General features: G+C 69.5%; 162 protein-coding genes and 1 pseudogene (1 of these 163 running past the window's edge). 96 read left to right on the top strand and 67 right to left on the bottom strand.

Annotated elements, in window-relative coordinates; all coding sequences use genetic code 11:
* Positions 1–112 carry the 5' end (the start) of a GlxA family transcriptional regulator gene (locus QSK35_RS19135; protein WP_285747958.1) on the bottom strand. The gene continues 842 nt to the left of window position 1, outside the view, so the window shows 112 of its 954 coding nt (coding positions 1–112); it begins with the start codon at positions 110–112; its stop codon lies beyond the left edge, outside the window.
* Positions 113–183: 71 nt separating this feature from the next.
* On the opposite strand from QSK35_RS19135, the gene QSK35_RS19140 reads away from it, so the two are divergent.
* A complete protein-coding gene (locus QSK35_RS19140) occupies positions 184–333 on the top strand; it encodes a hypothetical protein (RefSeq protein WP_285747960.1) in 150 nt (49 codons plus the stop codon).
* 88 nt (positions 334–421) lie between these two features.
* Positions 422–955, top strand: coding sequence for a DUF6328 family protein (locus QSK35_RS19145; protein ID WP_285747962.1), 534 nt, complete (start codon positions 422–424; stop codon positions 953–955).
* A 164-nt stretch (positions 956–1,119) separates the two neighbouring features.
* Here QSK35_RS19145 and QSK35_RS19150 read toward each other — a convergent pair whose 3' ends face one another.
* Positions 1,120–3,831: an ATP-binding protein gene (locus QSK35_RS19150; RefSeq protein ID WP_285747964.1), complete on the bottom strand. Its 2,712-nt coding sequence runs from the start codon at positions 3,829–3,831 to the stop codon at positions 1,120–1,122.
* Positions 3,832–3,999: 168 nt separating this feature from the next.
* Between QSK35_RS19150 and QSK35_RS19155 the strand changes: the two genes are divergently transcribed.
* Positions 4,000–4,125, top strand: coding sequence for a hypothetical protein (locus QSK35_RS19155; protein ID WP_285747966.1), 126 nt, complete (start codon positions 4,000–4,002; stop codon positions 4,123–4,125).
* Here the strand turns inward: QSK35_RS19155 and QSK35_RS19160 are convergent.
* A complete protein-coding gene (locus QSK35_RS19160) occupies positions 4,122–5,252 on the bottom strand; it encodes a citrate/2-methylcitrate synthase (RefSeq protein ID WP_285747968.1) in 1,131 nt (376 codons plus the stop codon). The two genes, QSK35_RS19155 and QSK35_RS19160, sit on opposite strands and share 4 nt — an antisense overlap.
* A gap of 31 nt (positions 5,253–5,283) precedes the next feature.
* Here QSK35_RS19160 and QSK35_RS19165 point away from each other — a divergent pair, with 31 nt between their 5' ends.
* The 3 genes from QSK35_RS19165 to QSK35_RS19175 are packed head-to-tail and all read left to right on the top strand — an operon-like array spanning position 5,284 to position 10,370.
* Positions 5,284–6,393 carry a citrate synthase gene (locus tag QSK35_RS19165; RefSeq protein ID WP_285747970.1) on the top strand — a complete coding sequence of 370 codons (1,110 nt, stop codon included), beginning with the start codon at positions 5,284–5,286 and terminating at the stop codon, positions 6,391–6,393.
* Between the two features lie 12 nt (positions 6,394–6,405).
* A complete protein-coding gene (locus tag QSK35_RS19170; RefSeq protein WP_285747972.1) occupies positions 6,406–7,533 on the top strand; it encodes an acyltransferase family protein in 1,128 nt (375 codons plus the stop codon).
* Positions 7,534–7,562: 29 nt separating this feature from the next.
* Positions 7,563–10,370 (top strand): alpha-L-fucosidase, encoded by a 2,808-nt coding sequence (locus QSK35_RS19175; protein ID WP_285747974.1) that lies wholly within the window; start codon positions 7,563–7,565, stop codon positions 10,368–10,370.
* 270 nt (positions 10,371–10,640) lie between these two features.
* On the opposite strand, the gene QSK35_RS19180 is transcribed toward QSK35_RS19175, so the two are convergent.
* The 7 genes and pseudogenes from QSK35_RS19180 to QSK35_RS19205 form a co-directional block, all read right to left on the bottom strand.
* The gene (locus QSK35_RS19180; protein ID WP_285747976.1) at positions 10,641–12,371 is read right to left on the bottom strand and encodes a 1-deoxy-D-xylulose-5-phosphate synthase; all 1,731 of its coding nucleotides are present in this window, start codon (positions 12,369–12,371) and stop codon (positions 10,641–10,643) included.
* Positions 12,361–13,278 carry a 4-hydroxy-3-methylbut-2-enyl diphosphate reductase gene (ispH, locus tag QSK35_RS19185; RefSeq protein WP_285747978.1) on the bottom strand — a complete coding sequence of 306 codons (918 nt, stop codon included), beginning with the start codon at positions 13,276–13,278 and terminating at the stop codon, positions 12,361–12,363. The genes QSK35_RS19180 and ispH overlap by 11 nt, the downstream gene beginning before the upstream one ends.
* A gap of 89 nt (positions 13,279–13,367) precedes the next feature.
* Entirely contained in the window at positions 13,368–14,408 is a 1,041-nt protein-coding gene (locus QSK35_RS19190) for a family 2 encapsulin nanocompartment cargo protein polyprenyl transferase (RefSeq protein WP_285747980.1), read from the bottom strand.
* Positions 14,405–15,802 carry a family 2B encapsulin nanocompartment shell protein gene (locus QSK35_RS19195; RefSeq protein WP_285747982.1) on the bottom strand — a complete coding sequence of 466 codons (1,398 nt, stop codon included), beginning with the start codon at positions 15,800–15,802 and terminating at the stop codon, positions 14,405–14,407. The genes QSK35_RS19190 and QSK35_RS19195 overlap by 4 nt, the downstream gene beginning before the upstream one ends.
* Positions 15,803–15,838: 36 nt before the next feature.
* Positions 15,839–16,825 (bottom strand): terpene synthase family protein, encoded by a 987-nt coding sequence (locus QSK35_RS42745; RefSeq protein WP_352244123.1) that lies wholly within the window; start codon positions 16,823–16,825, stop codon positions 15,839–15,841.
* Positions 16,826–16,844: 19 nt separating this feature from the next.
* A pseudogene (locus tag QSK35_RS42750) lies at positions 16,845–17,900 on the bottom strand (terpene synthase family protein); the annotation flags it as partial.
* A complete protein-coding gene (locus QSK35_RS19205) occupies positions 17,900–19,306 on the bottom strand; it encodes a family 2B encapsulin nanocompartment shell protein (protein WP_285747984.1) in 1,407 nt (468 codons plus the stop codon). The gene QSK35_RS19205 and the pseudogene QSK35_RS42750, both read right to left, overlap by 1 nt.
* A 466-nt stretch (positions 19,307–19,772) precedes the next feature.
* Between QSK35_RS19205 and QSK35_RS19210 the strand changes: the two genes are divergently transcribed.
* Positions 19,773–20,576 carry a helix-turn-helix domain-containing protein gene (locus tag QSK35_RS19210; protein WP_285747986.1) on the top strand — a complete coding sequence of 268 codons (804 nt, stop codon included), beginning with the start codon at positions 19,773–19,775 and terminating at the stop codon, positions 20,574–20,576.
* Positions 20,573–20,977, top strand: coding sequence for a VOC family protein (locus QSK35_RS19215; RefSeq protein ID WP_285747988.1), 405 nt, complete (start codon positions 20,573–20,575; stop codon positions 20,975–20,977). The genes QSK35_RS19210 and QSK35_RS19215 overlap by 4 nt, the downstream gene beginning before the upstream one ends.
* A gap of 46 nt (positions 20,978–21,023) precedes the next feature.
* Here QSK35_RS19215 and QSK35_RS19220 read toward each other — a convergent pair whose 3' ends face one another.
* On the bottom strand, positions 21,024–21,593 hold the full coding sequence (locus QSK35_RS19220; RefSeq protein WP_285747990.1) for a bifunctional 4-hydroxy-2-oxoglutarate aldolase/2-dehydro-3-deoxy-phosphogluconate aldolase: 570 nt from the start codon (positions 21,591–21,593) through the stop codon (positions 21,024–21,026).
* Complete coding sequence (locus QSK35_RS19225) at positions 21,590–22,477, bottom strand: sugar kinase (RefSeq protein WP_285747992.1); 888 nt, start codon at positions 22,475–22,477, stop codon at positions 21,590–21,592. The genes QSK35_RS19220 and QSK35_RS19225 overlap by 4 nt, the downstream gene beginning before the upstream one ends.
* 160 nt (positions 22,478–22,637) lie before the next feature.
* Here QSK35_RS19225 and QSK35_RS19230 point away from each other — a divergent pair, with 160 nt between their 5' ends.
* The gene (locus QSK35_RS19230; RefSeq protein ID WP_285747993.1) at positions 22,638–23,312 is read left to right on the top strand and encodes an SCO2207 family protein; all 675 of its coding nucleotides are present in this window, start codon (positions 22,638–22,640) and stop codon (positions 23,310–23,312) included.
* 62 nt (positions 23,313–23,374) lie between these two features.
* On the opposite strand, the gene QSK35_RS19235 is transcribed toward QSK35_RS19230, so the two are convergent.
* Complete coding sequence (locus QSK35_RS19235) at positions 23,375–23,950, bottom strand: DUF4360 domain-containing protein (protein WP_285747994.1); 576 nt, start codon at positions 23,948–23,950, stop codon at positions 23,375–23,377.
* A gap of 106 nt (positions 23,951–24,056) precedes the next feature.
* Between QSK35_RS19235 and QSK35_RS19240 the strand changes: the two genes are divergently transcribed.
* From QSK35_RS19240 to QSK35_RS19260, 5 genes are all read left to right on the top strand, one after another.
* Positions 24,057–24,989 carry a glycoside hydrolase family 6 protein gene (locus QSK35_RS19240; protein WP_285747996.1) on the top strand — a complete coding sequence of 311 codons (933 nt, stop codon included), beginning with the start codon at positions 24,057–24,059 and terminating at the stop codon, positions 24,987–24,989.
* Positions 24,990–25,118: 129 nt separating this feature from the next.
* Entirely contained in the window at positions 25,119–25,862 is a 744-nt protein-coding gene (locus tag QSK35_RS19245) for a PP2C family protein-serine/threonine phosphatase (protein WP_285747997.1), read from the top strand.
* Complete coding sequence (locus QSK35_RS19250) at positions 25,859–27,055, top strand: serine/threonine-protein kinase (RefSeq protein WP_285747999.1); 1,197 nt, start codon at positions 25,859–25,861, stop codon at positions 27,053–27,055. Before QSK35_RS19245 ends, QSK35_RS19250 begins: the two co-directional genes overlap by 4 nt.
* Before the next feature lie 172 nt (positions 27,056–27,227).
* The gene (locus tag QSK35_RS19255) at positions 27,228–28,571 is read left to right on the top strand and encodes a gamma-glutamyltransferase family protein (protein WP_285748001.1); all 1,344 of its coding nucleotides are present in this window, start codon (positions 27,228–27,230) and stop codon (positions 28,569–28,571) included.
* 12 nt (positions 28,572–28,583) lie between these two features.
* Positions 28,584–29,711 carry a pyridoxal phosphate-dependent aminotransferase gene (locus QSK35_RS19260; protein ID WP_285748003.1) on the top strand — a complete coding sequence of 376 codons (1,128 nt, stop codon included), beginning with the start codon at positions 28,584–28,586 and terminating at the stop codon, positions 29,709–29,711.
* On the opposite strand, the gene QSK35_RS19265 is transcribed toward QSK35_RS19260, so the two are convergent.
* Positions 29,708–30,328, bottom strand: a complete 621-nt coding sequence (locus QSK35_RS19265; RefSeq protein ID WP_285748005.1) for a TetR/AcrR family transcriptional regulator — start codon at positions 30,326–30,328, stop codon at positions 29,708–29,710. The genes QSK35_RS19260 and QSK35_RS19265 overlap by 4 nt on opposite strands.
* Before the next feature lie 89 nt (positions 30,329–30,417).
* Between QSK35_RS19265 and QSK35_RS19270 the strand changes: the two genes are divergently transcribed.
* Positions 30,418–31,569 (top strand): lipase family protein, encoded by a 1,152-nt coding sequence (locus QSK35_RS19270; RefSeq protein ID WP_285748007.1) that lies wholly within the window; start codon positions 30,418–30,420, stop codon positions 31,567–31,569.
* A gap of 158 nt (positions 31,570–31,727) precedes the next feature.
* Here the strand turns inward: QSK35_RS19270 and QSK35_RS19275 are convergent, their stop codons facing one another.
* The 4 genes from QSK35_RS19275 to QSK35_RS19290 form a co-directional block, all read right to left on the bottom strand.
* A complete protein-coding gene (locus QSK35_RS19275) occupies positions 31,728–32,291 on the bottom strand; it encodes a DUF4360 domain-containing protein (RefSeq protein WP_285748009.1) in 564 nt (187 codons plus the stop codon).
* A 68-nt stretch (positions 32,292–32,359) separates the two neighbouring features.
* Entirely contained in the window at positions 32,360–33,439 is a 1,080-nt protein-coding gene (locus QSK35_RS19280) for an alpha/beta hydrolase family protein (RefSeq protein WP_285748011.1), read from the bottom strand.
* 117 nt (positions 33,440–33,556) lie between these two features.
* Positions 33,557–34,174, bottom strand: a complete 618-nt coding sequence (locus QSK35_RS19285; RefSeq protein ID WP_285748013.1) for a response regulator — start codon at positions 34,172–34,174, stop codon at positions 33,557–33,559.
* The gene (locus tag QSK35_RS19290) at positions 34,171–35,313 is read right to left on the bottom strand and encodes a sensor histidine kinase (RefSeq protein ID WP_285748015.1); all 1,143 of its coding nucleotides are present in this window, start codon (positions 35,311–35,313) and stop codon (positions 34,171–34,173) included. Before QSK35_RS19290 ends, QSK35_RS19285 begins: the two co-directional genes overlap by 4 nt.
* Positions 35,314–35,424: 111 nt before the next feature.
* Between QSK35_RS19290 and QSK35_RS19295 the strand changes: the two genes are divergently transcribed.
* The gene (locus QSK35_RS19295; RefSeq protein WP_285748017.1) at positions 35,425–35,616 is read left to right on the top strand and encodes a hypothetical protein; all 192 of its coding nucleotides are present in this window, start codon (positions 35,425–35,427) and stop codon (positions 35,614–35,616) included.
* A 66-nt stretch (positions 35,617–35,682) separates the two neighbouring features.
* A complete protein-coding gene (locus tag QSK35_RS19300) occupies positions 35,683–36,420 on the top strand; it encodes an ion transporter (protein ID WP_285748019.1) in 738 nt (245 codons plus the stop codon).
* On the opposite strand, the gene QSK35_RS19305 is transcribed toward QSK35_RS19300, so the two are convergent.
* From QSK35_RS19305 to QSK35_RS19325, 5 genes are all read right to left on the bottom strand, one after another.
* Complete coding sequence (locus QSK35_RS19305; protein ID WP_285748021.1) at positions 36,407–38,383, bottom strand: neutral/alkaline ceramidase; 1,977 nt, start codon at positions 38,381–38,383, stop codon at positions 36,407–36,409. The two genes, QSK35_RS19300 and QSK35_RS19305, sit on opposite strands and share 14 nt — an antisense overlap.
* 36 nt (positions 38,384–38,419) lie before the next feature.
* Positions 38,420–39,154 (bottom strand): GntR family transcriptional regulator, encoded by a 735-nt coding sequence (locus QSK35_RS19310; protein ID WP_285748023.1) that lies wholly within the window; start codon positions 39,152–39,154, stop codon positions 38,420–38,422.
* Positions 39,155–40,324: 1,170 nt separating this feature from the next.
* Positions 40,325–41,020: a tryptophan synthase subunit alpha gene (gene trpA / locus QSK35_RS19315; RefSeq protein ID WP_285748025.1), complete on the bottom strand. Its 696-nt coding sequence runs from the start codon at positions 41,018–41,020 to the stop codon at positions 40,325–40,327.
* The gene (gene trpB / locus QSK35_RS19320; RefSeq protein ID WP_285748027.1) at positions 41,017–42,186 is read right to left on the bottom strand and encodes a tryptophan synthase subunit beta; all 1,170 of its coding nucleotides are present in this window, start codon (positions 42,184–42,186) and stop codon (positions 41,017–41,019) included. The genes trpA and trpB overlap by 4 nt, the downstream gene beginning before the upstream one ends.
* Before the next feature lie 22 nt (positions 42,187–42,208).
* The gene (locus tag QSK35_RS19325; RefSeq protein WP_285748029.1) at positions 42,209–42,538 is read right to left on the bottom strand and encodes a nuclear transport factor 2 family protein; all 330 of its coding nucleotides are present in this window, start codon (positions 42,536–42,538) and stop codon (positions 42,209–42,211) included.
* 27 nt (positions 42,539–42,565) lie between these two features.
* On the opposite strand from QSK35_RS19325, the gene QSK35_RS19330 reads away from it, so the two are divergent.
* From QSK35_RS19330 to QSK35_RS19350, 5 genes are all read left to right on the top strand, one after another.
* Positions 42,566–42,952, top strand: coding sequence for a hypothetical protein (locus tag QSK35_RS19330; protein WP_285748031.1), 387 nt, complete (start codon positions 42,566–42,568; stop codon positions 42,950–42,952).
* A gap of 185 nt (positions 42,953–43,137) precedes the next feature.
* Entirely contained in the window at positions 43,138–48,597 is a 5,460-nt protein-coding gene (locus QSK35_RS19335) for an ATP-binding protein (protein ID WP_285748033.1), read from the top strand.
* A gap of 9 nt (positions 48,598–48,606) precedes the next feature.
* Positions 48,607–49,068, top strand: a complete 462-nt coding sequence (locus QSK35_RS19340) for an SRPBCC family protein (protein WP_285748035.1) — start codon at positions 48,607–48,609, stop codon at positions 49,066–49,068.
* Between the two features lie 2 nt (positions 49,069–49,070).
* Entirely contained in the window at positions 49,071–49,448 is a 378-nt protein-coding gene (locus tag QSK35_RS19345; RefSeq protein ID WP_285748036.1) for a hypothetical protein, read from the top strand.
* A 22-nt stretch (positions 49,449–49,470) separates the two neighbouring features.
* On the top strand, positions 49,471–50,136 hold the full coding sequence (locus tag QSK35_RS19350; RefSeq protein ID WP_285748038.1) for an HNH endonuclease family protein: 666 nt from the start codon (positions 49,471–49,473) through the stop codon (positions 50,134–50,136).
* A 67-nt stretch (positions 50,137–50,203) separates the two neighbouring features.
* Here the strand turns inward: QSK35_RS19350 and QSK35_RS19355 are convergent, their stop codons facing one another.
* Positions 50,204–52,876, bottom strand: a complete 2,673-nt coding sequence (locus tag QSK35_RS19355) for an nSTAND1 domain-containing NTPase (protein WP_285748039.1) — start codon at positions 52,874–52,876, stop codon at positions 50,204–50,206.
* 152 nt (positions 52,877–53,028) lie between these two features.
* On the opposite strand from QSK35_RS19355, the gene QSK35_RS19360 reads away from it, so the two are divergent.
* The 8 genes from QSK35_RS19360 to QSK35_RS19395 all read left to right on the top strand — a co-directional run bounded on the left by QSK35_RS19360 (position 53,029) and on the right by QSK35_RS19395 (position 61,986).
* Positions 53,029–53,568, top strand: a complete 540-nt coding sequence (locus tag QSK35_RS19360; protein WP_285748041.1) for an ArsR/SmtB family transcription factor — start codon at positions 53,029–53,031, stop codon at positions 53,566–53,568.
* Positions 53,569–53,645: 77 nt separating this feature from the next.
* Complete coding sequence (locus tag QSK35_RS19365; protein ID WP_285748043.1) at positions 53,646–55,022, top strand: extracellular solute-binding protein; 1,377 nt, start codon at positions 53,646–53,648, stop codon at positions 55,020–55,022.
* Positions 55,015–55,869 (top strand): carbohydrate ABC transporter permease, encoded by an 855-nt coding sequence (locus tag QSK35_RS19370; RefSeq protein WP_285748046.1) that lies wholly within the window; start codon positions 55,015–55,017, stop codon positions 55,867–55,869. The genes QSK35_RS19365 and QSK35_RS19370 overlap by 8 nt, the downstream gene beginning before the upstream one ends.
* Positions 55,866–56,684 carry a carbohydrate ABC transporter permease gene (locus QSK35_RS19375; protein WP_285748048.1) on the top strand — a complete coding sequence of 273 codons (819 nt, stop codon included), beginning with the start codon at positions 55,866–55,868 and terminating at the stop codon, positions 56,682–56,684. Before QSK35_RS19370 ends, QSK35_RS19375 begins: the two co-directional genes overlap by 4 nt.
* A complete protein-coding gene (locus QSK35_RS19380) occupies positions 56,684–57,718 on the top strand; it encodes an ABC transporter ATP-binding protein (RefSeq protein ID WP_285748050.1) in 1,035 nt (344 codons plus the stop codon). The genes QSK35_RS19375 and QSK35_RS19380 overlap by 1 nt, the downstream gene beginning before the upstream one ends.
* On the top strand, positions 57,715–58,467 hold the full coding sequence (locus tag QSK35_RS19385; RefSeq protein ID WP_285748052.1) for a phytanoyl-CoA dioxygenase family protein: 753 nt from the start codon (positions 57,715–57,717) through the stop codon (positions 58,465–58,467). The genes QSK35_RS19380 and QSK35_RS19385 overlap by 4 nt, the downstream gene beginning before the upstream one ends.
* Positions 58,468–58,503: 36 nt before the next feature.
* Positions 58,504–61,506: an amidohydrolase family protein gene (locus QSK35_RS19390; RefSeq protein ID WP_285748054.1), complete on the top strand. Its 3,003-nt coding sequence runs from the start codon at positions 58,504–58,506 to the stop codon at positions 61,504–61,506.
* 111 nt (positions 61,507–61,617) lie between these two features.
* Positions 61,618–61,986 carry a hypothetical protein gene (locus tag QSK35_RS19395; RefSeq protein WP_285748055.1) on the top strand — a complete coding sequence of 123 codons (369 nt, stop codon included), beginning with the start codon at positions 61,618–61,620 and terminating at the stop codon, positions 61,984–61,986.
* 47 nt (positions 61,987–62,033) lie between these two features.
* Here QSK35_RS19395 and QSK35_RS19400 read toward each other — a convergent pair whose 3' ends face one another.
* The 3 genes from QSK35_RS19400 to QSK35_RS19410 form a co-directional block, all read right to left on the bottom strand.
* Entirely contained in the window at positions 62,034–62,369 is a 336-nt protein-coding gene (locus tag QSK35_RS19400) for an STAS domain-containing protein (RefSeq protein WP_285748056.1), read from the bottom strand.
* Between the two features lie 164 nt (positions 62,370–62,533).
* The gene (locus tag QSK35_RS19405) at positions 62,534–62,749 is read right to left on the bottom strand and encodes a hypothetical protein (protein WP_285748057.1); all 216 of its coding nucleotides are present in this window, start codon (positions 62,747–62,749) and stop codon (positions 62,534–62,536) included.
* 5 nt (positions 62,750–62,754) lie between these two features.
* A complete protein-coding gene (locus tag QSK35_RS19410) occupies positions 62,755–63,576 on the bottom strand; it encodes an SCO6745 family protein (protein WP_352244125.1) in 822 nt (273 codons plus the stop codon).
* A gap of 119 nt (positions 63,577–63,695) precedes the next feature.
* Between QSK35_RS19410 and QSK35_RS19415 the strand changes: the two genes are divergently transcribed.
* The 6 genes from QSK35_RS19415 to QSK35_RS19440 are packed head-to-tail and all read left to right on the top strand — an operon-like array spanning position 63,696 to position 68,308.
* The gene (locus QSK35_RS19415; protein WP_285748059.1) at positions 63,696–64,184 is read left to right on the top strand and encodes a PTS sugar transporter subunit IIB; all 489 of its coding nucleotides are present in this window, start codon (positions 63,696–63,698) and stop codon (positions 64,182–64,184) included.
* A 13-nt stretch (positions 64,185–64,197) separates the two neighbouring features.
* On the top strand, positions 64,198–64,956 hold the full coding sequence (locus QSK35_RS19420; protein WP_285748060.1) for a PTS mannose/fructose/sorbose/N-acetylgalactosamine transporter subunit IIC: 759 nt from the start codon (positions 64,198–64,200) through the stop codon (positions 64,954–64,956).
* A complete protein-coding gene (locus QSK35_RS19425; RefSeq protein WP_285748062.1) occupies positions 64,940–65,782 on the top strand; it encodes a PTS system mannose/fructose/sorbose family transporter subunit IID in 843 nt (280 codons plus the stop codon). Before QSK35_RS19420 ends, QSK35_RS19425 begins: the two co-directional genes overlap by 17 nt.
* A complete protein-coding gene (locus QSK35_RS19430; protein ID WP_285748064.1) occupies positions 65,782–66,177 on the top strand; it encodes a PTS sugar transporter subunit IIA in 396 nt (131 codons plus the stop codon). The genes QSK35_RS19425 and QSK35_RS19430 overlap by 1 nt, the downstream gene beginning before the upstream one ends.
* Positions 66,170–67,429: a hypothetical protein gene (locus QSK35_RS19435; RefSeq protein WP_285748066.1), complete on the top strand. Its 1,260-nt coding sequence runs from the start codon at positions 66,170–66,172 to the stop codon at positions 67,427–67,429. The genes QSK35_RS19430 and QSK35_RS19435 overlap by 8 nt, the downstream gene beginning before the upstream one ends.
* A gap of 33 nt (positions 67,430–67,462) precedes the next feature.
* On the top strand, positions 67,463–68,308 hold the full coding sequence (locus tag QSK35_RS19440; RefSeq protein WP_285748067.1) for a patatin-like phospholipase family protein: 846 nt from the start codon (positions 67,463–67,465) through the stop codon (positions 68,306–68,308).
* A gap of 147 nt (positions 68,309–68,455) precedes the next feature.
* Here the strand turns inward: QSK35_RS19440 and QSK35_RS19445 are convergent, their stop codons facing one another.
* The 6 genes from QSK35_RS19445 to QSK35_RS19470 all read right to left on the bottom strand — a co-directional run bounded on the left by QSK35_RS19445 (position 68,456) and on the right by QSK35_RS19470 (position 74,007).
* Complete coding sequence (locus QSK35_RS19445; RefSeq protein WP_285748069.1) at positions 68,456–68,737, bottom strand: hypothetical protein; 282 nt, start codon at positions 68,735–68,737, stop codon at positions 68,456–68,458.
* A gap of 99 nt (positions 68,738–68,836) precedes the next feature.
* Positions 68,837–69,874, bottom strand: coding sequence for an acyl-CoA dehydrogenase family protein (locus QSK35_RS19450; protein ID WP_285748071.1), 1,038 nt, complete (start codon positions 69,872–69,874; stop codon positions 68,837–68,839).
* The gene (locus QSK35_RS19455; RefSeq protein ID WP_285748073.1) at positions 69,826–70,623 is read right to left on the bottom strand and encodes an acyl-CoA dehydrogenase family protein; all 798 of its coding nucleotides are present in this window, start codon (positions 70,621–70,623) and stop codon (positions 69,826–69,828) included. The genes QSK35_RS19450 and QSK35_RS19455 overlap by 49 nt, the downstream gene beginning before the upstream one ends.
* Positions 70,620–71,714, bottom strand: a complete 1,095-nt coding sequence (locus QSK35_RS19460) for an acyl-CoA dehydrogenase family protein (protein WP_285748075.1) — start codon at positions 71,712–71,714, stop codon at positions 70,620–70,622. The genes QSK35_RS19455 and QSK35_RS19460 overlap by 4 nt, the downstream gene beginning before the upstream one ends.
* Positions 71,714–72,547, bottom strand: a complete 834-nt coding sequence (locus tag QSK35_RS19465; protein ID WP_285748077.1) for an enoyl-CoA hydratase — start codon at positions 72,545–72,547, stop codon at positions 71,714–71,716. Before QSK35_RS19465 ends, QSK35_RS19460 begins: the two co-directional genes overlap by 1 nt.
* Complete coding sequence (locus QSK35_RS19470) at positions 72,544–74,007, bottom strand: FadD3 family acyl-CoA ligase (RefSeq protein WP_285748080.1); 1,464 nt, start codon at positions 74,005–74,007, stop codon at positions 72,544–72,546. Before QSK35_RS19470 ends, QSK35_RS19465 begins: the two co-directional genes overlap by 4 nt.
* Before the next feature lie 55 nt (positions 74,008–74,062).
* Here QSK35_RS19470 and QSK35_RS19475 point away from each other — a divergent pair, with 55 nt between their 5' ends.
* From QSK35_RS19475 to QSK35_RS19490, 4 genes are read left to right on the top strand one after another with little or no spacing between them, the layout of a single operon-like run.
* On the top strand, positions 74,063–75,157 hold the full coding sequence (locus QSK35_RS19475) for an acyl-CoA dehydrogenase family protein (protein ID WP_285748082.1): 1,095 nt from the start codon (positions 74,063–74,065) through the stop codon (positions 75,155–75,157).
* On the top strand, positions 75,154–75,897 hold the full coding sequence (locus QSK35_RS19480; protein ID WP_285748084.1) for an SDR family oxidoreductase: 744 nt from the start codon (positions 75,154–75,156) through the stop codon (positions 75,895–75,897). The genes QSK35_RS19475 and QSK35_RS19480 overlap by 4 nt, the downstream gene beginning before the upstream one ends.
* Positions 75,898–75,910: 13 nt before the next feature.
* Entirely contained in the window at positions 75,911–76,507 is a 597-nt protein-coding gene (locus tag QSK35_RS19485; RefSeq protein WP_285748086.1) for a TetR/AcrR family transcriptional regulator, read from the top strand.
* 10 nt (positions 76,508–76,517) lie between these two features.
* Positions 76,518–77,663, top strand: coding sequence for an acetyl-CoA C-acetyltransferase (locus QSK35_RS19490; RefSeq protein WP_285748088.1), 1,146 nt, complete (start codon positions 76,518–76,520; stop codon positions 77,661–77,663).
* A gap of 211 nt (positions 77,664–77,874) precedes the next feature.
* Here QSK35_RS19490 and QSK35_RS19495 read toward each other — a convergent pair whose 3' ends face one another.
* From QSK35_RS19495 to QSK35_RS19515, 5 genes are all read right to left on the bottom strand, one after another.
* Complete coding sequence (locus tag QSK35_RS19495; protein WP_285748090.1) at positions 77,875–79,101, bottom strand: HNH endonuclease signature motif containing protein; 1,227 nt, start codon at positions 79,099–79,101, stop codon at positions 77,875–77,877.
* Positions 79,102–79,273: 172 nt separating this feature from the next.
* Positions 79,274–80,326 carry an NAD(P)H-dependent flavin oxidoreductase gene (locus QSK35_RS19500; protein WP_285748092.1) on the bottom strand — a complete coding sequence of 351 codons (1,053 nt, stop codon included), beginning with the start codon at positions 80,324–80,326 and terminating at the stop codon, positions 79,274–79,276.
* A complete protein-coding gene (locus QSK35_RS19505) occupies positions 80,323–81,036 on the bottom strand; it encodes a CoA-transferase subunit beta (protein WP_285748094.1) in 714 nt (237 codons plus the stop codon). Before QSK35_RS19505 ends, QSK35_RS19500 begins: the two co-directional genes overlap by 4 nt.
* Positions 81,033–81,839 (bottom strand): CoA transferase subunit A, encoded by an 807-nt coding sequence (locus QSK35_RS19510; RefSeq protein ID WP_285748096.1) that lies wholly within the window; start codon positions 81,837–81,839, stop codon positions 81,033–81,035. Before QSK35_RS19510 ends, QSK35_RS19505 begins: the two co-directional genes overlap by 4 nt.
* Positions 81,814–82,575, bottom strand: coding sequence for an enoyl-CoA hydratase family protein (locus tag QSK35_RS19515; protein ID WP_285748098.1), 762 nt, complete (start codon positions 82,573–82,575; stop codon positions 81,814–81,816). Before QSK35_RS19515 ends, QSK35_RS19510 begins: the two co-directional genes overlap by 26 nt.
* Before the next feature lie 63 nt (positions 82,576–82,638).
* Here QSK35_RS19515 and QSK35_RS19520 point away from each other — a divergent pair, with 63 nt between their 5' ends.
* Positions 82,639–83,400, top strand: coding sequence for an SDR family oxidoreductase (locus QSK35_RS19520; RefSeq protein ID WP_285748101.1), 762 nt, complete (start codon positions 82,639–82,641; stop codon positions 83,398–83,400).
* On the top strand, positions 83,397–84,260 hold the full coding sequence (locus QSK35_RS19525) for an SDR family oxidoreductase (RefSeq protein WP_285748103.1): 864 nt from the start codon (positions 83,397–83,399) through the stop codon (positions 84,258–84,260). The genes QSK35_RS19520 and QSK35_RS19525 overlap by 4 nt, the downstream gene beginning before the upstream one ends.
* On the opposite strand, the gene QSK35_RS19530 is transcribed toward QSK35_RS19525, so the two are convergent.
* Positions 84,257–85,384 (bottom strand): steroid 3-ketoacyl-CoA thiolase, encoded by a 1,128-nt coding sequence (locus QSK35_RS19530; RefSeq protein ID WP_285748105.1) that lies wholly within the window; start codon positions 85,382–85,384, stop codon positions 84,257–84,259. The two genes, QSK35_RS19525 and QSK35_RS19530, sit on opposite strands and share 4 nt — an antisense overlap.
* A gap of 133 nt (positions 85,385–85,517) precedes the next feature.
* On the opposite strand from QSK35_RS19530, the gene QSK35_RS19535 reads away from it, so the two are divergent.
* Complete coding sequence (locus QSK35_RS19535; protein ID WP_285748107.1) at positions 85,518–86,744, top strand: cytochrome P450; 1,227 nt, start codon at positions 85,518–85,520, stop codon at positions 86,742–86,744.
* On the opposite strand, the gene QSK35_RS19540 is transcribed toward QSK35_RS19535, so the two are convergent.
* From QSK35_RS19540 to QSK35_RS19565, 6 genes are all read right to left on the bottom strand, one after another.
* Positions 86,716–87,795, bottom strand: coding sequence for an NAD(P)/FAD-dependent oxidoreductase (locus tag QSK35_RS19540; protein ID WP_285748109.1), 1,080 nt, complete (start codon positions 87,793–87,795; stop codon positions 86,716–86,718). The genes QSK35_RS19535 and QSK35_RS19540 overlap by 29 nt on opposite strands.
* Positions 87,796–87,874: 79 nt before the next feature.
* On the bottom strand, positions 87,875–88,246 hold the full coding sequence (locus tag QSK35_RS19545) for a nuclear transport factor 2 family protein (protein WP_285748294.1): 372 nt from the start codon (positions 88,244–88,246) through the stop codon (positions 87,875–87,877).
* A gap of 56 nt (positions 88,247–88,302) precedes the next feature.
* Complete coding sequence (locus tag QSK35_RS19550) at positions 88,303–89,163, bottom strand: TIGR03619 family F420-dependent LLM class oxidoreductase (RefSeq protein ID WP_285748111.1); 861 nt, start codon at positions 89,161–89,163, stop codon at positions 88,303–88,305.
* Positions 89,160–90,302 (bottom strand): thiolase family protein, encoded by a 1,143-nt coding sequence (locus tag QSK35_RS19555; RefSeq protein ID WP_285748112.1) that lies wholly within the window; start codon positions 90,300–90,302, stop codon positions 89,160–89,162. The genes QSK35_RS19550 and QSK35_RS19555 overlap by 4 nt, the downstream gene beginning before the upstream one ends.
* Positions 90,303–91,358 carry a thiolase family protein gene (locus QSK35_RS19560; RefSeq protein WP_285748114.1) on the bottom strand — a complete coding sequence of 352 codons (1,056 nt, stop codon included), beginning with the start codon at positions 91,356–91,358 and terminating at the stop codon, positions 90,303–90,305.
* Positions 91,359–91,365: 7 nt separating this feature from the next.
* Positions 91,366–92,310: a Zn-ribbon domain-containing OB-fold protein gene (locus QSK35_RS19565; protein ID WP_285748296.1), complete on the bottom strand. Its 945-nt coding sequence runs from the start codon at positions 92,308–92,310 to the stop codon at positions 91,366–91,368.
* Between the two features lie 42 nt (positions 92,311–92,352).
* Here QSK35_RS19565 and QSK35_RS19570 point away from each other — a divergent pair, with 42 nt between their 5' ends.
* The 4 genes from QSK35_RS19570 to kstD are packed head-to-tail and all read left to right on the top strand — an operon-like array spanning position 92,353 to position 97,065.
* On the top strand, positions 92,353–93,447 hold the full coding sequence (locus tag QSK35_RS19570) for an LLM class F420-dependent oxidoreductase (RefSeq protein ID WP_285748116.1): 1,095 nt from the start codon (positions 92,353–92,355) through the stop codon (positions 93,445–93,447).
* Positions 93,386–94,897 (top strand): acyl-CoA synthetase, encoded by a 1,512-nt coding sequence (locus QSK35_RS19575; protein WP_285748118.1) that lies wholly within the window; start codon positions 93,386–93,388, stop codon positions 94,895–94,897. The genes QSK35_RS19570 and QSK35_RS19575 overlap by 62 nt, the downstream gene beginning before the upstream one ends.
* The gene (locus tag QSK35_RS19580) at positions 94,890–95,333 is read left to right on the top strand and encodes a pyridoxamine 5'-phosphate oxidase family protein (protein ID WP_285748120.1); all 444 of its coding nucleotides are present in this window, start codon (positions 94,890–94,892) and stop codon (positions 95,331–95,333) included. Before QSK35_RS19575 ends, QSK35_RS19580 begins: the two co-directional genes overlap by 8 nt.
* A gap of 19 nt (positions 95,334–95,352) precedes the next feature.
* Positions 95,353–97,065 (top strand): 3-oxosteroid 1-dehydrogenase, encoded by a 1,713-nt coding sequence (gene kstD, locus QSK35_RS19585; RefSeq protein WP_285748122.1) that lies wholly within the window; start codon positions 95,353–95,355, stop codon positions 97,063–97,065.
* Between the two features lie 53 nt (positions 97,066–97,118).
* Here the strand turns inward: kstD and QSK35_RS19590 are convergent, their stop codons facing one another.
* Entirely contained in the window at positions 97,119–97,910 is a 792-nt protein-coding gene (locus QSK35_RS19590; RefSeq protein WP_285748124.1) for a crotonase/enoyl-CoA hydratase family protein, read from the bottom strand.
* Between the two features lie 74 nt (positions 97,911–97,984).
* Here QSK35_RS19590 and QSK35_RS19595 point away from each other — a divergent pair, with 74 nt between their 5' ends.
* The 3 genes from QSK35_RS19595 to QSK35_RS19605 are packed head-to-tail and all read left to right on the top strand — an operon-like array spanning position 97,985 to position 102,203.
* Positions 97,985–99,556 carry an acyl-CoA synthetase gene (locus QSK35_RS19595; protein ID WP_285748126.1) on the top strand — a complete coding sequence of 524 codons (1,572 nt, stop codon included), beginning with the start codon at positions 97,985–97,987 and terminating at the stop codon, positions 99,554–99,556.
* Positions 99,537–100,622 carry an NAD(P)H-dependent flavin oxidoreductase gene (locus QSK35_RS19600; RefSeq protein ID WP_285748128.1) on the top strand — a complete coding sequence of 362 codons (1,086 nt, stop codon included), beginning with the start codon at positions 99,537–99,539 and terminating at the stop codon, positions 100,620–100,622. The genes QSK35_RS19595 and QSK35_RS19600 overlap by 20 nt, the downstream gene beginning before the upstream one ends.
* A 3-nt stretch (positions 100,623–100,625) precedes the next feature.
* A complete protein-coding gene (locus QSK35_RS19605; RefSeq protein ID WP_285748130.1) occupies positions 100,626–102,203 on the top strand; it encodes a GMC oxidoreductase in 1,578 nt (525 codons plus the stop codon).
* 48 nt (positions 102,204–102,251) lie between these two features.
* Here the strand turns inward: QSK35_RS19605 and QSK35_RS19610 are convergent, their stop codons facing one another.
* Entirely contained in the window at positions 102,252–103,223 is a 972-nt protein-coding gene (locus QSK35_RS19610) for an acyl-CoA dehydrogenase family protein (RefSeq protein WP_285748133.1), read from the bottom strand.
* 9 nt (positions 103,224–103,232) lie between these two features.
* On the bottom strand, positions 103,233–104,396 hold the full coding sequence (locus QSK35_RS19615; RefSeq protein ID WP_285748137.1) for an acyl-CoA dehydrogenase family protein: 1,164 nt from the start codon (positions 104,394–104,396) through the stop codon (positions 103,233–103,235).
* Positions 104,397–104,442: 46 nt separating this feature from the next.
* Between QSK35_RS19615 and QSK35_RS19620 the strand changes: the two genes are divergently transcribed.
* The 6 genes from QSK35_RS19620 to QSK35_RS19645 all read left to right on the top strand — a co-directional run bounded on the left by QSK35_RS19620 (position 104,443) and on the right by QSK35_RS19645 (position 111,046).
* Positions 104,443–104,634: a ferredoxin gene (locus tag QSK35_RS19620; RefSeq protein WP_285748139.1), complete on the top strand. Its 192-nt coding sequence runs from the start codon at positions 104,443–104,445 to the stop codon at positions 104,632–104,634.
* An 88-nt stretch (positions 104,635–104,722) separates the two neighbouring features.
* Entirely contained in the window at positions 104,723–105,808 is a 1,086-nt protein-coding gene (locus tag QSK35_RS19625; protein WP_285748141.1) for a Zn-dependent alcohol dehydrogenase, read from the top strand.
* Between the two features lie 13 nt (positions 105,809–105,821).
* Entirely contained in the window at positions 105,822–106,670 is an 849-nt protein-coding gene (locus tag QSK35_RS19630) for a 3-oxoacyl-ACP reductase (protein ID WP_285748144.1), read from the top strand.
* A gap of 8 nt (positions 106,671–106,678) precedes the next feature.
* On the top strand, positions 106,679–108,184 hold the full coding sequence (locus tag QSK35_RS19635; protein WP_285748145.1) for an aldehyde dehydrogenase family protein: 1,506 nt from the start codon (positions 106,679–106,681) through the stop codon (positions 108,182–108,184).
* Entirely contained in the window at positions 108,184–108,933 is a 750-nt protein-coding gene (locus QSK35_RS19640; protein WP_285748147.1) for a glucose 1-dehydrogenase, read from the top strand. Before QSK35_RS19635 ends, QSK35_RS19640 begins: the two co-directional genes overlap by 1 nt.
* Before the next feature lie 100 nt (positions 108,934–109,033).
* Entirely contained in the window at positions 109,034–111,046 is a 2,013-nt protein-coding gene (locus QSK35_RS19645; protein WP_502881681.1) for a glycoside hydrolase family 15 protein, read from the top strand.
* Positions 111,047–111,167: 121 nt separating this feature from the next.
* Here QSK35_RS19645 and QSK35_RS19650 read toward each other — a convergent pair whose 3' ends face one another.
* Both QSK35_RS19650 and QSK35_RS19655 read right to left on the bottom strand, forming a co-directional pair.
* Positions 111,168–112,397, bottom strand: a complete 1,230-nt coding sequence (locus QSK35_RS19650) for a sensor histidine kinase (protein ID WP_285748149.1) — start codon at positions 112,395–112,397, stop codon at positions 111,168–111,170.
* A complete protein-coding gene (locus tag QSK35_RS19655; RefSeq protein ID WP_285748151.1) occupies positions 112,394–113,083 on the bottom strand; it encodes a response regulator transcription factor in 690 nt (229 codons plus the stop codon). Before QSK35_RS19655 ends, QSK35_RS19650 begins: the two co-directional genes overlap by 4 nt.
* Before the next feature lie 133 nt (positions 113,084–113,216).
* Between QSK35_RS19655 and QSK35_RS19660 the strand changes: the two genes are divergently transcribed.
* From QSK35_RS19660 to QSK35_RS19705, 10 genes are all read left to right on the top strand, one after another.
* Positions 113,217–114,410: an ABC transporter ATP-binding protein gene (locus tag QSK35_RS19660; RefSeq protein ID WP_285748153.1), complete on the top strand. Its 1,194-nt coding sequence runs from the start codon at positions 113,217–113,219 to the stop codon at positions 114,408–114,410.
* A 10-nt stretch (positions 114,411–114,420) separates the two neighbouring features.
* Positions 114,421–115,698, top strand: coding sequence for an ABC transporter substrate-binding protein (locus QSK35_RS19665; protein ID WP_285748155.1), 1,278 nt, complete (start codon positions 114,421–114,423; stop codon positions 115,696–115,698).
* Between the two features lie 6 nt (positions 115,699–115,704).
* A complete protein-coding gene (locus QSK35_RS19670; RefSeq protein ID WP_285748157.1) occupies positions 115,705–117,006 on the top strand; it encodes an ABC transporter permease subunit in 1,302 nt (433 codons plus the stop codon).
* Complete coding sequence (locus tag QSK35_RS19675) at positions 117,003–117,914, top strand: carbohydrate ABC transporter permease (protein WP_285748159.1); 912 nt, start codon at positions 117,003–117,005, stop codon at positions 117,912–117,914. The genes QSK35_RS19670 and QSK35_RS19675 overlap by 4 nt, the downstream gene beginning before the upstream one ends.
* Positions 117,911–119,140, top strand: a complete 1,230-nt coding sequence (locus QSK35_RS19680) for an ABC transporter ATP-binding protein (RefSeq protein WP_285748162.1) — start codon at positions 117,911–117,913, stop codon at positions 119,138–119,140. Before QSK35_RS19675 ends, QSK35_RS19680 begins: the two co-directional genes overlap by 4 nt.
* Positions 119,141–119,241: 101 nt before the next feature.
* Entirely contained in the window at positions 119,242–121,830 is a 2,589-nt protein-coding gene (locus QSK35_RS19685) for an AfsR/SARP family transcriptional regulator (RefSeq protein ID WP_285748165.1), read from the top strand.
* 47 nt (positions 121,831–121,877) lie between these two features.
* The gene (locus QSK35_RS19690; RefSeq protein WP_285748167.1) at positions 121,878–122,945 is read left to right on the top strand and encodes a WXG100 family type VII secretion target; all 1,068 of its coding nucleotides are present in this window, start codon (positions 121,878–121,880) and stop codon (positions 122,943–122,945) included.
* Between the two features lie 12 nt (positions 122,946–122,957).
* Positions 122,958–123,251: a hypothetical protein gene (locus tag QSK35_RS19695; protein WP_285748169.1), complete on the top strand. Its 294-nt coding sequence runs from the start codon at positions 122,958–122,960 to the stop codon at positions 123,249–123,251.
* Entirely contained in the window at positions 123,248–123,883 is a 636-nt protein-coding gene (locus QSK35_RS19700) for an ESX secretion-associated protein EspG (protein WP_285748171.1), read from the top strand. The genes QSK35_RS19695 and QSK35_RS19700 overlap by 4 nt, the downstream gene beginning before the upstream one ends.
* Entirely contained in the window at positions 123,884–124,990 is a 1,107-nt protein-coding gene (locus tag QSK35_RS19705; protein WP_285748173.1) for a serine hydrolase domain-containing protein, read from the top strand.
* Here QSK35_RS19705 and QSK35_RS19710 read toward each other — a convergent pair.
* The gene (locus tag QSK35_RS19710) at positions 124,975–125,184 is read right to left on the bottom strand and encodes a hypothetical protein (RefSeq protein ID WP_285748175.1); all 210 of its coding nucleotides are present in this window, start codon (positions 125,182–125,184) and stop codon (positions 124,975–124,977) included. The two genes, QSK35_RS19705 and QSK35_RS19710, sit on opposite strands and share 16 nt — an antisense overlap.
* A 322-nt stretch (positions 125,185–125,506) precedes the next feature.
* Between QSK35_RS19710 and QSK35_RS19715 the strand changes: the two genes are divergently transcribed.
* Both QSK35_RS19715 and QSK35_RS19720 read left to right on the top strand, forming a co-directional pair.
* The gene (locus QSK35_RS19715) at positions 125,507–125,899 is read left to right on the top strand and encodes a hypothetical protein (RefSeq protein WP_285748177.1); all 393 of its coding nucleotides are present in this window, start codon (positions 125,507–125,509) and stop codon (positions 125,897–125,899) included.
* A gap of 266 nt (positions 125,900–126,165) precedes the next feature.
* On the top strand, positions 126,166–126,663 hold the full coding sequence (locus tag QSK35_RS19720) for a hypothetical protein (RefSeq protein ID WP_285748180.1): 498 nt from the start codon (positions 126,166–126,168) through the stop codon (positions 126,661–126,663).
* Between the two features lie 10 nt (positions 126,664–126,673).
* Here the strand turns inward: QSK35_RS19720 and QSK35_RS19725 are convergent, their stop codons facing one another.
* Positions 126,674–128,239, bottom strand: a complete 1,566-nt coding sequence (locus QSK35_RS19725) for a hybrid sensor histidine kinase/response regulator (protein WP_285748183.1) — start codon at positions 128,237–128,239, stop codon at positions 126,674–126,676.
* Positions 128,236–128,991, bottom strand: a complete 756-nt coding sequence (locus QSK35_RS19730) for a response regulator transcription factor (protein WP_285748185.1) — start codon at positions 128,989–128,991, stop codon at positions 128,236–128,238. The genes QSK35_RS19725 and QSK35_RS19730 overlap by 4 nt, the downstream gene beginning before the upstream one ends.
* A gap of 53 nt (positions 128,992–129,044) precedes the next feature.
* On the opposite strand from QSK35_RS19730, the gene QSK35_RS19735 reads away from it, so the two are divergent.
* Entirely contained in the window at positions 129,045–129,236 is a 192-nt protein-coding gene (locus QSK35_RS19735) for a hypothetical protein (RefSeq protein WP_285748192.1), read from the top strand.
* Here the strand turns inward: QSK35_RS19735 and QSK35_RS19740 are convergent.
* A complete protein-coding gene (locus tag QSK35_RS19740; protein ID WP_285748194.1) occupies positions 129,196–129,534 on the bottom strand; it encodes a nuclear transport factor 2 family protein in 339 nt (112 codons plus the stop codon). The two genes, QSK35_RS19735 and QSK35_RS19740, sit on opposite strands and share 41 nt — an antisense overlap.
* A gap of 44 nt (positions 129,535–129,578) precedes the next feature.
* Here QSK35_RS19740 and QSK35_RS19745 point away from each other — a divergent pair, with 44 nt between their 5' ends.
* The 11 genes from QSK35_RS19745 to QSK35_RS19795 all read left to right on the top strand — a co-directional run bounded on the left by QSK35_RS19745 (position 129,579) and on the right by QSK35_RS19795 (position 141,429).
* Entirely contained in the window at positions 129,579–130,442 is an 864-nt protein-coding gene (locus QSK35_RS19745) for an RNA polymerase subunit sigma-70 (protein WP_285748195.1), read from the top strand.
* 62 nt (positions 130,443–130,504) lie between these two features.
* On the top strand, positions 130,505–131,038 hold the full coding sequence (locus QSK35_RS19750; RefSeq protein WP_285748196.1) for a hypothetical protein: 534 nt from the start codon (positions 130,505–130,507) through the stop codon (positions 131,036–131,038).
* The gene (locus tag QSK35_RS19755; RefSeq protein ID WP_285748198.1) at positions 131,035–131,235 is read left to right on the top strand and encodes a hypothetical protein; all 201 of its coding nucleotides are present in this window, start codon (positions 131,035–131,037) and stop codon (positions 131,233–131,235) included. Before QSK35_RS19750 ends, QSK35_RS19755 begins: the two co-directional genes overlap by 4 nt.
* A 236-nt stretch (positions 131,236–131,471) precedes the next feature.
* Complete coding sequence (gene kdpF / locus QSK35_RS19760; protein ID WP_285748200.1) at positions 131,472–131,573, top strand: K(+)-transporting ATPase subunit F; 102 nt, start codon at positions 131,472–131,474, stop codon at positions 131,571–131,573.
* Complete coding sequence (gene kdpA, locus QSK35_RS19765; RefSeq protein WP_285748202.1) at positions 131,573–133,195, top strand: potassium-transporting ATPase subunit KdpA; 1,623 nt, start codon at positions 131,573–131,575, stop codon at positions 133,193–133,195. The genes kdpF and kdpA overlap by 1 nt, the downstream gene beginning before the upstream one ends.
* On the top strand, positions 133,192–135,258 hold the full coding sequence (gene kdpB, locus QSK35_RS19770) for a potassium-transporting ATPase subunit KdpB (RefSeq protein ID WP_285748204.1): 2,067 nt from the start codon (positions 133,192–133,194) through the stop codon (positions 135,256–135,258). The genes kdpA and kdpB overlap by 4 nt, the downstream gene beginning before the upstream one ends.
* Position 135,259: 1 nt before the next feature.
* Positions 135,260–135,787, top strand: coding sequence for a potassium-transporting ATPase subunit C (locus QSK35_RS19775; RefSeq protein ID WP_285748206.1), 528 nt, complete (start codon positions 135,260–135,262; stop codon positions 135,785–135,787).
* Positions 135,765–138,284 carry a DUF4118 domain-containing protein gene (locus QSK35_RS19780; RefSeq protein ID WP_285748208.1) on the top strand — a complete coding sequence of 840 codons (2,520 nt, stop codon included), beginning with the start codon at positions 135,765–135,767 and terminating at the stop codon, positions 138,282–138,284. The genes QSK35_RS19775 and QSK35_RS19780 overlap by 23 nt, the downstream gene beginning before the upstream one ends.
* The gene (locus tag QSK35_RS19785) at positions 138,281–138,961 is read left to right on the top strand and encodes a response regulator (RefSeq protein ID WP_285748210.1); all 681 of its coding nucleotides are present in this window, start codon (positions 138,281–138,283) and stop codon (positions 138,959–138,961) included. Before QSK35_RS19780 ends, QSK35_RS19785 begins: the two co-directional genes overlap by 4 nt.
* An 85-nt stretch (positions 138,962–139,046) precedes the next feature.
* Positions 139,047–139,430, top strand: a complete 384-nt coding sequence (locus QSK35_RS19790) for a hypothetical protein (RefSeq protein WP_285748212.1) — start codon at positions 139,047–139,049, stop codon at positions 139,428–139,430.
* Between the two features lie 52 nt (positions 139,431–139,482).
* Positions 139,483–141,429 (top strand): APC family permease, encoded by a 1,947-nt coding sequence (locus QSK35_RS19795; RefSeq protein WP_285748214.1) that lies wholly within the window; start codon positions 139,483–139,485, stop codon positions 141,427–141,429.
* Here the strand turns inward: QSK35_RS19795 and QSK35_RS19800 are convergent.
* Positions 141,426–141,578, bottom strand: a complete 153-nt coding sequence (locus QSK35_RS19800; RefSeq protein WP_285748215.1) for a hypothetical protein — start codon at positions 141,576–141,578, stop codon at positions 141,426–141,428. The genes QSK35_RS19795 and QSK35_RS19800 overlap by 4 nt on opposite strands.
* Positions 141,579–141,710: 132 nt before the next feature.
* Between QSK35_RS19800 and QSK35_RS19805 the strand changes: the two genes are divergently transcribed.
* Together QSK35_RS19805 and QSK35_RS19810 are read left to right on the top strand one after the other, a co-directional pair.
* Entirely contained in the window at positions 141,711–142,496 is a 786-nt protein-coding gene (locus QSK35_RS19805) for a DUF4397 domain-containing protein (RefSeq protein WP_285748217.1), read from the top strand.
* Positions 142,493–143,017, top strand: a complete 525-nt coding sequence (locus QSK35_RS19810) for a class F sortase (protein ID WP_285748219.1) — start codon at positions 142,493–142,495, stop codon at positions 143,015–143,017. The genes QSK35_RS19805 and QSK35_RS19810 overlap by 4 nt, the downstream gene beginning before the upstream one ends.
* Here the strand turns inward: QSK35_RS19810 and QSK35_RS19815 are convergent.
* Positions 142,998–144,701: an IlvD/Edd family dehydratase gene (locus tag QSK35_RS19815; protein WP_285748221.1), complete on the bottom strand. Its 1,704-nt coding sequence runs from the start codon at positions 144,699–144,701 to the stop codon at positions 142,998–143,000. The two genes, QSK35_RS19810 and QSK35_RS19815, sit on opposite strands and share 20 nt — an antisense overlap.
* A gap of 209 nt (positions 144,702–144,910) precedes the next feature.
* Between QSK35_RS19815 and QSK35_RS19820 the strand changes: the two genes are divergently transcribed.
* The 3 genes from QSK35_RS19820 to QSK35_RS19830 all read left to right on the top strand — a co-directional run bounded on the left by QSK35_RS19820 (position 144,911) and on the right by QSK35_RS19830 (position 147,085).
* On the top strand, positions 144,911–145,207 hold the full coding sequence (locus QSK35_RS19820; RefSeq protein WP_285748223.1) for a hypothetical protein: 297 nt from the start codon (positions 144,911–144,913) through the stop codon (positions 145,205–145,207).
* A gap of 24 nt (positions 145,208–145,231) precedes the next feature.
* Complete coding sequence (locus tag QSK35_RS19825) at positions 145,232–146,473, top strand: nucleotide sugar dehydrogenase (protein WP_285748225.1); 1,242 nt, start codon at positions 145,232–145,234, stop codon at positions 146,471–146,473.
* Positions 146,474–146,548: 75 nt separating this feature from the next.
* Positions 146,549–147,085 carry an EF-hand domain-containing protein gene (locus tag QSK35_RS19830; protein ID WP_285748227.1) on the top strand — a complete coding sequence of 179 codons (537 nt, stop codon included), beginning with the start codon at positions 146,549–146,551 and terminating at the stop codon, positions 147,083–147,085.
* Between the two features lie 71 nt (positions 147,086–147,156).
* Here QSK35_RS19830 and QSK35_RS19835 read toward each other — a convergent pair whose 3' ends face one another.
* Genes QSK35_RS19835 through QSK35_RS19860 form a run of 6 tightly spaced genes read right to left on the bottom strand, consistent with a single transcriptional unit; the run spans position 147,157 to position 152,435 of the window.
* A complete protein-coding gene (locus QSK35_RS19835; RefSeq protein ID WP_285748229.1) occupies positions 147,157–147,543 on the bottom strand; it encodes a DUF6917 domain-containing protein in 387 nt (128 codons plus the stop codon).
* Positions 147,473–148,405: a Gfo/Idh/MocA family protein gene (locus QSK35_RS19840; protein WP_285748232.1), complete on the bottom strand. Its 933-nt coding sequence runs from the start codon at positions 148,403–148,405 to the stop codon at positions 147,473–147,475. The genes QSK35_RS19835 and QSK35_RS19840 overlap by 71 nt, the downstream gene beginning before the upstream one ends.
* The gene (locus QSK35_RS19845; RefSeq protein WP_285748234.1) at positions 148,402–149,430 is read right to left on the bottom strand and encodes an Ldh family oxidoreductase; all 1,029 of its coding nucleotides are present in this window, start codon (positions 149,428–149,430) and stop codon (positions 148,402–148,404) included. Before QSK35_RS19845 ends, QSK35_RS19840 begins: the two co-directional genes overlap by 4 nt.
* The gene (locus QSK35_RS19850) at positions 149,427–150,611 is read right to left on the bottom strand and encodes a M20/M25/M40 family metallo-hydrolase (protein WP_285748237.1); all 1,185 of its coding nucleotides are present in this window, start codon (positions 150,609–150,611) and stop codon (positions 149,427–149,429) included. Before QSK35_RS19850 ends, QSK35_RS19845 begins: the two co-directional genes overlap by 4 nt.
* Entirely contained in the window at positions 150,608–151,420 is an 813-nt protein-coding gene (locus QSK35_RS19855) for a sugar phosphate isomerase/epimerase family protein (protein ID WP_285748239.1), read from the bottom strand. The genes QSK35_RS19850 and QSK35_RS19855 overlap by 4 nt, the downstream gene beginning before the upstream one ends.
* Positions 151,410–152,435: a Gfo/Idh/MocA family protein gene (locus QSK35_RS19860; protein ID WP_285748241.1), complete on the bottom strand. Its 1,026-nt coding sequence runs from the start codon at positions 152,433–152,435 to the stop codon at positions 151,410–151,412. The genes QSK35_RS19855 and QSK35_RS19860 overlap by 11 nt, the downstream gene beginning before the upstream one ends.
* Positions 152,436–152,610: 175 nt before the next feature.
* Between QSK35_RS19860 and QSK35_RS19865 the strand changes: the two genes are divergently transcribed.
* The 11 genes from QSK35_RS19865 (at position 152,611) to QSK35_RS19915 (ending at position 166,278) form a co-directional block, all read left to right on the top strand.
* Positions 152,611–153,741 (top strand): DegT/DnrJ/EryC1/StrS family aminotransferase, encoded by a 1,131-nt coding sequence (locus QSK35_RS19865; RefSeq protein ID WP_285748243.1) that lies wholly within the window; start codon positions 152,611–152,613, stop codon positions 153,739–153,741.
* Complete coding sequence (locus QSK35_RS19870) at positions 153,738–154,874, top strand: DegT/DnrJ/EryC1/StrS family aminotransferase (protein WP_285748245.1); 1,137 nt, start codon at positions 153,738–153,740, stop codon at positions 154,872–154,874. Before QSK35_RS19865 ends, QSK35_RS19870 begins: the two co-directional genes overlap by 4 nt.
* A complete protein-coding gene (locus QSK35_RS19875; RefSeq protein WP_352244126.1) occupies positions 154,871–155,797 on the top strand; it encodes a UbiA family prenyltransferase in 927 nt (308 codons plus the stop codon). Before QSK35_RS19870 ends, QSK35_RS19875 begins: the two co-directional genes overlap by 4 nt.
* Entirely contained in the window at positions 155,794–157,026 is a 1,233-nt protein-coding gene (locus QSK35_RS19880) for a protoporphyrinogen/coproporphyrinogen oxidase (RefSeq protein WP_285748249.1), read from the top strand. Before QSK35_RS19875 ends, QSK35_RS19880 begins: the two co-directional genes overlap by 4 nt.
* An 11-nt stretch (positions 157,027–157,037) precedes the next feature.
* Entirely contained in the window at positions 157,038–158,495 is a 1,458-nt protein-coding gene (locus QSK35_RS19885; RefSeq protein WP_285748300.1) for a class I adenylate-forming enzyme family protein, read from the top strand.
* Positions 158,495–159,247, top strand: coding sequence for a class I SAM-dependent methyltransferase (locus QSK35_RS19890; protein WP_285748251.1), 753 nt, complete (start codon positions 158,495–158,497; stop codon positions 159,245–159,247). Before QSK35_RS19885 ends, QSK35_RS19890 begins: the two co-directional genes overlap by 1 nt.
* The gene (locus tag QSK35_RS19895; protein ID WP_285748253.1) at positions 159,244–160,596 is read left to right on the top strand and encodes a CoA transferase; all 1,353 of its coding nucleotides are present in this window, start codon (positions 159,244–159,246) and stop codon (positions 160,594–160,596) included. Before QSK35_RS19890 ends, QSK35_RS19895 begins: the two co-directional genes overlap by 4 nt.
* Positions 160,597–160,681: 85 nt before the next feature.
* Positions 160,682–162,118, top strand: a complete 1,437-nt coding sequence (locus QSK35_RS19900) for a class I adenylate-forming enzyme family protein (RefSeq protein ID WP_285748256.1) — start codon at positions 160,682–160,684, stop codon at positions 162,116–162,118.
* A complete protein-coding gene (locus QSK35_RS19905) occupies positions 162,115–162,501 on the top strand; it encodes a carboxymuconolactone decarboxylase family protein (protein ID WP_285748258.1) in 387 nt (128 codons plus the stop codon). Before QSK35_RS19900 ends, QSK35_RS19905 begins: the two co-directional genes overlap by 4 nt.
* Before the next feature lie 121 nt (positions 162,502–162,622).
* On the top strand, positions 162,623–165,412 hold the full coding sequence (locus QSK35_RS19910; RefSeq protein WP_285748259.1) for a GH92 family glycosyl hydrolase: 2,790 nt from the start codon (positions 162,623–162,625) through the stop codon (positions 165,410–165,412).
* A gap of 17 nt (positions 165,413–165,429) precedes the next feature.
* Positions 165,430–166,278 carry a helix-turn-helix domain-containing protein gene (locus QSK35_RS19915; RefSeq protein WP_285748261.1) on the top strand — a complete coding sequence of 283 codons (849 nt, stop codon included), beginning with the start codon at positions 165,430–165,432 and terminating at the stop codon, positions 166,276–166,278.
* Here the strand turns inward: QSK35_RS19915 and QSK35_RS19920 are convergent, their stop codons facing one another.
* The 5 genes from QSK35_RS19920 to QSK35_RS19940 are packed head-to-tail and all read right to left on the bottom strand — an operon-like array spanning position 166,279 to position 171,623.
* Positions 166,279–167,259: a LacI family DNA-binding transcriptional regulator gene (locus QSK35_RS19920; RefSeq protein WP_285748264.1), complete on the bottom strand. Its 981-nt coding sequence runs from the start codon at positions 167,257–167,259 to the stop codon at positions 166,279–166,281. It lies immediately after the preceding gene.
* Positions 167,256–168,623, bottom strand: coding sequence for a GH1 family beta-glucosidase (locus QSK35_RS19925; protein WP_285748266.1), 1,368 nt, complete (start codon positions 168,621–168,623; stop codon positions 167,256–167,258). The genes QSK35_RS19920 and QSK35_RS19925 overlap by 4 nt, the downstream gene beginning before the upstream one ends.
* Entirely contained in the window at positions 168,620–169,402 is a 783-nt protein-coding gene (locus QSK35_RS19930) for a carbohydrate ABC transporter permease (protein ID WP_285748303.1), read from the bottom strand. Before QSK35_RS19930 ends, QSK35_RS19925 begins: the two co-directional genes overlap by 4 nt.
* 8 nt (positions 169,403–169,410) lie before the next feature.
* Positions 169,411–170,358 (bottom strand): carbohydrate ABC transporter permease, encoded by a 948-nt coding sequence (locus QSK35_RS19935; RefSeq protein WP_502881682.1) that lies wholly within the window; start codon positions 170,356–170,358, stop codon positions 169,411–169,413.
* A complete protein-coding gene (locus QSK35_RS19940) occupies positions 170,355–171,623 on the bottom strand; it encodes an ABC transporter substrate-binding protein (protein ID WP_502881683.1) in 1,269 nt (422 codons plus the stop codon). Before QSK35_RS19940 ends, QSK35_RS19935 begins: the two co-directional genes overlap by 4 nt.
* Positions 171,624–171,924: the final 301 nt, after the last annotated feature.

The following is a 171,924-nucleotide window of genomic DNA, read 5'->3' on the forward strand; positions in this document are numbered from 1 at the left end:
CGATCGGCGGCACGCCGTCCGACGTCCGGTCGACACCGAACACCTCGCAGAGCAGGCCGAACTCGAACGGGGCCACGCCCTCGATCAGCGGGACCGCCACGGAACGCAGCATGGCAGGATATTAGCGTACATCGTCGGATCTGCCACTGTTGGCTGGATATCGTCGGGCGCAAACTTAGTGCCATGACTGCTGCGGTGTTCTTCCTGGTTGTCGGTGTTGTGGCCATCTGGCTCGACGCTCACCGTGAGCGCTCGGCCGGCCTGGCGGGGTCCTCGGACGTCGTCGATCGCGATCGCGAGCGGATGCGGATGGACATCCACGCGTTGGATTGATTTCAGCCCTACGTCACCTGACGGATGTCTGACCCGATCATCGCCGCCAGTGTGGTCCGAGTTCAGACCACACATGGCGGAGGCGATGATGAACCAACAGGAGCAGCTGGACCGGAGTTACTCCGAGATCCTGCAGGAAGTGCGGGTCGCACAGACGGGCGTGCAGCTCCTCCTGGCGTTCCTGCTCACGCTCGCCTTCACGCCGCGGTTCCTGCTGCTGACCGACTTCCAGCGCAACGTGTACGTGGCCGCGCTCGTCCTGGGCGCCACCAGCACCGGGCTGCTCATCGCGCCCGCGTCGTTCCACCGCCTGGTGTTCCGCAAGCGGCTCAAGCGGGAACTGGTGCGTGTCTCCAGCCGGTTCACCACCGGTGGGCTCTTCCTGCTGATGCTGGCGCTCGCCGCCGCGCTCATGCTGATTCTCGACGTCGTGCTCGGCACGATGCTCGCGGTGTGGATCACCACCGGGCTGCTCGGCTGGTTCTCCATCTGGTGGTACGTCGTGCCGCTGAGCTTCCGGGTGCTGGCCCGGCATGACTCCCCGGCGCACGGGCTGCCGCGTGATGTCGGTGCGCGAACGGACGCCGAGCTTCGCGAGTGTGTGGGACACCGTGTGCCGTGACTGAGCGGTATGGGTGCCGTGTGTCGAACGGGTGTGGTGGATTGCGGGCGTGGGCGGGTGTGTGCGTTCGGGATTGTCGACTGGGGCTTGGCATTGTCGAACGGGATGTTGGGTCGGCGAGTGCGTGGGTGGCTGCCGTTCGACGTGCGTTGAGCTTCTGGGTGCTAGCTCGGCATGACTCCCCGGCGCACGGCCTCCCGCGTGATGTCGGTGCGCGAACGGACGCCGAGCTTCGCGAGTACGTGCGACACGTGAGTGGACACCGTGCGCCGTGACAGGAACAGCTGCTCGCCGATCTGCTGGTTCGACAGGCCCTGCACGACCAGTTCCGTGACCCGTTGCTCGGCGGGCGTGAGGCTGTCCCAGCCGTGGTGTGCCCGGCGGTGCTTCACCTGGGGGCCGCGGCGGATGCCGTGTTCGCGCATGCGGGCCGCCAGCGCCAACGTGTCCGACTCCGCGCCCAGCGCCGTGTAGGTCTCGACCGCGCGTGTCAGTGCCGCGCGAGCTGACGCCGGGTCGCCCTGGTCCGCGAACAGCACCGCGGCCGACGACAGGGCGCGCGCCATGCGTTCCGGCAGACCTGCTTCCTGGTAGCGGTCCGCGGCCTCGAGCAGGCCTTCGGGGGAACCGTCGAGCAGCGCCCGGCACTGCAGCACCGCGGCCTGGCGATGGGGCACGTCGAGCTTGGCCAGCAAGGCCTCGGCCTGTCCGACCGCGTGCTCGGCGAGTTCGCGGTCTCCCACCTGCACTGCCAGACGGACCGCATCCGGTAGCAAGTCCTCGATGACCGCGTCGTCCGTGAGACCGGGCCGCAATGCGTCCAAGGCCCCGGCGAGATCGCCTTCCTGTTCCAGGAACAGGCTTCGCGCGAGCGCCACCGAAATGATCACAATGCCGTTCGTACCCACGGAGTCGAGATGACGGCGAGCTGCCGTTGCATCACCACGGTGTAGATGGATCAGCGCGGCGACGCCGTGATCACAGGCGCTGACTATCGGGTTCTTCACGTCGTCGCCCAGCAGGTCCACGTCGACCAGTGCGTCGTCCCAGTCGCCCGCGTGTAGCAGCAGTTGACCGAGCAGGCTCTGAGCCTGCGCCAGCCGGACCAGGTTGCCTGCGTCGTCGGCCGCCTGCCGCACGGCTCGCGCGGCCTCGACCGCTTCGGTGCGTCGGTCGAGATCGCCCAGCACCAGCGCCCGGTTGATCTGCAGCAGCAGGCGAAGGTCACCGGTGCCGTCGTCGGACGACGCGACCGCGAGTGCCTCGTCCAGCAGCGGCAATGCGGAGTGCAGCTCGCTGCGCATCATCGCCACGATCGCTCGTACGTGCAGTGCCCAACTGATCGAACCGCGGTCACCGCACGCGGTCGCTTCCCCGAACGCTTGCCGTGCAACGGTTTCCGCCTCGTCGAAGTCGCCGAGGTCCCAATGTGCGCGAGCTGTGAGCACGAGCAATCGGGCGAGGTCGCGTCCCGTCGCACCGGCCGCGGCCTTGTGCAGGTCGGTGAGCGCCTCGGCGGACCGGCCGGTGAGGCTACGACACTGCGCGAGCGTCCAGTAGAGGTCCGTCGGTGCCTCGGTCGCGACGTGGAGACCGGACACGGCGCATTCCTCGGCGCGCTCGTGTTCGCCGACGCGGAAATACGCGTCCGCCAGCAGGCTCAGCAGCTCTTCACGGCGTGGCTGTGCGTCCGGTCCGTCAACCACCCGGCCCAGCAGTTCGATCGCGGCGTGGGGAGCGTGGCTCACGAGTGATTCGCCGTGCTCGATCAACCACGGGACGACCCAGTCCGCGACTTCGGTACCGGCGAGCAGTTGTCGCACAACGCGTTCGTTGCCCGCACCCGCCTCAGCGAGTTCGCGCGCTGCTTCCAGATGCCATGCGGAACGCGCGGCCTGCGGCAGCTCCTCGTGCAACGCCGTGCGCACCAGCCCGTGCCGAAACGACAGCACCGAGCCCCCGTCGACCAGCACGCCGGCGTGGGTGGCCTCCTGCAGCGCGGGCACGAGGTCGGCCACCCGGCTGCGCAGCACCACGGCGAGGTCCGACACCTCGAAGTCGACGCCCAGCAACGCCGCCGCAGTGAGCACGCTTCTGGTGTCGGCGCTGACGAAACCGATGCGGTCGGCGATGGCCGCGTTCAACGAGTCCGGTACGCGGTCGCTGATCAGCCGTGCCTTACCGTCGATTACCTCGACACAGTTGCCGCGCACCAACGCTTCGGACAGCTCGACGAGGTAGAGCGGGTTGCCGCCGGCGCCCGCAGCGAGCTTACGCAGCCGATCGTCCGGCACGCCGCCGAGGATCAGGCCGAACAGCTCGGCGACTGCACGAGCGGGCAGTGCGCCCAAACGGATGCGATCGACGCCTGTACGGCGTAACGCGACAAGGTCGTCGCGATGTGGGACCGGCCGCATCGCCCCGACGAGCAACAGCGGCAGCTGCGCGACCATGTCGGAAAGCCTGCGCCACACCGCGACCGTCGCCCCGTCTGCCCATTGCAGGTCGTCGATCACGAGTACCAGCGGGCCGTCCGCGCAGCGCTTCTCGACCAGTTCGATCACATGCTCGGCGGCGGCTGCGACAAGGTCGGAGCCGGCCGCGCCTCCTTGCGCGCCAAAGAGTTCCGCACGCGACGTGCGCAGTGCGTCTACCAACGGCTGCAGCGGGAGGACACGGCCGAGCTCGTCACCTGCGCCCCAGCAGACCGGGGCGTCCGTGCTGATCGTCTTCACCAAGGTGGTCTTCCCGATTCCGGGGTCACCTTCGACCAGCACCGCTCCGCCACGCCCTCGGGCGAGATCACTCACCCGGTCGGCGAAGCCTGTCTGTTCGCGCACACGGCCGACCAGCCGTCGCGCGGGACCTCCAAGCACCGGTTGAGGCTATAGCTCGAACGCTGGGTTAACAAGAGCGTTCACCCATTTGAACTTACGTCGCGATGGGTGTTTTTCGCGGGCGTTAACCAATTTGTATCCCACTATTTCCGTCTGGTCCGGCACAATAGTGAAAATCTCCGCCCTTCTTCGCCGACGGAGGAAATCATGCGACTCGTCCGACTCTTCATGGTGGCCGCTGCCCTGGTCGCCGGACTGGCCGTTGTCCCTGCTATCGCCGCAGCCACTACCGCTGACAGCGTCACGGTACTGGAAGGCACGCCGTACAACTAATGCGGCACGGGGACCGGTCGCGGAGCGGCCGGTCCTTTATATTTGGCGCTGGGTCGGATGATTTTCCTGTCAAGCGACTGTTCGAGTGCATTGGCGCACCAGCCGATTACTCTGCTGCAAGCAAAGGTGGGTGTGAACATGGTCCGGGGGATACCACATAGCTCAAGCAAGACCCCCGCATAGAACTCCACGTTCACGTTGAGTGACCGGCGCCCTGGCTTCAATTCGGCCAAAAGCTCGACCACGCGGCGCTCCACCGCCACCGCGAAGTCCACCAACTGGCCACCCATGCCGACCGCTATCTCACGCAACATCCGCGCCCGCGGGTCCTCGGTGCGGTAGACGGCGTGCCCGAAACCCATGATCCGGTCGCCCGCCAGGATCCGTTCGCGTACCCACGCGTCGATGTTGTCCGGCGTGCCGATCAGGTCCAGCGACTCGAGCGCGCGGTCCGGGGCGCCGCCGTGCAGCGGTCCGGAGAACGTCCCGATCGCCGCGGTGACGGCGGAGACCACGTCCGCGCCGGCGGAGGCGACGACGCGCGCGGTGAACGTCGATGCGTTGAAGCCGTGGTCGATCGTCGAGATGAGGTACGCCTCGACCGCTCGCTCGACGGCCGGTGACGGCAGCGAACCGGTGACCATGTGGACCCAGTTGGCCGCGGTGGACAGGTCGGCACGGGGTTCGATGATCGGCAGACCGGACTTCAGGCGGTGCAGCGCGGCCAGGATCGTCGGCGTCACGGCGCACACCCGCAGCGCGTCGAGGCGGCGTTGCTCGATCGCTGCGTCCCACATCGGTGTTGAGGGCAGCATCGACAACGCGGTCCGCAGCCCGAACAGGGGAGTGCCGCCGGCCGCGATGGCGGGCAGCACGTCCCGTACCGAAACGGGAAGTTCGCGCAGTGGAGCCACTTCCGCGGTGAACGCCGCGCGTTCCGCGAGGGTGGGGAGCCTGCCCTGGTCGAACAGGAACCAGACGTCCTCGAAGGTGCGCGAGGACGCGAGCTCGATCGCCGAGTACTGGCGGTAGTGGTAGAAGCCCTCGGTCCCGCGGACGTCCCCGAGCTCGGTCTCGGTCACGACGACGTCCTGCAAACCCCGTGGCACTTCGATGGATGCGGTCATGAATCCGACTATCCATGTATCGTCAATATTGATGGAATCAATGTTGACGACCGCGCAGGCGGCCCGGCGGCTCGGCGTGAAGCCGGAGACGATCTACGCCTACGTCAGCCGCGGGCTGCTGACCAGGACGAAGGTCAACCGGGTCAGCCTCTTCGCGGTGGACGAGGTCGAAGCGCTCGCGGACAAGGCGCGCGGCGGGATCACCGGCACCACCGAGCGGATCCGGACGAAGCTCACACTCCTCGAGGGCGACGAGCTCTACTACCGGGGGCGCAGGGCGACCGACCTGACCGCGTACCCCGTCGAGTCCGTCGCGCACTTCCTGTGGACCGGGGAGCTGAAGGACGCCGCCTTCGAACCGATCGAGCTGCCGGACCTGCCGGACGCCGGCACGTTGACGGACCGGATCCGGATCGCGGTCGCGGTGGCCGGCGCGCACGACCCGCTGCGGTTCGACCTCTCGCCGGAGAACTACGTCCGCGCGGCCGAACGCCTCATCGCGACGATCGTCGCGGCACTGCCGTTGCGGCAGGAACCGGCAGGCACGTCGCTGGCGGCACGGTTGTGGGTGCGGATGAGCGCGGAACCCGTCCAGGAGCAGCTGCTGAACTCCGCGCTCGTCCTGCTGGCGGACCACGACCTGGCGGTGTCGACTCTGGCCGCGCGGGTCGCGGCGAGCGCGCGGGCACATCTCTACGCCGTGGTGTCGGCCGGGCTCGGCGTGATGGAGGGGCCGTACCACGGCATGATGCCGACGCTGGCGTACCGGTTCCTCACGTCGGCGGAACCCGACCCGATCGCCGCGCTGGGCGAACGGCTGCGTTCCGGCCAAGGGGTGCCGGGGTTCGGGCACGGCATCTACCAGCGCAAAGACCCGCGTGCGGAGTTCCTGCTGGCCCAGCTGAGAAAGCACGGGCCGCTGCCGGCGGACGACATCATCAGGGCGGTCGGGCACACGTTCCCGAACACGGACCTGGCGCTGGCGGCGATGGCGAAGCGGTTCGGCATGCCACCCGAAGCGGGTGAGGTGATCTTCTCGGTTGCGCGCGTGATCGGGTGGGTCGCGCACGCGCTGGAGGAGTACGCGGAGCCCGGTCTCAGGTTCCGCGCGGTCGGTGTGTACACCGGCGAACGCCCGTAGCACCATGGACGTGTGTCGACCACCGCCGAGCGTCGCACGCGTCTGTCCGCAGTGGACAACCTGAAGGTGATCCTGGTCGCCTGGGTCATCGGTGGTCACGCCCTGCTCGGGTATTCCGCGGTCGGTGGCTGGCCGTACGACGAGATCAACGAGGTCACCTTCCGCCCAGGGGTGGAGACCGCGCTGGCGGCGCTCATCGGCCCGTCCGGTTTGTTCTTCATGGGGGTCTTCTACTTCATGTCCGGGCTGCTGACCCCGGACTCGGTGCGGCGCAAGGGATCCCTGCGGTACTCCGGGGAACGGCTGGTCCGCCTGGGCATCCCGTGGGCGGTCAGCGCGGTGCTCGCATGGCCGCTGTTCCTGTGGATCGCGTACCGCGCCGCGGGCCATGAAGTGAGTCCCTGGTGGGTGTTCACGCACCGGGATCCGTTCCTGGACAGCGGATCGCTGTGGTTCGTCCTGGTGCTGCTGATCTTCTCCGTCGGCTACGCGGCGTTCGCGCGTGACCACCACGGCACGGCGGAGCTCACGACGAAGCACGTCGTCGGCGTCACGGTCTTGGTCGCCGTCACGACTTTCCTGGTGCGGCTGGTGTTCCCGGCCCGCAGCGGCCAGGTCGCCGACCTGCACCTGTGGTGGTGGCCGCAGTGCCTCGCCATGTTCGCGCTCGGCGTCGCGGGCGGGCGCTCGCTCGCCGAACGCATCCCGGACGAGCTGTACCGTCGCAGCCGCGCGGTCGTCGTCGCGACGATCCTGGTACTGCCCGTGGGCGCGGCGTTGCTCGGCGTGCTCGACCTGGCGGACAACGCCGGGCCGTTCCTCGGCGGCTGGCGCTGGCAGGCGTTGCTGCTGGCATCCCTCGAAGGCCTGCTCGTCGTCGCCGGTTCACTGTGGCTGGTCGGACTCGCCCAGCGCCGGTTCACCAAACCCGTCCCGGACGCGATCAACCGCGGCGCGTTCGCCGCTTTCGTCGTGCAGGGACCGATTCTGGTCACGATCGCGACGGCCTTGCGCCCGGTGCCGGCACCGGCGGAGGTGAAGGCACCGCTCGTCGGCGCGCTTGCGATCGTTGTCTCGTTTGCGATCGGAGCGCTGGTCACGCGGCGGAAGCGTAACGCCGCGAAAGTTGCGGGACGATAGTTGCGTGATCTCCTGCCAGCCTGTGCGGCATGCGACAACGACTACGCATAGCGTTGGTGCTGACACTCCTGGTGAGCCTGGTCGGAGTACCCGCCAGGGCCGAGGTGCAGCACCCCCGGCAGCAGTGGCAACGCGCGTCGACGGCCGGGCTCTTCCTGCACTGGGGCCTGTTCACGTATCCGAAGCACTACGACTGCGCGTCGTGGGAGCGCGACGTGACGGCCGGCGGGTGGAGTGCGGACTACTGGGTGGACGAGGCACGCAAGCTCGGCGCCTCCTATCTAGTGCTCGCCTCGTTCCACAGTGGACTCGGCTATGTGCGCACGTGGCCGTCGAAGATTCCCGGTAGCTGCGCGACGAAACGCGACCTGCTGGGTGAGCTGATCGCGGCGGGAAAGGCGAAGGGCATCAAGGTCGTCCTCTACATGACCGACGACCCGCAGTGGCACATCCAGGACGACGTGGAGACCCTCGACTCGGCCGCGTACTCGGCGTACAAGGGCAGGCCGGTCGACATCACCACGCGCGAAGGCTTCGGCGAGTACAGCTACGAGCTCTTCTTCGAGGTGATGGACCGCTATCAGGACCTGGCGGGCTTCTGGATCGACAACGACAACGAGTACTGGGAACGCAACCACCTCTACGAACAGATCCACCAGCGCCACCCGTCGTTCATGCTGACGAACAACAACGAGGACACGCCCGAGATGGACGTGGTCAGCAACGAGCAGAAGACCGGCATGACGCCGGCTTACGACTACCCGCAGGCCGCGTACACACCGATGCCGCGCCTGACCGAGGCGTGCTTCAAGCTGCCGTCGACGGGCGGCTGGTGGTACTTCGGCACCGACGACCCCGTGGACACCCGGCTGAACATCGGCCGTTACGTCGCCAACGCCGGCTCGTCGATCAAGTCGCTGATCGCGGAAACCCCCATGGTGAACGGAAAACTGCCGCCGCAACAGGAGGCGTTCAACAACACGATGGCGGGCTGGCTGCCGTCCATCCGCAGGTCGTTGCAGGGGACCGAGGGCGGCGGCTACATGTACGGCGGCATGCAGCCCGGTCTCTGGAACGACGGCGCCCACGGCGTCGTGACCGTCGAGCCCGGCGCGCACCGGCAGTACGTGCACGTCGTCACCCGGCCTTCTACGGATCTGATCCGCTTGCGTGACAACGGGTACCGGGTTACCGGGGTGACCGACGTGCGCACCGGCAAGCGGCTGCGGTTCAGTCAGTCGGGCGGGTACCTCACGATTCTCGACATCCGCGACTGGGACGCCTACGACACCGTGTTCCAGGTGGACACGTTGGGACAGCAGTACCTGCGGGGTGTCACGGCTACCGCTTCCTCGTCCGCCTCAGGCTTTCCGGCCGGCAACCTGACTGACGGTTCGTTCGAGAAGTACTGGGACTCCGGCCGGAAGCTGCCCGCGTCAATCACCCTGGACGTCGGCCGGCCGTCGACTCACCTCGCGATCAACCAGCGTGAGTCGTCGCCGACGCATGCCCGTGTGTCGTTCGGGCGGCCCGAGGATTCGGCTCGCATCAAGGACTATCGGGTGTACGGCTCGGACGATGGCGGTGTGTGGCAAGAGATCCGCAGTGGCGCCCTGCCGAGTGCGCGGGGCACGCAGTTCATCGAACTGGGGGAGCAACGCTTCCGATATCTGAAGCTTGAGGTGCTCAACACCTGGGCCGGTGCGCAGGCGCCCCAGTTCACCGAACGCCTGCAGATCGACGAGATCAAGGTGGGCTACCGCCATCCGGTGGCGGGCGCACCGCTGCCGCTGGAGGCCGAACGTGCCATGCTCACCGGGCAGACGTATCGCACCTGGTGCCGGAGCTGCTCCGGGGACTTCCAGGTGACCGGCGATGGCGCGGTGACGTTCGACGACGTGCAGGCGCCTGCGGACGGGACCTATCGGCTGCAGCTCGACAGTACTGGTCCGGTTTCGGTGAGTGTCAACGGTTCACCCCCGAAGGAAGTGCCGGGCACCGTGCTAGCCGTACCGTTGCGGGCCGGCGCCAACACGGTGACCGTGTCCGGCAGGCTCGCGCTCGATCGGATCGCGGTGGCCCCGCTGCCGCCCGAGTCGTACACGCCGAAGACGACCCTGACCGTCCGACCCTATGGCGTGCAATGGGTTTCGGGCGGGCAACAGTCCGTGACTGTGACCGCCAAGTTGCGGCTCGATGCTGACGATCCGGTTGAGCAGGTTGCTTTGGTGCCCACGGTGCCTGCGGGATGGACCGTGACCGGCGATAGTGCCTCCACCGCGTCCCTGCGCCTGGGACAGGAGCTCACTGGTACTTGGACGCTCACCTCGCCGCCCGGTGTGGACGTCGGGTCTGCGGTGTTGCCTGTGACGGCTTCGTACCAGTTGCTTGGCCGGGCCAAACAGGTCACCGGTCAGGTGTCCGTGCGGACGCGGCCCGCCGATCGGGTATGGATGCGGGAGGCCGAGGACTCGCGGAACCGGCTCGGGGTCAATGGGGTTGGGCTGCGGCAGTGCGCGGAGTGCTCCGGTGGGGAGACCGTGCGCAACATCTACGGCGCCGCCGATGCCGCCGTCGTATTCCCCGATGTTGTGGTCGATAGTTCGCGGGAGTACACCTTGTATATCGACTACACCGTCAACGGCACGGCTTCGTTCTTCGTGACCGTCAACGACGGCACGCCGGTAGAGGTGAAGCTGGCCGGAGAGGGCAACGGCACGCCATACACGGTGTCTCTCCCGGTTGCCCTGAAGGCAGGCGCCAACACCATCCGGATCCACAACGAGGGTCCCGTCAAGTCAGGAGGGCCTGATCTGGATCGGTTGTCGCTGCGGTAGAAGCATCGTCACCACGGGACCGGAGCACCTCAAACACCACTGACAGGAAGAGGGGCGCGTCTGGTGGGTAGCTCGCGATTGGGGCTTGACTTGGGGTGCGAGGCGCTACACTCGGCGCGGCGGGCGTTTCACCTTCTGCCCGTTTGCGTCCGCCAGCGCCTCTGCCCAAAATTAGGCACAGGGCCCATGAGGTCTCAAGTCAAGCCCCAATCGCAATCTGGACCACCGCAGCGCCCCGCCCAGGATCCGCGCAACCACGCCCGCACGAAACTATGCCGAAGCCCTCAACTCCAGGCGCTTCAACACACTCGTAGTGATCCCCGCAGCGTCAAGCCCATGCGCCCGCAGAATGCGAGCCCGGGAATCGTGCGGCAAAAACCGCGGCGGCAAAGCAAATGTAGCCACGGTCGTGTCCCCACCAGCGAGCGCCTGCCCAAGCCGAGCCCCCAACGCCCCAGTAGAGGTAGTGTCCTCAACCGCCAGAACAAGCTTGAACGCCGACGCATGCTTCACCAGGTGCGGATCCAGCGGCGCAATCCACCGCGGATCCACGACGGAAGCGCGCACACCGTGCCCGGCCAACTCCTCAGCCGCCGCCAGACAAGGCTCAGCCAACGGCCCAACCGCGACCAACAACACGTCGGCTTCCGAAACCTCAGACAGCACGTCAAAGTGCCCAACCCGCCGCAAGGCAGGCACATCGGCCCCCACCGAAGCCTTGGGATACCGAACGACGGAGGGGCCGTCAGCCACATCAACCGCTTCCCGCAACAACTCCGCCAGCCGCACCGGATCCCGAGGCGCAGCCAACCGCAGCCCCGGCACGACCGGCAACAGCGAGGCGTCCCACATCCCGTGGTGCGAAGCACCATCCGGACCGGTAACGCCAGCACGATCCAGCACGAACGTAACCGGCAACCGGTGCAGCGCCACATCCATCAGCAACTGGTCGAACGCGCGGGTGAGGAACGTAGCGTAAACAGCGACAACGGGGTGCAGCCCACCCATCGCCAAACCCGCCGCGGACGTCACAGCGTGCTGCTCGGCGATACCCACATCGAACACGCGGTCCGGAAAGCGCGCCGCAAACCCGCGCAGCCCCACAGGTTCAAGCATGGCGGCAGTCAGGCAGACCACGTCCGGCCGAGATGCACCGATCTCGACAATCTCATCCGCGAACGCGTGCGTCCAAGTTCGCCCGGAGGACGTACCGAGAGCGCCAACCGCGTGCATACGATCCGACTCGTCCTGCTCCGCCGCCTCGTAACCCTTGCCCTTGACGGTCAGGCAATGCACGACGACCGGTCGCCCAAGAGCCTTGGCGTGCCGCAGCGCGTCCTCGACCGCTGAGACGTCGTGGCCGTCGATCGGACCGACGTACTCCAGACCGAGACTGGTGAAGAGGTTGTTCTGGCCACCCGCACGCAACTCGGCCAGGTGCCGGGCCAGCCCGCCGGTGGTCGGATCGTAGGACCGTCCGTTGTCGTTCAACAGGATCACGACCGGCCGATCCGGCGCGGCGCCGATGTTGTTCAACGCCTCCCAGCACATACCACCGGTCAGCGCGCCGTCGCCGACGACAGCCACGACCCGACGATCACCCCGGTCGTTCAGTTCGAACGCCTTCGCCAGACCGTCCGCATACGACAGCGCGGTCGAGGCGTGCGAGTTCTCGATGACATCGTGCACCGACTCGGCCACGGACGGGTACCCGGAGAGGCCGCCGGCCTGGCGCAGTGAGTCGAAGTCCGACCGACGGCCCGTGAGGATCTTGTGCACGTACGACTGGTGCCCGGTGTCGAACAGGACCACGTCGGTGGGGGAGGTGAACACCCGGTGCACGGCGATGGTCAACTCGACCGCGCCGAGGTTCGGCCCGAGGTGGCCGCCCGTGCGGTGCACCTTCGCGACCAGGAAGTCGCGGATCTCGGCTGCCAGCTCACACAGCTCCGATGTGGACAGCGAACGGAGGTCCTCCGGGCCGTTGATGTCAGTCAGCACGGCGCACCGCCGAGGGGAGTGTGAACTGGATGGTCTCCTCGGCGTGCTTGTGCTCGCGGATCTCCTTGGGGCCCAGCGCCTCGACCACCTCGTCGACCAGGCCGGGAGGCGCCGACGCGCCCGCGCTGAGGCCGATCACCCGTACGCCCTCCAGCCACTCCGGCTGGATCTCCGACGCGTCGTCGATGAGGTACGCGGGCGTGCCGGTCCGGTTCGCCAACTCCACCATGCGGACCGAGTTCGACGAGTTCTTCGAGCCGACCACCAGCACCAGATCCGCCTCTTCCGCAACGGCCCGGACCGCGATCTGGCGGTTCGTGGTGGCGTAGCAGATGTCGTCGGAACCGGGGCCCAGCAGGTTCGGGTACTTGGCGCGCAGCGCGTCCACGACCTCCGTCGTCTCGTCCACGGCCAGCGTCGTCTGCGTCAGGTACGAGATCCGGTCGCTGTCCAGGTCCAGCTTCTCGACATCGTCGACGGACTCGACCAGCACCATGGGCGCCTCGCCCATGGTGCCCTCGGTCTCCTCGTGGCCGTCGTGTCCGATCAGGATGATCGTGTCGCCGCGCGCGTGGAACCGGCGGGCCTCGGCGTGCACCTTGGTCACCAGCGGGCACGTCGCGTCGATCACGTCCAGCTCGCGCCGGGACGCCTCGGCGCGCACGGCGGGTGAGACGCCGTGCGCCGAGAACACCACGGTGGCGCTGGGCGGCACCTCGTCCAGTTCCTCGACGAACACGGCGCCCTTGGCCTCCAGCGACCGCACGACGTGCACGTTGTGCACGATCTGCTTGCGCACGTAGATCGGGCCGCCGCGCTGCTCGAGCAGACGTTCCACGATCTCGATGGCCCGCTCCACCCCGGCGCAGAACGACCGGGGCGAGGCGAGCAGGACGGTGCGGTCCATACCGCGACCTCCCTGGGGTCGGCTGGGGAATGACGCACGCTATGTCGCGGCGAAAGTGACCGATGGGCACAATCGCCGCGCCGAAGGCTTCAGTGGTCTCGCTTGGTCACGAGGTTGGCCAGCACGCCCAGCTCGACCGCGGCGCGGCCGATCGGGGCCGCGGACCCGAGGTGATGCAACGCTTCCGCGAGCAGTTCCTCGGCCCGCTGCCGGGCCCACTCGCGGCCGCCGGCCGCCTCGATGAGCTCGGCGGCCAGTGCCAGTTCGGGTACTTCGAGCGGCGCATCGCAGTGGTAGAGCTCCGCGAGCCGCGCCCCGGCCGGCGTGCCGGACCCGAGCGCGTGCACGACGGGCAGCGACTTCTTGCGGCTCTCCAGGTCCGAGTGCGCCGACTTGCCGGTCACCGCCGGGTCACCCCAGATGCCGAGCAGGTCGTCGATGAACTGGAAGGCCAGACCCAGCGACTCGCCGAACCCGCGCAGGTGGTGCACCTGTGCGGGAGTGCCGCCGCCGTACATCGCGCCCAGCGAGCACGACGCGCCGAGCAGCGCACCGGTCTTGCCGCGCGCCATCTCGACGCACTCGGAGACCGTCACGTCGCCGCGAGTCTCGAAGTCGAGGTCGTCGGCCTGGCCCTCGAGCAGCGCGACCACCGAGTCGCCGAGCGCCCGGATCGCCTCGAGCGCCCGGACGTGCCCGCTGGCGGCGAGCACGTCGACCGCGAGCGCCTGCAACGCGTCGCCCGCGAGGATCGCCCCGTTCGTGCCGAAGACGGTCCACGCGGTCGGCCGGTGCCTGCGCGTGGTGTCACGGTCCATCACGTCGTCGTGCAGCAACGAGAAGTTGTGGATCAGCTCCACCGCGACGGCAGCGGGCACCGCGTCGACCGCGGAACCGCCGACCGCCTCGGCGGCCAGCAGCACCAGCGCGGGGCGGATGGCCTTGCCACCGTCGGCGTTCGCCGGCCTGCCGTGCTCGTCCCGCCACCCGAAGTGGTAGGACGAGATGCGGCGCATCGACACCGGCAGCCGGTCGACCGCGGCGCGCAACGCCGGGTCGACCAGGCCGCGGCTCCACCGGAGCACCTCGGTCGCGGGGCGCCCAGGGGCCAGGACTTCTGTCATGGTCATCGACCGATCTCGACGTGCTCGAGCACACCCAGGGCGTCGGGGACGAGGATGGCGGCCGAGTAGTACGTGCTGACCAGGTACTTGATCACGGCGTGCTCGTCGATGCCCATGAACCGGACGTTCAGGCCGGGCTCGTACTCGTCCGGGATGCCGGTCTGGTGCAGGCCGATGACGCCCTGGTTCTCCTCGCCGACGCGCATCGCGATGATCGACGTGGTGCCGCTCTCGCTGATCTGCAGCTTGTCGCACGGCAGGATCGGGATGCCGCGCCACGACGTGACCTGGGTGCCGTTCACCTCGGTCAGCTGCGGGACGAGGCCGCGCTTGTTCTGCTCGCGGCCGATCGCGGCGATCGCCTTGGGGTGCGCGAGGATGTACTTGGTCTTGCGCCGGCGGCTGATCAGCTCGTCCATGTCGTCCGGGGTGGGTGGGCCGGACTTGGTGTGGATGCGCTGCTTGAGGTCCGCGTTGGCGAGCAGGCCGAAGTCGCGGTTGTTGACGAGCTCGAACTCCTGGCGCTCGCGCAGCGCCTCGATGGTCAGGCGGATCTGCTGCTCGACCTGGTCCATCGGCTGGCTGTAGAGGTCCGCGACGCGGGTGTGCACGCGCACGATGGTCTGCGCGACGCTCAGCTCGTACTCGCGCGGCCGCAGCTCGTAGTCCACGAACGTGCCGGGCAGCTGCGGCTCGCCGTCGTGCCCGGACGCGAGCTTGATCTCGGCCTCGCCGTGCTTGTTCTGCGCCTGCGACGGGCTCGCCACCTGCTGCGCGATGTGTTCGCGCAACGGCTGGATGTCGCCGTTGAGCTGGTTGAACGTGGCGCGCGACATGGTCAGCACGGTCGTGTGGGTGAGCGCGCGGGTGGTGAACGCCCACTCGCCGTCCTGGCCCGCGAGCACCTGCTCGCCGAAGTACTGGCCGTCGGCGAGCACGCCGAGGTTGACGTCGTCGCCGTACTGGCCGCGGCCGATCTGGCTGACCTTGCCGTGCGCGATGAGCACGATCTGGTCGGTGGGCGTGCCGATCTCGGAGATCACGTCACCGGGCTGGTAGTCGCGCTGCTCGAAGCGGTTGGCCAGCGCGGTGAGCGCGGCCTCGTCCTCGAACCCGCGCAGCAGCGGCAGCTCGCACAGCTCCTGCGGCACGACCCGGATCTCCGAGCCGACGCTCGTGAAGGTGATGATGCCGTCGCCGACGGCGTAGGACAGCCGCCGGTTGACGCGGTACGCGCCACCCTTGGCCTCCACGAAGGGCAGGACCTTCAGCAGCCACCGGGGAGAGATCCCCTGCATCTGCGGGACCGACTTGGTCGTCGTGGAGAGGTTCTTCGCGGCCGCCGTGCTCAGGCTCAGCCGCTGCTGCTCAGCGGTCAACCCGGGATCGGTCGTAGTCACGACGCATCCTGCCAATCTTGTTGTGCCATATGGGATTTATCGAACGAGTACTGCTGCGGTGCCGAATCCGCTCGGCGTGCGGAACGTGATCCGCTTGCTCGTGGGTGTCGTGTCGACGCGGTAACGCCCGGATCTGCCCGCCCAGTCGAAGTAGCCGGCCATGAAGGACTCCAGAACCTTCACGAATGCCGCCGGTGCCTCGGCGGCAACGGTCTGGAACTCGCGGAGCCGCGCGGTGATCAGGTCGTTGACCACGCGGACCGCGTCGGACAGCTCACCGCCGAAGAAGTCCCGCACGGCGAGCACCGCGTTGTTGATCGAGCCTTCGCCGGTGACGTCCTTCTCGAACGACACGATGTCGTTGTGCAGACCGATGATGTCGCCGAAGATCTGCAGCAGCGTGCGCGCTTCGCGGGTGTCGGGCACCTCGACGCCGGCGCCCAGCGCGGCCATGACCGCCAGGAAGTCGGCGCCCACGGTCTTGCGGCGCATCTCCACGAAGTCGACCGGATCGGGCACCCGGCTCTGCGCGTCGTTGTGCAGCTCCCACAGCTGACTGCTCATCATGTCGTCCATCAGCTGCGGGAACCGCTCGCGCGCTGCCACGGGCAGGATCGGCAGCGTGCGTGACCACAGGTCCGCCAGCGCCTGCTCGACGGGACCGGCCGGCTCCGGCGGTGTGCTGCCATCGATCGGCGTGAGCGCCTTGACTCGCTCGACGAAGGCCTTGGCGCCCACCAGGTTCCGGCTGCGGCCGAAGGCCTCGACGAAGTAGTCGTCCATGAACCAGCCCCAGTTGGACCAGTCCACCAACAGGTCGAGGTGCTCGGCGTCCGCATCAGGGTTGGCCAGCGCGAAGAACAGGCCGTAGTCGGCCGCCTCGAGCGACTCGGGGGTCCACACACCGGTGTCGAGGAAACCCTTGTCCCGCACCCACTGCCGGGTGCGGTCGCGGAGCTGGTCGAGGTGCGGGTTCGTCCGCGCCTCGAACAGCATGTGGAACTCGGGGATCTCAACCCGCATTGCCCACCCCCACGAGTGCGGCCGCGGTGCCCAGACCCGTTGGCCTGCGCAGAACTCCGCCGAACGACGGCACGGTGTCGCGCTTGTCGTTGGCCTTCATGTAACGACCGGCGTGCATGTGCCACTCGTGGCCGCCGGACTGCCAGTCCTGCAAACCCTTGATGTACTTCAGCACCAGGGCCTGCTCGACCGGGTTGATGCCGTACTCGGCGAACAGCGGCGCCAGCTCGGTGAGCGCGGTGTTCTCGAACTGGTGCAGCCGCGAGGTCAGCAGGTCGTTGACCTTGTTCACCGCGGTCTGCGTGTCGTGCCCGAAGAACCTCTCGAACACCAGGACGCCGTTGGAGTTCTCGCCCTCCCGATGCACCTCGCGCTCGTAGCTGAAGATGTCGTTGCGCAGGTGGATCGCGTCGGAGAACGTGTCGCTGAGGACCCGGAGGGGCCGGGTGCCCGCGATGGCCGCGGGCACCTCGGCGCCTTCGGAGAGCTCGACCAGGTTCGCCGACCACGGTGCGCCGCCGACCTTGCGGCGCATCTCGATGTACTCGATGGGGTTGGCGACCCGGCCGGACTTCATGTTGTTGATCTCCCACATGCACTCCAGCAGGAGGTTGTGGGTGCTCGTGGTGAACCGCCTCCGCCAGTCCCGTGACATCAGCGGGATCGTCCGCTGCCACAGGTCGACCAGCCCGCGTTCGGTGGGGTTCGCGGGCTCCGGTGCCGGATCCGTGCCGTTGATGGGCATGAACGCCGGCAACCGGTCGAGGTAGGCCTTCGCACCGGCGACGTCCTTGGACTTCTTGAACTCTTCGAAGAACTCGTCGTCGAAGTAGAAGACCCAGACGTACCAGTCGGTGATCAGGTCGAGCAGCTCCGCGGACGCGTCCGGGTGCGTGTAGGCGCACATGAACCCGTAGTCGTCCCCGGCGAGGATCTCTTCCGTCCACACCCCGGTGTCGAGCATGCCCATGTCCCGCGCCCACTGGGTCGAGTGGGCGCGGGCACGCTCGAGGTGCGGGTTCATCCGCGCCGGGTGCGGCACGTAGAACTCCGGCAGTTCGAACGGCTGGGACATCAGCCCTCGCGACCGAGCTCGACGTGCTCCAGGATGCCGACGGCGTCGGGGACCAGGATGGCGGCCGAGTAGTACGCGCTGACCAGGTAGTTGATGATCGCCTGGTCGTTGATGCCCATGAAGCGGACGGACAGGCCCGGCTGGTACTCGTCCGGGATGCCGACCTGGTGCAGACCGATGACGCCCTGGTTCTGCTCACCGGCGCGGATCAGCATCACCGAGCTGGTGCGCGTGTCGCTGACCGGGATCTTGTTGCACGGCAGGATCGGGATGCCGCGCCACGCCGGGATCTGGTGGCCGTTGAGGTCGACGCTCTGCGGGTAGAGACCGCGCTTGTTGAGCTCCCGGCCGAACGCCGCGATGGTGCGCGGGTGGGCCAGGAAGTAGCCGGGGTCCTTCCAGACGATCGACAGCAGCTCGTCGAAGTCGTCCGGGGTGGGCGGGCCCGAGCGGGTGTGGATGCGCTGCTTCAGGTCCGCGTTGTGCAGCAGGCCGAAGTTCTTGTTGTTCACGATCTCGTGCTCCTGGCGCTCGCGCAGGGCTTCGATCGTGAGCCGCAACTGCTGCTCGACCTGGTCCATCGGGTTGTTGTAGAGGTCCGCGACGCGGGTGTGCACCTGCAGGACCGTCTGCGCGACGCTCAGCTCGTACTCGCGCGGCGAGAGCTCGTAGTCGACGAACGTGCCGGGCAGCACGGGCTCGCCGTCGTGGCCGGCGGACAGGCCGATCTCGGCCTCACCGAACTCGTTCTGCGGCCGGTTGCGGCCCGCGTGCTCGCGCTGGATGTGCGCGCGCAGCCCGCCCGCCTCGCCGTTGAGCGCCTCGAAGTCCGTCCACGACAGGGTCAGCACGGTGACCGGGGTGACGGCCTTGGCGGTGAACTTCCACTCGCCCTGCGGGCCCGCGAGGACCTGGTCGCCGAAGTACTCGCCGTCGGCGAGCGTGCCGAGCACGGTCTCGTCGCCGTACTCACCGCGGCCGACCTGGCTCACCTTGCCGTGCGCGATCAGGACGACCTGGTCCTCGGCCTGACCGGCCTCGACGATGACCTCGCCGGCGCCGTACTCACGCTGCGTGAAGCGGCCGGCGAGGGCGGCGAGCACCGCGTCGTCGTCGAACCCGCGCAGCAGCGGCAGCTCGCACAGCTCCTGCGGGATTACGCGAATGTCCGAGCCGATGTTGGTGAAGGTCACCCGGCCGTCGCCGACCTGGTAGCTGAGCCTGCGGTTGACCCGGTAAACACCACCCGAGGCCTGTACCCACGGAAGGACCTTGAGCAGCCACCGGGAAGTGATTCCCTGCATCTGCGGGACGGACTTGGTGGTCGTCGCCAGATTACGTGCGGCGGCAGTGCCCAAACTCAGCTGCTGACGGCCCTCATTGAGGTCAGAATCCGTCACAGTCACAACCCACACCCACCCATCTCAAAAGGTCGCCATTGGAGCAATTCCCCACTAAGCCCGGCCGACGTTATCCATGGCGAAAGCACGAAGGGAAGCGGCCAAAGAGGGGACATGCGGGTGGGTGGTACAGACGATCTTGCTCTACGCAGAGTGCACGTCGTACGCGGTACAACAACCTGAGCACGTCTCAGTTCGCAGATCAAGACGCTATTCGTAACCATCTGGAATCATGACACCAACGGACTAGTGTGCTCCAAATGGTGCTTATATCACACCGTGGTGACGTACCCGATGTGACCCAACGTTCAACATCTGGACATACATAAATTGTGCTATTGGTGCTATTGCTCAATGTGTTGCCGGAAACACGATCGTGTGGGGTCTAATGACCCTATTGGATTGCATATACGACAAGGTGTTCTCGCGAATCGATTCGTGCGGTAGGGTCTTTGGACCTACTCTGGTCGCCGTGGACGTGCACTACGTCGCGGGGTCGCCCAGGCCGTCGCTCCTGCCGTTCGTCACCCGTTACTCCGGGTATCGGATGCGGACCGAGCCCGGCGTGCACCGCGGCCTGCCCAGCCGCTCGCTGACCCTCGTCGTGACGCTCGACGGCACGGTCGACCTCCCGGACGGCTCGTTCAGCACGTTGATCAGCGGACTGCACTCCTATCCCGTGATCATCACGCACTCCGGGTTCCAGCACGGCGTGCAGATCGACCTGACGCCGCTCGGTGCCCGTGTGCTGTTCGGGGTGGCCGCGGGCGAGCTCGCGTTCACCTCGCTGGACTGGGACGTCGTCGGCGCGCCGGGCGCCGAGGTGCTCGGCCGGCTGCGGTCGGCGCCGACGTGGGCCGCGCGGTTCGGTGTGCTCGACGAGGTGTTCTCGCGACTGGTGACGCCGGTGCGGCTGCCCGCGCCCGAGGTGCGATGGGCGTGGGAGCGGCTCGCGCTCGGGGCGTCCGTCTCCGCGATCGCGCTCGATGTCGGCTGGAGCAGGCAGCACCTGACGTCGGTGTTCCGCCGGGAGTTCGGGTTGACGCCGAAGGTGCTGGGCCGGGTGATGCGGTTCGAGCGCGCCGGGATGATGTTGCGCGGCGCGCGCCGGCCCTCGCTCGCGGAGGTCGCGGCCGCGTGCGGGTACACCGACCAGGCGCACTTCACGCGCGAGTGGGGTGCGTTCGCCGGGACGTCGCCGACGACGTGGATGGCGGAGGAGCTTCCATTCGTACAAGACGCGGCCGCACTGGAGGGCGCACCCTCGTCGGCATGACACCAGCACCAACCGTGTGGCCGGGACTGTCCTATCACGACGCTCTCGGCGGGATTCGCTTCCTGGTAGAGGCTTTCGGGTTCGTGGAGCACCTCGTCGTGCCGGGCGAGACGGCCGGCGAGGTCGTGCACGCCGAGCTGTTGTGGCCCGAGGGCGGTGGCGTGATGCTCGGGTCCGCCGTCCGTTCGGCAGGCGAGGTCGAGGCCACGTCACCGGGCGCGGCGTCGGTCTACGTGGTCACGTCGGAGCCGGACGCGGTGTACGCCCGGTGCATGGCCGCGGGGGCCACGGAGGTCCGCGGGCTGAAGGACGAGGACTACGGCTCTCGTGGCTTCACGGTCAAGGACCCCGAGGGCAACCGCTGGAGCTTCGGCGACTACCGCGGTGCCTCCCAGGGCTAGCGAACGTGACATTTGGGGGCATCTACGTACCCAAACGTCGCGTTCGCTAGCCTCGCGGGGGCCGGTGGGCGGGGGTGAGGGCGCGGCCGATGCCGCATGAGGCGGCGCCCGCCGCCAGGTAGCCGGGCACCGTGTCCGGGGTGATTCCGCCGGTCGGCACCAGCGGCGCGTGGGGGAGCGCGGCCAGCACGTCGGAGACCCAGCGAGGGGTGGGCGCCGGGAAGACCTTGACGGCATCGGCGCCCAGTTCGAGGGCGTGCACGATCTCGGTGACGGTCGCGGCGCCGGGGATGACCGCGACCCCGTGGCGGTGCGCGGTGCGGATGACGGCCGGTTCGACGTTCGGCGCGACGAGGAACCGCGCGCCCGCGCGGATCGCGAGGACCGCGGACGCCTCGTCCAGCACCGTGCCCGCGCCGATCGTGGCGTTCGTTTTCGCGAGGTGCGCGATGGCCTCCAGAGCGCCGGGGTTGGTCAGCGGCAGTTCCAGTGACGTGAAACCCGCGTCCAGCAACGGGACCGCCGCGTCGATCGCGCTTTGTGCGTCCTGCGTCCGGACGATCGCGATGACGCCGGGTGCGAGCACGTCCCTGGTGATCTCCCAGCGGTAGGTCATCGGTCCTCCTGGTCGGGCAGACCCTCGATGTCGGTGACGCAGGCGACGACACTCGCGGCCGACGCGAGGCCGCGGCGCAGCGCGCTTTCCGGGCCGGCGCCGCGCAGCCACGCGGACAGGTACCCGGAGACGAGCGCGTCACCCGCGCCGACCGGGTCGACGACGGTCGTCGCCGCGGACGGCAGGTGCCAGGTTCCCGCCGGGGTGACGATCTGGCAGCTGTGGTCGCGGTGCTTCACGACGACGGCCTGCGCCTTGAGGTCGTGCGCCGACATGCCCATGATCCTGAGCTCGTCGGCGCCCGCGAACACCAGGTCCGCCTGGACGATCAACGGGGCGAGCGTCTCGCGCCAGCATTCGGGGGCGGCGAGCCTGCGCCGGACGTTCGGGTCGAACGAGATCGTGGCGCCTTCGGCCCTGGCCATCGCGAGCAGTTCCGCCGTGGCGGCCCTGGCGTCGTCCGACAGCATCGGCGTGATGCCCGAGACGTGCACGAGGCGTGCTCCGTCGAGGCCCTGCTCGCGCACGTACCTGGCGGTGAGGCCCGCCGCGGCCGAGCCCGCGCGGTGGTACTGCACCTCGATGGCGCGGCTGGGATGGCTGTCGCGCAACAGGATTCCGGTGTAGCCGCCGGAGTCGGTGTCCACCGCGGACACGTCGACGTCCTCGGCTTTCAGTGTGGCGAGGACGGCCGCGCCGGTCGGGTCGCCGCCGACGCGGGACAGGAAGCGCACGCGGTGCCCCAGCCGGGCGAGCCCGACGGCGACGTTGGACTCCGCGCCCGCCACGCAGGCGCGGAACGTCCGGGCGCGGCGCAGCGAGACGCCGGGTTCGGCGACCAGCAGCCGCATCGCCTCGCCCATGGTCACGACCTCGGTGGTCACCGGGCCAGTGTGCCGTCATGGCTACTTCGACGGACTCCAGGTCACTGAAAGAGGCGATGACGGCCCCAGTGGTCCACGAATGGTCTAGTCCGTTTTGAACCCGTTCCGTTACCTGTCCGTAGTCCGCGTTGAGACACCGGCAACGATCAGAGGAGACCACATGAGCGGACGCGCTCGTCACCGCAAGCCCGCCGTCATCGGCGCGGGCGCCATGCTCGCCATCGCGGCCGCAGTGGCCGGGTTCACGGCATTCACTGGTACGGACAGCGAGGCAGCGGAGAACTGCGCGGGCCTGAACCAGGCGTTGCAGAACAACCTGAACTTCATCGCGGGCCAGAAGGCCAACCCCGACGCGCTGTCCGACGCGCGGATCGCCAACCGGCAGGCCGTCGTCGACCTCATCAACCAGCGCAGGGCCACCGCCGGGTGCACCGGCCAAGAGGGGCCCAAGAAGGACAACCCCGGCCAGCAGAAGAAGGTCGACAACGCCGCCGAGAAAGCGCAGAAGGACGCCGAGAAGGCGGTCGCGGACAAGCAGGGCGACAACAATGCCCAGGCCGGTCAGCAGGGCAACAACGCCCAGGCGGGCCAGCAGGTCTGCAACGGTTCCACCGTCACGCTCTCCGGCGAGGGCGGCGCGCCCGCCGCGTCGAGCAACCAGTTCCCCGCGGGCACGAAGCTCAAGGTGACCAACCTGGACAACAACAAGTCCACGACGGTCGAGGTCAAGTCCGTGTCCGGCAGCTGTGTGCTGCTGAACAACGCGGCGTTCGAACAGGTTCGCGAGCCCGGCAAGTTCCTCATCCGGCGCGCGAAGATCGAGAAGGTCGGCTGACCCCAGCATGAGGTCGTGAGTGGTTTCCGTCGCCAGAGCGACGGAAACCACTCACGACTATCTCACCCGCACTTCTTCCAGTGCAGGCGGTATTCCGAGCCCGCCTCGGTCATGGTGCTGAGCTCGGTGGACGAGCCCTTGTTGACGCGGATCTCCGTGTTGACGTTGAGGTTCCACTTCTGGCCGCACGGCGGGTAGAACAGCGCGTCGCCGGCGATCTCGTCCTTGGTTCGCCAGTTGTCGTTGAACGGCCCGGAGAACGTGTGCGACGCGACCGGCCGCTGTGCCCCGCCGGCATAGTAGTCGTTGGCGCGCAACACACCCGAGGCTCCCGCCTGGAGCTTCGCGGAACCCTGGTGCTCGAATCCCTTGATGGCGAAGGTGAACTCGTCCGAGTACTTGAACCGCAGGTTGACCTGGCAGTTGCGGCGGAACTCGGTGGGCGTGGCGCCGGTGCCCGCGCGGGCGGCGAAGTTCGTGTAGGTCAGCGTGAACGCCTTGCGGTCCGCGGTCACGCCGACGCCCGCGGTCGTGCCTGGGCAGCCGGTTCCGTTGACGGAGACGATCTCCGCGGTGAGCGCCGGGGGAGCGTCATCGGGTGGCGCGAGAGCAGAGACCATTAACGCCAGTGCCGTCATCATGCCGAGCATGGGGGACCTTTCTGTCCGGGGGCCGGGCGACGGCGGCGCCGCGGACCTTACCGGCTTAGGCGCGGCTTAACCGACCCCCAAGAACATGCTGTGCATGAAGAAAATTCTCCTGGCGGCGCTCGCGCTGCCGTTCCTGCTCACGCCCGCCGCGCACGCCGCGAGCCCGATCGGCATGACCAACGGCTTCTACGTCGACCCGGATTCCAACCCGGCGGTGTGGGTGCGCGGCCACGCGAACGACGGCCGCGCGGCCGCCATCAGGTCTTCGATCGCGAGCCGGCCCATCGCGCGCTGGTTCGGCGCGTGGAGCGGTGACATCAAGTCCGCGGTGAGCCGTTACGTCGGCGCCACGGGGACGAAGCTGCCCGTGCTGGTGGCGTACAACATCCCCGGCCGCGACGCGTGTGGTGGCCACTCGGGCGGTGGCGCCGGCTCGCCGGAGGCGTACCGGGCGTGGATCTCGGCGTTCGCCGCGGGCATCGGCACCCGCCCGGCCGTCGTGATCATCGAGCCGGACTCGCTGGCCGACTTCAACTGCATGGACGACGCCGCGAAGGCCACGCGTACCGCGATGATCAAGTACGCGTCCGAACAGTTCAAGGCGAAGGCGCCCAACACGTGGGCCTACCTGGACGCGGGCAACGCCAAGTGGGTGCCGGCCGCCACGATGGCCCAACGGCTAGACGCCGCGGGTGTCCGCAACGTCCGGGGCTTCTCGATCAACGTGTCGAACTACTACACCACGGCCGAGTCGAAGTCCTACGGTGACACGCTCAACGCGTCGCTGCCCGGCTACACCAAGCCGTTCGTCATCGACACCAGCCGCAACGGCAAGGGGCACAACGGCGAGTGGTGCAACCCGGCCGGACGCAAGATCGGCACGCCGGCGCAGCAGGGCGGCGGCGCCGAGATGCTGCTGTGGGTGAAGGTCCCCGGTGACTCCGACGGCAAGTGCGGCACGGCGCCGAACACGCCTGCTGGTTCGTTCGACGCAGAACTGGCTTACCGCTTGGTGTTCGGATATTGAGACCGCTCTCGCGCCAGGCCGGATAACAGATCTTGATCCATCCGATCCGGATGCATAATCAGGTGCAACACGAACGGCCCATCGAACGATGTGATCCCCAGCAGCCCGATGCGGTGACCGGAGGCGTGGATGGGGCGGGTGCGGTGCGGGGCGGCGACGTCCACCGGCCTGGTGCGGGACACCAACGAGGACAACGCGTACGCGGGTGAGCGGATCTTCGCCGTCGCGGACGGCATGGGCGGGCACGCGGCGGGCGAGGTGGCGAGCGCGCTCGTCGTGGCCGCATTGGAGGCCCTTGACCAGCAGGAAGAGATCCATCCGGACGACATTCGCGAGGCGCTCGTGGCGGCGAACCAGGCGATGCTCGCCGACGAACATCCCGAGCGCGAGGGGATGGGGACAACGGTGTCGGGGATCGCGCTGCTCGACCTCTCCGGGAAACAGCACTGGCTCGTTTTCAACATCGGCGACTCGCGGGTCTACCGGTACGCGGATGATTCTTTGTCTCAGTTGACGGTCGACCACTCCGAGGTGGAGGAACTGGTTGCCCAGGGGTTGTTGACACCGGAAGAAGCTTTGGACTACCCAAGGCGCAACGTCGTCACCAGAGCACTCGGGATGCCGTACGCTCCGCAGCCCGACCAGTGGGTGCTTCCCGCCCGGCCCGGCGAGAGGTTCGTGCTCTGCACCGACGGCCTGACCAACGAGATATCCGACGACGCGATCGCCGAGGTCCTTCAAGAGAGGGCCGACGCCGATCGGACGGCGGAGGACCTGGTGCGGCTGGCCCTCGAATCAGGAGGGCGGGACAACGTGACGGCTGTCGTCGTTGACCATGACGCGTACTTCAGCAACGAGGTGGGCGAGGAATGACAGAGGAACTACCGGAGATCCCCGGCTTCCGGTACGTCCGACCGCTCGGCAAGAACGTTCATCTCTACCGTGACAACCAGCACGAGGTCGCGGTGAAGCTGCTCGTCGACCCGCCGCGCGTGGCCGAGATCAAGACCGTGCTGGGGCTCAAGCACCCCGAGATCGTCGAGGTGCACCGCGCCGGACGGACTCGCCTGGGACTGCTGTACCTGGTGATGAAGCACTACGAGCGCGGCGACCTGGCCGCGCTGGCGCCGTTGCCGGTCGACCGGGTGCTGCAGATCGGCGTGGAGATCGCGGGCGCGCTGCAGGCCGCCCATGACGTGGGTATCGCGCACCGGGACGTGAAGCCGGCGAACATCCTCATGGACGAGGTCGGCAACGTCTGCCTGACGGACTTCGGCGTGCTCGGGCGCGACCGGCTGCCGTGGACGGCGCCCGAGGTGATCAGCAACGGGCACCACGGCGTGCCGGCCGACATCTTCTCGCTCGGCGCGACGCTGTGGCACCTGGTCGTGGGGCACTCGCCATTCGTGGTGCCGCATGGCAACAACACGCGGGCGGTCCTCGAGCAGCGCATCCTGCACGGCAGTCCGCGCCCGACCGGCCGTGCGCCGAGGTCGTTCGAAGAGCTGCTGCGCCAGGCGATGGCGCTCGACCCGGCCGCGCGTCCCGCGTCCGCCAAGGAGTTCGTCGCGCGGCTGCGGGAGATCCAGCGTGAGACCGGTCCGGTGGAGGAGGTCTCCGCCGCGGAGGTCGTCCACGTGGGACCGCCGGCGCCGAAGAAGAAGTCGCGATGGCCGCTCTACGCGGGTGTCGGCGCGGTCGCCGCGGGCGTGATCGTGACGTCCGTGATCCTGTTGCCCGGCAACAAAACCCTGCCGCCTGCCGCCACTTCGACGAACGTGCAGCCGCAGAACGCGGGCAGCCAGAGCGCGCTGCCCGGCCGCGCGAACGTGGTCGCCATGCGTATCGACGCGAACACGCTCCGTTTCACCTGGACCTACAAGTCGCAGCTGCCGAACGACTCGTTCGTGTGGCGGACGAACGACGAGCTGAAGACCGGCACGGTCGATGCGCCTCAGGTCGACCTTTACGCGCCCGGCGCGTTGTGCGTCGAGGTGAAGGTCGTTCGCGCGGACGGCAGCAACGCGACGTCCGACGACTGGTCGCCGGAGGGTTGCGGTTCGTGATCGGCCTCTGGGGTTCGGGTGAGACTCGCGAAATACTGGGTATGTGCCCGGCGTCACTGCGCGAGCCGGTACGCTAGCCCATTCGCACCACACCCCAGGTGCCACTTTTCGACCGTCGACGAACTCGGCGCAGGTTTAAGCTCGACGTGACAGTCCTGTGTGGAGGTTCGACGTGCGCGGTGTGGTCGCCGCGGGTCATCCGCTCACCGCGAAGGCGGGCGCCGACGCGATACGCGCCGGTGGCAACGCCGTGGACGGGGCCATCGCGGCCATGCTGGCGTCGTGTGTCGCCGAGCCGCTGCTGACCGGCCTCGGAGCGAGCGGCTACATGCTGGTCGCGCCGCCCGGCGGGGAACCCGTGCTGCTCGACTTCTCGGCCGAGGCGCCGGGCCGCGGCGTCGACGTGGCCGACCGGGCGCCGCTCAAGCCGTTCCTGGTGAACTTCGGCGACGCCGTGCAGGAGTTCCACGTCGGCGCCTCGTCGTGCGCCACCTTCGGCGTGCCCGCGGGCATCGAGGAGGCCGCGAAGCGGTTCGGCAGCACGCCGCTGCACGAGCTGGTGCGGCCCGCCGTCCGCCTGGCCCAGGAAGGCGTGCGGGTGAACCGCAACCAGGCGTACGTGTACACGCTGATCGGCGGCATCCTCGGCTCGCACCACGTCGAGGGCGACCTCGTGCGCGACCCGGAGCTCGCGGAGTCGTTGGTACGACTGGGAGACGACGGCGCCGAGCCGTTCTACACCGGCGACATCGCCACCGCGATCGCCGACGAGGTGCGCGCGCACGGCGGCCTGCTCGGCCGGGCCGATCTCGCGGCCTACCGCGTGATCGACCGGGAACCGCTGCGGGCGTCGTTCCGCGGCCGCGACGTGTACACCAACCCACCGCCCAGCGCCGGTGGCGCCTTGCTCGCGCACGCGCTGGAGGTGTTGCCGCCGTCGCCCGACGCGCCGGCGATCGCCTCGGCCATGCTGTCCGGGCTGCTGAACCGGATGGGGTCCACCACGCACATCTCGGTGCTCGACGCCGACGGCATGGCGTGCACGGTGACCTGCACCAACGGTGAGGGTTCCGGTGTGCAGGTGCGGGGCACCGGCGTGCACCTGAACAACATGATGGGCGAGGAGGACCTGTCGCCCGCCGGCTTCTTCACGCATCTGCCCGGCGACCGGCTGCCGTCCATGATGGCGCCGACCGTCGTCGTTCAGGATGGTGAGCCGGAGCTCGTGCTCGGGTCGGCCGGGTCGAGCCGGATCAGCGGCGCGATCCTGCAGGTGATCGTGAACGTGCTCGATCGCGGGATGCGGGCGCAGGAGGCCGTGGACGCGCCTCGGCTGCACGCGCAGGACGGGGTCGTGTACGTCGAGCCTGGGGTGGACACCGCCGGGCTGGGCGAGGTGTCGCCGTTCCGGGCGCCGAACATGTTCTTCGGTGGCTGCCAGGTGGTGCAGCGGGTTCACGGGGAGCTCGTCGGGGGCGGGGATCACCGCCGGGGTGGCGTGGCCGTCGTGGCGTAGCACAATCGTGTTGTGCAGCGGCTCGCGAACATTCCGGGCTTCAACATCGACCGCGTGGCCGCGGCCGCCGGGAACGATCCCGACGTGCTGCGGCTGGAGAACCTCGACGCCGACCTCCCGCCGCCACCCGGTGTCGTGGAGGCGACGCGCGCGGCGGTGGGTGAGGCGAACAGCTGGCTGCCGTTCACCGGCCGCGACGACCTGAAAGAGGCCGTCGTCGCGTTCATCGAACGGCGTGGCGGACCGTCCTACGACAGCGACGACGTGGTGATCACCTCGGGCCAGGGCGACGCGATGCTCGACGCGTTGCTGTGCCTCACCGATCCCGGCGACGAGGTCGTGCTCACGGACCCGACGTATGCCGGGATGCTCAACCGCGTCCGTCTCGCGGGTGCGGTGCCGCGGCTGGCCCCGTTGCACGTCGTCGACGGCCGGTGGCGGCTCGATCTCGCCGGGCTGCGTGAGGCGGTGACCGAGCGGACGAAGGTCATCTTCGTCAACAACGCGTCGTTCCCGAGCGGGTGGGTGGCGAGCGAGGCGGAGTGGCACGCGATCGCGTCGCTGTGCCGCAACTCCGACCTCCGGCTGCTGTACTGGGCCGACTTCGAGGGCGTGCTGTTCGACGGGCATCCGGTGCTGCACCCGGCGGCGTTGCCCGGCATGCGCGACCGCACGCTGATCGTCGGCTCGCCGCTGGAGAAGCGCATGATCGCCTGGCGGGTCGGATGGGTGGTGGCGCCCGGCGGCCTCGTCGAGGACGTGTCGCGGGTGCACATCTACAACGGGCTGGTGGCCAGCGGGTTCGCGCAGATCGGCACGCGCGTGGCGCTCGAAGCCCCGGACGACATGGCCGCCGCCAACGCCGAGTGGCAGCGGCGGCGCGACGAGGTGGTGCGGCAGCTCGACGGTTTCCCGGTGGTGCCCGCGGCGGGCGGCTGGTCGTTGCTGCTGGACACCGTCGCCATGGGCATCGACCCCGCCGACCTGTCGGCCCGGCTGCTGGAGCAGAAGGTCGCTGCGACACCGATGCACGGCTGGGGTGGTGAGGTGGCCGCCCGCCACCTCCGGTTCGTGTTCAGCACCGAGCCGGTGGAACGGCTGGCGCTGTTGGGCGAGCGCTTTCGGCGGGCGATCGGTTAGACGGGCCGGGTGATCGCGGCCAGCATGAGGCCGCGGATCTCCACGGCGATCTCGGCGACGTCCAGCGGCGGGTCGTGTGCCTGCCACTCGCGCAGCAACCCGGTGACCGCGCCGACCAGCGCGATCGCGGTCAGGCGGTAGTCGCGGTCCGGTGCCACGCCCATGCGGGCCGCGAGCCGGGCCTCGGTCTCGATGAACTCGGCCCAGCGGACCACCCAGCGCAGGTGCTGCCGTTCGAGGTCGGCGTTCACGCCCACGGCCTCGACGTAGTTCAGGCGCGGCACGCGCGGGTCGGCGGTCACGCTGCTCACGAACGCGTCGAGCAGCGTCGAGATGCGGGTCGCCACGTCCGCCTCGCCCAGGTCGGCCAGCGCGTCGGTGACCCGTTGCAGGGCCAGTGAGTTGATCAGGTCGTGCAGCACCAGCAGCACGGTTTCCTTGCTGTCGAACTCCTCGTAGAAGTTGCGCGTCGACACGCCCGCCTCCGTGCACAGCTCGGAGATCTTCGTCTGCGCGAACCCCTTGGCGGTGAACAGTTCCAGCGCGGCGCGCAGGAGTCGTTCCCGGCGCTCGGCCCGGCGCTGCTCCGGTGCGACGCCGGCGTACGACCGGGCCACGGCCCACCTCCATCTGGTAATGGGGATTGTCAGATTACTCGCCGAAGCTCTACATTGCGAAAACTGCGGTTACCACTCGGGAGGCGACGATGCCACGCCTGATGGCCTTGTTGAGCGCGCTTGTGCTGACGATCGCGATTGTTCCGGCGGCCCACGCTGGTGTGGACGGGGGCGCGCCGGGGGATGTGCTGAGCAGCCGGAAGGTCGACTGGCACCCGGAGCCGTTCAAGGTCTTCACCGCGCCGGTGAACACCTACGAGATCCTCTACCGCTCGACCTCGGCCACGGGGAAGCCGAACGCGGTGTCCGGCATGGTGCTCGTGCCACCGGTGCCGTGGACGAACGGGCCGCGTCCGGTCGTCGCCTACGCGATGGGCACGCAGGGCCTCGCCGACCAGTGCGCGCCGTCGCGGCAGCTGCAGAACGGCACCGAGGTCGAGATCGCCTTCCTGGTGCAGGCCATGCAGAAGGGCTGGGCGGTCGCGCTCACCGACTACGAGGGCCTCGGCACGCCCGGCACGCACACCTACGCCGTCGGTCAGTCCGAGGGCCGCGCGCTGCTCGACGCCGCCCGTGCGGCGACGCGGCTGCCATCGGCCGGTCTGTCGCGCAACGCCCCGGTCGGCGCGTTCGGGTACTCGCAGGGCGGGCAGGCGGCGGCGTTCGCGGGGGAGCTGCAGCCGGCCTACGCGCCCGAGCTGAACCTGGTCGGCGTCGCCGAGGGCGGTGTGCCCGCCGATCTGGCCGAGGTGGCGCGGTTCAACGACGGCAACGCGGGCTCCAGCCTGGTGTTCGGTGCCGCGGCCGGGTTCGCGGCGGCCTATCCCGAGCTGCCGCTCGCCGAGGTGCTCAACGACCGCGGTCGCGACGTCATCGAGCGGGTGCGGAACTCGTGCGTCGTCGAGCTCGCGCTGACCGCGCCGTTCACCCGCATCAACAGCCTCACGACGCGGCCGGACGTGATGAACGAGCCGCCGTGGCGCGTGCGGCTCACCGAGAACACGCTCGGTTCGGTCAAGCCCGCCGTGCCGGTGTACCTGTACCACGGCACGGCGGACGAGCTGATCCCGTTCTCCACCGGCACGAAGCTGCGCTCGCGGTACTGCGGGCTCGGTGCCGACGTGCAGTGGACGGCGCTGCCGCTGGCCGGCCACATCGTCGCCGTCAGCGTGTGGGGTTCCAACGCGCTGAACTGGCTCGGTGACCGGTTCGCGGGCAGCCGCACCACGCCGAACTGCTAGTGGCGTGACCCGCAACGTTGGCGGTGAATTCACGCTCAGCGGGACGCCTCGCGGCACCGGCCCCACGCCCACAGCCAACCAGGATGAGGACGCGGGGCCGGCACCACGATGCGTCCATCTGACCGCGAATTCCCACGGCAACGTTGCGAGCCACGCCACTAGCACTTCTTCCAGGACAGCTTGAACGTGGCGGTGACGCTGCTGTCGGTCGAGTCCATCGTGATGAAGCTGGTGTCGTCCTTCGCCTTGATGCGAAGTTCGGCGTCGATGGTCAGTGGCTTCTTCTCCTTGCAGGGCCCGTGGATGACGTCACCGGGCGACGGCCGGTCGGTGGACTGCCAGTCGTCACTCATCGGGCCGGTGAGCGCGTGCTTGAGGTTGCGGGCGGGCATGCCGGGGAAGAAGTACTTGGCGCGCTTCTCGCCGCCGGCGCCCTTGTCCAGGTTGGCGAAACCGCGGTAGTCGGTCGCCGCGATGCCGTACGTGTAGCCCTGCGGGTGGTTGACCCGCAGGGTGATGCGACAGTCCTTCTTGGCTTCAGATCCCTTGCCCTGCACCAGGAAATCGCTGTAGGTGACGGTGAACGCGGTGCGGTCGGGGGAGGGGGCGACCGCCGTGGTCCCGGGGAGGCAACCGGTGCCCTCCGTGCTGAGCACGTCGATCGTGACGGGCGTCGGTGGTGGGACCAGAGCGGTGAGCAGGAGCACGAGTGCCGTCAGCATTCGTTTTCCTTCCGGTCGACGATGACGGCGGCGGGTGAGGCAAGATACCGCATCCGCCGCCGTCGTTGTCACGGCTGGAAGTCCACTTCGCGGAAGCGCGGCGACTCACCACAAAGTAACGGATTGTCCTTGCCTCGCAACGCTTTGTCGAACCACGCGGTGACATAGCGTCGTTCGATGGTGAGCGAACGTTCACCGTCGATCGGGCCGACCTCGAAGAGTTTCCCCACGTCCACAACGGACTTGAAGATGGTGACGTCGGTGAAGTCGTAGTGCAGCGCGCCCTGGACGACCAGGTGCAGGCGCGGGCCGCGCAGCCGGTCGTAGAAATCGGCCCAGTCCCGGTCGTCCACCCGGCGGTGGTTCTGGTTGCCCAGAAGGAGGAACGGCCGGTCGAGTGACGCGGAGCCGAGCGGGTTGCCGTCGAGCGCGGTGCCCGCGTGGAAGCGCCGATCGGCGTTCATCGTCCGCACGGCCGTGATGCTGCCCATCGAGTGCCCGAACACGCCGACGCGCGACAGGTCGATGTTTCGGCTGAACGGCCCCGTGGACAGTTGCGTGAGGACGAACCTCATGTCCGCCGTGCGGACGGCCAGCAACCGGTCGAAGTCCTTGAGCGCCTCGGGGTTCTGCGGTTCGATCCGGCCGCCGGGGAACTCGACGAACGGCGCGTCGAAGGTGTGGTCGACGGCCGCGACGACGTAACCGCGGCTGGCCAGCTCCTCGAAGATCCCGGTGTAGAGCGCGGCGTTGACGCCGAGGCCGGGGGAGAAGAGCAGCAGCGGATGCCGTGAGAGCGGTCGCGCGTCCTGGCGGCTGTGCGTCGGGAACGTCAGCAGGTCGTCCGGGAGCGTCGTGCCGAGTTGATCGTTGAGGAACCCGACGAGCAGGGCGCTCTGGGTCGGTGACACGTAGCCTGCGCGCGGACCGCGACGTTGGGCCGGGTACCAGAGGCGGACCATCAGCTCGCGGTCGCGGACGGTCGGCGCCAGTGGGTCCTTTCGCGTGGTGTCGACCAGGTGCAGTGACGTCGTGCCGACGCCCTGGGTTCCGGTCGGGGCGGGCAGTTCGAGTGCCGTGGCGGCGTGGGCGGGCGTGGCCGTAAGGGCCGTCGCGAGCACCGCGCCGAGGATGGCTAATCGTTTCATGGGGGACACCGTGTCGATCCGTTCGCCGGAAAGCGATCCGGCCAGCCCCCGTTTTCGGCGTGCTATGGGGGGAGCTTTCCAAGCGCCCAGCGCTTGGAAAGCTCCCCCCATAGCAACTCAGCTCAGCGGCGGCAGCCAGCCCCTGGCGAGCGCGATTGTCACCGCCGCGGTGCGGTCGTTCACGTCGAGCTTGCTGAACACGTGCAGCAGGTGGCTCTTGACGGTCGCCTCGCTGACCCGAAGCTCGGCGCTGATCGCCGCGTTGGAGAATCCTTTGGCCACCAATGCGAGCACCTCGACCTCCCGCGCGCTGAGCGCCGGGCGCCGGACCGCGCTGACCAGGCGGGTGGCGACCGGGGAGGCGAGGACCGTGCGGCCGGCCGCCGCCGCGCGTACCGAGTCGACCAGTTCGGCGGCGGGCGTGTCCTTGAGCAGGTACGCCGTCGCGCCCGCCTCGATGGCGCGGATGATGTCGCCGTCGGTGTCGAACGTCGTCAGGATGACCACGCGGCTCCTGGAGTTCGCGACGACCCCGGCGGTCGCCGTGGCACCGTCCATGCCGGGCATCTTGAGGTCCATCAGCACGACGTCGGGTTCCTCGCGCTTCGCCAGCTCGACGGCTTCCTCGCCCGATCCGCACTCGCCGACCACGGTGAAATCGGGTTCGGCCTCGAGGAGCGCCTTGAGTCCGGCGCGCACCACGGGGTGGTCGTCGGCCAGCACGATGCGGATCACGCGTCCATCCTCACTTCGATCGCGACGCCTTCGCCGGGTTTCGTGCGCACGTCGAACTCCCCGCCGGCCAGCCGCACCCGGTCGCGCAGCCCGTCGAGGCCGTAGCCGCGCTCGGCGTCGGGGGAGAACCCGCGCCCGTCGTCGGTGACCGTGAGGGTGGTCCCGGTGTCCTGGTAGGCGAGCCGCACCCTGACCGCTGTCGCCTGGGCGTGCTTGCGGACGTTCGCGAGCGCCTCCTGCGTGACGCGCAGCAGGGTGACCTCGCGGTCGGGAGCGAGCCGGCGGTACTCGCCGGTGGTGGTCATCTCGGTGTCGATGGCGAGCTCCCGCCCGAGCCGGGCGGTGAGCCGTTCCAGCGCCGCCGGGAGTGCGGCGCCGTCCAGTTCGACCGGGGCGAGCGCGGCGACGAGCGAGCGGATCTCGCGCAGGTTCTCGCGTGTGGTCTCCTCGGCGAGGACGAGATGTTCGTTGTCCGGCAAGGACTTGCGGGCCGCCTGCAGCAGGAGCAGCACGCTCGCGGAGCCCTGTGCGATGGTGTCGTGCAGGTCCCGTGCGAGCCGTTCCCGCTCGGCGAGCACGCCCGCGTCGTGGCTGACCTGGGCGAGCTCCGTGCGCGTCGCGTCCAGCTCGGCGACCAGCCGGGCCCGTTCGTGGCTCTGCTCGATGATCCGGGTGATCCACAGTCCCAGCAGGATCGCGGAGAACAGTCCGATGAGGATGATCGAAGCCACGCCGACCGCGTCCTCGCTGAAGCCGCCGGTCACCAGGATCACCGCCCCGATGCCCAGCGAGGTGACTGCGGTGCCCGCGACCGCCTGCCGGGTCGGCAGCAGCGACCAGATCTGCGGGTACAGCGCGAAGAACATCACCGACATCGCGGGTACCAGCGCGAACATCGCGATCGTCACCGGAATCGCGATGGCCACGTAGATCCGCCCGCGCGGTTCGCGGTTCAGCGCCCGCGCGCCGACCGTGAAGTACAGGGCGCACAGCGCGGCCAGCAGAGCCAGCGCCAGCGCCCGGCTGCCGGCGGTCACCCGGCCCTCGGCGATGACGAGCACGACACACACCAGCGCGAACACGGCGAAGGCGACGTGCCAGCCGCTCCTGGTGCGGTCCCAGACGTTGACGGTCGTCACCGGCACACTCTGCACTCGGGGTACTCCGGATGCCAATAACCGGTCGGCTCATCCCGAAACCAGCCGCCCGGTTGATGTTGATCCGGGACCCGGCCGGGGAGGATCCCCGGCATGGAGCGAAAGAAGATCAACAGAGTGCTGGTGCTGCTCTCCGTCGTCTACGGCATCGTGGTCGGTGTGCTTGGAGCGCTGGAGTCGTCCGCGCTGACCGTGGTCGCGATCGTCGGCGGAGCGCTGCTCGGGGTCAGCTGGGCGGCCGCCGGGTTCCTCGCGACGCAGAAGCGCGACCGCACGTCCGGGTGATCAGTTCGGCGTGGTGACGGCCGATGGGAAGGAAAGTTCCCCTTCCCCAGGCTAGGAGTTCGTCTGATGCGCGACCGCGTCGCCGAGATCGTCGACAGCGACCGTTTCCAGTGGATGATCGTCGGAGTGATCGTGGTCAACGCGATCACGCTCGGCTGTGAGACGTCACCGGAACTCGTTGCCGCGTATGGAGGTCTGTTCGACGCCGTAGACCACCTCGCACTGGCGATCTTCGCCGCCGAGCTCGTCGCCCGGCTGTACGCGCACCGGCTGCGGTTCTTCCGGGACGGGTGGAACTGTTTCGACTTCTTCGTCGTGGTGGTGGCCTTGTTGCCCGCGGCGGGGCCGCTGTCGGTGTTGCGGTCGTTGCGGATCCTGCGCGCCTTGCGGCTGGTGTCGATGGTGCCGAGCATGCGCCGGGTCGTGACCGCGCTGGTGCGGTCGATCCCCGGCCTGGTGTCGCTGACCGGGCTCCTGGTGCTGTTGCTCTACGTCGGCGCGGTGATCGCGAACGACCTGTTCCGCGGCACGGGGGACCCGAGGTTCGCCGATCTCGGGTCCACCGCGCTCACGCTGTTCCAGATCACCACCGGCGACGGCTGGTCGGACGTCATGCGCGACCTGATGGTCAAGCAGCCGCTGGCGTGGATGTTCTTCCTGGCCTACCTGCTCGTCGGCACGTTCACGATGCTCAACCTGTTCATCGCCGTCGTGTGCAGCGCCATGGAGTCGGAGGTGCGGCCCGCCGAGGACGAGGTGCTCGCCGAGATCCGGGCGCTGCGCGAGGAGCTCAGCCGACGCTGAACCCGCCGGTCGCGCCGGTGAAGCCCGTGATCGCGCCGGTCCAGCCGCTCTTCCAGTCGCCGTTGTGCACGATGCGATACGTGCCCGCGGGCGTGTCGGCGGGGATGATCCAGGTGATCGTGGCCTCGGAGTTCGCGATGCCCACGCGCTTCCACTGGTAGCGCGTAGACCAGTCGCCGTCGTCGGCGTGGCGGACCCATTTGCCGTCGACCAGCCGTTGCACCTCCAGGAACGTGCCGTTGCGGTGCAGGTTGTTCTTGGGGTGACCGGTGACGAAGACGGCGGTCACGGTCTGGCCGCGCTGGTAGGTGTTCTGGGGCGCGGCGAGCACGTCGCCGAAGTTCCTGCCGATCGCCTTGTCGTCGAACACGACGCCGGTCTGCAGGTTGATGTCGGTGAACGGCGGCTTGCCGGGCACCGGGCCGTTGTCGACCGGGGTGTTGTCGCGCATCGCCTTGGCGAGCTTGCCGAACTCCTGCTGGTAGGCCGGCGTGGTGTTGCGGCCGAACAGGGTCGACCCGCCCTCGTACTGCTGCTCGTCGTACTCCTCGGGCGTGGTGACGTACTGGCTGTAGTCGTTGGCGTAACCCTGGATCAGCACGTTCTCCAGCGACGTGCCGAGCTCGGTGGCGACCGACCGCCTGATGCGCAGCCCTGCCGTGATGGTCACCTCACCGGGCACGGCCACGAGGACCAGTGACCCGATGCGCACGATCTGCAGCGGCAGCACGTTCGGCGTCGCGCCGACCAGGCCGGTCGGCACCAGGGACGCCTTCGGGTACTGGCACGACTTCAGCCACTCGGGGACCGGGACGTTCAGCGGCTCGAACAGCTTCTTCAGCGGGCTCTGCATGCCCTCGGAGAAACCGGGGATCGCCGGCCCGTCCTCGACGCTGCCCGCGATCGTCGACGCGCCGACGACGCCCGAACACGTCGTTTTCGGCTTGCCGTCCGGGGTGTAGCGGCCATCGACGTTCACGGTGGACATGTCGACGAACCGCATCCGGTAGTCGACCCCGCCGGTGAGATTCGTCTGAGGCCCGTTGTAGATCTCGTGCGCCTTGCCGTTCTGGCGTTCGCCGATGATGCGGGTGTTCTCGACCTCGTCCTCGGTCGGGCCGGACCCAGGCTTGAGGTTCAGGTTCGGCGACATGTCACCCGCGTTGGTGTTCGGGAAGGTGGCGACGAATCCGTTCGGGTTGTCCAGGTACCGCACGCCCTTCTCGTCGTGCTCCCACTGGTAGGCCGCGTATCCCTTGTTGTCCGGGGAGATCAGCGTGTTCGCGTTCGTCATCGACGTGTTGTGGGTCGCGAACCAGCTGATCGCGCCGACGTCGCTGCCACCCTGCTTGAACCGCAGGACGGTCATCGCGGGGTCGATCCCGTTGGGGAAGAACGACTTGTCCGGGTTCTTGCCGAAGGCCAGCTTGGAGCGGTTGACGCTCGCGTTGGTCAGCTCGCCCCGGTTGATGGAGATCGAGCCGGGCTTGAGGTCCTCGTGCGCCTTGACGATCGACTCGGTGATGCCGTCGGTGATCGCGTTGAGCGTCTGCGGCTGCATGCCGAGGATCGACAGGTTGTAGGCGAGGTTGTGCGAGAAGCCACCCGGTCCCGAATGCGTGTGCGTCGCACTCAGCAACAGGTTCTCGCGCGTGTACGTCTGGCCGTACTTCTGCTGCAGCTTCGCGAGCACGCCCTCCTGGACCGCCCGGAAGATCATCGCCAGGTCGGCGTTGACGTAGGCGACCCGCTTACCTGTTTCTTGGTCGACCACGATGTACGCGCGCGAGCGTTGCCGCTGATGGATGCCCGACGTCTTCTGGTCGAACTTCGAGTAGCCCATCATGCCGTTCTCGGCGGCCGCGCCCGTGACGTCCGAGATGCCTCTGCCGACGAGGTACGGCTCCGGGGCCGCCGGGCTTGTCAGTGCCAGCAGAGTCACGACCGTCATGAGCACGCGCATCGGCGCTCCCTGGAGATACGTGAAGTAGATTCGTATCTACTGGACAGTAGGTGATCTGCGCCACGCAGGCAAGGTGACCGCGTCCTCTGCTTTGCGGTCGGTCCTGATCTCGATTCCTACGATCGTCGCCCGGTCGAACACCACCGGGACGTCGTCCGGCCCGAACGTCAGGCGGTCGCTCAGGAAGACGGGCACGCCTGGGGGTTGGTCGAGGAGGGTGGCCAGGCGTTCGCTCAGCACCGCCGGGGTCAGTCGTTCGGTCGCCCGGACCACCGGGACTTCCAGGGCGCTGTAGAGGGACGTGAAGTCCGGCTTCTTCAGGTAGGGCTCCGGGACCCACGACACCTGGTGGATCGCCGGGGTGCCGTCGATCTTGCGTAGTCGTTCTATGCGCAGCACCGGGTCGGTGGTGTTGAGCTGTTCGGCTACCCACTGGGGGGCCGGCCTTCTTGACTTGCCGAGTAGGTCGGTTTGCACCTCGTGGCCTTGCGCGCGCAGTTCGTCCGAGAGGCTGCGCAGGGTTGCCATGCCGTAGGTCGGCTTTGGGCTTTTTACGAACGTGCCGCGGCCTGCGTGCTGGGTGATGATGCCGCGTTCTTCGAGCAGGCGTAGGGCTTGGCGCAGCGTCATCAGGGTTACGCCGTACTGGGCGCTTAGTTCGCGTTGGCCTGGCAGTGCTTGGCCTACGTGGTACCACCCCGCCTTGATCGCCGCCTCCAGGTCGGCGGCGATGGTCACGTACTTCGGCTGCTTTCGCTCGGTCAACGGCACTCCTCGGGGGTGTCGTCGGCAGCCTACGCATGATCGGGTCGGTGGGGTGGGCGGCGGTCCGGGGTGTGGGTGGTTGTGTCCTTTGAGGTCGGGGAGCGGGTGTTGCGGAGGCGGGTACTTCGGGGGCGGGGCACCGGGCTCGGGCGCTGGGGGCGGGGCACCGGGCTCGGGCGCTGGCCCTTGGGGCCGGGATCGGGCTTCGGCACTTTGGGCGCGGGGGTGGATCCGGGCTCGGGCCGCTTGGGGTGGGGATGGGGCTCGGGCACTTCGGGGGGTCGGAAGTGCCAGGTACCGGGCTCGGGCGTCGGTTGAGTGCGTTTGGGGTGTGGTCGGGCTGTCGGCTCCTTGTGGTGTTGCGTCGCCGGGTGCCGGGTGCCGGGTGCCGGGTGCCGGGTGCCGGGTGCCGGGTGCCGGGTCGCGGGTCGCGGGATATGTGAGCGGGGAGCGGGATGCGGGTTGCGGAAGCGGGTTGCGGGTTGTGGGAGCGGGTTGCGGGAGCGGGATGCGGACCGGGATGCGGGGAGCGGGATGCGGACCGGGATGCGGGATGCGGACCGGGATGCGGGATGCGGACCGGGATGCGGGATGCGGACCGGGATGCGGGATGCGGGGAGCGGGATGCCGGTTGCGGGACCGGGTTGTGGGGTGTGCGGGTTGCGGGATGCAGGACCGGGATGCGGGGAGCGGGATGCGGGGTGTGTTGGGGAATGTGGCTGTGACGCGGTTCGTGTGCCGGGGACGGAATGCCGGGTGCCGCGGCGATGGTGGGTATGTGGTGGTGGGTGTGGCGGTTGCGCGGTTCGTGTGCGGGCCGACGTATGTGTGGCGACGCGTGCAGGCCGCCGCCGTGGTCGCGCGCGGTGGTGCCGGAGTTGAGCTTCGCGCGTCGCTTCAAGGGGAGGCGCGGGCCGGGTGCTCGGTGTCGCTCAACGCGGACCGTCCTCGGCGAGGCCTGCTGGGTTCGGTGGGTGCGGTTGAGTGCGTTTGGGGTGTGGGTAAGGGACAGGCTCTCCGTTGGTGTTGCGTCGTCGGGTGGGGGGTGGGGTTGGTTGGGTCCGCTGGTGTTGCGTCGTCAGGGGGCTGAGGTGTGGTGGCGTAGGTGGCCGTGACGCGGTTCGCGTGCGGGGCTGGTGCGCGCGGCGTGGCCCGCTGCCTGGGGAGGCGCCGCGGTTAGTTGAGGGCGGTTCGTAGGGTGGTTAGGTACGCGCCCACCTCCTTTGGCGTTGCGCCGTCGAGGATTCGGCGCATGATCGCGGATCCGACTACGACGCCGTCCGCGTAGCGGCACGCTGCGGCTGCCTGTTCGGGGCCCGAGATGCCGAAGCCCAGCATTACGGGGAGGTCGGTCGCCTCCTTGAGGTCAGCGACCAGTTCCTGGGCGTCCGCCAGCGCCTCCTGCTCGCCGGTTGTGCCCATCAGGCTGACCGCGTACACGAAGCCGCTGCTGCGCTTGGCGATCTCGCGGCGCTTGTCGCGCCGGGTGGAGGGTGAGGCGAGCAGGACCACGTCGATGTCGTACCCGTCGAACGCGGCCAGCTCCTCGAGCGGCACGTCCGGCACGATGAGGCCGGTGATGCCGGCGTCGCGCAGGGAGGCGCAGAAACCCTTGCGTAGCGCGAGGTTCGCGTACGTCATGGCGTAGAGGGGGACGCCCAGGTCCGGGATGTCGGCGAGGATGGAGTCGACCGTGGCGCCGCGCGCCAGGGCTCGGTCGGACGCCTCCTGGATGGTGGGGCCGTCCAGGGTCGGGTCGGAGAACGGGAGGCCGATCTCGATCATGTCGGCTCCCGCGTCGCGGGCCGCCAAGAGGTAGTCGGTCCAGTTCGGCGTGATGCCGCCGGTTACGTAGGGCGCTAGAAGACTCACGTCAGCTCCATCAGGGTCGCCATGTCCTTGTCACCTCGGCCGGAGAGGGTGAGCAGCACTGTCGAGCCCGGCTCGATCTCACCGCTGGCGGCTGCCCGCAGCACCCAGGCGACTGCGTGGGCGGACTCCAGTGCGCAGAGGATTCCTTCCGAAGCAGCGAGCTTGCGGACTGCGGCCAGCACTTCCTTGTCGTTGGCCGTCACGTATCGGGCGCGGCCCAGGTCGGCCAGGTGGGCGTGCTCCGGGCCGATGCCGGGGTAGTCGAGGCCCGCGGAGATCGAGTGCGCCTCGGTTACCTGGCCGTGTTCGTCTTGAAGCACCATGGAGCGGAAGCCGTGTAGTACGCCCGGTTGGCCGAACGTCATCGCGGCGCCGCCTTCGGCTTCGACGCCGATCAGGCGGGCCGGGGTGTCCACGAAACCCGCGAAGGTGCCCGCCGCGTTCGAGCCGCCGCCTACGCACGCGACCACGTAGTCGGGGGTGGCGGCGCGGAGTTCGGCGGCGCATTGGGTGCGGGCCTCGTCGCCGATCACGCGCTGGAACTCGCGCACCATCCACGGGTACGGGTGCGGGCCCATCACCGATCCGAGGCAGTAGTAGCTGTCCTCGGTGCACGTCACCCAGTGCCGCAGCGCCTCGCTGCACGCGTCCTTCAGCGTGCGGCTGCCCGCCGTCACCGGTACGACCTCGGCGCCGAGCATGCGCATGCGGAAGACGTTGAGCTGCTGGCGTTCCATGTCCTTCTCGCCCATGAACACCGTAGTCTCGAGGCCCAGCAGTGCCGCGGCGGTGGCGGTCGCCACGCCGTGCTGGCCGGCACCGGTCTCCGCGATCAGCCGCGTCTTGCCCATTCGCTTGGCCAGTAACGCCTGGCCCAGGACGTTGTTGATTTTGTGCGAACCGGTGTGCGTCAGGTCCTCGCGCTTGAGCAGCAACGTGATGCCCAGCTCTTCCGACAGTCGCCACGCGGGGGTGAGCGCGGTCGGGCGGCCCGCGTAGACCTTCAGTACGCGGTCCAGCTCGCTGTGGAAGACCGGGTCCTGCCACGCGGCGCGGAACGCCGCCTCGACCTCTTCGCATGCCGGGACAAGGGATTCCGGCACGAACCGGCCGCCGTAGTCACCGAAGCGGCCGAGCTTTGATGGCTCTCGCACGTCGATCTGCATGAAACAGTTATAGCACACTGTTCTAGAACTGTCTCCCCACCTTCAACGACGAGATCAGGCCGCCGGTCACCCGCATGTCCATGGTTCCCGCGGGCTCGCCGGGGGAGGTGTCCCAGGCGAACGTGACGGAGACGGTGTCGCCGTCGGCCGAAGTGGACAGCACGGTGATGGTGTCGTCGGGGGGCGCCGCCCGGTAGCCGGCGACGATCGCCTCCCGGCCGACCATCGGCGGGATGGGCGCGTAGTCGATCGAGACCGTGGCGTCCGCGGTGAAACCGGAGCCGAACGCCTCCCAGTCGCCGTGGCGCACGGCGTTGTTGAAGCGGTGCACGTGCGCGTCGACGAGATCCATGTCGTACCTCCTTCGTAAGGTGCTCCCATGACTTTTACCGACGAAGAGGGCTCGACGTTGCGCACGGCGGTGTTCGGCGCGATGGTCCTGGTGTCGACCGCCGACCCCGGCGCCGTCGACGAGGAGAGCTACGCGGGCATCCGTGCCATGCAGCAGCTTCCGCCCGCGCTGCGCCAGGTCCTCGCCGCCGCCCCGCCCGAGCTGCCCGAAGGCTCGGCCGAAGACGTCGAGACGGGTGTGCTGGCGGCCCTCGAACGGTCGGTGCGCATCCTGAACGCCAAGGCCCCGGCCGAGGCCGGAGCGTTCCCGGCCGCGATCGTGGCGCTGTGCCGCGAGGTCGCCACGGCCGACGGGCAGGTCGCGCACGCCGAGCACGCGATGATCGGCAAGGTCGAAGCCGCAATGGCGGGTTAACGGCGGTCAACAAAACGGACATCTCCGGGCCGCTGTGGGCCAGGCCACCTTTAGAGGTTTCCTACAAACCAGGACCCAGAACTCGCGTCAGTCGAGCAGTTTTCCTACTGGCCAGTAGACGAGAGTGTGTAGACGGTTGGGCGGCGACCGCCGCTGCAGGCCGCTGTCCGCGAGGAGATCGTTCGTTGTTCAGTCGTATCGCCATCGTCAACCGCGGTGAGGCCGCCATGCGGCTCATCCACGCCGTGCGCGAGCTCGCCGAGGAGACCGGGGCCCGGATCGAGACCGTCGCCCTCTACACCGACGTCGACCGGACGGCGACGTTCGTGCAGGAAGCCGACCTCGCCCACAACCTGGGCGCGGCCGCCGACCGGCCGTACCTCGACCTCGCCGTCCTCGAGCGCGCGCTGGTGGAGACCGGCGCCGACGCCGCGTGGGTCGGCTGGGGCTTCGTCGCCGAGATCCCCGAGTTCGCCGAGCTGTGCGAGAAGCTCGGCGTCACGTTCGTCGGCCCGAGCCCCGAGGCCATGCGCAAGCTCGGCGACAAGATCGGCTCGAAGCTGATCGCCGAGGAGGTCGGCGTCCCCGTCGCGCCGTGGAGCCGCGGCGCCGTCGAGACGCTCGAGGCGGCCAAGGTGTCGGCGCGCCAGATCGGCTACCCGCTGATGCTGAAGGCGACCGCGGGCGGTGGCGGCCGCGGCATCCGCAAGATCAGCTCCGAGGAGGAGCTGGTCGAGGCGTTCGACCGGACCAGTCAGGAGGCGCTGCGCGCGTTCGGCAGCGGCGTCATGTTCCTCGAACGCCTGGTCACCGGCGCGCGGCACGTCGAGGTGCAGGTCATCGCGGACGGCCAGGGCACCGCGTGGGCGCTCGGCGTGCGCGACTGCTCCGTGCAGCGGCGCAACCAGAAGATCATCGAGGAGTCGGCGTCGCCGGTCCTCGAACCGGCGCAGGTCGACGAGCTGAAGGCGTCGGCCGAGCGGCTCGCGAACGCCGTCGGCTACCGCGGCGCGTGCACCGTCGAGTTCCTGTACCACCCCGGTGAGCGGCTCTTCGCGTTCCTCGAGGTCAACACCCGCCTGCAGGTCGAACACCCGATCACCGAGATCACCACCGGCTTCGACCTGGTCAAGGCACAGCTGCACGTCGCGGACGGCGGCAGGCTCGAAGGCGAGAAGCCCGTCGAGAAGGGCCACGCCATCGAGGCCCGGCTCAACGCCGAGGACCCCGACCGCGACTTCACGCCCAGCCCCGGCAGGATCGTCCGGCTCGAGCTGCCCGCCGGCCCCGGCGTCCGCGTCGACACCGGCGTGAGCGAGGGCGACACCATCCCCGCCGACTTCGACTCGATGATCGCCAAGATCATCGTGCACGGCCGCGACCGCGACGAGGCGCTGGGCAAGCTGCGCCGCGCGATGGCGCAGACGATCGTGATCATCGAGGGCGGCGCCACCAACAAGAGCTTCGTGCTCGACCTGCTCGCCGAGCCGGCCGTGATCGACGGTTCCGCGGACACGGGCTGGATCGACCGCGTCCGCGCCGAGGGCGGCCTCGTCACGCACCTGCACTCCGCGATCGCGCTCGCCGCGGCCGGCATCGAGGTCTACGAGGACGAGGAGCTCGTCGCCCGCAGGCAGCTGCTGACCTCCGCCCACGGCGGCCGTCCCAGCACCCAGCACGAAGGCGGCCGGGTGCTCGAGTTCGCGCTGCGCGGCGAGAGCTACAAGGTCCGCGTCGCGCGGCTCGGCAAGACCCGGTACCGCGTCGGCGTCGGCACCGACGAGCCCACGCAGACCGCGGACGTCGACGTCGAGCGGTTCGACAGCCACACCGGCCAGATCACGGTCAACGGCACGCGGTTCCGCATCGTCACGGCCACGCACGGCCCGGTCCACCACGTCGAGGTCGATGGCGTCACGCACCGCGTCACCATCGACGAGGGCGGTGTGCTGCGCTCCCCGATGCCCGCGCTGGTCGTCGCCATGCCGCTCGCGGTCGGTGACGAGGTCGAGGCCGGTGCGCCGGTGCTGGTCCTCGAGGCGATGAAGATGGAGACGGTGCTGCGCGCGCCGTTCCGCGCCCGCCTCAAGGAGTCCGCGGTCGCGGTCGGCAGCCAGGTCCCGACGGGTGCGGCGCTGCTGCGGCTGGAGCCGCTCGGCGACGAGGGCGACGTCGCGGAGGCGAAGTCCGACACCCCGGCCATCGAGCTGGAACTGCCCGCGCCGGTCGACCTCCCGGCCGAGGAGCAGGTCGCGCGCGGCCTGCAGGACCTGCGCAGCCTGCTGCTCGGGTTCGACACGGACGCCGAGGACACCAAGCGCCTGCTGACCACGTACCTCAAGGCCCGCGGCGAGGTCGCGGAACGCCCGCTGGTCGGCGAGGCCGGACTGGTGCAGCTGTTCGCGGACATCTGCGACCTGACCCGCAACCGGCCCGCCGGCGAGGAGTCCAAGTCCGACACGCGCGTGCACAGCCCGCGCGAGTACTTCCACACCTACCTGAAGAGCCTCGACGTCGACCGCGCGGCGCTGTCCGAGACGTTCAAGCAGCGCCTGGCGAACGTTCTCGCGCACTACGGCGTCGAGGACACGGAGCGCACCGAGGCGCTGGAGGAGGCGGTCTTCCGCATCTTCTCCGCCCAGCAGCGCGGCGCCGCGGACGCCGCGGTCGTGACCGCCCTGCTGCGGCAGTGGCTCACCGAGCAGCCGCCGGTCGAGTCGGAGCGGGTCACCGTCGGCCTCGCGCTGGAGCACCTCGTCGCCGCGACGCAGGTCCGCTTCCCGGCCGTCGCGGACGTCGCGCGCAGCGTCGTGTTCAGCTGGTTCGCCCAGCCGTTGCTGCGCCGCACGCGGGCCCGCGCGCACAGCGAGGTCCGCAAGCACCTCATCCACCTCGACAAGAACCCGGACGCCGCGGACCGTGCGGACCGGATCTCCGCGATGGTCGCGATCTCCGAACCGCTCGTGCGCCTGCTCGGGCAGCGCATCGGCCGCACGGGCGTGGACCACGTGGCACTGCTGGAGGTGCTCGCGCGCCGGTACTACGGCAACCGCGCGCTGCGGGACATCCAGCCCACCAAGGTCAACGGCTGCACGTTCGTGACCGCCGAGCAGGCCGAGGCACGGCTCGTGTCGACCGCGGTCGATTTCACGGCACTGCCGGACGCGCTCGCGGGCGTCGGCTCGCTCGTCGGCGACGGCCCCGCGGTCGCGGACGTCTACGTGAAGTGGGAGAACGGTCCCAGCGACATCGACGAGATGGCCACGCAGCTGCGGGAAGTCCTTGCGGGGCAGTCGTTGCCGACGACGATCGACCGGATCACGACGACCGTCGCCGGCCGTCGCGGGGAGGTCATGCACCACCACTTCACCTTCCGACCCAGCGACAATGGGTTCGTCGAGGAACGCCTGGTGCGCGGCCTGCACCCGCGCATCGCGGACCGCATGCAGCTGGAGCGGCTGCGTGAGTTCGACCTCACCCGCCTGCCGTCGCTGGACGAGGACGTCTACCTGTTCCGCAGCACGGCGAAGCAGAACCCGTCCGACGAACGCCTCATCGCGCTGGCCCAGGTCCGCGACCTGACCCCGTTGCGCGACGACGACGGCCGGCTCGTGTCGCTGCCCGCGCTGGAGGACGCGCTGGCCACGTCGCTCGACGGCATCCGCCGGGCGCGGGCGCAGCAGGGGACGCGCAACCGCCTCGCCACCAACCGGGTCGTGCTGTACGTGTGGCCGCCGACGGACCTCACCGAGTCCGAACTGCGGTCCATCGCCCAGCGTGTCATCCCGACGACCGCGGGGCTGGACCTGGAAGAGGTCATGTTCCTGGCCCGCAGGCGCGACGCCGCCACGGGTGAGCTGACCGACGTCGGCGTGCGGATCGGGCCGGAGCCCGGCGGCAGCGTGCGGCTGTCGTTCGTGCCGCCGCCCACCGAGCCGCTGCAGCCGTTGGACGACTACCGCCAGAACGTGCTGAAGGCGCAGGCCCGCGGCACGGTCTACCCGTACGAGCTGGTCGACCTGCTGGCCGGCCCGGACGGCACGTTCGTCGAGCACGAGCTCGCCGACGGCGCGCTGGTCCCGGTCGACCGGCCGCGCGGCCAGAACACCGCGGCGATCGTCGCCGGTGTGGTGTCCACGCCGACGCCCGCCTACCCGGAGGGCATGAAGCGCGTCGTGCTGCTCGGCGACCCGACCAAGGCGCTCGGCGCCCTGTCGGAGCCCGAGTGTGCGCGCGTGATCGCCGCGCTGGACCTGGCCGACGAGCTGTCCGTGCCGCTGGAGTGGTTCGCCGTGTCGGCGGGCGCGCGGATCTCCATGTCGTCCGGTACCGAGAACATGGACTGGGTCGCGGCCGCGCTGAAGCGGATCGTGACGTTCACCCAGGCCGGCGGTGAGATCAACATCGTGGTGGCGGGCATCAACGTCGGCGCCCAGCCGTACTGGAACGCCGAGGCCACGATGCTCATGCACACCAAGGGCATCCTGGTGATGACGCCGGACTCGGCGATGGTGCTGACCGGCAAGCAGGCGCTGGACTTCTCCGGCGGCGTGTCGGCCGAGGACAACTTCGGCATCGGCGGTTTCGACCGCGTGATGGGGCCGAACGGGCAGGCGCAGTACTGGGCGCCGAACCTGGCCGCCGCCAAGGACGTCCTGATGGCGCACTACGAGCACACCTACATCGCGCCCGGTGAGGCCGGCCCGCGCCGCGTGTCCACTTCGGACCCGGTCACCCGCGACGTCTCGTCGTTCCCGCACGACGTGGCCGACAGTCCGTTCACGACGGTCGGTGAGATCTTCTCGGTCGCGGCCAACCCGGACCGCAAGAAGCCGTTCGACATCCGCACGGTGATGCGCGCGTTGTCCGACCAGGACCACCCGGTGCTGGAGCGCTGGGCGGGCATGGCGGACGCCGACACCGCCGTGGTGCAGGACGTCCACCTCGGCGGCATGCCGGTGTGCCTGCTCGGCATCGAGTCGCGTTCGGTGCCCCGCCACGGCTTCCCGCCCACCGACGGCCCGGACACCTACACCGCGGGCACGCTGTTCCCGTTGTCGTCGAAGAAGGCGGCGCGGGCGATCAACTCGGCGTCGGGCAACCGGCCGCTCGTGGTGTTGGCGAACCTGTCCGGCTTCGACGGCTCACCGGAGTCGATGCGGTCGCTGCAGCTGGAGTACGGCGCCGAGATCGGCCGGGCGATCGTCAACTTCGACGGGCCGATCGTGTTCTGCGTGATCTCGCGCTACCACGGCGGCGCGTTCGTCGTGTTCTCCAAGGCGCTCAACCCGAAGATGACCGTGCTGGCCGTCGAGGGCTCCTTCGCCTCGGTGATCGGTGGCGCTCCCGCTGCTGCGGCCGTGTTCGCCCGCGACGTGGACGGCCGCACGGCCAACGACCCGCGCGTGCGCAAGCTGGAGGCGCTCGTCGCGGAGTCGACCGGATCGGAGCGGGCAGCGCTGGCGACCGAGCTGGCCTCGACGCGGCAGGCGGTGCGGTCGGAGAAGCTGGGTGAGGTCGCGGCGGAGTTCGACCGGGTGCACAGCGTGCAGCGGGCGGTCGACGTCGGTTCGGTGGACGCGATCATCAGCGCGGCGGAGCTGCGGCCGCGGATCATCGAGGCCATCGAGCGCGGCCTGAACTAGTTTGGTGCCGTGAAGGCACCCGATGCTCAGGGGTCGGTCGACGTGAAAGCGTCGGCCGACCGCGTGTACGCGCTGGTCAGTGATTTGCCCAGGCTGGCGAACGTGTCCGAGGAGTACTCGGCGGGCCGCTGGCTCGGTGCCGCGACGGGACCGGCGGTCGGCGCGCGGTTCCGCGGCTCGAACCGGCGCGGCGTCCGGTTCTGGCAGACGACGGCGACAGTGACGGACGCCTCACCGCGGCGGTTCGCGTTCGAGGTGAAGTCGTTCTGGCTGCCCGTTTCGCGCTGGCAGTACGACATCGAGCCGACCGACGGTGGCTGCCGCGTCACGGAGAGCACCTGGGACCGGCGCCCGGCGTGGTTCCGGCCACTCACGGTCCTCGCAACCGGGGTGCGGGATCGCGCGTCTGAGAACCAAACGAACATCGAGCGCACGCTCGCGAAGCTGAAGACCGCCGCCGAAGAGGGATGAGGATGATTTTCTACACCGACGAGGAAGCCACGACGCTGCGCACGGCCGTGTACGGCGCGATGGTGCTGGTGTCGGACGCCGAGCCCGGCCCGGTCGTGGAGGAGCGGTACGCGGGGCTGCGCGCGTTGAAGCACCTGTCGCAGGATCTGCGTCAGGTGATCGGGGCCAAGCGGGTGCACCTGCCGGCGGCCGGTGAGCTGGAACCCGTTGTGCTGGACGCGCTGCGCCGGTCCGTGAAGGTCCTGAACGGCAAGGCGACCGAGGAGACGTTCGCCGAGGCCGTGCTGGAGATCTGCCGCGAGGTCGCCGAGGCCGACGGGCACGTCGCGGACACCGAGAGCGCGGTCTTCGCGAAGATCGAGGCGGCGCTTACCGCGTAGCACCAACGGGTATACCACCGGCATGAGGTGGACCCTGCTGCTCGCCGTCCTGTTATCCGGCTGCACCGCCTTTCCCGCCACGACCACACAGGGACCCGCCGACACGCGGGTCCCTGTCGGCGTTTTCGACGCCCCCACGGCGAAAGCCAAGCTCGCCACACTCGTAGTGGCGCAACCGGGCCGGCTCGACGGTTACGACAGAGAGTGCAACGAGGGCAAGGCTTGTGTGTTCGGGCAGCCGTGGTTCGACACCGACGGCGACGGATGCGACCAGCGCAGCCAGGTGCTGGCCCGCGACCTGACGAACGTGGTGCGCAAGGAAGGGCGTTGCGCGGTCAAGGAAGGCACGCTCCACGACCCGTACACCGGCGCGACCGTCACGAGTGTGTCGAAGGTGCAGATCGACCACGTGGTGCCGCTGGCCGAGATGTGGCGCAGCGGGGCGGCCGCGTGGCCGCCGGAACGGCGCACGGCGGCCGCCAACGATCTGCGCAACCTCCTCGCGGTGCAGGGAAAGACGAACCAGAGCAAGGGCGACAAGACGCCCGACGAGTGGCTGCCGCCCAACGCCGCCTACGTGTGCCCGTACTCGCGGATCTACGTGACGATCAAGTCCGAGTACGGGCTCACGACGACCACGGCAGAGCAGGCGGCCCTGAACCGGGGGCTGGCGACGTGCGGGTCATGAGTGCGGCGGCCCGTGCGATGAGGGGACCCTTTATGGCGGTCAGCGCTTGCAAAGCTCCCCTCATAGCTCATTTGCACGGTGGTGCGTAGGGCACGTCCGGGGTGAAGCGGTTCCAGTCCTCACGGGAGATCGGCGGACCGGCCGAGGCGCACGCACCGGCGAGGTCGGCGTCGAGGTCTGCGCCCAGCAAACGGATGGTGGGGTCGAACATCGCCCAGGCGAGCGTCTTGCCGTCCGGGCTGAACTCGACGTCGGCGACCGCGATCGTGGGGCCGGTCAGCACCGCGATCGCGACCGGGTGCCGCGGGTCGGTGACGTTCCACAGCCGCAGGGACCGGTCGTCGCTGCCGGTGGCCAGCGTCCTGCCGTCCGGGCTGAACTTCACCGTGCCGACGACGTCCTCGTGGCCGGTCATCACGGCGATCTCCTGCGGACGGGTGGGATCGGAGATGTCGTACAGCAGCACGGGTTTCTTGGTGCCGCTGCCGACCGCGAGGGTGCGTCCGTCCGGGCTGTAGTCGACGTCGAACACCTCGAGCCGGTCGCCGGAGATGACCGTGGACGACAGGTCCGCGAGCCGCCAGAGCCGGATGGTGTGGTCGTCGCTGCCGGACGCGAGGCCGCGGCCGTCCGGGCTGAACGCGACCGTGCGCACCGCGTCCGTGTGGCCGTCGAGCGTCGCCACCGGCTTCAGGTTGTTGTCCCACAACCGGACCCCGGTGCCGCCGGAGACGATGCGGGTGCCGTCGGGGCTGAACGCGACCGCCCGCGCGGCGGGGTGCTCGGCCGTGGCGATGAGGGTCCTGCTGCCGACGTCCCACAGCTTCACGGAGTCGCCCGCCGACACGAGCCGGCTGCCGTCCGGGCTGAACGCGATCCAGTACACGGCCGCGCCGTGGGTCATGGTCGCGACCAGCGACGGCTTGCGCGGGTCGCGCATGTCCCACAGCCGGATGGTCTTGTCGCGGCCCGCGGTGGCGAGCAGGCCACCGTGGAACGTCATCGACAGGATCGCCTCGTCGTGCGCCTTCACCACGGTGGCCAGCGTGCTCAGCACGCCGTCGCGGGTGGCGGTCGTGGCGGAGAGGCTCCGCGCGACCAGGGCGAGCTGCAGACCGAGCGCCGGGTCGTCGCGGTGCTCCTCGATGGCGCGCGGGGCGAGGTTCTGCGCGATGGCGCTGTTGCGCTGGTCGGTGATCGTGTCACGGGCGCGCACCGCGTAGATCGTCGTGGCCGCGGACAACAGGAGCAGCACGGCCAGTACCGCGACCAGGTACTTGAGCCGGCTCGCCCGGCGGCGCGCCGAGGCCTGCTCGGCCTCCTCGGCGCGCGTGCTCGCGTCGAGGAACGCCCGCTCGCGCGCGGTCAGCGTCCGATCGAGGTCGCGGGCGATCGCCAGCCGTGCGCCGCGGTAGAGCGCGTCCGGGTCGCGGTCCAGGTTCTCCCACACCTCGGTCGCGTGCGTCAGCTCCCGGTGCACGCGGTGGCCGTCGCGGTCGGAGTCGAGCCACTGCCGGAACCTCGGCCACGTGCGGATCAGCGCCTCGTGGGTGATCTCGATGGAGTCCGTACCGCGCACGACGAGCCGTGCGGCCGTGACGCGGTCCAGGACGAGGGCGGTGTCCGGGTCGTCGTCGAGCTCGGCGGGGGAGATGGCGCGCTTGGTGTCCTCGGTGCCCTCGCCGAGCACGGCGAGCCGCAGGAACAGGTCCCGCGCGCGGTCCTGCTGGCGGGGGGTGAGCGAGTCGTACACCGTGTCGGCGGTCTTGGCCAGCGCGCCGTCGATGCCGCCGACCGCGTGGAACCCGGTGAGCGTGAGCCGGTTGCCGCTGCGTCTGCGCCACGTCTCCAGCAGCGCGTGGGACAGCAGCGGCAGGATGCCCGCCTGACCGTGCGTCTGCGCGACGAGCGTGGCCACGAGGTCGCCCTCGACCACGCAGTTCGCCTTGATGGCCGGCTGCGTGATCGCCCGGCGCAGCTCGTCGGCCGTCATCGGGCCGACCGTGAACTGGGCGTCCTGCATCGCCTCGGTCAGCTCGGGGTGCATCGCGCAGTGCGCGTAGAAATCGGCCCGCACGCCGAGCACCACGTGCCGGTCGAGCAGCGCGGCGATGAACGCCGACCGCTCGGCCGGGTCCTCGCACAGCGTGAAGACCTCTTCGAACTGGTCGACGACCACGATCGCGCCGGCCGGCACGCCCTCCAGCGACGGATGGGGTCCCGGCGTCAGCAGCACGGCGCCGGTCAGGCGGGGCAGCACTCCGGCGCGCAGCACCGACGACTTGCCCGATCCGGACGGTCCGAAAACGGCGAGGAATCGGTGCCGCGAGATCCGCTTGACGAGATCGTCGACGAGTCGCTCCCGGCCGAAGAATCGATCCGCGTCCTCGGCGCGATAAGCGGACAGTCCGACATAGGGCGCGCCGTTCCAATCCTCGGGGGCATATTCGGCGGGTTCGGCGACCGGAACGGCGTTCAGTTCGGCGGCCACCGAATGCCAGCGGCGTTCCCAGTCGGCGATGTCGCCGTCACACGCGCGCACGTAGGCGAGCGTCACCTCGAGGCTCGGCAGCTTCCGCCCACCGGCCGCGTCCGCGAGCGTGGTGACCGAGTACCCGCTGCGCGAAGCGAGCTCACGGTACGTCGGACTGCCAGCGGCCTCGCGCAGTCGTCGCAGGTCAACGGCGAACTCGACGGGTGCCGACCCGTCCAGCTCCAGCGGTCGCTCCCGTCGCGGCACCCAAGCCCCCAGTTGTCCGATGGTTGTTGTTCGGCGCGCATCGGTCCGGCGCCGGACAACGTCACCACGCTATACAACAACGGTCCGGCTTCGATGACCGGTCTTATTGGGGGTGTCATCGACGCCGGACCGCACTCATCAAGGGGGACGGAATGCTTCGGCTGCATTTCACGGTGGCGGACCTGGCGCTCACCAGATTCGGTGGTCCGGCGCGGCGGGGTGCTTGGCAGCTCGGCGTCGGCGAGGAACTCAACTCGTTGCATCCGGCCATTGGCTGGAACGCGCCGACGTTGTTCGTAGACGCGCTGCCGGACGAGGAGATCACGCTCGACGGACGCGGGATCCGGCTGCGCCCGGAGCCGGGTCCGATCAGGCTGCTGCGGGAGGCCCAGCCGCAGCCGGTGCTCTGCTACCCGGTGGTCAACTGGCCGCATCGCGAGGTCGAGCTCAACCACGAGGCGCTCGCCGGGGTCCTCGGCCACACGCGTGCACGCAGCCTGCGGGCGCTGACCGCGGAGCGCACGACGTCCGGGCTGGCCGACGAGCTCGGGGTGAGCCTGTCGACCGCGTCCCAGGCGGCCACCGCGCTGCGCAACGCCGGGCTGATCACCACGCGCCGGGACGGGCGGCGGGTGCTGCACAAGCTGACGACGCAGGGTCGCGTGGTGCTGCAGGGCATGGTCGCCCATTAGGCCGACGCGGGGCGTGGTCCGGGGTGCCAAGTTAAGAGGTGACCAACCGGACGGATCTTTTGGGCGGGAGATCACGCATGCGGCGGACAGTGACGTTCGTCCTGCCGGTGGTGCTGCTGGCGGGTTGCCTGGGACAGACGCAGGACACGAACCAGCAGCGCAACGCCGACGCCAAGGACGTCACCCTGACGATCGTGGCCAACGCGGTCGTCGGCGGGAAGAACCAGCGCGGCGCGAACTGGCTCAACACCTGGGTCATCCCGAAGTTCACCGAGGCCCAGAAGGCCAAGGGCGTGAACATGACGGTGAAGTTCGAGCAGAACGGCGCGGGCGACGAGGACTACAAGACCAAGATCGCGCTCGACTTCAAGACCGGCGGCGGGGGCGACATCGTCGAGATCGACGGCATCTGGCTCGGCGAGCTCGCCCAGGCCGGGCAGATCAAGCCGCTCGACGACGTGGTCGGCAAGCAGGCCGTCGACGCGTGGGACGGCTGGCAGCAGATCCCGGACGCGGTGCAGGGGCTCGGTGAGTTCGAAGGGAAGCGCTACGGCGTGCCGCAGGGCACCGACGGCCGGGTCCTCTACTTCAACAAGAAGCTCTTCGCGCAGGCCGGGCTGCCCGCCGACTGGCAGCCGCGCAGCTGGGACGACGTGCTCGCCGCGGGCGAGAAGCTGAAGACGCTGCCCGGTGTGTCGCCGATCCAGCTCAACGCGGGGACCGCGATGGGTGAGGCGACCACGATGCAGGGCGTGCTGCCCGCGCTCGTCGGCACCGGCACGCCCGTGTACGAGAACGGCAAGTGGCAGACCGGCGGCGTCAAGGACGTGCTCGGGCTCTACCAGCGGATCTACCGCGATGGGCTCGGCGACCCGGTGCTGCAGCAGGAGGCCAAGGGCCGCGACCGGTCGTTCCAGCTGTTCGCCGAGAACAAGATCGGCATCCTGCTGGAGGGCGACTACTTCTGGCGCTCGGTGGTCAACCCGAAGACCGGCGTGGCGAAGATGGCCGACCGGGACACGGCCGTCGGCTGGGCGAAGATCCCCGCGCGGAAACCGGGTGGCGGCGTTGGCAGGCAGGACTTCGTCAGCATGTCCGGCGGCGGCGTGCGGGTGATCAACCCGAACACGAAGTACCCGAAGCAGGCGTGGGAGTTCATGCAGTTCCTGAACTCCGCCGCCGCGGTCAAGGAGTCGCTCGCGGGCATCGCGCAGATCACGCAGCGCAAGGACGTCAACGCCGAGGTGCTCAAGGGCGACCCGATGCTGACGTTCGTCTCCGAGCAGGTCCTGCCGATCACCCGCTACCGGCCGGGCCTCGCCGACTACCCGAAGGTGTCGGCGGCGCTGCAGCAGGCGACCGCGGACATCGTGGCCGGCAGGAGTCCGGACGACGCGGCCAAGGCGTACCGCGACGCGCTGGTGAAGGCGGTCGGCGAGGGCAACGTTGCCTGAGCGCCGGACGTGGGCGGTCGCGTTCGTCGCGCCCGCCCTGGTGCTCATCGGTGTCTTCCTGGTGTTCCCGGCGTTGTGGACGCTCTACATCGGGATCACCGACTACCAGCTGACCGGGCCGACCGCGATCAACCCCAGGGTCGTGGGCGTGACGAACTTCGTGTCGGCGCTGGACGACGCGCTGTTCACGAACTCGGTATGGCTGACCGCGGTGTTCGTGCTCGGCTCCGCGGTCATCGGCCAGAACGTCCTGGGCTTCACGCTGGCGTGGCTGCTGCGCCGCGTGCGGCCGTGGCTGCGGCGCACGGTCGAGGGGTTCGTGCTGCTGGCGTGGATCCTGCCCGGCCCGGTCGTCGCGTACCTGTGGTTCGCCGTGCTCAGCCGCGACGGCGGCACGCTCGGAACCCTGGTGGGGTCGAACACCGCGTGGCTCGTCGAGTACCCGATGGCGAGCCTGGTCGTGTTCAACATCTGGCGCGGCACGGCGTTCTCGATGCTGCTCTACACCTCCGCGCTGGCCGCGGTGCCGCCCTCCCATCTGGAGACCGCGCGGCTCGTCGGGGCGAGCGGCTGGCAGACCGTGCGCGACGTGGTGTTCCCGCACATCCGCGGGCACGTGCTGACCAACACGCTGCTGATCAGCCTGTGGACGGCCAACGACTTCACGCCGTTCCTGCTCACCGCGGGCGGGCCCAACCACGAGTCCGAGGTGCTGCCGGTGCTCATCTACCGCCGGGCCCTGGAGAGCGGGCAGCTCGGTTACGCGTCGGCGATCTCGTTGTTGCTGTTGATCGGCAACCTGGTGATCGCGCTGGTGTACCTGCGGCTGCTGAGGAGGCGCGCATGACCGGGTTCGTGCTGCGGCGCATCGGGTTCTACGTGGTGATCACCGTGGTGCTCGCGTTCTTCGCGGTGCCGATGCTGTGGCTGGCGAGCGCGCCGTTCGACGCTCGCCCTGGGCTCGGGATCCGGTGGCCGGACTGGACGTTGTCGAACGTGCGGACCACGTTCGAGCACCCGTTCGCGCTGACGTCGCTGGTCAACTCGCTGATCCTGTGCGCGGCCGCCACCGTCGTCACGACCGTCCTCGCCGCGCTCGCGGCGTACTCGTTGTCGCGGGTGCGGATTCCCGGCCGGGACGTGTTGCTGTACCTGCTGTTGCTGCTCTCCAGCGTGGTGACGGGCACCGCCGCGATGGTGCCGATCTTCGTGCTGATGCTGCAGCTCGGCCTGATCAACTCGCAGCTCGGCACCGCGCTGGTGATCGGGGGCGGCATGCTGCCCGCCGCGATCTTCATCCTGAAGGACTTCATGGACTCCGTGCCGCGCTCCTACGAGGAGTCGGCGCGGGTGTTCGGCGCCCGGCCGCGGCAGGTGCTTGGGCACGTCGTGCTGCCGGTCGCGCGGCCCGGGATCGCGACGATCGTGGTGTGGGCGTTCGTCAACGCGTGGGGCAACTTCCTGCTGCCGTTCCTGCTGCTGCGCGACGTCGGCAAGCAACCGGCCGCGGTGCTGCTGCGCACGTTGAACGACGAGGGCGGCAGCGCGAACCTGCACGTGATTCCGGTTTTCTCCCTCCTGTACTCGATTCCGGTGGTACTGCTGTACCTGATGGTGAGCAAGCGGTACGGGTTCCGATTCCACGGAGGCATCAAGAGCTGATGGCGGCCATCGACATCGCCGGGGTGTCGACCGTGTACCCCAACGGGGTGCGCGCGGTCGACGATCTCGACCTGGCCGTCGCCGACGGCGAGCTGTTCGCGCTGCTCGGGCCGTCCGGGTGCGGCAAGACGACGTTGCTGCGCACGATCGCCGGGCTGGAGCAGGCGTCCGCGGGAACGGTCGGCATCGGTGCTCTGGACGTCACGCGCCTGCCGCCCGGTGACCGCCGCGTCGCCATGGTCTTCCAGGACTACGCGTTGTTCCCGCACATGACCGTGGCGGAGAACATCGCCTACCCGCTGCGGGTGCGGCGGGCCTCGAAGGCGGCGCAACGGGACGCGGCCGAGCGGATGTCCGGCGACCTGAGCCTGACCGGGTTGCTCGACCGCAGGCCCGGCCAGCTGTCCGGCGGGCAGCAGCAACGCACCGCCCTGGCCAGGGCCGTCGCCGCCGACGCGGACGTGCTGCTGCTCGACGAGCCACTGTCCAATTTGGACGCCCGGCTGCGCCTGGAGGCCAGGACGTTCCTGAAACGCCTGCAACGCGAGCTGGCGCTGACGACCGTGTTCGTCACGCACGACCAGGCCGAGGCGCTCGCGCTGGCGGACCGGATCGCGGTGATGGACGCCGGTCGAATCCGGCAGCTGGGCACTCCACGTGAGGTGTTCCAGCGGCCGGCGGACATGTTCGTGGCGAACTTCATCGGTTCGACGCCGATGAACCTGCTGCCCGGCACCGTCGTTGACGGTCAGGTCGAGTTCGCGGGAACCCGGCTGCCCGCTTCCGGGGTGCCTGGTGAGGTGACGGTCGGCATCCGGCCGGAGTACCTGCGGATCGCGCCCGATGGTGTGTTGTCCGGGCGAGTGTCCATTGTGGAGAACCTGGGCGTGACCTCGCTGGTGACGCTCGACTGCGGCGTGCCGGTCGGCGTGGTCGTGCCCGAGCACGAGGAGCCGGCCGTGGGCGACGAGCTGCGGGTGAGTCCCGCGCCCGGCCGCGTGCTGCTCTACGGGGAGGACGGACGGTTGCGGTGAACGACTACTGGACCAACGGGTACGCCATCCACGAGACGTTGTTGCGCCCGGAGCGGTTCGAGGCGCTGGCCGAGCACTTCGAACGCAAGCTCGCCGCGTTGCCGGCGGGCGAACGCCCGGAGCACATGGACGTCCCGCACTTCACCGATCCGGCGCTGTTCGAGTGGCTGCTCGACGACGATGTGCTGGATCTGGTCGAGTCGATCGTCGGGCCGGACATCGCGTTGTTCTCGTCGCACTTCATCTGCAAGCCCGCGGGTGACGGCAAGAGCGTGCCGTGGCACCAGGACGCCTACTTCTGGCGCGACAGCATCGAACCCGCCGCGCACGCGGTCACGATCTGGCTCGCGATCGACCCGTCGACCCGCGAGAACGGGTGCATGCGCGTCATTCCCGGCAGCCACCTGACCGAGGGCAGCCGGTACCAGGACCTGTCCGACAACGAGGCCTTGTTCGACCAGGAGCTGGTGACCGTCGACGAGTCCGAGGCCGTCGACGTGGAGCTGCAACGCGGCGCGTGCAGCATTCACGCCGCCACGCTCGTGCACGGCAGCCCTGCGAACCGGAGTTCGTTGCGCCGCTGTGGTTACACGATGCGGTACATGCCGACGACCGTGCGTTTCGACCATGAGCGCAAGGGCCGGGAACACCAGATCTACCTGGCCCGCGGGGTCGACCGGGCGGGCAACGTCTACGCCGATCCCGGCCGGGCGTACCCGGAGTTGATCACCAACCGAACACCCCTCTGAACCGAGGGTTTCGTCTATGTATGGGGGAGCAGTCGCATGGATTTGTCACGCCGTGACTTCCTGGCCACCACCGGTCTGGTGGCGGCCGGACTGGGGGTGACCGGTGTCGCACAGGCCGATTCCGAGGGCGGTGTCCGCTTAACCGAGGGCACCAACATGTCGGCCGCGCTGTCGCCCGACGGCACGCGCATCGCGATCGACCTGGTCACCGCGATCTGGGTGCTGCCCGCCTCGGGTGGTACCGCTCGGCGTCTCACCGGGGAGCTGCAGGACGCGACGCTGCCGTCGTGGTCCCCGGACGGGAAGCAGATCGTTTTTCAGTCCTATCGGGACGGTAACTACCACCTCTGGTCGATCAGCGCGGAGGGCGGTGAGCCCCGGCAGCTGACCACCGGGCGGTTCGACCACCGCGAGCCGGTGTTCTCGCCGGACGGCACGCGGATCGCGTTCACCAGCGACCGCGGCGGCAGCTACGGCGTCTGGCTGCTGGAGGTCGCGACCGGCCGGCTGACCCAGCTCACCGGCACGCCGGACGACGTGTCGGCGCCGCAGTGGTCCGCGGATGGGCAGCGGATCCTGTTCGCGGTCAACGAGAACGCGGTCGACGTGCTGACCGTGGCCACCGGTGTCCGGGAGCGGGTGGCGACGGCCCCGGCCGGTGGAAGGATCTACGGTCCCGCCTTCGGGCCCGGTGCGGTGAGCTACACGCTCGCGACGTTGACCGGTGCGGATCTCGTGCTGGGCGACAAGAAGGTGACGACCGGCGAGGACGTGTTCGGGTTCGCCGCCAAGTGGCTCGGCGACCAGCCGTTCTACACCGCGAACGGCAAGATCAAGCGGGGTAACGCGTCGATTCCGTTCGAGGCGACGGTTTCGGTCGCCTCCCGGTGGTACCGGCACCGGGTGCGCGACCTCGACTCGCCGTTGCCGCGGCCGGTGCGCGGGATCGCCAGCCCGGTCGCGTCGCCGGACGGCACGCAGCTCGCGTTCCGCGCGTTGAACGCGATCCACCTGGTGCCCGTCGCGGGCGGACAGCCGCGCAAGATCACCGACGGCGCGTTCTTCGACTCGGACCCGGACTTCGCGCCGGACGGTAAGTCGATCGTGTACTCGAGCGACCGGACCGGTGTGCCGACGCTGCGGTTGCGGAACCTGGCCTCGGGGGAGGACCGCGAGCTGGCGCCGTCCGGTGGTGCCCAGACCATCCCGCGGTTCTCACGTGATGGCAAGAAGATCGCGTTCGTCGACCAGGACGGCGCCGTGTGGGTGCTGGACGTGGCCGCCGGCACCCGGCAGCAGATCACGCCACCGCTGTTCATGCCGGGCCGGCCGACGTGGTCGCCGGACGGCACGGTGGTGGCGCTGGCGGCGGTGAAGCCGTTCTCCCGGCGGTTCCGCGAGGGCACCAGCCAGATCCTGACCGTCGACCTGAAGACCGGCGAGCTGCGCTACACCGAGCCGATGCCGTTCCGCTCGATCGCCACCCGTGGCGACGACGGCCCGGTGTGGTCGCCGGACGGCAGGCACCTGGCGTTCGTGGTGGAGAGCGTGGCGTGGGTCGTGCCGGTGGACGGTGCCGGCCGGTTCACCGCCTCGCCGCGCCAGGTGACCCGTGAGGTCACGGACTCGTTGACGTGGCTGGGATCCGAGCTCGTCTACCTGCACGACGGGGTGCTGCGGCGGATCGGGATCGACGGCGGGCAGCCTCGGTCGATCCCGCTGAAGTTCAAGTGGCGCAGGCGTTCTGCTCCTTCGTCTTTGGTCATCCACGCGGGTGCGGTGTGGGACGGTGAGGCGGAGGAGTTGCGCCAGGACGTCGACATCGTGATCTCGCAGGGCCGGATCGAGGAGATCCGTCCACATCGGACCGCCGATGTCGACGCCAGTGACCTTGTCGCCATGCCGGGGCTCATCGACGCGCACAACCACTGGCACCTGCGGGGCCGGCAGTGGGGTGGCCGCCAGGGCCGGCTGTGGTTGTCGTACGGGATCACCACGACGCGGTCGCCCGGCGACCCGGTGTACCAGATGCTGGAGACGCGGGAGGCGCTCGACTCGGGTGCGCTGGTGGGGCCGCGATTCCTGGCGACCGGTGAGGCGATCGACGGCTCGCGCGTCTACTACAACTTCATGCGCCCGACGTTGTCGCCGGAGCAGCTGGGCCTGGAGCTGGAACGGGCGTTCTCGCTCGACTACGACATGATCAAGACCTACGTGCGGCTGCCGGTGGCGTTGCAGAAGGAGACGGTTTCCAAGGCACATCGCAAGGGCGTGCCGCTGTCGTCGCACTACCTGTACCCGGCGGCGGCCGTGGGCATGGACGGCATGGAGCACGTCGGTGCGACCAACCGGCTCGGCTACTCGCACACGGTGAGCCGGACCGGGCGGGCGTACCAGGACGTGGTGGAGTTGTTCGTGAAGTCCGGCATGTCCGTGACGACCACGCTGTTCCACTCGCACGCCCTGTACCCCGACGACATGTCGCTGGTGAACGACGAACGCACGCGCGTGTTGTTCCCTTCGTGGGAGTACCAGCGCTATGTGGCGTCGGCGACGTCGACGGGAATGTGGTCGCGGCACATCCTGGCCGGCTGGGTCGACATGGTGCTGCGCATCCACCGCGCGGGTGGAATGGTCCTCTGTGGAACGGACACGCCGCTGGACACCATCGGCACGTCGCTGCACCAGAACATGCGCGCCATGGTGGCGTTCGGGTTCACTCCGCGTGAGGCCCTGATCACCGCGACGCGCAACCCGGCGTCGTGGCTGGGAATGTCCGGGCGGATCGGCGTGCTGCGGCCTGGTGCGTACGCCGACATCTCGCTGGTGTCGGGCAGCCCGCTGGCGGACATTCGTGCGGCTGCCGCCGTGCAGAAGGTCGTCGCCGGCGGCGTCGTGCACACTGTCGACTCGCTGCTAGCGCCGTACCGCGGCGTGCGGCCTTCGTCCGTGTCGGCTGCGGTGGCTCCGCTGGAGACCCACCCTTCGTGCTGGTGGCATGAGCCCGAGTGGTCCGTCCACGCCTGCTGCGGCCATTGAGTGTTACGAACTCGGCCGCTCGGACGATGAGTCGTTACCGAGCACATCACGTGCTCACCTCGGGGTGCGGCGACAGTCCCCCTCCTGTCGCCGCACCTCCGTGCCCCTGGAGTGAGTAGCCTGAATTCCGTGGCGCGCGAAGACTTTCACGACCAGCTGGCCTCCCGGGCCCGCGGCGTCTCGCTGCGTCTGCACGACCTGGCAACCCGGCACGCCGAACTGGCCGCGGGCGTCCGCGTGTCCTCCTCGGAGGCGGACGTCGCGCAGGCGATGGTCGCCCTCATGCAGGCGCGCCGCCACGCTCAGGAGGCCGAACTGCGACTGCGGGCCAGCCTGCGCAGCGCCGCTCTCGCGCACGAACGGGCCGCCATCGCCCACGACCACGCCGCCTGCTTCCCTGGGGAGGGGGCGGCCGCTCATCGGGCAAGCGCGCAGCGGCACCGTGCCGCCGCTGCGGCGGATCGACGTCGGCTGGCCTAGGTTCCTTTTCCAGGTCGGCTGTCCGCGTTCAGGTTCGCTGTCCGCGTTCAGGTCGGTTGTCCGCGGAGGGCTCTGAGTGCTTCGGGGAGCGTGCGGCGCACGTCGAAGAGGCGGTCGAGGTTCGTGATCTCCAGCATGCGCAACACGATCGGCCGTGCCGTCACCACGACGACGCGCACCGGGCAGTCGCGGGCCGCGAGCAGCGCTCCCACGCCCGCGGACCCGAAGAACGACACGGCCCTGAGGTCGACGACGAGGCCGGCCGGTGCGAGCGAGAGCTGAGTGGTCATCTCGGCGAGGAAGGGGCCGGCCGTGGACATGTCGACCTCGCCCGCGACGGTCACCACGGGGACGCCGTCACGGGTAATGGTCTGTACTGTCATGAGATCACTGATGCGGCCCACCGTACGCCACCGGCCCGCCGCCGGTCGCTCCGACCGGGTGACGTTCGATGCGCCTTTTGAGGCGAACTGGGCCGCTGCTCCGAAATTGTCAGACCGGCTCGGTACGCTCTGAGCGCATAAGGAAGCGCGCGGGGGAAGCGGCATCAGCTGACCATCCGCACGTGGGCTGACTGACACGAGGTGCACGGCGGCGGGTGCACGGGCGGAGATCGCAGGCGGCGGGTCTGGTGCAGCTGGCTGGTCGTGCAGCCCGGCAGGTCGACGTGGTGGGCCAGCCGCTCGCTCGGCAGGTTGCCCCATCGGGCAAGCCGGCCCGCGCGGCGGGCCGATCGGTCGACGATCCGACCAGCCCACCGCACGCCGGTCACTTCTTGATCGGCACCATGCCCGCCGCGACGATCGCCTGACTGAGCGGGGCCCCGAGCTCGATCAACCGAGCCCGCTTGTCCTCGCCCAAAGTGTCGTAGGCGGGAGCGGCCATGGCGTCGGTGCGATCCTCAACCCGCTGCCGCAGCGTGAGCCCGTCCGGCGAAAGCGTCCGGTCGGCGGTGAGCAAGCCGCGGGAAGTCAGGGAAGCGACGGCGGCCTCCCAGTCCTCTGTGGACCACCCGCGCGTCTTGCGTAGCGACTCGGCGGGTACCTCGCCGCTCGCGGCGTGGATGACCAGTGCCTCGAGGCCGCTGAGCCCCTCCATCAGCAGCGCGGCGAGGTGGCCGTCGCCGCGGAACTCGCGCAGCAGGGTCTGGGCGTGCCACAGCACGAGGTGGGGTTCGGTGGGCCACGGCAGGGCGGCGTGCGCGGCGAAAAGTGGACGCCCGTGCAGCATCGAAGAAGCGTGCTCGGCGGCGATTCGGGCCAGGCCGGCCACCTCGGACACCGAGGAGATCAAGGGGCCAAGCCCGCGGCGCAGTGCTTCGTCGGCGGCCTCAAGCCGGAGGGTGATCAACTGCGACGGGGTGGCTTTTTCCCACGCGGCGGGGATGGACTCGCGGACGCGGCCTGGGCGGAAGTTGTAGAAGGTGGCGATGACGGTCTCCGCCGAGACCGGTCCGAGGGCCGCCGCCCGCGAGGCGAAGTAGCCGGCCGCGGGATCGAGGCCCACCGCGGCGTAGCGCGTGTGCGCCTCCGGCGCGAAGTAGATCATCCCGTGTACCGCTTCCAGGCTGCGCCATAAGGCCCTGATCAACGTCCACCTCCACAAATGAACAAACTGACCGGTCGGTAACTTCAACATAGCGGAGAGTGGTGACAAATACTGGTCTAGCCCAGTATCGTCGAACCGCGGAACGGCGTGGGAGGTTGGTGTTGGGGGTCATCGAGCTTCGCGTCGACAACCGGTTGATCCACGGGCAGGTGACGCTGGCGTGGGTCGGATACCTCGGGGTCGACCGGTTGGTCGTCGCCAACGACGAGGTCGCGGTTGACGAGTTCCAGCGGATGCTGTTGCCACAGTCGGCTCGAGGGGTGCCGACTGCGGTGCTCGGTATTCGCGACGCGGTGGAGTTCTGCCGCGACCCGCTTCGGGGGGAGGAGCGGGTGATGGTGATCGCGCGGCAGGCAGAGGACGCGTTCCGGCTCGTCCTGGAGGGGCTGCCTGCCGCGGCGGTCAACGTCGGGAACGCCGCGCCCGAGCCTGGGACCGACTTCGTCATGGTCACGCGATCCGTTGCCGTCACGAGAGAACAGGCCGCCGGGTATCGCGAGCTGGCACAAAAAGTCGAGGTCGTCTCGCAGTTGATGCCTACGGACAAGCGAACCGACTTCATCGGGCTGCTGGACAAGAAATCGTTGTGAGGGGAACAACAACGTGGTCGTCGCGATCCTGCTGACCCTGCTCAGCATCGCGTGCATCTACGACGCGCTCGGACCGAACCTGATCTTCGCCAGTCGCCCGCTCATCGCGGGCACGCTGGCCGGCCTCATCGTCGGGCAACCGGTGCTCGGGATGGCGATCGGCGCGACGCTCGAGCTCACCGCGCTCGGCGTCTACACCTACGGCGGCGCGACGATTCCGGACTACCAGACCGGCGCCATCGTCGGCACGGCGCTCGCCGCGTCCACGACGGCACCGATGAACGAGCAGATCGCGATCGGGCTCGGCATCGGGTTGCCCGCGGCCCTGCTGCTGGCCGCGGGCGACCCGATCGGCCGGTTCCTGCCGACGTTCTGGATCCACCGCGCCGACCGATATGCCATGGAAGGCAACGGAAGAGGCATCGCGCTGATGCACTGGACGGCGTTCATCCCATGGGCGGCCGTCCGGGCGATTCCGACCTTCCTGGCCGCGTGGGCCGCGTCGACCGGAGTCGTGCAGGAGATCACCCAGTCGATCCCGCCGGGGTTCACCAAGGGCATGGCGCTGGCCGGGTCCCTTTTGCCCGCCGTGGGTTTCGCGTTGCTGCTGACCGTGATGCCGCTGCGCCAGTACTGGTACCTGCCGATCCTCGGCTACGTGTTGTTCGCCTACCTCAAGGTGCCGCTGCTCGGCGTCGCCCTCTTCGGCCTGGCCGTCGCCGGCCTGTTCATGGCGCTGCGCAAGGAGAACGTCGATGTCCCAGCCCACTGACACGCTCACGCGCACCGACCTGAACAAGGCGTTCTGGCGCTACTTCTGGTCGTTCCAGATCTCGTGGAACTACGAACGCATGCAGGCCCTCGGCTTCTGCTACGCCATCGAACCCGTGCTGCGCCGCCTCAACCCGGACCGGGAGAGCTACAGCGAAGCCCTCAAGCGGCACCTGCAGTTCTTCAACACCTCGCCGTTCATCGGCGGACCGCTGGTGCTCGGTGCCGCGATCGCGATGGAGGAAGCTGGCGCGAAGTCGTCCGCGCACGGCATCAAGGTCGGGTTGATGGGACCGCTCGCGGGCATCGGCGACACGATCACGTTCGCGCTCTACAACAGCATCATCTTCACCATCGGCGCCTCGCTGGCGTTGCAGGGCAACATCCTGGGGCCGCTCTTCACGACGGTGATGGTGCTCGTGCCGTACTTCGCGGTGCGCCGCTGGCAGTTCCTGTGGGCCTACCGGCAGGGCGCGAAGCTCGCCGCCCGGCTCGCGACCGGGGCGCTCGCGCGGCTGACCGAGGGCGCCACGGTGCTGGGGCTAGTCGTGCTCGGCGGGTTCATCCCGTCCATCGTCAAGATCGCCACGCCGCTGACCTACCGGCAGCAGATCTCCGTGCAGGGCCAGCAGTCCGTGCAGGAGGTCAAGGTCCAGGAGCAGCTCGACGCCATGCTGCCGTACCTGCTGCCGGTGCTCGTCACGGCGGCGACCTACCTGCTGATCAAGAAGTTCCGCCTGAAGCTCGTCTGGATCATCTCGATCGTCGCTGTGGTCGGCATCGCGCTCGGCTGGCTCGGCTGGTTCGTGCCGGAGGTGCCAAAGTGATGCGGATCGTCATCGTCGGACACGGAACGCTGCCCAGCGGACTGCGCGACGCCGCCGAACTGATTCTCGGCGCCCAGGAGCACCTGCACGTCGTCGAACTGCCACCGGAACAGTCGCCCGAAGGATTGCGTGCGGACCTGGTGCGCGCCCTCGAAGACGCCGAACAGGCGGTCGTGCTCACGGACGTTTTCGGCGGCACGCCGCACAACGTCGCCGCGGTGGAGGGCGCGCTGCGCACGGGCGTCGAGGTGCTCACCGGCGCCAGCCTGCCCATGGTCATCGAGGTGCTCACCAACAAGGCGACCTGCGCTGCCGAGCTGGCCGCGGCCGCCGTCGAGGCCGGACGGTCCGGCGTCGCGCACGTCAAGCTCACCGCGAGGGCCAACGGTGGCTGAGCTGCTGTTCGCGGGCGCACAACGCAATGTCACGCCGCCTGCCGGGTTTCCGTTGGGCGGCTATGTCGCGCGAGGGCTGAACGGGGCCACGCACTCGCACGACGCGCTGGAGGTCAGCGCGCTGTGGCTCGGCACCGCCGACGAACCGGGCGTGCTGTGGCTGTGCCTCGACTCGCTCGCCGTCGACGCCGAGCTCACCCAGAGACTCAAGGAGCGGGCGACGGCACGGCTCGGGATCCCGGCCGAGCACGTCGTCGTGTGTGCGTCGCACACGCACGCGGCGCCGCTGGGCTGGACGTGCCGGCTGCACCCAGGCATTCCCGGCGGCCGTGACGACGACCTGGTCGCGGCACTGGTCGGCACGGCCGACGAGGCTCTGCGCGCGTTGCCGGCGGCGAGGCATCCGGTGACGCTGTCGTGGTGCGAGGCGCCGGCGAGCGGGGTCGGGACGAACCGGCACAGTCCGGACGGGCCGCACGACAACACGACCGGGGTCCTCGCGATCAAAGGCAACGAGGGCACGATCGACGGGTTGCTCTTCGACTTCGCCAGCCACCCGACGGTGCTGGGGCCGGAGAACCTGGCGTGGTCGGCGGACTGGCCCGGCGCCGCACGCACGGCACTTTCGTCGGCGTTGTCCGCGACGGTCGGGTTCCTGCAGGGCGCCGCGGGCGACGCGAGCCCCCGGTTCACCCGCCGCGGCCGCGGTCACGGCGAGGTGTCGCGGATCGGTGCGCTGCTCGCGGACACTATCCTCACCGCGCTGGTCGACCGCTCGCGGCCGCTGCCGTCGATCGCGCCGCGCGTCTTCCGCAGCACGGTCTCCCTGCCGGTGCGCGAGGTGCCGGACGCGGTTCCGCTGTGCGCCGAGCAGACGTTCCCGGACACCCCGGCCGGGCGGATCAGCCAGACCAACGCCGAGGGCGCGCGAGCGCTCGCGCAGCTGGTGGACGTCGACCTGCCGACCACCATGGAACTTCCGGTGAGCGTGGTGACGCTCGGGGACGTCGCGTGGGTGCACCTGCCGGTGGAGCTGTTCGGCTCGCTGGGCCTGCGCATCCGCGCCGCCAGCCCGTTCCCGGTGACGCGGGTCGCGGGCTACAGCGACGGCTACTTCGGCTACGTCGCCGATGCCGACGGTCATGAACGCCAGGTCTACGAGGCGATGATCAGCCTCTTCGACGCCCCAGCGGCCGACCTGCTCCTGGCCCACATCGCCGGGTTGCTGAAGCGAGCCCGAACTGGCCCCTAGCGCACCCGGCGCGGTGCTGAGACGGTGAACCGCATGACGACCGCGTTTGTGCTGGCCGGCGGCGGTAGCCTGGGCGCGGTCGAAGCCGGCATGCTCGCCGCGCTGGCCGAGGCCGGCATCCGGCCGGACCTGGTGTGCGGCACGTCCGTGGGCGCCGTCAACGGGGCCTGGATCGCGGCGCGGCCCGACACCGAGGGGATCAAGGCACTCGCGGACCTCTGGATTTCCTTGTCGCGCAACGACATCTTCCCGGTCTGCCCGCCGACGATCACGCTCGGGGCACTGCGCTGCATCAACTACCTGGTGCCGAACTCGGGCCTGCGCCGCATCCTCGAGAAGAACCTGCCGTACGACAAGCTGGAGGACGCGGAGATCCCGATCCACGTCACCGCCACAGACGTCGTGCACGGTGAGGAGGTGCTGCTCTCAACGGGTGACACGGTCGAGTCGGTCCTGGCGAGCACGGCCATCCCGGGCGTGTTCAAGCCCATCAGGATCGGCGAGCTGTACCTGATGGACGGCGGGGCGGTGAACAACAACCCCGTGTCCCACGCGGTGATGAAGGGCGGCGATCCCGTGTGGGTGCTGCCGACCGGGTACGCGTGCTCCTTGACGGAACCGCCGGCAACCGCGCTGGACATGGTGCTGCAGGCGGTGACGCTCGCCGTCAACCACCGGCTGCGGCTGGACATCGAGCGCTATCGGGACGAAGTGGAGCTCAAGGTGGTGCCGTCACTGTGTCCGGTGCACACGTCGCCCGCGGACTTCAGTCAATCGAAGGAGCTGATCGATCGGGCGCACCGGCAGACGCGGGAATGGCTGGAGGCGGGCGCGCCCGCGATGCCGCTGCATCCTGATACCGGGCATCCGCATTCCTGACCGGATGATTGACCGGCGACGCCGGCGTTCGGGTGGTTCGACTGTGACATCTGCATCCCCGCGCGCCGGCGCCACTGTTCAGGGTGCCCTGGGCACCCCCGTTCGGCGCCAGGGACTTACGACCTTGACCGGTGGTAGAACGCCAGTTCAGGCGAGCAGGCGCGCCACCTCCCCAGGGTGCGCGGCCGGGCCCGCGGAGCGTGCGCCGGAGGTCCAGCCGAGGTCCTCGCGCCAGCGCAACACGGGACCGAGGCCCGTGGTGAGCTGGCCGCGCATCGGCTCGGCGGGGGACAGGTCGATGGCGACGGAGTCGACCGAGATGCCCGCTCGGCCGAGCTGGTCGACGACCTCGTCGAAGTAATTGGTAATGCTGATGGCCGTGCATCTGGCGGCGGACTGGAGCACGGAACGCCTTCCGATCGGCGGCATGACATCACCACTGTCGGCAGCGGGCTGGATCGACTCCAGGGACCAAAGTCCCTGCCGGGGTCCTTTCCGGCCGGTAACTTCGGCGGTCCACAGTGGACGTCAGGCGGGTTGTAGCATGGCCGTCAGGCGACGAACATGCTCGGCCGGACTGCCGAACAGTTGCGCACTGCCGTGTGCCCGCTTGAAGTAGAGGTGCGCGTCGTGCTCCCACGTGATCGCGATACCGCCGTGCAGCTGGATCATCTCCGCCGCGACTTTGCTGAACGCCTCGGAGCAGTAGACCTTCGCGACGGCCGCCGACACGGGATCTGTGGCGGCCAGGGCGGCCGAGCGCGCGGTCTCGACCAGCACGTGCAGGTCGGCCATGCGGTGTTGCAACGCCTGGAAGGACGCGATCGGCCGGCCGAACTGGACCCGTCCCTTGGTGTACGAAACGGTGAGTTCCAGGCAACGGGCGGCGGCCCCGACCTGTTCGGCGGCAAGCGCGGCCAGTGCGACGTGGCCGAGGTCGGGCGCCGGGCCGAGGCGGGTACGGGCGGGACCGGTCAGGGTGATCCGGGCCAGGCGGCGGGTCGGGTCCATGGTGGGCGTGTGGACGCGCGAGACACCGGGCTGATCGGGCGAGACCTCGAACAGCGACGAGCCATCAGCCACCAGCAGCACGTCCGCCACATCCCCGTCCAGCACTAGCGAACGTGACGTTTGGGTACTTCTATGTCCCTGAGCGTCACGTTCGCTAGCGTCCGACGACACCAGAGCGGCGAGCGTGGTGCCAGCCGCGATGCCCGGCAGGAGCCGCCGGCACGCCTCGTCGTTGCCGGTGGCGAGCAGGGCCTGGACGGCGATCGTCGCACCGAGCAGGGGGCTCGGGGTGAGGGTGCGGCCCAGCTCCTCGAGCACGATGTGCGTTTCGGCGAGCGAGGCGCCGGAGCCGCCGTACTCGGCCGGGATCGGCAGCACGCCGATGTCGCACAGGCGCAGCCACAGGTCGGGATCGTGGCCGCGCGGCAGCTCCATCGCCTTGCGCACGTCGGAGTGCTTGGCCAGGAGAGCGCGGACCGAGGAGCGCAATGCGAGTTGTTCGGAGTTCACAACGCCTCCAGCACGCGGGCTCGGTGCAGTGACTGGCTGCCCCATGCGCTGACCAGCGCTCGGGTCCGCAGCAGGAACTGGCCCAGTGGATGTTCGGCGGTGTAGCCGATGGCGCCGTGCACCTGCAGGGCGGCTCGGGCGGCACGTTGAGCGGCGTCGCCTGCGGCCACCTTGGCGGCCGAGACGTCACGGGTCGCCAGGGTCACCGCGGCGCCGAAGACCAGGGGACGCGCCAGTTCCAGGCCGATCAGGACGTCCGCGAGCTGGTGCTTGACCGCCTGGAAGCTCCCGATCGGTTTGCCGAACTGGGTGCGCACACGTGCGTGCGAGCACGCCAGCTCCAGCATCGCCCGGCCCAGACCCAGCAGCTGCGCGGCACACGCCAGGACGCCCAAATCGAACACGTCCGGGATGCCCGTGGCGATCACGTCGCCGCCTACCAGCTCGAACAGCCGGCGGCTTGGGTCTACTGAGGACAGTGGAGTGCCGGGAAGTGCCTCGCGCAGCGTGGTTCCCTCGACCAGGTAGTAGCGAGAGGCCTCCACGGCATAAGGCATGTGGGGCGGGAAGGCGATCGAGCCGGGGGAGACGCCCAGCGCGGGCGTGACCGCGATCGACTCGATCAGCGGGCCGGGCACGGCGTGGTCGCCCAGCTCGTCGAACACGACCACCAGGTCGGCCGGGTCGGTCACGTCCGTGACACCGATCCGGCTCAGGTCGCGGTGGCCGGCCGCCAGGAAGTCGTGCAGCACCGAAGCGAACTGCGTCTGCTCGTCGGACAGCGCGAACCTCATCGTGGCAGCCCCAGCAGTCGTTCGGCGATCACGTTGCGCTGGATCTCGTTCGTGCCCGCGTAGATCGGACCGGCCAGCGAGAACAGCCAGCCGTCGCGCCACTCCGGAGCGACCTCGCCCAGCAGGTCCAGCGCGGTCTCGTGCAGCGCGACGTCGAGCTCCGACCAGAACACCTTGGTGACGCTGACCTCCGGGCCGGACGCCGGGCGCGCGAGCGTGCCGAACGTGTGCAGCCGGTACGCCTGGGCGCCGATCCACGCGTCCACGACGCGGTCGCGCAGGGCCGGGTCGGGGTTCGCGCGGTACAACGAGACCAGCCGGGACGCGGCGGCCACGAAGCGGCCGGGACTGCGCAACGTCAGGCCGCGCTCGCTGCTCGCGGTGCTCATCGCGACGCGCCACCCGTCGCCGGGCTCGCCGATCACGTCCCGATCGGGCACGAACACGTCGTCCAGGAAGATCTCCGCGAAGCCCGGTTCACCGTCGAGCTGGGCGATCGGGCGGACCGTCACACCCGGCGCTTTCAAGTCGAACATCAGGTACGTCAAGCCCTTGTGCCGGGAGGCGGTGGGATCGCTCCGGAACAGGCCGAACGCCTTGTCCGCGAACGCCGCCCGCGAGCTCCACGTCTTCTGGCCGCGCAACAGCCAGCCGCCTTCGCACTGCACCGCGGTGCTGCGCAACGACGCCAGGTCACTGCCCGCCTCGGGTTCCGACCATGCCTGCGCCCACACCTCGTCCGCGCGCGCCATCGCGGGAAGCAGCCGCTTGCGCTGCTCGTCCGTGCCGAACGTGAACAACGTCGGTGCCAGCAGGAAGATCCCGTTCTGGCTCACCCTCGCGGGTGCCTGAACAGAGTGGTATTCCTCCTCGAACACCAGCCACTGCAGCAGTGACGCGTCCCGGCCGCCGAACTCCTCGGGCCACGACACCACCGACAGCCTTGCCTCCGCCAGTTCGCGCTCCCAGGCGCGGTGTTCCGCGAAACCTTCAGAAGTGTCCAATGAGGACAAGCGTCGTACGTGACTCGAAAGCCAGGCTCGCACCTCGGCCTGGAACTCCAGCGTCTCCGCGTCCAGGTCGAGGTCCATCAGCCCTGGGCCTTCTTCATCGCGCGAGCGTCCATGCCCGCCAGCGCGTCCGTGCCCACCTCGGCGTTGTGCGCGTGGGCGAAGTGGTGCAGCCCGAACACCGAGTCCATCCCGGCCCGCATGCCCATCAGGTCCTCGGACTGGTTCACCGCCCGTTTCGCCAGCGCGAGCCCGAACTGCGGCATCTTCCCGATCCGCTCGGCGAGCTGGAAGGTCTCATCTGCCAACGAGTCCCTGTCCACGACCCGGCTGACCATGCCCCACTCGTAGGCGCGCTGAGCGGAGAACCTGTCGCCGGTGAATAGCACCTCCTTGGCCGCGCGTGGCCCCAGCACCCACGGGTGCGCGAAGTACTCGACGCCGGGAATCCCCATGCGCACCACGGGATCGGCGAAGAACGCGTCCTCGGCCGCCACGATCAGGTCGCACACCCACGCCAGCATCAGGCCACCCGCGACGCACGCGCCCTGCACCATCGCGATCGTCGGCTTGGGGATCTCCCGCCAGCGGCGGCACATCCCGAGGTAGACCTCCATCTCACGGGCGTAGCGCTGGTCGCCGCCGGGCCGGCCCACATGGTCCCACCACATGACCGCCTTGCGTTCGAACGAGATGTCCACGTCCCGGCCCGGCGAACCGATGTCGTGCCCCGCGGAGAAGTGGTCGCCCGCGCCGGCCAGCACGATCACGGCGACCTCGTCGTCGTCGACCGCTCTGGTGAACGCCTCGTCCAGCGCGTAGGTCATCGCCGAGTTCTGCGCGTTGCGGTACTCGGGCCGGTTCATGGTGACGACGGCCACCGCACCGCGCCGCTCGTACTCGACGACACTCATCCGTTCTCCTTGCGCAGCAGGTACTTCAGGACTTTGCCGCCGGGGTTGCGCGGCAGCGACGGATGGAACTCGACCGCCCGCGGCACCTTGTAGTTCGCCAGCCGCGACCGGCAGAACTCGATGACCTCCTCCTCGGTCAGCGAACGCCCCGGCGACGTCACGACGTGCGCGACGCCGACCTCGCCCAGCCGGTCGTCGGCCATGCCCACCACGGCGGACTCCGCGACCCCGCTCAGCCGCGCGAGCACCTGCTCGACCTCGGCCGGGTACACGTTGAAGCCACCGCAGATGTACATGTCCTTCAACCGGTCAGTGATGGTGAGGTAGCCGTCGGGGGAGAGCCGGCCGACGTCCCCGGTGTGCAGCCAGCCGTCCGCGTCGATCGCCGCCGCCGTTGCCTCGGGGTCGTCGAGATAGCCGAGCATCACGTTGGGGCCGCGCAGCAACACCTCGTCGTGCTCGCCCAGCCGTAACTCGAACCCCGCGGTCGCGCGCCCACACGTGTGCGCGACGGTCTCAGGGGAGTCGTCGGGACGGCACATCGTCGCCACCACGGCCTCGGTCAGCCCGTACGCGGTGAGCACGGTCGAGAAGCCCATCTCGGACTGCATCCGCTCGACCAGCGCCACCGGCACGACCGCCGCACCCGTCACCGCGAGACGCAGGCTGGACAGGTCGTGCGCGCCGGGGTTGTCGAGCATCGTCTGGTAGATCGTCGGCGGGCCGGGCAGCACGGTGATCCGCTCGCGCTCGACGAGCCGCATGGTTTCCGCGATGTCGAAGACAGGCTGCGGCACGATCGTCGCGCCGGTCAGCACGCACGCCAGGATCCCGGCCTTGTACCCGAAGCTGTGGAAGAACGGGTTCACCACGAGGTACCGGTCGGCCGGGGTCAGCCCGCCACAGGCCGCCCACGCCGCGGCGACACCGAGCGACTGCCGGTGCGCGCTCATCGCACCCTTGCTGCGGCCGGTCGTGCCGGACGTGAACAGGATGTCGCACAGGTCGTCCGGGCCGGCTTCCGGTAACTCGGCGTCCGCGTCATCCCAGGAGAACGGCAGCCGGACGACGATCTCCGGCGTACTCGGCAACTCGGCGGCCCGGTCACGCCCGAGGAACTCGCCGATGACCAACAGCGCCCGCGCGTTGCTGCGCTCCAGCACGTCGTGCGTCTCGGGCGCGGTGAACCGGGTGTTGATCGGCACCAGCACGGCGCCCGCGCACAGCACGCCCAGCGCGGCGATCACCCAGTCGGCCGAGTTGGGGGAGCACAGCGCGACCCGGTCGCCCGGCTGGACCCCCATGCCCGCCAGCGCTCGCGCGGCCGTCCGGACACGGTCGTCCAACGCGGCCCACGTGAGGCGGATATCGCCGTCCACCAACGCTTCCGCGTCGCTCCAGGTGGTGGCCGCGTGCCGCAGAGCGCCTGAAACCGTTTCCCTGCTTGGATCGAGCCGCACGAGCACCTCCAAAGCAAGTGCTTGGTCGGGTAGCCTACACCGCAGGAGGTGCCGCGTGGAGTCCTTCCGGCGTGAGGTGCGGGAGTGGTTGTCCGCCAACCTGGTCGGCGAGTTCGCCGGCCTGAGGGGGCTGGGCGGGCCTGGCCGCGAGCACGAGGCGTTCGAGCTGAGGCTGAAGTGGGACCGGCACCTGGCCGCGCACGGGTGGACGTGCCTCGGCTGGCCCGGCGGCCGGTCCATCGAGGAACAGGTCGCCTTCCACGAGGAGTACGCCCGCGCCGGTGCGCCCGCGCGGGTCAACGTCGTCGGCGAGGGACTGCTGGGACCGACGCTGTGCGAGTTCGGCACACCCGAGCAACGGCAACGGTTCCTGCCGAAGATCAGGGCCGTCGAGGAGCTGTGGTGCCAGGGATACTCCGAGCCCGGCGCCGGGTCCGACCTCGCCGCCGTCAGCACGAGGGCGGTGCTGGATGACGGCGAGTGGGTGATCACCGGTCAGAAGATCTGGACGTCGCTGGCGCACGTGGCCGACTGGTGTTTCGTGCTCGCGCGCACCACGCCCGGCTCGTCGAGACACGCGGGACTGTCGTACCTCCTGGTGCCCATGCACCAGGACGGCGTGACCGTGCGACCGATCCGCCAGCTGACCGGGACGTCGGAGTTCAACGAGGTCTTCTTCGACGGCGCGCGCACGGCCGCGGCGAACGTCGTCGGCGAGCCCGGTGACGGCTGGCGGATCGCGATGGCGACGCTCGGCTACGAACGCGGCGTCGCCATGCTCGGCCACCAGGTCGGGTTCCAGGCGCAGCTGGACGGGCTCATCGCCATGGCCGGCGACGACCCGGTGCTGCGCGACCGGCTCACCAGGTCGTGGATCGAGCTGCACGTGATGCGCTCGCACGCGCTGCGCACACTGGGCGAGGAGCCCGGACCGGAGGCGTCGGTGACGAAGCTGTTCTGGTCGGGCTGGCACCGGCGGCTGGGTGAGCTCGCGATGGAGGTACTCGGACCGGAGTCCATGGTCTACGAAGAAGAGATGAACGAATGGCAGCGGCTGTTCCTGTTCAGCCGGGCGGAGACGATCTACGGCGGGTCGGACGAGATCCAGCGCGGGATCATCGCCCACCGGATCCTGGGGCTGCCCAAATGAGGGCGCACAACCTGCTCGAGGGCAAGATCGTCGTGGTGACCGCGGCGGCGGGGACGGGCATCGGCTCGGCGACCGCGGAGCGGTGCCTGGCCGAGGGCGCGACGGTCGTGATCAGCGACTGGCACGAGCGTCGGCTCAAGGAGACCCAGGAGCGGCTGGGCGTCGAGTGGGCCCAGGTCTGCGACGTCACCGACGAGCAGCAGGTCCAGGAGCTGATCGGCGGCGCGGTCGAGCGGTACGGCCGGATCGACGTGATGGTCAACAACGCCGGCCTCGGCGGTGAGAAGCCGGTGGTCGACATGACCGACGACGAGTGGTCGCGCGTGCTCGACGTGACGCTCAACGGCACGTTCCGCTGCACCAGGGCGGCGTTGCGCCAAATGGTCGCCCAGCAAAGCGGTGTTGTCGTTAACAACGCGTCGGTCCTCGGCTGGCGCGCGCAACGCGGACAGGCCCACTACGCAGCGGCGAAGGCGGGCGTCATGGCGTTCACACGATGTGCCGCCATGGACGTGGCCGAACACGGCATCCGGGTGAACGCGGTCGCCCCCAGCTTGGCGGCGCACCCGTTCTTGACCAAGGTCACCAGTGCGGAGCTGTTGACCGAACTGGTGTCCCGGGAGGCTTTCGGGCGCGCCGCCGAGCCGTGGGAGGTCGCGAATGTGATCGTGTTCCTCGCCAGCGACTACTCGTCGTACCTGACGGGTGAGGTCGTGTCGGTGAGCAGTCAACACCCGTGAGGAAGGAACGCTGATGAGTGGGCGTCGCGCCGAGTTGCTCGCGCTGGCCGCTTCGATGTTCGCGGAACGCGGCTTCGGCCAGACGACCGTCCGCGACATCGCGGACGCGGCGGGCATCCTGTCCGGCAGCCTCTACCACCACTTCGACTCCAAGGAGTCCATGGTGGACGAGATCCTGCGGACCTTCCTCGACGAGCTGTTCGGCCGGTACGCGGAGATCGTCGAGGCGAAACTGGGGCCGCGCCGGACGCTCGACGAGGTCGTGGTCGCGTCGTTCGAGGCGATCGACCACCGCCACGCCGAGGTCGCGATCTACCAGAACGAGTCGAAGCATCTCGCCCAGTTCGAGCGGTTCTCCTACCTGCACGACCGCAACGTGGAGTTCCGCAAGCTGTGGACCGTGCTGCTGGAGGACGGCGTCCGCGCCGGCGTCTTCCGCGCGGACCTGGACGTCGACCTGGTGTACCGGTTCATCCGCGACACGGTGTGGGTCGCCGTCGGCTGGTACCGGCCGGGCGGCGCGCTCTCGGCCCGCGCGGTGGCCGAGCAGTATCTCTCGATCTTGCTGGACGGCATCGCCACCCGACGCCGGAGGACGTTGAAGAAGTGAGGAGGGCCTCGTGCCCGAGGCGTACATCATCGAGGCCGTGCGGACCCCGGCGGGCCGCCGCAACGGCGCGCTGAGCCACCTGCACCCGGCGGACCTGGGTGCGCACGCGATCACCGCGTTGCTCAACCGGGTGGACGTCGACCCGACTGACGTCGACGACGTCATCTTCGGGTGTGTCGACACCCTCGGACCGCAGGCGGGCGACATCGCCCGCACCTCGTGGCTGGTGGCGGGGTATCCGGAACACGTGCCGGGCGTGACCGTCGACCGGCAGTGCGGGTCGAGCCAGCAGGCGGTGCACTTCGCGGCGCAGGCGGTCATGAGCGGCACCGCCGACTTCGTCGTCGCGGGCGGCGTGCAGAGCATGAGCCGCGTGCCGATCGCCTCGGCCATGACGGCTAATGGTTTCACCGGGCCTTTTGCTGGATCTCCCGGTTGGGAACACCGGTACGGCGAGGAGGAGATCTCGCAGTTCCGCTCGGCGGACCTGATCGCCACCCGGTGGGGGCTGTCGCGTGAGGTGATGGAGGAGTTCGCCTTCACCAGCCACATGCGCGCGATCACCGCGATCAAGGAGGGGCGCTTCGACCGCGAGATCGCGCCCGTGGACGGGGTTGTGCACGACGAGTGTCCGCGGCTGGATACCAGCCTGGAGAAGATGGCTTCGCTGCAGCCGTTGCGTCCCGGCGGACGCACCACCGCCGCGTTGTCGAGTCAGATCGCCGACGCCTCCGCGGCCGTCCTGGTTGCTTCGTCGCGTGCGGTTAAGGCGCATCGGCTGACGCCGCGGGCGCGTGTTCATCACCTCTCGGCGCGGGGATCTGATCCGGTCTACATGCTGACTGGGCCGATTCGGGCTACGCGGTATGCGTTGGAACGCGCTGGGATGTCGGTTTCGGACATCGATCTGTTCGAGGTCAACGAGGCCTTCGCTTCGGTGGTGCTGGCGTGGGCTGCTGAGTTGGGGGTGGATCTGGCTCGGGTCAACGTGAACGGTGGGGCGCTGGCGTTGGGGCATCCCATCGGGGCTACCGGGGCCAAGTTGTTCACCACCCTGCTGCACGAGTTGGAACGGTCCGGGGGGCGGTTCGGGCTGTTGACCATGTGTGAGGGTGGGGGACAGGCCAACGTCACGATCATTGAACGGCTGGGTTGATCGTCTGCTTTGGACGCGGCTGCGCCGCGACACGTTGGCATTTTCGTGCGGGCCAGGCGCTAGGGCGCCTGTCCCGCACGAAAATGCCAACGTACCGATACGGTGGTTGGTTGCCGTCGTGGTCCCGATCCGTTGGCTGGGTTGCGTTCGTTCGGTGCGGTTGCGGGCGTGGCTGGGATGAGGTGGCTGGGCTTTGCGCGGTGTTTCATTGTCAGCTCGCCATGTGTAGTGGGTTGCGTTTTGGTCGGCGTAACGGGTCTAGGAAGGCTGGAGGGTAGAAGTACGGGATTCCGTTGGTGATCTTGACTTCCCAGTCGCTGTGGTGGATCAGATCGTGGTGCCTTCGGCACAGTAGGACGCAGTTGTCGGAGGATGTCTCGCCGCCGTCGGCCCAGTGCCGGACGTGGTGGCCTTCGCAGTGCCGTGGTGGTCGGTCGCAGCCGGGGAAGGCGCAGCCGTGGTCTCGGGCGACGATCGCCCTGCGGATTCCGGCGTTGAGGGCGCGGGTCTTGCGGCCGATGTTGAGCGGCTGGGACTCGCCGCCCAGCACGATCGGGATGATGCCCGCGTCGCAGGCGAGTTTGCGGACGTCTTCGGCGGGGATGTGCTGCTGGTTGTCCAGTACCGCTCGCCTGGTCTTGTTGACGAGGTCGTCGTAGGAGACAGTGACGGCCATGGTGACGGTCTCGCCGCCGTGTTCGGGCAGCCGACCGGCGCGCAGCACCAGGTTGATCAGTTCGGCGAAGGCGTCGCCCTGCCGTTCGACCAGGCCACGCGGGTCGGGGCCCTCCGGGCCGGTGGGATGGGGTTTGGCCAGCGGGTCCAGCGCGGCCCGGAACATCGCGCCGATCACCGGATCGACATCGCCCCAGAACCTCAGGCGGCCGCGCTCATCGCGCAGCACCACCTTGTTGACCGGCGGCTCCGGCTCTTTGTCGACCGGTTCCTCGTCGTTCTGGAACATGCCGTAGACCAGCCGCTTGCCGAGCTTGCGGGTGATGCGCGGCTCGTAGTCCCGGCCGAAGTCGACGACCAGCCGCTCCACTTCGGCAGTCTGCTCCGCCGAGGCATCTTCCGGGAGGTCCTTCATCACTTCGGCGACCGCCGCCACGTGTTCCTCGGTCAACCGGCCTTCGGCCATCGCCTCGGCGGTGGCGGGCAGCTCCGGTGAGATCTCAGCCCCGGACGGGCCGACCTGGGCAGTGAGCCGCCGCGCGCTGGCCACCTTGGCCTGGGAGAACTTGGTGTCCCATTGCACCAGGTGCTTGAACACCTGAACCAAATCCTTGTGACCCAATTCGGCGGCCAGGCCGCGTCGATCCATCTCACCAATCATCCGCAGCTTCAACTCGGCGCGCACGCGATCCTCGCGCTCCATGGCGACGAACCTGCGAAGCAGTTCGTCGTTGGAGAGAAGAGCAAGGCGTTGATCGCTCACGTGTTCGACACTACCGCAAGATCACAACGAAAACGCCAGCTCGCACAGACACGATCGGGTTAATCAATCGAACAACGAAACTCAAGCCACCGCATAGTGACCACCTATGCAACCGGAACAACAACAACTCAAGTCTGGAAAGGAAAAGGCGACGTGTCGCGGCGAAGCCGCGTCAATCCAAGACCCGACCGAGCGAGCCAATGATCTTCTCCGCATCCGCCACGATCCCGGAGATCAGCGACGCACACGTGGGCAAGTCGGAGAGCAACCCGACAACCTGCCCAGAGGCGAGCACCCCGGCGTCCGTGCGTCCTTCCACCAACCCGGAGCGAAGCAGCATCGGCGTGTTCGCCGCCATGATCACCTGTGACCACCGCAGGTCCTTGCCGTGCCGCATGGCCAGCCCTTCCCGGACCATCGAAAGCCACGAAAGCCCGGTATAGCGCCGGAACCGGGCAGCGTTCACGACCGCTCGCACCAGACCACGAACGCGCCCGGACTGTTCGAGCTGATCAACCAAAGACGTGCGCAGGACCCGGTGGGGCAGGCCGTCGACGCGCGTGGTCACGACCGTGCCGGTCAGATCCCGTTGCAGGTAGGCCTGTTTGACGGCGTCCGGGACGGTGCTCTCGCGGGTGAGTAGGAACCTGGTGCCCATCGCGATCCCGGCCGCTCCGTAAGCGAGTGCCGCGGCGAGCCCGCGGCCGTCGTAGAAGCCGCCGGCCGCGATCACGGGGATGTCGACGGCGTCCAGGACGCTGGGCAGCAGGAGGGTGGTGGCCACGCCGCCGGTGTGTCCACCACCCTCACCGCCCTGCACGATCACCGCGTGGGCACCCCACTTGGCGACCTTCTCGGCGTGCCTGGCGGCACCCACGGACGGGATCACGATCGCGCCCGCGTCGACCAGCTTGCTGATCAGCTCCGGTTTCGGGGCCAGTGCGAACGAGGCCACCCTGACGCCCGCGCGGATCAGCAGCTCGACTCGTTCGGCCGCGTCCGTGGCGTCCGCGCGCAGGTTCACGCCGAACGGCCGGTCGGTGCGGCCCTGGACCTCCTTGATGGCGGCTTCGAGCTCGGGGTATGTCATCGTGGCGGAGGCCAGGATGCCGAGACCGCCGGCTTCGGCCGTCGCGGCCACCAGGCGTGGCCCGGCGACCCAGCCCATCCCGGTCTGCACGACGGGATGTTGAACCCCGACCAGCTCGGTCAGCGCCGTCCTCATGAAGGGACTTCCTTGTCCCGCCTGCCCGCCGGATCCAGGACCGTGCGCAGGAGCTCTAGCTCCTCGTCGGTCGGCAGCCTGGTCTCCCCGAAGTCGTTGTGCTCCAACGGGAACGACGTCTGGGCGAGTACCTCCGACACCTCGACGCCGGGGTGCACGCTGACCAGTCGCATCGAGCGGTCCGGTGTGCGGAAGTCGAGGACGGCGAGGTTCGTGACGACGCGGTGCACGTCGTGGAACGGGCCGACGGCGTGGTCGTAGCCGACACCGGACACCACGTCGACCCGCTCGACGAAGACGCGCGGGCTGTGCCGTGGCACCCAGTAGCTGGTGCGGTGGTTGATCGTGTTGCCCGGCGCGCCGCGGAATCCGAGCAGCTGCCGCGACGGTCGGGCGTGGTCGCCGATGCACGAGATGTTCTGGTTGCCGAACCGGTCGATCTGGTTGGCACCCATCACGACGTGCCTGCGGCCGTGCGCGACGACGGCGAAAACCCGGCGGTACGGCAGCCATCCCTCCACAGTGGACTCCGGGTCGAGCAGGAACGCCTCGCCGTCGGACAGCAGCAGGTCCGGTTCGCTCGTCAACCGCGCCAGTCGCGCGCCCAGTGACGGCATGAGACCCATGGGGCTGGCGAGGATCTCGCCGGCGCCGGCGAACAGGTCCGCGCAGGCGACCGCGCACACCTCGGCCCTCGTGACGTCGCTCATCGGAGATACCCCTCGTAGAACGTGGGCCACTTCGATAGGTCACCGGCCGCTTCCGCGTACTCACGCTGCATGCCCTCGTCGCGTCCATAGTCCGGCGCGCAGCTTGTGAAGCCCGCACCGCCGGGCGCCTCGACCACGCCGTCGACCATCATCCGGTTGAGCAGCAACGTCTGGACCGGCGCGTCGGCGGTCAGCTCGTGCGTCTCGACAATCCGCTCACACGAGACGAACCGCCGCTGAGCCGCGAGGCAGAACAGGTCGTCGAAGTACGGGTCCGGGCCGAGGTACTGGGCGTTGCCGTGCCGGTCGGCCCGGTTGAGGTGCACGAGCGCGGCGTCGAGGTGCAGCGCGGGCATCGCGACCAGCTCCTCGCCGTCGTACGGCGAGCGCACCAGCCGCAGCTCGGGGTTCAGCCGCAGCACGTCCGACCCGAGGCCGGCGCGGATCGGCAGGAACGGCAGCCGGTGCCCGGCCGCGCGCAGGCCGCACTGGAACATGCCCTCGTCCAGCTCCAGCACCTCGATCGACCCGGTCTCCCGCGCCCGCCGGAACCACGGGTCGTACGGGATCGTGTCGAGCGAGACGAAGCCGTAGACGAGCTTGCGGACCTTGTCCGCCGCGCACAGCAGCCCGACGTCCGGGCCGCCGTACGACACGATGGTCAGGTCGGTCAGCGAGGACCGCAGGATCGCGTTGACGAGCGCCATCGGCTTGCGCCGCGACCCCCAGCCGCCGATGCCGACCGTCATGCCGTCGGCCAGCTCGGCGACGACCTCGTCAGCTGTCATTCGCTTGTCGCGCATGGTTTCCGTCCAGGAAGGCCTGCCGGGCGTGGTCGGACACCCCGGTGAGGTTCAGCTCGAAGGTGAAGCCCTGCTCGAAGCGGTAGCTGTGGTGCACCGGCTGCGGGTCGATGCCGTTGATGGCCTCCTTGGCGCTGCGGATGACGGTCGGGTCCTTCTTGGCGATCTCGCGCGCCACCTCCAGTGCGGCCGCGTCCAACTCTTCACGCGGCACGACCCGGTAGACGCTGCCGTGGTGGTGCAGCTCGTGCGCACTGATCGACTTCGCCGTGTAGTACAGCGCGCGCATCAGGTGTTGTGGCACGAGCCGGGCCAGATGCGTGGCCGCGCCGAGCGCGCCCCGATCGACCTCGGGCAACCCGAACGTCGCGTCGTCGGACGCGACAACGATGTCCGCGTTGCCGACGAGCCCCACGCCACCGCCGAGGCAGAACCCGTGCACCGCCGCGATCACGGGCACCGCACAGTCGTACACCGCGCCGAACGCCTTGGCGCAGCCACGGTTCGCGCCGAGCAACGCCTGCCGGTCCCGTTGGATCTCCTTGAGGTCCACGCCCGCGCAGAACCCTCGGCCTTCGGCGCGCAGGATCACCACGCGCACGTCGGGGTCCTCCCCGGCCTTGTGCAGCGCGCCGGCCAGCTCGAACCAGCCACGGGCCGGCACCGCGTTCACCGGGGGATAGTCGATCGTCACCGCGATGATGCCGTTTTCGGTGTGGCTGCTGGAGATTCCCATCGCGCCGCCTTCCGAACCAAGCGATTGCTTGGTAACTTACCAGTGCCTGAGCGACCGGGGTAGGTGCGCGTGAAACTCGACCTCGAGGGAGCAGTCGTCCTCGTCACGGGCGGCACCCGCGGTGTGGGCGCGGGGATCGGCCGCGCGTTCCGCGGTGCCGGCTCCGTCGTCATACCCTGTGGCAGGCGCTCGGACCCTGATCCGGAGTTCATCTCCTGTGACGTCCGGGACGCGGAGCAGGTCTCGTCGTTGATCGACACCATTCTTGAACGGCACCACCGGCTCGACGTGGTCGTCAACAACGCCGGTGGCTCGCCGTTCGCGCTCGCGGCCGACGCCTCGCCGCGGTTCCACCAGAAGATCGTCGAACTGAACCTGCTGGCCCCGCTGCTGGTGTCCCAAGCGGCGAACGCCGTGATGCAGCGCCAGGCCGGCGGCGGCAGCATCGTGATGGTGAGCAGCGTGAGCGGCCGTCGCCCCTCACCGGGCACCGCCGCGTACGGCGCGGCGAAGGCGGGCCTGGACAACCTGACCGCGTCGCTAGCCGTCGAGTGGGCGCCGAAGGTCCGGGTGAACTCGCTCAGCGTGGGCCCGGTGCTCACCGAGCAGTCGCACCTGCACTACGGCGACGCGGCCGGGATCGCCGCGGTCGCCCGCACGGTGCCGCTGGGCCGGCTCGCCACCCCGGACGACGTCGGCGCGTGCGCCGTCTTCCTGGCTTCGCCCTTGGCCTCGTATGTCAGTGGCGCCACCCTGGCCGTGCACGGCGGGGGAGAGGTGCCCGCCTTCCTGGCCGCATCGAACGCTCGTGAGGAGCAGTCGTGAACCTGTGCGACGACCGAGTCGTGATCGTCACCGGAGCCGGCCGGGGCATCGGCCGGGCACACGCCCTGGCGTTCGCCGCGTCGGGGGCGCGGGTCGTGGTGAACGATCTGTCCCGTGATGCCGCTTTCGCGGTCGCCCAGGAGATCGGTGAGCGGGCCGTGGTGAACACCGACGACGTCGGCACTTGGGCGGGTGCTTCGCGGCTGATCGACACCGCGTTGTCTACGTTCGGTGGGCTGGACGTGCTGGTGAACAACGCGGGCATTGTGCGTGACCGGATGCTGGTCAACCTCGGTGAGGACGAGTGGGACGAGGTTGTGCGCGTGCACCTCAAGGGGCATTTCGCGCCCCTGCATCACGCTGCTTCCTACTGGCGCTCGACTTTGAAGGCCGGTGGGGTCGTTTCCGGCAGGGTGATCAACACTTCGTCGGGCGCCGGGTTGTTCGGGAGCGTCGGGCAGATCAACTACTCGACGGCCAAGGCTGGGATTGCCGCGATGACCTTGGTGGCCGCTGCTGAGTTGGCGCGGTACGGGGTCACGGTGAACTCGATCGCGCCCGCCGCTCGGACCCGGATGACCGAGCACACGTTCGCCGACATGATGGCGGTGCCGCGGGAGGGGTTCGACGCCATGGCGCCGGAGAACGTGTCGCCGCTCGTGGTGTGGCTGGGGAGTCTTGAGGCTTCGGACGTGACCGGGCACATGTTCGAAGTGGACGGTGGGCGGATCTCCGTGGCGCGAGGGTGGCAGCACGGGACGGTGGTGGACAAGGGCGCGCGCTGGGAGCCCACGGAGATCGGCGCGGTGGTCCGGAAGCTGTTGGTGGACCACCAGTCGGTTCCGGTGTACGGAGCCTAGATCCGCTCGATGATCGTGCCGGTCGCGAGAGCACCCCCGGCGCACATGGTGATCAGCGCCGTAGACGCATCCCGACGCTCCAGCTCGTGCAGCGCCGTGGTGATCAACCGCGTGCCCGTACTTCCCACCGGGTGCCCGAGCGCAATCGCCCCGCCGTTGACGTTGACCTTCTCCGGATCAGGGTGGTGCACAGCGGCCCACGACAGCACCACGGACGCAAAGGCCTCGTTGACCTCGAACAGATCCAGATCGCCGATCTTCATTCCGGACCGCGACAGCAGGCGCGTAGTCGCATCAACCGGCCCGTCGAGGTGGTAGTAAGGCTCGGCACCGACAAGGCACTGCGCCACGATCCGCGCCCGTGGCCGCAACCCATGCGCCCGAGCCCAGTCCGCGTCGGCGAGCATGACCGCCGAAGCGCCGTCCGAGATCTGCGACGACGTGCCGGCCGTGTGCACGCCGTCCTCCAGCACCGGCTGCAACGCGGCCAACGCTTCAAGGCTGGTCTCACGCAACCCCTGGTCCCGCTCGACGAGTTGCTCGCCGACCTTGACCGGCACGACCTCCCGCGTGAACCGCCCCTCGGCCCACGCGCGAGCGGCGCGCACCTGTGAGCGCACGCCGAACCGGTCGACCTCCTCGCGCCCGATTCCGCGCCGGACCGCGACGCGTTCCGCGGCCACGAACTGGTTGGGCAGGTCGATGGTCCAGGAGTCGGGGCGCGGCTTTCCGGTGTCGCCGACGTTGCTGCGCAACGGGACCCGGCTCATCGCCTCGACGCCGCACGCGATGCCGACGTCGATCGCACCGGCGGTGATCAGGCCTGCCACCAGATGGGTGGACTGCTGGGCCGATCCGCACTGACAGTCAACGGTCATGCAGCCGGTTGTATAAGGCAGTCCGGCGTGCAGCCAGGCCGTCCGGGTGATGTTGTTCGACTGCTCGCCGAACTGGGTCACGGTTCCGCCGATGACTTGTTCGACAGTGGACGGATCGACACCGCTGCGATCAAGCACTCCCCGTTGTGCCGCACCGAGAATCTCGGCCGCGTGCAGCCCGGACAACCAGCCGTTGCGCTTGCCGATGGGCGTGCGCACGGCTTCCACGATGACCGGGATGCCCACGTCGGTCTCCTCTCGCCTCCAAACAAGCTAGAACACGTTCTTGATCAGGACAAGAACCCACTACTTGACCCTATTGAGAAGCGCGAACGTGTGCTTGAATCCGGTAGAACGTGTTACACCTCAGGAGGTAACCGTGATTCCACCGCGCATCCCCGAAGGGTTCGACTTCACCGACCCCGACATGTACGCGAAACGGTTACCACTGGAGGAGTTCGCCGAGCTGCGCCGCACCGCGCCGGTCTGGTGGAACTCGCAGCCGGTCGACCGCGGCGGCTTCGCCGACGACGGGTTCTGGGTCGTCACGAAGCACGCCGAGGTCAAGGAGGTCTCGCGCAACAGCGACGTCTACTCGAGCTGGCAGAACACGGCCATCATCCGGTTCCAGGACGACATGCCGCGCGACCGCATCGAGATGCAACGGCTGCTTCTGCTCAACATGGATCCGCCGACCCACACCAAGTTGCGCGGCATCGTATCGCGCGGCTTCACCCCCAAGGCGATCAACAACCTGCGCGACGCGTTGAACGCCAGGGCCGAGCAGATCGTCGAGACCGCGCTGGCCAAGGGGCACGGCGACTTCGTCAGCGAGGTGGCGTGCGAGCTGCCGTTGCAGGCGATCGCCGAGCTGATCGGGATTCCGCAGGAGGACCGCAGGAAGATCTTCGACTGGTCCAACCAGATGATCTCCTACGACGATCCCGAGTTCGAGATCGAGCCGTTGGCCGCGGCGACCGAGCTGCTCGGGTACTCGTGGACCATGGCCGAGGACCGCCGGCAGTGTCCGCGCAACGACATCGTGACCAAGCTCGTGCAGGCCGATGTGGACGGTGCCGGGCTGGCGTCGGACGAGTTCGGTTTCTTCGTGCTGCTGCTGGCGGTCGCCGGCAACGAGACCACGCGCAACGCGATCACGCACGGCATGAAGGCGTTCTTCGACCACCCCGACCAGTGGGAGCACTTCAAGGCCGAACGACCCGCGACCGCGGCCGACGAGATCGTCCGCTGGGCCACGCCCGTGGTGGTCTTCCAGCGCACCGCGTTGGAGGACACCGAGCTCGGTGGCGTCGAGATCAAGCAGGGGCAACGGGTGGGGCTCTTCTACAGCTCGGCGAACTTCGACGAGGACGTCTTCGAGGAGCCGCAGCGGTTCGACATCACCCGCGATCCCAACCCGCACCTGGGGTTCGGCGGTAGCGGGGCGCACTTCTGCCTCGGTGCGAACCTGGCGCGGCTGGAGATCGACCTGATCTTCAACGCGATCGCGGACCACATGCCGGACATCCGCCCGGCCGCGGAGCCGCGTAGGTTGCGGTCCGGGTGGCTGAACGGGATCAAGGAATTCCAAGTTCAGTACGCATGACCGGGAACGACCCGCGTCCGAACAGGACCCGGGACGCGAAGGCCCGGCCGAACCCCGTGCGCAGCAACGAGAACCCGGCACCGACCGCCGGTGCCGGTACACGCGAAAAGACCTGCCGCAGTAGCAACCTGCCGCGGAAGTGCGCGCGGAACGCGGCGCCGTCATAGTGTCGCAGCACCGACGCGTCACCGGTGCGCAGGTACTCGGTTGTGATCTTCGTGGCGAATTCCGACAGCCGCAGGCACGGGTCGAGGCCGCCCGCGGTCAACGGTGACACCGCGCCCGCCGCGTCGCCGACGAGCAACCCCGACGGACAGGCGATCCGGCGCAGCACCCCACCAACTGGGATGGGACCGCCGCGCCGTTCCACCGGACCGGCAGCGTGAGGCATGTCCGGGAACCGGTTCGTGAACGAACGCAACAGCTGCGGCAACGGCCCGGCGAGGCGGCCGGGATGTCCGGCCAGCCCGACGTGGGCGTGCTCCCCGTCGTCGACCATCCACGCGAGGTAACCGGGAGCGAGCCGCGGATCCAAAACGCAGTGGAAGGTCGGCTCCGCACCACCGAACACAGGGAAGACTTCCTCGACACCGACGATGAAGTGGCGGTTGACGTCGAGCCCGAGCCGCCGGGCCACGGTCGACCGGGCGCCGTCGGCCCCGATGGTGAACCGGGCCGCGATGTCCCGCACCGGGTACGACACACCGAGGCGCACCCGTGCGCCTGCCGACAGAGCCTGGGACATCGCGTGCGCGTAGATGCCCGGCATGTCCGCGACTCGGAACTCGTCGGGCCCACCAACGAGCTCGATCGGCGTGCGCAACGACGGCGGATAGAGCAGGACCCGGCGCACCTCCGGGCCCAGACAGTCCGCGGGCAGCGAGAAGTCCTCGAGCGTGCGGCGGACGAAGATGCCGGTCGTGCGGATGCCGGTGTCGAGCCGGCGTCGGCGTTCACACACGACGACGTCGAGGCCCTGCGACGCGAGCAGGCGCGCGGTGTGCAGCCCGGCCAGCCCAGCGCCGACGACGAGCACGTCCACGGTTTCCACAACCGCCGACGCTAAACCCGCAGATCAGCGAGGAGGAGAATCCTCGCGACACCTCCACACGACCTTCACAGCATCTGCACTATTCGGTACGCATCGTGGCCATGGCCCGCTCGGTCTCCCAGAACGCGCGCATCGACCTGATCAGCCCGTCCGGGCCGACCCGGTAGACGAAGACGCCTTCGGTGTCGACGCGCGCGCCACCCGGCAGAAACGCGGTGATCGTGCCGACGTTCGCGCACTCGTCGCCCGCGGCGAACGAGTCGGCGATGGTGAACTCGAAGCGTTCGGCGAGCGCGATCGCCTTGTCCCAGAACGCGCTGATCGCCTCCCGGCCGTGGTGCCCGCGCGCTTCGGGGTCGAAGAACGACGGCCCGACCGGGTCCTCCACCACGCCGTCCTCCGCGAACAGCGCCAGCCACTCGTCCTTGGCGCCGCGCGTCACGGCCTCCATCGAACGCCAGGACGCGACGCGTGCCGGGGTCTCGGTCTTCGACGCGGACCAGGTGATCACGACATCCTCCCGATGACCTCGTCGGCGAAGCGGCGCAGCCCGTCCTTCTTGGCCTGCAGTCCTCCGTCGAACCCGACGCCGTAGAACAGCCACGGCACGACGATCACGTCGGTCACGCCGATGTCGGCCAGCTGCCGATACCCGTCCAGCCCATACCGGTCGATGCACACGGCCTGGATCTCGAAAGGACGGTCGAAAGCACCGAGCGACCGCAACGAGGAGATCACCGTCTGCAGATCGGCGAACTTGATCATCGCCGACGTCCAGCCGTCACCCACGCGGGCGGCGCGTTTCAGGGCGGCCGGGGTGTGCCCGCCGACGTAGATGGGCACGGGAGCCGAGGGCGCGGGCGACATCTGCAGGCGGTCGAACGAGAAGAACTCGCCGTGGTACTCGACCATCCCACCGCCGAGCACCAGCTTCAGGATCTCGATCATCTCGTCGGCCCGGCGCCCGCGGTGCTCGAACGGCGCGCCGCACCACTCGAACTCCTCGGGCGCCCAGCCGAGACCGACGCCCAGGCCGAAGCGGTCGCCGGTCATGTTCGCCACCGAACCGACCTGCCGCGCCAGCAGCAACGGGTTGCGGGAGCCTAGTTTCAGGACCTGCGTGTAGAAACGGATGCGCGAGGTCACCGCGCCCATCGCGGCCGCCGCCACCATCGGGTCGACCCACGGCGTGTTCTCGTTCCACATCCGGGAGCCGTCCGGCGTGTACGGGTAGTCGGCCGAGACCTTCTCCGAGTAGAAGAGCGAGTCCGGTAGTGCGATCGAGGAGTAGCCGCACTCCTCCGCACACTGAGCCAGCTCGGTGAGCTGGTCCAGGGGACTCATCGCGATGCCCAGGGTGAATTTCATGGCTGCTCCGACCCGACGACCCACATGGCGAAGAACTGCGAGCCACCGCCGTAGGCGTGGCCCAGCGCGACTCGTGCGCCGTCGACCTGGTGGTCGCCGGCCCGGCCCATCACCTGCATGGCCGCCTCGGCGAAGCGCAGCATCCCCGACGCGCCGATGGGGTTGGACGACAGGACGCCGCCGCTCGGGTTGATCGGCAGACGGCCGCCGATCTCGGTCTCACCGGCCTCGGTGAGCTTCCAGCCCTGGCCGGCCTCGGTGAAGCCCAGGTTCTCCAGCCACATCGGCTCGAACCACGAGAACGGCACGTAGATCTCGGCGACGTCCACTTCGGACAGTGGGTCGGTGATGCCCGCCTGACGCCACAGCGCGGCCGCCGCGTCCCGGCCCGCCTGCGGGTTGACCTGGTCACGGCCAGCGAACGTGGTGGGCTCGGTGCGCATCGCGGTGGCGTGGATCCACGCCGGGGTGCCCGACGTCGGCGTGGCGGAGATGACCACCGCGCACGCGCCGTCGGACGACGGGCAGGTCTCGTCGTACCTGATCGGGTCCCACAGCATCGCCGACGCGCGCACCGACTCCAGGGTGATGTCGGGCTGGCGAAGATGCGCGTAGGGGTTCAACGCGCCGTTGCGGCGGTCCTTCACCGCGACCATGGCGCCGACGTGCTCCGGAGCGCCCGAGCGACGGATGTAGGAGCGCACGTGCGGGGCGAAGTAGCCGCCCGCGCCCGCGTGCACGGGCATGGTGAACGGCGTGGGCACCGACAGCGCCCACATCGCGTTCGACTCGGACTGCTTCTCGAACGCCACGGCCAGGACTCGTTGGTGCACACCTGACTGCACCAGCGAGGCAGCGACGTTGCCGGTCGTGCCGCCGACCGAACCGGCCGTGTGCACGCGCAGGAGCGGTTTTCCCGTGGCGCCCAACGCGTCCGCGAGGAACAGCTCGGGCATCATGACGCCCTCGAACAGGTCCGGCGCCTTGCCGATCACGACCGCGTCGATGTCCGGCCAGTCGACGCCGGCGTCGGCCATGGCGCGGTCGATCGCCTCGCGGCACAGGCCCGCCATCGAGACGTCCAGGCGTTTCGTGGTGTGGTGGGTCTGCCCGGTGCCGACCACCGCTGCCGGTTGCATCTAGTCCCGCCCTTCCATCACGCAGACCAGGTTCTGCTGCAGCAACGGACCGCTGGTCGCGTGCCCGAGCACCCGCGCGGCCTCGCCGTTGTGCACCCGCCGCGCGGCCTCACCGATCCGGACGAGACCGGAGGCGAACATCGGGTTGCCGCACAGGGCGCCGCCGGACGGGTTGATCCGCACCTCGTCGCCCAGGCCGAGGGCCTGCCGCAGCAGCAGTTCCTGGTGGGTGAACGGGGCGTGCAGCTCGGCGACCGTGACGCCGTCCGCACCCGCCGCCTTGCCCGCGGCCACGGTCGACGGGGAGGTGGTGAGGTCGCGGGCGCCGAACGCGGGGGAGTCCACCCGATGCTCGATGCCGGTGATCCACGCCGGTCGTTCGCACAACTCTCGAGCGCGGTCGCCGGACGCCAGCACGATCGTCGCGGCACCGTCCGTGACGGGCGCGCAGTCGCTCTTCCGCAGTGGATCGGCCAGGTACGGCTCGGTGAGGAGTGCGTCCACATCGAACTCACCGGAAAGCTGGGCGTTGGCGTTGTACGCGGCGTCGGCACGGCTGCGGACCGCCACCTCGGCCATGGCGCGTTCGCTCCACAGGCCGCTCTCGATGCCGAGCCTGGCCTGAATTCCCGCCAGGCCGAGGGAGTCGGGCCACAGCGGGGTGACGAGGTACGGGTCGAGCTGCATCGCGAGCACCCGGCGCAGCTGGCCGGCCGATGACTTGCCGAAGCCGTAGACCAGGGCGGTGTCCACCTCGCCGGTCAGCAGCTTCACCCACGCCTCGTAGAGCGCCCATGCCGCGTCCATCTCGACGTGCGACTCCATGATCGGCGGGAACGCGCCGATCGCGTCGACCGCCGAGACGAACGAGAACGCCCGGCCCGCCAGGTAGTCCGAGGAGCCCGAGCACCAGAAACCGATGTCCGATTTGGACAGACCGAGGCCGCCCAGCACCTCGTGGAAGATCGGCACCAGCATCTCGACACCGTTGGTGGTGCCGGTCGTGCTGCGCACACTCGGCGTCTGGGCGAATCCCACTACCGCCACGTCAGGCATGCCGACCTCACAGATGCTGGGAGTAGGAGTCGAACGGCGCGTCCGGCTCGCCGGAGGGCCTGAAGTGGTCGATGTTCTGCATCGACGGGCCCCATTCCTCGCGGGGCTTCCACACCGCCTCGACGCGCATGCCCATCCGCACCTCGTCGGCCGCGCATTCCAGGATGAGGTGCTGGAACGGGATGTCCGCGCCGTCGAGCAGCACGTACGCCGCGACGTACGGCGGCTTGATCCGCTGGCCGAGGAACGGCACGTTGACGATGCAGAACGTGGTGACCGTGCCGTGGTCCGGCAGCTCGACCTCTTCGGACGTGGGCACGCCGTCGGTCGGGCACGCGGGACGCGGCGGCATGTACACCTTGTGGCACTTGGGACAGCGCTGGCCGAGCAGGCGTCCCTCCATCAGGCCGCGCAGGAAGGTGCTCTCCACGGGTGACGCGGAATGCGTGTACTTGAGGTTCACCGGCGTGATCACCATGGAGACCTCGTCGGCCTCGACGGGTTCGGCTCCGGGGCCGTCGGAAATCTCGAAGCACTCGATGTCGGTGATGGCACCGACTCGTTCTTCCCGCCATCGCGCCCGGACGCGAACTCCGGTCCGCATTTGGTCGTGCGGCGCGTCCACGGCGTGCAGCAGCGAGGTGTCCGCGCCGTCGAGCTGGATCAACGCCCACGCGAACGGCCGGTCCAGCGGCTGGCCGTCCAGAGGTTCCGCCGCCCACGACCAACTTCGCACCACGCCGGTCGACGCGACGTCGACGTGCTCGGTGAGCGGCTCGGCGGTGACCGGGTCGTACTCGAGCGGCGGCACGTGCACCCGGCCGTCGGAACCGCGCACACCGGTCACCTGACGCCGGCGCAGCCCCGTCATGAAGTGGCTGAGCGTCGGGCCGAGCGAGCGCGTGTAGTCGAAGCCGATGTTGAGGGGAGCACTCAGTGGAGTGGTCACGATCGAAGTGAAACAGGTTCTCGAAATCGTGGCAAGATGGCTGGTGTGAAGCTCGGACTGCAGCTCGGCTACTGGGGCGCGCAGCCGCCCCCGAACGCACCGGAACTCGTCCAGGCCGCCGAGGACGCGGGGTTCGACGCCGTGTTCGCCGCCGAGGCGTGGGGTTCGGACGCGTTCACCCCGTTGGCGTGGTGGGGATCCGCGACCCGCAGGGTTCGCCTGGGCACGTCGGTCGTGCAGATGTCGGCCCGTACCCCGGCGGCCTGCGCGATGCACGCGCTGACGCTGGACCACCTGTCCGGCGGCCGGTTCGTGCTGGGGCTCGGGGTGTCCGGGCCGCAGGTGGTCGAGGGCTGGTACGGGCAGCCGTTCGCCAAACCCCTTGCCCGGACCAGGGAATACGTCTCGATCGTGCGGCAGGCCCTGGCCCGTGAGGCGCCCGTGCGCAACGACGGGCCGCACTATCCGTTGCCCTACGAAGGAGCGGGCGCACTGGGCCTCGGCAAGCCGCTCAAACCGATCACCCATCCGCTGCGTGCGGACCTGCCGATCTGGCTCGGCGCCGAGGGGCCGCGCAACGTGGCGCTGGCGGCGGAGATCGCCGACGGCTGGCTCGCCATCTATTACGCGCCAAGGCTCGCGGGCATGTACCGGGACTGGCTCGGCGACCTCCGTGAAGGCTTCGAGGTCGCCGCGACCTGCCAGGTCGTCGTCACCGACGACGCGAAAGCGGTGCGTGAGCTGCTGAAACCCATGGTCGCCCTGTACATCGGCGGCATGGGTGCGCCGGGGATGAACTTCCACGCCGAGGTGTTCACCCGCATGGGATACGGCGAGGTCGTCGCGGACGTCGGCCGGCTGTTCCGGTCGGGCCGGAAAACCGAGGCGGCACAGGCGGTTCCGGAGGAGCTGGTAGGCGAGATCACCATCGTCGGCACGGCCGACGAGGTGCGCGCCGAGGTCGCCCGCTGGGAGGCCGCGGGCGTCACCCAGCTGCTCGTCGGGTGCCGGGACGTGGCCTCGATCAATGCCGTAGCGGCCGCTTGCCAACCAGTGGAACAGGTTCTAATTTGGGAGGGTGACCGGACTCTGGAACATCGCCAAGACGCAGCCGGACCACATCGCTCTGGTCGATCCTGACGGCAAGGAGCTGACATACGCGGAACTCGCGGCGACCGCGGACCGGTACGGGCGCGGGCTGCAGGCGATGGGGCTGGAGCCCGGCGACAGCATCGTGCTGATGCTGCCGAACAGCGCCGACCTCGTGGCGGTGTACTTCGCCGCGTACGAGACCGGCCTGTATGTCGTGATGGCGAACTGGCACCTGACCGGGCCCGAGGTCGCGTACCTCGTGCAGGACAGCGGCGCCAAGGCCTTCTTCGGTCACGAGCGGTTCGCCGCCGCGGCCACGGAAGCGGTCGCGTCGCTGCCCACCGACGCCCGTTTCGCGGTCGGTGACGTCCCCGGCTTCCGGTCGTTGAGCGCGCTCGGCGCCGGCGAGCAGGGCAGGCCCGATGTCCGCACGGCGGGGTCGGCGATGCTCTACACGTCCGGGACGACCGGTCGGCCGAAGGGCGTGCGCCGGCCGTTGACCGGCGCGGATCCCGATGAGGTCCCACCGCAGGCCGCGGGGTTCTTCGGGATCTTCGGCATCAAGCCGTTCGACGGGCACGTGCACCTGTGCGGGTCGCCGCTCTACCACACGGCGGTGCTGAACTTCGTCGCCATCTCCATCCAGCTCGGGCACACCGCGGTGCTGATGGACCACTGGGCGCCGGAGGAGATGCTGCGGCTGATCGAGCGGCACCGGGTGACGCACAGCCACATGGTGCCGACGCAGTTCCACCGGTTGCTGGCGCTGCCCGAAGAGGTTCGGAACAAGTACGACCTGTCGTCGTTGCGCACGATGATCCACGGCGCGGCGCCGTGCCCGATCGAGGTCAAGCACCGGATGCTCGACTGGTGGGGCCCGGTCGTGACCGAGTACTACGCCGCGACCGAGGGCGGTGGCACCGCGATCCCGGCCGCGGAGTGGTTGCGCAAGCCGGGTTCGGTCGGCCTGCCGTGGCCGAACTCGGAGATCAAGATCCTGGACGAGGGCGGCGCCGAGCTGCCCGCGGGCGAGCGCGGCCTGGTCTACATGCGGATGGGCACGTCCACGTTCGAGTACCACAAGGACGAGGCGAAGACGCGGGCCGCGCGGGTCGGCAACCTGTTCACGTTGGGGGACATCGGATACGTCGACTCCGACGGGTACCTCTATCTGTGCGACCGCAAGAGCGACATGATCATCTCTGGTGGGGTGAACATCTACCCGGCGGAGATCGAGGGTGAGCTGATGTGTCACCCGAAGGTCGCCGACGTCGCGGTGTTCGGCGTGCCGCACCCGGACTGGGGTGAGTCGATCAAGGCGGTGGTGCAGCCGGTCGATGGCGTGACGCCGGGCCCGGATCTCACCGAGGAGCTGCTGGCGTTCGCGGGCACGCGGCTGGCGAAGTTCAAGCTACCGCGGACCGTGGAGTACATGGAGGAACTGCCGCGCGACCCCAATGGCAAGTTGTACAAGCGAAAGCTGCGCGATCGTGCGTGACCACATCCGGATGACGCCGGCCGAGGTCCACGCTTTCCTGTCGGCGCAACGCACGTTGATTGTTGGAAGCGTTGGTCTGTCCGGTGTGCCGCACCTCGCGCCGATGTGGTTCGCGTTCCTGGACGGCAACATCGTGTTCTGCACCGACCGCAAGTCGCAGAAGATCGCGAACCTGCGCCGCGAGCCGCGGATGAGTGTGCTGGCCGAGGCGGGGGAGACGTACGGCGAGCTGCGCGGGGTGTTCATGGAGGGCGTCGCGGAGTTCACCGACGACGTGCCGCGCGTGGTGGACGCCGTGGTGGCGCGCAACATCGGGCCGGTCGAGGAGTCCGGGCAGCTGCGCCGCGCCATGGCCAAACGGGTGGCCGTGATCTTCCGGCCGTCGAAGGTGGCCAGCTGGGACCACCGCAAGATGTTGGTACCGACAGAGAGCTGATACTCCGATTGGAGCGCTGATGTCGCTCAACCGCCGCCAGGTGCTCGCGGGCGCCGGGCTCACGATCGCCGCCGGTCTCACGTCGCGGGTTCCCGCGCTCGCGGCCGCCGAGGAGTTCGACGTCGTCGTGGTCGGCGCGGGCGCGGCGGGCATGACGGCCGCCCTGGCCGCGGCCAAGCGCGGGCTCAGTGTCGTGGTGCTGGAGAAGGCGGCCACGTACGGCGGCTCCGCGGCCCGGTCGGGTGCCGCGATCTGGGTGCCGGGCAACGAGGTCCTGCTGAACGCCGGGGTGCCGGACAGCCCGCAGAAGGCGACGCCGTACCTCGACGCGGTCGTCGGCAACCGCGTGCCGGCCGCGCGCAAGGCCGCGTACCTCGCCAACGGCCCGGCGATGATCTCCTTCGTGCTGCGCAACAGCCCGCTGCGGTTCAGGTACATGGAGGGCTACAGCGACTACTACCCGGAGCTGCCGGGCGGCATGCCGAACGGCCGGTCGATCGAGCCGGACCTGTTGGACGGCAACATCCTCGGGCCGGAGCTGACCCACCTGAACCCGCCCTACCTGGCGACCCCGCCGGGCATGGTGGTGTTCGGCGCCGACTACAAGTGGCTCGCGATCGCCGCGGTGAACCTCAAGGGCGCAGCGGTCGCCACCGAGTGCCTGGCGCGCGGCACGAAGGCCGCTCTGCTCGGCCAGAAGCCGTTGACGATGGGACAGTCCCTGGCCGGTGGTCTGCGCGCGGGGCTGATGGCCGCCGGTGTCCCGGTGCGGCTGAACACGCCGTTGGAGGACCTGCTCGTCGAGCGCGGCGTGGTGACCGGTGTGGTCACTTCCGCCGGCCTGTTCCGCGCCCGGCGTGGCGTGATCGTCTGTTCCGGCGGGTTCGAGCACAACGCCGCGATGCGCGCCCAGTACCAGCGCCAGCCGATCGGTACCGAGTGGACGGTCGGCGCCCGCTCGAACACCGGCGACGGGCACCGGGCCGGGCAGCGCGTCGGCGCGGCGTTCGACTTGATGGACGACGCGTGGTGGGGCCCGGCGATCCCGGTGCCCGGCGACCCCTACTTCTGCCTGGCCGAGCGCACCCTGCCCGGTGGGTTGATGATCAACGCGGCGGGGCAGCGGTTCGTCAACGAGGCCGCGCCCTACAGCGACGTCGTGCACGTCATGTACGACAAGAACCCGACGGCGCCGTGCATTCCGGCGTGGCTGGTGGTCGACCATAACTACCGCAACCGGTACCTGTTCCGGGACATCGCGCCGACGCTGCCGTTGCCCGACTCGTGGTACTCGTCGGGTGCGGTGGTGAAGAACTGGTCACTCGACGGGCTCGCCGCGGCGATCGGGGCGCCCGCGTTGCCCGCCACGGTGAAGAAGTTCAACGGGATGGCGCTCGCCGGGCGGGACACCGAGTTCAAGCGCGGTGACAGCGCATACGACCACTACTACACGGATCCGGCGGTGTTCCCGAGTTCGTCGCTCGGCTCGTTGTGGCTGCCGCCGTACTACGCGTTCAAGATCGTGCCCGGTGATCTCGGGACCAAGGGCGGGATGGTCACGGACGCGCGGGCGCGGGTGCTGCGTCCGGACGGCACGGTCATTCCCGGGTTGTACGCGGCGGGCAACGCGAGCTCGGCCGTGATGGGAACGAGCTACGCGGGTGCCGGCTCCACCATCGGCCCCGCCATGACCTTCGGTTACATCGCCGCGAACGACCTCGCCGCAGGCTGACCGTTATGGCCACCATAACGGACCTCAGGTCCGTTATGGTGGCCATAACGGCACTAGCGGCCTTGGAAGTTGGGGGCGCGTTTTTCGGCGAAGGCTCGGGGGCCCTCTTTGGCGTCTTCGCTGCGGAAGACCTCCATGCCCAGCTGGGCTTCGAGGCGGAAGGCCTCGTTCTCGTGCATCGCCTCGGTCTCCCGGATGGTGCGCAGGATCGCCTGCACCGCAAGGGGTCCATTGGCCTCGATCAACGAAGCCAGCTCCATCGCCTTGGTCAACGCCTCACCGTCGGGCACGACGTGTCCGATGAGGCCGATCTCCAACGCCTCACGCGCCTTGATGTGCCGCCCGGTGAGCAACAGGTCCGCGGCGACCGTGTAGGGAATCTGCCGGGGGAGCCGCACCGTGGACCCGCCGAGCGGGAAGAGGCCCCACCGCGCCTCGGACACGCCGAACCGCGCGCTCTCGCCCGCGACCCGGATGTCGGTGGCCTGCAGGATCTCCGTGCCGCCGGCGATCGCCGGACCCTCCACCGCGGCGATCAACGGCTTCGTCAGGCGTCGTCCCTTCAACAGCGCGTCGATCACCGACAGGTCGAGATCGCCGAAGTTGTCGCTGGGGTGACTGGACGTCATCGCCTTCAGGTCGGCGCCCGCACAGAACGCGCCACCTGCTCCAGTCAAGACGCACACCCGGACATCTGGATCGGAGTCCACGCGGTCCCACGCCTCGCGCATGATCTTCATCATCTCGCCGGACAGGGCGTTGCGCGCCGAAGGCCGGTTCATCGTGACGACCAGAACGTGCCCGACCAAGTCCACCAAGCAATCTGGTCCTGTCGTGGTCGTCATCGAGACGCCTCCTGGATCGAGTCTGACCGCATGGGGGATTGTCGCCAACAGTAACACGTTCTACTTTGACCGGCATGGCCCTCAATGTCGCAGACCTGGTCGAACACGCTGCCGACACCGTCCCGGATCGCGTCGCACTCATCTGCGGCGACCGGAGGTCCACCTACGCCCAGCTCGAGGAGCGGGCCAATCGTTTGGCCCACCACCTGCAAAATCGTGGCATCGGCAAGGGTTCGCACGTGGGTCTGTACGGGCGCAACTCGGTCGAGCTCGTCGAGGCCATGCTCGCGGTCTACAAGTTACGGGCCGTCGCGATCAACGTGAACTATCGGTACACCAAGAACGAGTTACAGTATCTGTTTACCGAGTCGGACATCGTCGCTCTCGTGCACGAGGAGTGCTACACGTCGGTGGTGGCCGAGGTGGAGGCGCCGCGGCTCGAGCACACCGTGGTGATCGGCGGCGACTACGAGGCGGCGCTCGCCGAGGCCTCGCCGGAGCGGGACTTCGGGCCGCGCAGCGGTGACGACATCTACATCCTCTACACCGGCGGCACCACGGGCATGCCGAAGGGCGTGATGTGGCGGCACGAGGACGTGTGGCGCACGCTCGGCGGCGGCATCGACTTCGTGACCGGTGAGTGGATCAACGACGAGTGGCAGCAGGCCAACGCGGGCAAGGCGTACGGGCTGGTGCGGATGTGCCTGCCGCCGCTGATCCACGGCGCCGCGCAGTGGGCGATGCTCGGCGCGCTGTTCTCCTGCGGCACCGCGGTGCTCGTGCCGAAGTTCGACCCGGCCGAGGTCTGGCGGGTGATCGAGCGCGAGAAGGTGAACATCCTGTCGATCGTCGGCGACGCCATGGGCCGGCCGCTGATCGAGGAGTTCCAGCGCGGACAGTACGACGCGTCGTCGCTGGGAGTCATCAACAGCAGCGCCGCGCTGTTCTCGCACACCGTCAAGGAGCAGTACCACGAGCTGCTGCCGCACGTGACGCTGCTCGAGTCGATCGGCGCGAGTGAGACCGGTTCCACGGGCATCGGCGCGGTGTCCAAGGAGATCGGCAAGACCGACGGCACGCGGGTGACGCTCAACGCCGACACCATCGTCATCGACGACGACAACCAGAAGATCGAACCGAAACCCGGCGTCGTCGGCCGGCTGGCGCGGGGCGGCAACATCCCGCTCGGCTACTACAAGGACCCGGAGAAGACCGCGCGGATGTTCGTCGAGGTCGACGGCAAGCGGTACACGGTCCCCGGCGACTACGCGCGGTTCGAGGAGGACGGCACGATCACGTTGCTGGGCCGCGGGAACACGTGCGTCAACACCGGCGGGGAGAAGGTCTTCCCCGAGGAGGTCGAGGCCGCGCTCAAGTCGCACCCGGACGTCTTCGACGCGCTCGTGATCGGCGTGCCGGACGACACGCTCGGCCAGCGGGTCGGCGCGCTGGTCCAGCCCAGGCCGGGTGCCGCACCGACACTGTCCGAACTGGACGAACACGTGCGCGAGGTGATCGCGGGCTACAAGGTGCCGCGCAGCCTGTGGCTCGTCGACGAGATCAGCCGGACGCCCAGTGGCAAGCCGGACTACCAGTGGGCGCATCGGTACGTCGAGGAGCAAGACCATGCGCACCAGCCTGTGTGACACGTTCGGCATCGAGCTCCCGATCTTCGGCTTCACGCCGTCCGAGCACGTGGCGGCGGCGATCAGCCGCGCGGGCGGCATGGGCGTGCTGGGCTGCGTGCGGTTCAACGACGCCGCGGACCTCGACCGCGCGCTGACGTGGATGGACGAGAACACCGACGGCAAGCCCTACGGCGTCGACATCGTCATGCCCGCCAAGGTGCCCGCCGAAGGAACGCAGGTCGATCTGGACAAGCTCATTCCTCAGGGACACAAGGACTTCGTCGAACGAACGCTGCAGAAGCTGGGCGTGCCGCCATTGAGCGACGACACCCACGAAGGCGTGCTCGGCTGGCTGCACTCCGTCGCGCGCTCGCACGTCGACGTCGCGCTCGAGCACCCGATCAAGCTGATCGCGAACGCCCTGGGTTCGCCGCCGGTCGATGTCATCGAACGCGTGCACGAGCACAACGTCCCGGTCGCCGCGCTCGCCGGGAAGGCCGAACACGCGCGCAGACATGTCGAGAACGGCGTGGACATCGTGGTGGCGCAAGGATATGAGGCCGGCGGGCACACCGGTGAGATCGCCTCCATGGTGCTCATCCCGGAGATCGCCGACGCGGTCGACGTGCCGGTGCTCGCCGCGGGCGGCATCGGATCGGGACGGCAGGCCGCCGCGGCGCTCGCGCTGGGCGCGTCCGGGGTGTGGATGGGCTCGTACTGGCTGACGACCGCCGAGTACGCGCTCGGCAACGACGCCACGCAGCAGGCACTCCTCAAGGCGAGCTCGAGCGACACCGTGCGCAGCCGTATCTATACGGGGAAACCCGCGCGGTTGCTGAAGACCCGCTGGACGGATGCCTGGGCTGAGCCGGACGCACCGGACCCGTTGCCCATGCCGCTGCAGAATCTCCTTGTCTCAAAAGCACATAGGAGAATTGCCAGTTCTGCCGACCCTAGCGTGGTGTCGATGCCGGTCGGTCAGATCGTCGGGCGGATGAACGAGGTCCGCCCGGTCGCCGAGGTCGTCGCGGCGCTGGTGCGCGAGTTCGACGAAGCCGTGGAACGGCTGGACAAGGTTCGGTGAACAATGACGTTCGGGCGTAGGGCGTTTCTTGCGGGCGCCGGTGCGGCGGCGCTCTCTTCGGTAGTACGGCCCGCTGAGGCGGCCACTTTCTACCCGGCCGTGGTGGTCGGCTCGGGATACGGCGGCGCGGTCGCCGCATTGCGGCTCGGCCAGGCCGGCGTCTCGACGCTCGTGCTGGAGATGGGCAAGAGCTGGGACAAGCCCGGCCCCGACGGCAAGATCTTCTGCCAGATGACGAACCCGGATCAGCGTTCCATGTGGTTCCGCAAGCGGACCGAGGCGCCGCTCGCGACGTTCCTCTGGCTCGACGTGATCAACAAGAACATCACCCCCTACGCCGGTGTCCTGGACCGCGTCGCGTATGGCGACATGTCCGTCTACGTGGGACGCGGTGTCGGCGGCGGTTCACTGGTGAACGGCGGCATGGCCGTCACGCCACTGCGCTCGTACTTCGAGGAGGTGCTGCCGCAGGTCGACGCGAACGAGATGTACGGGAAGTACTTCCCGCGCGCCAACGCCGCCCTCGGGGTCAACTCCATCTCCTCGCAGTACTTCGAGAACAGCGAGGCGTACAAGTTCGCGCGCGTGTCGCGGCAGCAGGCGGGGGCCGCGGGCTTCGGCACCACGTTCATCCCGAACGTGTACGACTTCGGTTACATGGAACGGGAAGAGCGGGGTGAGGTGCCGCGTTCGGCACTTGCCGCCGAGGTCATCTACGGCAACAACCACGGCAAGCGCTCGCTGGACCGGTCCTACCTGCCGGCGGCCGTGGGCACCGGCAAGGTGACCATCGCGCCGCTGCACCGGCTGAAGGCCGTGCGCCAGAACTCCGACGGCACGTATGTGCTGACCGTGCAGGAGTCGACGGCCGAGGGCGCGGTCGTCGCGGTCAAGGAGATCGGCTGCAAGCACCTGTTCCTCGCGGGCGGGTCGATCGGCACGACCGAGATCCTGTTGCGGGCCCGCGAGACGGGTGCGTTGCCGGGACTCAGTTCCGAGATCGGCAAGGGCTGGGGCCACAACGGCAACATCATGACCGCCCGCGCCAACCACATCTGGAACCCGACCGGATCGCTGCAGTCCGGCATGCCGTGCCTGGGCATCGACGATCGTGCGAACACTTCGAGGCCCGTGTTCGCGGAGATCGCGCCGATGCCCGCGGGCCTGGAGACCTGGGTGAGCCTGTACCTGGCGATCACCAAGAACCCCGAGCGCGGCCGGTTCGTCTACGACTCGGCCACCGACTCGGCGAAACTGCTGTGGTCACGTTCGCAGAACGCGCCTTCGGTCGCGGCGGCCAAGGGCCTGTTCGACACGATCAACCAGCGGAACGGGACCGTGTACCGGTACGACCTGTTCGGCGGCAACCGGGCGTTCGCGGACGATTTCTGCTACCACCCGCTCGGCGGTTGCGTGCTGGGCAAGGCGACCGATCTCTACGGCCGCCTCAAGGGATACCGGAACCTCTACGCGATCGATAGCTCGCTGATTCCGGGCACGATCGGCGTCAACCCGTTCGTCACGATCACCGCGCTGGCGGAACGCAACGTCGAACGGATCATCGCGGAAGATGTGAACTGAGTGCTATGAGGGGAGCTTTGCAAGCGGTCAACGCTTGGAAAGCTCCCCTCATAGCACTTCCCCGAGCTTGAGCAGCTGGGCGGTCGCGCCGCCCAGCTCGAACTCGGCCCGCTTGGCCGCGGTGAAGTAGCGGTGCAGGTCGTGGCTCATGTCGATGCCGGTGCCGCCGTGGACGTGCACGGCCGTGTGCGCCACGCGGTGCCCGGCGTCGGCGGCCCAGAACTTCGCCGTCGCGACCTCGGCGTCCGCCGGCAGGTCCTGCGCCACGAGTGACGCGGCCTGCCACAGCGTCAGCCGGATCGCGGTCACGTCGATGAACGCGTCGGCCAGCCGTTGCGCCACCGCCTGGAAAGAACCGATCGGGCGGTCGAACTGCACGCGGGTGCGGGCGTACTCGGACGTCAGCTCCAGCGCGCGTTCGGTCACGCCGAGCTGGAACGCGCACAGGCCGACCGTGTACCGCGTGGCCACCCAGTCGGTGACCGCGCCGAGTCGTTCCGCGCGCACGGCGGAGAACTCCAGCTGAGCCGCGTCGCCGTGCACCAGCTCCTGTGGCGTGATGGTCACTTCACCGGGCTCGACCAGGAACACGTCCGCACCCGCGGTGACAAGGAACAGCTGAGCGGTCGTCCCGTACGGCACCGTGATCTTCTCGCCGGTGAGCTGCCAGCCGTCCTCGATCTCCTCGGCGACGACCTCGCCCTCGAAGGCGATCGTGAGCACGGGTTGCCGCGCCACCAGCCACTTCGCCTTCTGCGCCGGTGTGCCGAAGCGGGCCAGCGCGGACGCGGCGACGATCGTCGGCAGGTAGGGGACCGGTGCCACCGCGCGGCCCAGTTCGACGAGCACCGCGCACTGTTCGAGCACGCCGAACCCGTCGCCGCCCACCTCCTCCGGCAGGGCCGCGGCCAGGACGCCCGCGGATGCGAGGTCGGACCACAGGTGGTCGGCGGGTCCGGAAAGGATCTTGCGGGTCAACGCCGCCAGCTCGCGCTGTGCCTCGGTCAGTGCGAAGTCCACAGGTCCCCCTTAGCGTGGAGCGGCTGGAAGTTTGAGCCCGGCCCGCGCGATGATGTCGCGCTGGATCTCGTTGGTGCCGCCGCCGAACGTGAGGATCAGCGCCGAGCGGTGCATGCGTTCGACCCGGCCGCGCAGCAGCGCGCCCGGTGACCCGGTACGCACCATCCCGCCGGCGCCCAGGACCTCCATCAGCAGCCGGTACGCCTCGGTGGCGAACTCGGTGCCGAACACCTTGGTGGCCGAGGCCTCCGCGGGGCTCGGCGCCTGCTCGGCCTCGGCGGCGATCTTCCAGTTGATCAGCTTGAGGAACTCGGTCTTCGCGTGCACGCGCGCGAGGTGTACGCGCACCCACTCGTGTGAGATGGCACCGGTTTCCCGGGCCCAGTCGAGAACTTCGTTGAACGCCGTCTGCAACGGGGCCGCCGAGCAGAGCGCGACGCGTTCGTGGTTGAGCTGGTTGGTGATCAGCTTCCAGCCCTGGTTCTCCGTGCCGACGAGGTTCGACGCCGGCACGCGCACGTCCGAGTAGTAGGTGGCGCTGGTGGTCGGGCCGGACATCGTGCGCACCGGCGTCCAGGAGAAGCCTTCGGAGTCGGTCGGCACGATCAGCATCGACAGGCCCTTGTGCTTCGGGGCGTCGGGATCGGTACGGCATGCCAGCCAGATGTAGTCGGCGAACTGGACGAGGCTGGTCCACATCTTCTGGCCGTTGATGACGTACTCGTCGCCCTCGCGCACCGCACGGGTGCGCAGCGAGGCGAGGTCGGTGCCCGCCTCGGGCTCGGAGTAGCCGATCGAGAAGTGGATCTCACCCGAGGCGATTCTCGGCAGGTAGAAGGCTTTCTGCTCGTCCGTGCCGTAGGCCATGATCGTCGGGCCGACCGAGTTGAGCGTCAGGAACGGTACGGGCGCACCGGCCACCGCCGCCTCGTCCACGAAGATCAGCTGCTCGATCATCGGGCGGTCGCGGCCGCCGTACTCCTCCGGCCAGCCGATCGTCAGCCAGCCGTCGCGCCCCATCTGGCGGACGGTCTCCTTGTACACCTCGGCATCGCCGTAGTCGACGCCCGGCCTGGTCAGCGCCTCGCGGCGCTCGTCGGTCATCAGCGCGGCGAAGTACGCCCGCAACTCACGGCGCAGTTCTTCCTGCTCGGGCGTGAATCCGATGCGCATGAGCACTACTCTAGAACAAGTTCTAGCGGCGTGTCAGGAGGTAGTCGTGAGAGTCAGCGTCGACCACGCCCTGTGCGAGGCGAACGGTCTCTGCGTCGGGATCCTGCCCGAGGTCTTCGATCTCGACGACGATGAGCTGCTGCAGGTACGAGAAGGTGTGTTGACCGACGACGAGGAGGAACGCGGGCGGCTCGCGGTGACCACGTGCCCGAAGCGCGCGCTCGCGATACGCGAATGACCCACACCTTTGGCCCTTGTGGCGAATAAGAACAGATTCTACTGTGCCAAACCAGTGACGGCCGTGAGCTCGACGAGGAGTGATACCGGTGAAGGCAGCCGTGCTGAACCAGGTCGGCGACGACAAGCTCGAGCTCCGCGACGACGTGACGACAACCGCGCCGGGACCGGACGAGGTCCGGATCAGGATGAGGGCGTGCGGGGTCTGCCACAGCGACCTGTCCGCAATGGACGGAACGCTCCCGGCACTCGCACCCGGCGTGATCGGGCACGAGGGCGCGGGCGAGGTGGTCGAGGTCGGCAGCGCGGTGACGTCGCTCGCGGTCGGTGACCACGTGCTGATCACGTTCGTGCCGCCGTGCGGCAAGTGCGCCCAGTGCGCGAGCGGCCAGTCCCACCTGTGCCTGGTGCACACGCTGGCCGCGTTCACCTCGCCGCGGTTCGTCGTCGGTGGCGCGCCCGCGTTCGGCTACGCGGGTCTGGGCGCGTTCGCGGAGGAGCTCGTCGTACCCGCGGACGGCGCGGTGAAGATCGACAACGACGTGCCGTTCGAGATCGCGGCACTGATCGCGTGCGGCGTGATGACCGGCGTCGGCTCGGTGCTCAACACGGCGAAGGTCGAGCCGGGGTCGAGCGTCGCGGTCATCGGCTGTGGTGGTGTCGGCGTCTCGGTGATCCAGGGTGCGCGGCTCGCGGCCGCGTCGCGGATCGTCGCGGTCGACCCGATCGTCGAGAAGCACGAGGTGGCCAAGAAGTTCGGCGCCACGCACGCCACCACGCCCGAGGGCGTCGCGGACCTCAACAACCAGCTCAACGGCGGCATGGGCTTCGACTACACGTTCGACGTCGTGGGCCTGCCGCAGACGATCCGCTCGGCCTGGGACCTGGCGCGGCGCGGCGGGCACGTCACCGTCGTCGGCGCCGGACGGGCCGACGCGATGGTGCAGTTCAGCGCCCAGGAGTTGTTCCTGCACGACAAGACGCTGCACGGGTCGTTCTACGGCACGTCGAACGTGCGCCGGGACGTGCCGCGGCTGATCTCGTTGTGGCGCGAAGGCCGGCTGGATTTGGAAAGCATGATCAGCAAGCGGATCAAGCTCGACGACATCAACGAGGGCCTGCAGGCGTTGCGCGGCGGCGGCTCGCTCATCCGGCAGGTTGTCACCTTCGATTAGGAGACGTTCCACAGTGGACCTTGCGGGGAAGGTTGCGATCGTCACCGGCGCGGGTGCCGGGCTGGGCCGCGCGGAGGCGCTGGAGCTGGCCCGCGGAGGCGCACACGTCGTCCTGAACGATCTTCCGGGTGCCCTGGCGGCGGTGGCGGCGGAGATCGAGGAGCTCGGTGCCAAGTGCGCCGTGGTCGAGGGCGACGTGGGGGAGAGGGCCACGGCGGACGCGCTGCTCGCGTCCGCCGTGGAGCACTTCGGCGGCCTGCACGTGCTGGTCAACAACGCGGGCGTGCTGCGCGACCGCATGCTGTTCAACATGTCCGACGAGGACTGGGATCTCGTCATGCGCGTGCACCTGCGCGGCCACTTCCTGTTGTCCCGCAACGCCGCCGCGTACTGGCGGCAGCAGTCGAAGGACACCGGCGGCCCGGTGTACGCGCGGGTGGTGAACACCTCGTCCGAGGCGTTCCTGCTCGGGCCGGAGGGACAGCCGAACTACGCGGCCGCCAAGGCCGGGATCGCCGCGCTGACCGTGTCGACCGCGCGCGGTTTGGCGCGCTATGGAGTGCGCGCCAACGCGATCTGCCCGCGTGCCCGGACCGCGATGACCGCCCATGTTTTCGGAGATGCGCCTTCCGGGTCGGATCCACTGGATCCGGTGCACGTCGCGAAGTTCGTCGCCTACCTGGCATCGCCGGCCGCCGAGTCGATCAGCGGTCAGGTCTTCGTCGTGCACGGCGGCGCGGTCACGCTGATGGCCCCGCCGACCGTGGAACGGCGCTTCGACGCGGTCGGTGAAGTGGGCGAGTACTTCGCCGGCCGCGATCCACAACGGACTTTCTCCTGTACCGAAACGCTCAACCCGTAGGAGGAGCTGTGACGCTCACCGTGCAGCCGCATCGGGAGACGCTCGGCCTGAAGGACGGCCAGCTGCTCATCGGCGGACAGTTCCGCGCGGCCGAGGAGACCTGGACGCACCGGCACCCCGCGACGGCGGAGGAGATCGGCACGTTCGCCATCGCGTCCGAACGGGACGTCGACGACGCGGTTCGCGCCGCCCGCAAGGCGTTCGACGAGGGCCCGTGGCCGACGAGCCGCGCCGGGTCGCGCGTGAAGATCCTGCGCCGGTACGGCGACCTGCTGCGGGAGCATGCCGACGAGCTGCGTGGCCTGCAGGCGCTGGACAACGGCGTTCCGTTGTCGTTCAAGCAGGTCTACGCGACGTCGGTGGAGATCGCCGCGGACATCTTCGACCACCACGCGGGCTGGATCGACAAGGTCGGCGGTCAGACGCTGCCGCCGTACCAGGGCGGCGACCACCTCGCGATGACGTTCCGCGAACCCATCGGTGTCGTGGCCGCGATCCTGCCGTGGAACGCGCCGTTCGTGCTGTTCGCGCAGAAGCTCGCGCCCGCGCTGGCCGCCGGGTGCACGGTCGTGCTGAAGCCGTCGGAGTACGCGTCGTTCTGCGTGATCCGCATGGTCGAGCTGCTCGTCGAGGCCGGCGTGCCCGACGGCGTGGTCAACCTGGTCACCGGTCCCGGCGACCCGACCGGCGAGGCGCTGGTCAACCACCCGCTGGTCGACAAGATCAGCTTCACCGGCAGCCGCGAGGTCGGCAAGCGGATCGTGCAGGCGTCGGCCGGCACGATGAAGCGGGTTTCCCTGGAGCTGGGCGGAAAGAGCCCGGCGCTGGTGTTCGCCGACGCGCCGAACATCGGGCTGGCGGCGATGACGGCCATGGGTTCGGTGACCATGGGCCTGTCCGGCCAGGCGTGCGTCGCGCAGACGCGGGCGCTGGTGCAGCGCGAGGTGCACGACGAGTTCGTCGCCACCGCGCAGATGCTCGCCGGCGCGATCACGTTCGGCGACCCGTTCGACCCGGCCGTGCTCGCCTGCCCGTTGATCAACGCGCGGCAGCTGGACCGGGTCATGGGCTACATCTCGCGCGGGCAGGAGGAAGGCGCCCGGCTGGTCACCGGCGGGCAGCGGCTCGAAGGTGACTTCGCCGCCGGCAACTTCGTGTCGCCGGCGATCTTCGCGGACGTGCGCAACGACATGACCGTGGCCCGCGAGGAGATTTTCGGGCCGGTGCTGACGGTGGTGCCGTTCGACGACGAGGACGAGGCCGTCCGGATCGCCAACGACACCGAGTACGGCCTGGGCGCCGGGCTCTACACCAACGACGTGCGGCGCGCGTTCCGGCTCGCCCGCCGGCTGCGGGCGGGAACCGTTGGCATCAACGGATACCAGCTCGAGCCGCACCTGCCGTTCGGCGGGTTCAAGCAGTCCGGGCTCGGTCGCGAGGGCGGGCAGTCGGCGTACGAGGCGTACACGGAGCTCAAGACCGTGATGATGCCGCTGACAGACGAGCTGATGTGATGCGGCTTTCCGGGAAGGTCGCCCTGATCACCGGTGGGGCGCGCGGCCAGGGTGCGGCCGCAGCCCGCCGGTTCGTGGCCGAAGGGGCGTCCGTGATGATCACCGACGTCCTCGACACACCGGGCAAGGAGCTCGCCTCGTCACTGGGTGCCCTGTACTGCCACCTGGACGTGTCGTCCGAGGACGACTGGGCGCAGGCCGTTTCGTCCACTGTGGATGCTTACGGCGAGATCTCGGTGCTGGTCAACAACGCCGGCGTGCTGCACTTCTCGGCGTTGGAGAAGACGACCCTGGCCGACTACCAGCGGGTGATCGGGATCAACCAGGTGGGCACGTTCCTCGGCATGCGTGCGGTCATCCCGTCGATGAAACGCGCCGGCGGTGGTTCGATCGTGAACGTGTCGTCGGTCGAGGGGCTCGCGGGCATGCCGCACCTCGTCGCCTACACCGCCAGCAAGTTCGCCATCCGCGGCATGACCAAGGTCGCCGCGATGGAGCTCGGAGAGCACGGGATCCGGGTCAACTCCGTGCACCCCGGCGCGATCGACACCCAGATGGTCCCGGAGACCCTCGGTGTGCCGATCGACCTGTCACCGGTCGGCCGGCGGGTGGCGATGCGGCGCGTCGGTCAGCCGGAGGAGGTCGCGAACCTGGTGCTGTTCCTGGCGAGCGACGAGAGCTCTTACTGCACCGGTGGCGAGTTCGCGGTCGACGGCGGTGCGACGGCGACCCATGGTTTGTCGGGTTGATAACTTCAGTGTGGACCGAAAGATAAGACTTGGTTAGGCCGGGTCTAAAACCGAGCCAAGGACGACCACGGCACGACCGGGCGTTCCTACCGTTCCGCACGTGACGGAAGACTTCTCCCGCGCTGCGCGGCTCGTCGTGGTGTGCGACTACGACCTCGTCGAAGGCCCGGAGGCGGTACGCGCGCTGAGGTCGCTGGCCGAGCTGCCCGCGACGACCGTGGTGGTGCACTCGCAACGTCCGGTCGGCGATCTCGCCGTCGAGACGCGGCTGCCCGCCGAGATCCGCCTGGTCGGCGGTGTGTCCACAGTGGACGAGCCGGGCGTGCGGATCGGCGACATGAAGCAGCTCGCGACGCTGCTGGAGGAACGCCGCAGGTGGCAGTTCGGCGCCGCGGCGGTGCCGATCGAACGGCACAGCCTGCTGTCCAACCAGCGGGCGCTCGCGTTGCTCACGCCGGACGCGCGCGTGACGTGGCTCTGCCACCCGCAGCCGGACTCGCCGGCGCTCTTCGCCGAGCTGCTCGGCGGACCGGACGCCGGGCACTTCTCGGTCCGCCCCCAGCACGGCCGGTTGCCGCTCGGGCAGCGCTACCTGCCGGGCACGACGACGGTCGAGACGCGCTGGGCGGGCCTGCTGGTCACCGACTACCTCACCCACGACACCGGCCAGCACCGCACCGACCTCGTGCGGGTCGTGACGGGCCGGGTGCCCGCGGTCGTCGAGTTCGCGCCGCGGCCGGAGTTCGGGCAGGTCCACGTCCGGCTCTCGCTTGTGGCGGACGGCCTGCGGGTCGTCGGCACCGCCGAGCCGATCGTGCTGCGCGCACCCGGCGTCGAGTGGGAGATCGACGGCGACACCGCGCGGGCCGTCGTGCACCCGCCCGCGGTGCTGGAACTGCGCTGCGGCACCGACGATCTCGCTGCCGTTCCCGAGGAACCCCGCCGCCGGCAGGCCCAGGAGCACTGGAGCGCGTGGCTCGACGGGCTGACGTTGCCGGGTGTGCGGCGGGACCTGGTGGCGCGGTCGGCGTTGACGCTGCGCGCGTTGTGCCACGCGCAAACCGGGGCGATCCTGGCCGCGGCGACGACGTCGCTGCCCGAGCAGATCGGCGGCGTGCGCAACTGGGACTACCGGTACTGCTGGGTGCGCGACGGCGCGCTGACCGCCCAGGCGCTGGTGTCGCTGGGTTCGACGGCCGAAGCGGAGGCGTTCCTCGACTGGTTGCACGGCGTGCTCGAGACCGTGCCCGGCCCGGAGCGGTTGCACCCGCTGTACTCGGTGCGCGGCGGGCCGATCCAGGCGGAGGCCGTCATCGGCACGCTGTCCGGGTACGCGGGGTCGCGGCCGGTGCGGGTCGGGAACCTGGCCGACCAGCAGGTGCAGCTCGACGTGTTCGGGCCGGTGGTCTCCCTGGTGTACGACCTCGCCGTCGCGCGCGGCTTGCTGGCTTCCCGCGACTGGGACGTCGTGTGCGCCATGGTCGAGGCGGTCAGGCGCCGCTGGCACGAACCGGACCACGGCATCTGGGAGGAACGGCACGTGCCGCGCCACCGCGTGTACTCGCGCGTGATGTGCTGGCAGACGGTCGACCGGGCCATCGCGATCGCCTCGCGGTTCGGGCGTCCGGTTGCCCCCGATTGGTGCTCGTTGCGGGACGCCATCGCCGCTGACGTGCTCGAACACGGCTGGAACGCCTCGGTCGGCGCGTTCACCACGGCGTACGACGGGACGGATCTCGACGCCGCGTCGCTGCACATCGGGCTGTCGGGGTTGCTCGATCCGGCCGACGAGCGGTTCGCCTCGACGGTCAGCGCGATCGAGGCGGAGCTGCGCAGCGGGCCGACCGTGTACCGGTACCGGCGTGACGACGGGCTGCCCGGCGACGAGGGCGGGTTCCACCTGTGCACGGCGTGGCTGGTCGAAGCCTATTTGCGGACCGGGCGGCGGACCGAGGCCGAGGAGCTGTTCAAGTGGTTCGTCGACTGCGCCGGGCCGACCGGGCTGCTGGCGGAGGAGTACGACCCGATCACCGAACGCTCCCTCGGCAACCATCCGCAGGCGTACAGCCACCTGGGCCTGATCCGCTGCGCGCAGCTGCTCGATCAGGGGTGAAGTGCCGTCATGGCCACCTTTGCTGCGTCCCCCGCAGCAAAGGTGGCCTTAACGACACCAAGCGTCCTGAAGGGCACCCTCAGGGCGTCTGGTGCCGTGAGGGTGCCCTTCAGGACACACCTCAGGGGTGATGCCGCCACAGCCGCCAAGCTCGCGGGCTCGCGGGGGCGTGGTGGCTGTTCGCCTCGCCGAGCCGCAGCCGGATCCGCGCACCCCCGAGCTGGCCGCGCTCGAGGTGGATCGTGCCGCCCGTCGCCTCGGCGGCCGAGCGGGCGATGTCCAGGCCGAGTCCCGTCGAGCCGCCCCCGCTGGTCCCACGTGAGAGCGCGGCCTCGGGATCGGCGATCCCGGGACCGGCGTCCTCGACCGCCAGCGTGACCCAGCCGGCGTGCCGCACGACCGAGACACCCAGCGCCGCGTGCGCGGGCGTGTAGTGGAAGACGTTGTCCAGCAACGCGTCCACGACGGCGCCGAGCGCGTCGGGCGACAGCGGCACCGGCGCGGGCGACAGCGGCAGGTCGACCTCGCACGCGCGGCCCTGGTCCAGCGCGTGCGCGGACCAGAACAGCATCCGCGCCTCGACCACGGCGGCGGCGTCGCACGAGGAGGCGGACGGTGAGGTGGCGACCGGTTGCAGCTGCTGGATGATCCGGTCCACGTCGTGCCCGAGGGAGCTGACCGCGGTGCGGATGCGGTCGGCGACCGGGCCCGCGCCGGCCGCGTCGGCGTCCAGGCGTAGCGCGGTCAGCGGCGTGCGCAGGCGGTGCGAGACGTCGGCGATCATCTCGCGTTCCTTGGCCAGCAACTGTTCCGTGCGGTCGGCGGTGGCGTTGATGGCGCTCGCCAGCGCGACCAGCTCGTCCGGGCCCGTCAACCGGATGCGGACGTCGTGCCGTCCGGCGGTGTCCGCGAGCACCCGCAACGCGCGCAGCACGGGCGTGAACAGCCTGCGCCCCAACAGGAACGCGGCGGCCGAGCAGCCAAGGATCACACCGAAGAGCAAGCCCAGCCAGGCAACCGGCACCGCGACCGGAGCGGGTTCGACCAGCACCTCGGAGCCGTCGACCGACGCCAAGACGGGACCATGCCCGGTGCCGACCGTCGTGCCGTCGGCGAACCGGACCGCGAGCCTGCCGGAGGCACCTGCGGTGGTGCCGGCGATCGTGGCGCGCACGGCGTCGACATCGCTCGTCACCCGCAACACGGCGGCGACGACGGCAGCGTCACGCTGGTCCGACGAAACCGCACGGTCCCGGGCTGAGGAGACGACAAGGAACACGACGGTCGCCAGGAACACCGTGGCCACCAGTCCCAGAGCGACCAGCAGCGCGCGGGTGACGACCGCTCTCATTCCGGCGCCGCCAGCTTGAAGCCCACGCCGCGGATGGTGTGCAGGTACTTGGGCCGCGCGGCGGTCTCGCCGAGCTTGCGGCGCAGCCACGACGCGTGCACGTCGATCGTCTTGTCGTCACCGACGTACGGGTGCCCCCACACGGCCTGGATCAGCTCACGCCTGCTGATGACCCGCCCCGGCCGTTGCGCGAGGTAGGCGAGCAGGTCGAACTCGCGCCTGCTCAACGCGATCGGCTCGCCACCCAGCGTGGCGCCGCGCTGCGCCAGGTCGATCCGCAGATCACCCAGAACCACGACGTCACGACTGTCGGAAGACGACGAACCGCCGGTGCGGCGCAGCAGGGCGTTGATGCGGGCGGCGAGGTGCTCGCTGGAGAACGGCTTGACGATGTAGTCGTCCGCGCCCGCGTTCAACGAGCTCACGACCGAGCTCTCGGCGCCGCGCGCGGTGGCGATGATGACCGGCACGTTGCTCACGCCGCGCAGCATCCGCAACGCCGCAACGCCGTCGAGGTCGGGCAGGCCTAGGTCGAGGATGACGAGGTCCAGCTCGTGCGTGCCGGCCTCTCGCAACGCGGCCACGGCGGTGCCGACGGCCTGCACGACGTGCCCGAGGTCGGTCAGCGCGTGCACGAGCGCCGCCTGGACCACCGGGTCGTCCTCGACCACCAGCACCTTCGACATGCACGCAGCGTAAGCACCCGGCGGGCGGAAACGAAGGGGTGTTGCGAGCTTATGGAGATCGTGCTTCGTCCTTAAACCTCTCTTAGGACGGGCGGGCCTACGGTCTGCGGCACACCGAACCAGGGAGCTAGGCGTGGCAGAAGTCGTTCTGACGGGTCTCGGCAAGTCGTACGGGGACGGCACCCGTGCGGTCCGCGACCTCAACCTGGAGATCCGCGACGGGGAGTTTCTCGTGCTCGTCGGCCCCTCGGGGTGCGGCAAGACGACCGCGCTGCGGATGATCGCCGGGTTGGAGCAGGTCACCGAGGGGGCCATCCGGATCGGCGAGCAGGTCGTGAACGACGTGCCCTCGCGTGACCGGGACGTGGCGATGGTGTTTCAGTCGTACGCGCTGTACCCGCATCTCAACGTGTACGACAACATCGCGTTCGGCCTCACGCTGCGCAAGCTGCCGAAGAAGGAGATCGACCACCGCGTCCGCGAGGTCGCGAGTGTGCTCGAACTGCAGGAGCACCTGGACCGCAAGCCGCGCAACCTGTCCGGCGGGCAGCGGCAGCGGGTCGCGATGGGCCGGGCGATCGTGCGGGCACCGCAGGTGTTCCTGATGGACGAACCGCTGTCCAATCTGGACGCCAAGCTGCGTGTGCAGATGCGGGCGCAGATCGCGCGGATCCAGCGGGAGATCGGCGTCACGACGGTGTACGTGACGCACGACCAGACCGAGGCGATGACCCTCGGCGACCGCGTGGCCGTGATGAAACGCGGTGTGCTGCAACAGGTCGGGCCGCCGCAGGAGCTCTACGACCGCCCGGTCAACCTGTTCGTCGCGGGGTTCATCGGCTCGCCCGGTATGAACCTGGTGACGGCCAGGCTCGAGCGTGATCCGAACGGCCGGTTCTGGGTGTCGCTGAACTCCGACGCCCTGCTGCTGCCGGATTCGGTGCTGCACCAACGCCCGGCGCTCGCGGGGTACGCCGGACGGGACGTGGTGCTCGGCATCCGGCCCGAGGACATGGAGGACGCTTCGCTCGCCGACGCGCGGGAGGGGCAGATCCTCCATTCGGTGGCCGACCTGGTGGAGGCGATGGGCTCGGACGTGCTGGTGCACTTCCCGGTCGACGCCCCGCCGGTCGTCACCGATGACACGAAGGAGCTCGCGAAGGACGCGGGCACGGACGACCTGCCGAAGTCCGGCAAGGGGACCGTCCTCGTTGGACGGTTCAGCCCGCGCACGCACATCTACGAAGGACAACCCGTCGCCGCCTGGGTGGACACCTCCCGGCTGCACTTCTTCGACCCGGAGTCCGGGTCCTCGATCTGGAAGTAGAAGGAGCGTCATGAGGCAGTGGATCGTGTTGACCGTGCTGGCGGCCACGGCGTGCTCGGGAGGTGCCGCGGTGACCGGCGGGGGAGCCGATCTGAAGGGCCAGTCCGTCGAGGTGGTGGGCACCTGGTCCGGCGACGAGCAGAAGAGCTTCGAGAAGGTGCTGGCCGCGTTCAAGGAGAAGACCGGCGCGGACGTCAAGTACACCCCGGCCGGTGACGAGCTGCCGACCGTGCTGCAGACCAGAGTCCAGGGCGGCACGCCGCCGAGCGTCGCGCTGGTCGCGCAACCCGGCCTCGTCGCGCAGTTCGTCAAGGCGGGGTCGCTCAAGCCGCTCAGCGCCGAGGTCGAACAGGCCGTGGGCAGCCACAACGCGGGCGTGTGGAAGCAGCTCGGCAGCGTCGACGGCAAGCTTTACGGCGTCTACTTCAAGGCCGCCAACAAGTCCGCGGTCTGGTACAGCGAGAAGGCGTTCGCCCAGGTCGGCGCCACGCCGCCGAAGACGTGGGACGAGCTCGTCACCACCGGCAAGGCGCTCGCGGACACCGGGCAGGCGGCGGTGTCGGTCGGCGGCGCGGACGGCTGGACGCTCACCGACTGGTTCGAGAACGTCTACCTGCGCACCGCGGGCCCGGACATGTACGACAAGCTCGCCAAGCACGAGATCCCGTGGACCGACCCGTCGGTGCGCAAAGCGCTCGACGAGCTGGCGAAGCTGTGGGGCGACCGCAAGCTGATCGCGGGCGACCCGCTGCAGACCGAGTTCCCCAAGTCGGTGATCGACGTGTTCGGCGAACCGGCGAAGGCCGCGATGGTGTTCGAGGCGGACTTCGTCGCGAGCGTGATCTCCACCAACACCAAGGCGAAGGTCGGCGAGGACGCCAAGTTCTTCCCGTTCCCCTCGGTCGCGGGCAGCAAGGACGCGGTGGTCGCCGGTGGTGACATGGCCGTGCAGTTCAAGGACGACAAGGCCAGCACCGAGCTGATGAAGTTCCTCGCCTCGCCCGAGGCGGGCAAGGTGTGGGCGCCGCTGGGCGGTTTCCTGTCGCCCAACAAGGACATCCCGGCCGACGCCTACCCGGACGACGTGACTCGCGACCTCGCGAAGCGGCTCGTCGACGCCGGCGACAACGTGCGGTTCGACATGTCCGACCTCGCGCCGGCCGCGTTCGGCGGCACGAAGGGCGCGGGGGAGTGGAAGGACCTGCAGGACTTCCTGGCCGACCCCAAGAACGCGGACGCGATCATCCAGCGCCTGGAAGCCAACGCCGCCAAGGCTTACGGGAAGTGACCTGACTTGATCTCGCGTCACACGACGGACGCCGCGCCGGGGCGCTCGCCCCGGCAGGCGGTTCCGTTCCTCCTGCCCGCGTTGCTGGTCCTCGCGGCGCTCGTGCTCTACCCGCTGGTGTTCTCGGTGTTCCGCAGCTTTTTCGACTCCTCGGGCACCGAGTTCGTGGGGCTGAGCAACTACGTCGAGACGTTCACCGACCCACGAACGCTCACGGCGTTCCGCAACAACGTGATCTGGGTGGTGGTCGCGCCCGCCGCGGTCACCGGCCTCGGGTTGGTCCTGGCGGTGCTGACCGAGCGGATCCGCTGGGCCACGGCGTTCCGGCTGGTGCTGTTCATGCCGATGGCGATCTCGCTGTTCGCGTCGGGCATCATCTTCCGGCTCGTCTACGAGGAAGACCCCAACCAGGGTGTGGTGAACGCGGCGCTGGTCGGCGTGCACGACGTGTTCGTGCCGCCGTCGGCCTACCCCGGCGCCCGGCCACGCGAGGGCGCGCCGTTCACCGCGACACCGGACGGGTTCGTCGGCAACGCTTCCGTGCAGCCCGGCAGCACGGTGCTCGTGCCGTTGGTCGGGTTCTCGCCGGGCGGGATTCCGAAGGAGGCCCGGTCGGTGTCCGAGCCGACCGCGGGCACGGGCGAGATCCGCGGCGTCGTGTGGCTGGACGTGTCGGTCGGCGGCAAGGCGGGGCAGCTGGATCCGTTGGAGCGCGGGCTGCCCGGCATCACGGTCGAGGCGGTGCGCGACGGGAAGGTCGTTTCCCGGACGACCGCGGGCGATGACGGCCGGTTCACGTTCCCCGGCCTCGCTTCGGGCGACTACCAGCTGCGATTGCCGCCGTCGAACTTCGCCCTGCCGTTCCGCGGCCTGACCTGGCTGGGACCGTCGCTGGTCACACCAGTGATCATCTCGTCCTGGATCTGGATCATGACCGGCTTCGCGATCACGTTCATCGCGGCCGGGCTGTCGGCGATCCCGCGTGACGCACTGGAGGCGGCACGGGTGGACGGCGCGACCGAGTGGCAGGTGTTCCGGCGGGTGACGATCCCGTTGCTGTCGCCGGTGCTGCTGGTCGTGTTCGTGACGCTGGTGATCAACGTGCTCAAGATCTTCGAGCTGGTCTTCGTCATCGCACCGGGTTCGGTGCAGGAGGAGGCCAACGTGCTCGCGCTGCAGATGTGGCAGGTGTCCTTCGGCACCGGCGGCGACCAGGGCGTCGGCAGCGCGCTCGCGGTGATCCTCTTTCTGCTGGTCGCGCCCGCGATGTTGTTCAACATCCGCAGATTCCGACGGGAGCAGTCATGACGACGGTCGTAACGGACGAGGTCCGCGTCGTCGAGGTGTCGGTGTCCGGCGCACCGCGGCGCGGCGTGTTCTCCCGCCTGGTCTCGCGCCTCGGCAACGGGACCGTCCAGGTGGTGCTGGCGCTGGTCGCGCTGTTCTGGCTGGTCCCCGTCGCGGGACTGCTGATCGCGTCGCTGCGGGCGGAGTCGGCGAACACCGCCAGCGGCTGGTGGACGATCTTCACCAAACCGGCGGAGCTGACACTGGACAACTACGCGGGCCTGGTCGCGAACTCCGCGGTGTGGCAGTCGTTCCTCAACACGTTCTACATCGCGGTGCCCTCGACGGTCCTGGTCGTGGTGATGTCGGCGCTGGCGGCGTACGCCCTGTCGTGGATCGACTTCCCGGGCCGTGAGACGTTGACCGTGGTCGTCGTCGGACTGCTCGTGATGCCCGTTCAGGTCGCGTTGATCCCGGTGGCGAAGCTGTTCGGCGCGCTGGGGCTGTTCGGCACGATCACCGGCGTGGTGCTGTTCCACGTCGCGTTCGGCCTGCCGTTCGCCATCTTCCTGCTGCGCAACTTCTTCAGCGGCATTCCACGCGACCTGATCGAGGCCGCGCGGATGGACGGCGCCCGCGAGTGGGTGATCTTCAAACGGGTGGTGCTGCCGATCGGCAAGCCCGCGATCGCGTCGCTGACGATCTTCCAGTTCCTGTGGGTGTGGAACGACCTGCTGGTGGCGCTGGTGTTCGCGGACCAGGACTCGGCGCCGATCACGGTGGCGCTGCGGGCCCAGCTGCGCCAGTTCGGCACGAACATCGACCTGTTGTCGACGGGTGCGTTCCTGTCGATGATCGTGCCGCTCGGGGTGTTCCTGGTGTTCCAGAAGTACTTCGTACAAGGCGTGCTGGCGGGATCCACGAAATGACCGGCGTCAGGCTGTCCGAGGTGAGCCTCGTGTTCGGCGACGGCACCGTCGCGGTCTCCGACGTGAGCCTGGACGTGGCCGACGGCGAGTTCGTGGTGCTGCTCGGGCCGTCCGGGTGCGGCAAGTCGAGCATCCTGCGCATGGTCGCGGGGCTGCAGCGGCCCACTCGGGGGTCCGTGGTCCTGGACGGGCCGCGGACCGATGTGGCGATGGTGTTTCAGGACTTCGCGCTGTACCCGCATCTGACCGTGGCATCGAACATCGGGTTTCCGCTGGAGATCGCCGGGGTGCCCGCCGCTTCGAGAATGGAGCGGATTGCCGAGGTGGCCTCCGCGCTGGGCATCGGGGACCTGCTGGCGCGAAGACCCGGCGAGTTGTCCGGCGGGCAGCGGCAACGCGTGGCGATGGGCCGGGCGCTCGTGCGGCGCCCGCGGTTGCTGCTGATGGACGAGCCGCTGTCCAATTTGGACACCGTGCTGCGGTCGGGGCTGCGGGCGGAGATCGTGCGGATGGCGCGGTCGCTCGGGCTGACGATGCTGTACGTGACGCACGACCAGATCGAGGCGCAGACGATGGCGGACCGCATCGCCGTGCTGCGCGACGGGGTGCTGGAGGACTCCGGCCGGCCCGCCGAGGTGTACCGGCATCCGGCGACGATGCACGTCGCGGCGTTCCTCGGCAGCCCGCGGATGAGCCTGTTCAAGGCGTACGTGCACGTCGTGGTCGACAGCCACGTCGGGCTGCACATCGGTGGCCAGGTGCTCGAACTGCCGTTCACCGACATGCGGGCGCGGGCGATCGCGCACTACGACGGTGAGGACATCGCGGTCGGGGCGCGGGCCGAGGCGCTGGTGCCGGTCGCGCCCGGAACGCCGGGACACGTGCTGACCGGGCAGGTCGGCCACGTCGAGCACCACGGGCACGAGACGCTCGTGTCGGTCGACGTCGGGGCGTGGCCGGTGGAGCTTCCGGAGGCTCGGCCGCCTCGGGTGCCCGTGCAGCCGCGGGGGCTGGTGGATCGGCTGCGGTCAATTTTCCCTGCGCCGGCTGCGGAGGTTTTCGTGGAGGGGCGGCACCAGGTGCGGCACAGCGAGCTGGTGGTGCGGGTGTCGCCGGATGTGCGGCCCGCGCTCGGAGAACCCGTCGGCGTGCGGTTTCGGTTGGACCGGCTGCACTTCTTCGACCTTTCGGACGGCCGCCGGATCGGCCCGAAGACCCGCCGCTAGAACCGTTATGGCCACCATGACGGACCTCAGGGCCGTGATGGTGGCCATAACGGCCCTAGAGCCTGGGCTCCCCGGTAACGTTTGGGGCCGAGGGGGTGGGTATGCGGCTGACCGTGCTCGGTCCGGTGCGCGCGTGGCGTGGTGACGACGAGGTGGACCTGGGGCCGGTGCGGCAGCGTGCCCTGCTCGCGGCGCTGCTCCTGCGCCCCGGCACCCTGGTCAGCCGCCAGGAGCTCCTCGACGGCGTGTGGGGCCTGGAGCCGCCGGGCACCGGCGCCAGCGTCGTCCCGGTCTACGTGCACCGCCTGCGCAAGTGCCTGGACGCCGGGCTGATCGTCAGCGACCGCGGCGGCTACCGGTTCGACGCCGACGGGGTCGACCTCGACGTCACGACGATGGAACAGCACGCCGCCGAAGCCGCGGCGACGGCGCGCGCCGGTGACCTCGATGCCGCGGTCGGCGCGCTCGGCCGGGCGATCGACCTGTTCGACGGCGAGCCGCTCGCCGGGCTGCCGGGGCCGTACGCGGCGGGGCAACGGCGGCGGCTGACCGAGCGGCTGATCACGTTGCAGCTCAGGCGGTCCGAGTGGCGGCTGAAGCTCGGCGCGTTCGAAGACGTGATCGCGGAACTGGGCGAGCTCACCGAGACGCATCCGCACAACGAGCCGCTGGCGGTCCTGCTGATGCGCGCACTGCACCGGGCCGGGCGGCGGGCCGACGCGCTGGAGGTGTTCACCAGGCTGCGGGACCGGCTGGCACGGGACCTCGGCGTCGAGCCCGGCAGCGAGGCCTGCCAGGCACAGCAGGAGATGCTCGGCGCCGCACCGAAACGCGGGCCGCGCAACGAGCTGCCGGCCGTGGCCGGCATCGTCGGCCGCGACCGCGAGCTTGCCGTGCTGACCGCGGACGGACCGGCGGTGATCGCGGTGGACGGGGTGCCCGGCGCGGGCAAGACCGCACTCGTCGTGCAGGCCGCGGACCGAATCAGGCCTGGGTTTCCCGACGGTTGCCTTTTCGTCGACCTGCATGGGTACACCGAAGGTCGCCCGCCGGTGCGGCCGGTCGCGGCGTTGCAACGGCTGCTGCGGGCCGTCGGTGGTGATGACCGCGCCGACGACATCGACGAGCTGGCCGCGTCGTGGCGCGCGGCGACGGCGTCGGTGAAGCTGCTGCTGGTGCTGGACAACGCTTCGAGCGCCGAACAGGTGCGGCCGCTGCTGCCCGCCGGGCCGGGGTGCCGGGTGCTGGTGACCAGCAGGCACCGGCTGGCCGGGCTGCCGGCCGGGCGCCGGATCTCGTTGGGGGCACTGGACGTTCGCGCGGCACGCGACCTGTTGCGGCACCTGGCGCCGCGGCCCGGCGCGTCGGAAGAACTGGTGCGGTTGTGCGGACGGCTGCCGCTGGCGTTGTGCATCGCGGGCGCCCGGCTGCAGACCCGTCCAATGTGGACCTACGAGCAGATGGCCGAACGGCTCACCGGCGACCGGCTCGGCGGGTTGATCGCGGAGGACCGCAGCGTCGAGGCGGCCCTGCGGTTGTCCTACGACCAGCTTCCCCTTGAGCAGCAACGGGTATTCCGCGTTCTCGGGTTGTCGCCGACGCCGGAGTTCGAGGCGCTGGCGGTGGCCGCGATGCTCGGCTGCTCGTCGTGGGACGCGGAACGGGCACTGGAGAACCTGGTCGACGCGAGCCTGGTGCAGCAGCCCGCGGCCGGGCGGTACCGGCTGCACGACCTGGTCGCGGTCTACGCGAAAGGACTTGCGGAGCCGTTCGACGCGACCGGTGTGCTGCGACTGTTCCTCGCCGCCGCCCGGTACGCCAGCGACTGGGGCGACCATCCGACGATGAGCGCCGTGCCGTTCACCGGCTGGGAGGACGCGACGGCGTGGCTGGACGCGACCGGCGGCTCGATCGTCGACGTCGTGCGGTACGCGGCCGACCTGGGCGAGGTCGACTACGCGTGCTGGATCGCGGAGGGCCTGGTCGAGTACTTCATGCGACAGGCCAGGTACCACGAGTGCCGGGCGGCGCTGGAGATCGCGTTCCCGCTGGTCGACCGGTCCAGCGACCCGCGCATGGTGGTGGCGCTGCGCAACGGCTTCGGCATCGCGTACGGCATGCAGGGCCACTACGAGACCTCGCGGACGTGGTTCACCGACGCGCTGGAGATCAGCACGCGCCGCGACGACCGGCGTTCGCGCGCCCAGGCGCTGGCCGGGCTCGGCACGCTCGCCAGGGCGGCCGGCCGGCTCGACGAGTCCTTCGCGCTGCTGACCGAGGTGCTGGAGATCGGGCGCGAGATCGACGACAAGTGGCTCTCCGGGCTCGCGGTCACCAACATCGGCGAGCTGCACCACGCGTTCGGCCGGACCGACGAGGCCCTGGACTGCCTCGCCCAGGGCGTCTGCTTCGCCGAGAAGCTCGGCAACGCGCGGGCGATGGCGATGGCGCTCGGCTCGGTCGGGACCGTCTACCTCGGGCTCGGGCGTGCCGATGAGGCGGCCGCTGCGCTGGGGCGGGCGGCCGAGCTCGCGGCTCGGGTCGGAGATCTCGGGCTGGAGGCGTTGTGCCTGACCAGGTTGGGGAGCGCGACCGGTGACCGGGAGCTGCACCACCGGGCGCTCGCGCTGGTCACCGAGGACAGCCGGCCGGACCTGGGACAGGAGATCCGGGCGCGGCTCGACGCCTGACCTGGGGTTTCATCGCGATTTCAAGGCTCGTCCCGAGCCTTGGGTCCATGAACGAGATCGAGGACCTGGCGAGTGCCGCGCTCGCGCCGGTGGCGGGGACGCCGGTGCAGCCGCTCGTGGATCTGCTGCGCAACGTGTGGGAGGGCTACTTCGGCGCGCCCGTGCCGCCGGGCACCACGAACTGGAACGCCTACACCCACGAGCAGCTGCACGAAATGCTCTGGCAGGACGCCGACGTCGGTGACGTCAGCGACGTCGCCGCCGAGTGGGGCCGGCACGGCACCGAGCTGACCGGCCACGCCGACGCTCTGCGCACCCAGCGCGAGGCGCTCGGCGAGAACTGGGGCGGCCGGGCGTCCGAGCAGGCCGGGACGGGCCTGGACCGGCTGGGGGAGCGCACCACCGGGATCGCCACCCGAGCGGACACCATCGGCAAGGCTGCGCAGGACGCCGGCGACGCGCTCGCGTTGGCACGTAACACGATGCCGCCGCCACCAGGAGACTCCACCGCCCTCGTCGCCGCCGGGACCGCGGCCGGCGCCGGGGTGGGCGCCGCCATCGGGGCCGTGGCGGGAGCGGGCGCCGGCGGGGTCGGCGCCGGACCTGGGGCCTTGATGGGTGCCGCGATCGGCGCTCTCGTCGGCGGTGCGGGCAGCGCGTTCCTCGCCAACGCCGCGGCCGCCGGGCAGAAGGCCGAGGCCGTACACGTGATGCAGCGGTACGAAGCGAGCCTCGCGGAGGCGAGCCACGCCGTCACCCCTGGCGCGCCCGGTGCTGCCAGGACGTTCGGCTCGGCCGCGGACACCACGAGCGTCTCCGGTTTCGCGGGAAGCGGTGGCGGAGCAGCCGGTGGTGTGCCGTGGCAGCGGCTCGCGAACCCGTTGGAGGCCAAGGGAATGGCCACCGGCGTGCTCGGGACGACGCCGTTCAGCGCCACCGTCATGCCTGCTGGTACCGCCGGACGTGCGGCGAACGGCATGGCGGCCGGGGGAGCACCGGGCGGCGCGCGGCGCGAGGGCGAGCAGGACGCCGAGCACCGCAGCCGGATGCCCGTGGCGGACCACGGGTTGTTCGACGTCGACGAACGGGTGTGCACGCCCGTCATCGGACTGTGAGGAGGGGGCCGTATGGACGGATACCGGGTCGAGTCGGGTGAGCTGACCGCTCAGGCCAACGCGCTGGCCGCGATCGGTGACGGCGTGGACGGGCTGGTGACGTCGGCCGACCGGCTGGCGGAACGGTTGCCGCAGCTGGGCACCGCGCCGCCCGCGCAGCACCTCGCCCTGCGGCTGCGGGAGGCCGCGGGCCGGTCGGGGCTCAGCGGCGAGGTCGGCACGGCGACCACCGAGCTGCACAGCTACCACCGCGCGCTCGCCGAGACGATCGCGAGCTACCTCGACGTCGAGGAGCGGCTCTCGTGACCGCACTCGGACTCGTCGAGCTCGACCTGCTCGCCACCCACGCGGGCGTGACGCCGCCGTTCCCGCTGAACGCGCGCTCGTTCGGCCGCATCAGCGGGGAACGCGAGCTGCTGCTCGCCGTGGCCGTGCAGACCTTGCGGATGCGTGGTCTTGCCTCGCCGGACGGTCCGACCGGCATGGCCGCCGAGCTGGTCACGGCACTGCGCGAGCACCGGGGCACGGTCGACCTGACACTGACCGATCCCGAGACGAGCGTCGTCGCCCTGATCTACCGCGACCGGGCGCTCGTCTGCCACCAGACGTCCGACGAGCTGCACCTGCGCCGGATCGCGGACACCGCGGTGGCCGCCGAGCTCATGACGTACGTGCCCGAGCACCCGGCCGCGAAGTGCTTCCCGTTCACGGTGGACCTCGCGAACCCCGGCGAGGACCTGCCGGAGGTGACGGGGAAGGGACAGCTCGGTGCCACGCGCAACGGAGCCCGCGCGGGCGCCGAACTGTCCTGGGTGGACGGACCGCTCGGTCGGCTGAAGGTCGACGTGAGCGACGGGACGTTGAGCGTGAACCCCTTGCGGCAGGCCGCGTTGCGGCTCGCCGTCGAAGAACTGACCACGATCGCACGGAGTCGTTGAATGAAGCTTCTTGTCCTGGGTGCGGCGGTAGCGCTCACCCTGTCCACCGCGGTTCCCGCTCATGCGGCCACGCCCGCCGACATCCTCCGAGCCGGCGCCGAACAGGGCGTCCGCGACGGCTACCCCGGCGTGATCGGCCTGGTGCGCAACGGAACCGACAGCCAGTACGTCAAGGCCGGCCTCGGCGACCGGTTCGCCCAGACCCCGGCCGATCCGCACGCCCGGTTCCGCATCGGCAGCAACACCAAGGCGTTCACCGCGGCCGTGCTCCTGCAACTGGAGAGCGAGGGCCGGCTGTCGCTGGACGACACGGTCGCGCGGTGGCTGCCCGGCGTGGTCGACGCCAACGGTCACGACGGCACCAGGATCACCATCCGGCAGCTGCTCAACCACACGTCCGGGCTGCCGGAGTACTCCGCCGACGCGCGCGTGAGCGTCCCGTACGTGGCGAACACGAACCCGCGCCAGCCGTGGCCGCCGCGCACCCTGGTCGACATCGCGCTGGAAGCGGCACCGGTGCGGGGATTCCACTACGCCAACACGAACTACGTGCTGGCCGGCATGGTGATCAAGGCCGTCACCGGCGAGGAACCGGCCGTGCAGGTGCGCAAGCGGATCATCGAGCCGCTCGGCCTGCGCGACACCACGTTTCCCGTCGACGACCCCGAGACGCCGTCCATGCACGGCGCCTTCTGGGTGGGCAGCATCCTGATCCGCGACGTCACCGTGTCCAACGTCCAGACGTTCGGCCCGGCCGGCGCCATCGTGTCCACAGTGGACGACCTGGCCACCTTCGAGCGCGCGCTGTTCACCGGCCGGCTCTTCCCGGCCGCGCAGCTGGCGTCGCTGAAGACGACCGTGCCGATGGGCACCGGGGATGCCGGCTACGGGCTGGGCGTCGGTTCCGTGTCAACGCCCTGCGGCCGCGTCTGGACGCACACCGGTGGCGTGCTCGGGTACTTCACCACGTGGCTGACCAGCGAGGACGGCGCCAAGCAGGTCGTGTTCGCGGCGAACGAGTTCCACCTCGTGGGCGGCACGCGGGGACAGCGGGACGTGGGCAAGGCGGCGGTGGACGCCTACTGCGCCCTTCAGGCGACCTCCTGACGGTCCTGACGGGACAGCCTGGTCATCAGGCGATGCCGGAACTCGACGTCCGCGAGCATGCCTTCGAGCAGCCGCACCGCGAGTTCCGGCTCGCCCCTGCTGACGTGGTGTGCCACGGCCCGCGCCGTGGCGGAGACGGTGTCGGGCCAGTCGGCCCACGCCGCCTCGGGCGGGATGTGCTGCGAACACGGCATGGTTTACCTCCGCCGTGCGAAACGGATCTGGTGCAGGCATACCCGATCAGTGATCGGGGTATACCCGGAGATCAAGGAGCCACCCGCCGCGCTGTCGCGGTGGGTGGCCGTTTCCGGCTGGCACGTCCACCGCGGAGTGAGCTGATCACCGGCTCGGCGCACCGCGCGATCACCGCCCGGCTCTTCGGATTAGGGTACGCGGCCGTTCAGGTGAAGCGCTGCGCTGAAGGCGTGGTTATCAGGTCGTTGCCTCAGCTCCCGCGCTCCCGATCTTTTGGTATTACGGTGTGCAGCGCCACTGGACGATTAGGGAGCGACGAGGGTGACCACGTGGAGTGAAGTGATCAGCTACGTCCGCGTCCGGCACGAGGTGCTGGAGGAGACGGGCGAGTGGCTGCGGTTCCGCATCGACACGGGCGCCGACCGCACCCAGCAGGTCACCCTGCACCACCTGCCGGACCTGGACGGGGTCCCGTGGGTGGAGATCTCCTCCCCGGTCGGCCGGGCCGACGAGATCGACCTGCGCCGCCTGCTCGAGCAGGCCGGGTCGTGGTGCATCGGCGGCGCCGCGGTGGTCGACGGGGTCGCCCTGCTCAAGCACACGGTCCCGCTGGAGGACCTGAGCGTGCAGGAGGAGTTCGCGCGGCCGCTGGCTCTGCTGGTGTCGGGGGCGGACGCGCTGGAGCACGACCTGACGCAGTCCGACCACTTCTGACCTGGTCAAACCCGTACTGACGCCACACGTCTACGTACGTTCACCTTTCCTTCGCATCTACGTCACCCGACGGATGTTTCGGCCTTCCGGCGGAGCGAGGGTGTCACCAAGCACTTCGGTGCCGCCGGCAGGTCGAGACGGACGCGGCGTTCCGCCTGGGGCCTGAGGGCAGCGGTGGCACCTCTACCGCCGACCCACGCCGCCCCCGTCCTCCACGGTGGCGTGGGTCGGCCCATGGCGTTGGCGGGAGGCCGAGAAGGATGAACATGACCGCGCAGCTTGACGTTCTGCGCGATTTGTCGGACGTGAAGGCGCGCTACGAGGAGATGCTGGGCTGGCGGGTGGCGCTCGACGTGAGCCACCGGCGGCTGTTCCTGCCGGTCGGACGCGACCTCGGGGCGATCACGATGCCCGCGCACATGGCCGTGGTGGTGACCGCGCAGCTGCGCGTGGCCGTCATGGCCGGACCGGTGATCGTCTCGCCCGGCGGCCGCTGGCACACGTTCCTCACGACGGGCGCGAAGGGGCCGAACTTCCCGCTGGTGCTGCGGCAGGCACGCGTGCAGTTCCTGCCGACGGGCGGTCAGGTGATCGTCCCGAACACGCTCGACGCCCGGTGCGACCCGACCGGCTGGTGCTGGGCCGATCCGCCCCGGCCGTACTGCGTCCTGCCGTCCTGGTCGGCCGTCGTCGTGGCGGCGAAGGTCGCGGTGGCGGACGCCGAGCAGGCGGGGCGGATCGCGGCGAGCGTCGTCAGGCGGTGACGCTTCCGACTCATCCGCGCTCGGGACGCGGGGTTCGGGCGGCCATGAACGCGTCGAGCTCGCGCAGGTCGAGTGGCTTGGCGAAGTGCGCGTCGAACCCGGCGGCGCCGCTGCGGGCGCGGTCGGCGTCCTGACTGAAGCCGGAGACCGCCACCAGCGGCGTGTCCCGGTGCTCCTCGGACCGGCGCAGCCTGCGCGCGATCTCGTAGCCGTCGATGTCCTCACCGAGCGCCAGGTCGCACAGGACCAGGTCGAACGCAGTGGCGCGCGCGGCGTCGAGCCCGGCGCCCGCGGTGGTGGCGACCGTGACCGTGTCGCCGAGCCGCCGCAACATCGCGGCGTACATCTCGGCGAGGTCTGAGTTGTCGTCGATCAGCAACACCCGGCGCGGTGACCGGGCGGCGGGTGGCGCCGGCTCGGCGACGGGCTTTCCGGTGAGCGGCAGGCGAACGGTGAACGTGGCGCCGGTTCCGGGGCCGTCGCTGTGCGCGGACACCGTGCCGTCGTGCGACTCCGCGATGCCCCGCACGACCGCCAGGCCCAGCCCGAGACCGGCGGGCGCGTCCCGGCCCGTGACGGCCCGCATGAACGGGTCGAACACGGTTTCCGCCAGCGCGGGGTCGAAACCGCCGCCGGAGTCGCGGACCCGCAGCTCGGCGTCCCCGCCGGTGGCCTGCAGGGTGACGGTGACCCGGACGCCGGAGGCGTGCTTGTACGCGTTGTCCACCAGGTTCGTCAGCATCTGGCCGAGGCGGACGGGGTCGCCGTCGACCATCACGGGCCCGGCGGGCAGCACCTTCGTCGCGGGCACGCGCAGGTCGTCCACCACCGCGTGGACGAGCGGGCGCAGGTCCATGGGGTGCCGGGCGGCCTGCAGCCGTCCGGTCATGACGCGGGTGGCGTCGAGCAGGTCGTCGGTCATCCGGGTCAGCGCGGTGAGCTGCCGGTCGATGACGGCCAGCGCGGGATGACCTGGGCCCAGCACGTCCAGTGCGGCGCGCGCCGACGCCAGCGGGTTGCGCAGTTCGTGCGACAGGGTGGCGATGAACCGGTCCTTGGCCTCCTGCTGACCCCGGAGTTCGGTACTCGCCTCGCGCAGCCGCTGGTTGGCCTCCTGCAGCTCCTGGGCGCGGGTGAACAGGTCCGCCTCCAGGGCCTGCAGCTGTTCGGACTCACGCGTCGCGACGAGCTCCGTGACGTCCTGCACCTGGTGGACGATCAGCTTCACCTGCCCCCGCTCGTCGAGGACGGGTGCGTTGACCGGGCTCCAGTACCGCACGACGAACTGCCCGTCCGGTGCCCGGATGTCGTAGCGCTGCAACGCCATCGCGTCCGATCGCCCGGTCTCCACGACGGTCCGCAGCGAGCGCCGCAGGTTGTGCACGCCGTCGGCACCGGGCAGCTCCGGGTTGTCCGGGAACACCTCGAACATCGGCCGGCCCGCCACGGCGTCCCGGTCGATCATCGTCGCCCGTGCGTAGGCGTCGTTGACGGTGACGATGGTGAAGCCGGCCGTCATGATCAGGCACGGCGTCGGCATGGCATCGAACAGGCGCTCGTAGTCCAGGCCGTTCATGGGTCGAGCCGATATCCGGCGCCGCGCACGGTGACGATGCGCGGCCGCCGCGCACCCGCCGCGATCAGCTTGCGGCGCAACCGATAGACGTGCTCGATCACGCTCGTGACGTCGCCCCGGCCCGGCTCGAACCCGCGCATCGCGGGCAGCAGCTGCCCGGCGGAGAACACCTGCCGTGGCGCGGCGGCGAGGAACGCCAGCAGCTCGTACTCCAGCGGGGTCAGGTGCATCGGCGCGCCGTCGACCGTGACCTCGCGGGAGGCCGTGTCGACGCACAGCGGACCGTGCCGCAGGACCGGATCCGCGACCGCCGGCGTGCTGCGCCGCAGCACCGCCCGGATCCGCGCGGCCAGCTCGGCCAGCGAGAACGGTTTGATCATGTAATCGTCCGCGCCGAGCTCCAGGCCGACCACGCGGTCCCGCTCGCTGCTCCACCCGGTCAGGATGATCACCGGCAGGTGCTTGCCCGCGCGCACGCCGCGCAGGAAGTCCAGGCCGTTGCAGTCGGGCAGCCCCAGGTCCAGCACGAGCAGGTCGGCGCCGTGCTCGCGCAGCACCGCCGTGCCGGAGCGCGCGTCGCCCGCGGTCAGGACGCGAAAGCCCTCCCGGCTGAGGTAGGCGTCGACCATCTCGGTGAGGTCCGCCTCGTCCTCGACGAGCACCACCAGGGGTCGGGTGACGTCGGTGCGCAGTGGTTCCCGAGGCTCGGAATCGTGGACCGGCCGACGATCTCCCGGCGATACCGCACCCATGTTCGGAACGTACCACTGGAGTCCGTAGGTACTCCTCCGGTGAAGGGAGCCGCGTGGCGGTCGACCCCCAGCACTACAACGACGCCGCAGCGAAGCGCGCGTGTGAGAAGGCGGTCGAGTCGGGCGAGCTCTGCGCGCGGGCCAGGCGGCTGATCGAGGAGTCGAACGGACGGATGGAGCGTCTCGCCGAGCGTTACCCGAACCTCACGATCGTGCCTGCTGAAAGGGCAGCCGATCGAAAATGATCCGGATGTGCCTGATCAGCCCGTCCCGCACGGTCACCAGCTCGGCGGCGGGCGCACTCGCCACGGGGACGGTCTCCGTGTCGTACATCAACAACGTCGTCGTCTCGTCGCCGTAGACGGCGAGCACCTTCGCGGACTTGAGGATCTGCACGAACGGCCCCATGAACCCGCGGAACGCCTCCGCGCCCTCGAGCCGCCCCGCGGGCGCGTCACACACGATGTCGTCGGCGATGTACGTCATGGCCAGCTCGAAGTCATGGCTGGTCCAGGCCTTGTGATAGGCGAGTGCGATGTCCATGTCGGTGCTTCCTTTCTCCGGTTCGGAGGGGTAGACACCGTCGGGTGGCTGATCGGAACGGTGAGTTCGACGAGTGGGTCTCGGCGCATCGGCACGAGCTGCTGGTGCACTGCTACCGGATGCTCGGCTCGCTGACCGACGCCGAGGACGTCCTGCAGGAGACGCTGCTCGCGGCGTGGCGCGGCCTGGACGGGTTCGCCGGCCGCTCGTCGCCGCGCACGTGGCTCTACCGCATCGCCACCAACCGCTGCCTGAACTTCGTCCGGCGGCTGCCACCCGAACCGGTGCCGCCGTTCGAACCGCCACCGCCCACCCGCCGCAACGAGGTGGTGTGGCTGCAGCCACTGCCGGACCCCGACACCTGGTCCTCCTCGCGTGAGTCGGTCGAACTCGCGTTCATCGTTGCGCTGCAACACCTCCCGCCGCGCCAGACCGCCGCACTGGTGTTGCGCGACGTGCTCGACTTCTCCGCCGCGGAGGTCGCCTCGATGCTGGACACGAGTGAGACCGCCGTGAAGGGCCTGCTGCAACGTGCCCGCGCCGCGCTGCGGTACCGGCCGACTCCGGTTTCAGCGGACCCCGATCTGGTCCAGCGGTTCGCGTCGGCGTTCATGGCCAACGACATCCCGCGCGTCGTCGACCTGCTGACCGACGACGCGTGGCTGGCCATGCCGCCCGCGCCGCACGAGTACCACGGGCGTGCGGCGATCGCCGCGTTCCTGCGGGCCCGCGGAAACCGGCCACTGCGGCTGGTGCCCGCGCGGGCGAACGGCCAGCCCGCGTTCGGTTGCTATCTGGAGGATTCGCCCGCCGGCGTGCTGGTGCTGACGATGGCCTCCGGTGGTGTCGCCGGGGTGACGAGGTTCCTCGACGTTGACCCCGACCGGTACCTGGTGTACGCAGACTGACGTACGCGAGATCCGTTCCACAACGGATTCCCTCGGCGCTTCATCTCGCCAGCATTGTTGGCATGAACCGACTCAGTGGGCGTAACCGCAAGATGGTCCTGCTGGCGCACATCGTGTCCGCGGCCGCGTGGTTCGGGCTCGACCTGGCGCTCGGCATCCTGGTCGTCGTCTCACTGGTGGCGTCGCCACGGACCGCGGGCATGGCGATCCAGGCGGTCGACCTGTTCGCGATCTGGCCGATGTTCGTGGCCAGCCTGGTGTGCTTGATATCCGGCGCGATCCTGAGCGTGACGAGCAAGTACGGGCTTGTGCGCTACTGGTGGGTCGCGATCAAGCTGGCGTTCAACGTGATCATGTCCGTGCTGATCCTGTTCTCGCTGCGGCCCGGTGTCGCGGAGGCGGCCCGCATCGGTGAGCGCATGCTGGCCGGTGACTCGTCCGTTTCCGTGTCGGCCCACATGCTGGGGCCCGTGGTGGTCGCGCCGACCATGTTGCTGATCTCCTACGTGCTGTCGGTGTTCAAGCCCTTGGGGCGGGTACGCAAGCAGGCGGTCGTGCCGCGTCCGCGGCACGCCGAGCTGGCCAAATCGAATTGACGTTCCCGCTGGTGCGCCGGGCGGGCGTCGCGCTGACTCCCGCCGACGTGCGCTCCGAGGAGGCCACCGCGCGCCTGGATCGGGTCGAGACGAACGGTGACGAGTCCGCCGAGCACCGCCGCGTGCGCCGGGCGCTGATCGCCGTCGAACGCGGGCCTCGGCTAGGGGTGCTGGATAACACCGTGTCACCGCGGTGAACCGTTGGGCTGAGACGCAGGTCTCCCCGGCATCAATATCGCGTAAAGGTGGCCGCCGGGGGTGTCAAGAGGTCGTCAGGCGTCCTGATTCCGGTGGTTCGGCGATGCACGCTTCCGGGTGTCGAGACCACCAGTTGTCGGGAAGGGAGCGGCGTCATGGCCGACTTGGCCTACGCGTTGCTGCTCATCGGGATTTTCCTCGTGCTTGCGCTGACCGTGCGCGGACTGGAGAAGTTGTGAGCGGCACCGGTCTGCTCGCGAACGCCGTCGCCGGCGTGATCGCGTTACTGCTGATCGTCTACCTGTTCATCGCGCTGATCCGGCCGGAGAAGTTCTGATGTCACCCACTGTGTCCGGCCTCGTCCAGGTCGGCATCCTCGTCGTGGCCTTGGCGGCGGTGTACCGGCCGCTCGGCGACTACATGGCGCGCGTGTTCAGCGCGACCAAGCACTCCAAGTTCGAGCTGGCGATCTACAAGGCGGTCCGGGTGAACCCGGACTCCGAGCAGAAGTGGAGCACCTACGCCTTCGGCGTGCTCGGCTTCTCGTTCGTCAGCGTCGCGTTCCTCTATCTGTTGCAACGGATTCAAGCCGTGCTGCCGTTCGCCTACGACCGCGGCAACGTGCCGCCCGGCATGGCGTTCAACACGGCGATCAGCTTCGTGACCAACACGAACTGGCAGTCGTACGTCCCGGAGACCGTCATGGGCCACACGGTCCAGATGGTCGGCCTCACGGTGCAGAACTTCGTGTCCGCCGCGGTCGGCCTCGCGGTCGCGATCGCGCTGGTGCGCGGGTTCGTCCGGCACCAGTCCGACCGGCTCGGCAACTTCTGGGTCGACCTCGTGCGCGGCACGGTCCGGATCCTGCTGCCGCTGGCGTTCGTGTTCGCGATCGTGCTGATCGCGCTCGGTGTCACGATGTCGCTCAAGTCCGGTGTGGACATTGACGGTCAGGTCGTGGCGAACGCCCCGGTCGCGTCCCAGGAGGCGATCAAGGAGCTCGGCACCAACGGTGGCGGCATCCTCAACGCCAACTCCGCGCACCCGTTCGAGAACCCGAACGCGTGGTCGAACCTGCTGGAGATCTTCCTGCTGCTGGTCATCCCGGTCGCGCTGACGCGCACGTTCGGTCAGCTGGTCGGCAACAAGAAGCAGGGGTACGTGCTGCTGAGCGTCATGGGCCTGATCTGGGGCGCCATGCTCGCGGTGATCTGGGTGGCCGAGGCCAACGGCCTGCGTCCGTTGGAGGGCAAGGAACTCCGGTTCGGCATCCCGGCAAGCGCGCTGTTCGCGAACTCCACCACGGGCACGTCGACAGGTGCGGTCAACTCGATGCACGACAGCTTCACCGGGCTCGGCGGTGGCGGCGCGATGCTGAACATGTTGTTCGGCGAGATGACGCCGGGCGGGGTCGGCACCGGCCTCTACAGCATCCTGGTGATGGCGATCATCGCGATGTTCCTGGCGGGCCTGATGGTCGGCCGCACGCCGGAGTACCTGGGCAAGAAGCTCGGCCGGCGGGAGGTGACCGCGGCGGCGGTGTCGATCCTCGCGATGCCGACCGTGCTGCTGATCTTCGCGGGCATCGCGGCGATCCTGCCGAGCACGGGCAGCGCACTCAACAACTCGGGTGAGCACGGCCTGTCGGAGATCCTTTACGCCTATGCGTCGGCGTCGAACAACAACGGCAGCGCGTTCGCCGGCATCACGGTGACCAACGATTGGTTCCAGTCGACCCTGGGCATCTGCATGGCGTTCGGCCGGTTCATCCCGATCGTCGCCGTGCTCGCGCTCGCCGGATCCCTTGCGGCGCAGAAGAAGGTGCCGGAGACGGCGGGCACGCTGCCCACCACCGGGCCGCTGTTCGCGACCCTGCTGGCCGGCAGCATCGTGCTGGTCGCCGCACTCACCTTCGTCCCTGCTCTCGCTCTCGGTCCCATCGCGGAGGCCCTGCTGTGACCACCACAACCGAACGTCCGCAAAGGACACCCGAGGAGATTCGGGAGCGCCACGCGGAGAACCTGGGTCACCAGGTCGCCGCGGGCGTGTTCAACCCGCGCCAGTTGCTGACGTCACTGCCGGACGCGCTGCGCAAGTTCCACCCGCGCCACCAGCTGCGCAACCCGGTCATGTTCGTCGTCTGGGTCGGCTCGCTGCTGGTCACCGTGTTCGCCGTGAGCGACCCGAGCGGGTTCACCATCGGTGTCGCGCTGTGGCTGTGGTTCACGGTGTTGTTCGCGAACCTCGCCGAGGCCGTCGCCGAGGGCCGCGGCAAGGCGCAGGCCGATTCCTTGCGCAAGACCAAGAAGGACGCCGTCGCGCGGCGCCTGACCGAGGACGGCTCCGAGGAGCGCGTCCCCGGCACCGACCTGCGGATCGGCGACCTCGTGGTCGTCGAGGCCGGTGAGGTGATCCCCGGTGACGGTGACGTCGTCGAGGGCATCGCCACGGTCGACGAGTCGGCGATCACCGGCGAGTCGGCTCCGGTCATCCGCGAGTCCGGCGGCGACCGCTGTGCCGTCACCGGCGGCACGACCGTGTTGTCCGACCGGATCGTCGTGAAGATCACGACCAAGCCGGGCGAGACGTTCGTCGACCGGATGATCGCGCTGGTCGAGGGTGCGGAGCGGCAGAAGACGCCGAACGAGATCGCGCTGACGATCCTGCTGTCCACGCTGACGATCATCTTCATGCTCGCGGTCGTGGCGCTGCAGCCGTTCGCCATCTTCTCCGGCGGCGAGCAGTCGGTGATCGTGCTGACCGCGCTGCTGGTCTGCCTGATCCCGACCACGATCGGCGCGCTGCTGTCCGCGATCGGCATCGCGGGCATGGACCGTCTGGTGCAGCGCAACGTGCTTGCCACGTCCGGCAAGGCGGTCGAGGCCGCCGGTGACATCGACACGCTGCTGCTGGACAAGACCGGCACCATCACCTGGGGCAACCGCCGCGCGACCGAGTTCATCCCGGTCAACGGCACCAGCCCGCAGCGCCTGGCCGAGGTGATCCGCCTGTCCAGCCTCGCCGACGGCACGCCCGAGGGCCGCAGCATCGTCGAGCTGTGCGTCGAGAAGTACGGTCTGTCCGCCGAGGCCACGGACGCGGAGAAGGCCGGCGAGTTCGTCCCGTTCACCGCGCAGACCCGGATGAGCGGCATCGACCTCAACGGCACGAAGATCCGCAAGGGCGCCGCGAGCGGGTTCGAGACGAACGACGAGACGGACGAGATCGTCGACCGGATCAGCGAGGACGGCGGCACGCCGCTCGTCGTGGCGGAAAACGACGTGGTGCTGGGCGTCATCCGACTGTCCGATGTGGTCAAACCGGGCATGAAGGAGCGGTTCGCCGAGCTGCGCGCGATGGGCATCCGGACCGTGATGGTGACCGGCGACAACCCGTTGACCGCCAAGGCGATCGCGGGTGAGGCGGGCGTGGACGACTTCCTCGCCGAGGCCAAGCCCGAGGACAAGATGGCCCTGATCCGCAAGGAGCAGGAGGGCGGCCGGCTGGTCGCGATGACCGGTGACGGCACCAACGACGCCCCGGCGCTCGCGCAGTCCGACGTCGGTGTCGCGATGAACACCGGCACGTCGGCCGCGAAGGAGGCCGGCAACATGGTGGACCTCGACTCGGACCCGACCAAGCTGATCGAGATCGTGGAGATCGGCAAGCAGCTGCTGATCACGCGCGGCGCGCTGACGACGTTCTCCGTCGCCAACGACCTCGCGAAGTACTTCGCGATCCTGCCGGCCATGTTCGCCGCGATCTACCCGCAGCTGGACAAGCTCAACGTCATGCACCTCGCGACGCCGCAGAGCGCGATCCTGTCCGCGGTGATCTTCAACGCGCTGATCATCGTGGTGCTGATCCCGTTGGCGCTCAAGGGTGTCCGGTACCGGCCGTCCAGCGCGTCCGCGCTGCTGCGGCGCAACCTGCTGATCTACGGCCTCGGCGGCATCGTCACGCCGTTCGCCGGGATCTGGCTGATCGACCTGCTCGTGCGACTCATCCCCGGGATTGGCTGAGATGGACAACTTCGTCAAGCAGTCGCTGGCCGGACTCCGCGTCCTGCTGGTGCTCACGCTGATCACCGGCGTGGCCTACCCGGCCGCGGTGTGGGCGGTGAGCCGGATCCCCGGCCTGCACGCCAACGCCGAGGCCGTGGACACCACCCTGGTGGCGGTGACCCGCGAGGGTGACCGGTACTTCGTGCCCCGCCCGTCGGCCGCGACGCTGCCCGCGTCCGGCGCGTCCAACAAGGGCGAGCGCAACGAGGACTACACCAGGAAGATCGCCGAGCTGCGCACGACGATCGCCCAGCGCGAAGGTGTGGCGGAGGAGAGCGTGCCGCAGGACGCGGTGACCGCGTCGGCGTCCGGTCTCGACCCGGACATCAGCCCGGAGTACGCGGCGCTGCAGGTGCCTCGAGTGGCGCGCGCGACCGGGCTGCCGGTGGAGAAGGTGCGTGAGCTGGTGTCGGCCGGCACCGGCGGCACCTTCGCCACCACCGTCAACGTGACGGCGTTGAACCGTGCCATCGACGCCGCCCGTTGACGCTCGCCGGGGTGAGCTGAGGATCTACCTCGGCGCCGCTCCCGGCGTCGGTAAGACCTTCGCCATGCTCGGCGAGGCTCACCGGCGCCGGGAGCGCGGCACCGACGTGGTCGTGGGGCTCGTCGAGACCCACGGCCGGGAGAAGACGGCGAACCTCCTCGAGGGCCTGGAGATCCTGCCCCGCAAGGAGATCCACCACCGCGGCCTCGAGTTCACCGAGCTGGACATCGACGGCCTGGTCGCCCGTGCGCCCGAGGTCGCGATCGTGGACGAGCTCGCGCACACCAACGTGCCGGGCTCACGCAACGAGAAGCGCTGGCAGGACGTCGAGGAGCTGCTCGAAGCGGGCATCGACGTGCTGTCCACGGTCAACGTGCAGCACCTCGAGTCGCTCAACGACGTGGTCGAACGGATCACCGGTGTCACGCAACGGGAAACCGTGCCGGACGAGGTGGTCCGCCGCGCCGAGCAGGTCGAGCTGGTCGACATCACCCCGGAGGCGCTGCGCCGCCGGCTGGCGCACGGCAACGTCTACGCCGCGCACAAGATCGACGCCGCGCTGGGTAACTACTTCCGCGTCGGCAACCTGACCGCGTTGCGCGAGCTCGCGTTGCTGTGGGTGGCCGACCAGGTCGACGTGGCGTTGCAACGGTATCGGCACGAGCAGCGGATCACCGACACGTGGGAGACCCGCGAACGCGTGGTCGCCGCCATCACCGGTGGGCCGGAGAGCGAGACGCTCATCCGCCGCGCCCGGCGCATCGCGTTGCGTGCGGGTGCGGAACTGCTGGTGGTGCACGTGATGCGCGGCGACGGCCTGGCCGGTCCGTCACCGGAGGCGGTCGGCAGGTTCCGCAAGATCGCCGAGGACCTGGGCGCGACGTTCCACTCGGTGGTGGGCGACGACGTGCCGACGGCACTGCTGGAGTTCGCCCGTGGTGTCAACGCCACACAGCTGGTGCTCGGGACGTCGCGGCGCTCGCGGCTGGCGAGGGCGGTCGACGAGGGCATCGGCGCGGCCGTGATCCACGACTCCGGCCCGATCGACGTGCACATGGTCACCCACGACGCGGCCCGCCGCGGGCTGCGCTGGAAGATCGGCCGCAACGCGCTCAGCCGATCCAGGCAGCTCGCGGGCTGGGCGGCGGCGGTCCTGCTGCCCTCGCTGACCGCGGCGCTCGGCCTGTTCTGGCGCGACGACGTCGACTACTCCACCGACCTGGTCGGGTTCCTGCTCGCCACCTGCGTGGTGGCGCTGATGGGCGGTCTCGGGCCCGCCCTGTTCTCCGCGTTCCTCGGCGCCGGCCTGCTGAACTTCTTCTTCACCCCGCCCTACTACAGCCTGGCCGTCGCCAGCCCGGAGAACGTGATCACCCTGGTGGCGATGGTGATCGTGGCGACGATCGTCGCGCTCGTGGTCGACCGCGCGGCCCGGTTGGGCGAACAGGGCGCGCGGGCCAGAACCGAGGCGGCGTTGCTCGCGTCCTACGCGCGCACGGTGCTCACCAGCCCGTTCCCGTTGGCGCGGCTGCTGGAGAAGGTCCGGGAGAACTTCGGCCTGGAGTCGGTGGCTTTGTTGGAACGCCGTGCCGGCGGCTGGGAACGCGTCGCCTGCGTGGGCCCGCGCCCGTGTGACGAGCCGGACGAGGCCGACGCGGACGTCGCGGTCACCTCGGACATCCACCTGGCGTTGCGCGGACGCACGCTGCCCGCTTCGGACCAGCGTGTGCTGGAGGCCGCGGCGGGCCAGGCGCTGATGGCGTTGCGGCAACAGCGCATGGCCGCGGAAACCCTGGACGCGCAACGCAAAGTCGAGACGACCGAGCTGCGCACCGCACTCCTTTCCGCGGTCGGGCATGACCTGCGCACCCCGCTGACGTCCATCAAGGCCGCGATCGGCAGCCTGCGCGATCCGTCGCTGCCGCTGTCCACTTCGGACGTCTCCGAGCTGATGGCGACCGTGGAGGAGTCGGCGGATCGGCTCAACGGCCTGGTCGACAACCTGCTCGACTCCTCACGGCTCGCGACCGGTTCGGTGACACCGCTGCTGCGGCCGGTGAGCTACTACGAGGCGGTCGCGAAGGCGTTGGCGGGCATCGAGGACCGGCACGCGGTCACCGTCGACGTAGACGAGCACCTGCCGCCCGTGTGCGCCGACCTGGGCCTGCTGGAACGCGCGGTGGCCAACGTCGTGGACAACGCGCTGCGGCACGGAAAGGGCGAGGTCGCGGTGCGCGCCAGCACCCACGGCTCGCACGCCGAGCTGCGGATCGTCGACCACGGCCCCGGCCTGCCCAAGAAGACGGGCGACCGGATCTTCACCCCGTTCCAGCGACTGGGTGACCGCGACGCGACGTCGGGCGTGGGCCTGGGGCTGAGCGTGGCCAAGGGGTTCACCGAGGCCATGGGCGGCGAGATCAGCGCGGAGGACACTCCGGGCGGCGGGTTGACGATCGTGATCTCGCTGCCCGTTCACTCGGCTGAGGAGACGGCATGACGTCAGTCCTGGTAGTCGACGACGAACCCCAGATCGTCAGAGCGTTGCGGATCAACCTCGGCGCGCGCGGGTACCACGTGATGACGGCCTACGACGGGAAGACCGCACTCGGCATCGCCGTGGAGCACAAGCCCGACGTGGTCGTACTCGACCTCGGGCTGCCCGACATCTCAGGCGTGGACGTGATCGCCGGGCTGCGCGGCTGGACGACCGTGCCGATCATCGTGCTGTCCGCGCGCACCGAGTCGGCGAGCAAGGTCGAGGCGCTCGACGCGGGCGCGGACGACTACGTGACCAAGCCGTTCGGCATGGACGAGCTCCTGGCCCGGCTTCGGGCCGCGGTGCGCCGGACGGCCGTCTCGCAGGTGACCGACGACCCGATCGTGAAGACGGCGACGTTCACCGTCGACCTCGTGATCAAGAAGGTGCACCGCGACGTCGCCGAGGTGCACCTGACGCCTACGGAGTGGGGACTGCTGGAGATCCTCGTCCGCAATCCTGGCCGGTTGGTGTCGCAGAAGCAGCTGCTGTCCGAGGTGTGGGGGCCAACGCATGTCGGCGAGTCGCAGTACCTGCGGGTGTACATGGCGCAGCTGCGGCGCAAGTTGGAGGTCGATCCGTCGCATCCGCGGCATCTGATCACCGAGCCGGGGATGGGTTATCGCTTCGAGCCATAAGGAACCCGTCAGGATGCGCAGGTTCCGCGTTCGGAGTTCGACAAGGACACTCCCCAAAAGGAACGGCGTGCACTGAACTGGTGTTGTGCGCAAACCATTGGTATCGGGAGGTTTCGGGTTCCCGCTGGGCGCCGCCCTCGGGGCCGCGATGACCGGGCTCGCCGTCGCCGCGGGCGCCCCGAGCCAGCCGGTCCTGTCCGTGGTCGGGCTGGTCGTGGTCATCGACCTGATCGGATTCCTCTCCACAGTGCGGGCGACCCTGGCCACCGCCCTCGTCTGCTGGTTCCTGCACGCGGGTTTCGTCCTCGGCAGGCTCGGTGACCTGGCGATCAACGTCCAGTCGCGCCACGATGCACTGGTGCTCGGGCTGAACGCGCTCGGCGTGATCCTGATCGTCTCCGTCATCCGCGGGACGCCGGCCGTCCAGCGACAGCCCGTCTTGATGCAATCCCAACGCGAAGCCCACTGATCTTGATACGTTCCTTACGGCGTCGGCCGGGCGGAACAACCATGCTGACGGCGTGGCCACATGGGTGAAGCGAGTGGTGCTCGGACGACCGTTCCGCAGCGACCGGCTGGGGGAGACGCTCCTCCCGAAACGCCTCGCCCTGCCGATCTTCGCCAGTGACCCGCTGTCCTCGGTCGCCTACGCGACGCAGGAGATCCTGCTGATCCTCACGCTCGGCGGACTGGCGTTCCTGCACCTGGCGCCGTGGGTCGGGCTCGCCGTGGCCGTGCTGCTCACGGTGGTCGTGATCTCCTACCGGCAGGTCGTGCGCGCCTACCCCAGTGGCGGCGGCTCCTACGAGGTGGCCTCGCACAACCTCGGTCGCTCGGCGGGGCTGGTCGTGGCCGCCGCGCTGCTCGTCGACTACATCATGACCGTGGCGGTGTCGGTCGCCGCCGGCGTGGACAACATCATCTCCGCGGTGCCCGAGCTGAACCCGTACCGGGTGGTGATCAACCTCGGGTTCGTCGCCTTCCTGACCGCGATGAACCTGCGTGGTGTGCGCGAGTCCGGCCGGACGTTCGCCGTGCCCACCTACGCGTTCGTGGTGGGCGTGCTGCTGATGATCGGCGTCGGCCTGGTCCGCACGGTGTTCGGCGACGCACCGGTCGCCGAGAGCGCGGGCTACGACATCCGAGCCGAACAGGTCGGGCTGAGTACGGTGGCCGTCGCGTTCCTCGTGCTGCGCGCGTTCTCCTCCGGGTGCACGGCGCTCACCGGTGCGGAGGCCATCTCCAACGGCGTGCCCGCGTTCCGCAAACCGAAGGCGCACAACGCGGCCACAACCATGGCCATGATGGGCGTCATCTCGATCGCGATGTTCGGCGGCGTCACCGCGCTGGCCATGATCGCCGACGTCCGGTTCACCGAACACACCTGCGACCTGATCGGGTTCGCGGGCGACTGCGAGACCGATCCACAACGGACGGTCATCGCGCAGCTCGCGGCCGCGGTGTTCGGTGGAGACCAGTCGTTCTTCTTCTACTACATCCAGGCCGCCACGGCCCTGATCCTGATCCTCGCCGCGAACACCGCCTACAACGGCTTTCCGCTGCTCGGCTCGATCCTCGCGCAGGACCGGTACCTGCCGCGTCAGCTGCACACCCGAGGCGACCGGCTCGCGTTCTCCAACGGCATCATCGTGCTCGCGGCGATCGCCGGTGGCCTGATCTACGCGTTCGACGGCTCCGCGACCCGGCTGATCCAGCTCTACATCGTCGGCGTGTTCACCTCGTTCACCCTGTGCCAGGCGGGCATGGTCCGGCACTGGAACCGCGAGCTCGCCTACGCCACCACGGGTGCCGAACGGCGCCGTATCCACCGCGCCCGCCTGATCAACGCGTTCGGCGCATGCTTCACCGGGGTGGTGCTGATCGTCGTGCTGATCACCAAGTTCACGCACGGCGCGTACCTGGTCGTGATCGCGATGCCCCTGCTGTACCTGATGATGCGGGCGATCCGGCGTCACTACGACCGGGTGCGCGAGGAACTTCGCGCCGACCCCGGCGGTGAGACGCTGCCGAGCCGAGTACACGCGCTGGTGCTGGTGTCCACTTTGCACAAGCCGACGCTGCGGGCGATCTCGTTCGCCCGCGCGACCCGTCCCGACACGCTGACCGCGATCACGGTGAACCTCGACGACACCGAAACCCGTGCGTTACAACGGGACTGGGAACGACTGGGCATGAAGATCCCGTTGAAGGTGATCGAGTCGCCTTACCGGGAGATCACCAGGCCGGTGGTCGACCACGTGAAGAACCTGCACGTGCGCAGCCCGCGAGATGTCGTCTGCATCTACATCCCCGAGTACGTGGTCGGGCGGTGGTGGGAGAACCTGCTGCACAACCAGAGCGCCCTGCGGCTCAAGGCACGACTGCTGTTCGAACCGGGCGTGATGGTCACCAGTGTGCCCTGGCAGCTCGTGTCCAGCGTCCAAGCCGAGAAGCAACCGGTGCACTAGCGTGGCTTCATCGTCACGCCGACCGCGAGCAGTAAGATCCCGAGCACCGCGAACGTCAACAGAGCCAGCTGCCAGCTGCGCAGCAGCGCGACCACGGACAAGGCCGCCGACAGCAGTACCACGACGGCCGCGCCTGCCCTGCCGTTCATCGGTCACCCCTTCCGGAGGGTGACTCACATCCTTTCGGGCCGGGCCGGGCGGCGTAAATACCACTTCAGGTGGGTATTGGCTCTGGATACGCGGCTGGTTACCGTTGGTGTTCGAGCGGAGGGAGGGTCCCGATGCGGGTGGTCGCGGTCCTGCTTTTCGTCCTCATGTCCAGCACGCCCGCGAGCGCGGCGACGGGCACCTACCTACGCGTGGGGCATCTGTCGCCGGAGAACGCGCGGGTGGACATCACCATCACGGCGTCGGCTAACCCCGGCAGCCCGGTGCGCATCCCCAACGTGGAGTACGGCTACCTGCAGGACTACCACCGGATCGACCCCGGCGCGTACGCCGTCACGATCCGCCCGGCGGGCGCCGACCCGGGCTCCGCGCCGACCAGTTCCGCCACGCTCCAGGCCGTCGACGGCAAGGCGTACACGGTCGTCGACCTGGACAAATCGGGCAAGGTGCTGGAGGACGACCTGAGCCTGCCGCCGGCCGGGCTCGCCCGTGTCCGGGTGATCGACGGGGCGCCCAAGGCCGCCGAGGCCGACCTCGTCCGCGACGGCACGGCCCTGGTCCGCGGCGCCACGTACGGCTCGGCGACCGCCTACTCCACGGTCGCGGCGAACACGAAGTCGATGCAGGTTGTGCCGCGCGGCACCGATCCGGCCAACGTCGACGGCGTCATCGAACCGGGTGGCGTGTACTCGGTGATCGTGATCGAACGGGACGGCAAGGTACTGACCGAGTTCCGCAAGGACGCGAAGGGCGCGGACGTCCCGCCCACCGGCAGTCAGGAGACCGGGTTCGGCGGCATGGCGCCCGGCGGTCCCGGCCTCGACTGGCCGATGGTCTGGGTGCTGCTCGCGTGCGTCGTCACGGCGGTGGTGTTGCTGCGGAAGCCGCGGTCGACATGAAGAAGCTCGTCATCGGCGCGGTGGTGCTGGTCGGGCTGGCGTACGTGATCAAACCGCACGCCGAGAAGGCGGCGGCGCCGGTGACGATCGAGATCCCGTCGATCGGTGTCACCAGCAAGCTCGACAGCCTCAGCCTGGACAAGGCGGGCGTGTTGGAGGCGCCGGCCAAGCCCGACGTCGCGGGCTGGTACGCCGCGGGCGTCGTGCCCGGTGACGCGGGACCGGCCGTGATCGCGGGCCACGTCGACTCGCGCACCGGCCCCGGCGTGTTCTTCCGCCTGCCCGAGCTGAAGCCGGGGGACCAGGTGGTGGTCGGCCGCAAGGACGGCAGCCGGCTCACGTTCGTCGTCGGCAAGTCGTATTCGGTGGACAAGACCGCGTTCCCCGCCGACCTCGTCTACGCGCCGACACCGGTGTCCGAGCTGCGCCTGGTGACGTGCGGCGGCGAGTTCGACCGCGCGGCCGGCAGCTATAAGAAGAACGTGATCGTCGAGGCCGTCCTCAGTGAGACTCGCGTGTGACGTCCGAGCCGCTGCTCCCGATGAGAAAGTCCAGGTCAGCGCCGGTATCGGCCTGCGTGACGTGGTCGATGTAGAGGCGTTCCCAGCCACGCCTCGGAGCGGCGAACCCGTCCCGGTTCGGGGTGCGCTGTGCCAGTTCCTCCGCGGGCACGTCGACCTCGATGAGCCGCGCTTCGACGTCGAGCACGATCACGTCCCCGGTCCGCACGCGCGCGAGCGGCCCGCCCGCGGCGGCCTCGGGGGCGACGTGCAGCACGACCGTGCCGTACGCGGTGCCGCTCATGCGCCCGTCGCACACCCGGACCATGTCACGCACGCCCTGTTCGAGGAGCTTCTTGGGCAACGGCATGTTCGACACCTCGGGCATGCCCGGATACCCCTTGGGCCCGCACCCGCGCAGGACGAGCACCGAGTCGGCGTCCACGTCGAGATCCGGGTCGTCGATGCGGGCGTGGAAGTCCTCGATGCTGTCGAACACGACGGCCCGGCCGCGGTGTTTGAGGAGATGCGGTGACGCGGCGGCCGGTTTGATCAGCGCGCCGGACGGGGCGAGGTTGCCGCGCAGCACGGCGATGCCGCCCTCGGCGATCAACGGTTCCGCGCGGGTGCGGATGACCTCCGGGTCCCAGATCGGCGCGTCGTCGAGGTGATCGACCAACGGCCGTCCGGTGACTGTCAAAGCGTCGGGGTCCAGCAGATCCCGGACCTCGCGCAGCACGGCGAGCAGTCCGCCCGCGCGGTGGAAGTCCTCCATCAGGAACCGGCCCGCCGGCTGCAGGTCCACGAGCAGCGGCACGTGCGAGCCGATCCGGTCGAAGTCGTCGAGCGTCAGGTCGATGCCGAGCCGTCCGGCGATCGCCAGCAGGTGCACCACGGCGTTGGTGGAGCCGCCGATCGCGGCGAGCGCGACGATCGCGTTGTGGAACGAGCCGTTGCCGAGCACGGTGCTCGGCCGCCGATCCTGGTGGACCAGCTCCACCGCCAGGTTCCCGGTGCCGTGCGCGGCTTCCAGCAACCGGCTGTCCGGGGCCGGCGTCCCGGCGATGCCGGGCACGACGGTGCCGAGCGCCTCGGCGACCAGCGCCATGGTGGACGCCGTTCCCATCGTGTTGCAGTGGCCGCGGCTGCGGATCATCGCGGACTCGGAGCGCGTGAACTGCTCCTGGGACAACGTGCCCGCCCGCACCTCCTCGCTGAGCCGCCACACGTCCGTGCCGCAGCCGAGCGGAACACCGCGGAACGTCCCCGTGAGCATCGGACCGCCCGGCACCACGACCGCGGGCAGGTCGACGCTCGCGGCCGCCATCAGCAGTGACGGGATCGTCTTGTCGCACCCGCCGAGCAGCACGACGCCGTCGACGGGATTGGCGCGGAACATCTCCTCGGCGGCCATCGCGGCCATGTTGCGCCACAGCATCGCGGTGGGTCGCATGTTCGTCTCGCCCAGCGACACCACCGGAATCTCCAACGGGATGCCGCCCGCCTCGTAAACCCCCTTCGCGACCGCACCCGCCACCTCGGTGAGGTGGGCGTTGCACGGCGTCAGGTCGGAGGCGGTGTTGGCGATGGCGATCTGCGGTCTGCCTTGGAACGCGCTGTCCGGTGTGCCGCGCCGCATCCAGGCGCGGTGGATGTAGGCGTTGCGGTCCTGACCGGCGTACCACTGTGCACTTCGCAGCTCCACGAACCCATGCTGGCAAAAGAGTCGCAGCGCGTCACTCGTCCTGGCGAACCGATGCCGGGTGGCGCCACGGCGATGACCTGCGCGCGAGCCCATCCGGATGACCGTTGCGTGACAAAGCAACCTGCACGAGTGAGGTTCGGGTCCAAACCCAGTGATCGCAATCGGTGACTGCTACGTTGCGGAGAGCGATGGAACCGGGGAGGTTTCCAATGAAACGCGCTGGAATCAGCGTTGCGGTCGCGGGCGCGCTACTCGTCTCGCTCGCGCCCGCCGCACAGGCCGCGGCCGGCCGGGTCGTGGTGTTCGAGACCGAGTTGCAGAAGTTGACGGTGTACCGGAACCCCAGTGGTTGCACGAAGCTTCCGCTCGCGTCACACGTGCTCATGAACCTGACGAACGACGACGTGACGACGTACGCCGACCCCTTCTGTCTCACGCCGGGGCTGACGGTTGCGCCGGATCACGGCACGCACATCGCGCCCGGAACCGGCAGCTTCCGTGTCTGATCACCGCAACCCGAAGGGACGTTCGTGTCCGTCGATCTCGTCGTCGTTGGCGTCGGCTACGTCGGCCTACCGCTGGCGGCCGCGGCCGTCGCGGCCGGCCTGTCCGTCGCCGGTCTCGACACGTCAGCTCAGGTCGCTGAGACCATCGCCGCCGGTGTCTCGCACGTGCAGGACGTGTCCGACGCCGAACTGGCGGCCATGCGGGACAAGGGTTTCACCGTCACCACCGACCCGGAGGTGCTCGGTTCCGCCGAGACGATCGTGATCTGCGTGCCGACCGGGCTGGGCGCGGACGGTCGGCCGGATCTCACCGCGGTCCGCGCGGCCGCCGAGACGGTGTCGGACCACCTGCGGCCCGGCACGCTCGTGGTGCTGGAGTCCACCACGTTTCCCGGCACCACCGAGGAGATCGTCGCGCCGATCCTGGAACGGCACGGCCTGCTGGCGGGGGAGGACTTCCCGCTCGGCTACTCACCGGAACGCGTCGATCCGGGCAACCGGAACTTCGGCGTGCGCAACACGCCGAAGATCGTCAGTGGGCGGACCCCGTTGTGCGCCAAGCACTGTGCGGCGTTCTACCACCGGTTCGTCGACACCGTCGTCGTGGCGCGCGGCACCCGTGAGGCCGAGCTGGCCAAGCTGCTGGAGAACACCTACCGGTACGTGAACATCGCGCTGGTCAACGAGATCGCCTTGTTGTGCGACCGGATCGGCATCGACGTGTGGGACGTGCTGCACTGCGCCGCGACGAAACCGTTCGGCTTCGCGCCGTTCACGCCGGGACCGGGCGTGGGCGGGCATTGCATCCCGATCGACCCGCGCTACCTGCTCGACTCCGCCGAGCGCGTGGGCGCGGACCTGGGGGTGGTGCGGGCGGCCCGGCGGGTCGACGCGGGTATGCCCGTGCACGTGGCGGATCGGGTCGAGCGGCTGCTCGCCGGAAAACCGTTGCGCGGAGCGGAGATCCTGCTGATCGGCGTCACCTACAAGGCCGACGTCCCGGACACGCGCGAGACCGCGGCGATCCACATCGCGGCCCGGCTCACGTCGCTCGGAGCCAGGGTGAGCTATCACGACCCGATCGCGGGCGACGTGCCGTCGCTGGGGGTTCGCCGGAACGACCTGGACGCCGCGTTGCGGGACGCGGACGTCGCGGTCCTGCTCGTCGCGCACGGGTCCTTCGATCTCGGCCGCATCGCTGCGCGAGCGCGGCTGCTGCTCGACATCACGGGACGGGTGCCCGGAGAGGAGGTCGATCGACTGTGAGGCCCACCCGGCCGGGGTGTCGGCCCCGGCTGGGCGTTCATGCCAACTTTCGCACTGATTGAGGAGTGTCCAGGAATGACCACGGCTGTCAAGAACGACCGCCTGAAGAAGCGTTTCGAGAAGTGGGACGTCAACGGCAACGGCAGGATCGAGAAGTCCGACTACGAGGCGGAGGCCAGGCGCATCATCGCCGCCTTCGGTGAGGCCGCCGAGTCCCCGCAGGCCCGCGTGCTGACGAACGCCTTCATCGTGATGTTCGAGTACCTCGCGGGCAAGGCGGGTGTCGGCCCGGACGGATCGATGACGCTCGAGCAGTTCACCGAGGTCGTCGAGGCGGAGGTCTTCGCCAGCGGCGACGCGGGCTTCAGCCGGGTGGTCGAACCGACCATCCGCGCGATCGTCGGGCTGTGCGACACCGACGGCGACGGCGAGGTGAGCCATCGTGAGTTCGGCAAGTGGCTCGACGCGATCGGCGTGGAGCCCTCGGCGGCGAAGGCGTCGTTCGAGGCCATCGACACCAACGGCAACGGCAAGCTGACCGTCGACGAGCTGGTGCGCGCGGTGCGCGACTACCACCTCGGCAAACTCGACGTCCCGCTGCTCGGCCGCTAGTCCAACCACCGTTAAGGCCACCTTCACTGCACTGAGCGCAGTGAAGGTGGCCTTAACGGCGAGAGTTGGGGTCAGCGGAAGGTGATGTCGAGGTTGGGGGCCATGCCCACCTCGGGGCCGGTGCGGGGTACTGGGGTGCTGATGAGGATGTTGTAGTGGTTGGGAAAGTGGCAGGCGTCGAACCCGAGGACAGTGCCGACCAACGCGTCGCCGAGCCACAGCTCGTCGCCCCGGTCGATCACGCCCGCGGACCCGATCTCGACGAACCCGAGGAACCCGACCCGGTCGATCCGCTCGTCGGTCACGTCGTGGTCGGTGGTCACCAGCTCGTGCACCTCGCCGACCCGCACGCACCGGCTCGCGAACGGTTCCAGCGTCATCCCGCGTTCATCGCGGCGGTGCACCAGCACCTTGACCACCGTGCCGGTGACCGTGCGTTTCGGCCCGTTCTCGCGCATGTGCCGCCTCCATCCGATATACCTGGTCCACCAGGGAAGGCGCGTCCAGACCGCCGTCGTGCCACGCGCCGCGGCGCTCGACGGCGGTGGCGAACTCCCGCAGGATCCCCGCGTATTCGTGCCACAACGAGCCCTTGAACTCCGCGAACCCGGCGAGCATGTCGGCGTGCAGCATGATGCCGTCCACCAGCTCGACCGTCACGTCCTTGACCTCACCGGGGAACGACCAGTCCAGCTCGATCGTCGCCTTGTCCAGTCGCAGCAGCGCCCGCCGGTCGACGCCGAGCTCGTCGCGGGTGACCGTAGCGTCCACAAGGGACAGCGGGCCGACGAACAGGCGTGCCACGTCCAGCGCGTTCGGGCCGTTGTCCGCCACACAGCCACCGCCGCACCGCGTGGCGTCGAGGTACCAGCGGTCCCGGCCGACGTGCTCCTCGATCCGTTCCAGGTAGCGGACCGTCACGTGCCTGACCGGCGCGGTCACCGGCAGCGCCAGGACGTTGCGGTTGTAGCGCCGGTGGAAGGCGGTGAACAGCGCGACGTCGCGCTTTCGCGCGGCCTCGACCAGTTCGACGCCGTCGGCCAACGTGGTGGCGAGCGGTTTCTCCACGCACACCGGAAGTCCCGCCGCGATCGCGTCCCGGCACACCGCCGCGTGCACGTCGTTCGGCGCTGTGACGATCACCGCGTCGACGACGCCCAGCAGATCGCGATGGTCGGTGAACGCCGGAACCTCGTGCGGCGCCAGCAGATCGGGGTCGAGATCACACACCGCGGCCAGCTCGAAGGAAGGCGACGACGCGATCGCGCGGAGGTAGAACCGGGAGATCACCCCGAGTCCGACGACGCCCACCCGGATCACGCGGTCATCAGCTCCTCGTGCAGTGCCCAGGGCAGCGGCACGCCGTGTTCGCGCCGCCATGCCGCGCGTTCGCCCTCGTGCCATCCCGGATAGGTCACGGGATCCGCGACAGCCGGCCAGCCGAGCACCGCGCCGAACAACTGCGAGGCGTCCGCGCCGAACCCAGGACGGAGCACCGACGGTGCGATCGCGAGGGTGAACACACCGATGTCGTCGTCGAGCGAGCCGTCGCCGGACAACGCGCCGAGCGCGGCGCCGGGGACGAGCGCGGCGAGCACCTCCACCAGCAATCCGAGCCCGAATCCCTTGTACGCTCCCGTTTCCGGAGCGCTACCAAGCCACAACAGGTGTGCCTCACCGCGGTCGAAGGCCGCCGGATCCGTCACCGCCTCACCGTCGTCGGACGCGAGCCACCCGGCCGGGACGGGCCGGTTCTCCCGTGCCGCCGCGCGGATCCGGCCGGTCGGCACCACGGTCGTGCTCATGTCCAGCACGAACGGGTGCCGGTCGCCCGCCGGGCACGCCAGGGCGAGTGGGTTGGTACCCAGCATCGGCGCGCTGCCGCCCGGCGGACGGGCGATGCGCTGCCCGCCGCAGTTGGCCGCCACCAGCCCGACCATGCCGTGCGCGGCGGCCCGTGCCGCGTGGTAACCCGCGCAGCCGATGTGCGTGGTGCCCCGCAACGACACCAGCCCGATGCCCCGGCGTGCGGCGCGGGCGCAGGCCAGCTCCATCGCCTGCGACGCCGACCAGAGGCCGAGCGTGCGCCGGGCGTCGGCGAGCACACAGGCGCCGAGGTCGGTCTCTATCACCATTTCCGCGGCGGGATCGGTGCGGCCGCTGTCGAACAGCGGCAGGTACAACCGGGTCAGGTTGACCAGGCCGTGCGATGTCACGCCGGTCAGTTCGCCGTGGCACAACGCCTCGGCGGCGACGCCGGCCCGGTCGGGTGGCATCCCGCGTGCGGTGAACACGCGCGTCACCGCGGCCAACAAGGTCGGAAACGGGACGATCACGTCACTCATCGGACACTCTCCGCGAATCGCAGGACGATGTCGCGCACCACGCCGGCGAACCGGTCGAGGTCGGCCTCCAGGGCGAACTCACCGGGGGCGTGGGCGTTGTTGCCGTCGAGGGAACCGGGACCGAGCACCACGGCCGGGGCCACCCCGTCGAGCCAGATCGCGTCACACGTGAACGCTGGCTCGTCGTCGGGCCAGCGGGGGACGAGCCCGTCCAGCAGTGGAACGTCCTGAGTGGACAGTGCGGGCAAGCCGCGTTTGCGCCACGACAGCTCGGTGATCTTCGCGGCGTCCTGGGCGGTGCGGCGGAACGGCGAGCGATCGCCGAACCGCTCGGTGAACGCCGCGAGCCCCGCCGTCAGCTCCGCGGACACGGCTTCCTCCAGCACGCGGGCCGAAGCCGAGCTGCCGTACGACAGGTTGAGCAGCAGCTCACCCGAGCCGTAGACGCGGTTGTGCATCGAACCGGTGTGCAGGCCGGCGACGCACATCTGCCCGTTGGGCACCTGGGGCAGAGCAGCCGCAAGGTGTTGCGCGAGGAACCCGAGCAGCACGGTCGCGTTGTGCCCCACGTCCGGCTGGTCGTCGATCGCGTCGTCGCCGCGGATCTGGATCGACGGGGTCATCGCGGCGGTGCAGCGCGGCAGGTAGCGCAGGCCGGTCGGCTCGCAGAACACGTTGAGCGCGCCCACGTACCCGGCCTCGACCAGCGGTCGCGTGCCGAAGGTGCCCATCGCACCACCCTCCTCGCCGGAGACGGCCTGGACGAGCACGCCGCAGTCCGCGTTCGCGGCGGCACGGAGACCGGCCAGCAGCGCGACGGCGGGTCCCTTGGCGTCGATCGCGCCACGCCCGTGGAAGCGGACTCCGTCGAACGACGCGGGCTCGAACGGCGCCACGGTGTCGAGGTGCACGTTGAACATCACGGCCGGCGCGTCGCGCGGACCGCGGCGCAGCACGAGGTTCGGCTGGCACGCCAGGAAGTCCGCGCCGACGTCCAACGGGACGAGATCGGACAGCGTGGCGGCCGGGGCGAAGTGCTCGACCTCGAACCCGATGTCCGCCGCGGCGTCGGCGTAGAGCCGCATCGCGTCCCACAGCCGCACCTCGGCGGAGGTCTCCAGCGGTCCGGCGGTCGGCAGCTCGAGCAGGCACAGCAGCAGCGCGCGGTCGGACGCGATCACCCGAGCAACCCGGCCATCGCCCGCCCGGCCGCGACGAACGACGCCGCCGCGTCCTCCGCCAGCTCGCCCGGCTCGTGCGGAACCAGCCCGAGGTGCGGCTCCAGCGACCAATCACCGCGATAACCCTTGTCCCGCAGGAGTTCCATACAGTCCGCGACCCGCGCGTCACCGGTTCCCGGCAGGACGAACCGCGACCCGATCGCGTCCTTGACGTGCACGTGCGCGACGTGCGGCAGCACCTGCCGCAGCAGGGCGTACCCGTCGTACCCGTGCGCGACGCCGTTGCCGGTGTCGAACAACACCCGCAACGCCGGGCTGTCCACGGACTCGACCAGGTCGAGTATCCGCGCGCCGCTCGTGCCCGCCCAGCCGGAACAGTTCTCCAGCACCAGCACCACACCGAGCTCCGCGGCTCGCGTCGCGAACAGCGTGATCCGGCCGATCACGCGGTCGCGCCACGCCTGCTCGCCCAAACCCTCGTTGGGGCAGGACATGATCCGCACGAACCGCGTGCCCAGGTCACCGCACCGCCGGCCGAGCACGTCGAGCTCGGCGAGCTCCAGCTCGAGCGGGTAGGTGATCGACCGCGACCAGCCGCCGATCCGCGACGCCAGGCACACGGCGTGCACTCCGTTGTCCGACAACGACTTCGCGACCCGGTCGAACGCCCGGTCGGACAGCTCGGCCACCGGTGTCCGATCGACCGATCGCAGCTCGATCCGCGACCAGCCGAGCTCGGCGAGCACCCGCAGCTGGGCGGGCAGGTCGTGCGCGGCCTCGTCCGTGATCCCCGCGAGCTCACCCGGCATGCTGCGGCGTGGCTTCCGTGCGGGCCGCCGGAACGACCGGTTCGGCCGAGATGTTCTTGCCGACGGACAGGATCTGCACGACCTCGGTGGCGAACCCGAAGCTGAGCGCGCCGCGCTCGCCGCCGAGCCGGAAGTTCCGGTACGCCTGGATCATCCACTCGGTCAGGGAGTCGTCCCGCAATACAACCCGCTCGGCGTGCCCGCCGCGGACGACGGTCAGCTGGGAGTGGTCGTCGTCATCGCTGACGGCGTAATGGCCGGTCGCGGTGCCCTCGTCGAACCGGATGGTGATCCGCCGCTCGCGCACCGGTGCCGTGAGGTCGGAGGTGATCTCGGTGCGCGCGCCGGCGTTGTGCCGCAGGCCGATGTGCGCGCCGCCCATCCTGGCCACCACGGCGTCACCGACGCGCAGGTCGTACCCGGCGGCGTGGGTGACGCGCGCGTTGCCCGCGAGCCGCAGCGCGAGTCCCACCCCGTGCGGCAGCTCGACGTCGAACGCGGTCGGATGACCGGGTGCGGTGAGGGAACGGCGGAAGCGCGGCTTGTTCTGCACGATCGCGATCGACCTGACCTCGCCCATCGTCCCGTTCCGCACCAGGTCGGTGAGTCGCGCGGTGAGCGTGCTCGCCAGCCACGGCTCGACCACCTCGATGTGCAGCGCGTGCTTGCGGCGCAACCGGATGATCCGCGCCAGGTCGTCGGTGTCGGCCGCGAGCGGCTTCTCCACCACGATCCGGTTGAACCCGAGGCGGGCCAGCTCGGTGATCACCTCCGTGCGCACGCTCGGTGGGGTGCAGACGTGCGCCACCGTGTCGCCGGGGTCGACCAGCGCGGCCGCCTGCGCCAGCGTCTGTGTGGTGACCAGACCCGCGCGGCGCGCAGGCAGCCGGCGCGGGTCGCACGCCACCACCGGCTCGTCGCCGAACAACTGGGTTCCCGCTGCCCGCGCCCTGCTCAGCACCGGGATGTGCAGACCTGCGCCGGCCCGGCCCAATCCCACGACGAGTGTACGCACTTAATTCGCCCCGTCTTCGAAACAATTCGAACCCCGTGGAATTCGACGCTGCTGGATCGACTCGCATGATGTCAATGACGCATGCTCGTTTTGACCTGGAAGTGTGAATCCGTCAGGCGTGTGGAACGGCTGTCCTACGCTCGGATCCGTTGTGTCGCAGCGGAGGTGAGTTCGCTTGGCGGTCCCTTTCTTCACCCAGGCCGTCTCATTCGACCGGCGTTGGCCCGTCACTCGTCAGCACATTGTCGAAGTTATGGACAATGGTAAGTACTCGCATGGGCGAAAAGTAGTAGAACTGGAAAACGCGCTCGCCGCCTACACGGGCTCGCTATTCGCTGTCGGGGTGAATAGCGGTACGGACGCGCTGGTTCTGCTGCTGCGGGCGTGCGGGCTGCGCCCCGGCGACGAGGTGGTCGTGCCCGCGTTCTCGTTCATCGCCACCGCGTCGTCCGTGGTGCTGGCCAGCGGTCGGCCGGTGTTCGCCGACATCGAGGCCGACGGGTACGGCATCGACCCCGCGTCGATCGAGGCCGTCGCGGGCGAGCGCACCCGGTTCGTCATGCCCGTGCACCTCTTCCACCGGCTCGCCGACCTGACCGGCGTGCTCGAGGTCTCCGGCCGCCTGGGACTGACCGTCGTGGAGGACAGCGCCGAGGCGATCGGCATGCGCCATGACGGTGTGCACGCTGGACTGTTCGGGGCCGGGGGAGTGTTGTCGTTCTTCCCCACCAAGACGCTCGGGGCGCTGGGCGACGCGGGCGCGGTGATCACGAACGACGAGCGGATCGCGGAGACCGTCGGGGCGCTGCGCCACCACGGCCGGTTCGGCCGCACGATCGACCACTTCCCGGGCATCTCGACCGCGACCGGTATGCCCGGCGTGAACAGCAAGATGGACGACATCCAGGCCGCGGTGCTGCTGGCCAAGCTGTCCACTCTGGACGATGACATCGCGCGCCGGGCCGAGCTCGCCGCGCGCTACACGTCGCTGCTGAAGGACTTGCCCGGCATCCGCAAGCTGCCGCGCGACGGCGTCGTGTACTACGTGTACGTCATCGAGGCCGACGAGCGGGACGGGCTCGCCACGCACCTCGCCGCGTGCGGTGTCGGGACCGAGATCTACTACCCGGTGCCGCTGCACCTGCAGCCGTGCTTCGCCGACCTCGGGCACGTTCCCGGCGACTTCCCGAACGCCGAGGCCGCCTGCAAGTACACCCTCGCGCTGCCGCTCTACCCGGACATGTCCACTTCGGACGTCGACCGGGTCTGCGAAGCGATCCGCGCTTACTACGCGGGGAGGCCGTGATGCTGCCGTTCTTCCCGCCCGACCTGTTCGAGGACGACCGCGAGGTGCTGCTCGACCTCGTCCGCGAGGTCGCGCTCGATCCAGAGCAGCGGTTCCTGCTCGGCCGGCGCACCGCGGAGTTCGAGAACGTGATCGCCGAGTCGGTCGGCGCCGGCGACGCGATCGCGTGTGGCAGCGGCACGTCGGCGTTGTCGCTCGTCCTGCGCGCCATGGACGTCGGCCCCGGCGACGAGGTGATCGTTCCCGCGTTCGGCTGCGCGCCGCTGGCGTCGTGCGTGGTCCTCGCGGGCGCACGACCGGTGTTCGCCGACATCGACCCGTGGACGATGGTCGTCGACCCGGCGGAGGTCGACAAGCTGGTCACCCCGCGCACCAAGGTGATCATGCCCGCGCACATGTTCTCCGTCATGGCGGACATGCCCGCGCTGCGGCAGATCGCGACCGGTGCGAGCGTCCGACTCCTGGAGGACTCCGCGGTCGGACAGGGCGGCGTGCTCGCGGGCCGCGCGGCCGGCGCGTGGGGGGATGCGGGCGTCTACTCGTTCGTGCAGGTCAAGACGTTCGGTATGCCGGGCGAGGGCGGCATGGTCGTGACCAGCGACCCCGCGCTCGCCCGCACGGTGCGGATACTGCGCAACCACGGCCAGGTGCGGCGGTTCGAGCACGAGGTGATCGGCTGCAACAGCCGGTTCGACGAGATCATGGCCGCGTTCCAGCTCTACCGGTGGCCGACGCTGCCCGCGCGGCTCGCCCGGCGGGCGGCCATCGGCGAGTACTACACGGCGCGGTTCGCCGCGCTGGGTGAACACGGAATCCTCGCACCTCCGTCCACTCGCGACGGTCGCTGCTACTACGTCTACTCACTGCTGTGCGACCGCCGCGACGCGCTGCGGGACTTTCTCGCCGCGCGCGGTGTCGGCTCGCACGTCTATTACCCGGCGCCACTCCCGCACCAGCCCGCGTTCTCGGGGTACGCGGAGCAGGGGCGGGAGTGGCCTGCCGCCGAGCGGGCCGCGCGACGCACCCTCGCCATTCCCGTCTACCCGCACCTGACCGACGCGCAGGTCGAGCACATCGCGGACACGGTGTGTGCCTTCCCAGAGGAAAACCAGTCGTGGGAGAACCCGTTGTGAGCACCCGATCCGCGTCGAGCACGGCCCGCGCCTACGTGCGGCTGGCGAAGCTCGACATCCTCGACTACTACCTCGGTGTCCTGGTCGTGTGGACGCTGCTCGCCCCGGCGTCAAGGCTCGAGCCCGCGGTCCTTGCCACGATGCTGTTGTTCCTCGTGGGCGAGGTGTTCATGATGGCGGCGATGGTCGCGCTGGACGACCTCACCGGCTACCGCGACGGCAGCGACATCGCCAACTACGCGCCCGACGACCCGAACCGCAGGGTCGCCCGCAAGCCGCTCGTCGCGGGCACGCTGACCGAACGCCAGGTGCTCGGGTTCGCGTGGGTGACCGCGCTGGCCGGGGCCGCGTTGTGGCTGGGCGCGATCGCGATCGCGCCACACCGTCCGATGTGGACGCTTGTGGTGATCGCGGTGACGTTCTTCTTCTCGGTGCAGTACTCGTGGGGCCTGAAGCTCAGCTACCACGGTTTCCAGGAGTTCTTCCTCGCCGCGCTGGGCTGGGCCGTGGTGCTCGGCCCGTACGGCCTCGCCACCGGCACGATCGACGGGTTCGCGCTGGTCCAGGCGCTGCTCTTCGGGCTCGGGCCGCTGTTGTTCGGTGTGTACTCCAACACCAACGACGTCGAGGGCGACCGCGGGGTCGGCCGGCCCACGGTGGCGGTGCTGACCTCGCCGCGCGGCAACGCGCTGTTCGTCGCCCTGCTGTCGGCGGTCGAGGCCGCACTGATCGTGGCCGCGCCGTTCGCGGGCGGTCCGTGGTGGTTCCCGCTGGCGCTGCTGCCCACCGTCGTGCTCCGGGTGCAGCAGTGGCGGACGGGCTTCGTCGAGGGCGACATCCTGGTGGCGCGCAAGCTCGGCATCGACGCGCATCGGGTCACCGTGCTCGTGCTGATCTTCGTGAACCTGGTGGTGCGCGGATGACGGACGTGGACGTGGCCGTCATCGGCGCCGGGATCGCGGGGCTGGTCACGGCGTACACCCTCCGCGAGGCCGGGGCCGACGTGCAGGTGTTCGAGGCGGCGGACCACGTGGGCGGGCGGATGACCACGCTGCGCCGCGACGGGTTCCTGATCGACAGCGGTGCCGAGCAGATTCCGACGCGCGGCTACCCGGAGACGTGGCGGCTCATCGACGAACTGGGCGTCACCGGCGTGCCGAGGATCGGCCGGCCCGTCGCGATGTGGCGGAACGGCAAGGCGCGCAACGGTGTCGCACACCCGATGGGCCTGCTGACCGGAGCCGGGCTCGCGCCGCGGGCCCGACTCGACCTGATGCGCGCGGTCCGCCGCCGCCCGGTGTCCGGCACGGTCGCGGAGTTCGCCGCGCCCTGGCACCGCGACGTCCTCGACTACCTGTGCCAGCCCGTCGTGTCCGGGTTCTTCGGCTGGGATCCGGCCCGGTCCGCCGCCGCGCCGTTCGTGGAGCTGCTGACGAGCTTCGGCTCCTCGTCGGGCTGGCGCACCTACCGCGACGGCATGGACACCCTGTGCCGTGCTCTCGAATCCACAGTGGACGTTTCGCTCTCCTGTCCGGTCGACGAGGTCACGGCCAACGGTCGCGTACGGATCAGGGCCGGTCGCGCCGAGGTGACCGCCCGGTCGGCGGTGCTGGCCGTGCCCGCGCCGGTGGCGTGCTCGCTATACGCCGACGCGCCGGAGTTCGTGCGTGCGTCCACGTTCAGGCCGATGCTCAAGGTCCACCTGATGCTCGACCACCGGCCCGCCTCGCGCGCCTACCTGGTCGCGGTGCCGTCGGTCGAGAACCCCGCGGTGTCGGTGATCCTGTTCGACCACCTCAAGCATCCCGGCCGTGCGCCCGCCGGCCACGGCCTCGTGACGCTGATCGCGAACCCGGCGGTGGTGCCGCCGCTGCTGGACGCGCCGGACGAGGAGGTCGTGCACCGGCTGCTCGGCGCCGCGGCCCCCTTCGTGCCGTCGTTGGCCACGGGCGTGCGGGGCCACGTCGTGCACCGGTTCCGGCACGGGCTGCCGGAGGCGACACCGAAGGCACTCGCGTTGCGTGCCGGGTTCAGGCCGGACCTCGTCGACTACGCGGGGGACTGGGTGGACCCGAGTCCGTGCAGCGAGTCCGCCGTCCGTTCCGGCCGCCGGGCCGCGGCCCGCGTGCTGCGCCGAAAGGAGCTCGGGTGAAACCGGATGACATGGGCACGTTGTTCGACGAGTGCGCGGGGTCGCACACGACCGTGGTGCTGGACCGGCCGTTCGACATCGCGCCGGACGGCGGGACGGTGTACGACGTCGCCGGGCTGGCCGCCCTCGTGCGGGAGGCGTCCGGCTGGCTGCACGCGGCAGGCGTGCGGCGCGGCGACCACGTGGCGGTGGTGAAGGCCAACCACTACGACTACGACCTGCTGGCGTGCGCGGCGATCCGGATCGGCGCGGTCCCCGCGTTGATCTCCGGTGACCTCCCGGACGACACGGTGGAGCTGTTGCTGAAACGCCTCGACCCGGCGCTGGTCGTCACGGACCGGCCGCGCTCCGGGCGGGTGTTGCGGCTGGACGATCTCGACTCGATCCGTGGATCGGCCGTGCCACCGCCCGTGCAACGGCACGAGGACGACCCGCTCGTGGTGAACCACACGTCCGGCACGACGGGCACGCCGAAGCTGGTCGTGCACACCACGACCACGATCGTGCACCGGCTCGCGCGGTTCGAGGCGGTCCGCTGGCCGGTGATCGGCGTGCGGCGCGACGACGTGCTGGGCAACGCGAGCTCCTACGCGCACGGCCGGACGTTCTGCTGGACCGCCAGCGTGTTCTGCCTGGCGCCACGCGAGATCGTGCTGCTGTCCACGCCCTCGTCGGCGCCCGCGGTGTTCGGTGAGCACCCGCCGACCGTGGTGGAGGCGCTGCCGTCGGCCTACGTCCGGTGGACGCCGGGACCGGAGTTCCGCGACGTGCGGCTGTTCATCAGCACCTACGACGCGATGCACCCGCCGGTGGTCCGGAACCTGCTGCACGCCTCACGCCGCAAACGTCCACTGTGGATGCAGGGCTGGGGGCAGACGGAGACGGGACCGCTGACGTTCCGGTTCCTCACCCGGAAGTCGGGCGACCTGCGCGACCTCGGCCGGCCCGTGCCCGGCCGGACGCGGCTGCGGGTGGTGGACCCGGTGACGTTCGCGCCCGTGCCCCGCGGCGAGACGGGCCTGGTGCTCGCGCGCACCAAAGCCCGCTGCGCCGGGTACGTGGGGGAGCGGGAGCGGTGGGAGGCGAAGCGGAACGGCGAGTGGTGGAACACCGGCGACCTCGGCCGGATCACGCGCGGCGGTGCGGTGATGCTGCTGGACCGCGAGGTCGACACGGTGCCGGGCCTGTCGTGCCTGGAGATCGAGGACGCGGTGGAGGACCGGCTGCCGTCGGTCGTGGAGTGCGTGGTGCTCGGCGTGCCCGGTGAGCTGCCGATTCCCGTTGTCGTGGGCGAGGTCGACGAGGCCGGGTGGCGGGCGGCGACCGCGGACCTGCCGCCGCTGGCGCCACCGCGGGTGTTGCGGTGGGAGGAGATCCCGCGCACCGGCACCGGCAAGGTGCGCCGGCAGGAGCTTCTGACCCGGCTGGTCGGCAGTGCCGAGACGTACGGCACGGGAAGGTGGACCTGATGACCTACGTCTTCCCCGTCGAGGGCAGTGTCGACCAGCACGACTGCCTGGCCGAGGCGTACGACCCGATCACGTGCGGCCGCCTGGAATCCCTTGGTATCACCGCGCAATGGCGTTGCCTCGACGTCGGCACCGGTGCCGGCAGCATCGCGCGGTGGCTGGCCGAGCGGGCCGGGTCCGTGCTGGCGACCGATGTCGAGCCCCTCGTGTCCCCGGCGCCGCGGCTGGTGGTGCTGCGGCACGACATCGCGCGCGACCCGTTGCCGCACAACACCTTCGACCTGATCGTGGCGCGGCTGGTACTTCGCCACCTGCCGACCCGCGAGCGGGTGCTGCGCAAACTGGTCGACGCGCTGAAACCGGGTGGATGGCTGCAGGTCGACGAGTTCGACACGACCTACGAGCCCGTGCTCTGCGCGCCCGACCGGGCGTTGTACGAGAAGTTCATGCGCGCGAAGAACGCCGTGTTCAGCGCGGCCGGCGTGGACTGCGGGTGGGGCCGTGAAGCGGCGCGCGCGATGGTCTCGGCCGGGCTTATCGACGTCGACCCGGTGCCGTTCGTCCAGCCGTGGCGGGCGGGGGTGCCCGGCGTGCGGCTGCTGGCGGGACACACCCATCGGTTGCGGGACCGGCTGGTCGCGGCGGGCATGACCGGCGACGAACTGGAGCGGGTGCGGGAACTGCTGGCCGACCACCGGTTCCGTGCGTCGTCGAGCGTCTTCTACTCCGTGCAGGGGAGGAGACCGTGGTGACGACCGCCCTGCCCATCGCCGGGCCCGTCGACCTGCGGCTGGGCGGGGAAGCGGACGTGCAGGCCGCCTGCGGTCTCATGCACGTGCACGGCAGGCGGTCCGGCCGTCCTGCCAGGCTCGGGCTGGACTACGCGACCATCGTGGCGACCGAGCTGAGCGAGATCGGGGCGCTGGCCGTGCGGTTCGCCCGCCGGCGGGGTCTGCTGCTGCGGTCGGCGTACACGTCGCTGGCACAGGCCGCTCTGCTCGCGGTCTCCCAGTACCTCGCGGCGGCCACCGCCGACGACCCGCCGGAACCGGTGGTGCCCGGCGGTCCGCCGTTCCGATCCACCGAAGGTGTGCCGTTCGAGATCGAGACGCTCGACCCGTTCGTCTGGCAACGGTTCTGGCAGCGGCTCGACACGGCACCGTCGGCGATCCGCCGCGGGTGGCGCCCGTTCCAGCAGCGGTTCGCCACGGCGACCTGCCCGCTGCCCGCGGCCCTGTTCACCCGCACGGCCACGCTGCCGATCGCGGCGCTGGAGCAGACGGCCGCCGAGACGGGCATGAGCCTCGTCCGCGTGTCGGCCGTCGCGCTCACCGGCCTGCCGCCGTACGTCCTCAGTGGACGGAGCATGCCGGTCGCCCGGCCGCTGGAGGTGGCGTTGCCGTTGTCCGGCATGGTGGTGCTCGAGTCGTGCCGGCGCGTCCAGGGGCCGATGGCGGGGCTCGTGCTGAGCATGCTCGGTGCCCGCGTGATCCGGATCGAGCCGCCCGGCGGCGATCCGTTGCGCGGTGTCCCACCGATGACGGGCGGGGTGTCCGCGCGGTTCCACGCGCTCAACCACGGCAAGGAGACGGTCGAGATCGACCTCGCGACCGGGCGGAGCGACCTGCTCGATCTGGCCGGGGACGCCGATGTCTTCCTGCACAACTGGGCGCCGGGCAAGGACGCCCGATGGAACCTGAGCGCCACCGACGTCGCGGGCGCGCGGCCGGGCATCGTGTACGCGCACGCGTCCGGCTGGGGTGACGCGCTCGGCCCGAACCCGCCCGTCGGCACTGATTTCGTCGTGCAGGCGTACGCGGGGGTGCCGCCGTCGCTGATGACTGTCGTGGACGTGTTCGGCGGGCTCGTGTGCGCGCACGGCATTGTCGATGCGCTCTGTCACGGCCATAGCCGGGTGGAGTCGTCGCTGCTGTCCGCCGCGGCACGGCTCAACGCGTTGTCCGGGCCGCCGTGTTCCGTGCCGCTGAGGGTGCCGGTCTGCACGGACCTCGCCGCGCTCGCCGATGATCCGAGGTTCGCTCGCGCTCTGGTGCGGGACGGGTGTGTGGTTCCGGCGGCTCCTTGGGAGTTCACGAGATGACGTGGGTGTCGACGAACGGTGTGGTGATGGGGGAACGGGTGCCGCGGCGGTTGCGCGGGACTGCGGCTCCACGGAGGTTCACGCGATGACCTGGGTTTCCACGAACGGCATTGCGATCGGGGATCGGGTGCCGCGGCGCCTGCGCAGGCAGTGGGTCGAGGAGGGGCACTGCCCGGACCGCGACCTGTACTCACTCTTCCGCGAACGGGCCGCGACCCGGCCGGACCGGATCGCGGTCATCGACGACGACGGTGCCGTCTCCTACGCCGAGCTCGACCGCGAGGTGCGTGCGGCAGCCGGGGCGTTGACCACGCGCGGGCTCGGCGCACGGGACATCATCGCGTTGCACCTGCCGAACGGCCGGGACGCGGTGATCGCCGAACTGGCCGTGTACGCGATCGGGGCGGTGGCGTTGCCGCTCACGCACCCGCAGCCGGACCTGCTGGAACGCGCACGGGTGAGCGCGGTCCTCGAGTCGGTGCCCCAAAAGGGAACCTGGCGGGGCACCGAAGTCGCCCCGGAGGCACCGGCCCGGATCTTCGTCTCGTCGGGTTCCGAGGCGGCGCCGAAGATGGTCGCGTACTCGCACAACGCGATCGCCGGGGGCCGCGGCAACTACCTGCGGGCGATCCACCGCGGCAAGCCGTTCATCCGCGATCTCGTGCTGGTCAGCCTGGCCTCGGCGTTCGGTTCTTTCGGCGTGCCGGTCACGTTGTGCCGCGAGGGCGCCACGCTGGTCGTGACCAGGAAGTTCGAGGCCCGCCGGGCGTTGAGCCTCATCGCCGAACACCGCCCGACGCACGTCTTCGGCGTGCCCGCCATGCTCCGCCGCATCGCCGATCTGTCCACAGTGGAGGGGGTTCGGGCGTTCGTGTCGTCCGGCGACGCGCTGCCCCCGGACACGCTGTCGTTCTGCCGGGCCAGGTTCGACGCCGAGATCATCAACGTCTACGGCTCCTCCGACGGGGTCAACTGCCACACGACCACACCGGAGCACGGCGTGGGCCGCCCGGACCCCGCCGTGTGCGACATCAGGATCGTCGACGGCGAGATCCGCGCCCGCGGTCCGATGACGCCGCTGAGCTACGTCGCGGCACCCGAGCTGGACGCCGCGTACCGCACGGCGGGCGGCTGGGTCCGCACCGGCGACGAAGGCCGGTTCACGCCGGACGGGGTGCTGCACGTGACCCGCCGGATCAAGCGCGTGGTGGTCCGCGGCGGCTACACCATCAGCCCCGCCGAGGTCGAACAGCACCTGCACGGCCACCCCGCGGTGGCCGCCGCCGCGTGCGTGCCGGTGCCCGACCCGGACCTCGGGGAACGACTGTGCGCGTGCGTGACGCTGCGCCCTGGCCGGCCGCGCCCGTCGCTCGGCCAGCTGACGGCGTTCCTCGCGGGCGCGGGCGTGGCCGCCCCGAAGTTGCCCGAACGCCTGCTCGTGCTGTCCTCGCTCCCCGAGACCGGCTCCGGCAAGGTCTGCCACCGCACCCTCACCGAACTCGCCAGGGAGCACTGCCGATGAGCTACGAGGCGTTGCTCGCGCTGCACCAGGCCGTCGGGGGCGACACCGCGCTGGACGAGCTGGTCCGGTTGCGCTGTTCCCAGCTCAACGGCTGCACGTACTGCATCCGCCTGCACAGTTCCGCCGCACGGCAGACGGGCGAGCCCGCCGAACGGATCGACGATCTGCCGTGGTTCCGCACCAGCCCGCACTACACGGACGCGGAACGCAGCGCCCTCGCGCTCGCGGAAGCCGTCACCATGGTCCACAGTGGACGGGTGTCCGACGAGGTGCTTGAAGCGGCGACAGAGCACCACGGGCAGGAGAAGGTGACCCAGCTGATCTGGGTGGCCATCGTGACCAACGCGTTCAACCGCCTGGCGATCAGCACGCGCGTGCGCTGAGTGCCGGATCCTAGTCCTGCGACCTGCGTACCTCGACCGCCGAATTTTCGGCACTCCCTACCGCGCAACCGCTCCGAGTACGACAAACGTCGAGCATCCCTGACTCGGAGAGGCGGCCGAGATGCGTTCCATACGCCCATTGGCACTAGGACTGGCGTTAGCCCTGACGGCGGTCCTGCCAGCACCCCAAGCCGGGGCCGTCCCGGTCGACAACCCGGCGAGCTACGTCAACCCCCTGATCGGCACATCCAACAACGGTGAGACCTGGCCCGGCGCCGACACGCCGTTCGGCATGGTCCAGTGGAGCCCGGAGAACACCGGCGGCGACCAGATGCGCACGGTCGAACCGGGAGGCTACGGCTACAACGCGACCCGGATCCGCGGGTTCGCCCTCACCCACCTGTCCGGCACCGGCTGCGCGGGCGCGTCGGGCGACGTGCCGTTCCTGCCCTTCGTGGGGAACGTGGGGTCCTCGCCGTCCGCTGACAACGATGACAGCGTCTACGCGAGCAACTTCCAGCACTCCGACGAGACCGCGGAGGCCGGGTACTACCGGGTCAAGCTCGCGAACGGCGTGAACACCGAACTGACCGCGACCACCCGCACCGGCTCCGGAAGGTTCACCTACCCGGCCGGCACCGCCAGCATGCTGCTGCGCACCTCCAACTCCGAGGTCGGCAGCAGCGCGGCGACGACCACGATCGACGCGGCGAACCGCACGATCAGCGGATCGGTCACCAGCGGCAACTTCTGCGGCTACATCAACAAGATCGGCCGGCGCAGCTACTACACGCTGTACTTCACGGTCACGTTCGACAAACCGTTCGCCGGCACCGGGACGTGGCAGGACGGCTCCCTGCGGCCGAACACCACGACCGCGAGCGGCGGCACGACCTACGGCACCGACGGCTGGCCGGTCCACGGCCGGGGATCCGGCGGCTACGTGACGTTCGACCTCAGCAGTGGCCGGACGGTCAACGCGAGGGTCGGCATCTCGTACGTGAGCCTGGCCAACGCCAAGGCGAACCTCGCGGCCGAGAACCCCGCGGGCACCACGTTCGACACCGTGCGGACCAAGGCGCACGACGCGTGGAACACCGAGCTGAACCGCCTGGAGGTCACCGGCGGCACCCAGAACCAGCTGTCCACTTTCTACACCGCCGCGTACCACGCGCTGTTGCACCCCAACGTGTTCAGTGACGTGAACGGCCAGTACATGGGCATGGACCAACAGGTCCACACGACGAACCGGATCCAGTACGCGAACTTCTCCGGCTGGGACGTCTATCGCGGTCAGCTGCAACTCGTCACGCTGATCCGGCCGGACGTCGGTGCGGACATCGCGCAGTCGCTGCTCAACCAGGCCAACCAGAACAACGGCGTGTGGGACCGCTGGACCCACAACCAGGGCGGCACGCACGTGATGACCGGCGATCCGGGACACGCGGCCGTGCCGAGCATCTACGCGTTCGGCGGCACCCAGTTCGACGTGTCAGGGGCACTGAACTCGATGGTGCACGCGGCGACCACGGTCACGCCCGAGGACCTCAGCCGCGAGGGCTGGAACGTGATGGTCGTCGGTGAACGGCCGTCGCTGGACAAGTACCTGTCGCTGCACTACGTCCCGCAGAACGGCAACGCGTGGGGCGGCGCGGGCGAGACGCTCGAGGACGCCGTCGCGGACTTCGCGATCAGCCAGCTGGCGCAGCGGCTCGGCAACTCGGCTCGGCACCAGGAGTTCCTCGCGCGCGGCCAGTACTGGAAGAACGTCTTCCACCCGACGCGCGGCTACATCCAGGACCGCAACGCCAACGGCACCTGGCCGAGCGCGAACCCCGCGAACGACGACGGGTTCGCCGAGGGCAGCTCCGCGCAGTACACGTGGATGGTGCCGCACAACGCCCAGGGCCTGTTCAACCTGATGGGCGGCACGAGCTCCGGCATCAACCGGCTGGACAACTTCTTCCACAAGGCCGACGGCAGCTGGGCGCTCACCGGCGCGGGCGGCCTCAAGGCGGAGATGGACAACGAGCCGTCGATCACCGCGGCCTGGTTGTTCGACTTCGGCAGCCCCTGGCGCACGCAGGACACCGTGCGCCAGGTCGTGAACACGTTGTGGTCGAACGGTCCCGGCGGCATTCCCGGTCAGGACGACCTCGGCGCGATGTCGGCCTGGTACGTCTGGGCCGCGATGGGCATGCACCCGCTCGCACCCGGTCGCGGTGAGCTGCTGCTGGCCAGCCCGCTGTTCCCGAAGATCGTGGTGCACCGGGCGGGCGGCACGACGTTGACGATCAACGCGCCCGGCGCGTCGGCGAACAACAAGTTCGTGCAGAGCCTGCGGGTGAACGGCGCCACGACGACGAAGCCGTGGCTGCCCGAGTCGTTCCTCAACGGCGGCACGGTCGACTACACGCTCGGCACGACCGCGAACCAGTCGTGGGGCACGGCGGCGGCCGACCAGCCACCGTCGTTCGACACCGGCGGAGGCGGCCCGTCGCCGAGCAACCTCGCGCTGAACAAGCCCGCGACCTCGGACTCGGCGTGCAACAGCGCCGAAGCCGCGCGGTTCGCGAACAACGGCAGCGTCACCGACAAGTGGTGCTCGCTGGGTTCGTCGAAGTGGTGGCGGGTCGACCTCGGCCAGTCGAGCGCGGTCAAGTCGATCACCGTGAAGCACGCCGCCGCGGGTGGTGAGCCGGCGGAGTGGAACACGCGCGACTTCGACGTGCAGCTGTCCGCGGACGGCACGAACTGGACCACGGCGGCACAGGTGCGCGGCAACTCGGCCGACGTGTCGACGCATCAGCTGTCGGGAAGTGGACGGTATGTACGCCTGATGGTCCTGGCCGGTGAGCAGGATGGCGCAAACGGGACCGCCCGAATCTACGAAATCGAGATCTATGGCTAGTCACTAGATTCGGACAGGTGACGGCGAGCCTCAACGCCCTGCTGCGCACCGGCCCGTTTCACCTGGCGCTGCGAGCCGCGATCCGGCAGCGCGGCCTGACACTGGACAGGCTGCGCTGCCATCTCGCCGCGCACGGGACGACGGTCGCGGCGTCCACGCTCAGCGCGTGGCAGCAGGGCAAGGACCGCCCGATCTCACCCCGCTCGCTGGAGGTCGTCGCGGCGCTGGAGAAGATCCTGTTGTTGCCGGCCAACTCCTTGCTGGACGTGCTGGCCGGCGCGGGCCCGACCGGCTGGCCGGAGGAGCTGCCCGACCTGATGCCCGGCTTCCGCGCGAACGACCTGGAGATCGTGGCCCGCCACGAGCGGGTCTTCGTGAACCGGTACCGCTACCCGCATCGCGTGATCAGCCAGGTCGTCGGCCGCGCCCGGCGTGACGGCGTGGACCGCTTCTTCGCCCACTACTACAGCGATGGGCCGACCGAGATGGTGACAACGTTGCCATCACGAAACTGTCGGATCGGTCGCGAGGTCGATGACCCGGAGGCGCTGTTGTTGATGACGGAGTTGCTGTTCGACCACACGTTGAGCGCGGGCGATACGTGGGTGTTCGAGTTCGAGACGCGGGACGAGAACATCGGCACCTGTAATGAGTTCGCGCACGGCACCCGCGGGTCCGAGGAGCTCTGCCTGATCGAGGTGCAGTTCCATCCCGAAGCCCTGCCCGTCGATCCGCACGTCTACGTGATCGACGACGTCGAGCCGCGCCGGGTCACCGGGCTCACGTTGAGCTCGGGTGGAGCCGTGCACCACCTCGCGAAGGGCGTGACGGCCAGGTACATCGGGATCGGGTGGAGCTGGCCTTGATCAGGCGCTGTCCCGGTGCACCAGCTCGGTGGGCAGCAGGATCGACGGCGGCAGGCCCTCCGCGCCGTTCAGCTCGGCGAGCAGCCGCCACGTCAGGGTGCGCCCGAACCGCTCGACGTCCTGCCGCACGGTCGTCAGCGGCGGCACCGCGGTCGCCGCGAGCACCGAGTCGTCGAACCCGACGACCGCGACGTCTTCGGGGACGCGACGGCCGCGCTCGTGCAGGATTTTCAATGCCCCCAAAGCCATGATGTCCGCGGCCACGAACACCGCGTCGAGGTCGGGGGCGCGGTCGAGCAGTGCGGCCATCGCTTTGGCGCCGTCCTGGGGCGTGAAGTCGGCATGCTCGACGAGGTCGGCGGGCAGCCCGTGCATCCCGCGCCGCCACCCGCTCAGCCGATCCCGGCCGACGGCCATGTCGCGCGGGCCGGCGACACAGGCGATCCTGGTGCGCCCCAACGAGACCAGGTGGCGCGTGGCTTCCAGGGCACCGTTGAAGTTGTCCGAGTCGACGTACGGGACCGCTCCTGCGAGTGGCCGCCCGCCGACCACGATCGGCAAACCTTTGTCGTGCAACAACTGTGGCAGCGGATCCTCGCCGTGCAGGCTCACCACGATCGCCCCGTCCACGTGGCCGCCGCTCAGATACGCGACCAGGTCGTCCGACGGGTTCATCATCAGCACCAGCTGCGTCTGCCCGGCCAGCTCCGCGTGCACGCCGCGGAGCACGCCGGCGAAGAACGGGTCGGCGAGCACGCGGCTGCCCGGTTCGGACACGACGAGCGCGATCGCGTTCGCCCTGCGGCCCGCCAATGTGCGGGCCGCGTGGTTCGGGCTGTAGCCCAGGCGGGCGATCGCCCGATGGACGGCGTCGCGGGCGGCGGCGCTGACGTGCGGCGCGCCGTTGATCACCCGCGACACCGTCGACCTCGACACGCCGGCCACCCGCGCGACCTCCTCGATGCGCGGGCGCCCGGTCACGACACGGCGACCAGGGCGTTGCCGCGGGCCACGCGCGCGAACCACCGGGCGCTCAGCTTGGGCGTGCGGACCTGCGTCTCGTAGTCCACGTGCACGATGCCGAACCGCTTCGCGTACCCCTCGGCCCACTCGAAGTTGTCCAGCAGCGACCAGCAGAAGTACCCGCGCAGGTCGACCCCGGCCTCGATCGCCGAGTGCGCGGACCACAGGTGCGACGCGAGGTACGCGGCCCGGTCGTGGTCCTCGATGCCGTCCGGCGAGACGACGTCCTGGTAGGCCGCGCCGTTCTCCGTGATGTACAACGGCAACCGCGGATACTCCAGGTGCAGCCGCATCAGCACCGACCGCAGGCCCTCCGGCCGCACCTCCCAGTCCATGTCCGTGCGCGGCATGTCCCGGCGCGGGAACGACAGCTGCGAGACACCGACCCAGGGCGAAGGGCCGGTGACACCGGGTGCGGAGCTGACGTAGTACTCGGAGTAGTAGTTCACCCCCAGCAGGTCGATGGGTGCCGAGATGATGTCCATGTCGGCGGCGCGGATGACACCGGTGAACCCGAACGGTTCGAGGTCGACCAGCAGGTCGTTCGGGTAACGCCTGCGCAGCAACGGATCCAGGAAGATGCGCTGCTGGATTCCGTCGATCCGGCGGGCCACGTCCACGTCGTCCGGGTCCTGCGGGTTCGCCGGGATCACCGGGTACATGTTGAGCGTGATGCCCACGCGCGCCCGCGGCTGGGCGGCGCGGATCGCCTGCGTGGCGAGACCGTGCCCGAGCAACAGATGATGTGCCGCGGCCGCGGCCGCGACCGGATCGGTGCGACCCGGCGCGTGCAGCCCGGCCGCGTAGCCGAGGAACGCCGAACACCACGGCTCGTTCATCGTGGTCCACGTCGCGACGCGGTCGCCGAGCGCCTCGACGACCGAAGCCGCGTAGTCGGCGAACCGGTACGGGGTGTCGCGCGCCGCCCAGCCGCCGGTGTCCTCGAGCTTCTGCGGCAGATCCCAGTGGTAGAGGGTCGGCCACGGCTCAATGCCGTATTGCAGCAGGGTGTCCACGAGCCGCTTGTAGAAGTCCAGCCCGGCCTGGTTGACCGCGCCGCCGTCCGGCCGCACGCGCGGCCACGCGATCGAGAACCGGTATGCGCCCAGCCCGAGATCGGCCATCAACCGCACGTCCTGCTCGAACCGCCGGTAGTGGTCGGCCCCAGGCTCGCCGGTGTGCCCGTCGACGACCTTGCCGGGCACGCGGCAGAACGTGTCCCAGATCGAGTCCGTGCGACCGTCCACATCGGTCGCACCCTCCACTTGGAACGCGGCCGTCGCGGCCCCCCAGAGAAACCCTTGCGGGAAAACAATGCTCATCCCTTGACAGCTCCTTGCATGACGCCGGCGACGATCTGCCGTCCGAGCACGATGAACACGATCAGCACCGGGACCGTGGCGAGCGTGGTCCCGGCGAGCACGAGCGAGTAGTCGACGTAGTAGCCGCTCTGCAGCTTCTCCAGCGCGACCTGCATGGTCGGGTTGTCGGCGTTGAGCACGACCAGCGGCCACAGGAAGTCGTTCCACGACTGCATGAACGTGAACACGCCGAGCATCGCGGCGGCCGGCCGGACCGCGGGCAACCCGACGTGCCAGTAGGTCCGCCACAGGCTGCAGCCGTCCATCCGCGCGGCCTCGATCAGCTCGTCGGGGATCGCGTCGACGATGTACTGCCGCATCCAGAAGACCCCGAACGCGGTGACGAGGTTCGGCACGATCACGGCCTCGAGCTCGCCCGCCCAGCCGAACTCGGCCATCGCCATGTAGAGCGGGATGATGCCCAGCTGCGTAGGCACCGCGAGCGTCGCCACTACGAAAAGGAACAGGAGGTTGTGGCCGCGGAACCGCAGCTTGGCGAATGCGAACCCCGCCAGGCTGGACAGCAGCACCACGCTCGCCGTCACAGTGCCGGACACGATGAAGCTGTTGATCAGCGCCTTCCAGAACGGGATCGTGTCGAACACGCGCGCCGCGTTCGACCAGAAGTTGCCGCCGGGGATGAGCGTGAAGTCGGTGCTCTCCCGGCTCGCGACGACGAACGACCAGTAGAACGGGAACGCCGACCCGAGCACGAACGCCCCGAGAATCCCGTAGATCATCGGCCGTCTCACCGCACCGCCCTCCTGGTGAGGAGGAAGTTCAGCCCGGCGACGGTGATGACGACGAGGAACAGCACCCAGGCGATCGCGGAGGCGTAACCGAGGTCGAAGCTCTGGAACGCCGATTGGTAGAGATACAGCACCACCGTCTGGTACTGGTGCTCCGCGCCGCCGCCGCTGCCGCCGGACGGGTCGAACAGCTTGGGCTCGGTGAAGATCTGCAGCCCGCCGATGGTCGACGTGACCACCACGAAGATGATCGTCGGCTTGAGCATCGGCAACGTGATGCTGAAGAACCTCCTGGCCGCGCCAGCTCCGTCGACGACCGCGGCCTCGTGCACCTCCTTCGGAATCGCCTGCATGGCGGCGAGCACGATGAGCGCGTTGTAACCGGTCCACCGCCAGTTGACCATGGAAGCGATGGCGAGGTGGCTACCGAACGTGTCCGCCTGCCAGTCGACGGGCCCGATCCCGATGGTTTCGAGAATGTCGTTGGCCAGCCCGTACTGCGGTCCGAACAGGTTGCCGAAAATGATCGTCAACGCCACGAGGCTGGCCACGTAGGGGAGCAGCACACCCATCCGCCACGCCGTGCGCGCCCTGAGGTTGGCGTTCAGCAGCGCGGCGAGAAGTACGGCGACCACGATCTGCGGCGCGCTGGACAACAGGAAGATGCTGAACGTGTTGAACAGCGCGTTCCAGAACTGCCCGTCGCTGACGAGGGTTGTGTAGTTGTCGATGCCGATGAACGCCGGGGCGTCGGCGCCTAGCTCCCAGTCGAACAGCGACACGTATGCCGTGTAGAGCAACGGGAACAGCCCAACCGCGCCGAACAGCAAGAAAAACGGTGCGACGAACAGATACGGCGTTACTTTGGTGTCCAAATTGGACGGCCGGTGCCGCGAGCGAGCCTCCTCCACCCGCTCGTGGCCAGGTCTGGTGAGCACCGCGGTCACTTGGCCGCCTTCTGGGCGTCCTGGACGGCCGTCTTCCATGCGTCGTCAGGGTTCTTGCCCTGTTCGACGGACTGCAACGCGGGGCTGAACACGTTCTCCTGCACCTGCCCGTCGGCCGGCCCCTTGTACTGCGCGGCTTTCACCTTCTGGGCCTGCTCGGCGAACAGCGCCCCGGCCTTGACGCCGCCGAAGTAGGCGTTGGTCTGCTCGAGCAGCGCGGGCGACTTCAGCGCCTCGACCTGACTGGGGAACGTGCCCTTGGCCTGGAACGCCTTGATCTGCTGCTCGGGTGTGGTCAGCCAGGCGGCGAGCTCGGCGGCCTGCTTGGCGTTCTTGCTCTGCTTCGGCACGGTCAGGTACGAGCCACCCCAGTTGCCGCCGCCGTTGGGGAAGGCCTCGGTGACCGCCCACTTGTTGGCGTTCTCCGGCCCGGCCTGGCTCTCGATCACGCCGAGCATCCACGAGGGGCAGGTCTTGGTCGCGAACGCGCCGGTCTTGAACCCGGTGTTCCACTCGTTGCTGAACGCCACCAGCTTCGCCGACTGCCCCTTGGCGACGGCGTTGGTCACGGCGTTCCAGTCGCTCTTGATGGCCGGGTTGGTGTCGACGACGAGCTTGTCGCTCTTGTCGAAGTAGCCGACCTCGTGCTGGTTGTGCATGGCGTTGAAGATCTGCGCGGCGCTGTCGAACCAGGCGATCTTGGTCTTGGCGGTGAACTGGTCGCCTGCTTGGAAGTAGCTGTCCCAGGTGGCGAGCAGCTCCTTGACCTGGGCGGGGTCGGACGGCAGGCCGGCCTGTTCGAAGAGGTCCTTGCGGTAGCACATGGCGAGCGGGCCGATGTCCGTGCCGTATCCGATGAGCTTGCCGTCCTTGGTGGCGGCTTCGGTCTTCCACTTGAGCCAGCGGCCGTCGACGTTCGGCCCGATGCTCCTGAGGTCGTTGAACTGGCTCGCCTTCGACATCACCTGGCTGAGGTAGCCCTCCTCGACCGCCTCGATGTCGGCGAGCCCGGAGCCCGCGCCTAACTTGGTGAAGAGGTTCTGGTGGTGGGGCGCGCCCTGGCCGGTCTTGCGGTGGGTGATCTTGATGTCGGGGTGGGCCGCCTCGTACTCCTTGAACAGGTCCTCGTACCCGAACTCGTTGAAGGTGGCGACGGTCAGCTCAGTCTTGCCGCTCTGGCTCGCGCCACCGGAGGCGCAGGCGGTGGTGGCGGTGGTGGCGATGGCTGTGCAGACCAGCACGCTGACCAAACGGCGGTGTCGCACGTGGGGACTCCTCTCGGCGGATTTCTGGGAGCGCTCCCAGAGTGGTGAGGAGTGTGACCCCGGTCATTCTCGGGTGTCAACCTTGGGGTGGGCCGGTGCGTTGCTCTGCCGGTCGGCTGCCGGTTGGCTGCCGGTTGTGTTGACGCGGCGGCTTTCGTGGTGGGTTGGGAGTGCGACGCGGCGGCTTTCGTGCTCGGGGCTCCGCCCCGGACCCCGGCTCAGCTCAAAGAGGGGCCCGGCCGTGCCTTCTTTTCGTAGTGGGTTGCGTTGGGGTGGTGTGCCCCTCCCGTCGCATCGCACC

The organism is Lentzea sp. NBRC 105346 (assembly GCF_030269605.1).
Classification (GTDB): domain Bacteria; phylum Actinomycetota; class Actinomycetes; order Mycobacteriales; family Pseudonocardiaceae; genus Lentzea.

What these genes read in the sequence shown, in the direction of transcription:
- QSK35_RS19430 (WP_285748064.1), top strand. Translation starts at nt 65,782, where the DNA reads ATGCGGATCGTCATCGTCGGACACGGAACGCTGCCCAGCGGACTGCGC.
- QSK35_RS19140 (WP_285747960.1), top strand. Translation starts at nt 184, where the DNA reads ATGACTGCTGCGGTGTTCTTCCTGGTTGTCGGTGTTGTGGCCATCTGG.
- QSK35_RS19455 (WP_285748073.1), bottom strand. Translation starts at nt 70,623, where the DNA reads ATGAGGTTCGCGCTGTCCGACGAGCAGACGCAGTTCGCTTCGGTGCTG.
- QSK35_RS19235 (WP_285747994.1), bottom strand. Translation starts at nt 23,950, where the DNA reads ATGACGGCACTGGCGTTAATGGTCTCTGCTCTCGCGCCACCCGATGAC.
- QSK35_RS19220 (WP_285747990.1), bottom strand. Translation starts at nt 21,593, where the DNA reads ATGACCTACCGCTGGGAGATCACCAGGGACGTGCTCGCACCCGGCGTC.
- QSK35_RS19330 (WP_285748031.1), top strand. Translation starts at nt 42,566, where the DNA reads ATGACTTTTACCGACGAAGAGGGCTCGACGTTGCGCACGGCGGTGTTC.
- QSK35_RS19270 (WP_285748007.1), top strand. Translation starts at nt 30,418, where the DNA reads ATGCCACGCCTGATGGCCTTGTTGAGCGCGCTTGTGCTGACGATCGCG.
- QSK35_RS19730 (WP_285748185.1), bottom strand. Translation starts at nt 128,991, where the DNA reads ATGGGTGCGGTATCGCCGGGAGATCGTCGGCCGGTCCACGATTCCGAG.
- QSK35_RS19440 (WP_285748067.1), top strand. Translation starts at nt 67,463, where the DNA reads ATGACGACCGCGTTTGTGCTGGCCGGCGGCGGTAGCCTGGGCGCGGTC.
- QSK35_RS19880 (WP_285748249.1), top strand. Translation starts at nt 155,794, where the DNA reads ATGACGGACGTGGACGTGGCCGTCATCGGCGCCGGGATCGCGGGGCTG.
- QSK35_RS19680 (WP_285748162.1), top strand. Translation starts at nt 117,911, where the DNA reads ATGACCGGCGTCAGGCTGTCCGAGGTGAGCCTCGTGTTCGGCGACGGC.
- QSK35_RS19350 (WP_285748038.1), top strand. Translation starts at nt 49,471, where the DNA reads ATGAGGTGGACCCTGCTGCTCGCCGTCCTGTTATCCGGCTGCACCGCC.
- trpB (WP_285748027.1), bottom strand. Translation starts at nt 42,186, where the DNA reads ATGCAGATCGACGTGCGAGAGCCATCAAAGCTCGGCCGCTTCGGTGAC.
- QSK35_RS19325 (WP_285748029.1), bottom strand. Translation starts at nt 42,538, where the DNA reads ATGGATCTCGTCGACGCGCACGTGCACCGCTTCAACAACGCCGTGCGC.
- QSK35_RS19425 (WP_285748062.1), top strand. Translation starts at nt 64,940, where the DNA reads ATGTCCCAGCCCACTGACACGCTCACGCGCACCGACCTGAACAAGGCG.
- QSK35_RS19305 (WP_285748021.1), bottom strand. Translation starts at nt 38,383, where the DNA reads ATGCGCGTGCTCATGACGGTCGTGACTCTGCTGGCACTGACAAGCCCG.
- QSK35_RS19275 (WP_285748009.1), bottom strand. Translation starts at nt 32,291, where the DNA reads ATGCTGACGGCACTCGTGCTCCTGCTCACCGCTCTGGTCCCACCACCG.
- QSK35_RS19280 (WP_285748011.1), bottom strand. Translation starts at nt 33,439, where the DNA reads ATGAAACGATTAGCCATCCTCGGCGCGGTGCTCGCGACGGCCCTTACG.
- QSK35_RS19820 (WP_285748223.1), top strand. Translation starts at nt 144,911, where the DNA reads ATGAAACGCGCTGGAATCAGCGTTGCGGTCGCGGGCGCGCTACTCGTC.
- QSK35_RS19720 (WP_285748180.1), top strand. Translation starts at nt 126,166, where the DNA reads ATGACCGCGCAGCTTGACGTTCTGCGCGATTTGTCGGACGTGAAGGCG.
- QSK35_RS19595 (WP_285748126.1), top strand. Translation starts at nt 97,985, where the DNA reads ATGGCCCTCAATGTCGCAGACCTGGTCGAACACGCTGCCGACACCGTC.
- QSK35_RS19345 (WP_285748036.1), top strand. Translation starts at nt 49,071, where the DNA reads ATGATTTTCTACACCGACGAGGAAGCCACGACGCTGCGCACGGCCGTG.
- QSK35_RS19295 (WP_285748017.1), top strand. Translation starts at nt 35,425, where the DNA reads ATGGAGCGAAAGAAGATCAACAGAGTGCTGGTGCTGCTCTCCGTCGTC.
- QSK35_RS19695 (WP_285748169.1), top strand. Translation starts at nt 122,958, where the DNA reads ATGGACGGATACCGGGTCGAGTCGGGTGAGCTGACCGCTCAGGCCAAC.
- QSK35_RS19175 (WP_285747974.1), top strand. Translation starts at nt 7,563, where the DNA reads ATGCGACAACGACTACGCATAGCGTTGGTGCTGACACTCCTGGTGAGC.
- QSK35_RS19845 (WP_285748234.1), bottom strand. Translation starts at nt 149,430, where the DNA reads ATGAGTGACGTGATCGTCCCGTTTCCGACCTTGTTGGCCGCGGTGACG.
- QSK35_RS19485 (WP_285748086.1), top strand. Translation starts at nt 75,911, where the DNA reads ATGAGTGGGCGTCGCGCCGAGTTGCTCGCGCTGGCCGCTTCGATGTTC.
- QSK35_RS19160 (WP_285747968.1), bottom strand. Translation starts at nt 5,252, where the DNA reads ATGACCGCATCCATCGAAGTGCCACGGGGTTTGCAGGACGTCGTCGTG.
- QSK35_RS19190 (WP_285747980.1), bottom strand. Translation starts at nt 14,408, where the DNA reads ATGACCATGACAGAAGTCCTGGCCCCTGGGCGCCCCGCGACCGAGGTG.
- QSK35_RS19450 (WP_285748071.1), bottom strand. Translation starts at nt 69,874, where the DNA reads ATGGGGCAGCCAGTCACTGCACCGAGCCCGCGTGCTGGAGGCGTTGTG.
- QSK35_RS19900 (WP_285748256.1), top strand. Translation starts at nt 160,682, where the DNA reads ATGACCTGGGTTTCCACGAACGGCATTGCGATCGGGGATCGGGTGCCG.
- QSK35_RS19810 (WP_285748219.1), top strand. Translation starts at nt 142,493, where the DNA reads ATGAAGAAGCTCGTCATCGGCGCGGTGGTGCTGGTCGGGCTGGCGTAC.
- QSK35_RS19650 (WP_285748149.1), bottom strand. Translation starts at nt 112,397, where the DNA reads ATGAGAGCGGTCGTCACCCGCGCGCTGCTGGTCGCTCTGGGACTGGTG.
- QSK35_RS19250 (WP_285747999.1), top strand. Translation starts at nt 25,859, where the DNA reads ATGACAGAGGAACTACCGGAGATCCCCGGCTTCCGGTACGTCCGACCG.
- QSK35_RS19690 (WP_285748167.1), top strand. Translation starts at nt 121,878, where the DNA reads ATGAACGAGATCGAGGACCTGGCGAGTGCCGCGCTCGCGCCGGTGGCG.
- QSK35_RS19510 (WP_285748096.1), bottom strand. Translation starts at nt 81,839, where the DNA reads ATGCGCGACAAGCGAATGACAGCTGACGAGGTCGTCGCCGAGCTGGCC.
- QSK35_RS19885 (WP_285748300.1), top strand. Translation starts at nt 157,038, where the DNA reads ATGGGCACGTTGTTCGACGAGTGCGCGGGGTCGCACACGACCGTGGTG.
- QSK35_RS19360 (WP_285748041.1), top strand. Translation starts at nt 53,029, where the DNA reads ATGCTTCGGCTGCATTTCACGGTGGCGGACCTGGCGCTCACCAGATTC.
- QSK35_RS19705 (WP_285748173.1), top strand. Translation starts at nt 123,884, where the DNA reads ATGAAGCTTCTTGTCCTGGGTGCGGCGGTAGCGCTCACCCTGTCCACC.
- QSK35_RS19740 (WP_285748194.1), bottom strand. Translation starts at nt 129,534, where the DNA reads ATGGACATCGCACTCGCCTATCACAAGGCCTGGACCAGCCATGACTTC.
- QSK35_RS19830 (WP_285748227.1), top strand. Translation starts at nt 146,549, where the DNA reads ATGACCACGGCTGTCAAGAACGACCGCCTGAAGAAGCGTTTCGAGAAG.
- QSK35_RS19615 (WP_285748137.1), bottom strand. Translation starts at nt 104,396, where the DNA reads ATGCGCATCGGATTCACGCCCGAGCAGGAAGAACTGCGCCGTGAGTTG.
- QSK35_RS19925 (WP_285748266.1), bottom strand. Translation starts at nt 168,623, where the DNA reads ATGAGCATTGTTTTCCCGCAAGGGTTTCTCTGGGGGGCCGCGACGGCC.
- QSK35_RS19665 (WP_285748155.1), top strand. Translation starts at nt 114,421, where the DNA reads ATGAGGCAGTGGATCGTGTTGACCGTGCTGGCGGCCACGGCGTGCTCG.
- QSK35_RS19710 (WP_285748175.1), bottom strand. Translation starts at nt 125,184, where the DNA reads ATGCCGTGTTCGCAGCACATCCCGCCCGAGGCGGCGTGGGCCGACTGG.
- QSK35_RS19500 (WP_285748092.1), bottom strand. Translation starts at nt 80,326, where the DNA reads ATGAGGACGGCGCTGACCGAGCTGGTCGGGGTTCAACATCCCGTCGTG.
- QSK35_RS19600 (WP_285748128.1), top strand. Translation starts at nt 99,537, where the DNA reads ATGCGCACCAGCCTGTGTGACACGTTCGGCATCGAGCTCCCGATCTTC.
- QSK35_RS19800 (WP_285748215.1), bottom strand. Translation starts at nt 141,578, where the DNA reads ATGAACGGCAGGGCAGGCGCGGCCGTCGTGGTACTGCTGTCGGCGGCC.
- QSK35_RS19685 (WP_285748165.1), top strand. Translation starts at nt 119,242, where the DNA reads ATGCGGCTGACCGTGCTCGGTCCGGTGCGCGCGTGGCGTGGTGACGAC.
- kstD (WP_285748122.1), top strand. Translation starts at nt 95,353, where the DNA reads ATGTCGCTCAACCGCCGCCAGGTGCTCGCGGGCGCCGGGCTCACGATC.
- QSK35_RS19230 (WP_285747993.1), top strand. Translation starts at nt 22,638, where the DNA reads ATGAGCGGACGCGCTCGTCACCGCAAGCCCGCCGTCATCGGCGCGGGC.
- QSK35_RS19555 (WP_285748112.1), bottom strand. Translation starts at nt 90,302, where the DNA reads ATGCAACCGGCAGCGGTGGTCGGCACCGGGCAGACCCACCACACCACG.
- QSK35_RS19890 (WP_285748251.1), top strand. Translation starts at nt 158,495, where the DNA reads ATGACCTACGTCTTCCCCGTCGAGGGCAGTGTCGACCAGCACGACTGC.
- QSK35_RS19465 (WP_285748077.1), bottom strand. Translation starts at nt 72,547, where the DNA reads ATGAGTGTCGTCGAGTACGAGCGGCGCGGTGCGGTGGCCGTCGTCACC.
- QSK35_RS19640 (WP_285748147.1), top strand. Translation starts at nt 108,184, where the DNA reads ATGCGGCTTTCCGGGAAGGTCGCCCTGATCACCGGTGGGGCGCGCGGC.
- QSK35_RS19445 (WP_285748069.1), bottom strand. Translation starts at nt 68,737, where the DNA reads ATGCCGCCGATCGGAAGGCGTTCCGTGCTCCAGTCCGCCGCCAGATGC.
- QSK35_RS19545 (WP_285748294.1), bottom strand. Translation starts at nt 88,246, where the DNA reads ATGGAGGCCGTGACGCGCGGCGCCAAGGACGAGTGGCTGGCGCTGTTC.
- QSK35_RS19675 (WP_285748159.1), top strand. Translation starts at nt 117,003, where the DNA reads ATGACGACGGTCGTAACGGACGAGGTCCGCGTCGTCGAGGTGTCGGTG.
- QSK35_RS19550 (WP_285748111.1), bottom strand. Translation starts at nt 89,163, where the DNA reads ATGAAATTCACCCTGGGCATCGCGATGAGTCCCCTGGACCAGCTCACC.
- kdpA (WP_285748202.1), top strand. Translation starts at nt 131,573, where the DNA reads ATGTCACCCACTGTGTCCGGCCTCGTCCAGGTCGGCATCCTCGTCGTG.
- QSK35_RS19725 (WP_285748183.1), bottom strand. Translation starts at nt 128,239, where the DNA reads ATGAACGGCCTGGACTACGAGCGCCTGTTCGATGCCATGCCGACGCCG.
- QSK35_RS19590 (WP_285748124.1), bottom strand. Translation starts at nt 97,910, where the DNA reads ATGACGACCACGACAGGACCAGATTGCTTGGTGGACTTGGTCGGGCAC.
- QSK35_RS19835 (WP_285748229.1), bottom strand. Translation starts at nt 147,543, where the DNA reads ATGCGCGAGAACGGGCCGAAACGCACGGTCACCGGCACGGTGGTCAAG.
- QSK35_RS19145 (WP_285747962.1), top strand. Translation starts at nt 422, where the DNA reads ATGAACCAACAGGAGCAGCTGGACCGGAGTTACTCCGAGATCCTGCAG.
- QSK35_RS19560 (WP_285748114.1), bottom strand. Translation starts at nt 91,358, where the DNA reads ATGCCTGACGTGGCGGTAGTGGGATTCGCCCAGACGCCGAGTGTGCGC.
- QSK35_RS19910 (WP_285748259.1), top strand. Translation starts at nt 162,623, where the DNA reads ATGCGTTCCATACGCCCATTGGCACTAGGACTGGCGTTAGCCCTGACG.
- QSK35_RS19905 (WP_285748258.1), top strand. Translation starts at nt 162,115, where the DNA reads ATGAGCTACGAGGCGTTGCTCGCGCTGCACCAGGCCGTCGGGGGCGAC.
- QSK35_RS19245 (WP_285747997.1), top strand. Translation starts at nt 25,119, where the DNA reads ATGGGGCGGGTGCGGTGCGGGGCGGCGACGTCCACCGGCCTGGTGCGG.
- QSK35_RS19240 (WP_285747996.1), top strand. Translation starts at nt 24,057, where the DNA reads ATGAAGAAAATTCTCCTGGCGGCGCTCGCGCTGCCGTTCCTGCTCACG.
- QSK35_RS19480 (WP_285748084.1), top strand. Translation starts at nt 75,154, where the DNA reads ATGAGGGCGCACAACCTGCTCGAGGGCAAGATCGTCGTGGTGACCGCG.
- QSK35_RS19380 (WP_285748050.1), top strand. Translation starts at nt 56,684, where the DNA reads ATGGCGGCCATCGACATCGCCGGGGTGTCGACCGTGTACCCCAACGGG.
- QSK35_RS19375 (WP_285748048.1), top strand. Translation starts at nt 55,866, where the DNA reads ATGACCGGGTTCGTGCTGCGGCGCATCGGGTTCTACGTGGTGATCACC.
- QSK35_RS19505 (WP_285748094.1), bottom strand. Translation starts at nt 81,036, where the DNA reads ATGAGCGACGTCACGAGGGCCGAGGTGTGCGCGGTCGCCTGCGCGGAC.
- QSK35_RS19300 (WP_285748019.1), top strand. Translation starts at nt 35,683, where the DNA reads ATGCGCGACCGCGTCGCCGAGATCGTCGACAGCGACCGTTTCCAGTGG.
- QSK35_RS19155 (WP_285747966.1), top strand. Translation starts at nt 4,000, where the DNA reads ATGCGACTCGTCCGACTCTTCATGGTGGCCGCTGCCCTGGTCGCCGGA.
- QSK35_RS19400 (WP_285748056.1), bottom strand. Translation starts at nt 62,369, where the DNA reads ATGACAGTACAGACCATTACCCGTGACGGCGTCCCCGTGGTGACCGTC.
- QSK35_RS42745 (WP_352244123.1), bottom strand. Translation starts at nt 16,825, where the DNA reads ATGCGGGTTGAGATCCCCGAGTTCCACATGCTGTTCGAGGCGCGGACG.
- QSK35_RS19215 (WP_285747988.1), top strand. Translation starts at nt 20,573, where the DNA reads ATGACACCAGCACCAACCGTGTGGCCGGGACTGTCCTATCACGACGCT.
- QSK35_RS19805 (WP_285748217.1), top strand. Translation starts at nt 141,711, where the DNA reads ATGCGGGTGGTCGCGGTCCTGCTTTTCGTCCTCATGTCCAGCACGCCC.
- QSK35_RS19605 (WP_285748130.1), top strand. Translation starts at nt 100,626, where the DNA reads ATGACGTTCGGGCGTAGGGCGTTTCTTGCGGGCGCCGGTGCGGCGGCG.
- QSK35_RS19390 (WP_285748054.1), top strand. Translation starts at nt 58,504, where the DNA reads ATGGATTTGTCACGCCGTGACTTCCTGGCCACCACCGGTCTGGTGGCG.
- QSK35_RS19785 (WP_285748210.1), top strand. Translation starts at nt 138,281, where the DNA reads ATGACGTCAGTCCTGGTAGTCGACGACGAACCCCAGATCGTCAGAGCG.
- QSK35_RS19750 (WP_285748196.1), top strand. Translation starts at nt 130,505, where the DNA reads ATGAACCGACTCAGTGGGCGTAACCGCAAGATGGTCCTGCTGGCGCAC.
- QSK35_RS19655 (WP_285748151.1), bottom strand. Translation starts at nt 113,083, where the DNA reads ATGTCGAAGGTGCTGGTGGTCGAGGACGACCCGGTGGTCCAGGCGGCG.
- ispH (WP_285747978.1), bottom strand. Translation starts at nt 13,278, where the DNA reads ATGGACCGCACCGTCCTGCTCGCCTCGCCCCGGTCGTTCTGCGCCGGG.
- QSK35_RS19165 (WP_285747970.1), top strand. Translation starts at nt 5,284, where the DNA reads ATGGAATCAATGTTGACGACCGCGCAGGCGGCCCGGCGGCTCGGCGTG.
- QSK35_RS19930 (WP_285748303.1), bottom strand. Translation starts at nt 169,402, where the DNA reads ATGATCTACGGGATTCTCGGGGCGTTCGTGCTCGGGTCGGCGTTCCCG.
- QSK35_RS19775 (WP_285748206.1), top strand. Translation starts at nt 135,260, where the DNA reads ATGGACAACTTCGTCAAGCAGTCGCTGGCCGGACTCCGCGTCCTGCTG.
- QSK35_RS19460 (WP_285748075.1), bottom strand. Translation starts at nt 71,714, where the DNA reads ATGGACCTCGACCTGGACGCGGAGACGCTGGAGTTCCAGGCCGAGGTG.
- QSK35_RS19365 (WP_285748043.1), top strand. Translation starts at nt 53,646, where the DNA reads ATGCGGCGGACAGTGACGTTCGTCCTGCCGGTGGTGCTGCTGGCGGGT.
- QSK35_RS19855 (WP_285748239.1), bottom strand. Translation starts at nt 151,420, where the DNA reads ATGCCGGGTGAGCTCGCGGGGATCACGGACGAGGCCGCGCACGACCTG.
- QSK35_RS19515 (WP_285748098.1), bottom strand. Translation starts at nt 82,575, where the DNA reads ATGGGAATCTCCAGCAGCCACACCGAAAACGGCATCATCGCGGTGACG.